Source organism: Solimonas fluminis (genome assembly GCF_002930645.1).
Classification (GTDB): domain Bacteria; phylum Pseudomonadota; class Gammaproteobacteria; order Nevskiales; family Nevskiaceae; genus Solimonas_A; species Solimonas_A fluminis.
Window position 1 is genome coordinate 111,698 of sequence record NZ_PSNW01000004.1, and the last position, 225,814, is coordinate 337,511.

At 69.4% G+C, this 225,814-nt stretch carries 203 protein-coding genes, 1 other RNA gene and 1 pseudogene (2 of these 205 cut by a window edge); 74 read left to right on the forward strand and 131 right to left on the reverse strand.

Annotation, left to right across the window (positions count from 1 at the left end):
• The 3 genes in view from C3942_RS08980 to C3942_RS08990 are tightly spaced (at most 56 nt apart) and all read right to left on the reverse strand, a layout consistent with a single transcriptional unit that may run on beyond the window.
• On the reverse strand, positions 1–718 hold the 5' portion of the coding sequence (locus C3942_RS08980; protein WP_243393558.1) for a DNA-3-methyladenine glycosylase family protein. It extends 65 nt beyond the left edge of the window; 718 of the gene's 783 nt are visible here — the first part of the coding sequence; the start codon lies at positions 716–718; its stop codon lies beyond the left edge, outside the window.
• Positions 715–1,782 carry a bifunctional DNA-binding transcriptional regulator/O6-methylguanine-DNA methyltransferase Ada gene (gene ada / locus C3942_RS08985; RefSeq protein WP_104230049.1) on the reverse strand — a complete coding sequence of 356 codons (1,068 nt, stop codon included), beginning with the start codon at positions 1,780–1,782 and terminating at the stop codon, positions 715–717. The genes C3942_RS08980 and ada overlap by 4 nt, the downstream gene beginning before the upstream one ends.
• Before the next feature lie 56 nt (positions 1,783–1,838).
• On the reverse strand, positions 1,839–3,017 hold the full coding sequence (locus C3942_RS08990) for an adenylate/guanylate cyclase domain-containing protein (RefSeq protein WP_104230050.1): 1,179 nt from the start codon (positions 3,015–3,017) through the stop codon (positions 1,839–1,841).
• A gap of 149 nt (positions 3,018–3,166) precedes the next feature.
• On the opposite strand from C3942_RS08990, the gene C3942_RS08995 reads away from it, so the two are divergent.
• Positions 3,167–3,679 (forward strand): DUF1993 domain-containing protein, encoded by a 513-nt coding sequence (locus C3942_RS08995; RefSeq protein WP_104230264.1) that lies wholly within the window; start codon positions 3,167–3,169, stop codon positions 3,677–3,679.
• Between the two features lie 24 nt (positions 3,680–3,703).
• On the opposite strand, the gene C3942_RS09000 is transcribed toward C3942_RS08995, so the two are convergent.
• From C3942_RS09000 to C3942_RS09080, 17 genes are all read right to left on the reverse strand, one after another.
• Positions 3,704–4,090, reverse strand: coding sequence for a pyrophosphatase (locus C3942_RS09000; RefSeq protein WP_436286238.1), 387 nt, complete (start codon positions 4,088–4,090; stop codon positions 3,704–3,706).
• A gap of 255 nt (positions 4,091–4,345) precedes the next feature.
• The gene (locus tag C3942_RS09005) at positions 4,346–5,887 is read right to left on the reverse strand and encodes an acyl-CoA carboxylase subunit beta (protein ID WP_104230052.1); all 1,542 of its coding nucleotides are present in this window, start codon (positions 5,885–5,887) and stop codon (positions 4,346–4,348) included.
• Between the two features lie 64 nt (positions 5,888–5,951).
• Positions 5,952–6,464 (reverse strand): hypothetical protein, encoded by a 513-nt coding sequence (locus C3942_RS09010; RefSeq protein ID WP_207766031.1) that lies wholly within the window; start codon positions 6,462–6,464, stop codon positions 5,952–5,954.
• Between the two features lie 34 nt (positions 6,465–6,498).
• Entirely contained in the window at positions 6,499–7,356 is an 858-nt protein-coding gene (locus C3942_RS09015; protein WP_104230053.1) for a putative bifunctional diguanylate cyclase/phosphodiesterase, read from the reverse strand.
• 165 nt (positions 7,357–7,521) lie between these two features.
• On the reverse strand, positions 7,522–8,481 hold the full coding sequence (locus C3942_RS09020; protein WP_104230054.1) for an oxidoreductase: 960 nt from the start codon (positions 8,479–8,481) through the stop codon (positions 7,522–7,524).
• On the reverse strand, positions 8,478–9,701 hold the full coding sequence (locus C3942_RS09025) for an NADH:flavin oxidoreductase (RefSeq protein WP_104230055.1): 1,224 nt from the start codon (positions 9,699–9,701) through the stop codon (positions 8,478–8,480). Before C3942_RS09025 ends, C3942_RS09020 begins: the two co-directional genes overlap by 4 nt.
• 74 nt (positions 9,702–9,775) lie before the next feature.
• The gene (gene dapA, locus C3942_RS09030; protein ID WP_104230056.1) at positions 9,776–10,651 is read right to left on the reverse strand and encodes a 4-hydroxy-tetrahydrodipicolinate synthase; all 876 of its coding nucleotides are present in this window, start codon (positions 10,649–10,651) and stop codon (positions 9,776–9,778) included.
• Between the two features lie 353 nt (positions 10,652–11,004).
• Positions 11,005–11,778, reverse strand: coding sequence for an enoyl-CoA hydratase/isomerase family protein (locus C3942_RS09035; RefSeq protein ID WP_104230057.1), 774 nt, complete (start codon positions 11,776–11,778; stop codon positions 11,005–11,007).
• Between the two features lie 12 nt (positions 11,779–11,790).
• A complete protein-coding gene (locus tag C3942_RS09040) occupies positions 11,791–12,546 on the reverse strand; it encodes an SDR family NAD(P)-dependent oxidoreductase (protein WP_104230058.1) in 756 nt (251 codons plus the stop codon).
• An 87-nt stretch (positions 12,547–12,633) separates the two neighbouring features.
• Complete coding sequence (locus tag C3942_RS09045; protein WP_104230059.1) at positions 12,634–13,836, reverse strand: MBL fold metallo-hydrolase; 1,203 nt, start codon at positions 13,834–13,836, stop codon at positions 12,634–12,636.
• Positions 13,837–13,913: 77 nt separating this feature from the next.
• Positions 13,914–14,855: an enoyl-CoA hydratase/isomerase family protein gene (locus C3942_RS09050; RefSeq protein ID WP_104230060.1), complete on the reverse strand. Its 942-nt coding sequence runs from the start codon at positions 14,853–14,855 to the stop codon at positions 13,914–13,916.
• A gap of 110 nt (positions 14,856–14,965) precedes the next feature.
• Entirely contained in the window at positions 14,966–15,298 is a 333-nt protein-coding gene (locus C3942_RS09055; protein WP_104230061.1) for a hypothetical protein, read from the reverse strand.
• 120 nt (positions 15,299–15,418) lie between these two features.
• A complete protein-coding gene (locus tag C3942_RS09060; protein ID WP_104230062.1) occupies positions 15,419–17,146 on the reverse strand; it encodes an FAD-dependent oxidoreductase in 1,728 nt (575 codons plus the stop codon).
• 3 nt (positions 17,147–17,149) lie between these two features.
• Positions 17,150–18,340: an acyl-CoA dehydrogenase family protein gene (locus C3942_RS09065; protein ID WP_104230063.1), complete on the reverse strand. Its 1,191-nt coding sequence runs from the start codon at positions 18,338–18,340 to the stop codon at positions 17,150–17,152.
• A 139-nt stretch (positions 18,341–18,479) separates the two neighbouring features.
• Positions 18,480–21,128 carry an efflux RND transporter permease subunit gene (locus C3942_RS09070; protein ID WP_104230064.1) on the reverse strand — a complete coding sequence of 883 codons (2,649 nt, stop codon included), beginning with the start codon at positions 21,126–21,128 and terminating at the stop codon, positions 18,480–18,482.
• Positions 21,129–21,304: 176 nt separating this feature from the next.
• Positions 21,305–24,079, reverse strand: coding sequence for a preprotein translocase subunit SecA (gene secA / locus C3942_RS09075; RefSeq protein ID WP_104230065.1), 2,775 nt, complete (start codon positions 24,077–24,079; stop codon positions 21,305–21,307).
• Positions 24,080–24,273: 194 nt separating this feature from the next.
• Positions 24,274–25,194 (reverse strand): M23 family metallopeptidase, encoded by a 921-nt coding sequence (locus tag C3942_RS09080; protein ID WP_104230066.1) that lies wholly within the window; start codon positions 25,192–25,194, stop codon positions 24,274–24,276.
• Between the two features lie 8 nt (positions 25,195–25,202).
• On the opposite strand from C3942_RS09080, the gene C3942_RS09085 reads away from it, so the two are divergent.
• Positions 25,203–25,523 carry a DciA family protein gene (locus C3942_RS09085; protein WP_104230067.1) on the forward strand — a complete coding sequence of 107 codons (321 nt, stop codon included), beginning with the start codon at positions 25,203–25,205 and terminating at the stop codon, positions 25,521–25,523.
• Between the two features lie 180 nt (positions 25,524–25,703).
• On the opposite strand, the gene lpxC is transcribed toward C3942_RS09085, so the two are convergent.
• The 18 genes from lpxC to rnpB all read right to left on the reverse strand — a co-directional run bounded on the left by lpxC (position 25,704) and on the right by rnpB (position 45,363).
• The gene (gene lpxC, locus C3942_RS09090) at positions 25,704–26,627 is read right to left on the reverse strand and encodes a UDP-3-O-acyl-N-acetylglucosamine deacetylase (RefSeq protein ID WP_104230068.1); all 924 of its coding nucleotides are present in this window, start codon (positions 26,625–26,627) and stop codon (positions 25,704–25,706) included.
• A 237-nt stretch (positions 26,628–26,864) separates the two neighbouring features.
• Positions 26,865–28,097, reverse strand: a complete 1,233-nt coding sequence (gene ftsZ / locus C3942_RS09095) for a cell division protein FtsZ (RefSeq protein WP_243393559.1) — start codon at positions 28,095–28,097, stop codon at positions 26,865–26,867.
• 213 nt (positions 28,098–28,310) lie between these two features.
• Entirely contained in the window at positions 28,311–29,540 is a 1,230-nt protein-coding gene (gene ftsA / locus C3942_RS09100; RefSeq protein WP_104230069.1) for a cell division protein FtsA, read from the reverse strand.
• Positions 29,533–30,309 (reverse strand): cell division protein FtsQ/DivIB, encoded by a 777-nt coding sequence (locus tag C3942_RS09105; protein WP_104230070.1) that lies wholly within the window; start codon positions 30,307–30,309, stop codon positions 29,533–29,535. Before C3942_RS09105 ends, ftsA begins: the two co-directional genes overlap by 8 nt.
• Positions 30,306–31,244, reverse strand: a complete 939-nt coding sequence (locus tag C3942_RS09110; protein ID WP_104230071.1) for a D-alanine--D-alanine ligase — start codon at positions 31,242–31,244, stop codon at positions 30,306–30,308. Before C3942_RS09110 ends, C3942_RS09105 begins: the two co-directional genes overlap by 4 nt.
• Positions 31,241–32,116 (reverse strand): UDP-N-acetylmuramate dehydrogenase, encoded by an 876-nt coding sequence (gene murB / locus C3942_RS09115; protein ID WP_104230072.1) that lies wholly within the window; start codon positions 32,114–32,116, stop codon positions 31,241–31,243. The genes C3942_RS09110 and murB overlap by 4 nt, the downstream gene beginning before the upstream one ends.
• Before the next feature lie 2 nt (positions 32,117–32,118).
• The gene (murC, locus tag C3942_RS09120; RefSeq protein ID WP_104230073.1) at positions 32,119–33,543 is read right to left on the reverse strand and encodes a UDP-N-acetylmuramate--L-alanine ligase; all 1,425 of its coding nucleotides are present in this window, start codon (positions 33,541–33,543) and stop codon (positions 32,119–32,121) included.
• The gene (gene murG, locus C3942_RS09125; protein WP_104230074.1) at positions 33,540–34,604 is read right to left on the reverse strand and encodes an undecaprenyldiphospho-muramoylpentapeptide beta-N-acetylglucosaminyltransferase; all 1,065 of its coding nucleotides are present in this window, start codon (positions 34,602–34,604) and stop codon (positions 33,540–33,542) included. Before murG ends, murC begins: the two co-directional genes overlap by 4 nt.
• Positions 34,601–35,863, reverse strand: coding sequence for a putative lipid II flippase FtsW (gene ftsW, locus C3942_RS09130; protein WP_104230075.1), 1,263 nt, complete (start codon positions 35,861–35,863; stop codon positions 34,601–34,603). The genes murG and ftsW overlap by 4 nt, the downstream gene beginning before the upstream one ends.
• Entirely contained in the window at positions 35,860–37,188 is a 1,329-nt protein-coding gene (gene murD, locus C3942_RS09135; protein ID WP_104230076.1) for a UDP-N-acetylmuramoyl-L-alanine--D-glutamate ligase, read from the reverse strand. The genes ftsW and murD overlap by 4 nt, the downstream gene beginning before the upstream one ends.
• Before the next feature lie 4 nt (positions 37,189–37,192).
• Positions 37,193–38,278, reverse strand: a complete 1,086-nt coding sequence (mraY, locus tag C3942_RS09140; protein ID WP_104230077.1) for a phospho-N-acetylmuramoyl-pentapeptide-transferase — start codon at positions 38,276–38,278, stop codon at positions 37,193–37,195.
• Positions 38,278–39,648: a UDP-N-acetylmuramoyl-tripeptide--D-alanyl-D-alanine ligase gene (locus tag C3942_RS09145; protein WP_207766032.1), complete on the reverse strand. Its 1,371-nt coding sequence runs from the start codon at positions 39,646–39,648 to the stop codon at positions 38,278–38,280. The genes mraY and C3942_RS09145 overlap by 1 nt, the downstream gene beginning before the upstream one ends.
• Positions 39,645–41,129, reverse strand: a complete 1,485-nt coding sequence (locus tag C3942_RS09150; protein ID WP_104230078.1) for a UDP-N-acetylmuramoyl-L-alanyl-D-glutamate--2,6-diaminopimelate ligase — start codon at positions 41,127–41,129, stop codon at positions 39,645–39,647. Before C3942_RS09150 ends, C3942_RS09145 begins: the two co-directional genes overlap by 4 nt.
• Positions 41,126–42,913, reverse strand: a complete 1,788-nt coding sequence (locus C3942_RS09155) for a peptidoglycan D,D-transpeptidase FtsI family protein (RefSeq protein ID WP_104230079.1) — start codon at positions 42,911–42,913, stop codon at positions 41,126–41,128. Before C3942_RS09155 ends, C3942_RS09150 begins: the two co-directional genes overlap by 4 nt.
• Complete coding sequence (gene ftsL / locus C3942_RS09160; RefSeq protein ID WP_104230080.1) at positions 42,910–43,182, reverse strand: cell division protein FtsL; 273 nt, start codon at positions 43,180–43,182, stop codon at positions 42,910–42,912. The genes C3942_RS09155 and ftsL overlap by 4 nt, the downstream gene beginning before the upstream one ends.
• Positions 43,179–44,072 carry a 16S rRNA (cytosine(1402)-N(4))-methyltransferase RsmH gene (gene rsmH / locus C3942_RS09165; protein WP_104230081.1) on the reverse strand — a complete coding sequence of 298 codons (894 nt, stop codon included), beginning with the start codon at positions 44,070–44,072 and terminating at the stop codon, positions 43,179–43,181. The genes ftsL and rsmH overlap by 4 nt, the downstream gene beginning before the upstream one ends.
• Positions 44,073–44,132: 60 nt before the next feature.
• A complete protein-coding gene (mraZ, locus tag C3942_RS09170; protein ID WP_165797389.1) occupies positions 44,133–44,576 on the reverse strand; it encodes a division/cell wall cluster transcriptional repressor MraZ in 444 nt (147 codons plus the stop codon).
• Positions 44,577–44,981: 405 nt separating this feature from the next.
• Positions 44,982–45,363, reverse strand: an RNA gene (rnpB, locus tag C3942_RS09175) — RNase P RNA component class A.
• Between the two features lie 94 nt (positions 45,364–45,457).
• On the opposite strand from rnpB, the gene C3942_RS09180 reads away from it, so the two are divergent.
• Genes C3942_RS09180 through C3942_RS09190 form a run of 3 tightly spaced genes read left to right on the forward strand, consistent with a single transcriptional unit; the run spans position 45,458 to position 48,349 of the window.
• Entirely contained in the window at positions 45,458–45,889 is a 432-nt protein-coding gene (locus C3942_RS09180) for an SRPBCC family protein (RefSeq protein ID WP_104230083.1), read from the forward strand.
• A 5-nt stretch (positions 45,890–45,894) separates the two neighbouring features.
• A complete protein-coding gene (locus C3942_RS09185) occupies positions 45,895–46,656 on the forward strand; it encodes an ABC transporter substrate-binding protein (protein ID WP_104230268.1) in 762 nt (253 codons plus the stop codon).
• Between the two features lie 7 nt (positions 46,657–46,663).
• On the forward strand, positions 46,664–48,349 hold the full coding sequence (locus C3942_RS09190) for a hypothetical protein (protein ID WP_104230084.1): 1,686 nt from the start codon (positions 46,664–46,666) through the stop codon (positions 48,347–48,349).
• 158 nt (positions 48,350–48,507) lie between these two features.
• On the opposite strand, the gene mgtE is transcribed toward C3942_RS09190, so the two are convergent.
• The 14 genes from mgtE to C3942_RS09260 form a co-directional block, all read right to left on the reverse strand.
• A complete protein-coding gene (gene mgtE, locus C3942_RS09195) occupies positions 48,508–49,860 on the reverse strand; it encodes a magnesium transporter (RefSeq protein WP_104230085.1) in 1,353 nt (450 codons plus the stop codon).
• 3 nt (positions 49,861–49,863) lie between these two features.
• Positions 49,864–51,609, reverse strand: a complete 1,746-nt coding sequence (ptsP, locus tag C3942_RS09200) for a phosphoenolpyruvate--protein phosphotransferase (protein ID WP_104230086.1) — start codon at positions 51,607–51,609, stop codon at positions 49,864–49,866.
• A gap of 9 nt (positions 51,610–51,618) precedes the next feature.
• Positions 51,619–51,885: an HPr family phosphocarrier protein gene (locus C3942_RS09205; RefSeq protein WP_104230087.1), complete on the reverse strand. Its 267-nt coding sequence runs from the start codon at positions 51,883–51,885 to the stop codon at positions 51,619–51,621.
• A gap of 10 nt (positions 51,886–51,895) precedes the next feature.
• A complete protein-coding gene (locus tag C3942_RS09210; protein ID WP_104230088.1) occupies positions 51,896–52,300 on the reverse strand; it encodes a PTS sugar transporter subunit IIA in 405 nt (134 codons plus the stop codon).
• Complete coding sequence (rapZ, locus tag C3942_RS09215) at positions 52,297–53,190, reverse strand: RNase adapter RapZ (protein WP_104230089.1); 894 nt, start codon at positions 53,188–53,190, stop codon at positions 52,297–52,299. The genes C3942_RS09210 and rapZ overlap by 4 nt, the downstream gene beginning before the upstream one ends.
• 32 nt (positions 53,191–53,222) lie before the next feature.
• Positions 53,223–53,837, reverse strand: coding sequence for a hypothetical protein (locus C3942_RS09220; RefSeq protein ID WP_104230090.1), 615 nt, complete (start codon positions 53,835–53,837; stop codon positions 53,223–53,225).
• A gap of 17 nt (positions 53,838–53,854) precedes the next feature.
• Complete coding sequence (locus C3942_RS09225) at positions 53,855–54,313, reverse strand: PTS sugar transporter subunit IIA (RefSeq protein ID WP_104230091.1); 459 nt, start codon at positions 54,311–54,313, stop codon at positions 53,855–53,857.
• Between the two features lie 110 nt (positions 54,314–54,423).
• Positions 54,424–54,747 carry a ribosome hibernation-promoting factor, HPF/YfiA family gene (gene hpf, locus C3942_RS09230; protein WP_104230092.1) on the reverse strand — a complete coding sequence of 108 codons (324 nt, stop codon included), beginning with the start codon at positions 54,745–54,747 and terminating at the stop codon, positions 54,424–54,426.
• A gap of 32 nt (positions 54,748–54,779) precedes the next feature.
• Positions 54,780–56,249, reverse strand: a complete 1,470-nt coding sequence (locus tag C3942_RS09235) for an RNA polymerase factor sigma-54 (protein WP_104230093.1) — start codon at positions 56,247–56,249, stop codon at positions 54,780–54,782.
• Between the two features lie 196 nt (positions 56,250–56,445).
• Positions 56,446–57,165, reverse strand: coding sequence for an LPS export ABC transporter ATP-binding protein (lptB, locus tag C3942_RS09240; protein ID WP_104230269.1), 720 nt, complete (start codon positions 57,163–57,165; stop codon positions 56,446–56,448).
• Between the two features lie 11 nt (positions 57,166–57,176).
• Positions 57,177–57,776 carry a lipopolysaccharide transport periplasmic protein LptA gene (gene lptA, locus C3942_RS09245; protein WP_165797390.1) on the reverse strand — a complete coding sequence of 200 codons (600 nt, stop codon included), beginning with the start codon at positions 57,774–57,776 and terminating at the stop codon, positions 57,177–57,179.
• Complete coding sequence (gene lptC / locus C3942_RS09250; RefSeq protein ID WP_104230095.1) at positions 57,754–58,317, reverse strand: LPS export ABC transporter periplasmic protein LptC; 564 nt, start codon at positions 58,315–58,317, stop codon at positions 57,754–57,756. The genes lptA and lptC overlap by 23 nt, the downstream gene beginning before the upstream one ends.
• Positions 58,317–58,775 carry a KdsC family phosphatase gene (locus tag C3942_RS09255; RefSeq protein ID WP_243393560.1) on the reverse strand — a complete coding sequence of 153 codons (459 nt, stop codon included), beginning with the start codon at positions 58,773–58,775 and terminating at the stop codon, positions 58,317–58,319. Before C3942_RS09255 ends, lptC begins: the two co-directional genes overlap by 1 nt.
• A gap of 53 nt (positions 58,776–58,828) precedes the next feature.
• On the reverse strand, positions 58,829–59,800 hold the full coding sequence (locus C3942_RS09260; protein ID WP_104230097.1) for a KpsF/GutQ family sugar-phosphate isomerase: 972 nt from the start codon (positions 59,798–59,800) through the stop codon (positions 58,829–58,831).
• Between the two features lie 26 nt (positions 59,801–59,826).
• Between C3942_RS09260 and C3942_RS09265 the strand changes: the two genes are divergently transcribed.
• Positions 59,827–60,552: an SIR2 family NAD-dependent protein deacylase gene (locus tag C3942_RS09265; protein WP_104230098.1), complete on the forward strand. Its 726-nt coding sequence runs from the start codon at positions 59,827–59,829 to the stop codon at positions 60,550–60,552.
• Positions 60,553–60,705: 153 nt separating this feature from the next.
• On the opposite strand, the gene C3942_RS09270 is transcribed toward C3942_RS09265, so the two are convergent.
• From C3942_RS09270 to C3942_RS09285, 4 genes are read right to left on the reverse strand one after another with little or no spacing between them, the layout of a single operon-like run.
• The gene (locus C3942_RS09270) at positions 60,706–62,049 is read right to left on the reverse strand and encodes a DUF1329 domain-containing protein (protein WP_104230099.1); all 1,344 of its coding nucleotides are present in this window, start codon (positions 62,047–62,049) and stop codon (positions 60,706–60,708) included.
• Positions 62,050–62,059: 10 nt separating this feature from the next.
• A complete protein-coding gene (locus tag C3942_RS09275; RefSeq protein WP_104230100.1) occupies positions 62,060–63,946 on the reverse strand; it encodes a DUF1302 domain-containing protein in 1,887 nt (628 codons plus the stop codon).
• The gene (locus C3942_RS09280) at positions 63,907–64,530 is read right to left on the reverse strand and encodes a hypothetical protein (RefSeq protein WP_104230101.1); all 624 of its coding nucleotides are present in this window, start codon (positions 64,528–64,530) and stop codon (positions 63,907–63,909) included. The genes C3942_RS09275 and C3942_RS09280 overlap by 40 nt, the downstream gene beginning before the upstream one ends.
• A 1-nt stretch (position 64,531) precedes the next feature.
• Entirely contained in the window at positions 64,532–65,380 is an 849-nt protein-coding gene (locus C3942_RS09285) for a sterol desaturase family protein (RefSeq protein WP_104230102.1), read from the reverse strand.
• Between the two features lie 33 nt (positions 65,381–65,413).
• On the opposite strand from C3942_RS09285, the gene C3942_RS09290 reads away from it, so the two are divergent.
• On the forward strand, positions 65,414–66,472 hold the full coding sequence (locus C3942_RS09290) for an AraC family transcriptional regulator (RefSeq protein ID WP_165797391.1): 1,059 nt from the start codon (positions 65,414–65,416) through the stop codon (positions 66,470–66,472).
• A 100-nt stretch (positions 66,473–66,572) separates the two neighbouring features.
• Here C3942_RS09290 and C3942_RS09295 read toward each other — a convergent pair whose 3' ends face one another.
• From C3942_RS09295 to C3942_RS09305, 3 genes are read right to left on the reverse strand one after another with little or no spacing between them, the layout of a single operon-like run.
• Positions 66,573–66,983 carry a hypothetical protein gene (locus tag C3942_RS09295; protein ID WP_104230104.1) on the reverse strand — a complete coding sequence of 137 codons (411 nt, stop codon included), beginning with the start codon at positions 66,981–66,983 and terminating at the stop codon, positions 66,573–66,575.
• Positions 66,980–68,383, reverse strand: coding sequence for a cryptochrome/photolyase family protein (locus tag C3942_RS09300; RefSeq protein ID WP_104230105.1), 1,404 nt, complete (start codon positions 68,381–68,383; stop codon positions 66,980–66,982). Before C3942_RS09300 ends, C3942_RS09295 begins: the two co-directional genes overlap by 4 nt.
• A complete protein-coding gene (locus tag C3942_RS09305; protein ID WP_104230106.1) occupies positions 68,380–68,895 on the reverse strand; it encodes a hypothetical protein in 516 nt (171 codons plus the stop codon). The genes C3942_RS09300 and C3942_RS09305 overlap by 4 nt, the downstream gene beginning before the upstream one ends.
• A 59-nt stretch (positions 68,896–68,954) precedes the next feature.
• On the opposite strand from C3942_RS09305, the gene C3942_RS09310 reads away from it, so the two are divergent.
• The 6 genes from C3942_RS09310 to hisD are packed head-to-tail and all read left to right on the forward strand — an operon-like array spanning position 68,955 to position 74,042.
• Positions 68,955–69,866, forward strand: a complete 912-nt coding sequence (locus tag C3942_RS09310) for an ABC transporter ATP-binding protein (RefSeq protein ID WP_104230107.1) — start codon at positions 68,955–68,957, stop codon at positions 69,864–69,866.
• Positions 69,863–70,630: an ABC transporter permease gene (locus C3942_RS09315; RefSeq protein WP_104230108.1), complete on the forward strand. Its 768-nt coding sequence runs from the start codon at positions 69,863–69,865 to the stop codon at positions 70,628–70,630. Before C3942_RS09310 ends, C3942_RS09315 begins: the two co-directional genes overlap by 4 nt.
• Before the next feature lie 10 nt (positions 70,631–70,640).
• A complete protein-coding gene (locus tag C3942_RS09320; RefSeq protein ID WP_104230270.1) occupies positions 70,641–70,859 on the forward strand; it encodes a BolA family protein in 219 nt (72 codons plus the stop codon).
• Positions 70,859–72,115, forward strand: a complete 1,257-nt coding sequence (murA, locus tag C3942_RS09325; RefSeq protein WP_104230109.1) for a UDP-N-acetylglucosamine 1-carboxyvinyltransferase — start codon at positions 70,859–70,861, stop codon at positions 72,113–72,115. Before C3942_RS09320 ends, murA begins: the two co-directional genes overlap by 1 nt.
• A 5-nt stretch (positions 72,116–72,120) precedes the next feature.
• On the forward strand, positions 72,121–72,750 hold the full coding sequence (hisG, locus tag C3942_RS09330; RefSeq protein WP_104230110.1) for an ATP phosphoribosyltransferase: 630 nt from the start codon (positions 72,121–72,123) through the stop codon (positions 72,748–72,750).
• Complete coding sequence (hisD, locus tag C3942_RS09335; RefSeq protein ID WP_104230111.1) at positions 72,747–74,042, forward strand: histidinol dehydrogenase; 1,296 nt, start codon at positions 72,747–72,749, stop codon at positions 74,040–74,042. The genes hisG and hisD overlap by 4 nt, the downstream gene beginning before the upstream one ends.
• A 416-nt stretch (positions 74,043–74,458) precedes the next feature.
• On the opposite strand, the gene C3942_RS09340 is transcribed toward hisD, so the two are convergent.
• The 4 genes from C3942_RS09340 to C3942_RS09355 all read right to left on the reverse strand — a co-directional run bounded on the left by C3942_RS09340 (position 74,459) and on the right by C3942_RS09355 (position 78,380).
• The gene (locus tag C3942_RS09340; RefSeq protein ID WP_104230112.1) at positions 74,459–75,667 is read right to left on the reverse strand and encodes an acyl-CoA dehydrogenase family protein; all 1,209 of its coding nucleotides are present in this window, start codon (positions 75,665–75,667) and stop codon (positions 74,459–74,461) included.
• A 10-nt stretch (positions 75,668–75,677) separates the two neighbouring features.
• Positions 75,678–76,976, reverse strand: coding sequence for an acyl-CoA dehydrogenase family protein (locus C3942_RS09345; protein ID WP_104230271.1), 1,299 nt, complete (start codon positions 76,974–76,976; stop codon positions 75,678–75,680).
• A gap of 47 nt (positions 76,977–77,023) precedes the next feature.
• Complete coding sequence (locus C3942_RS09350) at positions 77,024–77,521, reverse strand: SRPBCC family protein (RefSeq protein ID WP_104230113.1); 498 nt, start codon at positions 77,519–77,521, stop codon at positions 77,024–77,026.
• 229 nt (positions 77,522–77,750) lie between these two features.
• Positions 77,751–78,380: a Crp/Fnr family transcriptional regulator gene (locus C3942_RS09355; RefSeq protein ID WP_165797392.1), complete on the reverse strand. Its 630-nt coding sequence runs from the start codon at positions 78,378–78,380 to the stop codon at positions 77,751–77,753.
• Positions 78,381–78,576: 196 nt separating this feature from the next.
• Here C3942_RS09355 and C3942_RS09360 point away from each other — a divergent pair, with 196 nt between their 5' ends.
• The 4 genes from C3942_RS09360 to C3942_RS09375 are packed head-to-tail and all read left to right on the forward strand — an operon-like array spanning position 78,577 to position 83,638.
• Positions 78,577–79,722: an acyl-CoA dehydrogenase family protein gene (locus tag C3942_RS09360; RefSeq protein WP_104230115.1), complete on the forward strand. Its 1,146-nt coding sequence runs from the start codon at positions 78,577–78,579 to the stop codon at positions 79,720–79,722.
• A 1-nt stretch (position 79,723) separates the two neighbouring features.
• Complete coding sequence (locus C3942_RS09365; RefSeq protein WP_104230116.1) at positions 79,724–81,400, forward strand: AMP-binding protein; 1,677 nt, start codon at positions 79,724–79,726, stop codon at positions 81,398–81,400.
• Between the two features lie 14 nt (positions 81,401–81,414).
• Positions 81,415–82,293, forward strand: coding sequence for a MaoC/PaaZ C-terminal domain-containing protein (locus C3942_RS09370; RefSeq protein ID WP_104230117.1), 879 nt, complete (start codon positions 81,415–81,417; stop codon positions 82,291–82,293).
• A gap of 31 nt (positions 82,294–82,324) precedes the next feature.
• Entirely contained in the window at positions 82,325–83,638 is a 1,314-nt protein-coding gene (locus C3942_RS09375; protein ID WP_104230118.1) for a thiolase family protein, read from the forward strand.
• A 25-nt stretch (positions 83,639–83,663) separates the two neighbouring features.
• On the opposite strand, the gene C3942_RS09380 is transcribed toward C3942_RS09375, so the two are convergent.
• The 3 genes from C3942_RS09380 to C3942_RS09390 all read right to left on the reverse strand — a co-directional run bounded on the left by C3942_RS09380 (position 83,664) and on the right by C3942_RS09390 (position 86,601).
• Positions 83,664–84,119, reverse strand: a complete 456-nt coding sequence (locus C3942_RS09380) for a DMT family transporter (RefSeq protein ID WP_104230119.1) — start codon at positions 84,117–84,119, stop codon at positions 83,664–83,666.
• 136 nt (positions 84,120–84,255) lie between these two features.
• Complete coding sequence (locus C3942_RS09385) at positions 84,256–86,064, reverse strand: long-chain-acyl-CoA synthetase (protein WP_104230120.1); 1,809 nt, start codon at positions 86,062–86,064, stop codon at positions 84,256–84,258.
• A gap of 45 nt (positions 86,065–86,109) precedes the next feature.
• The gene (locus C3942_RS09390; RefSeq protein ID WP_104230121.1) at positions 86,110–86,601 is read right to left on the reverse strand and encodes a DUF4442 domain-containing protein; all 492 of its coding nucleotides are present in this window, start codon (positions 86,599–86,601) and stop codon (positions 86,110–86,112) included.
• A 173-nt stretch (positions 86,602–86,774) separates the two neighbouring features.
• Between C3942_RS09390 and C3942_RS09395 the strand changes: the two genes are divergently transcribed.
• A complete protein-coding gene (locus C3942_RS09395; RefSeq protein ID WP_165797393.1) occupies positions 86,775–88,127 on the forward strand; it encodes an adenylate/guanylate cyclase domain-containing protein in 1,353 nt (450 codons plus the stop codon).
• A gap of 221 nt (positions 88,128–88,348) precedes the next feature.
• On the opposite strand, the gene purL is transcribed toward C3942_RS09395, so the two are convergent.
• Positions 88,349–92,188, reverse strand: coding sequence for a phosphoribosylformylglycinamidine synthase (purL, locus tag C3942_RS09400; RefSeq protein WP_104230123.1), 3,840 nt, complete (start codon positions 92,186–92,188; stop codon positions 88,349–88,351).
• A 183-nt stretch (positions 92,189–92,371) separates the two neighbouring features.
• Here purL and C3942_RS09405 point away from each other — a divergent pair, with 183 nt between their 5' ends.
• Positions 92,372–92,908, forward strand: a complete 537-nt coding sequence (locus tag C3942_RS09405; protein ID WP_165797394.1) for a hemerythrin domain-containing protein — start codon at positions 92,372–92,374, stop codon at positions 92,906–92,908.
• Between the two features lie 15 nt (positions 92,909–92,923).
• Here C3942_RS09405 and C3942_RS09410 read toward each other — a convergent pair whose 3' ends face one another.
• The 6 genes from C3942_RS09410 to C3942_RS09435 form a co-directional block, all read right to left on the reverse strand.
• On the reverse strand, positions 92,924–93,952 hold the full coding sequence (locus tag C3942_RS09410; RefSeq protein ID WP_104230125.1) for a DNA topoisomerase IB: 1,029 nt from the start codon (positions 93,950–93,952) through the stop codon (positions 92,924–92,926).
• Positions 93,953–94,143: 191 nt separating this feature from the next.
• Positions 94,144–94,908 carry an MBL fold metallo-hydrolase gene (locus tag C3942_RS09415; protein ID WP_243393563.1) on the reverse strand — a complete coding sequence of 255 codons (765 nt, stop codon included), beginning with the start codon at positions 94,906–94,908 and terminating at the stop codon, positions 94,144–94,146.
• Positions 94,909–95,095: 187 nt separating this feature from the next.
• Positions 95,096–96,448, reverse strand: coding sequence for a DUF3999 family protein (locus C3942_RS09420; protein ID WP_104230127.1), 1,353 nt, complete (start codon positions 96,446–96,448; stop codon positions 95,096–95,098).
• Complete coding sequence (locus C3942_RS09425; RefSeq protein WP_104230128.1) at positions 96,445–99,132, reverse strand: DUF2339 domain-containing protein; 2,688 nt, start codon at positions 99,130–99,132, stop codon at positions 96,445–96,447. The genes C3942_RS09420 and C3942_RS09425 overlap by 4 nt, the downstream gene beginning before the upstream one ends.
• A 52-nt stretch (positions 99,133–99,184) precedes the next feature.
• Positions 99,185–99,766, reverse strand: coding sequence for an LON peptidase substrate-binding domain-containing protein (locus C3942_RS09430; RefSeq protein ID WP_104230129.1), 582 nt, complete (start codon positions 99,764–99,766; stop codon positions 99,185–99,187).
• Position 99,767: 1 nt separating this feature from the next.
• On the reverse strand, positions 99,768–100,514 hold the full coding sequence (locus C3942_RS09435) for an SDR family oxidoreductase (protein WP_104230130.1): 747 nt from the start codon (positions 100,512–100,514) through the stop codon (positions 99,768–99,770).
• 100 nt (positions 100,515–100,614) lie between these two features.
• On the opposite strand from C3942_RS09435, the gene C3942_RS09440 reads away from it, so the two are divergent.
• Entirely contained in the window at positions 100,615–100,929 is a 315-nt protein-coding gene (locus C3942_RS09440; protein ID WP_104230131.1) for a DUF4326 domain-containing protein, read from the forward strand.
• Positions 100,930–100,933: 4 nt separating this feature from the next.
• Here the strand turns inward: C3942_RS09440 and C3942_RS09445 are convergent, their stop codons facing one another.
• On the reverse strand, positions 100,934–101,179 hold the full coding sequence (locus C3942_RS09445) for a hypothetical protein (protein ID WP_104230132.1): 246 nt from the start codon (positions 101,177–101,179) through the stop codon (positions 100,934–100,936).
• Between the two features lie 105 nt (positions 101,180–101,284).
• Here C3942_RS09445 and C3942_RS09450 point away from each other — a divergent pair, with 105 nt between their 5' ends.
• Positions 101,285–102,037 carry a type 1 glutamine amidotransferase domain-containing protein gene (locus tag C3942_RS09450; protein WP_104230133.1) on the forward strand — a complete coding sequence of 251 codons (753 nt, stop codon included), beginning with the start codon at positions 101,285–101,287 and terminating at the stop codon, positions 102,035–102,037.
• Positions 102,038–102,047: 10 nt separating this feature from the next.
• Here C3942_RS09450 and C3942_RS09455 read toward each other — a convergent pair whose 3' ends face one another.
• The gene (locus C3942_RS09455; RefSeq protein WP_104230134.1) at positions 102,048–102,551 is read right to left on the reverse strand and encodes a hypothetical protein; all 504 of its coding nucleotides are present in this window, start codon (positions 102,549–102,551) and stop codon (positions 102,048–102,050) included.
• A gap of 121 nt (positions 102,552–102,672) precedes the next feature.
• Here C3942_RS09455 and C3942_RS09460 point away from each other — a divergent pair, with 121 nt between their 5' ends.
• Entirely contained in the window at positions 102,673–103,062 is a 390-nt protein-coding gene (locus C3942_RS09460; RefSeq protein ID WP_104230135.1) for a VOC family protein, read from the forward strand.
• Positions 103,063–103,096: 34 nt separating this feature from the next.
• On the opposite strand, the gene C3942_RS09465 is transcribed toward C3942_RS09460, so the two are convergent.
• Complete coding sequence (locus C3942_RS09465; protein ID WP_104230136.1) at positions 103,097–103,567, reverse strand: SRPBCC family protein; 471 nt, start codon at positions 103,565–103,567, stop codon at positions 103,097–103,099.
• 170 nt (positions 103,568–103,737) lie between these two features.
• Between C3942_RS09465 and C3942_RS09470 the strand changes: the two genes are divergently transcribed.
• Entirely contained in the window at positions 103,738–104,337 is a 600-nt protein-coding gene (locus tag C3942_RS09470) for a flavodoxin family protein (RefSeq protein ID WP_104230137.1), read from the forward strand.
• Positions 104,338–104,391: 54 nt separating this feature from the next.
• Positions 104,392–104,664, forward strand: a complete 273-nt coding sequence (locus C3942_RS09475) for a DUF2277 domain-containing protein (RefSeq protein WP_104230138.1) — start codon at positions 104,392–104,394, stop codon at positions 104,662–104,664.
• Here C3942_RS09475 and C3942_RS09480 read toward each other — a convergent pair.
• A complete protein-coding gene (locus tag C3942_RS09480; protein ID WP_133164280.1) occupies positions 104,661–105,443 on the reverse strand; it encodes a hypothetical protein in 783 nt (260 codons plus the stop codon). The genes C3942_RS09475 and C3942_RS09480 overlap by 4 nt on opposite strands.
• A gap of 62 nt (positions 105,444–105,505) precedes the next feature.
• Positions 105,506–106,219, reverse strand: a complete 714-nt coding sequence (locus tag C3942_RS22945; protein WP_104230140.1) for a TetR family transcriptional regulator — start codon at positions 106,217–106,219, stop codon at positions 105,506–105,508.
• Between the two features lie 128 nt (positions 106,220–106,347).
• On the opposite strand from C3942_RS22945, the gene C3942_RS09490 reads away from it, so the two are divergent.
• Positions 106,348–107,865 carry a flavin-containing monooxygenase gene (locus tag C3942_RS09490; protein ID WP_104230141.1) on the forward strand — a complete coding sequence of 506 codons (1,518 nt, stop codon included), beginning with the start codon at positions 106,348–106,350 and terminating at the stop codon, positions 107,863–107,865.
• 69 nt (positions 107,866–107,934) lie between these two features.
• Here C3942_RS09490 and C3942_RS09495 read toward each other — a convergent pair whose 3' ends face one another.
• The gene (locus tag C3942_RS09495) at positions 107,935–108,681 is read right to left on the reverse strand and encodes an SDR family oxidoreductase (protein ID WP_104230142.1); all 747 of its coding nucleotides are present in this window, start codon (positions 108,679–108,681) and stop codon (positions 107,935–107,937) included.
• Positions 108,682–108,780: 99 nt separating this feature from the next.
• Here C3942_RS09495 and C3942_RS09500 point away from each other — a divergent pair, with 99 nt between their 5' ends.
• The 8 genes and pseudogenes from C3942_RS09500 (at position 108,781) to C3942_RS09535 (ending at position 115,980) form a co-directional block, all read left to right on the forward strand.
• Complete coding sequence (locus C3942_RS09500) at positions 108,781–109,683, forward strand: AraC family transcriptional regulator (protein WP_104230143.1); 903 nt, start codon at positions 108,781–108,783, stop codon at positions 109,681–109,683.
• Positions 109,684–109,883: 200 nt separating this feature from the next.
• Positions 109,884–111,074: pseudogene (locus C3942_RS09505) on the forward strand (cytochrome P450); the annotation flags it as partial.
• 392 nt (positions 111,075–111,466) lie between these two features.
• Positions 111,467–111,787 (forward strand): 2Fe-2S iron-sulfur cluster-binding protein, encoded by a 321-nt coding sequence (locus C3942_RS09510; RefSeq protein ID WP_104230145.1) that lies wholly within the window; start codon positions 111,467–111,469, stop codon positions 111,785–111,787.
• A 74-nt stretch (positions 111,788–111,861) separates the two neighbouring features.
• Positions 111,862–112,482 (forward strand): TetR/AcrR family transcriptional regulator, encoded by a 621-nt coding sequence (locus C3942_RS09515; protein ID WP_104230146.1) that lies wholly within the window; start codon positions 111,862–111,864, stop codon positions 112,480–112,482.
• Between the two features lie 41 nt (positions 112,483–112,523).
• Positions 112,524–113,744 carry a helix-turn-helix domain-containing protein gene (locus tag C3942_RS09520; RefSeq protein WP_104230147.1) on the forward strand — a complete coding sequence of 407 codons (1,221 nt, stop codon included), beginning with the start codon at positions 112,524–112,526 and terminating at the stop codon, positions 113,742–113,744.
• A gap of 48 nt (positions 113,745–113,792) precedes the next feature.
• A complete protein-coding gene (locus C3942_RS09525; RefSeq protein WP_104230148.1) occupies positions 113,793–114,473 on the forward strand; it encodes a Vgb family protein in 681 nt (226 codons plus the stop codon).
• 94 nt (positions 114,474–114,567) lie between these two features.
• Positions 114,568–115,341 (forward strand): DUF899 domain-containing protein, encoded by a 774-nt coding sequence (locus C3942_RS09530; RefSeq protein WP_104230149.1) that lies wholly within the window; start codon positions 114,568–114,570, stop codon positions 115,339–115,341.
• Positions 115,342–115,365: 24 nt separating this feature from the next.
• Positions 115,366–115,980 carry a hypothetical protein gene (locus tag C3942_RS09535; protein ID WP_207766037.1) on the forward strand — a complete coding sequence of 205 codons (615 nt, stop codon included), beginning with the start codon at positions 115,366–115,368 and terminating at the stop codon, positions 115,978–115,980.
• Between the two features lie 144 nt (positions 115,981–116,124).
• Here the strand turns inward: C3942_RS09535 and C3942_RS09540 are convergent, their stop codons facing one another.
• Both C3942_RS09540 and C3942_RS09545 read right to left on the reverse strand, forming a co-directional pair.
• Positions 116,125–116,646, reverse strand: a complete 522-nt coding sequence (locus C3942_RS09540) for a nuclear transport factor 2 family protein (RefSeq protein ID WP_104230150.1) — start codon at positions 116,644–116,646, stop codon at positions 116,125–116,127.
• A 13-nt stretch (positions 116,647–116,659) separates the two neighbouring features.
• On the reverse strand, positions 116,660–118,099 hold the full coding sequence (locus tag C3942_RS09545; RefSeq protein WP_104230151.1) for an LVIVD repeat-containing protein: 1,440 nt from the start codon (positions 118,097–118,099) through the stop codon (positions 116,660–116,662).
• A gap of 184 nt (positions 118,100–118,283) precedes the next feature.
• Between C3942_RS09545 and C3942_RS09550 the strand changes: the two genes are divergently transcribed.
• Positions 118,284–119,225, forward strand: a complete 942-nt coding sequence (locus tag C3942_RS09550; RefSeq protein ID WP_104230152.1) for a DMT family transporter — start codon at positions 118,284–118,286, stop codon at positions 119,223–119,225.
• A 10-nt stretch (positions 119,226–119,235) separates the two neighbouring features.
• Here C3942_RS09550 and rnk read toward each other — a convergent pair whose 3' ends face one another.
• The 5 genes from rnk to roxB form a co-directional block, all read right to left on the reverse strand.
• The gene (gene rnk, locus C3942_RS09555) at positions 119,236–119,631 is read right to left on the reverse strand and encodes a nucleoside diphosphate kinase regulator (RefSeq protein WP_165797395.1); all 396 of its coding nucleotides are present in this window, start codon (positions 119,629–119,631) and stop codon (positions 119,236–119,238) included.
• A gap of 907 nt (positions 119,632–120,538) precedes the next feature.
• Complete coding sequence (locus tag C3942_RS22040) at positions 120,539–120,838, reverse strand: hypothetical protein (RefSeq protein ID WP_133164281.1); 300 nt, start codon at positions 120,836–120,838, stop codon at positions 120,539–120,541.
• A 445-nt stretch (positions 120,839–121,283) separates the two neighbouring features.
• The gene (locus tag C3942_RS09560; RefSeq protein ID WP_133164282.1) at positions 121,284–121,607 is read right to left on the reverse strand and encodes a hypothetical protein; all 324 of its coding nucleotides are present in this window, start codon (positions 121,605–121,607) and stop codon (positions 121,284–121,286) included.
• Positions 121,608–122,192: 585 nt separating this feature from the next.
• Entirely contained in the window at positions 122,193–122,822 is a 630-nt protein-coding gene (locus tag C3942_RS09565) for a DMP19 family protein (protein ID WP_104230155.1), read from the reverse strand.
• A 794-nt stretch (positions 122,823–123,616) separates the two neighbouring features.
• The gene (gene roxB, locus C3942_RS09570; RefSeq protein ID WP_104230156.1) at positions 123,617–126,034 is read right to left on the reverse strand and encodes a rubber dioxygenase RoxB; all 2,418 of its coding nucleotides are present in this window, start codon (positions 126,032–126,034) and stop codon (positions 123,617–123,619) included.
• A 133-nt stretch (positions 126,035–126,167) separates the two neighbouring features.
• On the opposite strand from roxB, the gene C3942_RS09575 reads away from it, so the two are divergent.
• A complete protein-coding gene (locus tag C3942_RS09575; RefSeq protein ID WP_207766038.1) occupies positions 126,168–126,809 on the forward strand; it encodes a TetR/AcrR family transcriptional regulator in 642 nt (213 codons plus the stop codon).
• A gap of 46 nt (positions 126,810–126,855) precedes the next feature.
• A complete protein-coding gene (locus C3942_RS09580) occupies positions 126,856–127,422 on the forward strand; it encodes a hypothetical protein (RefSeq protein WP_104230158.1) in 567 nt (188 codons plus the stop codon).
• A 234-nt stretch (positions 127,423–127,656) separates the two neighbouring features.
• Here C3942_RS09580 and C3942_RS09585 read toward each other — a convergent pair whose 3' ends face one another.
• The 3 genes from C3942_RS09585 to C3942_RS09595 all read right to left on the reverse strand — a co-directional run bounded on the left by C3942_RS09585 (position 127,657) and on the right by C3942_RS09595 (position 132,652).
• Positions 127,657–128,613, reverse strand: a complete 957-nt coding sequence (locus tag C3942_RS09585; protein ID WP_104230159.1) for a glycoside hydrolase family 16 protein — start codon at positions 128,611–128,613, stop codon at positions 127,657–127,659.
• A gap of 184 nt (positions 128,614–128,797) precedes the next feature.
• Positions 128,798–130,075: a GDSL-type esterase/lipase family protein gene (locus tag C3942_RS09590; RefSeq protein ID WP_104230160.1), complete on the reverse strand. Its 1,278-nt coding sequence runs from the start codon at positions 130,073–130,075 to the stop codon at positions 128,798–128,800.
• A 246-nt stretch (positions 130,076–130,321) separates the two neighbouring features.
• Positions 130,322–132,652: a DUF349 domain-containing protein gene (locus tag C3942_RS09595; RefSeq protein ID WP_133164283.1), complete on the reverse strand. Its 2,331-nt coding sequence runs from the start codon at positions 132,650–132,652 to the stop codon at positions 130,322–130,324.
• A 2-nt stretch (positions 132,653–132,654) separates the two neighbouring features.
• Between C3942_RS09595 and C3942_RS22045 the strand changes: the two genes are divergently transcribed.
• Positions 132,655–132,945, forward strand: coding sequence for a Rossmann-fold NAD(P)-binding domain-containing protein (locus C3942_RS22045; protein WP_133164284.1), 291 nt, complete (start codon positions 132,655–132,657; stop codon positions 132,943–132,945).
• A gap of 10 nt (positions 132,946–132,955) precedes the next feature.
• On the opposite strand, the gene C3942_RS09600 is transcribed toward C3942_RS22045, so the two are convergent.
• From C3942_RS09600 to C3942_RS09640, 9 genes are all read right to left on the reverse strand, one after another.
• The gene (locus C3942_RS09600; RefSeq protein ID WP_104230162.1) at positions 132,956–133,609 is read right to left on the reverse strand and encodes a glutathione S-transferase family protein; all 654 of its coding nucleotides are present in this window, start codon (positions 133,607–133,609) and stop codon (positions 132,956–132,958) included.
• 33 nt (positions 133,610–133,642) lie between these two features.
• Positions 133,643–135,424, reverse strand: coding sequence for an arylsulfatase (locus C3942_RS09605; RefSeq protein ID WP_104230163.1), 1,782 nt, complete (start codon positions 135,422–135,424; stop codon positions 133,643–133,645).
• Positions 135,425–135,500: 76 nt separating this feature from the next.
• Complete coding sequence (locus C3942_RS09610) at positions 135,501–135,767, reverse strand: DksA/TraR family C4-type zinc finger protein (protein WP_104230164.1); 267 nt, start codon at positions 135,765–135,767, stop codon at positions 135,501–135,503.
• A gap of 55 nt (positions 135,768–135,822) precedes the next feature.
• Entirely contained in the window at positions 135,823–137,490 is a 1,668-nt protein-coding gene (locus tag C3942_RS09615; RefSeq protein ID WP_104230165.1) for an alkaline phosphatase D family protein, read from the reverse strand.
• A gap of 115 nt (positions 137,491–137,605) precedes the next feature.
• On the reverse strand, positions 137,606–139,033 hold the full coding sequence (locus C3942_RS09620) for an LVIVD repeat-containing protein (protein WP_104230166.1): 1,428 nt from the start codon (positions 139,031–139,033) through the stop codon (positions 137,606–137,608).
• Between the two features lie 44 nt (positions 139,034–139,077).
• Positions 139,078–139,731, reverse strand: a complete 654-nt coding sequence (locus C3942_RS09625) for a DUF305 domain-containing protein (RefSeq protein ID WP_104230167.1) — start codon at positions 139,729–139,731, stop codon at positions 139,078–139,080.
• Between the two features lie 300 nt (positions 139,732–140,031).
• Positions 140,032–141,630, reverse strand: a complete 1,599-nt coding sequence (locus tag C3942_RS09630; protein WP_104230168.1) for an MHYT domain-containing protein — start codon at positions 141,628–141,630, stop codon at positions 140,032–140,034.
• A 250-nt stretch (positions 141,631–141,880) separates the two neighbouring features.
• The gene (locus tag C3942_RS09635) at positions 141,881–143,179 is read right to left on the reverse strand and encodes a lipase family protein (RefSeq protein ID WP_104230169.1); all 1,299 of its coding nucleotides are present in this window, start codon (positions 143,177–143,179) and stop codon (positions 141,881–141,883) included.
• Between the two features lie 7 nt (positions 143,180–143,186).
• Positions 143,187–144,746, reverse strand: a complete 1,560-nt coding sequence (locus C3942_RS09640; RefSeq protein WP_165797396.1) for a M28 family peptidase — start codon at positions 144,744–144,746, stop codon at positions 143,187–143,189.
• 148 nt (positions 144,747–144,894) lie between these two features.
• Here C3942_RS09640 and C3942_RS09645 point away from each other — a divergent pair, with 148 nt between their 5' ends.
• The gene (locus tag C3942_RS09645) at positions 144,895–145,923 is read left to right on the forward strand and encodes an AraC family transcriptional regulator (RefSeq protein WP_104230171.1); all 1,029 of its coding nucleotides are present in this window, start codon (positions 144,895–144,897) and stop codon (positions 145,921–145,923) included.
• Here the strand turns inward: C3942_RS09645 and C3942_RS09650 are convergent.
• Entirely contained in the window at positions 145,920–146,459 is a 540-nt protein-coding gene (locus tag C3942_RS09650; protein WP_104230172.1) for a hypothetical protein, read from the reverse strand. The genes C3942_RS09645 and C3942_RS09650 overlap by 4 nt on opposite strands.
• 209 nt (positions 146,460–146,668) lie before the next feature.
• Positions 146,669–148,819 (reverse strand): PQQ-dependent dehydrogenase, methanol/ethanol family, encoded by a 2,151-nt coding sequence (locus C3942_RS09655; protein ID WP_104230173.1) that lies wholly within the window; start codon positions 148,817–148,819, stop codon positions 146,669–146,671.
• A gap of 207 nt (positions 148,820–149,026) precedes the next feature.
• Here C3942_RS09655 and C3942_RS09660 point away from each other — a divergent pair, with 207 nt between their 5' ends.
• A complete protein-coding gene (locus C3942_RS09660) occupies positions 149,027–151,141 on the forward strand; it encodes a PQQ-dependent dehydrogenase, methanol/ethanol family (protein ID WP_104230174.1) in 2,115 nt (704 codons plus the stop codon).
• A 101-nt stretch (positions 151,142–151,242) separates the two neighbouring features.
• Here the strand turns inward: C3942_RS09660 and C3942_RS09665 are convergent, their stop codons facing one another.
• The 14 genes from C3942_RS09665 to C3942_RS09730 all read right to left on the reverse strand — a co-directional run bounded on the left by C3942_RS09665 (position 151,243) and on the right by C3942_RS09730 (position 163,819).
• Positions 151,243–151,548, reverse strand: a complete 306-nt coding sequence (locus tag C3942_RS09665) for a hypothetical protein (protein ID WP_104230175.1) — start codon at positions 151,546–151,548, stop codon at positions 151,243–151,245.
• A 102-nt stretch (positions 151,549–151,650) separates the two neighbouring features.
• Positions 151,651–151,956, reverse strand: coding sequence for a hypothetical protein (locus C3942_RS09670; protein WP_104230176.1), 306 nt, complete (start codon positions 151,954–151,956; stop codon positions 151,651–151,653).
• Positions 151,957–152,038: 82 nt separating this feature from the next.
• Positions 152,039–153,289: an Hsp70 family protein gene (locus tag C3942_RS09675; protein WP_104230177.1), complete on the reverse strand. Its 1,251-nt coding sequence runs from the start codon at positions 153,287–153,289 to the stop codon at positions 152,039–152,041.
• 68 nt (positions 153,290–153,357) lie between these two features.
• Entirely contained in the window at positions 153,358–153,999 is a 642-nt protein-coding gene (locus tag C3942_RS09680; RefSeq protein WP_104230178.1) for a hypothetical protein, read from the reverse strand.
• Positions 154,000–154,110: 111 nt separating this feature from the next.
• On the reverse strand, positions 154,111–155,124 hold the full coding sequence (locus C3942_RS09685) for an NADP-dependent oxidoreductase (RefSeq protein ID WP_207766039.1): 1,014 nt from the start codon (positions 155,122–155,124) through the stop codon (positions 154,111–154,113).
• Between the two features lie 11 nt (positions 155,125–155,135).
• The gene (locus C3942_RS09690) at positions 155,136–156,014 is read right to left on the reverse strand and encodes an alpha/beta fold hydrolase (RefSeq protein ID WP_104230179.1); all 879 of its coding nucleotides are present in this window, start codon (positions 156,012–156,014) and stop codon (positions 155,136–155,138) included.
• Between the two features lies 1 nt (position 156,015).
• Complete coding sequence (locus C3942_RS09695) at positions 156,016–157,092, reverse strand: DUF2855 family protein (RefSeq protein ID WP_104230180.1); 1,077 nt, start codon at positions 157,090–157,092, stop codon at positions 156,016–156,018.
• A gap of 22 nt (positions 157,093–157,114) precedes the next feature.
• Positions 157,115–157,876 (reverse strand): SDR family NAD(P)-dependent oxidoreductase, encoded by a 762-nt coding sequence (locus C3942_RS09700; protein WP_104230181.1) that lies wholly within the window; start codon positions 157,874–157,876, stop codon positions 157,115–157,117.
• 22 nt (positions 157,877–157,898) lie between these two features.
• Entirely contained in the window at positions 157,899–159,149 is a 1,251-nt protein-coding gene (locus C3942_RS09705; RefSeq protein ID WP_104230182.1) for an acyl-CoA dehydrogenase, read from the reverse strand.
• A gap of 152 nt (positions 159,150–159,301) precedes the next feature.
• Entirely contained in the window at positions 159,302–160,381 is a 1,080-nt protein-coding gene (locus C3942_RS09710; RefSeq protein ID WP_104230183.1) for a phosphotransferase, read from the reverse strand.
• Positions 160,378–161,361, reverse strand: a complete 984-nt coding sequence (locus C3942_RS09715) for an NADPH:quinone oxidoreductase family protein (RefSeq protein ID WP_104230184.1) — start codon at positions 161,359–161,361, stop codon at positions 160,378–160,380. The genes C3942_RS09710 and C3942_RS09715 overlap by 4 nt, the downstream gene beginning before the upstream one ends.
• Before the next feature lie 142 nt (positions 161,362–161,503).
• Positions 161,504–162,334, reverse strand: coding sequence for an SDR family NAD(P)-dependent oxidoreductase (locus tag C3942_RS09720; RefSeq protein ID WP_104230185.1), 831 nt, complete (start codon positions 162,332–162,334; stop codon positions 161,504–161,506).
• On the reverse strand, positions 162,331–163,101 hold the full coding sequence (locus C3942_RS09725) for an SDR family oxidoreductase (RefSeq protein WP_104230186.1): 771 nt from the start codon (positions 163,099–163,101) through the stop codon (positions 162,331–162,333). The genes C3942_RS09720 and C3942_RS09725 overlap by 4 nt, the downstream gene beginning before the upstream one ends.
• 13 nt (positions 163,102–163,114) lie before the next feature.
• Entirely contained in the window at positions 163,115–163,819 is a 705-nt protein-coding gene (locus C3942_RS09730; protein ID WP_104230187.1) for a histidine phosphatase family protein, read from the reverse strand.
• Between the two features lie 86 nt (positions 163,820–163,905).
• Here C3942_RS09730 and C3942_RS09735 point away from each other — a divergent pair, with 86 nt between their 5' ends.
• From C3942_RS09735 to C3942_RS09745, 3 genes are read left to right on the forward strand one after another with little or no spacing between them, the layout of a single operon-like run.
• On the forward strand, positions 163,906–164,808 hold the full coding sequence (locus tag C3942_RS09735) for a LysR family transcriptional regulator (protein WP_104230188.1): 903 nt from the start codon (positions 163,906–163,908) through the stop codon (positions 164,806–164,808).
• The gene (locus tag C3942_RS09740; RefSeq protein WP_104230189.1) at positions 164,808–165,191 is read left to right on the forward strand and encodes a hypothetical protein; all 384 of its coding nucleotides are present in this window, start codon (positions 164,808–164,810) and stop codon (positions 165,189–165,191) included. Before C3942_RS09735 ends, C3942_RS09740 begins: the two co-directional genes overlap by 1 nt.
• Positions 165,192–165,213: 22 nt before the next feature.
• The gene (locus tag C3942_RS09745) at positions 165,214–165,807 is read left to right on the forward strand and encodes a hypothetical protein (RefSeq protein ID WP_104230190.1); all 594 of its coding nucleotides are present in this window, start codon (positions 165,214–165,216) and stop codon (positions 165,805–165,807) included.
• 5 nt (positions 165,808–165,812) lie between these two features.
• Here the strand turns inward: C3942_RS09745 and C3942_RS09750 are convergent, their stop codons facing one another.
• Positions 165,813–166,250, reverse strand: a complete 438-nt coding sequence (locus tag C3942_RS09750; RefSeq protein ID WP_104230191.1) for a hypothetical protein — start codon at positions 166,248–166,250, stop codon at positions 165,813–165,815.
• Between the two features lie 338 nt (positions 166,251–166,588).
• Here C3942_RS09750 and C3942_RS09755 point away from each other — a divergent pair, with 338 nt between their 5' ends.
• The 3 genes from C3942_RS09755 (at position 166,589) to C3942_RS09765 (ending at position 171,636) form a co-directional block, all read left to right on the forward strand.
• Complete coding sequence (locus C3942_RS09755; protein WP_104230192.1) at positions 166,589–167,869, forward strand: NADH:flavin oxidoreductase/NADH oxidase family protein; 1,281 nt, start codon at positions 166,589–166,591, stop codon at positions 167,867–167,869.
• A 213-nt stretch (positions 167,870–168,082) separates the two neighbouring features.
• Positions 168,083–170,083, forward strand: a complete 2,001-nt coding sequence (locus C3942_RS09760; protein WP_104230193.1) for a PAS domain-containing sensor histidine kinase — start codon at positions 168,083–168,085, stop codon at positions 170,081–170,083.
• The gene (locus C3942_RS09765; protein WP_104230194.1) at positions 170,080–171,636 is read left to right on the forward strand and encodes a DUF3369 domain-containing protein; all 1,557 of its coding nucleotides are present in this window, start codon (positions 170,080–170,082) and stop codon (positions 171,634–171,636) included. Before C3942_RS09760 ends, C3942_RS09765 begins: the two co-directional genes overlap by 4 nt.
• Before the next feature lie 13 nt (positions 171,637–171,649).
• Here C3942_RS09765 and C3942_RS09770 read toward each other — a convergent pair whose 3' ends face one another.
• Positions 171,650–173,797, reverse strand: coding sequence for a sensor domain-containing diguanylate cyclase (locus C3942_RS09770; RefSeq protein ID WP_165797397.1), 2,148 nt, complete (start codon positions 173,795–173,797; stop codon positions 171,650–171,652).
• Between the two features lie 313 nt (positions 173,798–174,110).
• Entirely contained in the window at positions 174,111–174,878 is a 768-nt protein-coding gene (locus C3942_RS09775) for an SDR family oxidoreductase (RefSeq protein WP_104230196.1), read from the reverse strand.
• A 122-nt stretch (positions 174,879–175,000) separates the two neighbouring features.
• Between C3942_RS09775 and C3942_RS09780 the strand changes: the two genes are divergently transcribed.
• Positions 175,001–175,969, forward strand: a complete 969-nt coding sequence (locus C3942_RS09780) for a LysR family transcriptional regulator (RefSeq protein WP_104230197.1) — start codon at positions 175,001–175,003, stop codon at positions 175,967–175,969.
• A 10-nt stretch (positions 175,970–175,979) separates the two neighbouring features.
• Here the strand turns inward: C3942_RS09780 and C3942_RS09785 are convergent, their stop codons facing one another.
• A complete protein-coding gene (locus C3942_RS09785) occupies positions 175,980–176,414 on the reverse strand; it encodes a winged helix-turn-helix transcriptional regulator (RefSeq protein WP_104230273.1) in 435 nt (144 codons plus the stop codon).
• An 84-nt stretch (positions 176,415–176,498) separates the two neighbouring features.
• On the opposite strand from C3942_RS09785, the gene C3942_RS09790 reads away from it, so the two are divergent.
• Entirely contained in the window at positions 176,499–177,410 is a 912-nt protein-coding gene (locus tag C3942_RS09790; protein ID WP_104230198.1) for an SDR family oxidoreductase, read from the forward strand.
• Between the two features lie 80 nt (positions 177,411–177,490).
• Here C3942_RS09790 and ssb read toward each other — a convergent pair whose 3' ends face one another.
• The gene (ssb, locus tag C3942_RS09795; protein ID WP_104230199.1) at positions 177,491–178,000 is read right to left on the reverse strand and encodes a single-stranded DNA-binding protein; all 510 of its coding nucleotides are present in this window, start codon (positions 177,998–178,000) and stop codon (positions 177,491–177,493) included.
• A 13-nt stretch (positions 178,001–178,013) separates the two neighbouring features.
• The gene (locus tag C3942_RS09800; protein ID WP_104230200.1) at positions 178,014–179,201 is read right to left on the reverse strand and encodes an MFS transporter; all 1,188 of its coding nucleotides are present in this window, start codon (positions 179,199–179,201) and stop codon (positions 178,014–178,016) included.
• A 133-nt stretch (positions 179,202–179,334) separates the two neighbouring features.
• On the opposite strand from C3942_RS09800, the gene uvrA reads away from it, so the two are divergent.
• On the forward strand, positions 179,335–182,154 hold the full coding sequence (uvrA, locus tag C3942_RS09805) for an excinuclease ABC subunit UvrA (RefSeq protein WP_104230201.1): 2,820 nt from the start codon (positions 179,335–179,337) through the stop codon (positions 182,152–182,154).
• Positions 182,155–182,811: 657 nt separating this feature from the next.
• Entirely contained in the window at positions 182,812–183,264 is a 453-nt protein-coding gene (locus C3942_RS09810) for a Crp/Fnr family transcriptional regulator (protein WP_165797398.1), read from the forward strand.
• A 95-nt stretch (positions 183,265–183,359) separates the two neighbouring features.
• On the opposite strand, the gene C3942_RS09815 is transcribed toward C3942_RS09810, so the two are convergent.
• From C3942_RS09815 to C3942_RS09830, 4 genes are all read right to left on the reverse strand, one after another.
• Positions 183,360–185,213, reverse strand: coding sequence for a DUF1302 domain-containing protein (locus C3942_RS09815; protein WP_104230203.1), 1,854 nt, complete (start codon positions 185,211–185,213; stop codon positions 183,360–183,362).
• Between the two features lie 18 nt (positions 185,214–185,231).
• Entirely contained in the window at positions 185,232–187,583 is a 2,352-nt protein-coding gene (locus C3942_RS09820; protein WP_104230204.1) for a hypothetical protein, read from the reverse strand.
• Between the two features lie 172 nt (positions 187,584–187,755).
• The gene (locus tag C3942_RS09825; RefSeq protein WP_104230205.1) at positions 187,756–189,300 is read right to left on the reverse strand and encodes a glycerol-3-phosphate dehydrogenase/oxidase; all 1,545 of its coding nucleotides are present in this window, start codon (positions 189,298–189,300) and stop codon (positions 187,756–187,758) included.
• A 1-nt stretch (position 189,301) separates the two neighbouring features.
• Positions 189,302–191,737 carry an acyl-CoA dehydrogenase gene (locus C3942_RS09830; RefSeq protein WP_104230206.1) on the reverse strand — a complete coding sequence of 812 codons (2,436 nt, stop codon included), beginning with the start codon at positions 191,735–191,737 and terminating at the stop codon, positions 189,302–189,304.
• A gap of 115 nt (positions 191,738–191,852) precedes the next feature.
• Here C3942_RS09830 and C3942_RS09835 point away from each other — a divergent pair, with 115 nt between their 5' ends.
• From C3942_RS09835 to C3942_RS09850, 4 genes are all read left to right on the forward strand, one after another.
• Positions 191,853–193,076: an efflux RND transporter periplasmic adaptor subunit gene (locus C3942_RS09835; RefSeq protein ID WP_104230207.1), complete on the forward strand. Its 1,224-nt coding sequence runs from the start codon at positions 191,853–191,855 to the stop codon at positions 193,074–193,076.
• Positions 193,077–193,081: 5 nt separating this feature from the next.
• Entirely contained in the window at positions 193,082–193,771 is a 690-nt protein-coding gene (locus C3942_RS09840; RefSeq protein WP_104230208.1) for an ABC transporter ATP-binding protein, read from the forward strand.
• A gap of 178 nt (positions 193,772–193,949) precedes the next feature.
• Positions 193,950–195,101 carry an ABC transporter permease gene (locus C3942_RS09845; RefSeq protein ID WP_104230209.1) on the forward strand — a complete coding sequence of 384 codons (1,152 nt, stop codon included), beginning with the start codon at positions 193,950–193,952 and terminating at the stop codon, positions 195,099–195,101.
• Between the two features lie 39 nt (positions 195,102–195,140).
• A complete protein-coding gene (locus tag C3942_RS09850) occupies positions 195,141–196,289 on the forward strand; it encodes an ABC transporter permease (RefSeq protein ID WP_243393566.1) in 1,149 nt (382 codons plus the stop codon).
• Between the two features lie 243 nt (positions 196,290–196,532).
• Here the strand turns inward: C3942_RS09850 and C3942_RS09855 are convergent, their stop codons facing one another.
• Complete coding sequence (locus C3942_RS09855) at positions 196,533–197,327, reverse strand: hypothetical protein (protein WP_104230211.1); 795 nt, start codon at positions 197,325–197,327, stop codon at positions 196,533–196,535.
• Between the two features lie 315 nt (positions 197,328–197,642).
• Between C3942_RS09855 and C3942_RS09860 the strand changes: the two genes are divergently transcribed.
• The gene (locus C3942_RS09860; RefSeq protein WP_104230212.1) at positions 197,643–198,968 is read left to right on the forward strand and encodes an OmpA family protein; all 1,326 of its coding nucleotides are present in this window, start codon (positions 197,643–197,645) and stop codon (positions 198,966–198,968) included.
• Between the two features lie 107 nt (positions 198,969–199,075).
• Here C3942_RS09860 and C3942_RS09865 read toward each other — a convergent pair whose 3' ends face one another.
• Complete coding sequence (locus C3942_RS09865; protein WP_165797399.1) at positions 199,076–200,302, reverse strand: serine/threonine protein kinase; 1,227 nt, start codon at positions 200,300–200,302, stop codon at positions 199,076–199,078.
• 197 nt (positions 200,303–200,499) lie between these two features.
• On the opposite strand from C3942_RS09865, the gene C3942_RS09870 reads away from it, so the two are divergent.
• The 3 genes from C3942_RS09870 (at position 200,500) to C3942_RS09880 (ending at position 205,711) form a co-directional block, all read left to right on the forward strand.
• The gene (locus C3942_RS09870; RefSeq protein ID WP_104230214.1) at positions 200,500–201,441 is read left to right on the forward strand and encodes an FHA domain-containing protein; all 942 of its coding nucleotides are present in this window, start codon (positions 200,500–200,502) and stop codon (positions 201,439–201,441) included.
• A 387-nt stretch (positions 201,442–201,828) separates the two neighbouring features.
• Positions 201,829–204,768, forward strand: coding sequence for a ribonucleoside-diphosphate reductase subunit alpha (locus C3942_RS09875; protein ID WP_104230215.1), 2,940 nt, complete (start codon positions 201,829–201,831; stop codon positions 204,766–204,768).
• Between the two features lie 202 nt (positions 204,769–204,970).
• Positions 204,971–205,711 (forward strand): Crp/Fnr family transcriptional regulator, encoded by a 741-nt coding sequence (locus C3942_RS09880; protein ID WP_104230216.1) that lies wholly within the window; start codon positions 204,971–204,973, stop codon positions 205,709–205,711.
• Between the two features lie 12 nt (positions 205,712–205,723).
• On the opposite strand, the gene C3942_RS09885 is transcribed toward C3942_RS09880, so the two are convergent.
• Positions 205,724–206,314 carry an NAD(P)H-dependent oxidoreductase gene (locus tag C3942_RS09885; protein WP_104230217.1) on the reverse strand — a complete coding sequence of 197 codons (591 nt, stop codon included), beginning with the start codon at positions 206,312–206,314 and terminating at the stop codon, positions 205,724–205,726.
• Complete coding sequence (locus C3942_RS09890) at positions 206,311–206,835, reverse strand: carboxypeptidase-like regulatory domain-containing protein (RefSeq protein WP_104230218.1); 525 nt, start codon at positions 206,833–206,835, stop codon at positions 206,311–206,313. Before C3942_RS09890 ends, C3942_RS09885 begins: the two co-directional genes overlap by 4 nt.
• Positions 206,836–206,967: 132 nt before the next feature.
• Here C3942_RS09890 and hemN point away from each other — a divergent pair, with 132 nt between their 5' ends.
• From hemN to C3942_RS09965, 17 genes are all read left to right on the forward strand, one after another.
• A complete protein-coding gene (gene hemN / locus C3942_RS09895) occupies positions 206,968–208,356 on the forward strand; it encodes an oxygen-independent coproporphyrinogen III oxidase (protein WP_104230219.1) in 1,389 nt (462 codons plus the stop codon).
• A gap of 92 nt (positions 208,357–208,448) precedes the next feature.
• Positions 208,449–209,882, forward strand: coding sequence for a cytochrome-c oxidase, cbb3-type subunit I (gene ccoN, locus C3942_RS09900; protein ID WP_104230220.1), 1,434 nt, complete (start codon positions 208,449–208,451; stop codon positions 209,880–209,882).
• A complete protein-coding gene (gene ccoO, locus C3942_RS09905; protein ID WP_104230221.1) occupies positions 209,879–210,541 on the forward strand; it encodes a cytochrome-c oxidase, cbb3-type subunit II in 663 nt (220 codons plus the stop codon). Before ccoN ends, ccoO begins: the two co-directional genes overlap by 4 nt.
• On the forward strand, positions 210,538–210,708 hold the full coding sequence (locus tag C3942_RS09910) for a cbb3-type cytochrome oxidase subunit 3 (RefSeq protein WP_104230222.1): 171 nt from the start codon (positions 210,538–210,540) through the stop codon (positions 210,706–210,708). Before ccoO ends, C3942_RS09910 begins: the two co-directional genes overlap by 4 nt.
• Entirely contained in the window at positions 210,705–211,601 is an 897-nt protein-coding gene (ccoP, locus tag C3942_RS09915; protein WP_243393567.1) for a cytochrome-c oxidase, cbb3-type subunit III, read from the forward strand. The genes C3942_RS09910 and ccoP overlap by 4 nt, the downstream gene beginning before the upstream one ends.
• Positions 211,598–211,822: a hypothetical protein gene (locus C3942_RS09920; protein ID WP_104230223.1), complete on the forward strand. Its 225-nt coding sequence runs from the start codon at positions 211,598–211,600 to the stop codon at positions 211,820–211,822. The genes ccoP and C3942_RS09920 overlap by 4 nt, the downstream gene beginning before the upstream one ends.
• A 50-nt stretch (positions 211,823–211,872) precedes the next feature.
• Positions 211,873–213,192 carry a cytochrome c oxidase accessory protein CcoG gene (gene ccoG, locus C3942_RS09925; RefSeq protein WP_104230275.1) on the forward strand — a complete coding sequence of 440 codons (1,320 nt, stop codon included), beginning with the start codon at positions 211,873–211,875 and terminating at the stop codon, positions 213,190–213,192.
• Complete coding sequence (locus C3942_RS22260) at positions 213,189–213,332, forward strand: hypothetical protein (RefSeq protein WP_165797400.1); 144 nt, start codon at positions 213,189–213,191, stop codon at positions 213,330–213,332. Before ccoG ends, C3942_RS22260 begins: the two co-directional genes overlap by 4 nt.
• 1 nt (position 213,333) lies before the next feature.
• A complete protein-coding gene (locus tag C3942_RS09930; RefSeq protein ID WP_104230224.1) occupies positions 213,334–215,541 on the forward strand; it encodes a heavy metal translocating P-type ATPase in 2,208 nt (735 codons plus the stop codon).
• Entirely contained in the window at positions 215,541–215,678 is a 138-nt protein-coding gene (gene ccoS, locus C3942_RS09935; RefSeq protein WP_104230225.1) for a cbb3-type cytochrome oxidase assembly protein CcoS, read from the forward strand. The genes C3942_RS09930 and ccoS overlap by 1 nt, the downstream gene beginning before the upstream one ends.
• A 44-nt stretch (positions 215,679–215,722) precedes the next feature.
• Positions 215,723–216,208, forward strand: coding sequence for a hypothetical protein (locus tag C3942_RS22265; RefSeq protein ID WP_165797401.1), 486 nt, complete (start codon positions 215,723–215,725; stop codon positions 216,206–216,208).
• Positions 216,190–216,858: a sulfite exporter TauE/SafE family protein gene (locus C3942_RS09940; protein WP_165797402.1), complete on the forward strand. Its 669-nt coding sequence runs from the start codon at positions 216,190–216,192 to the stop codon at positions 216,856–216,858. Before C3942_RS22265 ends, C3942_RS09940 begins: the two co-directional genes overlap by 19 nt.
• Positions 216,859–216,867: 9 nt before the next feature.
• Positions 216,868–218,076 (forward strand): two-component system sensor histidine kinase NtrB, encoded by a 1,209-nt coding sequence (locus C3942_RS09945; protein WP_104230227.1) that lies wholly within the window; start codon positions 216,868–216,870, stop codon positions 218,074–218,076.
• Positions 218,073–218,681, forward strand: a complete 609-nt coding sequence (locus C3942_RS09950; protein WP_104230228.1) for a response regulator transcription factor — start codon at positions 218,073–218,075, stop codon at positions 218,679–218,681. The genes C3942_RS09945 and C3942_RS09950 overlap by 4 nt, the downstream gene beginning before the upstream one ends.
• 105 nt (positions 218,682–218,786) lie before the next feature.
• Positions 218,787–219,191: a hypothetical protein gene (locus C3942_RS09955; RefSeq protein WP_104230229.1), complete on the forward strand. Its 405-nt coding sequence runs from the start codon at positions 218,787–218,789 to the stop codon at positions 219,189–219,191.
• Positions 219,192–219,269: 78 nt separating this feature from the next.
• Complete coding sequence (locus C3942_RS09960; protein ID WP_104230230.1) at positions 219,270–220,637, forward strand: MBL fold metallo-hydrolase; 1,368 nt, start codon at positions 219,270–219,272, stop codon at positions 220,635–220,637.
• Positions 220,634–221,548 carry a ribose-phosphate diphosphokinase gene (locus C3942_RS09965; RefSeq protein ID WP_207766040.1) on the forward strand — a complete coding sequence of 305 codons (915 nt, stop codon included), beginning with the start codon at positions 220,634–220,636 and terminating at the stop codon, positions 221,546–221,548. Before C3942_RS09960 ends, C3942_RS09965 begins: the two co-directional genes overlap by 4 nt.
• Before the next feature lie 8 nt (positions 221,549–221,556).
• Here C3942_RS09965 and C3942_RS09970 read toward each other — a convergent pair whose 3' ends face one another.
• The 3 genes in view from C3942_RS09970 to C3942_RS09980 are tightly spaced (at most 44 nt apart) and all read right to left on the reverse strand, a layout consistent with a single transcriptional unit that may run on beyond the window.
• Positions 221,557–223,905, reverse strand: coding sequence for a bifunctional acetate--CoA ligase family protein/GNAT family N-acetyltransferase (locus C3942_RS09970; protein WP_104230231.1), 2,349 nt, complete (start codon positions 223,903–223,905; stop codon positions 221,557–221,559).
• Positions 223,902–224,834: a histone deacetylase family protein gene (locus C3942_RS09975; RefSeq protein WP_207766041.1), complete on the reverse strand. Its 933-nt coding sequence runs from the start codon at positions 224,832–224,834 to the stop codon at positions 223,902–223,904. The genes C3942_RS09970 and C3942_RS09975 overlap by 4 nt, the downstream gene beginning before the upstream one ends.
• 44 nt (positions 224,835–224,878) lie before the next feature.
• Positions 224,879–225,814, reverse strand: partial view of a universal stress protein gene (locus C3942_RS09980; RefSeq protein ID WP_104230232.1) — the 3' portion only. Its footprint extends 27 nt past the window's final position; the window shows 936 of its 963 coding nt (coding positions 28–963); its start codon lies beyond the right edge, outside the window; its stop codon occupies positions 224,879–224,881.

The window sequence follows — 225,814 nt, forward strand, 5'->3', positions numbered from 1 at the left end:
GCAGGGCCGCGGGGCTCTCCGCGCCGGCGGCCCGCACCAGCCCCAGGTCCGTGTGCGGGAAGGCGTCGGGCTGGCGGCCCAGGCGGATCGCAAGGTAGCCGCGCGTCCAGGGCCCGAATCCCGGCAGCGCAGCCAAGCCGGCATCCACCTCGGCCCAGGGCGCGTCCAGGCGCAGGCCGTCCTGCGCCGCCCGCGCCAGCACGCGCAGCGTTTCCACGCGCCGCCCCGGCATGCCCATCTGCGAGAGGTCCGCCGCCAGCACGGCCGGCGGGGTGAGCTCGCCGCTGCGCTCGATCAGGCGGTGCATCAGGGTGTTGGCGGCGGCAACGCTGACCTGCTGGCCGATGATGGTGCGCAGGCACAGTTCGAAGGGGTCCCAGCAGCCGGGCGGACGCAGGCCGGGCATGCGCGCCACCAGCGGCCTGAGCACCGGGTGGCGCGCCAGGGCGCGCAGGGCCGGCGCGGGATCCTCCTCCACGCCGAACAGCCTCGCGGCGCGCTCCGCCAATCCCCCGGCGGCGACACGGCGCGAGGCTTCGATACGCAGCAGGGTCCCGTCCACCGCCGGCGCCACGCGCAACCACTGCGCGCCGACACGGCGTTCGTAGGCACCGCCCTCGATCCGTTCCAGCAGCGGGATCAGGCGCGGGCGCAGATAGCCCAGCAGCACCGGCCAGGGCAGTTCCTGGCGCAACGGCAGTTCGGCGAGCGCGATCAATCGCTTGCCCTGGCCGCACGCTCGCGGTCGATCAGGCTGCGCTTGCGGTCCAGGCCCCATTTGTAGCCGCCCAGGCCGCCGTCGCCGCGGATCACGCGGTGGCAGGGCACCAGCAGCGCCACGCGGTTGGCCGCGCAGGCCGAGGCCACCGCGCGTACCGCGCGCGGCGCGCCGATGGCCTCCGCCACCTCGGCGTAGCTGCGCAGCTCGCCGCTGGGAATCTGCTGCAGGTAGGCCCAGACCTTCATCTGGAAGGCGGTGCCGCGCAGGTCCAGCGGCAGCTGCCGCGACGGCGGCCGCCCTTCGATATGCGACGCCAGCGCCCGCATCCAGGCCCCGAAAGCCTCGCGCTGCCCCTCGCCCATCGGCTCCAGCAGGGCATGCGGATACTCGCCGCGCAGCTGCGCCAGCAGTGCGTCTTCGCTGTCGCCGAACTGCACGAAGCAAAGGCCGCGATCGCTGGCCCCCATCATCAGCGGCCCCAGCGGCGTCCGCGAAGCGGCCCAGGAGATCGTCACGCCGGCGCCGCCGGCGCGGTACTGCTTCGGCGTCATGCCAAGGCGCGTGGCGGCGCGCTCGTAGACACGGCTGGCGGAGCCGAAGCCGGCATCGTGGATCGCCCGCGTGACGCTGCCGCCGCCGCGCAGGCCCCGGCGCAGCACCCGCAGGCGGCAGGCATCCACGTACTGCTTGGGGCTGACGCCGGTCACGGCCTTGAACTGGCGCTGCAGGTGGAAGGGACTGAGGTGCGCCAGCCGCGCCAGCGTCTCCAGGGTATGCGCGTCCTGCGCATGGGCCTCGATGTGGCGGCACAGCTTCTCGATGCGGGCCACCGTGCGGCGGTCGGCGCGGTTCTCCAGCGGACGGCAGCGCTTGCAGGCGCGCAGGCCGTCGGCCTCCGCCGCAGCCGGCGTGGCGTAGAAGCGCACGTTCTTGCGCAGCGGCCGGCGCGAGGAGCAGGAGGGCCGGCAATAGACGCCGGTGGTCAGCACGCCGTAGTAGAAATCGCCGTCCTGCGAGGCATCGCGCTCCTGTACGGCTTTCCAGCAGAGTTCCTGGTCCATGTCGGTATCCGGGTCGGTGGGTACGGCGCCAGTGTCGGCGCACCTGCCCGTCGGGCCTATCCGCTTCTTGCGGTGTCGGTCCGCTGCTCCCAGAGCAGCGGATGCATGCGATGCCGGCCGGCCAGGCCCTTCAGTTCCGCCTCGCGCGGCTCGCCGAAGCGGAAGTCCGGATCACCCGCGCAACGCTCGTGCAGTGCAGACGAGGTCAGCACCTCGCCGCCGCAGGCCTGCGCGGCGATGCGAGCCGCCAGGATCACGGTGATGCCGAAGAAGCGGTCGCCCTCCTGGATCGGCGTCCCGGCATGCAGGCCGATGCGCACGCGGATCGGCTCGCCGCGCTGCCTGCCGTTGTGGCGCGCGAAAGCGCGCTGGATGCTGGCGGCACAGCGCAGCGCCGCCGCCGGGTCGGCAAAGGCCAGCAGGAAACCATCGCCCTGCAGCTCCACCTCCTTGCCGTTCTCGCGCTGCAGTTCCTTGCGCACCACCTGGTTGTGGAACTTGATCACCTCGTGCGCGGCCTGGTCGCCCAGGCGCTCGGTCATGGCGCTGAAGCCCTCCATGTCGCTGAAGGCGATGGTGACGGTCCCGTCGGCCGAGATGGCATCGGCGAAGTCCGGGCGCTTGCCCTGCACGGCGGCGATCACCGCGTCCATCGAGGACTTCACCGCCCGGATCGCATGGCCCTCGGCCTCGTCCTTCAGCGTCAGCGCCAGCTCGGTGAGCTTGTTGAGGCCGGCGACGCCGACGCTGCCGATCAGCTCGCCCAGGGCTCGCGGCAGGCGCGTATCCAACACGGCTCCGGGCGGCGCTTCCGGCGCCACGCGGTCCAGCAGGGGCCGCGCCAGCAGCAACAGGGCCACGCCGGCGACCGCCTGCAGCAGGCAGGCCAGGGCCAGCGGCGCCCACTCCTCCAGCTGCGGTGGCGGCCCCAGCCAGGCGCGCAGCAGCAAGCCGCCGGCAACCGCCAGCGCGTCCGCCAGCAACAGCAGGGATGCGGCCAGGAACAGCAGCTGGCCCTGTCGGCGCTCCATCCCCGCGTTGCGCTTCACCCCGGCGGGCGGAAGCAAGCGCGGCGCGAGCGACCACAAGGCCACGGCCGCCAGCAGCCAGAGGCCGGTGCCGGGCAGCACGGACAGCGATGGTGCCGCCGGCAGGCGCGCCAGCTGCTGCATGCCCTGCAGGCCGCACCAGGCGGCAAGCAGGCGGCACAGCGGCAAGGCGAAATCACGGCTCATGTGGACATCTTAGTGCACGCCCCGCCCCACGCGGCCAGCCCCGTTCCCGCATCTGGCCAGGCCCGGACCCCGGTCGCAACGGCAGGCGATTCCTGCCCGCGTGGAAGCAAAGCCCGCGCTATCCTGCGTCCCACCACCAGGAGCCCATGATGACCAGCCACTACGACACGATCCGCCAGTACGACAAGATGCTGGACAACCTCGCCAAGTGGCTGGACAAGGCCGAGGAATACGCCAGGACGAAGAAGTTCGACGTGGACCTGCTGGCCGGCGCGCGCCTGGCGCCGGACGCCTTCTCGCTGGCGCAGCAGGTGCAGGCCGCCTGCGACCAGGCCAAGTTCGCCGCCGCCTACCTCGGCGGCAGGAAGGCGCCGCCGCATCCGGACACCGAGAAGACCGTCGCCGAGCTGCGCACGCGCATCCAGTCCTGCAAGGCCTTCCTCGCCACGGTGGAGGAGAAGGACTTCGCCGGCTCGGAGGACCGCAAGGTGGCGCCGCCCTGGCTGCCGAAGGGCTGGTTCCGCGGCGAGGACTACCTGTCGGGCCTGTCGATTCCCAATTTCTACTTCCACGTCACCATGGCCTACGCCATCCTGCGCCACAACGGCGTGGACCTGGGCAAGATGGATTTCATCGGCGGCCTGGAGATCCAGGAGGGGTGAACCCTCCCGGACGCGGCGGGACTCTCAGGAGCCCTGCGGCTTCGCCAGCAGCTCGCGGATCTTCGGCTCGGGCTTCCAGTAGCCGGGGCCCTTCAGGAACTTGCCGTTGGTGTCGTAGATCGGCTTGCCGTCGGCGCCGAGCTTGCTCTCGTTGCTGTCCATGATGATGCCGAGCACCGCTTCCAGCGGGATGCCGTATTTCAGCGCTTCCGAACGGCAGTAGACGATCACGTCGCCCAGCAGGTCGGCGATGGCCACGGCCAGGTCCAGCTTGTCGTCGCCGCGCTCGGCGGCGGCCACGATCTCGTCGATCTCATCGACCTCGTCGCCGAGCGTGGCCTTGAACTTGCGCAGGCGGTCGGCAACGTCGTCCGGGATGCTCGGCGCGTCATGGGCGGCGAGCTTGTACATGGCGTTCATCGCACGGATGCGTTCGGCGAAGCTGGGGTTCACGGCGGGCGGCTCCAGGGCTTGATGGGCCGCGTAGTGTGGGGGAAATGCCCCCGCCTGGCGAACGGGCCGTCCCGGACTCCGCTCCTGCCTCCCGGGGGCCACAGCGGCGCGAGCAGCCGTCCGAAGCCCGCGGGGCGGCGGCGGCGAACAGCCGGTCGATGCGGCCGGAAGTCCTCGCCCCGGGCAGGACCAGCGGCATGCGCAATGCCGGGCTCAGGCCATCCTCGGCCAGTTCGCCAGCCGCCGCTGGCTGCGGGCGCCCTTCACCCGCGACAGCGCGCGCAGCAGCTCGACCCGCGTATCGCGCGGATCGATCACGCGGTCGATATAGCCGCGCGCCGCCGCATCCCAGGGTGCGTTGGCGCGGGCGATCTCGTCCATGAAGGCACTGCGCGCGGCATGCGGGTCCGGCATCTCCAGCAGCTTGCGGCCGTAGACCACGTTGACCGCCACCGCCGGCGCCATGAAGGAGACGTCCGCGGTGGGCCAGGCCAGCAGGCAGTCGCTGCCCATGTTGCCGCCCGACATGTTGCAGTGGGCCATGCCGTAGGACTTGCGCAGGATCAGGCTGATGCGCGGCACGCTGCACTGCTGCAGCGCGGCGATCCAGTTCATGATGCGCAGCGGCATGCCGCCTTCCTCGGCGCGGCGGCCGACGAAGAAGCCCGGCGTGTCGTGCAGGAACAGCAGCGGGATGTGGAAGGAGTCGCAGAGGCAGAGGAAGGACACCGCCTTCTGGCAGGCACCCGGCCCCATGGCCCCGGCGGTGAACTTGGGATTGTTGGCCAGGATGCCGACCACCTGCCCGCCGATGCGCGCCAGCGCGGTGATCAGGCTGGGATCGAACAGGGGCTTCAGCTCCAGCACGCTGCCGGGATCGCAGACCGCCTCCAGCACGCGGCGCATGTCGTAGACCTGGCGCGGGTCCTCCGGCACCAGGTCCAGCAGCGCATCCCGTCGGGCGCCACCCTCCGGCGCGGGCGCGGCGGGCGGCGGCAGGCCGGCATGGTCGGGAAAATAGGACAGCGCGCGGCGGACCAGCGCGAGGCATTCCTCCTCGTCCTGCGCGAACAGGTCCACCTGGCCGGTGGTGCGCGCGTGCAGCTCCCAGCCGCCGAGTTGCTCGGTGCTGGCCTTCTCGCCGGTGGCGATCTCCAGGATCGAGGGGCCGCCGACGCACATCGCCGTACCCTTCACCTGCAGCACGATGTCGGATACCGACGCGGTCCAGGCGCTGCCGCCGAAGCATTCGCCGAGGATCGCGGTGACCAGCGGCACGCGCCGGTCACGCGGAGCGCCCTGGATGGGATAGACCATGCTCATCATGCCGGCGGAACCCATGATGTCCGGCACGCGCGCGCCGCCGGCATCGCCCAGCACCACGCAGGGCAGGCCGCGCTCGGCCGCCAGCTGCATGCCGCGGTAGGCCTTGCCCACGCCGACGCGCCCGCCGGCACCCGCCAGCACGGTCACGTCATCCGCGCTGGCGTAGACGCCGCGTCCGTCGATGCGTCCCCAGCCGCAGACCTTGCCGTCGGCCGGCGTCTTGTCCGCCGCCTCGGGCAGGTCGCTGGTGGCCAGCAGGCCCTGCTCGTCGAAGCTGCCGGCGTCGAGCAGCCGCTCCAGTCGCTCCCGCGCGCTGCCGCGGCCCTTGGCACGCTGGCGGGCCAGCTTGTCCTCGCCGCCCATCGCCAGGGCGCGGGCCTCGCGCTGCGCCAGTTCCTGCAGGCGGTACGGATCGCTGGATTCGGTCATCGGGTCCCCCGGAAGGCCCCCAGCCTAACCGGACGATGCCGGGCAGGGAAACGCGGGGGCAGCGCTACGGCGGGCAAGCGCGCGCCAGCCGCGAGGCGGCCGCCCGCAGCAGGGTGCGGGAGTAGAGCTTGTGGAAGCCGAGCAGCGCGCGGAAGGGAAGGCCCATGCCGGCCCGCCCGGGGGCGGGCACCACGGCGGAGCCGAAGTAGAGGCGCGTGCCCGGCGGCTCGCCCGGCGCGGACGGCGTGCTCATCAGCCAGGAACGCGTGCGGCCGGTGAAGTCGGCCAGCAGCAACTGCCCGGGCCCGCGCCGCTCCACGCGCCAGGCGGCGAAGGCGTCGAGCTCGCCCGCGGCAAGCCGCCGGGCCTGCAGGTCCGTCGAAGGCCTGGCGACGAACAGCGCCAGCAGCAGGCGCTCCAGCCGGAACAGGGTGCTGCCGTAGAACGCCTCGACGTACTGCGCCTGCGTGACGGAGCGCGGCAGCACGGCGACGAAGCAGTCGGCGTAGGCGCCCTGCCGGCGATAGTGCTGCAGCAGGGCCTGCTGCGGCAGCTCGCAGGAGCGGACGGCGCTCATCAGGACATCCGGCGGATTCCGCGACGCGGGGCCGTCAGCCGCCGCAGCCGCGTGCTCCCAGCAATGCGGCAAACCCCGCGGCCGGCATCGGCCGGCCGGTGAGGAAGCCCTGCACGTAGTCGCAGCGCAGGCGGCGCAGCGTGGCCAGCTCGGACTCGGTCTCCACGCCCTCGGCGATCACCTTGAGCCGCAGCGAATGCGCCAGCGCCACCATGGCGCGGACGATGCGCTGGTCGCGCGCATCGACGTCCACGCCGGCCACGAACTCGCGGTCGATCTTGAGCGCCCGGATCGGCAGGTGGCGCAGGTAGCGGAAGGACGAGTAGCCCGTGCCGAAATCGTCCAGCGCGATGCCCAGCCCCAGTTCGCCGGCGGCACGCAGGTTGGCCGTGGCCCGCGCGAAGTCGGAGATAAGGCCATGCTCGGTCACTTCCACGCGCAGCAGGTGTCCGGGAATCGCGTACTCCTTCAGCACGCCGCCGATCTGATCGGCGAAATCGCACTGCTTCAGTTCCGACCCGGACACGTTGACCGCCACCGGAACCGGTTCCAGCCCTTGCCGCCGCCAGTCCGCGATCTGTGCGGCCGCGCGGGACAGCACGTGCCGGCCGAGTTCCAGGATCAGGTCGCTGCGCTCGGCGACGGGAATGAAGCGCGCAGGACTCACCTCGCCCAGTTCGGGATGGCGCCAGCGCAGCAGCGCTTCCGCCGAATGCAGGTGCAGGCTGTGGATGTCGAAGATGGGCTGGAACACCAGGCTCAGCTGATCCTGCAGCAGGGCGTCCTGCAGGCGGCGCTGCAGGGCGATCAGCTCCGGATCGGCCGACACGGCGGCGAGCTCGGCCGACAGGTTCAACGAGAACAAGGCACGGTCGTCCGCCATGCTCGACATGGTTTCCCCTCCCCCGGTATCCGCCTACTCTAGCGGCAGGGGACAGGCTACACCGCCCTTGGGCTGATTTTCCCCACCCTGCCCCGGGGCGCGGCCACCGCGTTGGCATTGGCCTCGGAAGGTACGCATCAGGGACAGGCGCCCGATGCGCAGCAAGCCCGCGGCCTAGAACGCGTAAGCCACCCCGGCAAGCTGCTCGCAGGCAGCCCAGAGGCGCTGGCGGGTGGCCGGGTCCAGCGCGGGTGCCGAGGGCTGCACGCGCCTGGGCAGGCCGCGGAACTCGCCGAAGCCGTCCGGGCCGTAGAACTCGCCGCCGCGGACATCCGCCGCGGCCGCCGCCTTGAGGATCGGCAGCGCGCCCTGTCCGGGCGCCTGGCCGAGCCAGCCCATGGCGACGCGGAAGGCGATGGCCGCCAGGTGGTCCGTGAAGCGCTGCGCCTTCTGGCCCTGGCGGCTGTCGCCGATGCCGGTGCGCGAGATGCCGGGGTGCGCGGCCAGGGCCTGCAGCTTCCAGCCGGCCGCATCGGCGCGCGCCTGCAGTTCCATGGCCAGCACCAGGCAGGCCAGCTTGGCCTGGTTGTAGGCGCGCTCGGGCTCGTAGCGCTGTTCCAGCTGCAGGTCGTCGAAGTAAAGCTTGCCCTGGCGGTGCACCAGGCTGCTGACCCAGACCACGCGCGGAGCAGGGCTGCGGCGCAGGCTGTCGAGCAGCCGCGCGCCGAGCGCGAAGTGGCCCAGCACGTTGATGCCGAACTTCAGCTCGAATCCGTCCGCGGTGGTCCGGCGCGCCAGCGGCGGCAGGATGCCGGCATTGTTGACCAGGATGTCCAGCGCGCGGCCTTCCGCCGACAACGCCTCGGCGAACCCGCGCACCGCGGACAGGTCCGACAGGTCCAGCGCGCGGAACTCCAGTTTCGCATCCGGCACGGCCTGGCGGATGCGCAGCAGCGCGGCCTGCCCACCCTCGACGTTGCGGTCCGCCAGGATCACCTCGGCGCCACGCGCAGCCAGGCCCAGCGCCGTCTCGAAGCCCAGGCCGCCAGCGGCGCCGGTCACCAGCGCGCGGCGGCCGGTGAGATCGGGCAGCTCGTGGCGAACCCAGTCGAGCGTGTTCACGGCCGTGCTCATGCGGCGCCCGGGATGCGGTTCAGTTCGGGGTTCGCGTCCTGCGTCAGCACGCAGCGGGTGCCGCCCGGCGTGTACATCTGCGCCACGCATTCGTTGCAGGCGGTGCAGCCGGAGACGGTGGCCTCGCCGCGGGCGAACTTGTTGACCAGCCCCGGATCGTGGATCAGCGCGCGGCCCATCACCACGCAGTCGAAGCCGTCCTGCATCGCCTGCCCGACACCGGCGATGGACTTGGCGCCGCCGAGATAGGCCAGCGGCATGCGCACCGCGGCGCGCACCTGGCGCGAGTGCTCCAGGAAGTACATCTCGTGGAAGCTCAGCTTCGGCTCCCAGAGACGCATCATGCGCGTGGCGATCTTGATGATGGGGCTCTGCACGGATTCCACCGCGGCGGCCGGCATGTTGCTGCCGAAGATCGCCCAGGGCGCTTCCACGTTCATGCCGCCGCTGAGCACCAGCAGGTGGGCGCCCGAGCGCTCCAGCACCTTGGCCACCTCGACCGCCTCGGCAGGTCCCGCGCCGCCCTTGTAGCCCTCGGTGACGCAGATCTTGCAGGTCACCGCCAGCTCCCCGCCCACGGCGTCGAGCACCCGCTGCAGGATCTCGGCCGGGTAGCGCGTGCGCTGCGCGGCATCGCCGCCGTACTCGTCGCGGCGGCGGTTGTAGCGCGGCGAGATGAACTGGCTCAGCAGGTAGCCGTGGCCCATGTGGATTTCCACGGCGTCGAAGCCGGCCTCCCTGGCCAGGCGCGCACCGGCGACGAACTCCGCCGCGATGCGGTCCATGTCCCCGCGCCGCATCGCGGTCTTGAAGAAGCGGCCGCTGAGCACGCCGGCGGCATTGAACCCGCCGGAGGAACTGAAGGGCGAGCCGCTGGACAGCTTCGGCAGGAAGGTGAAGGCACCGCCATGGGTGATCTGCGCACAGGCCGCGCCGTCCTCGCGGTGCACCGCATCGGTCAGCGCCCGCAGGTGCGGCAGGCTGGGCCGGTCCAGCGAGACCTGGTCCTCGAAGGTGCGGCCGTCCGCGCTGACCGAGCAGTAGGCCACCGTGGTCATCGCCGCACCGCCGGCCGCCATGCGCCGGTGATGCTCCACCAGGGCCTTGGAGGGCACGCCGCCCTTGGCCATGCCCTCGTTGGTGGCGGACTTGATGAAGCGGTTGCGCAGCTTCAGGGGGCCGATCTGGATCGGCGTGAAGGCGGCGGCGGGGCTGGTCATGGACTGGCTTTCCGTTCAGGTATCCCCCGACCTTAGCCCCCCGCCCCGCCCCCCGGCCTCGTCCGTATGCAGTGTCACAGCGCCAGGATGGCCGGCAGCGCCTGCTCGATGCGCTGCCGCAGCCCGGCGGACACCTCCGTCATCGGCAGGCGCAGGCCGTCGGTGATCAGGCCCATGGCGGCCAGGGCCGCCTTGACGGGGGCCGGGTTGGGCTCCGCGAACAGCAGCCGGATCCAGGGCAGCAGGGCGTAGTGGATGCGCCGCGCCGCCTCCAGCTCGCCGGCGCGGACATGGGCCAGCAGGCGGCGGTAGAGATCGGGGCGGACATGCGCCGCCGCCGCGATCGCCCCATGGCCTCCCAGGCAGGCACAGGTGAAGATCAGCGCGTCCTCGCCGCTGAGCACCTGCAGCGGCGTGTCCCGGATCAGCGCGCAAAGCTGCTCCAGGTCGTTGCCGGCGCTCTGCTTGATGCCGACGATGCGCGGGTGCTGCGCCAGGGCCCCGAGCGTGCCGGTCTCCATCGCGATGCCGCTGCGGTAGGGGATGTTGTAGAGCAGGATGGGTCTTTCCGTGGCCCCGGCCAGGGCCTCGAAGTGCCGGCGGATGCCCTCCTGCGAGGGCCGCGTGTAGTAGGGCGCGCTGATCAGCCAGCCGGCCAGCGGCTGCTGCTCCAGCTCGCGCAGCCGTGCCTCCATCGCCGCGGTGTCGTGGCCGGCGAGGCCGAAGACCACGGGACAGCGGCCCCGCGTCACCTCGAGCACGGCGGCGAGCACGCGCTCCTGCTCCTCTTCGCTCAAGGTGGCCGGTTCGCCGGTGGTGCCGCAGACGATGAGGCCGTCCACGCCCTGGTGCAGCAGGTGTTCCGCCAGCCGCTGCATCGCGGCCAGGTCGGGTCGGTTCTCCCGGAAAGGGGTTACCAGCGGGATCCAGATTCCCTGGAAAGCAGTCATGTGAAGCTCCTGTTGTGATGGATGACGGACGTCGGGGACGCTGGCCATCGGCACGGAGCCGGCGGAGGGACTGCGGGGACTGCAGGGGGTACGGCAAGGCAGGCGATCCGTCGGCGGCGCCGACGGGACAGCATCCCGTCAGGCGAGAGGCTGTTTCTTGGATTTGCCGAAGGATGCCGGGCGCGCGCAGGCCTGCCGGCCGCGGGGCGGCTGCAGGGTGGCGTGGAGGAGGGTCTGCGGGCTCATGGCGGCGCGCACGATAGACCAAAGCCGGATGGAGCGCAAAATCCTGCAGGAGCCAGCTTGCCGGCGGCATGTCGCCAGCAAGCTGGCTGCTGCATCGGATCGGACGGTTATTTCTTCTTCTCGAGGAACGCGTTGACCCGCCTGGAAAAATCCTCGGTTTTCGCGCAGCGCAGGAAGGCCGCGCGCTCGGCATCCAGCCGTGCCGACAACTCCGGCTCGGCCGAGTCGCCCAGCAGCTGCTTGAATTCGCGCAGGACCTGCGCCGGCTGCCTGGCCAGCAGGGCCGCGTAGGCGGCCGTTTCCTGCTCCAGCGCCGCCGGCTCGGCCAGCCGCGCCACCAGGCCCCAGGCATGGGCGGTGGCGGCGTCGAGCAGGCCGCGCGCCAGGATCACGTCCATGGCGCGGTTGGCGCCGATGCGGCGCGGCAGCGTGTAGCTGAGTCCGCCGTCGGAGGAAGTGCCCAGCGCGCCGTAACCCACGACGAAGCGCGCATCGCTGGCGGCCACGATCAGGTCGCAGGACACCGCCAGCGACATGCCGCCGCCGGCGGCGGAGCCGGCGACGCTGGCGATGACCGGCTGCGGCAGCGCGCGCAGGTTGCGGACCGTGCGGTGCAGGCCGTCGATGATCGGCCCCAGCAGGCGGTCGGGATCGGGCAGCGCGTCGCGGATCGCGGCGATGTCTCCGCCGGCGCAGAACTGGCCGTTGTCGCCGCGCAGCACCACCACGCGGATTTCGCGGTCGTCCTTCAGCGCGGCGGCGGCATCGGCCAGCGCGTTGCCGGAGGCCAGCGACAGCACCGGCATGCGGCCGACGGCGCGCAGCGTCAGCGTGGCAACGCCGTCGGCGCGTTCGATGGAAACGTAGTCGTTGCTGCTCACGAGCGTCTGTCCTTATGCGATGAGGGCCTGGCCGCCGTCGACACCGATGGACTGGCCGTTGATGTAGCGCGAATCGTCGGAGCATAGCGCGACGACGAAGCGGCCGATGTCCTGCTCGCAGTCGCCGACGCGAGCCTGCGGCACGGTGGCGACGAAGGCGGCGGATTCCTCCGGACGTTCGCGCGTCCACCATTCCATGGCCGGTGAATTGGCCAGCGGCAGGATGGCGTTGGTGCGGATGCCGTCGCGTGCCCACTCGCAGGCCGCGGCGCGGGTGAGCTGGCGGATGGCTTCCTTCACCGCGGCGTAGGCGCCGTAGCCGGCCATGTCCCAGCGCTTGGCGGCGGAAGAACCGAAGTTGACGATGTTGCCGTCGCCCTTCAGGTGCGGATGGCACAGCTTCATCAGGCGGAAGCTGGCCAGCGGGCCCGACTCCCAGCCGGCGGCGAAGGCGTCGTCGCTGACGTCGTTGAGCGCGCCCAGCGGCACTTCCTGGGCGTTGTTGACCAGGATGTTGAGCTTGCCGAAGTGCTTCACCACGGCATCCACGCAGGCCGCCAGGGAGGCCGCATCGCGCACGTTGCACTCCACCGCCAGGGCCTTGCCGCCGCGCTTCTCGATCTCCTTCACGGTGGCATCGAGCTTGGCCTTGGTGCGGCCGGTGACGGCCACCGCGACCCCCTCGGAAGCCAGCGCGAACGCGATACCCTGCCCCACGCCCTGCCCCGCGCCCGTGATCAGCGCGACCTTGCCCTGCAGCTTTGCCATGTCTCTCTCCGGAATGCCTGTTATGTGGCAGGCACTATCGGCCAGCCGGAGACTCGCCGGCCTGATCCGGCCGGAGTAGGGGCAGGCCTAACCGGCGCAGGATGAACCGCGCATCGGTACCCTCCAGCGCGGGTCGTCCACGCGGAACACGCGCGGCTTCATGTAGTCCTCGGGATCGCGCAGGTAATCCAGCTCCGGCGGGTTCGGAAGGGTGGCCAGGGCGTTGCGCCACTGCGCCTCGTAGGCCGCCGCGCCGCCGCCCAGCACCGGCGCCCAGGCGTCGTGGTGGCTGGGCAGGAACAGTTGCGGATGGGCGCTGGCGACGTACTGCGTGGAGTCGCGCAGGCCGCTGGTGACCATGCCGAAGCCGACGATGGCACCCACCTGCACGTCGACGCAGCCGGGGAAGCCGCCGAGCGCGGCCTGGACCGCCGGCCCCTGGGGCTCCTCGTCGCCGATGGGCCCGGTGGAGTCGTGCCACAAGAGGCTGAAGTCGCCCACCCGCAGGTGGTAGGCCCAGGTGCCGCCCTCGGGCTGGCCCAGCAGGCCGTCGTCGGTCAGGGCCTGCAGGAAGCCGGCGATCTCGCGGGGGTCGGTGTTGAGGTGCTCCAGGTAGCTCAGCACCTGCGGCACGAAGATCAGCGGCAGGCCGCCGGTCAGCAGGTCCGAGGGATCGACCGCGGAGTGGATGTGCTGCAGCACCTGCAGCGGCGGCAGGTCGCTCCACAGGCGCAGTGACTGCAGGCCGCCCGGGCCGGGCGACTCGCGGCTGCCCAGCACCACGCAGGGGAAGGCCGCCATCGCACCCAGCTGGGCCGCGCGCTCGCGCGCGGTGTTGCAGACCGTCTGCCCGGCCACCAGCGCGGCGCCGGTATGGCCGGCGACATAGCCGGCATCCGCGGCGTGGTCGAAATGGCCGTGGCCGATCAGGATCGCCTCCGGCCGGATCGCCGCCAACTCCTCGCGGCCGATCGGCACGTAGTCCTCCTGCAGGCCCACCGACTCCCAGGCATCGAACAGGAACAGGTGGCCGCCGGCCGAGGCGATGAAGCTCGAGACGCCGTACCACCACAGCTTCACCGTGGCCGGGTCGGTGGCATCGGGTCCCAGGATGCGGTCGCGCGCGGCCTGCACCTCGGCGCCGACCGCCGGCGCCGGCGGCAGCGGCCGCCACTGCGCCGCCGGCACGTCGCCGACATTGCCGCCGGAGACGGCTTCATCCACTTCCGCCGAACGCGAACAGGCCGCCAGCACGGCGAGCAGCAGCAAGGACAGGACGCGCAGCGTCATCAGGATCCCCCCGGATCGAAAGTCGTGAAGCCTAGCAGGGCCGCAGGCCGCCGCCTTGTACGGAACGCGCGCCGCGGCTACTCGCCGTTGAAATCGATGAAGGTGCCGTCCACCAGCCGGTCGCGCATCGCCGGATTGGCCGCGGCCACGTCGCCGCTGGCGTTCATCTCGGCGATGTAGGCCTCCATGGCACGCTGCGTGGACTTGTGCCCCAGCGAGCTCACGAAGGCGGCCTGTTCCATCTTCAGGCCCATCTCCAGCGGCAGGTTGCCGCCTTCCAGCACCGCGCGCTTGCAGGCCGCGACCACCGGCTTGGAGCGCCGCGCCAGGCGCTCGGCGGTGGCCAGCGCCTCGTCCAGCAGCGTCGCCCGCGGCAGTACGCGGTGGACCAGCCCGATGCGCTCGGCTTCCCCGGCCGGCACCGGCCGCCCCTCCAGCACCAGCTCCAGGGCGCGGCCGCGCCCGATCAGGCGTGCCAGGCGCTGCGTACCGCCGCCCCCCGGCGTGATGCCGATCAGGATCTCCGGCTGGCCGATCAGGCCGTCGTCGCTGATCAGGCGCAGGTCGCAGGCCAGCGACAGCTCGCAACCGCCTCCCAGGGCCACGCCGTTGATCGCCGCGATGAACACTGCGCCGCTGCGGCCGATGCTCGTCATGGTGTCGTGGAAACCCCGCAGCTGCGACAGGCCGGCCGCGGGCGTGCGCTCCAGCACCGCGCCGCTGCCCGGGATGCGCTCCAGCGCGCCGATGGCGCCGATGCTGGCCTTGGCCAGGGATTCCGGCAGCGAGGGCGCGCTGCGCGCCAGCGCCAGCAGCTCGCGGATGTCGTAGTGGGCGATGAAGCGCTCGGGGTGCGCGCCGGTGAGCACCACGGCACCGACACTGTCGTCATCGGTCGCGCGGCCGACGAGCTGGTCCAGCTCCGCGACCATGCCGGCGCCCATCAGGGCATGCGGCGGATGGTCCAGCCGGGCCAGCAGCACGCGGCCGCGCTGCTCGACGTGGATCTGCTCGGACATGGCGCACTCCCCTGGGGCAGGCCCACAGCCTAGCAGCCCCGGGCGGCAGCGCGCAGTATCCGCCCCTGCCGGGCGACGGGGATGTCCCGCAACAGGGCGGCGCGGGCGCGCTACCGGTACGGCGAGCGGCTCAGCTCCATGCCCTCCCGGATGCGGCAGCTGATCGTCAGGCTGCCGTCACCGGCCCAGATCTTGGTGCTGCGCAGCCCGGGGGCATCCACCAGCCGCAGGGCCGGCGACTTGGCGGAGGCGGCCAGATTGTCGGAGCGCGTCAGGCACTCGCTCCAGCTCATGCTGAAGACTTCCCTCTTGCTCACCGGCCCCTCGGCCGGATAGCGGCCCAGCGGGATCATCAGCTGCAGCTGCTCCGGGGTGTAGGTCGCGCCGGCCTGCGCCGACAGCGCCACCAGCAGCAGCAGGGAGGGAAGACCGGCCAGTTTCATGGGATGTCCGTTTTCCGGAGGAAGGAGACCGGGGCAAGATTAAGTCCGGGCCCGCGGCGAGTGAAGCGGGCAGCAAAAAGCCCGGCCTCCTCGCGGAAGCCGGGCCTTTCAGGCAAGCCCTCAGGCCGCAGCCGCGATCCTGGGTTGCTCGGCCTTGGCCGACTCCGCGATGTCGCGGGCGGCGATGTAGCCGAAGGTCATCGCCGGACCCAGCGTGGAGCCGGCGCCCGGGTAGGTGCTGCCCATCACCGCCGCGGAGGTGTTGCCGATGGCATAGAGGCCGGCGATGACGCTGCCATCCTCGCGCAGCACGCGCGCCCTCGGATCCACGTCCAGGCCACCCTTGGTGCCGATCTCGCCGGGGTACATCGGTACGGCATAGAACGGCGGCTTCACGATGGGACCGAGGCAGGTATTGGGTTTCACGCTCGGATCGCTGTAGTAGCGGTCGATCGGGATGCTGCCCTTGCCGAACTCCGGGTCGACGCCGGTCTTGGCGTACTCGTTCATGCGCGCCACGGTCTCGGCCAGGCCCTTGCGGTCCACGCCGATCTTGCCGGCGAGCGCATCGATGCTGTCGGCGCGGAAGTAGACCTTGTCCAGCCAGTCGGCCGGCAGCCGCGCATCCGGCTCGATCTGGCCCGGCAGGAAGATGCCCATCGGGTACTTGTAGCGGAACGTGGCGTCGAACACGAGCCAGGCCGGCACGCAGCCGTTGCCCTTGGCGTGGTCGGCGTACATCGCGTCACGGAAGTCCGGATACGCTGCCGCCTCGTTGGCGAAGCGCTTGCCCTTGGCGTTGACGGCCACGCAGCCCGGCATGCCTCGCTCGATGAACAGCGTGATCTGCTGGTCGGCGCCGGGCTTGCGCACGGTGGGCGAGCCCCAGACCTTGTCCATCAGCTTGGTCGCGGCACCCAGCGCCTGGCCGGCGCGGATGCCGTCGCCCTGGTTGATCGGCGGAGCGGCGGTCCATTCCACCTTGGTCGGTTGCGCCAGATACTTTTCGCGCATCGCCTGGTTGGACTCGAAGCCGCCGCAGGCCAGGATCACGCCGCGGCGGGCGCCGTAGCGCTGCTTGCGGCCGCGATGCACGACGTTGACGCCGACGACGCGGCCGTTCTCCTCGATCAGCGAGTCCATGCCGCATTCCAGCACCAGCGGCACGTTCTTCTGCAGCATGGCGTAGCGCAGGGCCGACACCATGCCCTGGCCCAGCACCTGGCGGCGGTCACGGTGCGTGCGGCGGCGCCAGCCGAGGTCGAGCCAGTACTTGAGCAGCATCTTCAGCGTCAGCCAGATCCAGCCCGGGCCGCGCGAGAACAGCGTATGCGCCTCCACCTGGCTCATGGCGATGCGGCCCATCAGCAGCGTGCCCTTGAAGGACTCGCGCTGGCGGTCGAACTCGGGACCGAGCAGCGAAGCATCGAAGTCCACCGGCTCCATCGAACGCCAGCCGTCCTTGCCGCCCGGACGGTTGGAGTAGTAGTCCGGGTACTTCGGCACGTTGCGGTATTTCACGCCGAAGGTCTTGGCCATGTAGCGCACCATCTCCGGCGCGTTCTTCAGGTAGGCCTCGATGCGCTCCTGCGGAACCTCGCTGCCGACGATCTCCTTGAGGTAGGTCAGGCCTTCCTCGTAGGAATCGCTGCCGCCGGTGCGGGCGATGTCGTCATTGTTGGGAATCCAGATGCCGCCGCCGGATACCGCGGAGGTGCCGCCGTACTTGTCGGATTTCTCGATCACCACGGCCGACAGGCCCAGCGACTGGGCGCACAGCGCGGCGGTCATGCCGCCGCCGCCGGAGCCGACGACGACGACGTCGAACTGCTGGTCGAAGTTGCTCATGGCTTACAGGAAGAAGTCGGTGTTGTCGCGGCCCAGCAGCACGCCGCCGTAGTTGCGGCCGAAGATGTCCGGGTTGTTGGCGTAGTGCGCGCGCGCCGCGTGGATGTCGAGGAAGAAGCGCACCAGCGGGAAGTCGCTGAAGATGCCGCGGCCGCCGCAGGCCGAGAACAGCTGGTAGGCGTGACGCGCGCTGCGCTCCACCACCTGGGCCGCCTGGTAGCGGTAGTGCAGGCGTTCGTTGAGGTCCAGCGGCTGGCCGCTGCGGATCTTGCCCAGCAGCGTGTCGAAGTTGCGGCGCAGGATCAGCTTCATCTCGTCCACGGCCAGCATGGCGTCGGCCACGGCGAGCTGGGCCGGACCCTGTTCGGCGGTCTTGGAACCCATGTTGCCGGTCCAGGCCTTGCCCCAGTCCACGAAGCTGTTGACCGCGCCCTGCAGGCCGCCGATCGCGGCGCTGGACACCGCGCGCACGAAGATCTGGCCGAACGGCAGGTCATACAGCGTCGAGGTGAAGGTCTCGCCGCCGGGGTTGGTGCCCATGAAGCCGTCGCTGGCCTTGTGCGTGCGGTACTCCGGCACGAAGCAGCCCTTGACCACGATGTCCTTGGAACCGGTGCCCTTGAGGCCCATGGTGTGCCAGGTGTCGATGACCTCGAAGTCCGAGCGCGGCACCAGGAAGGTGCGGTACTCCGGAGCGCCCTTGCCGTCTTCCGGGAAGATCAGGCCGCCGAGGAACACCCACTGGCAGTGGTCGATGCCGCTGGAGAAGCCCCAGCGGCCGCTGAACTGGAAGCCGCCCTCGACGCGCTTGACCTGGCCCTTGGGCATGTAGGTCGAGGCGATGAGCACGGAAGTATCGCCGCCGCCCCAGACATCGGCCGCGGCGCGGGGGTCGAACAGCGCGATCTGCCAGTTGTGCACGCCGATCACGCCGTAGATCCAGGCGGTGGACATGCAACCCTCGGCCAGCGTGGTGCAGACGTCGTAGAACACCTGCGGGTCCATCTCGTAGCCGCCGTACATCTTCGGCTTGAGCACGTCGAACAGGCCGGCGGCCTGCATGTCGGCCACGGTCTCCTTGGGCACGCAGCGGTCGGCCTCGGCCTTGGCGGCGCGTTCCGCCAGCACCGGCACCAGGTCGCGGGCGCGCTGGACCAGGATCTCGGGGGTGACGGTCTGGGGCTTGGATTGCATCGTTGAATCTCCTTGACGGGCCCCGTCCGGCGGGGGCCTTTTCGTAGTGGCGCCAAGGCTCACACAGGGGCGCAAGCCGAGCATCGTCCAAAATGACTAGAGCTCGGACAGGCCCCTCCGCCCCCGCAAAAACAGGATCTTAGCGCCGACCGGCCGCCGGCATCAGGAAGCGGCACAGGGCCGGGCCCAGCAGCACCGCGCCGAGCATGTTGGCGGTGAACATGAAGGCCAGCAGCAGGCCCATGTCGCGCTGGAACTGCAGTGCCGAGAACAGCCAGGAAACCACGCCGCCGGCCAGGCACAGGCCGGTGAACAGCACCGCCTTGCCGGTCTGGCGCAGCGTGGCGACATAGGCCTCGCGCAGGTCCAGGCCCTCGTCCAGCACCTTGTGCCGCAACAGGTCGTAGACGTAGATGCCGTAGTCCACGCCGATGCCCACGGCCAGCGTGATCACCGGCAGGGTGGCCACCTTCAGTCCGATGCCGAACACGGCCATCAGGGCGTTGGCGAAGATCGATACCAGGAACAGCGGTATGCCGATCACCAGCAGGCCGGTGAAGGAGCGGTAGGACAGCAGCACCAGGGCCCCGATCACCACGTAGACCCACAGCACGGTCTTGAGCTCGCTGGCCTCCACCACCTCGTTGGTGGCCGCCATCACGCCGACGTTGCCCGAGGCCAGCGCGAAGTGCACCGGACAGGGCGAGGGGCCGGGCTCCGCGCGGGCCTCGGGGCTGCGCCGGCCCGCCTCGCAGGCGGCCGGGTCGAGCTGCGGATGGTCGGCGAAGAAGTCGCGCGCATTGTCGCGGTTGAAGCGCTCGACGGCGTCGGTGATGCGGTGGATGGTGGTGGCCTTGTGGTCCGAGGTGAAGACATAGACCGGGATCGCGCTGCAGTCCGCGTTGAGCAGGCCGGTGGAGGTCTCCACCGGCTTGGTGGAAAGCACCAGGGAATCGTGGTTGCGCGGCAGCACGCGGAACTTGACGTGGCCCTCCCAGAAGCCGGAGTAGATCGCCCTGGCGATGTCCGGCAGCGCGCGCGTGGAGGCCACGCCCTCGACGTTGCGCAGGTGCCAGGCGAAGCGGTCCACCTGCTCCAGGGGATCGTGCTCGATGCAGTCCCAGGAATCCGCCTCCGCCACCACGGTGAGGATGTCGGTGGCGATGCTGAAATTCTCGGCGATGATCCGCGAGTCGCGGTTGTAGGCCGAATCCGGCCGCAGCTCCGGCACGCCGGCCTGGGCGTCGCCGATGATGCGCTGGCCCTGCAGGTACCCGCTCACGCCCAGCACCACGGCCGCCAGCAGCAGCAGCCCCGCCGCCACCGGGGCGGTGGTGACCGCCGCCATGCGCTGCCACAGCGCCTCGCCGCTGCGCGCCAGCTGCGCGCGGCGCGCGCGGAAGGCTTCCAGGTCCTTCACCCTCAGGCGCGACAGCCAGATCGGCATCATGACCTTGTTGGTGACGATCACCGCGAACATGCCCAGGCAGGCATTGGCCGCCATCTCGCGGATCACGCCGATCGGCACCAGGGCGATGGTCAGGAAGCCGGCGACGTTGGTGATCAGCGCGATGCTGCCCGGGATGAACAGGCGCCGGAAGGTGGAGCGCGAGGCCTCGAAGGGCGCCTCGCCCTGCACTACCTGGTCGGCCCAGGTGTTGACGTACTGCACGCCGTGGCTGGTGGAGATCGCCAGCACCAGGAAGGGCACCATGATCGCGAAGGGGTCCAGGCCGTAGCCGAAGCTGTGCAGCAGGCCCATCTCCCAGATCACCGCCACCACCGAGCAGGCCAGCGGCAGCCAGGCCAGGCGCAGGTCGCGCAGGTACAGCAGCAGCGCCAGGAAAGTGCCGAGCACGGTCAGGGCGAAGAAGAACACCACGCTGCGGGTGGCGTCGGTGACGTCGCCGATGACCTTGGCGAAGCCGACGATGTGCACCGAGAGGCGCGGGTTGTACTGCGGGTTGGCGACGCGCTCGGCCTGCAGCAGGCGGCCGGGGACCTGCACGACCACCGGCTGGCCGTTCTCGTCCTGCCCGGCCGTGTCGATGGCGCGGAACCGCAGCTGCCAGCCAGGATCGGCGAAGCGCTCCGCCACCACCTGCCCGGCCTTGAAGGCGCCATAGTCGGTCTTGAGCCTGAGCAGGTACTTGTCCGTGCTGGTGAAGCGGCCGCGGACATCGCTTTCCAGGCCATGGGCCACGCGCTGGTAGTCGGTGCGGGCATTGGTGCTGGGATTGCGCTCCAGTACCTCGGCGTAGACCATCGCGCCGCGCTGGTCCTGGCTGACCAGGCGCCCGATCACGCCGGCCTTGCCCACCGCCACGCGGATGCCGGCCAGCATCTCCGGGGTCGGCGTGTAGTTGGCCGGGATCACGTCCTCGGCGCGGAAGCCGCCGTCCACCACCTCCAGGTAGCGCACGTTGCGCGTGAAGATCGACGACAGTCGCGCGCGGTCGATGCCGGGAATGAATTCCACTTCCTCGGTCGCGGCCTTGAGGCTGGCCATGAACTCCGGGTTGTAGATGTCGCCGTCCTTCTGCACCAGCGCCACCAGCACCGCGTTGGCGCCGCCGCCCAGGTCTTCCTGGTAGCGCTGCAGCACCTGCATGTAGGGGTGCTCCAGCGGCACGGTCTTGTCGAAGCTGGCGTCCGGCTTGAGCTGCAGGGCCTGCCACAGCATGGCCAGGGTCATCAGCACGAGCAGGGCCACGCTGAAGCGGCGGCCGCGCGGCGCGTAGAGCGCCGGTTCGACGAAGCGGACGATGGACTGCGCGGTCAAGGCCATGGCGGGGTTTCCCTGGTTTTCCCTACGCTAACCATCGGGCCGGAGCCCCGCCCCGTTCGTTTGCAGTATCAAAAGCAAGAAGGGCGGCTTGCGCCGCCCTTAGGGAACTGCCCGCGCGCTCCACCGTTCACCCGTCGACGGGCTCAGGGCGAACGGCCGAGGCGTCTTGCATCAGTTCAGACCAGCGCGCCGTGGCACTGCTTGTACTTCTTGCCGCTGCCGCAGGGGCAGGGATCGTTGCGGCCGACCTTGGGCATGTCGCGCACCACCGGGGCCTGGCGCTGCACGGGCTCGGCGGCCTCCAGCCGGCGCGGGGCGGCGCCCTGCGGCGCGGCGGCGGCCGGCTGCTCGTCCGCGGAGCCGGCCACGTCCGGCGCGGCGGCGTGCTGGAACTGCAGCTCGCGCTCGGCCTGCTGGCGGCGCTGCTCCTCGATGGCCCGCACTTCCTCCTCCGACTGGATACGGACACGCGCCAGCATGGAGATCACGTCATGCTTGAAGCGCGCCAGCATGTCGTTGAACATGCCGAAGGCCTCGCGCTTGTACTCCTGCTTGGGATCCTTCTGGGCGTAGGAGCGCAGGTTGATGCCCTGGCGCAGGTAGTCCACCGCGGCCAGGTGCTCGCGCCAGAGGTTGTCCAGCACCTGCAGCATGATGGCCTTCTCGAAGTGCTCCAGCACGGCGACGCCGATCTGGTCCTTCTTGGCGGCGTAGGCCTCGCGCACCTTGTCGAGCAGGCGCTCGCGCAGCTTCTTCTCGTTGAGGTCCTGCTCGTCGTCCAGCCACGCGCGGATCGGCAGGTCCAGGTGGAAGTCGCGGCGGAAGGCATCCTGCAGTCCATCGATGTTCCACTGGTCCTCGATGGTCTGCGGCGGGATGTAGGCGTCGATCACGGCGGCGACCACGTCCGGGCGGATCTCGTCGACCATGGCGGTGACGCGCTCGGCGCCCATCAGCTCGTCGCGCAGCTCGTAGACGGCCTTGCGCTGGTCGTTGGCGACGTTGTCGTATTCCAGCAGGTGCTTGCGGATGTCGAAGTTGTGCGCCTCGACCTTGCGCTGCGCGGTCTCGATGGCGCGCGACACCCAGCGGTGCTCGATCGCCTCGCCCTCCTGCATGCCCAGGCCCTGCAGCATGGCGCGCATGCGCGGCGGCGTGAAGATGCGCATCAGCGTGTCGTCCAGCGACAGGTAGAAGCGCGAGGCACCCGGGTCGCCCTGGCGGCCGGAACGCCCGCGCAGCTGGTTGTCGATGCGGCGGGATTCGTGGCGCTCCGAACCGAGCACGCAGAGGCCGCCGGCCTGCAGCACCTGCTCATGGCGCAGCTTCCACGCGGCGCGTGCCGCATCGCGGGCGGCCGCGTCCTCTTCCGGCAGCTTCGCCAGCTCGGACTCCAGGTTGCCGCCGAGCACGATGTCGGTACCGCGGCCGGCCATGTTGGTGGCGATGGTGACCGCGCCCGGACGGCCGGCCTGGGCGACGATGTCGGCCTCGCGCTCGTGCTGCTTGGCGTTGAGCACCTCGTGGGCGATGGCTTCCTTCTTCAGCAGCGCCGACAGCAGCTCGGAGGTCTCGATGCTCGCAGTGCCCACCAGCACCGGCTGCTGGCGCTGGTGCGCCTCCTTGATCTCGGCGATCACGGCGGCGAACTTGTCCTTGGCGTTCATGAACACCAGGTCGCCGTGGTCCTTGCGCAGCATCGGCCGGTTGGTCGGGATCACCACGACCTCGAGGTTGTAGATGCTCTGGAACTCGAAGGCCTCGGTATCGGCCGTGCCGGTCATGCCGGACAGCTTGTTGTACAGGCGGAAGTAGTTCTGGAAGGTGATGGACGCCAGCGTCTGGTTTTCCTGCTGGATCTTCACCCCTTCCTTGGCCTCGATGGCCTGGTGCAGGCCGTCGCTCCAGCGGCGGCCCGCCATCTTGCGGCCGGTGAACTCGTCGATGATGACGATCTGGCCGCGCTCGACGATGTACTCGACGTCGCGCTTGTACAGGTGATGCGCGCGCAGCAGCGCGTTGAGGTGATGCATCAGCACGATGTTGGCGGCATCGTAGAGGCTGTCTTCCTCGCCCAGCAGCTTGGCCGCACGCAGCAGGTCCTCGACCTTCTCGTGGCCGGCCTCGCTCAGGTGCACCTGCTTGGCCTTCTCGTCCAGCACGAAGTCGCCGGTGGCCTCGTCCTCGTCGGAGTTCTTCTCGCCGCGCACCAGGCGCGGGACGATGGCGTTGATCTTGCGGTACAGCTCCGGATCGTCGTCGGTGGGACCGGAGATGATCAGCGGCGTGCGGGCCTCGTCGATCAGGATCGAGTCCACCTCGTCGACGATGGCGAAGTTCTGGCCGCGCTGCACCTTGTCGCCCAGCGAGAAGGCCATGTTGTCGCGCAGGTAGTCGAAGCCCAGCTCGTTGTTGGTGGCGTAGGTGATGTCGCAGGCATAGGCCTCGCGCTTCTCCTGCGTGCTCTGGCCGGAGGTGATCACGCCCACCGTCAAGCCCAGGAAGCGGTAGATGCGGCCCATCCACTCGGAGTCGCGGCGCGCCAGGTAGTCGTTGACGGTCACCACGTGCACGCCCTTGCCGGGCAGCGCGTTGAGGTAGGCCGCCAGCGTGGCGACCAGGGTCTTGCCTTCGCCGGTGCGCATTTCGGCGATCTTGCCGTCGTTGAGCACCGCGCCGCCGATCAGCTGCACGTCGAAGTGGCGCATGCCCATGACGCGCTTGCCGGCCTCGCGCACCACCGCGAAGGCCTCCGGCTGCACCGAGGCCAGCTTCTCGCCCTTGGCCAGACGCTCGCGGAAGACCTGGGTCTGGGCCGCCAGCTCGGCGTCGCTCATGGCGGCGAACTTGGATTCCAGCGCGCCGACCTGGCGGACCAGGGTATCGAGCTTTTTCAGGATGCGCTGGTTCTGGCTCCCGAAGATGCGAGCCAGCAGGTTGTTAGCAGCCATATGTTTTCTTGAGGAAAAGCCGGAGTCGCGAGGCGCTGCGGCGGGGTCGGGCGGGATTCGGGAAACGGACGTTTATTATGCCTGACTGGGGCCGGGGGAGGCCTTTTCAAGCCCCCGCCCGGTCCCGTCCGGGCTAAAAAAAAGGCGCAGACCCGGGGGTCTGCGCCTGTGTACGGGTACTACGCGCCGGGCGCTCAGCGCGCAGCCTGGATGTACTCCTGGGGGTTCACCACGGCGCCGTTGAACAGCACCTCGAAGTGGACGTGCGGCGCGGTCGAGCGGCCGGTGGAGCCGACCAGGGCGATGCGCTGGCCCTTGAGGACGCGGTCGCCGACATTGACCAGGATGCGGCTGTTGTGGCCGTAGCGGGTCACGTAGCCGTTGCCGTGGTTGATCTCCACCAGGTTGCCGTAGCCGGCATGCGCGCCGGCCTGGCTGACGATACCCGCGGCGGCGGACATGACGTCGGCACCGGCACGCGCGGCGAAGTCGATGCCCGAATGCATCGTGGTGCGGCCGGTGAACGGGTCGGAACGCCAGCCGAACAGCGAGGAAATCCAGCCGTTCTCCACCGGCCAGCCGGAGGGACGGGTCTGCTTCTGCAGGCGGCTGGCCAGCAGCAGGTCCTCCAGCACGCGCAGCTGGCGCTCGCGGTCGGTCAGCTGCTGCTCGAAGTCGTCCAGGGACACCAGCACGCTCGACAGGCCGCTACCCTCGATCTCGGACTCCTCGGGACCGCCGATGGGCGGCGGCTGGGAGAAATCGAACTCGCCCTGCTCCAGGCCCGCAACCTCGGTCAGGCGCTGGCCGGCGGCATCCAGGCGCAGCACATGGGCCTGCAGCAGCGCGATGCGGCGCGCCAGGGCGTTGGCGTCTTCCTCGGCGGCGGCGCGGGCCTGCTTGAGTTCGGCGCGCTGGGCCTGCACCTCATTGGCCCAGTCGGCCACCAGGCGCTCGGGCAATACCCCGCCCTGGCCGCGGCTGGCATAGCCGGCAAAGAACACCGCCGTGGAGAACAGGCCGACCACCAGGGCCACCGGAATCCAGAGCAAGACATTGCGACGGTCGAGCTTCAGGCGCGTCGTGCGCCCGCGGTTGACGACTATAATGTCCATGAATCCGTATGAACCCCCAAAAATTCGACGGCAAACCCATCGGCGACTGGCTGCGGCAACAACCTTCCGAGCTGCGCGGCCTGCTCGACCGCGCGCGCCTGCTTGCCGATATCAACCGCGCTCTCCCTTCCTGGTCCGCGGAACCCTGGGTGGCCCTGATCCGGGTCGCCAATGTCCGCGGCGAGACGCTGGTCATCCATGCGCGAACCGCCGCGGCGCTGGTGCCGCTGCGTTACCGCAGCACCGCGCTGCTGGCGTGGCTGAACCAGCGATTCTGTCTCGGATGCACGAAAACAGAAGCAAAAGTTAAGCCTGAACCCGCACGTTGATGTGACCGAGTGTACGTGCCGTGTGACGGAAGCCGCAAGTCTGCGGGCCGACATATGGTAGTTCCCCGGGGGAATAGCGTGGGGAATGAGGCAGAATTACTAGGCTTGGCCGTTTCCGGCCCCTATTTTATGTTTATTTAGATAAATATCGGCGATATTTATCGATAAAATGTCACGCCCTCAGGCCGCCGGCGCCAGGCTGCCGCGGGCAAAGGCGATGGGCGGCGGGGTCTGCTCGTTGTCGTAGGTGACGATGTCCCAGGCCGCCTGGTCATCCAGCACCGCACGCACGAGCTTGTTGTTGAGCGCGTGGCCGGACTTGTAGGCGGTGTAGGCGCCCAGTACCGGGTAGCCCAGCAGGTAGAGATCGCCCACCGCGTCCAGGATCTTGTGGCGCACGAACTCGTCGTCGTAGCGCAGGCCGTCGTGGTTCACCACGCGGTACTCGTCCAGGGCCACGACATTGTCCAGGCTGGCGCCCAGGCCCAGATTGTTGGAGCGCAGCTGGTCCAGCTCGCGCATGAACCCGAAGGTGCGTGCCCGGCTGACTTCCTTGATGTAGGCCGCGGTGGAGAAATCGATCACCGAGGACTGGCTGCTGGTCTTGAACACCGGGTGCTTGAACTCGATGCCGAAGCTCAGGCGGTAGCCCTCGTAGGGCTCGAAGCGGGCGAACTTGTCGCCCTCCTGCACCTGTACCGGCTGGCGGATGCGCAGGAAGCGCTTGGGCTTGTCCTGCTCGTGGATGCCGGCGCTCTGGATCAGGAACACGAAGGGACCGGCGCTGCCATCCATGATGGGCACTTCCGGCGACGACAGCTCGACGATGCAGTTGTCGATGCCCAGGCCCGCCAGGGCCGACATCAGGTGCTCGATCGTCATGATCTTCGCGCCGGTATCGTTGACCAGCGTGCTGCACATGACGGCCTCGCGCAGCAGCTCGGCGCGGGCGGGGACTTCCACCACGGGATTCAGGTCGGTGCGGCGGAACACGATCCCGGTGTCCGGGCCGGCCGGCAGCAGGGACATGTAGACCTTGCGGCCCGAATGCAGGCCGATGCCGCTGGCGCGGACCGACTGGCGGAGTGTGCGTTGACGAACCATGTGCGGCTGGAATCCCGTCTCTTAGCCTTTTGGGGGCTTATTGACCGGCCAGTCTACCATGGGGTTCTGTCCGCTTCCTGAACCAGGGGTAGATAAAAACCGGGGCCCTGCCGGCCGCGGCCGGGAGCGATCGGCGGCAGGGTGCACCGGCACGGCACGCAAGCAAAAGGGCGGCCCCTTGGGGCCGCCCTTGTCTTGCACCGCCATGGCTCTCGCCGCCGGCTGCGCCTGCCGGCCTCAGTCGGCCTGGTTGCGCAGGAAGGCGGGGATGCTGAGGATGTCGTCGTCCAGCAGAGGGAAGGACGAACCGCCGCCCACCGCCACCTTCTGCTGCTGGCGCGGATAGCCCAGCTCGGGCTGCATGCGGCCCTGCGGCACTTGCGGCATCTGCGGCTGCACCGGCTGCTCCACCGGCTTGATGAACTGCGCCACCTTGGGGTTCAGCACCGGCATCGGCTGCTGCTGCGCCGGCGCCGCCATCGATACCGCCTTGCCGCCGGCCAGGCCGGTGGCAACCACGGTCACGCGCAGCTCGCCGTTGAGGTTCGGGTTGACCGACATGCCGCACTTGGCGTCGGCCTCGTCCGAGGCGATCTCGTAGACGCGGGAATTGACGTACTCCCACTCCTCCATCGTCAGGCTCTCGTCGCAGGTGACGTTGACCAGCAGGCCGCGGGCGCCATGCAGCTCGATGTCGTCCAGCAGCGGGCTGGACAGGGCCATCTCGACGGCCTTCTGGGCGCGACCCTCGCCGGAGGCATAGCCGATGCCCATCATCGACATGCCGCGGTTGGACATGACGGTCTTGACGTCGGCGAAGTCGACGTTCATGTGGCCCGGGCGGGTGATCAGTTCGGAGATGCCCTGCACGGCGTTCTGCAGCACGTCGTTGGCCGACTTGAAGCAGTTCAGCACGGTGATCTTGGTGCCGAGCACCAGGCCGAGCTTCTCGTTGGGGATCAGGATCAGCGAGTCGGTGAACTGGCGCAGCTCGTCGATGCCCTTGATCGCCGTGGCCATGCGCTTCTTGCCCTCATGGACGAACGGCTTGGTCACCACGGCAACGGTCAGGATGCCGAGTTCCTTGGCCACCTGGGCGATCACCGGCGCGGCGCCGGTGCCGGTGCCGCCGCCCATGCCGGCGGTGATGAACAGCAGGTCCGTGCCTTCGATCAGGTCCTTGATGCGGTCGCGGTCTTCCTCGGCGGCCTGGCGGCCCACCTGGGGATCGGAGCCGGCGCCGAGGCCGCGGGTGATGCCCGCGCCCAGCTGCAGCTGGCTGGTGGGCACGCAGCGCTCGAGGTGGTCGCGGTCGGTGTTGGCGACGATGAACTCGACGCCGTCGATGCCGCCCTGGGCCATCTGGTTGACGGTGTTGCAGCCGCCGCCGCCGACGCCCACCACGCGGATGACCGCACGCTTCTTCTGGCCATCCATCAGTTCAAAAATTTCCCGCGTCTGTGCGCCCATATCGTGCTCCTGCGTCTTGCGACGCTGCTGACCGTTGCCCTATCCGAAAAACGCCGCGCCGATCATGGCTGCCGACACCGCAAGGACTGTGTTGAATTTGTTCTTTTTACTAAAAATGAAAATAATTCAACACAGTGCCAATGTCAACAACAATCTTGCGCGATCCTCATCAAAATCACTGCCGGCCCGTGACCGGCTTCACTGCCTTCCGCTCTAGAAGTTGCCCTTGAGCCACTCGCCGATGCGCTGCAGCGCAAAGCCCGCGCCGCCGCTGTTGCGGGCCGCGTCGTTGCGGGGCTGCGCATGGCGTCCGTACAGCAGCAGTCCGGCCGCCGTCGCATAGGCCGGGCTGCCCACCACTTCGTCGATACCGGTGACCTGCTGCGGCACGCCGATGCGCACCGGCAGCTCGAACACCTCCTCGGCCAGGTCCGCCACGCCGGGCATCTGCACCGCCGCGCCGCTCAGCACCACGCCGGCCGGGATCGCCTCGTACCAGCCGCTGCGCTGGAGCTCCTTGCGCACGAAGCGGAACAGCTCCTCATAGCGGGGGCGCACCACCTCGGCCAGGGTCAGGCGCGACAGGCGGCGCGAGCCCTCGCCAACGCCGCGGATCTCGATCTCCTCGTGCGCCGCCGCCAGTTGCGGCAGAGCGCAGCCGAACTGGATCTTGATCTCCTCGGCCTGCTGCGCCGGGATGCGGAAGGCCATGGCGACGTCGTTGGTGACATGGTTGCCGGCCACCGGCAGCACCGCCGTATGGCGGATCGCGCCGCCCTTGAACACCGCGATGTCGCTGGTGCCGCCGCCGATGTCGAGCGACACCACGCCGGCTTCGCGCTCGTCGGGCAGCAGCACAGCCTCGGCAGCCGCCAGGTGCTGCAGGATCAGGCGGTCCACGCGCAGGCCGCAGGCCTCGACGCACTTGGACAGGTTCTGGATCGAGCTGGAGCTGCCGTGGATCACGTGCACGTTGGCTTCCAGACGGACGCCGTACTGGCCCACCGGGTCCTGGATGCCGCGCTGGCCGTCGATCACGAATTCCTGGGGAATGACGTGCAGGATGCGGCGATCGGCGGGCATCGGGATCGCCTTGGCGGTCTCGATCGCGGCATCGACGTCGCGGTCGGTGACCTCGCGCTGGCGGATCGCCGCCAGGCCCAGCGAGTTGCCGGACTGGATGTGCTGGCCCGACAGGCCGACGTAGACCGACTGCGCGCGGCAGTTGGCCATGTGCTCGGCATTCTCCACGGCGCGGCGGATCGCCTGCACGGTGGCGTCGATGTTCACGACCTCGCCGCGGTTGAGGCCGCGCGAGGCATGCTCGCCGTGGCCGACGATATCGACACCGCCCTCGGGCATCACCTGCCCGATGACGGCGACGCACTTGGTCGTTCCGATGTCCAGGCCGACCAGCAGATTGCGCACTTCGCGCTTAGCCATTCTTTTCGCTCCCGCCCGTGGCGGGCTGCGGCTGGGGCTGCGACCGCCAGCCCACCGCAAACCCGTTGGTGTAGCGCAGGTCGATGTGGTCGACCTGCGGCAATTCGTCCGCCAGCTTGTGCAGTACCGCACCCAGCAGCATGTCGAGCTTCTCGTCCGGCGTGCCGCGGCCCAGGCGCAGCTCGATGCCGTCACGGGTGCGCGCGGTCCACTCGCCGCGCGCATCCTGGGTCAGCGCCGCCAGCACGAAGGGACTGCTGCGCAGCCGCTCCGCCAGCCGCTGGTAGGTTTCCATGACCTCGCGCTCGTGCCCCTCGATGCCGCCCAGCTGCGGCAGCTTCGGCGGGATCTCCTCGGCCTTGGGGGCGAAGACCTGCGACTCGGTGTCGAGCAGCTGGCCGTCGTTCCAGCGGGCGAAGGGCTCTCGCTCCCAGACGCGCACGCGCAGCGTGCCGGGCCAGATGCGTTCCACCCGCGAGCGCGCCACCCACGGCATCGCCGCGAGACGGTCGCGGGCGCCGGCCAGCGGCAGCGCCAGGAAGCCCTGGTCGAGCTCCGGCCGCAGCACCGCCTCGACATCCGCCGCCGCCACCCGCTCGAACGGCCCCTCGATCTGCAGCTCCGCCACCTGCGGGCTGCTGGTGGCGCGCAGCATCATCCAGCCGCAGACGCCCACCGCGAGCAGGCCCAGCAGGCCCAGCAGCAAGGGCCTGAAGTTCCTGAGGCTGATCTCGGGGAGGCGCAGGTCGCCCATGGTCATGACCGTCATGGCCTGCGCCCCAGGGTGGACTCGAGCAGGCGCCAGCAGAGTTCGTCGAACTCGATGCCCCGGGCCCGCGCCGCCATCGGCACCAGGCTGTGGGAGGTCATGCCCGGCAGCATGTTGATCTCCAGCAGCCAGGGATTGCCCTGCTCATCCATCATGAAATCCACGCGGCCCCAGTCACGGCCGCCGACCAGCTCGAAGGCTCGCCGGCAGATGTCCTGGCAGCGCTTCTCGTGCTCGGGAGCCAGCCCCGCCGGGCAGTGGTACTTGGTGTTGTCCGAGATGTATTTGGCGTGGTAGTCGTAGAACTCGCCGTCCGGCTCGATGCGGATCACCGGCAGCGCCTCGCCTGCCAGCATCGCGCAGGTGTATTCGCCGCCGTCGATGAACTGCTCGGCGATCACCACGCGGCCCGGACCGAGTGCCTCGTTGAAGGCCTTCTCGACCTGGTCGGCCGACTTGACCTTGCTGACGCCGACGCTGGAACCGTCCGCCGCCGGCTTGATGATCAGCGGGTAGCCGAAGCGCTCGGCGGCGAAGCGCGCGTCGCCCACGGTCTGCAGCACGGCGAAGTCCGGGGTCGGCAGCCCCTCCGCCTTCCAGATGCGCTTGGTGCGCAGCTTGTCCATGGCCAGGGCGGAAGCCAGCACGCCACTGCCCGGATAGGGAATCTCCAGCAGGTCCAGTACCGCCTGCACCGTGCCGTCCTCGCCGCCGGTGCCGTGCATGATGTTGAACACGCGGTCGTAGCCCTTGTCGCCCAGGCCCAGAAGGATGCTGCGGTCGGTCACGTCCACGCCGGTCACGTCGATGCCGCGGCGCTGCATCGCCTCGACCACGTTCTTGCCGCTCCACAGCGAGACCTCGCGCTCGGCGGACCAGCCGCCGAGGAGGACGGCAACGCGGCCGAAGGCCTTGGGATCGGTAACGCGGGTCATGCCACTTCTCCAACGACTTTCACTTCCGGAATCAGCTCGACCCCGGTTTTCTCTTGAACGATGCCGCGCACCTGCGCGATCAGCGCCTCGACGTCGGCCGCGCGGGCACCCTCGTCGGTGATGATGAAGTTGGCGTGCAGCTCCGAGACCTGCGCGCCGCCGATGCGGTGTCCCTTGAGGCCGCAGCTCTCGATCAGCCGCGCCGCATGGTCTCCCGGCGGATTGCGGAAGGTGCTGCCGGCGCTGGGCTTGCCGACCGGCTGCGTCGCCTTGCGCCGGGCCAGCCACTGCTTCATGTCCTGGGCTGCCGTACCGGTGCTGTCCGGCGCGAAACCGAAGCGCGCGGCCAGGAAGCCCACCATGCCCTGCGGCCACTCGACGTGGCGGTAGCCGTAGCGGAACTCGCTGCGCGGCAGCCAGGCGCTGCGGCCGTCGCGGAATAGGACCTCGACCTCGCTCACGTGGTTCCAGGTCTCGCCGCCGTGCGCGCCCGCGTTCATCGCCAGGGCGCCGCCCACCGTCCCGGGGATGCCGGCGAAGAAGCCGGCACCGGCCAGGCCCTCGCCGGTGGCGTACTTGGCCATGCGCGCGCAGTGCACGCCGGCCTCGGCGTGGATGCCCGCGTCGCCATGGCGTTCCAGGGTTTCCAGCGCGCCGTGCAGGGCGATGACGGTGCCGCGCACGCCGCCGTCGCGCACCAGCAGGTTGCTGCCCAGGCCGATCCACAGGATCGGCTCGCTGGCCGGCAGGCCGCGCACGAACTCGACCAGGTCGTCGCGACCCGCCGGCTCGTAGTAGCGGTCCGCCGGGCCGCCCACGCGCCAGGAGGTATGGCGCGACAGCGGTTCGTTGAGCAGCAGTTGTCCGCCCATGCTCAGCCCCCGCTCCGGTAGCGCGCCAGCAGGGCCGGGGCGCTGCCGATGTCGCCGGCGCCCAGGGTCAGGATCAGGTCGTTGTCGCGGACGATCGACTCCAGCGAGCCCGGCAGTTCCTGAACGCCGCGGATCAGCACCGGCTCGACCTTGCCGCGGGCACGGATGCCGCGCGCCAGGGCGCGGCCATCGGCGCCTTCGATGGGCGCCTCGCCGGCGGCGTAGACGTCGGTCAGCAGCAGCGCGTCGGCGCTGCTGAGGATGTCGCAGAAATCGTCGAACAGGTCGCGGGTACGCGAGTAGCGGTGCGGCTGGAACGCCACCACCAGCCGGCGCTCAGGATGCGCCGCGCGCATCGCCTGGAAGGTGGCGGCGATCTCGCGCGGATGATGGCCGTAGTCGTCCACCAGCAGCGCCCGGCCCTGCGGGAACTGCAGTTCGCCATGCGGCTCGCAGCGGCGGCCCACGCCCTGGAAGCCGCTGAGGGCGCGCCGGATGGCCTCGACGCCCACGCCCAGCTCGCGGCCGATGGCCACGGCCACCAGGGCGTTCTGGACGTTGTGGCGGCCCGGCAGGTTGAGATGGAACTCCTCGGTACCGCCGTCGCGGAAATGCACCGTGAAATGCGCCCCGGCACCTTCCGGGCGCACGTCGCTGGCGCGCACGTCGGCATCATCGGAGAAGCCGTAGGTCAGCAGCGGGCGGCCGATGTCGTTGATGGTCTCGCGGATCACCGGGTCGTCGATGCACATCACGGCCAGGCCGTAGAACGGCAGCCGGTGCAGGAACTCGACGAAGGTGGCGCGCAGGCGGCGGAAGTCGCCGCCGTAGGTTTCCAGGTGGTCGGCGTCGATGTTGGTGACGGCCGAGATCATCGGCGACAGGTGCAGGAAGGAGGCATCGCTCTCGTCGGCCTCGGCCACCAGGTACTTGCCCTCGCCCAGGCGCGCGTTGGCGCCGGCCGACTTGAGCTTGCCGCCGATCACGTAGGTCGGGTCCAGCCCGCCCTCGGCCAGCACGCTGGACACCAGGCTGGTGGTGGTGGTCTTGCCGTGCGTGCCGGCGATGGCGACGCCGTAGCGGAAGCGCATCAGCTCCGCCAGCATTTCCGCGCGGCGCACCACCGGGATGTGGTGCTCGTGGGCGTACTCCAGCTCCGGATTGCCGGCCTTGACCGCCGTGGACACGACGATGGCGTCGGCGCCGATCGCATTCTCGCGCTGGTGGCCGAGGAAGATCCTCGCGCCGGCCGCGGCCAGCCGCTGGGTCGAGGCGCTTTCCTTCAGGTCGGTTCCGCTGACCTCGTAGCCGAGGTTGAGCAGCACCTCGGCGATGCCGGCCATGCCGGAGCCGCCGATGCCGAGCATGTGGATGCGGCGCACGCGGCGCATCGGGGTATCCATCATCGAACTGGCGGTCTTGTTCATGCCCTGGCACTCCCCTGCGCGAGACATTCAGCGACGATGCGCTCGGTGGCGTCGGTCCAGGCGGCGCGGCGCGCCGCCTCGCCCATGCGGGCCAGCGCGGCACGGTCGGACAGCATCGTGCGGAGCAGTTCCGCCAGCAGCTCCGGGCTGAGGTCGCGCTCCTGCACCAGCTGCGCGGCACCGGCGGCCACCAGGTACTCGCCGTTGCGGGTCTGGTGGTCGTCCACCGCCGCCGGGAACGGCACCAGCAGCGCGGCGCAGCCGGCCGCGGCCAGTTCGGCCACGGTGGAGGCGCCGGCGCGGCAGATCACCAGGTCCGCCCAGGCGTAGGCCGCCGGCATGTCGTCGATGAAGGCTTCGACCGAGGCGGCGACGCCGGTGCCGGCATAGCTCTGCTGCGCGCGCTCCAGCGTACGGCCAGCCTGGTGGCGGACCTGCGGACGCTGGGCTTCCGGCATCAGCGCCAGCGCCTTGGGGACCAGCGTGTTGAGCGCCAGCGCACCCTGGCTGCCGCCCACCACCAGCACGCGCATCGCGCCGTCGCGGGCCAGGCGCTGCGCCGGGGCCGGCAGTTCGGCGAAACCGGCACGCACGGGGTTGCCCACGGTCAATGCATGACGGAAGGTGTTCGGAAAAGCCTCGAGCACGCCGGAGGCGATGCGCGCCAGCAAGCGGTTGGTCATGCCGGCCGCGGCATTCTGCTCGTGGATCAGCAGGGGGCGGCGGGTCAGCCAGGCAGCGACGCCGCCAGGGCCGGCGGCGAAGCCGCCCATGCCCAGCACCAGCTGGGGCTGCTGGCGGCGCAGTGCCGCCAGGGCGTCGCGCAGTGCGCGCAGCAGCACCAGCGGCGCCGTCAGCAGCTTGGCGACGCCCTTGCCGCGCAGGCCGCTGACGCGGATGAACTCCATGGCGATGCCGTGCTTCGGAACCGCGCGCGATTCGAAGCTGTCGGGCGTGCCCATCCACACCACCTCGTGTCCCCGCTGGCGCAGCGCGTCGGCGATGGCGAGCGCAGGGTAGACGTGGCCTCCGGTTCCCCCAGCCATGATCATGACTTTCATGATCCGCTCTCCACGAGCCACGGCATTTCCGGGTTCTTGCGCCGCGGACGCGGCGCAGCAGCCGTCTCGCGCTGCGAGGCCTTGGGCTCCTTCGGCAGCGGCTCGGGCTCGACATCGCCGGCCAGCGCCGCACGGTTCTCGTAGTCCACGCGCAGGATCAGGCCCAGCATCGCGCAGACGATGATCAGCGAGGAGCCGCCGTAGCTCAGCAGCGGCAGCGTCAGGCCCTTGGTCGGCAGGATGCCCATGTTCACGGCCATGTTGATCAGCGCCTGCAGGCCCAGCCAGCTCGACAGGCCGTAGCAGAGGAAGCCCGGGAACAACCGGCCGCCGGCCTCCGCCTCTCGGCCGATGACGAAGCCGCGCCAGACCAGCACGCCGAACAGCAGCACCAGCGCCAGCACGCCCGTCAGGCCGAACTCCTCGGCCAGGATCGCGAAGATGAAGTCGGTATGCATTTCCGGCAGGTACAGCAGCTTCTGCACGCTGTTGCCCAGGCCCACGCCGGCCCATTCGCCGCGGCCCACCGCGATCAGCGACTGCGCCAGCTGCCAGCCGCCGTTCTCGACGTCGGCCCAGGGATTGGTGAAGTTCAGCAGGCGGCGCATGCGGTAGGGCTCGGCCACCGCCAGCAGGGCGACCGCGCCGCTGGCCAGCAGGCCGGCCGCGCCGAAGTAGACGACGCGCGCGCCGCCCAGGAACAGCATCAGGAAGGCCACCGCCATCAGGATCACGGTGGCGCCGAAGTCCGGCTCCAGCAGCAGCAGGAAGCAGGGCAGCAGCAGCAGCGCGATCGGCTTGGCCAACCCGCGGAAGCCATGCTGCAGCTCGGCCTGCCGGCGCGTGATGTAGCCGGCCAGGAACAGGATCAGCGCCAGGCGCGCGGGCTCCGAGGCCTGCAGGCGGAACAGCTCCAGGTCGATCCAGCGGCGCGCATAGTTGACCTTCACGCCGATGCCGGGGATCAGCACGACGATCAGCAGGAAGATCGCGAAACCCACCAGCACCAGCCCGCTGCGTTCCCATTGCCGCGTCGGCACGCAGTACATGACGAAGCCGGCGGCGAAGCCCATGGCGATGAACAGCAGCTGGCGGTAGAAGAAGTAGAACGGCTCGCCGGTCAGCTTCTCGGCCTGCGCCACCGAGGCGGAGGCCACCATCACCACGCCCCAGGTCAGCAGGATCGCGGCGGCCAGGCTGAGCCAGACGTCCATGCCATAGCGCGCCCGAGGCATCGAGAGCTTCAGGGAAAAGCTCATTTCATCGCCTCCACCGCCGCGCGGAACCGGTTGCCCCGGTCGACGTAGCTCTTGAACTGGTCGAAGCTGGCGCAGGCCGGCGACAGCAGCACGCGGTCGCCGCGCTGCGCCAGGCCGCGGGCGCGGGCCAGCGCCGCCAGCATGTCCGGCTCGCGGTAGACCGGCAGCGCGCCGTAGATATCATTCTCGATGCGGCCCGCATCCTCGCCGAACAGGATCGCGGCACGGCCCTTGGCCGCCAGCGCCCCGCGCAGTTCGGTGAAGCTCTGCCCCTTGCCCTGCCCGCCCGCCAGCCAGACGATGCCCTCGGGCAAGCCGTTGAGGGCCGCCAGCGTCGAGCCGACGTTGGTGCCCTTGGAATCGTTGAAGTACTGCACGCCGTCGATCTCGGCGACGAACTGGCAGCGGTGCGCCAGGCCGCCGAAGGCGCGCAGCGCGCGCAGCGAAGCCTCGCGAGGGATGCCGGCGGCATCGGCCAGGGCCAGCGCCGCGAGGGCGTTGGCGGCATTGTGCAGGCCGTAGATCTTCAGCTCGGACAGCTTCAGCAGGCGCTCGTCGCCCACCGACAGCCAGGTCTCGCCGTCGTCCAGGACCAGGCCGTAGTGGCCGGCCAGCGGCGGATTGGCGCCGAAGCTGACCGCGCCCTCCGGCGACAGCGCCATCACCGCGGCATCCTCGCGGTTGGTCACGGCGATGCCGCAGCGCTCGAAGATGCGGGCCTTGATGGCGCCGTAGTGCTCCATCGTGCCGTGGCGGTCCAGATGATCCTGGGACAGGTTCAGGATGGTGGCAGCGACGCAGGCCAGGCTGCGGGTGGTCTCGAGCTGGAAGCTGGACAACTCCAGCACGTAGAGCTGGGCATCGTCGCGCAGCAGGTCCAGGGCCGGCGTACCGAGATTGCCGCCGATGCCGGTACGCAGGCCGGCCGCCAGCGCCATTTCGCCGACCAGGGTGGTGGTGGTGCTCTTGCCGTTGGAGCCGGTGATGCCGACTACGGGCGCCTGGGCGGCCCGGGCGAACAGCTCGACGTCGCCGGCCAGCGGTACGCCGGCGGCGGCGAGTTCGCGCACGAAGGGTTCGTCCAGCGCCACGCCGGGCGACAGCACGGCCTCGGCGTACTGCGACAGCGGCGCCGGCGCAGCGAAGGCGCCACAATGGAAGGCCACGTCCGGGAACTGCTGCTGCAGCTCGGCCAGTCCGGCAGGGGCGGCACGGCTGTCGGTGGCCGTCACGCGGGCGCCCTGGCGCACGAGGTAGCGCAGCGCCGAGGCGCCGCTCGCCCCGAGCCCCACCACCAGCATGTGCTTTCCGGCGTAGCGGTTCATGTTCCTATCGGATCTTCAGCGTGGACAGGCCGATCAGCACCAGGATCAGGGTGATGATCCAGAAGCGCACGATGATCTTGGGCTCGGGCCAGCCCTTCAGTTCGTAGTGATGGTGCAGCGGCGCCATGCGGAAGATGCGCTTGCCGCCGCTGTACTTGAAGTACAGGACCTGCAGCGCCACCGACACCGTCTCGGCGACGAAGACGCCGCCCATGATCGCCAGCACCAGTTCCTGGCGCACCATCACGGCCACCACGCCCAGCGCGGCGCCCAGCGCCAGCGCGCCGACATCGCCCATGAAGACCTGCGCCGGATAGGCGTTGAACCACAGGAAGCCCAGGCCCGCGCCGGCGATGGCGGTGCAGAAGATCGCTATCTCGCCGACGCCGGCGATGTAGGGAATGCCCAGGTACTCGGCGAACTTGACGTTGCCGCTGGCGTAGGCGAACACCGCCAGCGCCGAGGCCACCAGCACGGTCGGCAGGATCGCCAGGCCATCGAGGCCATCGGTGAGGTTGACGGCGTTGCTGCTGCCGACGATCACCAGGTAGGCCCAGGGGATGAAGAAGATGCCCAGGCTGATCGTCACGTCCTTCAGAAAGGGGAAGAACAGCGTGGTCTCCACCGGCGCCTTGTGGGTGGCGAACAGCAGCGTCGCCACGCCGAAGCCCGCCAGCGACAGCCAGAAGTACTTCTTGCGGGCGGGCAGACCCTTGGGATCCTTGTACTTGATCTTGATGAAGTCGTCGGCGAAGCCCACGGCACCGAAGGCCAGCGTCACCAGCAGCGCGCACCAGACGAAGCGGTTGGTCAGGTTGGCCCAGAGCAGGGTCGCCACCGTGATCGCGCAGAGGATCAGCACGCCGCCCATGGTCGGTGTTCCGGTCTTCTTCAGGTGCGTCTGCGGACCGTCGCTGCGCACCGGCTGCCCGAACTTGAAGCGGTACAGCCGTTCGATCATCCAGGGACCGAAGGCGAAGGAGAACACCAGCGCCGTGAGGATGCCGAGGACCGCGCGGATCGTCAGGTAGTTGAACAGGTTGAAGCCGCTGATGTGCGGCTGCAGGTATTGGGCAAGGTGATAGAGCATTAGTGTGATTCCCCCGCGGACGCTTCTCCGGTGAGGGCCGCCACCACGCGCTCCATGCGCGAGGACCGCGAACCCTTCACCAGCACCACTGTCTGCGCATCGAGTTGTTGATGGGTGGCTGCGACCAGCGCCTCGACGCTGTCATAGGCCTCGGCGCCGGGACCGAAGGCTTCGGCGGCGTGGCGCGCCAGCGGCCCCAGTGTCAGCAGGCGGTCGATTCCCAGCTCACGCGCCGCACGGCCGGCGTCGGCGTGCAGCTGCTCCGCGTCGGGCCCCAGTTCCGCCATGCCGCCCAGCACCGCCCAGCGGCGGCCGGTCATGCCGGCCAGCAGTTCCAGGCCGGCCTTCAGCGAGCTGGGGTTGGCGTTGTAGCTGTCGTCGAGCAGGCGCGCGCCCTGCGTCGTCGTCTTCCAGGACAGGCGCCCGGAAGGGGCATCGACCGAGGCCAGGCCCTGCGCGATCTGCTGCACGTCGAGCCCCAGTGCGACGCCGCAGGCGGCGGCAGCCAGCGCATTGGCCACCATGTGGCGGCCCGGCAGCGGCAGGCGCACGCTCTGCTTGCCGTTGGGAGCGCGCAGCTCGAACAGCATGGCGGCTGGCGCTTCGGGCGGCTCGGCATGCACATGCAGCGCACGCACATCGGCGTCTTCGCCGAAGCCGAAACTGATGACCGACGCATGCCGCGCCAGGTCGCGCCACAGGGGGGCGTAGCGGTCGTCGGCATTGATCACGGCAACACCGCCGGACAAAGCGGCGAACAGCTCGCCCTTGCCGCGGGCCACGCCCTCGCGCGAGCCGAAGCCTTCCAGGTGCGCGTCGCCGGCCTGCGTGACGACGCCGACATCCGGCTTGGCCAAGCTCGCCAGCAGGGCGATCTCGCCGCCATGGTTGGCGCCCATCTCGATCACCGCGGTGCGATGCCCGGGGCGCAGGCTCAGCAGCGTCAGCGGCACGCCGATGTGGTTGTTGAGGTTGCCGCGCGTGGCCAGCACCGGCCCGCGGGCGGCTAACACCGAGGCCAGCAATTGCTTGGTGGTGGTCTTGCCGTTGCTGCCGGTCACGGCGACCACCGGGATGTCGAAGCGCCGGCGCCAATCGGCGGCATATTCCTGCAGGGCCTTGAGCGTATCGCCGACCACCACCTGCGGCAGCGGCAGCTCGACGCGCCGCGATACCAGCGCGCCGGCAGCGCCGGCCGCGGCCGCGGCTTCCAGGAAGTTGTGGCCGTCGAAGCGCTCGCCCTGCAGCGCCACGTAGAGATCGCCCGGCTGCAGCGTGCGCGTGTCGGTGCCGACACGGGCAAAGCCGGCGTCGGCGCCGGCGAGTTCGCCGTTGAGCAGGCGCGCCAGCGTGGAGAGACGGTCCATCATGCGGCGGCCCCGAGCAGTTGTGCGACGTAGGCGCGGTCGCTGTAGTGGCGGCGCTCGGCACCGTAGATCTGGTAGTCCTCGTGGCCCTTGCCGGCCACCAGCACGGTATCCCCCGGCCCGGCGCCCTGCACCGCCGCCGCGATGGCCTCGGTGCGGCTGTGGATCACGCGCACCGCGGCCGCACCGGACATGCCGGCGCGGATCTCGGCGACGATGGCGGCGGGGTCCTCGCTGCGCGGATTGTCGTCGGTGACGATCACCCGGTCGGCGCCCTCGGCGGCAGCCCTGCCCATCAGCGGGCGCTTGCCGCGATCGCGGTCGCCACCGCAGCCGAACACGCACCACAGTGCCTGGGCGGTGTGCGCGCGCGCCGCGCTCAGCGCCGCCGCCAGCGCGCCCGGCGTGTGGGCATAGTCCACCACCACCAGGGCCGGAGAAGCGGGGCCGCGGAAGGCCTCCATGCGGCCCGGCACGGTGCTGGCCTCGCCCAGCGCGGCCACGGCCTGCTGCAGCGTGAAGCCGCCATGCAGCACCGCGGCCAGCGCCGCCAGCAGGTTGTAGGCATTGAAGCGGCCCAGCAGGCGGCTGTGCAGCGTCGCCTGGCCCCAGCTGCTGTCGATCTGCAGCTCGATGCCGCGCTCGTGCAGGCGCAGGCCGCGGCCGATGACGTAGGCGCCTTCGCGCGGCACCCCGCCGTCCAGGCCGTAGCGCGTGATGCCCGGGTGGCCGGCGAGTTCGTCGGCCCAGGCGGCGCCGCGGACGTCGTCGCGGTTCAGCACCAGGGCGCGCAGGCCCTCGCGCTCGAACAGCCGGCGCTTGGCGGCGGCGTAGTGCTCCACCGTGCCGTGGTAGTCCAGGTGATCGCGGGTGATGTTGGTCAGTACCGCGACGTCGAACTCGACGCCGGAGACGCGAGCCTGGTCCAGCGCATGCGAGGAGACCTCCATGGCGCAGGCCACCGCCCCGAGTTCGTGCTGGTGCGCCAGCAGGCGCTGCAGGCTGACCGGGTCCGGCGTGGTGTGGTCGCCGCTGGCGATGCTGCCGGCGCGGCCGGTGCCCAGCGTGCCGACGTAGACGCAGTCACGGCCGAGTCGGTCCAGCGCCTGCGCCACCAGGTGCGCGGTGGACGTCTTGCCGTCGGTACCGGTGACGCCCACGGTGTAGAGATGCCGCGAGCCATGGCCGTAGAAGCGGGCCGCGATCTCGCCGACCCGGGCCGACAGCCCCGGTACCGCCACCACCGGCACGCCGGCCTGCGGCGCGGACCAGCCCTCGGCGGGCTCCCAGGCGATCGCGGCGGCACCCTGTTCCAGGGCCTGCTCGGCATAGGACAGGCCATGCTGGCCGCGGCCACGGCAAGCCAGGAACAGGTCGCCGTGGCCGACGCGACGGCTGTCCATCTCCACGCCGCCGATCTCGGCGTCGGGAGCATCGGCCAGGCCTTCGAGCAGGCTGCGCAGCGAACGCGCGTGGCGGCTCATCGGGCCTGCTCCGGCGAGGGCGGCGGCAGCGTGCCGTGCTGGGCCAGCTGCACCGGCGAGGCGGTGCCGGGCTGGGCCATGGTGCGCGGCGGCGGAGGCGGCATGTCGTCCGGCGGAATCTGAAGCTGGCGCGCGGCGCCCTGCATCACGCGCGAGAACACCGGGCCCGCCACCAGGCCGCCGTAGTAGGCGCCGGCTCCGGGCTCGTCGATCATCACCAGACCCACCAGGCGCGGATGCTCCGCCGGCACCATGCCGATGAACACCGACTGGTGCTTGTCGCCGTGGTAGCCGCCGGTCTCCGAAACCTTGCGCACGGTGCCGGTCTTGGCGGACACGCGGTAGCCCGGGATCGCGGCACGGATGCCGGTGCCGTCCGGCGACACCACGCCCTCCAGCATCTTGCGCACGTTGCGCGCGGTCTGCGCGGACACGGCGCGCTGCGGCGGCGTGGCCTGCTCGTTCTGCACCAGGCGCAGATGCGGCATCAGGCCGTCGTTGGCCAGCGCCGCATAGGCGCGCACCAGGTGCAGCGCGTTGACCGACAGGCCGTAGCCGTAGGACGCCGTGGCGGTAGCGATCTGGCCCCACTCGCTGTAATGGCGGAGCAGCGGATTGCTCTCGCCGGGAAAGCCGGAGTACACCGGCTCGCCCAGGCCGAAGCGCTGGTAGCCGCTCCATACCGACTCGGCGCCGATCGTCAGGCCGACCTTGGCGGCACCGACGTTGCTCGACTTGGCCAGCATCTTGGCCAGGTCCACCACGCCCTGCGGATGCACGTCGCGCACGGTCAACGCGCCGACCTTGTAGGTGCCCGGCGTGGTGTCGATCATGCTGGTGGGCTGGTACACGCCCAGTTCCAGCGCCTGCGCCACCAGCAGCGGCTTGACCGTGGAGCCGGGCTCGAAGCTGTCGACGATGGCGCGGTTGCGCGTGCCGCTGGAACGGCGCTCGGGCGGGTTGTTGGGATTGAAGCCGGGCTGCGAGGCCACCGCCAGGATCTCGCCGGTGGTGCTGTCGGCCACCACGATCAGGCCGCCCTTGGCCTTGTTCTCGGCCACCGCGGCCTTCAGCTCGCGATAGGCCAGGTACTGGATGCGCAGGTCGATGGTGAGCTGCACGTCCTTGCCGGAGGCCGCCGCCACCGATTCCAGCGTGTCGTCCACCACGCGGCCCTGGCGGTCGCGGATCACGCGGCGCGAACCGGCCTTGCCGCTGAGCAGGGTTTCCTGGGCTTTCTCGATGCCCTCCAGGCCGTCGCCGTCGCGGCCGGTGAAGCCGACGATCTGGCCCGCCACCTCGCCCGCCGGGTAGTAGCGCGCGTAGGCCGGCTCGGAGAACACGCCCGGCGCCTTCAGCGACAGCGCGCGCTGCGCATCGGCCGGCGGCAGCGGATCGCTGATGTAGACGAACTTGCGGTCCTTGCGCTGGGCGAGGAACTTCTCGAAGGCACGCGGATTCTTGTTGAGCAGCTTGGCCAGGGCGGTGACATGCTGCGGCGAATCCAGCAGCGCCGAGGGCACGGCCCACAGCGACTCCACCGGCGCCGACAGCGCCAGCGGCTCGCCGCGGCGATCGGTGATGGCACCGCGATGCGCCGGGATCAGCATGGTGCGGATATGGCGCTTGTTGCCTTCCTGGCGCAGGAAGTCGCGCTCCAGGACCTGCAGCTGGAAGGCGCGGCCGACCACGGTCGCGGCGCCCAGGCTGAGCAGGCCCAGCACCAGCCAGCGGCGCCACTGCGCCACCGGCTCGGCCACGGGATTCGGGCGGGCGCCGCTCATGGGCGGTCTCCGATGATCACGTAGTCGCGCGGCTCGGTCATGCCCAGCTGCTCGCGGGCGATGCGGTCCACGCGCGCGTTGTGCGACAGCGTGGCCTCTTCCAGCTGCAGCTGCGCCCACTCCATGTCCAGGCGGGTCTGCTCGCCGCGCAGCTTCTCCAGCTCGTTCACCAGCGCGCGGTTCTCGTGCTTGGTGCGGATCACCGCCAGCGCCGAGGTCACCACGGCGACGGACAGCATCATCGGCAGGAGCATGGCGCCGCGCTTCATGCCGCCTTCTCCGCCACGCGCAGCACCGCGCTGCGGGCGCGCGGGTTTTCCGCACATTCGGCCTCCGAGGGGAAGTAGCGGCCGACCTTGTCCAGGCGCACGGCGGCTTCGTCCTCGGGGCGGCGCGCATCGCGCAGCGTGCGCTTGACGATGCGGTCTTCCAGCGAGTGGAAGCTGATCACCGCCAGGCGGCCGCCCGGAGCCAGCAGCTCGGCGGCCTGGGCCAGCGCCTGCGGCAGCACGTCCAGCTCGCGGTTGATGAAGATGCGGATCGCCTGGAAGCTGCGCGTGGCCGGGTGGATGTGGCGGCTGCGCGGGCCGGGCACCGCGGCGATCAGCGCGGCGAGCTGGGCCGTGGTGACCAGCGGCTCGGCCGCGCGCGTCTCGACGATGCGGCGCGCGATGCGGCGGCTGTTGCGTTCCTCGCCGTACTGGTAGAGCACGTCGGCGATCTCGGTCTCGCCCGCGCGGGCCAGCCACTGTGCCGCGGACTCGCCGGCCAGCGGGTTCATGCGCATGTCCAGCGGCCCGTCCTTGGAGAAGCTGAAACCGCGGCGCGCGTCATCCAGCTGCGGCGAGGACACGCCCAGGTCCAGCAGGATGCCGTCGATGCGGCCGGCGATGCCCGCGGACTCGGCCACCGCCCGCATCTGCGAGAAATTGGCGTGGTGGATATGGAAGTTGGCGACGGCACCGAAGCGTTCCTTCGCATGCGCGACCGCCTCGGGGTCCTGGTCCAGGGCGTGCAGCTCGCCGCGGCCCGCCAGCGCCTCCAGGATGGCGCCGGAATGGCCGCCGCGGCCGAAGGTGCCGTCCAGGTAGATGCCTCCCGAACGGACGGCGAGGCCGGTGAGAGCCTCGTCGAGCATCACCGGCCTGTGCAAGGTCATGGCGGCGTCAGTCCCCGGAGCGATGGCGGCTGGGGCGGCATCGAACGGCATGCGCGCGCCTCACCGGTTGAGAACCTGGAACGCCTCGGCCAGCGCGCCCAGCTTGCTGTCGGGGCCCTCGCTCCAGCGCGCGTTCCACAGGTCTTCGGCCCAGAGCTCGAAGTGGTCAATGTTGCCGACCAGCACCGCCGTGCCGTTGAGCCGGGCCTGGTTGCGCAGGAACTGGGACAGCTGCAGGCGGCCCTGCTTGTCGATCTCGCACTCCATGGCCAGGCCGATGAAGCGCTGGCGCAGCAGCGCGGCCGGGCCGCGTGGCGGCAGCTCCATGATCGACTTGACGATGTCCTGGAACTGCGGCGCGGGGTAGATCTCCAGGCAGGACTCCGGCCCCATGGTCACGACCAGCTGCGATTCGCAGGTGTCCGCCAGTGTCTGGCGATAGCGCGCAGGGATCGCCAGGCGACCCTTGTCGTCAATCGTCAGTTGGTGCGATCCGGCAAACACGTCGTTCAGGCGGTGGGTTTCCCCACTTTCCCCCACTTAGAGCCACTTATTAGCCACTATAAACCACCCCTTGGCCCCCAGCAACAAAAATCGGAGCCAAAACCCGAGGCAAAACAAAAACTTAAGGCCACCTGAACGAGTGTTCTAAGACTCATATAAAACAACCAGTTACAACTGATACTTAAAGTTAGCGCCAAATTGGTGCGCGCCAAGTCCCTGATCCCGGCCGTTTGTTTTATTTAACTGCTTTTATTTAAAATAGTAAATAGAAAATCACAATGCTGCCCAAACGGCGACGACGCGAGAGACCAGGGCGGAGGGACGGCGGGAGCAGAAGGGTGGCGGCGGCAGGTACGGCGACAAGCAGGAAAGCCCATCGGGCCCTGGCGGGCCCGATGGGGAAAAATGGGGAGTCGGCCGATAAGCCGGGTTCTGTCCTGAGCCCTTGCGGGCCGAGGCAACCATTCCTCTACGCGACGCGTCACCGCGGCGCTTTAGCAGCCTACCCGGATGGCGCGCGGGCCGCGCGTCGCAGCCTTGCGGCTGCGCCCATCCCTATTTGGCCTTGCTTCCGGTGGGGTTTACCGTGCCGTTGCCGTTGCCGGCCCCGCGGTGCGCTCTTACCGCACCGTTTCACCCTTGCCTGATCCCTTGCGGGCCATCGGCGGTCTGTTCTCTGTGGCACTTTCCGTCGGCTCGCGCCGCCCAGGCATTACCTGGCACCTTGCCCTGTGAAGCCCGGACTTTCCTCCCCCGCTTTCGCGGCGGCGATTGCCTGGCCGGCTCCCGCAGGCATTATCCGCCTTGGGGGCGGATTTGCACATGACTCCAGCGCCAGCCGGCGCCAGAATGCCGCTCTTTGCCTTCCAGGGAATACCGACATGCCCCGCTATGAAGTCCGCCTGGCTGCCACCGTGCGCGCGCCGGTCGCCGAGGTCTTCGCGTTCTTTGCCGACCACGAGCGCTTCACGACCCTGTTCGGCAGCAAGGGCGAACGCATCCGCGCGGGCGAGCTGGAGCCCAACGGCATCGGCTCGGTGCGCCGCATCGGGTCCGGCCGCAACAGCTTCGACGAGACCATCGTGGCCTTCGAGCCCAACCGCCGCATCGACTATCAGGTCACCCGCGGCAGTCCCATCAGGAACCACCTGGGCCAGATCCGGTTCAGCTCCGGGGATGGCGCGACGGAGATCGACTACCTGATCCGCTTCGACCCGAAGATTCCCTGCACCGGCAAGCTGCTGGTGCTGGGGCTGCAGATGATGTGGCGGCGCAATGCGCCGAAGATACTCAAGGGCCTGGAGCGCGCTTGAACACCATGCCGCGGCGGGTGCTGTCGCATACCTGCTCCAACACCGAGATCGTCTGCGCCCTGGGCTGCGCCGACCGCATCGTCGCCATCGATACCGACTCGGACTATCCGCCGGAGGTCGTCGCAGCGATCCCCAAGCTCGGCCGCGACCTGGACCTGGACGTGGAGGCGGCCATTGCCTTGGGGCCCGACCTGGTGCTGACCTCGCTGACCGTGCCCGGGCACGAGCGCATCGTCGCCGCCCTGCAGGCCGCCGGGCTGCGCTGCATCGTGATCGACCCCCTGGGTCTCGACGACGTCTTCGATAGCATCCGCGTCATCGCCGAAGCCCTCGGCGTGCCGGAGCGCGGCCAGGCCCTGGTGGCGGAGATGCAGGCCGCGATGCCGGCCGTGGCGCCCGCCGCCGATGCGCCGCGCGTGCTGGTGGAGTGGTGGCCCAAGCCGGTGATCGGCGCCGCGCGCCGCTCCTGGGTGCACGATCTGATCGAGCGCGCCGGCGGCCGCAATCTGCTGGCGGACCACGAACTCAAGAGCGCCACACTGGAAGTACCCGAGGCGCAGCGGCTGGCGCCGGACATCGTGGTGATGTCCTGGTGCGGCGTGAAGCCGGAGAAGTACCGCGCCGACGTGGTGCTGCGGCGCGAAGGCTGGGAACACGTACCGGCGGTGCGGGACGAGCGCGTGCACCCCATCACCGAAGCCTTCCTCGGCCGCCCCGGGCCGCGCCTGGTGGAAGGCTACCGCGCGCTGCGCCAACTGATCGGCTGACAAGAACATGCGTACTCCCCTGGCGGTTTCCCTCGCCCTGCTGCTCTGCGCCTGCGGCAGTTCCTCCACGACCGGCGCGCCCTCCGGCGACGGCGACCTGCCTCCGGCGGAGCGCTCGCCCTCCATCCTGGAGACGCGATTCCCGGGCATCCGCACCGTGCCGAACCTGCTCTGCGCCGAGGACTATCTCGGCACCACCGGCCTGCTGGTCCCGACGCTGCTCGACCCGGAACGCTTCAGCCCGGTGGACGGCGGCCCGGAAGCGCCGCCCGAGATCGCCGCGCAACTGCCGCGTGACGTGCATTTCCGCGGCCGGCAGGAATCCTTCGACGGCCATCACTACTACGCCGTTCGCGAGGGCCGCATCTGGATCAAGGCCAACCGCGACGCCACCGGCACCGACGAGCCCTGGCGCCAGTTGCGTATCCCCCGCTGCCTCGACGGCCAGGTCTCGGAAATCTCCGCCGACGGCACCGTGCTGATCGCCCTCAACGCGCAGCGCGACATCTACACGCTGGACTACGTCAACGGCGCCATCGGCAGCGGCGGCTGGACGCGGCGCTGGGGGCCCTTCTTCTGGACCGACCTGGGCGGCCGCATCTTCGACGACGTGCGCGACTGGGCCGCCACGCATTTCACCGGCAGCGATGAATACTTCGTGGACAGCGCCGGACGGCGGCAGGCACCCGCCGGCATCCTCAACGTCTTCCTGCTGCGCGGCGACGGCCTGCGCATCACCTACATCGACCCCTGGCTGCCGATGGACGAGAGCCGCGAGGTCTGCGGGCCCGAGCGCGGCACCGCCGTGATCGCCGGCCTCAGCGGCAGCGGCTCCACCGCCATGATCGTCACCGCCGCCGGCGATATCTACACCCGGCTCTATGAGTTCGACGTTTCCGGCGGCAATGCCGTGCTGCTCGATTACTCCTGGCAGGACCAGGCCGGCGTCGAGTCGCCGAAGATCCAGCTGCCGGCGCCGGAATGGATCCGCCACCCGCGCATCCCGGGCCGCATCACCGACCGCATCAGCCTGCGCAAGCTGCCGCCCGGTTCCGAGCACCGCCTGATGCGCGTGGAGGGCCAGGACGGCAGTGGCCGCAGCGGCTACTGGGAGCGCGACATCGCCGGCGGCGGCTGGCGCTTCGTCTTCACCGGCGAAGCCCTGCAGGGCCGCGCCCTGCCCCTGGACGGCCCGCAGCACGGCCTGCCCGAGGATTTCGCCTACAGCGGCCGCATCGGCGGCCATGACGCACAGCTGCTGGACTTCAACCCCTACTGCTCGCCGGCGACGCTACGCATCGACCTGAACGGCCAGCCGCTGGACCTGGAACTGCACAGCACCGACGGCCTGCGCCAGGAACGCCGCGCTCGCGGGCTCGACATCTATCCGCGCTACTACCGCGCCGCGGTGAAGGTGCCCGCCGCGCTGTGGCAGCAGCGCGCCCGCCAGCCGGCCGCCGTGCAGGAATTCCTGGCGCAGCATTTCGGCGAGCGGCCGGTGCTGGAAACGGAGCTGTATGCCACCCGGGGCCGTATCGACATCGCACAGGCCTGCTGGACGCTGCGGCGCGACGGCGGCGGCCTGCTGGAGGACCTTACCCAGCCGCCGCTGCCGGATGCCGGGACACTGCTGGCGATCCTGCTGGCACAGCAGGAGGATGGGCGGCTGCCGAGGGTTTGCCTGGCGGGGTGACCCGAACGCCTTTGCCCTTCGACAGGCTCGGGGCGAACGGTTGGGCTAGTCACTTCACGACTCACAGCCCCCTCGGCAACTGCTCCTGCGTTGCCACCTCGGGCATCCATGCGCCCGCCAACCCTCTCCCGCAAGCGGGAGAGGGGGCCTGCGGGAAGTCAGTGAATGAGGATCAGCGTCCCCAGCCCCAGGAACAGGAAGAAGCCCATCACGTCGGTGAAGGTCGTCACCACCACGCTGCCGGCCAGCGCCGGGTCCAGCCTGAGGCGGCGCAGCAGCAGCGGCACGAACACGCCGGCCGTGGCCGCGCAGCCCAGGTTCATCACCAGCGCCAGGCCGATCACCAGCGACAGCGCCGGACTCTTGAACCAGAACAGCACCACCAGCGCGATCACCAGGCCCCAGAGCAGGCCGTTGATCAGCGCCACCGCGATCTCCTTCTTGAACAGCGCACCGGTGTTGCCGCTGCCGACCTGGCCCAGCGCCAGGCCGCGCACCATCAGGGCCACGATCTGGTTGGCGGTGATGCCGCCCATGCTGGCGACGATCGGCATCAGTACCGCCAGCGCCACCACCTGGCTGATGGTGGCCTCGAACATGCCGACCACGCGGGCGGCGATGCAGGCGGTGAACAGGTTGACGCCCAGCCACAGCGCGCGGCGTCGCGCGGCCTTGCGCACCGGCGCGAACAGGTCCTCGTCCTCGTCCAGGCCGGCCATGGCCATCAGGTTGTGGTCCGCCTCGGCGCGGATGACGTCGACCACGTCGTCCACCGTGATGCGGCCGAGCAGGATGCCCTTCTCGTTGACCACCGGCGCCGATACGAGGTCCGCGTTCTCGAAGCGCTGCGCCACCTCGCGGTCCGACAGGGTGTCGAGGAAGGGCTCGCGCTCGTGCTCCATCACCGCCTGCACCAGCGAGTCCGGGTCCCGGGTCAGGATCTTGTCCAGCGGCAGCGTGCCCAGGTAGGCGCCGTAGCGGTCCACCACGAACAGCGCGTCGGTATGCGGCGGCAAGTCGCCGCGCAGGCGCAGGTAGCGCTGCACCACGTCCAGCGACACGTCCGGACGCACCGTGACGGTGTCGGTGTTCATCAGGCCGCCGGCGGTGTCCGGCTCGTAGGCCAGCACCGACTCCAGGCGCGCGCGGTCGTCGGCGTCCAGGGCCTTGAGCACCTGCTGCGTCACGGTCTCCGGCAGGTGCTCGATGAAGTCGGCGAGGTCGTCAATATCAAGCTCTTCGGCCGCCGCCACCAGCTCGGCGGTATCCATTTCCCGCATCAGGCCCTCGCGCACCTCGTCGGCCAGATGCAGCAGCACCTCGCCGTCGTCCTCCCGGTCCACCATCTCCCAGACGACGTTGCGTTCCTGCGGCGGCAGCGACTCCAGCAGGCCGGCGATCTCGGCGGGGTTGAGCGCCTGCAGCGAGCGCTTCACCGGCAGCAGGCGGCCACCTTCCAGCGCCTCGCGCAGGCGCGTCAGGTGGGCCTGGTTGCGGGTCTGCTCGGACATGGATCAGGACCTGCCGTCGCCCTGATCGAGGGCGGCGATCAGTTCGCGCATCTCGTGCAGGTCGGTGGAGGCCAGCAGGCGCGCCGTGGTGCGGCGCAACGCCCCGATGTCCGAGTCCATGATGATGCGCTTGACCTCCAGCACCGAGGCCGGATGCATCGAGAAGTCGGTCAGGCCCAGGCCCAGCAGCAGGCGGGTGTAGCGCACGTCGCCGGCCATTTCGCCGCACATCGCCACCGGGATGCCGGCCTGGGCCCCTGACTCGATGGTGTGGCGGATCAGCTGCAGCACGGCCGGGTGCAGCGGGTCGTAGAGGTAGTTCACCTCGTCGTCGACGCGGTCGATCGCCAGGGTGTACTGGATCAGGTCGTTGGTGCCGATCGAGAAGAAGCGCGCATGGCGCGCCAGCATCGGCGCGGCGATGGCCGCGGCCGGCACCTCGATCATGGCACCCACCGGCACCTCGGCAGCCATCTTCCGGCCCTCGCGCTCCAGCTCCGCGCGAGCCAGGTCGATCAGGCCGATCGACTGCCGGTATTCCTGCAGGTTGGAAATCATCGGCAGCATGATCTGCACGCGGCCGAGGGCCGAAGCGCGCAGCAGCGCGCGCACCTGCACGCGGAACAGCTCCGGCTCCTTCAGGCACAGGCGGATCGCGCGCAGCCCCAGCGCCGGGTTGTTCGGCGTGGGGCCGAGCTGGCGTCCGGAATCCACTTGCTTGTCGGCGCCCAGGTCCAGCGTGCGGATCGTGATCGGCCCCTGGACCGAGGACACGATGCGCGCGTAGGCCTCGTACTGCTCGTCCTCGGACGGCAGCGTCTTGCGGTTCATGTACAGGAACTCGGTGCGGTACAGGCCTACGCCTTCCGCACCGTTGGCAGCCGCCTCGCGGGCGTCCTCCGGCAACTCGATGTTGGCCAGCAGGCGGATCTTCACGCCGTCGCGCGAGACCGCGGCCTTGCCGCGCAGCTTGACCAGGTTGCGGCGGTACTCGGCCTGCTCGGCCTGGCGGTTGCGGTAGAACGCCAGCGCCTGCCCGTCCGGGTCGGCCAGTACATGGCCGGGTTCGCCGTCCACCACGATGAGTTCGCCGTCGCGCAGCAGGCGGCGCGCATCGCGCAGGCCCACCACGGCGGGAATGCCCAGGCTGCGCGCGAGGATCGCGGTATGCGACAGCGGGCCGCCGTACTCGGTGACGAAGGCGGCGACGTTCTGCTGCGACAGCAGGATGATGTCGGCCGGGGTGATGTCGTCGGCGACGATGATCAGCGGCTCGGCGCCCGCCTCCACCTTCGGCAGCGCCTTCTCGGACTTGAGCAGCGACCGGAGGATGCGCGCCACGACGTGTTCCACGTCGTCCTTGCGCGTCTTCAGGTAGGGGTCGTCCATCTGCTCGAACACCGCCACCAGCGCGTCGCGGGTCTTGCGCAGCGCCGCCTCGGCATTGATGCCCAGGTTGCGGATGTGCGAAACCGTGGCCTCGGTGATGGAGCGGTCGTCCATCATCAGCAGGTGGGTGTCGATGAACGCAGCGATGTCGCCCGGCGTGCCGGGCGGAATCTGGTTGCGCACATCGCGCAGTTGCTCGTGCGCGCGCGCGTGGGCTTCACCGAAACGCCTGACCTCACCCTCGACCTCGGCCGGCTCCAGCCGGTACTCGGGCGCATCGAGGTCGCCGGCGTGCATCTTCTGCACGCGCGCGATCGCGATTCCGCGCGAGACGCCGATGCCGGTGAGCCAGAGCGACATGGCTCGTCCCTAGGCCTCTTCGCCGAAGCGGTCCGCGACCAGTGCCGCCAGCTCGTCCAGGGCCTGCTGGGCGTCCTCGCCTTCGGCGATCAGCGTGACCTGGGAGCCCTTGGCGGCGGCCAGCATCATCACGCCCATGATCGACTTGCCGCTGACCTCGCGGCCCTCCTTGCGCACCCGCACGTCGGACTCGAACTTGGATGCCAGCGTCACCAGCCTGGCGGCAGCGCGAGCATGCAGGCCGAGCTTGTTGACGATGTCGACGGTCTTTTCCACCGGACTCCCCTTAATCCTGATTGTCTTTGCGGGGACAGGCGATGATGCCGCGCTGCCCCCCTTCCACTGCGCACTGCGCCATCTCGGGCAGCGCCAGCCTGGGATAGTTGAAGATGCGCACCAGCATCGGCAGGTTGATGCCCGACACCACGCGCACGCTGCGCCCCGCCGACAGCTTGTTGGCGATGTTGCTCGGCGTCGAGCCGAAGGCGTCGGTCAGCACCAGCACGCCGTCGCCGTCGTCCAGCCGGTCGGCCAACTTCTGTCCCTGCAGGATCAGACCCTCGTGGTTCTGCACCAGATGCACTTCCAGCGCGTCATGGCGCAGCGGCAGATCGCCCAGCATGTGGCGCATGGTCTCGAGCAGGTTCTGGCCAAGCTTGCCGTGGGTAACCAGCAGGATGCCGACGCTCACGGCGCCACCTTCTGTGCGCGGCGCTCCGTCGTCTCCCAGATTTCGCGATGGCGCACCGCGACGCTGTCGTAGCGCTCGCGCAGGCTGGCGCCGAGCCGCTCCACCAGGAAGACGCTGCGGTGCTGGCCGCCGGTGCAGCCGATGGCCACCGTGACGTAGCTGCGGTCCTGGCGCTCGTACTCGGGCAGCCAGTGATCGAGGAACTGGCGGATGTCGCCGAGCATGCGGTTGACCTGCGGGAAACGCTCCAGCCAGGCCGCCACGGCCGCATCGCGGCCGGTCATCTTGCGCAGTGTCGGCTCCCAGTGCGGGTTCGGCAGGCAGCGCACGTCGAAGACGTAGTCCGCGGCCTCCGGCAGTCCGTTCTTGAAGCCGAAGGACATGACCAGCAGCGACAGCTTTCCGGCGCCGCCGCCCGGCACCTGCGCCAGGATTTCCTCGCGCAGCTCGTGCAGGTTCTTGTTGGTGGTCTCGATGGTGGCGTCGGCGACGTTGGCCACCGGCGCCAGCAGGCGGCGCTCCAGCGCGATGGCCTCGGGCAACGAGACCTGCTCGCTGGCCAGTGGATGGCGGCGACGGGTCTCGGAATAGCGCTTGAGCAGGGTGGGGTCGTCGGCGCGCAGGAACAGCACGCGGGTTTCCACGCCCTGCTCGCGCAGGTATTCCAGGTAGCGCGGGAACTTCTCGATTTCCTTGGGGCTCTCGCGGGCGTCGATGCCGATGGCCAGGCGGTCGAAGCGCTGGTCCAGCCGCCGGATTGCGCGCCTTGCCATCGGCCCCACCAGGGCCAGCGGCAGGTTGTCGATGCAGTAGTAGCCCAGGTCCTCGTACTGCTTGAGGGCCACGGTCTTGCCCGCGCCGGACAGCCCGCTGACGATCACCAGCTTCATGCCGGCAGCTCCGTCTGGCTGGTCTGGGCGCTTCATGCGGGTGGCTCGGCCTTGGTTCCGGGACGTCTCTTGAGGGGCCCTCGCCGCCCGGCGCGGCGGATCGCGTCGAGCTGGCGTCGGCTGAAATCCTCGTCGGCGCGGTAGCCCTGGCGGCGCAGCTTGAGGTCGCGGCAGGCGGCTTCGACGAGAACGGCGAGATTATGCCCGAGGCGGATGGGAATGGAGATTTCGGCGACGCCGATGCCGAGGATTTCGCGGCGTCCGCGATGCCCCGACAGGCGCTCCATGCCGCTGACGGGCGCCGTCGGCGCATCCAGCTCGATCACCAGGTCCAGTGCTGCCGACTTGCGCAGCGCCCGCGGACCGTAGAGGCGGCGGATGTTGAGCACCCCCAGGCTGCGGGCCTCCAGGAAGCCCTCCAGCAGCGGGGGGCAGCGGCCCTTGAGGGTATCGCCATGGCGCTCGAACTCCACCGCGTCGTCGGCCACCAGCCGATGGCCACGGGCCAGCAGTTCCAACGCCAGCTCGCTCTTGCCCAGGCCGGAACGGCCGGTGATCAGCACGCCCTCGCCGCATACCTCCAGGAAGACGCCGTGCAGGGTGACGGCATCCCGGGGTTCGCGGGGAAGCTTGCGGGTGGCGGCCAAACGGGACCGCCCGCGGGTCACGCCGGCTTGAAGTTGGCCAGCAGCGCGTGCAGGGCCTGGTCGTCGGCGGCCTCGCGGGCCGCGCGGCAGAAGTTTTCGTCGGAGAACATCTCGGCGATGGCAGCCAGGTGCTTCAGGTGCGCCTCGGTGGCGTTCTGCGGCACCAGCAGGCCAAACACCAGGTCCACGCCGTTGCCGTCATGCGCTTCGTAGTCCAGCGGGTGCTTGAGGCGCATGAAGGCGCCGACACTCTCGTTGACGCCCGGCATGCGGCCGTGCGGGATGGCCACGCCATGTCCCAGGCCGGTGCTGCCGAGCTTCTCGCGCGCCGACAGGCTGTTGAGGATATCGCCGCTGCCCACGTCCGGAGCCCCCTTGGACAGCAGCTTGCTCAGCTCTTCCAGTGCCTTCTTCTTGCTGGTGAACGTATGTCCGCTGCTGACGCGGTCCACGGACAGGATATCGGCGAGTTTCATGGTCTGATTATGCATTCAAACAAAAGGGCCGTCCCCACCCGCGTGGGAACGGCCCTCACTTTACCGCATCGGCACCGCGGGCGGGCTGATGCGTCCGGACGAAGGACGGCCTACTGCAGCGTCATGCGCTTGATGGCGTCCTTGTGATGGTGGTTGCGCAGCTTTTCCTTGTGCTTGCGGGTCTGCTGGTCGAGCTTGTCCATCAGCAGATCGATGGCGGCGTACATGTCGCCGTTGACCGCCTCGGCATGCAGGTTGGCCCCGCTGGCATGGACCGTGGCTTCCGCCTTCTGCTGGAGCTTGTCTACCGTGAGGATCACTTCCGCGCTGATCAGATGATCGAAGTGGCGTTCCACCCGCTTGAGCTTCGCCAGTACGTATTCGCGCAGCGGCGGGGTGACTTCGACGTGGTGACCAGAAATGTTCAGGTTCATCTAAAACGCTCCTCTGGTAGACCGTCCTGCCTTCAGGACGGCGGTTTGCGCTCGTGCGAGGGCGGGATGCCGAGACCCTCGCGGTACTTCGCTACGGTTCTGCGTGCAACTTGTATGCCTTCCTTCAGAAGCATTTCCGACAGCGTGGAGTCGGACAGCGGGCGTGCCGGGTCCTCGGCGGTGATCAGTCGCTTGATCATGGCCTGGATCGCGGTGGCGGAGCAGACCCCGCCCTGGGTGGTCTGCACATGGCTGGAAAAGAAGAACTTGAGCTCGTAAAGCCCACGTGGCGTGAGCATGTACTTGTTCGCGGTTGCGCGTGAAACCGTCGATTCATGGATCCCGAGCTGTTCGGCGATGTCCCTCAGGACGAGGGGCCTCATCGCTTCCTCCCCATATTCCAGAAAAGCGCGCTGTTCTTCAACTATGCATTGTGCGACGCGCAAAAGCGTCTCGTTGCGCGCTTCCAAGCTATTGATGAAATAGCGGGCTTCCTGCAAATGCTGCTTCAGGGTGAGCTGGTCGCGGGAACTGTCCGCGCGGCGAATCATGGATTGGTAGAACCCGTTGATGCGCAGCCGGGGGGCGTGCTCGGGGTTCAGCGAGACCTTCCAGCGCCCCTCCTTCTTGGCCACGAACACGTCCGGGGCCACGTAATCGGATTCGTGTGCCTGGAAGGGCCGCCCCGGGTGCGGCTGCAGCGACTGGATCAGCGCCAGGGCCAGCTCCACCTGGGGCTGCGGCAGGCCGCTGCCCTTGGCGATCAGCGCCGGGTCCTTGCGGGCCAGCAGGCCGATATGGTGGTCCACCAGGGTCAGCGCGGCCTGGATGCCCGGCTCGCGCGCCGGAAACTGCAGCAGCTGCAGGCGCAGGCACTCGGCCAGGTCGCGGGCCGCCACGCCGTTGGGGTCGAACTCCTGCACGGTCTTGAGGACCGTATCGACCTGGTCGTAGCTCACGCCCAGGGCCTCCTGCAGGCGCTGGGCGATATCCTCCCAGTTCTCCAGGTAGCCGTCGTCGTTGATGGCGTCGATCAGGTGGGCGGCGATCTCGGATTCGGTGGGCGTGAACGGCGCCAGCCCGGCCTGCCAGTTGAGGTGGTCGCGCAGGCTGGCCTGGCCGTGGAGGTTGGCCTGGAGGTAGTCCTGCAGGTCATCGTCGTCGCCGCTCTTGCCGGACGTGCTGCCGGTGCCGGCGCCGTCGTAGACGTCGCCCCAGTCGGCATCCACCGGCATTTCCTGGGGGATATCGGCGTCACTGCTGACCTCCACCGCCGCCACCTCGGGAGCGCCGGAAGCCTCGTCGGCCTCGCCCGCCGAGGCCTCGGCCTCGGGTTCCGCCGGCGCGTCGGCGTCCATCTCCAGCATGACGTTGGATTCCAGCACCTGCTGGATCTCCTGCTGCAGGTCGAGGCTGGACAGTTGCAGCAGCTTGATCGCCTGCTGCAGTGCCGGGGTCATGGTCAGGGACTGCCCCAGCCGGAGGCCCAGGGAGGTCTTCATGCGGAGAAAGCTGCGGCGTGAATCATGTCTCTCATTCTACGCCTGAAACGGTACGAAAGTTGCTTCACTTTTGATGCATTCCGTCCTTGGAATGGGAGGGCTCCGCAGGAGCCCCAGCGGGCGGGTCTTGCCGCCGGAGGCCGGGAAGAGTCCCGGCCGGAAGCCGTCGCGCCAGGGCGCTGCGGCTCCTGCAAGCTTACAGCTTGAACTGCTCGCCGAGGTACACCCGGCGCACCGTTTCGTTCTCCAGCAGCGTCGCCGGGGCACCCTCGGCGATCACCGCGCCCTCCGCAAGGATGTAGGCACGCTCGCAGAGCGACAGCGTCTCGCGCACGTTGTGATCGGTGATCAGTACGCCGATGCCGCGCTGCTTGAGGTGGTGGACGATATGCTGGATATCACCCACCGCGATCGGATCCACGCCGGCGAAGGGTTCGTCGAGCAGGATGAAACGCGGATTGGCCGCCAGCGCGCGGGCGATCTCGACGCGGCGGCGCTCGCCGCCGGACAGGGACTGTCCTTCGCCGTCACGGATATGCGCGATATGCAGTTCCCCGAGCAGCCGCTCCAGCTCCCGCTGGCGGCCGGCCTTGTCCAGGTCCTCGCGCGTTTCCAGGATCGCTAGGATGTTCTCCGCCACGGTCAGCTTGCGGAACACGCTGGCCTCCTGCGGCAGGTAGCCGATGCCGCGCCGAGCGCGGGTATGCATGGGAGAGCGGGTCAGGTCCTCGCCGTCCAGCTCGATACGGCCGCCGTCGGCGGCCACCAGCCCCACGATCATGTAGAACGAGGTGGTCTTGCCGGCGCCATTGGGGCCAAGCAGGCCCACGATCTCGCCGGCCCGCACGTTGACCGAAACGTCGCGCACCACGGTGCGCTTCTTGTAGCGCTTGACCAGGTGGTGCGCGCTCAGCACGGAGGAGGCGCTCACGGCTGGGCTCCGGTTTCGGCGGCAGGCGGCGGCGGGGCCTTGGGTCCGCCGCTGGCGGGGGCCGCCTTGGGCGGCGGCTGGATCACGATCTTGACCTGGCCGCCCTCGCCGCCGGCCGCCTTGATACGGCGGGCGGCGGCATCGTAGCCGATATTGTCGCCGTCGATCTGGTCCTTGCCGCGCGTCAGGTGCGCGTTGCCGAGGATGTCCACCATGCTGGTGCGGCTGTCGTAGTTGAGCGTGCGCGCCTCGGCGCTGACCGGAGGGCCGGCCTGGCCGTTCTTTTCCTTGAGCCCGGGGTGATCCAGCCGCGCCGGCTTGCCGGTGACGCTGGCGGTGAACTGTCCGTCCGCCAGCTGGCGCAGTTCCAGCCGGTCGCCCTTGAGGCGGAGCGTGTCGGAGCTGAGCTGCACGTTGCCGCTGTAGATCATCGCGCCGTTCTGTTCCCATTCGGCGCGGTCGGCCGTGACCGTGACCGGGCCGGTGGGACGCAGTGCATCCACCGCCGTCTCGCGCTTCTGCTGCGCCGACGCCAGGCCCGCGGCCAGGCCCAGCATCAGTACCAGGGCCGCCTTAGCCGCGGGGCTGCGGAACATAATCCACCTCGACTTCATTGAGCAGCTGCACCCGTGTCCCGCTCCAGTCGGCGCGCAGGCCTCGGGCCCGCGCGGCGCGGTTGTCGCCGCTCAGGCGCACGCGGTCTTCCGTGGCGATCTCCTTGCGCTCCAGGTCCACCCACAGGGAATCGGTATCCACGCGCACGTTTTCGCCGCTCTTCATGCGGCCGACCATCTCCACCGGCTTGTCCAGCCGGATACGCTGCTCGCCGGCCGGCATGCGCCCGCTGGGCGATTGCAGGTTCCAGGGTCCGCCCTCGCCCAGGCGCTGCACCCGCAGCGTCTCGAAGCGGGCCGAGCGGTCGTCGTAGTACTGCGCGGCGGCCGCCGTCGCCAGGATCAGCGGCTGGCCCTGCGCATCCAGGCGCGTCCATTCCACGCCCTCGAGCTGGTAGCGCGGCGGCGCCTCGCCGCCGTCCGCCTGCTCCGTGCCCGCCGGCTGGAAGCCGCGCAGCATGGTCAGCGCTGCCAGGCCCGCCAGCACCGCCGCCACGCCCAGGAACAGGGAGCCGCGCGCCATCAGATCCGGCCCTGCGCTTCCAGCACCAGGTCGATCGCCTCGCGCACCGCGCCATGGCCGCCGCTGTAGCGGCTGGTCCAGTGGGCCAGGGCCAGGGCCTTGGGGTGGGCGTCGGCCACGGTGCAGGCCAGGCCCACGCGCCTGAACAGCGGCAGGTCCGGAACGTCGTCACCGACGTGGGCGCACTGTTCGTCGCTCAGCCCCATCTCCGCGCACATGCGCAGGTAGGCCGGCTCCTTGTCCTCGGTATCCAGGGCGATGTGCTTCACGCCCAGCCACTCCAGGCGGCGGCGCATGGACTCGGAAGGCCGGCCGCTGATCACCGCGACCTGCAGGCCGAGCTTGAGCGCCAGCTTGATGCCGTAGCCGTCGCGCACGTAGTTGGTCTTGGTTTCCTCGCTGTTGGGGCCGATGTAGAGCTTGCCGTCAGTGAGGACGCCGTCGATATCGAGGAACACGCAGCGGATCTTGGCCGCGCGCCGCTGAACTTCGGCTGAAGGCAGGGCCGCCATCACACCACCCCCGCGCGCAGCAGGTCCTGCATGTGCACGATGCCTTCCAGCCGGCCGGCCTCGTCCAGCACCAGCAGGGCGGTGATCTTGTGCTTCTCCATCATCTGCACCGCCTCGGCGGCGAGCTGATCGGCGCGCACCGACTTGCCGCCGGCGGTCATCACCTCGCGGATCTTCGCGCTGCGCACGTCGATGCCCTTGTCCAGCGTGCGGCGCAGGTCGCCGTCGGTGTAGACGCCCAGGACGCGATCGTCCGGGCCGACGATGGCGGTCACGCCCAGGCCCTTGCGGGTCATCTCCAGCAGGGCCTCGGTCAGCAGGGCGTCGGGGCCCACCTTGGGCAGCTCGGCGCCGCCGTGCATGACGTCGGCGATCTTCAGCAGCAGGCGCCGCCCCAGCGAGCCGCCGGGGTGCGACATGGCGAAGTCCTCCGGCGTGAAGCCGCGGGCTTCCAGCAGGGCCACCGCCAGGGCGTCGCCCATGGCCAGGGTGGCCGTGGTGCTGGAGGTGGGGGCCAGGTTCAGCGGGCAGGCTTCCTGGGCCACCGACACGTCCAGATGGACGTTGGAGGCCTTGGCCAGCGTGGAGCCGGGCTTGCCGGTCATGGAGACCAGCGGCACGCCCAGGCGCTTGATCAAGGGCAGGATCGTGACGATCTCGCCGGTCTCGCCGGAATAGCTGATCGCCAGGACCACGTCCTGGCGGGTGATCATGCCCAGGTCGCCATGGCTGGCCTCGCCCGGGTGCACGTAGAAGGCCGGCGTACCGGTGCTGGCCAGGGTGGCCGCCAGCTTGCCGCCGATATGGCCGGACTTGCCCATGCCGGTCACGACGATGCGGCCGGTGCAGCCCAGCATCAGGCGGCAGGCCGCCGCAAAGGCGTCATCGACGCGAGGCAGGAGGGCACTGAGGGCGTCGCGCTCGATTTCCAGTGCGCGCCGGCCCATGGCTTTGAGTTTTTCGGCATCCATAGGGGCGTAAGTATAAGCTGACAACCATGACGGAACCTGTGATCCCGACCTTCGATCCGGCTGCCTTCGGCTCCATCCTGTTCTTCACCGGAGCCGGGCTGTCGGCCGAATCCGGGGTGCCGACCTACCGGGGACATGGGGGCATCTGGGCGCAATACAACTACGAGGACTACGCCTGCCAGCGCGCCTTCGAGCGCGACCCGGCGCGGGTGCTGGATTTCCACGAGGTCCGCAGGACACATGTCCTGCGATGCCCGCCCCATGCCGGGCATCGCCACCTGGCGCGGCTGCAGGCGGCGTTTCCCCAGGTCCGGGTGGTGACCCAGAACATCGACGGCCTGCTGCAGCGGGCCGGCATCCGGGTGGACGCCGAGCTGCACGGCTCGCTGTGGCGCCAGCGCTGCCCGCGCCACGGCCTGCGGCAGGACCTGGACGCCGGTCCCTACCGCCACCGCCGCTGCCCGGACTGCGGCGCTTGGTTGCGGCCGGACATCACCTGGTTCGAGGACATGGTCAACGAGGCCGTGTTCGACACGGCGCGCCGGCTGGTGGCCGGCTGCGGGCTGTTCGTGTCCGTGGGCACTTCGGGCGTGGTCTGGCCGGCGGCGGGCTTCGCCCGGCTGGCACAGGAGAGCGGCGCCCTGATGGTGGAGATCAACCCCGAGGACAACGAGGCCAGCCCGCTCTACCGGCACCGGCTGCGGGGCAAGGCCGGGGAGCTGATTCCGGCGGCGTTTCCGCTGCCCGGGTGACCGGATCCCCAAGGCTTCTTGCCTCTGCCTCCGGGAGAGGCCGGCGCGACAGCGGCGGCTGAGGGACGCGCCTGCCGACCCTGCGGTGTCCGATCTCCGGCCGAGTCCCTCACCCCCAACCCCCTCTCCCACAGGCAGAGGGGAACAGCAGGACTATCGCAGCCCGCTCCTGCGCATCGCCGCCGGCGTGAAGAAGCCGTCCTCGCCCTGCCAGCGGTAGTTGGTCGGCTTCTCCAGGTTGTCGAGGCCGCCCACCACGTAGCGACCGTTGACGAAGTCGTAGCCCGCCTCCACCGCCGCCACCACCGCAGGCAGGTCGTAGGCCGTCATCAGGTGTCCCTCCTGCACACGCCAGAGCTGGTCGCGCTGGTCGTAGCAGTCGACATAGCTGATGTACCAGCTGTCCTCGTCCAGGTAGAAGGTCCGGCGCTTGTAGAGGTGCGAGGTGCCCTCGCGCACCGAGGCCTCCACCACCCAGACGCGGTGCAATTCGTAGCGCGCCAGGTCCTGGTTGAGATGCGCCGGGCGGATCACGTCCTTCGGCGGCAGGCCGCGGGCCTCCAGCGCGTAGCTGTTGTAGGGGATGTAGATCTCGCGCTTGCCCATCAGCTTCCAGTCGTAGCGGTCGATGGCGCCGTTGTAGATGTCGATCTGGTCGTGGGTACCGAGCGAGTCGGTGGCCAGCGTCGGGTTGTCGTAACCCAGTTCCGGCGCGCGGCGCACGCGGCGCTGGCCCGGGTTGTAGGACCAGGCCATGTTCGGCTCGCGCAGCTGGTCGATGGTCTGGTGCACCAGCACGATGTTGCCGGCCAGCCTCGGCGGCGACAGCACGTAGGTGAGGTAGTACAGGAAGATATTGTCCTTCAGGTCCGCCGGCTCGATGCCGATCTGGTTGTACTTGAGCTTGACGTAGCGCAGCACGCGCGTGACCTCGAAGTCGCCGCTGCGGGTGACGACGGCGGCGTTGTAGTAGCCCTCCAGCGCCGGCGCCACGTACTTGGTCTTGTGGTTCCAGATCGCCTCGGCGCCGGTCTTCGGTATCGGGAAGGCCGGCCCGGTGACCGCGTCATGCAGCGAGTCGGTGCCCTCCAGCGTGGCGCGCAGGGCGTTCTTCTTCACCGCCTCGTAGACGCCCTGTGGGTAGGCCGCGCTGCGCCGCGTGGGATAGACCTTCATCGTGTAGGTCTTGTAGCGGCGGAAGCTGTCGAGCTGGCCCGCGGTCAGGCGGGCCTTGTGCTGCAGGTAGTTGGCCGAGCTGATCGTGAACAGCGGCTTGTCGGCGGCATAGGGGTCGGCATAGCCCTTCTGCGGGTCGATGGGCTTCTGCACCAGGCCGCCGGTCCACTCCGGGATGCTGCCGTCGGCATTGCCGGCGCGCTGCGCGCCCATCGGCGTCAGGTCCTTGCCCAGGCGGTCTGCCTCCTGCGGCGAAACCTTGGCCAGCAGCGGCGGCGACAGCAGCGCGAGGGACAATGCGGCAAGCGTGATGGCTTTCATGCGGGACACCTCAGAACGCGTACTTGACGCTGAACGCCGCGGAGTCGCGGTCGTGGATCAGGTTGGTGTTGCGGTAGTCGGGGCCGACACCGAAGAAGCTGATGTAGCTGAGATCGAAGGCCCAGCGGCCCAGATAGTCGAAGCGCAGCGACAGCTGCGCCTGCATGCTGTCCTCGATGAAGGAGCGCGCGGGGCCCGCCGGCGTGCCGTTGACGTCGTGGAAGAAGGTCAGCGTCGGGCTGAAGTTCCAGCTGCTGCCGAGGAAGTTGGAGTAGTTGAGGAATGTCAGCAAGCGGTAGCCCCAGCCGAAGTCCTCGGAGTAGTAGTCGTTGGACACGCCCTCGGTGCCGCCCTTCTGGAAGGTGCCCGGCCCCTCGAAACGCAGCTCGTCCTTGCCCGGCATGTCCAGGATCCGGGTGGCGCCGACTTCCAGCAGGATCGTCCACTGGTCGGCGAAGAAGGGGTTGTCCGGCCCCCAGAGGTAGGTGCCGGTGAGCTGCCATTGCAGCATGTCCATGCGGCGCCAGCCCTGGAAGTAGCTGCCGGGCGCCACGTCCTGGCCGAGCTGATTGTCGGGGAAGAACATCGAGAAAGCCGTGCCGCCCACCGGCCCGGCGAGCTGCGCCACCGGCGCCAGGCCGTGGTAGACCAGCTCGTAGTCATCGATCTGGAAGGGCTGTCCGTGGCGCCAGCTGAACTCGCCCTGCAGGGCCACGCCCAGCGGCGTGTCGGTGTTGAAGCTGATGCCGGTGACCTGGATGTCCTCCGGATACTCCAGGCGGTAGCCGCCGACGCCATGGATACCGCGCAGCTTCTCCACCTGACCCGGCGTCAGCGACTGCGGCTCCAGCAGTCCGCGCACCAGCAGCACGCCGGTCAGGCCGGTCGGGTCCTGCAGGCCCGTGGCGCCGATCTCGTTGTACTGCTGCCACTGGGCCTCGCTCAGCGCATAGCCGCTGGTCAGCGGCAGGCTGGAGTGGATGTTCATGAAGAACAGGCCGAACTCCATGCTGTTCCAGTCCGGCACGATGCGGGTCAGCGCGAAGCCGAACTGCCCGTCGGCACGCGCGTCCCTGTCCGGGCGGCGGAAGATCCGGTAGCCGTCGGGCAGGTCGTTCTGCTCGAAGAAGGCGCTCTCCAGGATCAGGAACTCGCCGCCGATCGACAGGCCATCCACCTGGCCGAACAGGCTGCCCTGCGGATCGGCCACCACCTTCTCGTTGCCGAGCTGGTAGAAGGCTTCCAGGCTGATCTCGTCGGTGATGCCGAGCTGCGCATAGGCCAGCGGCACCGGCACGAACACGTTCTTCAGCTCCGAGCCGGGGTAGCGCAGCTTGGTCAGGTCGTAGGTGTTGACCGAGTTGATGCCGAACTGGATGAAGGTGCTTTCACCCCAGCTGATCACCTGGTTGCCCAGGCGCACCGTGAGCGGCATCTCCGCCACTTCGAAGTTGGCATAGCCGTACCAGTCGAGCAGCCGCAGGTCGGCGGCATAGGCTTCTACCACGTTATCCCCACGGCGGCGGCCGTTGAGAGCAGCCTCGTCGAATTCCGCGTTGACCGGATCGTAGTAGCCGTAGACCCGCAGGAAGGCGCCGGCGTCGCCCCAGTTCAGGTTCAGGTCCTGGTTGAACTGGATCGGTGCATAGCTGATATCGCCGCGGTCGTAGTTGAGGTTGCCGTCGTCGATGTTCGACGATAGCCCGGTGCCGCCGTTGCCGCGGCTCACCAAGCCGGGGTCGCGATCCTGCACGCGCACCGCCACGCCCGCTGTCAGCAGCGTGTCGACCTGCAGCGTGGCGTCGCCGAACCTGGCCTCGTAGGCCTGCGCCGGCGCGGCGGCGGTCGCCGCCGCGATCAGGGCGCAGGCGGCGCGGCGCTTGGACGGTTTGCGCATGACTCCCCCGTGGACGCCACCTGCCTGGGCAGCGCCGTTGTGTTGTCCATCATCTCACGCCGCCGCAGTGCCGCACCGAAGCCGAGCTGTGCCAGAGCCAGTGCATAGTGCATGGAATCGACCTGCGGCCACCGCCCCCGCGGCGCGAAAGCACCCGCGGCCAGGGTGGCGACGATCCCCAGCCCGATCGGCACAACCAGCGGCGGCAGACGCCGCTCGCGCCACAGCAGCAGCGCCCAGCCCAGCAGCGTGGCCAACCCCACCAGCAGGCGGGCCTGGGGCTGTATCCAGGCGGCGGCGCTGAACAGCAGCAGTGCGCCGACCGCTGGCGCCGCGCGGCGCGCGCCCAGGCCGGCATAGGCCAGCAAGACCAGCGGCAGGCCGAGCGTCCCGGCCAGGAAGGACAGGCCCTGGTGCCACGGCTGCAGGGCCGGCACCGGGCCGTAGCGCAGGCTGCCCGCCGCCGCCGCCAGCGCGATCACCGCGAAGCCGGCCACGGCCAAGGGCCGCGAACGCGCCAGCGCCATTGCCGCCAGCGCGGCGGCGCAGAGCGCGGCATCGGAGATCACGGTTTCGAGTTGCATCTCAGGGCACCCTCGCCGCAGCGGCATCGGGGGGCGGGGCCTCCTTGCCGAAGTCCGGCGGCAACCAGGGCCGGCGCAGCGCCTCGCGCAGCGTCGGCGCCGTGCGCATCTCCTGCCACAGCGCCTGCCAGTCGTGGAAGGCGATGCGCAGCGGGTGGTGGCTTCCGACGTTGTGCGTCAGGCCGTAGCGCACCTTCTCCCCTTCCGGCTCGAAGGTCCCGAACAGACGGTCCCAGACGATGAAGATGCCGCCGTAGTTGCGGTCGATGTACTGGGGGTTGGCGCCATGGTGCACGCGGTGGTGCGAGGGCGTGTTGAGGACCCATTCCAGCGGCCCGAGTCGGCCGATGGCCTCGGTGTGGATCCAGAACTGGTAGATCAGGCTGATGGCGCCGGCCGTGATCACGTGCGCCGGGCTGTAGCCGGCCAGCGCCAGCGGCATGAAGAAGCCATAGGAATACAGCGGCGTGGTCCAGGACTGGCGCAGTGCCGTGGTCAGGTTGAAGGCCTGGCTGGAATGGTGGTTGACGTGCGCCGCCCAGCCGGCGCGCACGCGGTGGCTGAAGCGGTGGTACCAGTAGAAGCAGAAGTCATGCCCGAGGATCAGCAGCGGCCAGGCCCAGATGGCGCCCATGTCGATGTCCCACGGCCGGTGCTCGTAGAGCGCCACGTACACCGCCACCCAGAACAGCTTGCACAGCAGGCTGATGAAGACGTTGCCGACGCCCATCGCGAGGCTGGCAATGGCGTCCGGCCCATCGTAGGCTTGCCCGCGACGGATCAGCCACGCCGCCTCCATCGCGACCAGCGCGAGGAAGGCGGGAATGGCATAGAGCACCAAGTGTTCCATGACGCCATGGTGCCGCGAACCAGGGGAGGCGTATTGACCGCAGGCACGAGCACATTGTCTTCAGGCGACAGCCTCGCGGGCACTGAACCGCAGCTCGTCTTCGTCGCCTATGCCCGCGGGCTGATCGACCACCTGCGCACCCGGCAGCTCGACATCGCTGCCCTGCTGGCGCTGGCCGGCCTGGACGAGGCGGCGCTGGACCAGCCGGCACGCACGATCTCCGCGGACACCTACGTGCGCCTGTGGGCGGAGGCCGAGCGCCTCAGCGGCGACCCGCAGTTGGGCCTGCATGTCGGCGAACTGGTGCGGCCCGGCAAGTACGGCGTGCTGGGCTACGTCATGATGAGCTGCGAGACCCTGGGCGAATCCCTGCTGCGGCAGCTCCGCTACCAGGACCTGGTCGGCAAGTCCGGCCGTTCGGAGCTGGTGCAGGGCGGCGACCGCTGCGAGCTACGCTGGCATTCGGCCATGGCGCGCGGCTCGCGCCACGTCGGCGAGGAGCACGTGGCGAGCTGGGTCGCCTTCGCGCGCTGGATGCTCGGCGCACCGGGCCGCGATCCGGTGGAGGTGCAGTTCGAGCACCCCGCCCCGACCGACCTCGCGGAGCACCAGCGCCTGTTCCGCTGCCCGCTGCGCTTCGGTCAGCCCTATACCGCCGTGGCCTTCGAGCCCGGCCTGCTGAAGCTGCCGTTGCGCGACAAGAACCCCGAGATGCGCGCCCTGATGGACCGCCACGCCGAGATGCTGCTGGCGCAGCGGGTGCAGGGCGAAGCGGAACTGACCCAGGAAATCCGCGAAACCATTGCGAAGCAACTCGCCGACGGCGTGCCGGAGATCGAACTGGTGGCCGCGCAGCTCAAGGTGCAGCCGCGCACGCTGCAGCGCCGCCTGTCCCAGGCCGGCACCAGCTACAAGGACCTGGTCGATGACGTGCGGCGGCGGCAGGCACTGAAGTACATCGCCGATCCGCGCCTGAACCTGCCGGAGATCGCGTTCCTGCTGGGCTTCTCGGAGCAGAGCTCCTTCCAGCGGGCGTTCAAGCGCTGGACGGGGTTGCCGCCGGGGCAGTATCGGGAATGTGGCGGGGGCTGAGCCACCCCTAGAGTTTTCCCGGCCGTTCGTGCCGAGCCTGTCGAAACATGAACGGTCCGCGCACCGCGCCGCTCACCTTACGACGGGTCCAGGGCCATCGTCAGGTGAGACTCTCGATGGCGCGGGCCTCTCCGGCCTCGCAGCACGCACAGGAATACAGCATCACCGGCGGCCGATACGCCGCCTTGAACTGCGCCAGGCTCATCTCCCGACCGGCACTGAGTGCCGACTCGATGCGCAGCAGCCGGATCACCCGCAGGTCATCACGGCTCGTCTCCCGGGCGATGCGCTGCTCGGCCAGCGCTGCTCCGGCGCGGTCGAGATCCTTCCACTCTTCCGGCGTCGCCTCGAACACGAACACCTCGTCCGTCTTGCCGCTGCTGGCGGAAAACAGGCCGCCGCTTGCCGTCTCGCGCTCGCCGGAAAACTGGAAATGCGGGAACACGGCACCGCAGGCCTGGCAGCGCAGGCGCAGCACCGTGCCCGGAACCGAACGCAGATCGGTGCTCATGCGCCCTTGATGCGGGCATAGGCATCCAGCGCGCGCTGCCGCGTTTCCGCCAGGTCCACGATCGCGGGCCGCTGCGCGCCCGGCATGTGCAGGCGATCCGTCGGCAGCGCCGCCAGTTCCGGCAGCCAGCGCCGCAGGTATTCACCCTGCGGATCGAACTTCTGCGACTGCAGCACCGGATTGAACACGCGGAAGTAGGGCGCAGCGTCCGCGCCACAGCCGGCGGTCCATTGCCAGCCCAGGGTGTTGTTGGCCAGGTCGGCGTCCACCAGCGTGTCCCAGAACCACTTCGCGCCCTCCTGCCAGGGGATCAGGAGGTTCTTGGTCAGGAAGGAGGCGACGATCATGCGCACACGGTTGTGCATGATGCCGGTGGTCCACAGCTCGCGCATGCCGGCATCGACGATGGGGACACCGGTGCGGCCGCGCTGCCAGGCGGCGAGGTCGGCGGCGTAGTCCTTGGGCTTGCGCCAGGGAAAGGCGGCGAACTTGTCGTACAGCGGTTCCGTCGGCGTCCTGGGAAAGTGGAACAGCAGGTGGTGGGCGAATTCGCGCCAGCCGATCTCGCGCAGGAAGTGGTCGGTGGTGGCGATGCGGCCGCTGCCGCGGTCCTCGGCCAGGGCGCGCTGCATCCGCATCAGCACTTGACGCGGGCCGATATCACCGAAGTGCAGGTGCGGCGACAGGCCGGAGGTCGCATCCTGCGCCGGCTGGTCGCGCCGGGCGGAGTAGTCCAGCACGACGTCCTCGGCGAAGCGCTCCAGGCGCTGGCGGGCGCCGCCAGCACCGGGCTGCCAGCGGCCCGGAAACGCCGCGGCCCAGGCGATCCGGGGCAGCAGTTCCAGGGCCTCAAGCGGCAGGCTTTGCGGCGGTTCCGCGGCCGGCACCAGCGCGGCGGGCACCGGCTCCAGGCGGCCGGCCGGCAGCAGGGCCTGGGCCGCCTTCCAGTAGGGGGTGAAGACCCGGTAGGGATCGCCGCCACCGGTCCGGATCTGCCAGGGCTCGATCAGCAGGGCGCTATTGGCGCTCTGGGCTTCCAGGCCATCTTCCCGCAAGGCTTCCTTGATGCGGGTGTCGCGGGCGATGGCGGCCGGCTCGTAGAGGCGGTTCCAGAAGACCCCGCCGGCGCCGGTTTCCCTGGCCAGCCGGCGCAGTTCGGCCAGGCTGTCGCCGCGGCGGATCACCAGGGGGCAGCCGCGCTTCGCCAGCTCCCCGGCCAGGTCGGCCAGGCTGTGGTGCAGCCACCAGCGGGAGGCCCCGCCGGGCGCCCACTCCCCCTCCTCCTCCGGCGACCAGATGAAGACCGGGATCAGCCTTTCGGCTTCGCGCAGGGCCAGGTGCAGGGCGGGGTTGTCGGCCAGCCGCAGGTCACGGCGGAACCACAGGATGGCAGTGTTCATGGCAGGGCAAAACGGAGGCGGTAACGGCCGCCGGCGGCGGCAAAAGTCACTTCTGTCGGCTCACCGGGGCGGACTTCCACCAGCTGGGCCGGCCCCAGGGACAGGTCATCGCCCAGCGCCCGGCACACCGCCAAGTCCATTTCCGACAGCAGCTGGGCGGCCAGGAACACCCGGGGCTGGTCCTGCAGGCTGGCGAACAGGCGCCGGACACTGTCCAGGGATTCCAGAACATGGTCCAGCCGCGGACCGGGGGCGAAATCCTCCTCGCCGTCGCGTTCCAGCAGGGCGGCCAGCACCAGGCTGTCCGGGCCCCAGTCCGGGTCCACTTCCAGCCGGCCGGGACGGCGCTGGCCCGGCCGCAGGCCCTGCCAGTCGGGGGCGGACAGGGTGAAGGCCCGCAGGCGGCAGCGCCCGGCCCGGCCGGCCACGGCCAGCAGCAGGTAGACCTCGTCCGGGGTCCATTCGGGGGTGTCCTGCAGGCAGTGCAGCTGGTCGACGGTCAGCGTCGGCATGGCGAAAGACGGCGGATGGGAGGTGGGCAGTATAATGAGCGTCTATGTCCTCCTCCCCCATGCCCGCGGTCGCCATTTCCGGCGTCCGTAAGTCCTATGGCCCGCTCCAGGCCCTGCGCGGAATCGATTTCTCGATCCGCCAAGGGGAATTCTTTGGCCTGCTGGGCCCCAACGGCGCCGGCAAGTCCACGCTGATCAGCATCATCGCCGGCCTGGTCGGCGCCGATGCCGGTACGGTGGCGGTGATGGGCCACGACACGGTGTCCGATTTCCGCGCCGCCCGCCGCAAGCTCGGCGTAGTGCCGCAGGAACTGGTCTTCGACCCCTTCTTCAAGGTGCGCGACATGCTGCGCATCCAGGCCGGCTACTACGGCTGCGGCAAGGAATCCTGGCCCTGGATCGACGAGATGCTGGAGCGCCTGGACCTGGCCGACAAGGCCGGCTCGCCGATGCGCGCCCTCTCCGGCGGCATGAAGCGCCGCGTGCTGGTGGCCCAGGCCCTGGTGCACAAGCCGCCGGTGGTGATCCTGGACGAGCCCACTGCGGGCGTGGACGTGGAACTGCGCCGCACGCTCTGGTCCTTCATGACCGACCTGCACCGCAAGGGCACCACCGTGGTGCTGACCACCCACTACCTGGAAGAGGCGCAGGAGCTCTGCGAGCGCATCGCCATCCTCGACCACGGGCAGGTGCAGGTGATCGAGACCACGCAGCAGTTGCTGGCGCGCCACCCCTTCCGCTTCCTGCGGCTCAAGCTGGCGGCCGGCGCGGTGCTGCCGGAGAGCCTGCGCGCCCTGGTGTCGGGAGAACCCAACGGCTCGGTGGAACTGAAGCTGGAAACGGCCAGGCATCCCATTGCCTCGGTGCTGGAGACGCTGCGCCTGGCCGGCGTGGCGATCGAGGACGTGCACACCCGCGACCCCGACCTGGAGGACATCTTCGTGGAGCTGACCGGCGGAGACGACGCATGAGCCCGGACCAGATCGGCTTCCAGACCTTGCTGAAGAAGGAGGTCATGAGGTTCTGGTCGGTGCTCGGCCAGACCGTCACCGCGCCCGTCATCACCGCACTGCTCTACCTGCTGGTGTTCGCGCAGGCGATGCAGGGCCGCGCCTCGGTGTATCCGGGTGTCAGTTACACCGAATTCCTGCTGCCCGGCCTGATCATGATGACCGTGATCCAGAACGCCTTCGCCAACACCTCGTCCTCCCTGATCCAGTCCAAGGTGATGGGCAACCTGGTGTTCCTGCAGATGGCGCCGCTGGGTCCCTGGGAATGGTTCGGCGCCTACGTCACGGCGGCGCTGGTGCGCACCACGCTGGTGGCCGCGGCGATGCTGCTGGTGACGATTCCCTTCGTGCAGCTGCCGATCCGGGAACCGCTGGCCCTGCTGGCGATGTTCCTGCTGTCCTCGGCGAGCTTGGCAGTGCTGGGCCTGATCGCCGGCATCGTGTCGCAGAAGTTCGACCACATCGCCGCCTTCACCAACTTCTTCATCACGCCGCTGAGCTTCCTGTCGGGCGTGTTCTACTCGGTGCACGCACTGCCGGCCTTCTGGTACCAGGCCTCGCACCTGAACCCCTTCTTCTACATGATCGACGGCTTCCGCTACGGCTTCTTCGGCCAAGCGGACGTCCCCCTGCTGCAAAGCCTGCTGTGGAGCCTGGGATTCTTCCTGGTGGCCTCCGCGGTGTGCCTGTGGATGCTGATGACCGGCTACAAGCTCAAGAAGTGAACGCCCCATGATGACCAAAGAAACAATCAAAGCGCTGATCGAAGCCGGGCTGCCCGGCGCTCAGGTGACCGTGCGAGGCGAGGACGGCACGCATTTCGAGGCCGACGTGATCTGCGCCGAGTTCGCCGGCAAGCTGCCGCTGGCGCAGCACCGCATGGTCTACGCCACGCTGGGCGAGCGCATGGGCCGCGAGATCCACGCGCTGCAGCTCAAGACGAGGGCCGCCTGATGGACAAGCTGCTGATCGAAGGCGGCGCCTGCCTGAAGGGCGAGGTGCGCGCCTCCGGCGCCAAGAACGCCGCGCTGCCGATCCTCTGCGCCGCGCTGCTCAGCGACGAACCGCTGACGCTGCACAACGTGCCGGCGCTGCAGGACATCAAGACCACCTACAAGCTGCTCAAGCAGATGGGCGTGGAGGTCTCGCCGGAGGGCACGAACAGCGTCACCGTCAACGCCCGGCCCATCACCACGCACATCGCGCCCTACGAGCTGGTCAAGACCATGCGCGCGTCGATCCTGGTGCTCGGCCCGCTGGTGGCGCGCCGCGGCGAGGCCCAGGTCTCGCTGCCCGGCGGCTGCGCCATCGGCGCACGCCCGGTGAACCTGCACCTGATGGGCCTGGAGGCCATGGGCGCGGAGATCCGCGTGGAAGGCGGCTTCATCTATGCCAAGGCGTCGAAGCTCAAGGGCGCCCGCATCATGTTCGACACCGTGACCGTCACCGGCACCGAGAACCTGATGATGGCGGCCGTGCTGGCCGACGGCGAGACCGTGCTGGAGAACGCCGCCCGCGAACCCGAGGTGGTGGACCTGGCCCGCTGCCTGACCGCCATGGGCGCCAGGATCAAGGGCGCCGGCACCACCACCATCGTGATCCAGGGCGTCAAGGACCTGAAACCGGCCGAGCACACGATCCTGCCGGACCGCATCGAGACCGGCACCTTCCTGGCCGGCGCCGCGATGACGCGCGGCCAGGTGCGCGTGACGCATACCGATCCCAACCTGCTCGACGCCGTGCTGGTGAAGCTGCAGCAGGCCGGCGCCTACGTGCGCACCGGCGAGGACTTCATCGAGGTGGACATGCAGGGCCGCCGCGCCCGGGCGGTGACCGTCATCACCCATCCGCACCCGGGCTTCCCCACCGACATGCAGGCCCAGTTCATGGCGCTGAACTGCCTGGCGGAGGGCACCGGCGTCATCACCGAGTCGATCTTCGAGAACCGCTTCCAGCATGCGGCGGAGCTGCAGCGCATGGGCGCCAGCATCAAGCTGGAAGGCCATACCGCGATCATCACCGGCAAGGAATCGCTGACCGGCGCGCCGGTGATGGCGACCGACCTGCGCGCCTCCGCGGCGCTGGTGGTGGCCGCGCTGGCCGCCCAGGGGCAGTCCGTGGTCGACCGCATCTACCACCTCGATCGCGGCTATGAGCACATCGAGGACAAGCTCGCCCAGCTGGGCGGGCGCATCACCCGCATCAAGTGACTCAGATGAGCCAGATCACCATTGCCCTCTCGAAGGGCCGCATCCTGGAAGAATCGCTGCCGCTGCTGGCCAAGCTGGGCCTGGAGCCGGCCGGCGACATCGACCGCCTGCTGCGCGTGCCCTCGCGCGACAAGAACGTCTCCTTCCTGATCATCCGTCCCACCGACGTGCCGACCTATGTCGAGTACGGCGCCGCCGACATGGGCATCACCGGCAAGGACGTGCTGATGGAGAACGGCAGCGACGCGCTCTACGAGCCGCTGGACCTCAACATCGCCCGCTGCCGCCTGAGCGTGGCCGCCCGCGTGGGCCACAAGCCCGGCAACGGCACGCGCCGCCTGCGCGTGGCCACCAAGTACCCCGAGATCGCCCGCCGCCACTTCGCCGCCAAGGGCGAGCAGGTGGAGATCATCAAGCTCTACGGCTCCATGGAACTGGCGCCGCTGGTGGGACTGTCCGACGTGATCGTGGACCTGGTGGCCACCGGCAAGACGCTGAAGGCCAACGGCATGGAAGAGACCGAGATCATCTGCCAGGTCAGCTCGCGCATCGTGGTCAACAAGGCCGCGATGAAGATGAAGCACGCCGCGATCCAGGACCTGCTGGAGCGCATCGCCAAGGTGAGCGGGCCGTGATCGAGATCAATCGCCTCGATACCCGCGACGCCGGCTTCGACGCCGCGCTGGGCCGCCTGCTGGACCGTGCGCCCGAACAGGACGGCGCCGTGCTGGCCGCGGTCGAGAAGATCGTGGCCGACGTGCGCGCGCGCGGCGACGACGCCGTGCTGGAACTGACCAACCGCTTCGATCGTCGCAGCGCCGCCAGTATCGCGGAGCTGGAGATCGGCAAGGACCGCCTGCGCCAGGGTTGGGAAGCCCTGCCCGCCGACCTGCGCGCGGCCCTGGAAGAAGCCGCCGCGCGCATCCGCGCCTATGCCGAGCACCAGCGCATCGCCCCCTTCGAGTACACCGACGCCCACGGCAACCGCATGGGCCAGATGGTGACGCCGCTGGACCGCGCCGGCCTCTACGTGCCGGGCGGCAAGGCCGCCTACCCCTCCTCCGTGCTGATGAACGCCATCCCGGCCAAGGTCGCCGGCGTCGGCGAGGTCATCATGGTGGTGCCGGCGCCGGGCGGCGAACTCAACGACGCCGTGCTGGGCGCCGCGCACCTGGCCGGCGTGGATCGCGTGTTCACCGTCGGCGGCGCACAGGCCGTGGCCGCACTGGCCTACGGCACCGCGACGATTCCCGCCATGGACAAGATCGTCGGTCCCGGCAACGCGTATGTCGCGGCCGCCAAGCGCATCGTCTTCGGCCAGGTCGGCATCGACTCCATCGCCGGCCCCTCCGAGATCGTCGTGATCGGCGACGGCCTCACCGATCCGCGCTGGATCGCGATGGACCTGTTCTCGCAGGCCGAGCATGGCGAGGACTCCGAGGCCATCCTGATCTCGCCGGACCGCGACTACCTGGACCGCGTGGCCCAGGCCATGGAAGAGCGCGTGAAGGAGCTGCCGCGCGAGAAGATCGTGCGCAGCTCGATCCGCGACCGCGGCGCGCTAATCGCCGTGCGCGACCTGGCCGAAGCCGCGGCGGTATCCAACCGCATCGCCCCCGAGCACCTGGAACTGTCGGTGGCCGAACCGCGCGAGCTGCTGAAGAAGATCCGCCACGCCGGCGCGGTATTCCTCGGCCGCCACGCGCCGGAATCCTTCGGCGACTACTGCGCCGGCCCCAACCACGTGCTGCCGACCTCGCGCGCCGCCCGCTTCTCCAACCCGCTGGGCGTCTACGAGTTCCAGAAGCGCAGCAGCCTGATCGACTGCACGCCGGAAGGCGCCAAGCCGCTGGCGAGGATCGCGGGGCGGATTGCCGATGCGGAAGGCCTGCAGGCGCACGCGCAGAGCGCGCGGGACCGCGGCTAGAAAAACGTCTTGCTGTAGGAGTGGGTGCTAGCCGCGAAGGTCAACCCACATGATGATCGGCTTTCGCGGCTAGCAGCTCCCACACCCGTTACCGGTTTCGGACATGAAAGTCGCAGCCCGGTTTCGCGAAGCGAAGCCGGGACGATGGCGGCGACGACGATCCCGGCTTGCCTGCGGCAAACGGCTGCGGGCTGAAGGGTTCCCCCACCCGTTCTTGCCGAGTAGCCTCGTGAGCGTGCGTATCGAGGCACGCCCCTGCGCATCCCGATAGGCGACGCTTCGCGGCGCTACTCGATGTGAACGGTTTGGTTGGAATTCCCGGGCAGGAATAAAAAAAGGCGGACCGGTCATCCCGGCCCGCCAGGTAAAGGAGGACTCGACGAGGAGAGCCTCCCAGTGCCTCGGTGGCAGAGCTGCTACTTCAGCTCCGCCGATGTCTTGCCCAGCAGGCGCCGCGCGATGATCAGCAGCTGGATCTGCTGCGTGCCCTCGAAGATGTCGAGGATCTTCGAGTCGCGCGCCCACTTCTCCAGCAGTTCGCCCTCGCCGTATCCCAGGCTGCCGCAGAGCTCCACGCACTTGAGCGCGATGTCCACGCAGCTTCTGCCGGCCTTGGCTTTCGCCATGGAGGCCTGCAGGGAATTCGGCTTGCGGTTGTCGGCCATCCAGGCTGCCTGCAGCGTCAGCAGGCGGGCGGCCTCGTAATCGGCCTCCATTGCCATGAACTGCGCCGCGGCGGCGGTCTGGACGGACGCCGGCCGGTTATAGTCCACGACGATACCCCCCGTTTCGAGGATTTTCCTCGTCTCTTCGAGGCAGGCGCGGGCCAGGCCGACGGCCATGGCCGCCACCAGGGGGCGGGTGTTGTCGAAGGTCTGCATGACCCCGGCAAAGCCCTTCTCGACGTTGATCTCGGGGTCGCCCAGCAGGTTGTCCTTGTGCACGCGGCAGTCGCGCAGGGCGAATTGCACGGTATCGGAGGCGCGGATGCCCAGCTTGTGCTCGAGCCGCACCAGCTCCAACCCCGGGGTGCCCTTCTCGACCACGAAGGACTTCACCGCGGCGCGGCCGATGTTGCGGTCCAGCGTGGCCCAGACCACCACCAGGTCGGCACGGTCGCCGCTGGTGACGAAGATCTTGTCGCCGTTGAGCACGTAGTAGTCGCCGTCCCTGGTCGCCGTGGTGCGGATAGCGGCGGAGTCCGAGCCGCAGTGCGGCTCGGTGATGGCCATGGCGGCCCAGCGGCCGGCGAAGCGCTTGAGCTGCTCGTCGTTGGCCACGGAGGCGATGGCGGAGTTGCCCAGGCCCTGGCGCGGCATGGTCAGCAGGAAGCCGACGTCGCCCCAGCACAGTTCCATGGTGCCCAGCGCGGTGGACATGTTGCTGCTGTTGCGGTTGCCCTGGTCCTGCACGGCGTCGCGGCGCACGCCGGCCGCGCCGGCACCCTCGCCGGCGCCGCTGGCATTCATGCCATCGAGCAGGGCGCCGAGGATGTCCAGCTCCTTGGGGTACTCGTGCTCGGCGAGATCGTACTTGCGCGAGTTGGGCCGGAAGATTTCGCGGGCCACCTGCTGGGCCTGGGACACCAGGCCGCGGAACTTCTTGGGGTTTTCGAGATTGATCATTGCCGGGTTCTCAGAGCAGCAGGCCGCCTTCCATGATTCCCACCGCGCGCAGGTCGCGGTACCAGCGCTCCACCGGATGCTCCTTGACGAAGCCGTGGCCGCCCAGCAGCTGCACCGCGTCGGCGCCGATCACGGCACCCTTGTCGGCACAGAGGCGGCGCGCCAGCGCGGCCTGCTGCACGAAGGGCTTGCCGGCCGCGGCCAGCGCGGCGGCGCGCCAGGTCAGCAGGCGCATGCCCTCGGCCTCGATGGCGATGTTGGAAATGTTGAAGGCCACGGCTTGGCGGTGGCTGATCGGCTCGCCGAAGGCCACGCGCTCGTTGCAGTAGGGGATCAGGTAGTCCAGCGCCGCCTGGGCGGTGCCGACCGACAGCGCGCACCAGGCCAGGCGGCTGCGGGCGATGAAGTTCTCGTAGGAAAAATCGCCTTCGCCGGCTCCCAGCAGCGCCTGGGCGCTGAGTTGCACGTTGTCGAAGCGCACGCGCGCGGTGGAGGCGGCGCGCAGGCCCATGGCCGGCTCCGCGGTGATGTGGATGCCCTTGGCGCTGGACTCGACGATGAACAGTGCCGGGCCGTGCGGGGTGCTGGCGGCGACCAGGAACAGCTCGGCGCTGGCCGCCATCGGCACCAGCGACTTCTCGCCGCTCAGCACGTAGCCGCCGGCATCGGTGCGCTTGGCCGCGGTGGACAGCTTGAAGGGATCGAACAGCGGGCGCGGCTCCAGCACGGCGATGGCCGAGACCGGCGCCTTCTCGTCGGTGAAGGCCGGCAGGTAGGTGGCCTGCTGCTGGGCGGTGCCCCATTCGGCCAGGGCCACCGCCACGCCCACCGGGGCGAGGCAGGCTACCGCCATGCCCAGGTCGCCGTGGGCCAGCGATTCGGCGATCAGCGCGTTGGTGACCACGGAACGCTCGCTGCCGGCGGCGCCGCCGAGCTGTTCCGGCACCTGCATGGAGCCGATGCCCAGTTCCGCCGCCGCGGCGAGCAGTTCCTTCGGGGTTCCGCAGGCGGTATCCGCCGCCTGCGCGGCCGGACGCAGCTGCTCGGCCGCGAAGCCCGCGACGGTGTCGCGGATCATCTGCTGCTCGTCGGTGGGCGTGAGGTCGAACAGGTCCCCGCCCGCGGCACCGGGGCGCAGGGCCTTGCTGGGACGCGGCGCGCTCTTGAACTGGCGGCTGACGGTGCCGATCAGGCGGAAGCCGGTGGAAGTGGCGCCGCGGATCACGGCGGTGGCGGCCTTGCGCAGCTTGGGATCGTCCAGCATCGGCGAACCGCCGAGGCGATTGAGGATCTTCAGCCCGAAGCCCATCAGGTTCTGGGTGGCGGTCATGTTCGTTTGTCGTGGGTAAAAAGCGTCTAGACGCTGTCGGCGCCCGGCAGGGGGCGGCCGACGACGGCCTCGCCGGTGCGCTGCAGGAAGTTGTCGACCAGGTAGATGAAGCGCCCCTGGATGAAGGGCGGCGCCACCAGGCGGTACATCAGCGGCACCGGCACGTCGCGCAGTTCGCCCTGCATCTCCACGATCAGGCGCGTCTGGCCGCCGAGGTCTTTCAGGCGGAAGCGTCCTTCCAGCGTGGCATTGCCATGCTTGGGAATCGCGGTCCAGCGGATCTCGCCTTTCTCGGTGTCGATGTCGTACTGCGCGGCGTAGCTGACCTCGTGCGCGATGTTGACGATGCGCGAGCCGATCGACTTCATCTCCCAGAGATAGCTGTTCTTCTTGCGCAGCCTGGTCAGCTTGCGCAGGCGCGGGAAGCGGCGGATGGTGCCCTCCACGTCCTTCAGCAGCGGCAGCAGTTGTTCGTAGGGCGCCGGCACGTTGAGGCCACGCTTGATCTGGATTCCGACTTTCATGGTCGCAACGGGTCGATGATGAGCCCCTAGATTGCACGCGCCGGCACCCTGCTGACCTTGGCCTGCGGAGGGGTGCCGCATGGCGCGCTAGCCAATCTTGGTTTCTATTGCAGTGCAGCATCAGCCGTCCCCAGGGGCCCCGCTGCCGGGCGCGCGGGCACATCGAGGATGCCAGCCGTTGGTGTTTTCGCCGCTGCCGCGGCGCGAGCGGCCGTACCGCGCGAAGGGGCTACGCCCCGCTCCGCAGCAGCCTTCGCAGGGCGTCGGGCTGCCGCAGGATCATGGTGCTGTACTTCATCGCGATCCAGCCCTGCGTTTCCCAGGCCTTCAGTTCCTTGCTCACGCTCTGGCGCGAGGTGGCCATCATGTCGGCCAGCAACTGCTGGGGCAGGCGCAGGCCGATGCGCACGCCCTCGCCGTCCGGTTCGCCGTACTGGGCGGCGAGTTCCAGCAGGCGCTTGGCCAGGCGTGCCGGCAGCGGCAACGCCGCCAGGTCGCCGTAGTAGGAAACCGACAGGCGCATGGCGAAGGCCAGGCGGCGCGCGAAGTGCTTGTAAAGCACCGGCTGCTGCTCCAGCAGATCTTCCAGCTTGCGTTTGGGCACCAGCAGCAGCTCGCAATCGCTGACCGCCTGCGCGTCGGAAGCGTGCGGCAGGCCATCGAGCAGGGGCACTTCGCCCCACCAGTCGCCCGGGCCGATGTAGGCGATGGTGTACTCGCGCAGGGCGAATTCCGCTCCCAGGCGCAGGCGACCGCGCTCGACGCGGTAAAAGCCCTCTGCCATCTCCCCGGTGCGGTACAGGTACTCCCCGGCCTTCAGCCTCCGGTGCTGCCCCAGCGCCAGGAGCTGCTGCGCCACGGTCCCAGGCATCTCCTGGAACCAGTGGCTGGGAAACAGCGCGGCAACTTCGGTAAGTGACATTTTCGTGCGGGGAGAAACGGGCCAGGGCCCGATTCTGTCAAAGCTTTGACAGATTTTCGCACGGGACCGCCCCTACAGTGCCAACCTGTTCCGCGGCCTCCGGCCGCCATATCGGAGTAGCGCCATTACCGCCCTGTCCAAGCGCCCCTCGCCGTTCTATACCGAGGATCACGATACCTTCCGCCAGCAGGCGCGCCGCTTCGTCGAGAAGGAAGTCGCCCCGCATATCGATGCCTGGGAAGCCGCGGGCGAGTTGCCGCGCGAACTGCATCGCAAGGCCGCCGAAGCCGGCCTGCTGCAGGTCTGCTTTCCCGAGGACTGCGGCGGCATCGACGTGGATCCCTTCTACGCCATCGTGCTGACCGAGGAGCTGGCCCGCGCCGGCAGCGGCGGCCTGATCGCCAGCCTGATGAGCCACGGCATCGGCACGCCGCCCATCTGCAAGGTCGGCAGCAAGGAACAGAAGGCGCGCTTTGCCGCACCGGTGCTGGCGGGCGAGAAGATCGCCGCACTGGCGATCACCGAGCCGGGCGGGGGTTCCGACGTCGCCAATCTCAGGACCGCGGCACGCCGCGAGGGTGATCACTATGTGATCAACGGCGCCAAGACCTTCATCACCTCCGGCATGCGCGCAGACTTCCTGACCGTGGCGGTACGCACCGGCGAACCGGGCCTCTCCGGCATCTCGCTGCTGGTCGTGGAGGCCGGGACGCCGGGATTCACGCGCAGCCCGCTGCAGAAGATGGGCTGGTGGTGTTCGGATACCGCCTCCCTGTACTTCGACGAATGCCGCGTACCGGTCGCCAACCGCATCGGTCCGGAGAACGCCGGCTTCATGGCGATCATGCTCAACTTCAACAACGAGCGGGTCGGCCTGATCGCCAACGCCCTGGCCTTCGCCCAGGTCTGCTACGACGAATCCCTGGCCTATGCGCGCGAACGCCAGACCTTCGGCAAGCCGCTGATCCGCAACCAGGTGATCCGCCACAAGCTGGTGGACATGCGCACGCGGATCGAGGCGGTGCGCGCGCAACTGGACCTGCTGGTCTGGCGCATCACGCAGGGCCAGATGCCGGTGGCGGAACTGTGCATGCTCAAGGCCCTGGCAACCACCTCCCTCGAATTCGTCGCCAGCGAGGCGATGCAGATCTTCGGCGGTGCCGGCTACCTGCGTGGCGCCAAGGTGGAGCGCATCTACCGCGAGACCAAGGTGCTGACCATCGGCGGCGGCTCCCTGGAGATCATGAAGGACCTGGCTGCACGCCAGATGGGCTACTGAGATGGCGACGGTGGATGCCGGAAACCTGCCGCTGCAGCGCATCTGGCACTGGGAGCGCGCCCGTGCCAACCATCGCTTCCTGGTCCAGCCGATGGGCGGCGGACAGCTGCGCGAATACAGCTGGTGGCAGGCGGTGGACGAAGCGCGGCGCGTCGCCGCCTGGCTGCAGGCGCAGGGGCATGAACCCGGATCGCGGATCGCCATCATGTCCAAGAACTGCGCCCACTGGATCATGGCGGACTTCGCGATCTGGATGGCGGGCTACGTCTCGGTGCCGCTGTATCCGACGCTGACGGCGCAATCCGTGCGGCAGGTGCTGGAACATAGCGGCGCCTGCGCCGTCTTCGCCGGCAAGCTCGATGCCTGGGACCAGATGCTGCGGGGCGTGCCGGACGGCGTGCAGCGCATCAGCTTTCCCTATTCGCCGCCCAACGATTTCCCGGCCTGGGACGACATCGTTGCCCGCACGGCGCCGCTGGAAGGCCGCCCGGTGCGCGCAGCCGATGACCTGGCCACCATCATGTACACCTCCGGCACCACCGGCAGCCCCAAGGGCGTAATGCACAGCTTCGCCACGCTGGGCTGGATGGGCGAGATGGCCGCGCGCAGCAACGGCATCACGGCGGACGACCGCATGCTGTCCTACCTGCCGCTGTCCCACGCGGCGGAACGGTCGGCCGTGCAGATGCCGGCCATACAGACCGGCATGCCGCTGTATTTCGGCGAATCGCTGGACACCTTCCTGGCAGACCTGCGGCGGGCACGCCCGACGGTGTTCATCTCGGTACCGCGGCTCTGGGTGAAATTCCAGCAGGGAGTCTCGGCGCGCCTGCCCGAGAAGCGCCTGCGCCGGCTGCTCCGGCTGCCGCTGCTGGCCCGCGCAGTCCGCCGCAAGGTGCTGGCCCAGCTCGGACTGGATTCCGTGCGCATGGCCGGCAGCGGCGCGGCACCGCTGCCCGAGGGCAGCATGAACTGGTACCGGGCCCTGGGGCTGGAACTGCTGGAGGGCTACGGCATGACCGAGTTCTTCGGCCTCACCCACATGTGCCGGCCGGGACAGGTGCGTGTCGGCTATGTCGGCCAGGTGATGGAGGGCGTCGAGTGCCGGCTGTCGCGCGAGGGCGAGGTGCTGGTGCGCAGCCCGGGCAATACGCTGGGCTACTACCGTGACGAGGAAAGGACCCGGGAGCTGTTCACCGACGACGGCTACATCCGCACCGGCGACAAGGGCGTCATCGACGAACAGGGCCGCCTGCGCATCACCGGCCGCGTGAAGGAACTGTTCAAGACCGCCAAGGGGAAGTTCGTGGCGCCGGCGCCGATCGAGAACCGCCTGACCGAGTTCGCCGACGTGGAGGCCTGCTGCGTGACCGGCGGCGCCTACCAGGGACAGCCCTGCGCGCTGCTGATGCTCTCTCCGGAGGCACGCCGCCGCAGTGCCGATGCACAGGTCCGCGCGCAGATGACGCGCGCGCTGTCGGCTCACCTGGAGCAGGTCAACGCCGGCCTGGATGACCACGAGCAGCTCGATTTCGTGACCGTGGTCTCCGAGGAGTGGAACATCGGCAATGGATTCCTCACCCCGACCCTGAAGATCAAGCGCAACGTCATCGAAGAAGTCTATGGCCCCCGACTGGACGGCTGGTACGCCAGGCGTCAACCGGTGGTCTGGCAGTAATCCGGAGCACTCCCATGAGCATCGACCTCCCCCTGTCGCTCGTCCGCGAGCAGATTCCCACCCTGGTGACCTCCTTCGGCGTCGCCCTGCGCTCGATGAGCCCGCTGACGCGGCCCAGGCGCCTGCCGGAAACCCCGCGCACGCTGACCGAACGCGTCGCCGCCCCTTCGCAGCGCCTGGTGGACCACTACGCCGCCTGGTCGGGTGCGCCGCCGGCGCGCTACCGCGACACCCTGCCGCCGCATTTCTGCAGCCACTGGGCCTTCGGCATGCTGGCGCGCGTCGGTGGCCAGGCCCCCTACAACGTCACCGAAATCCTCAACCAGGGCCTGCGCCTGCAACTCAGGGCACCGCTGCCGCGCGGCGAGGACCTGCTGCTGCGCGGCCACCTGGAGGAGGTCTCGGAAGACGAGCAGCGCGTGCGCATCCACACGCGCATCGTCGCCGGCTGGTCGCAGCAGCACGACGCGGTGATCGTGGACAGCTACGCCAGCATCCCCAAGCGCGGCGCCGCGAAAGCCAAACCGGCGGCACGGGTGGAGCCGGAGTACCGGACCGTCGGCGAATGGTCGGTGGACGCCGACGACGGCCTCCGGTTCGGCCTGCTCACCGGCGACTTCAACCCCATCCACACCTTCTGGCCCCTGGCGCGGCGCTCCAAGTTCCGCGGCTGCATCCTCCACGGCTTCGGCATGGTGGCCCGCAGCTGGGAGGTGCTGGCCGACGCGGAGCAGGAGATCTCCGACATCGACCTGCGCTTCATCCGTCCCCTGCCCCTGCCCAGCGCCGGCCTGCAGGTACAGCTCGCGGCCCCGGACGCCCAGGGCCGCCGCGCCTTCCGCCTGCGCAATCGCGACGGCGGGCTCCACCTTGCCGGCAGCTTTACCGGCTAAAGTCCATCCCCTCCAACCCCGGCCACTGCCCATGAATGCTCCTGCTGAAACCCACGACCGCCTGCCCGTCATCCTGCGCGGTGCCCGCACTCCCTTCATGGAAACCGCCGGGGCCTACGCGCAGCTGATGAGCCATGAACTCGGCGCACGCGCCATCGCCGGCCTCGTGGAGAAGACCGGCATCGACGCCGCACGCGTGGACGTGGTGGCCATGGGTACCGTGGTGCACGAGGTGGAGACCACCAACGTCGCGCGCGAATGCATGCTCGGTGCCGGCCTGCCGAGCACCATCCCGGCCTTCACGCTGTCGATGGCCGGCCTGTCGCCGAACATCGCCGTCGGCACGGTCTGCGACATGATCTCGCTGGGCCGCGCGGAACTGGCCATTGCCGGCGGCACCGAGACCTTCTCCGATCCTCCGGTGCGGGTGCGCCAGCGCCTGCGCCGCGGCCTGATGCAGCTGAACCAGGACCCCTCCGCGAAGAATGCGCTGCGCGTGCTGGCTGGACTGCGCCCGGCCGACCTGCTGCCGGAAATGCCCTCGACCTCCGACTTCACCACCAAGATGACGATGGGCGCCTGCACCGAGGCCATGGTGAAGAAATTCGGCGTGGCACGGCAGGAGAGCGACCGCTACGCCGCGCGCAGCCATGCCCTGGCCCTGCGGGCCTGGGAGCAAGGCCGCTATGCCGAGGACATCGTGCCCGTGCAGCTGCCGGGCCGCGGCGAGGCGGTCACGCGCGACGACTCGATCCGCGACGATGCCGGCCCCGAGAAGCTGGCGCGCCTCAAGCCGGTGTTCGACCGGGAGCATGGCATCGTCACCGCCGGCAACGCCTCGAGACTGACCGACGGCGCCGGCGCCCTGCTGCTGTCCAGCCTGGGCGCGGCACGGCGGCTGAAGCTGGAGCCGCAGGCCGTGGTGCGCGACTACGTGCTGGCCGGCGTGGACGATCTGTTCAGCGAGATGCTGCTGGGCCCGGCCATGGCCATCCCCAAGCTGCTGCAGCGCAACGGCCTGGACATGGACGACATCGCCGTCTGGGAACTGCACGAAGCCTTCGCCGCGCAGATCCTTGCCAACCAGGCCTGCCTGGGCTCCGCCGAATTCGCCCGCGAGCATCATGGCCTGCCGCAGGCTATCGGCATGATCCCGGAAGACCGGCTCAACACCTGGGGCGGATCGCTGGCCCTGGGCAATCCATTCGCCGCCACCGGCGTGCGCCTGCTGACCACCGCCGCGCGCCGCCTGCAGCAGGAACGCAAGCGCTACGCCGTGGTGTCGAGCTGCGCCGGCGGCGGGCTGGGGGCCGCGATCTTGCTGGAGAACGCCGACCGGCTTTGACCGGGCGGCGAAGCAGCAACGGCGCTCAGGCGCGCAGCCGGTCGCCGTAGTTCACCAGCAGGATGCCCGCCAGCACCAGCAGCATGCCCAGCACGCGCGGTGTCGTCAGCGCGCGCTCCGCCAGGCCCAGGAAGCCGTAGCGGTCGAACAGCAGGGAGGCACAAAGCTGGCCGCCGACGACCAGCGCCGTCATGCCGGCCAGGCCGATGCGCGGCGCCAGCAGGATGCTGCCGGCCACGATCGCCGCGCCCAGCAGGCCGCCGCTGAACTGCCACCACTGCAGCTGCGACAGCGCCTGCAGGCCGGGACGCTCCCCGCTGCACAGGGCCAGCAGCGCCATGGTCAGCGCGCCGACGCCGAAGGAAACCATGGTCGCCAGCAGCACGCTGTCGCCGAGCTGCGCGCGCAGGTTGCTGTTGATGGCGGTCTGCAGCGGCAGCAGCACGCCGATGGCGAATGCGAGGACGTAGTAAAGCGGCATGCCAATCTCCCACCCGCCATGGCCCGGATCGCGTTGCCGTTCCCCTGGGCCTGTCAAAGGGCGCGGCAACCTGTTGGCCTCGCTTGGAATACGTTCATGCCTCGACGGGCTCAGCACGAACGGATCGAAAATCGCGCTACAGCCGCAGTTCCCCGCTGCTGATGCGCTGGAACAGTTCCGGCGTCAGCGGCTCGTAGCCGCGGCTGCGGTCGCAGAGCACGTAGATCGGCTCGCCGGAAGCCGCGGGATCGAAGCCCTGCTTCTTCAGGTCCACCTTGCGGTACTTGAAGGTGCCGGTGATCTCCTGCTCCTCGCGCAGGCGCAGGAACAGCGGCACCGCATAGGCCGGCAGGATGCCGCCGAGATGCCGGGCTAGGTCCCGTCCGTCCAGCGCCCCGCCCTTCCAGCTCAGCGCCGCCATGCCGGCACGGCCGTCGCAGCCGGCCAGCTGCACGCCGTAGACCACGGCCTGCTCCACCGCCGGATGGCGGTTGAGCGCACCCTCCACCTCGGTGGTGGCGACGTTCTCGCCCTTCCAGCGGAAGGTGTCGCCCACGCGGTCGACGAAGGCGATGTGCTTGTAGCCCTGGTCGCGCACCAGGTCGCCGGTGTTGAACCAGCAATCGCCCTTCTTGAAGACGTTGCGGAACAGCTTGGCCTCGCTGGCCTTGGGGTCGGTATAGCCCTCGAAGGGACGCCGCTCGGTGACCTCGCTGATCAGCAGGCCGATGCCGCCGGAAGCCACCTTCTTCATGTAGCCCCTGGCATCGCGCAGCGGCTGCTCGGTGTCGGCGTCGAACTCCACGATGGCGAAGGTCATCGGGCAGAAGCCGGCGGTCTTGGTCAGGCCGAAGCCGTTGATGAAGGCCAGGTTGCCCTCGCTGGCGCCGTAGAACTCGCAGATGCGCTCGATGCCGAAGCGGTTCTGGAACTCGTCCCAGATCTCCGGGCGCAGGCCGTTGCCGATGGCCACGCGCACGCGGTGGTTGCGGTCGTTGCTGCTGGCCGGCCGGTTCAGCAGGTAGCGGCACAGCTCGCCGATGTAGCAGAACGCGGTGGCGTTGTAGTCGCGGATCTCGTCCCAGAAGCGCGAGGCGCTGAACTTGCGGCTCAATGCCAGCGTGGCGCCGCTGCCCAGTGCCGCGCCCCAGCTCACGGTGAGCGCATTGTTGTGGTACAGCGGCAGGCAGCAGTAGAAGATGTCTTCCGGCTTCAGGCGCAGCGAGCCCTGGCCGACGCCGGCCATGCCGCTGAGCCAGCGGTAGTGCGACATCACCGAGGCCTTGGGCAGGCCGGTGGTGCCGGAGGTGAATATATAGAAGGCCGGCTGCTTCTGGATGATCTGCGCCGTCTCCGGCGGGTTGCCGTCCGGCATGTCGCGCACCAGGGGGCGCATCGAGGTATAGCCGCGCGGCGCCTTGCCCTCGCCCTCCCAGAGGTACAGGCGCTCGCCGTCGCGGCCGGGCTCGCAGGTGGTGCTCTCCAGCGCGGCGACGCATTCCTCGCCGACGATGATGACCTTGGCCTTGGCCAGCCGGATGCTGTGCTCCAGCACCTCGCCGCGCTGCTGGTGGTTGAGCATGCCGGCGATGGCGCCGAGCTTGACGATGCCGGCGACGCAGGCCAGCACCTCGGCACGGTTCTCCATCAGTACGGCCACGGCATCACCGGGCTTCACGCCCTTCTCGCGCAGCAGGGCCGCCACCTGGTTGGCCCAGGCGTTGAACTGCGCGTAGGTCCAGCGGCGGCCCTCGAAGGCCAGCGCCACGCGCTCGCCGTTGTTGCGGGCATGCTTCTCGATGACGGAGCCGATCGATCCGCGCCAGCCGGGACGCAGCGAAACCAGCTGCAGCAGGCCCTTGTTGACCGTCATGAAGTCCGGCAGCGTGCTCACGACACCCTTGGCGATGTCGCGCAGTCGCACGCGGTTGTCCTGGTCGCTCATTGTTCCTCCTCGTCTCTCTAGTCGTTCTAATGACAGCGTTGAGTCCTACTTCTTCTTCGGCGTCCAGGCCCAGACCATCTCGCACTCGATCGGCTGCTCGCCGCTTTCGTCGGTGACCGTCACCGGCACCAGCAGGTCGCCCTTGGGCTCGCTGAGGATGCGCAGGCGCTGCTCGGCACCCAGCGTGGCCACCGCGCGCAGGTCGCCCTGGGCTCGCCGAACATAGCGGATGTTCATGCTCTTGATCACCAGGAGATGGCTGGCCGGCACGTTCATGCCGAATACCGCGCCGGTCGCCGTCTCCGCCAGCAGGGCCATGGCCGCGGCATGCACGCCGCCGATATGGTTCTGCACCTTCCTGCGGTTCTCCAGTACCAGGACCGAGCGCGCTTCCGAGAGTTCCTCGAAGCGTATGCCGGCGGTGCCGGCAAAGCGTACCTGGAAGTTGAACATGCGCGTCACCGCGCGGCTGAACAGGGGCTTGGGCAGCCGCCGGACGCGGTCGACGGCGGTACGGAGCAGGCTGGGCTTGGACATGGCGGGCAGGCTCGGATCGGGGCTTTGCTTGGGTATCTCCCGAGCCTAGCACGCGCTCCCCGGCGCGCCCTTGCCCGCTCGCCCAGGGGGCAGCGGCGCGGCGGCGAATGCGCCGCCCGGCCCGGGCGGTTAGCGCTATGCTGGCCGCACAACGACAAGACGAGGAGCCCGCTTTGGCCGCGCCCCAGACCTTCTATGCCGATAGCGGCGGCAACGACATCGCCTGGCAGACCCTGGGCGAGGGCGAACTCGACCTGGTTCACCTGGGGGGCATCACCACCCAGGTGGATCTGCTGTGGGACCTGCCCGAGGTGGAACGCTTCTGGCGCCAGATCACCCACTTCGCGCGCCTGATCCTGTTCGACCGCCGCGGCATGGGTGCCTCCGGCCCCATCTCGCCGCAGGCCCTGCCCAGCGCCGACGACTGGGCCGCGGACCTGCTCGCGGTGCTGGACGCCGCCGGCTCGGAGAAGGCGGCCATCTTCGCCGAGCGCGAGGCCGGCGCCATCGCCATCGCCTTTGCCGCACGCTATCCCAAGCGGGTGTCCGCGCTGATCCTGGGCAACGCCACGGCGCGCTACCTGCGTGCGCCCGACCACCCGGTGGGCGAGCCGCCGGAACGCGCCGAGCAGCACTGCGCGATGCTGCGCAAGCACTGGGCCACGGAAGGCCTGGCCGCGACGCTGGTCCCGGCCCGCGCCGGCGACAGCCACTTCCTGGCCGGCGTGGCGCGCCTGCAGCGCGCCGCCGCGACGCCGCGGGTGGTGGAGGCGCACACCCGCCATTTCCTCAACATGGACCTGCGCGACCGCCTGCCGTCGATCCGCTGCCCGACGCTGCTGCTGCACCGGCGCGAGTATCCGTACATGGACGCCACCGCGCATGCCCAGTATCTCGAGGAACGCATCGCCGGCAGCCGCCGCGTCGGTATCGACGGCAGCGAATCCTTCTTCGCCATCGACCGCGGCGACGAGGTGCTGGGCATCGTCGAGGAATTCCTCACCGGCGGCCGCTCCAAGGTCTACGCCGACCGCGTGCTGGTGACGGTGCTGTTCCTGGACCTGGTCGGCTCCACCGTGCTGGCCACCGAACGCGGCGATGCCGCCTGGCACGACCTGCTGAGCCGCTTCCACCGCATGGTGCGCAAGCAGCTGCACCGTTTCCGCGGCCACGAGGTGGACAACGCCGGCGACGGCTTCTTCGCCACCTTCGACAGCCCCGGCCGCAGCCTGCTCTGCGCCCGAGCGATCCGCGAGGAAGCGCGCACGCTGGACCTGGAGATCCGCGTCGGCGTGCACGCCGGCGAATGCGAGGTGGTGGGTCCCAGCGTGCGCGGCCTGACCGTGCACATCGGCGCCCGCGTGATGGGCGAGGCCTCGCCCGGCGACATCATGGTGTCCAGCACCCTGCGCGCGCTGCTGGCGGGCTCGGACTTCGGCTTCCGCCGCCGCGGGGAATACCGGCTGAAGGGCGTGGAGGGGCGCTGGCGGCTGTATGCGCTGGATGATTCGGCGTCGGACGAATAGCCTGCCTCTCCACCGTTCGCCCTGAGCCTGTCGAAGGGTGAGGCGGAACAAGCGGAGGTCCAGCGGACATCCGCCCGCCGAACGCCCGGCCACGGATGGCCGGGCAGGGGCTCAATAGGCGAACCGCAGTCCCGCCGTGGATGGCCACCTACCCTTGAATCCGCTCGTACTTCGACAGGCTCAGTACGAACGGGCTTCGACCTGCGGCTCTCCCCAGCGGGTCATTTGCAGAACTTCCGCGCGTTCCTGAACATCTGCAGCCAGGGCGTGTGGCCCTCGAAGCGCTGCGGCCAGTAGGAACCGGCGGTGCCGGCCACGCTGCGCTCCGGGTGCGGCATCAGGATCGTCACGCGACCGTCGGCGTTGCAGACCGAGGCGATGCCGGCCGGCGAGCCGTTGGGGTTCTGCGGGTAGCGCGTGGCGACGCGGCCGTGGTTGTCGATGTAGCGCATCGGGTTCTGCCCCGCGCCCTGCAGCGCCGCGAGATGGCCCTCGGCGGAGAACTCCGCGCGGCCCTCGCCGTGCGCCACCGCGATGGGCAGGCGCGAGCCCGCCATGCCGGCGAAGAACAGCGACTTCGACTCCAGGATCTCCACCTGCGTCCAGCGCGCCTCGAACTGCTCGCTGCGGTTGCGGCGGAAGGCCGGCCAGGCTTCCGCGCCCGGCACGATGTCCTTGAGCGCGGCGAACATCTGGCAGCCGTTGCAGACGCCCAGCGCGAAGCGCTCCGGGTTCGCCAGGAAGGACTGGAACTCGGCGCGGGCGCGCTCGTTGAACAGGATGGTGCGCGCCCAGCCCAGGCCGGCGCCCAGCACGTCGCCATAGGAAAAGCCGCCGCAGGCGACCAGGCCGGCGAAGTCCGCCAGCCTGGTGCGGCCCTCGAGGATGTCGCTCATGTGCACGTCCACCGAATCGAATCCGGCGGTATGGAAGGCCCAGGCCATTTCGGCGTGGCCGTTGACGCCCTGCTCGCGCAGGATCGCCACGCGCGGGCGGCGGCCCAGCTGGATGCCCGGCGTGGCCGGCTTGAAGCTCAGCTTCATGCCCAGGCCCGGGTCGTCCTTGGCGCCGACGTTGTCGAACTCCTCGCGGGCGCAGTCCGGGTTGTCGCGCAGCGCCGCCATGCGGTAGCTGGTTTCCGCCCAGACCTTGTGCAGGCGCTCGCGCGACTCGGCCAGCAGCAGCTTGCCATCGAAGCGGATGCGCAGCATGTCGTCGGCGATCGGCGCGCCCAGTTCGTGCACCGGCAGGCCGGCGGCCTTGGCGCGCACCGCGACGTCGATGGCGTCGGCCGCGGACACCTGCAGCACCATGCCCAGCTCCTCGCTGAACAGTGCCGCCACCGGGTCGTCGCCGACGCCGTCCAGCGATACGTCGAGGCCGCAGTGGCCGGCAAAGGCCATCTCGGCCAGCGTGGCGAACAGCCCGCCGTCGGAGCGGTCATGGTAGGCCAGCAGGCGGCCCTCGCCGTTGAGCGTCTGCACCAGCTCGAAAGCGGTCTTGAGCAGCTGCGGATCGTCCAGGTCCGGCGACTGGTCGCCGATCTGGCCGTAGACCTGGGCCAGCGCCGAACCGCCCAGGCGGTTGCGGCCCTCGCCGAGGTCGATCAGCAGCAGGCGGGTATTGGTGTCGGCCTTGAGCTGCGGCGTCAGCGAGCGGCGCACATCGGCCACCGGCGCGAAGGCCGAGACGATCAGCGACAGCGGCGCGGTCTGCGTACGGGTCTGGCCGTCCTGCTGCCAGACGCTCTTCATGGAAAGCGAGTCCTTGCCCACCGGGATCGCCAGGCCCAGTTCCGGGCACAGCTCGGCGCCGACGGCGCGCACGGTGTCGTAGAGGCGCGCGTCCTCGTCGCCCTGGCCGCAGGCGGCCATCCAGTTGGCGGACAGGCGCACGTCGCGCAGCCGGGCAATGCGCGCGGCGGCGATGTTGGTGATGGCCTCGCCCACGGCCATGCGGCCGGAGGCCGGCGCGTCGAGCAGCGCCAGCACCGGGCGCTCGCCCATGCTCATGGCCTCGCCGGTGGTCGCCTCGAAGCCGCTGGCGGTGACGGCGCAGTCGGCCACCGGCACCTGCCAGGGGCCGACCATCTGGTCGCGCACGGTCAGGCCGCCGACGGTGCGGTCGCCGATGGTGATGAGGAAGTTCTTGTTGGCCACGGCCGGCAGGCGCAGCACGCGCTCGGCGGCCTCCGTCCAGTTGAGGCCCTTGATCTTCAGCGGCTCCAGTTCCGGCGCCTGGCGCTCGCTGCTGCGCTTCATGCGCGGCGGCTTGCCCAGCAGCACCGGCATCGGCATGTCCACCGGACGGTTGCCGTCGAGCCCGTCCTCCACCACCAGCTGCTGCTCGGCGGTGGCGGTGCCGACCACGGCGAAGGGGCAGCGCTCGCGCTTGCAGAGCTGCTCGAACAGCGCCACCGATTGCGGCGCAATGGCGAGCACGTAGCGTTCCTGCGACTCGTTGCACCAGATTTCCATCGGCGACAGCGCCGGGTCGGCCGAGAGCACGTCGCGCAGGCGGAACAGGCCGCCGCGGCCGTCGGCATGCACCAGTTCCGGCAGGGCGTTGGAGATGCCGCCGGCGCCGACGTCATGGATCGACAGGATGGGATTGGCCGCGCCCATGGCCCAGCAGGCGTCCACCACTTCCTGGCAGCGGCGCTCGAGCTCGGGATTGGCGCGCTGCACGGAGGCGAAGTCCAGCTCGGCGCTGGAGGCGCCGGTGGCCATCGACGAGGCGGCGCCGCCTCCCAGGCCGATCAGCATCGCCGGGCCGCCGAGCACGACCAGCTTCGCGCCCTCGACCACGGTGCGCTTCTCGACATGGCCTTCGCGGATGTTGCCGTAGCCGCCGGCGATCATGATCGGCTTGTGGTAGCCGCGGTTGCGGCGATCCGGCGTGCGCATCTCGAAGGTGCGGAAGTAGCCGGCGAGGTTCGGGCGGCCGAACTCGTTGTTGTAGGCGGCGGCGCCGATGGGGCCGTCGAGCATGATCTGCAGCGCGCTGGCCATGCGCGGCGGACGGCCGAGGTCGGCCTCCCAGGGCTGCTCGAATCCGGGGATCTTCAGGTTGGCCACGGTGAAGCCGCAGAGGCCCGCCTTGGGCTTGCCGCCGAGGCCGGTGGCCGCCTCGTCGCGGATCTCGCCGCCGGCGCCGGTGGCGGCCCCCGGGTGCGGGGAGATGCCGGTGGGGTGGTTGTGCGTCTCCACCTTCATCAGGATGTGCACCGGCTCCTCGTGCTCGCGCCAGACGCGGTCGCCTTCCGGGAAGAAGCGCATCGCGGTCGGCCCCTGTACCACCGCGGCATTGTCCTTGTAGGCGGACAGCACGCCTTCCGGCGCGGCGGCATGGGTCAGCCGGATCATCTGGAAGGGCGACAGCTCCTGCGTCTGGCCATCCAGCGTGAATTCCGCATTGAAGATCTTGTGGCGGCAGTGCTCGCTGTTGACCTGCGCGAACATCATCAGTTCGGCGTCGGTCGGATTCTTGCCGGCCTGCTGGTAGTGGGCTGCGAGGTAGTCGATCTCCTGCTCGGACAAGGCCAGGCCCCAGTCGGCATTGGCCTGGACCAGCACCGGCTTGCCGCCGCCGAGCACGTCCACCGTGCGCAGGCTGCGGCGCGCCTGGCCGTCGAACACGTGCTGCAGGGCCGTCTCGTCCAGCAGCACGGATTCCATCATCGGGTCATGCAGGGCCGCGTAGGCCTCGTCCGGCAAGCTGGCGGCGCCCTCCAGCAGGTAGGCCCGGCCCAGTTCCACGCGGCGCACGCCGGCCAGGCCGCAGACCCTGGCGATGTCCGTGGCCTTGCTGGACCAGGGCGAGGTAGTGCCGACACGAGGCACCACGTAGATCCGGCCATCGGCCGCCGGCAGGCTGTCCGGACCGTCGCCCAGCAGTCGGCGCAGGTCCGCCCGGGCGACCGTGTCGTCGGCATCGACCAGGTAGAGGTCGATGACGCGCAGGCCGCTGAGGCCGGGGGCATGGGGACGCAGGGTAGCCAGCAGGCGTTCCAGGCGGAATGCCGACAGGGAGGCGGCACCGGGGAGGACAGTCAGGGACATAGGGGCTCGGCAGGACCGCCAGTCAGGGCGGGAGGGTACGGGCGACCGCCATTTTCGCATTTTTGGCCCCCCATTTCCTGACTTTCCGAACCGGAACTCCGGCCGGCGGGCCCCAGTCACAAACCTGCGCGATGGAACGCGCCGCCCCGCCTCCTGCGGGGCCTCATCGACATGGAGACCATCATGGCCCGCAGCAAAACCCGCCCGGGGCCGGGCAAGCCCGACCGTCCCGACGCCCTCGCCTTCCTGCAGGACAGCCACCGCCGCCTGCGCGGGCTGCTCGGCCGCCACGCCGAGGCGGGCGACGAGGAACGGCGCCGGCAACTGCTGGAAGAGGCTTGCCTGGCACTGAAGATCCACAGCCAGCTCGAGCAGGAACTGCTCTACCCCGCCCTGCGCGCCGCCAGCCCCGGCGGGCAGGCCCTGGACGAGGCCGAAGCCCGCCATGGGCGCCTGCAGGAGGAAGTGGACCGGCTGGAAACCGGCGACCTGGACCCTGGCGAGCGCCGGGCGGCCGAGGAGGAATTGGCCGGAGAAGCGCTGGAGCACCTGGACCTGGAAGAGGAGGCGCTCTGGCCGCTGCTGGAAGCCGCGGACCTGGACCTGCGGGAACTCGGCGGGGACCTGCGCGAACTGCAGGACCAGTTGCAGGAGGACCTGAGCCCCCTGTTGCCGCCCGGCGACGGGATCGGCAGCGCCGAACCGCGCTTCGCTCCCTGAGCACGTCGAGACGGGCTAGACAGGATTCCGGCTTCGCCTTCTTCGCCGCAGCAGTGCCAGCAGCGCCGCCTCGCCCACCGGCCGGCGGCCCGGCGGCGGCGACGGCAGACCGCCTTCGAGGTAGCTGCTGATCACCGCCGGGTGGACATAGCACTTGCGGCAGACCGCCGGCGTGTTGCCCAGGCGCTTCGCCACCTGCCGGAACATGTCCGCCAGCCGCGCCCGGGTCGGCGGGCCGGCTTCCGCCCGCAGGGTTTCCAGCGCCAGCACGCTGCCGGCCCAGGTCCGGTAGTCCTTGGCGGTGAACTCGCTGCCCGCGATCTGGCGCAGGTAGCTGTTGACGTCCGCCGAGCCCACCGGCCGGCGCTCGCCGGCTTCGTCGACGTACTGGAACAGTTCCTGTCCGGGCAGTTCCATGCAGCGGCGCAGGAGGCGGGCCAGGCGCGGGTCCTCGATGGAGCTGGCATGGCGCACGCCGCTCTTGCCGCGGAACTCGAAGCGGATGCGCGGCCCGCTGACCTCCACGTGCCGGTTGCGCAGCGTGGTCAGGCCGTAGGAACCGTTGCTGCGGGCGTACTCGACGTTGCCGACGCGGATCAGCGTCTTCTCCATCAACCGCAGCACCGCCGCCAGCACCTTCTCCCGCGGCAGCCCGGGCCGCCTCAGGTCGGCGGCGATGCGCCGGCGCAGGCGCGGAAGTCCTTGGCCGAACTGCAGCAGCCGCCCGTACTTGTCGGCGTCGCGCACCGCGCGCCAGTCCGGATGGTAGCGATACTGCTTGCGCCCGCGCGCATCGCGCCCGCTGGCCTGCAGATGGCCGGCGGCATCGGCGCAGATCCAGACATCGGTGTAGGCCGGCGGCACGGCGAGGCGGCGGATGCGCTCCAGCGTGGCCGCGTCGCGGACGCGGCGGCCGTCGGGTCCGTCATAGGCGAAACCGCCGCGCAGCCGGCGGCGGCGGATACCCGGCCCGGCGTCATCGACGTAGCGCAAGCCCGCGGCGCGGGCAGCGAGCTGCTCCGGCGTGAGCGGCGTGCGCGGCATCGGCGGTCCTCCTTGACCTGGGTGCCTGCGGGGTAGACCGGAACGGGGCCGGCCGGGTTCACGAATCCCGTCGGCCGCCCGGGCCGGGCCTGCCGCGGCCTGGACGGTCCGCGCGCCGAACCGTTCATTGCCGTGCCCGCCGGAAGGCCCTGGGACAGCCTCGAGGCGAACGGTTCCTGGAAGCTTGTCCGCTATGCCAGCTCGCGCCAGTCCAGCCCCTGGTCCTGGCCCGCGCAGACGATCCACTCCTCGTCGCGCTCCAGCGCCGCCACCACCGCGCCGCGGGCCAGGTCCGGGCTGTTGTTGACCTCGGAGAGGTGCGTCAGCACCAGGTGCTGCAGGCGTCCGGCGCCGAGCGTGGCCAGCAGCGCGGCGCTCTGCAGGTTGGACAGGTGGCCCAGGCCGCCGCCGACGCGACGCTTCAGGGCTTCGGGATAGGGTCCGCGGGCGAGCATCTGCGGATCGTGGTTGCACTCCAGCATCAGCGCATCGCAGTCCGACAGCATGGCGCGCATGTAGGGCGTGACGTGCCCGGCGTCCGACAGGATGCCCAGGCGCTGCCCGCCGGCGGCGAAGACGTACTGGCAGGGTTCGCGGGCGTCGTGCGGCACCGGGTAGGGATGCACTTCGATCCCGCCGATACGGAAGCTGTCATGCGGGCTGAAGCGCTGCAGCGCCGGCACGTTGGGATCGTTCCAGGCGTTGAACGTGCCATGGGTGATCCAGACCGGCGTGCCATGGCGGCGGGCATAGCGCGCCACGCCGCCCAGGTGGTCGCCATGCTCATGCGTGACCAGGATCGCATCCAGGGAGTCCGGCGCGATGCCGAGCCGCTGCAGGCGCGCCTCCGCTTCCTTCACCGCGAAGCCGCAGTCCACCAGCAGCCGCGTGCCGTGGTATTCGATGAGCGTGGCGTTGCCTTTGGAGCCTGACCCTAAACTGGCAAAACGGATCATGGCCTGGCGCCATCCATGGCGGAACCGGGTGTCCCGAATGCGCCCCGGCGTAGCCATCCATGGCCACCCACCCGCCGGGAAGGATGTCCACCGGACATTCTTCTTTTTCCTGCGAGCCCTCGGGAAGCGAAGCGGATCATCGTGCCATTGTCCGGTCTGGCCGCCGCATCCCGCAACCGGACAGATCCTATTCCGCCGGCGGTTCCCGCAGGCGCCGCAGCAGCGACAGCGCCATCGCCAGCAGTAGCAGCGCGCCGATGCCCAGCGTCGCCCACAGCAGCACCAGGCGCAGCGGCGTCGGCTTCGGCGCCGGCGTCAGCATCTCCGGCCCGCCGAGCGGGATCGCCGGCGGCAGGGCCACCGCGCTGCCGCTGAGGCGGCGGCGCTCGGTCTCGTCCTGGTCGGACAGCAATGATCCGCAGGACGGCATCACCGGCTCGACGCGGGCGCTGCCGAAGGCCAGCGTGAACGGTCCTTCGCCCTGCGCCAGGAAGCGCAGCCGCGCCGGCACATAGCCCAGCTGCAGCTGCGGCTGCGCGGCGCCCAGGGTCTCGCTGCCGCCGGTGACCGTCAGGCGCCAGTAGCGGTCGGTGGTCGGCGGAAAGCGCAGCGCGGCCGCGGCGGCTCCGGCACGCGTCACCGAGTTGACCTCGCCGCTCCAGCGCGGCTGCCATCGAGTGTCCTGTCCGCCGGGCGCCGCGGCACGGCTCTCCAGGCGCACCTGCAGCGACATGTTGGCCGCGGGCAACGGCACCCAGGCATGGTCCACCGGCGCGCGGCGGCGCGCGTCGAAGCGCAGCACGCCAGGTTTTTCCGCGGGCTGCGCCAGGGCGTCGAAACGCAGCAAGCCCTGCACCGCGGCGGCGGCCTCGGTCTCCACCCAGGCCCCCAGGATCCGCAGCGGCGCACCGCTGCCGGCGCGCTCCAGGCGCAGATACGCGTGGCGTCCGGCCGGCAGGGGTACGCGGCCGCGCTCCATGCCGCCATCGCGGCTGCGCAGCAGGGTGCTGCGCGCCACCAGCGTCTCCCAGCGATCCAGATCCTCGCTGGCGAGGATGCGCAGCGGCAGCTCGGAGCTGCCGTCGTCGCTGCGCCAGTCCAGCCGCAGCGCCTGCGCGGGATGGCGCAGCTGGCGCAGGTCGAGGACATAGGCCTGGCTGCGCGCACCCGGGGCGGCGGGCGCGCCGCTCCACTGCACGCCGGCGCCGTCGGCCGTGCGCACGTCGATGCGCAGGCCACCCTCGCCGGTCACAGCCGCGCCCTGCAGCGTGAACAGCGGCAACGGCAACAGCTCGCGCTGCGGCTCACCGGGCTCGGCGGCGCACAGCGCATGCGGCACGGCCACGCCCGCGGAATTGAAGACGCGCAGGTCGCCAAGGTCGCCGCGCAGTACGCCGGCATAGGCCTCGTCCGGCACCGCCAGCTCCTGCAGCGGCTGGCCGTCGGCCTGCAGCGTCAGGCCGCGGGCGTAGTCGGCGGGCTGCACGGCCAGCGCCGCCAGCGGGCACAGCAACAGGGCACAGAACGACCGCTTCATCATGCGGAAGGCTCCGGTTCGGTCCTGGTTTCGGCCGCGGCCGGGGGCAGCGGCGAGAGATAGCCGGTCAGCAGCAGCAGCAAGCCCACGCAGAGGAAGGACGCAATGCGCGCCAGCGTGCCGCTGCCGGACAGGTCCAGCAGGAACAATTTGGCGACGACCACGCCCATCAGCGCGGCGCCGATCATCCACAGCGCGCGCCAGCCGCGTCGCGTGGCCAGCAGCATGGCGCCGACGCCGAGCAGGCTCCAGAACACCGACAGCGAGGCTTGCACCAGGGTCGAGCGGATGATGCCGCCGGCGTCCAGCGGCGTGCCGTAGCCATGATGCAGGGCGCGCAGCAGCGCCGCGCTGAGCGTCAGGAAGGCCAGCGCGCCGATCATGCCCCAGGGCAGCCAGCGCTCGCTCCAGCCCAGGCTCGCCCGCTGCGCCGCATCCAGCGACAGCAGCCAGGCCGCCAGCGACAGCAGGCCCAGCCCCAGCGCGAGATCCAGCGGGTTGAGCACGGGGACGTAGGGCAGCCATCCCGGATCGCCGTCGCTGCCGAGGTTGAGCGCCACGGTCCATACCGCCAAGGCGGTGGCCAGCGGCAGCGCGACGACCACGCGGTAGATGCCCGCATGCCGCGCCAGCGGCCATTGCGGGCGCAGTTGCCGCGCGCCGCAGAGCCACAACAGCAGCAATGGCAGCAGTCCCCAGGGCAGGTCGCGCCAGACGCCGGGCACCCCGCGCAGCTGCCAGTGCAGCTCCCAGGCGCCCGCCACGGCCAGCGCCCAGGCCGGCGCGGCATGCAGGCCCGCGCGCGCCAGGGCCAGCCCCGCGTCGTCCTGGCGGTCCAGCTGCCAGAGCAGGCGCCAGCCCGCTGCGAGCAGCAGCGGCCAGCCCAGCGCGCCGCCGGCCGCCAGCGGGTGCGCATCGTCCGCCATCACCAGGGACAGCAGCAGTGCCGCGGGCATCGCCAGCAGCGCGATGCGCCGCGCCTGTGGCCAGTCGCCCTGGCGGCCCAGCGCTTCCAGCCACAGCAGGCTCAGGGCCAGGAAGGCCAGCGCCATGCCGATACCCCAGGCCGGCGGCGCGTGGCGGTCCAGTTCCACCAGTCCGCCGACGAACCACCAGGCGCAGCCCCAGAGCGACATCAGCAGCGGCAGCGCCGCCTCGTGGCGCGTCAGCGACTCCCGGTGGCGCTGCAGCCACCAGGCGCTGAGCAGGCCGGCCACGGCCAGCGCCGTGCTGGCCATCCACGCGCCATTGAGGAACAGCAGCTCGCCGCGCAGATCGCCGGCATGCGCCAGGAAACGCAGGCCGGCGGCGAGCTGCAGCAGCAGCGAGAACAGCCGCGCCAGCGGCCGCTGCTGCCGCAAGCCCAGCCACATCAGCCCCGCGCCCTCCACCGCCCACATCAGCGCCGTGGCGCGCTCGTCGAAGGCCAGCGGCACGGCGAGGCTGGCGAAGATCACGCCGATGGCGGCGAAGGCCTCCGCCAGCAGGCGCAGCGCCGCGCCGCCACGGCGCAGCAACGCCCCCGCCAGCGCGATGTAGACCAGGCCGAAGCCCAGGGCGCTCCAGGCCATGGCGTAGTCGATCTCACGCACCAGCGAGGCGTGCAGGCCCGAGGCGACCACCGGCAGGCCGAACACCAGCGTGCCCGAGACATAGCCCTTGAGCCTGGGCGGCTGGCGCAGCGCGAACAGCACCGACATCGCCAGGTACAGCGCCCAGAACAGCAGCAGGAAGAAATCCGCGCTGAGGCGATCCTCCGGACCGTAGCCGCTGGCGCGCCACAGCGCGGTGATGCCGAAGGTGAAGACGAAACCCACCAGGTTCAGCTCGCGCCAGGCCCGGAACCAGGCCACCGTGAACACGCCGAGATTGAGCACGGTGTAATAGCTGAACAGCGCCACGTGATTGCCCGAGCCGGTCGACAGCAGCACCGGCGCCAGGAAGCCGCCGCTGAACCCGATCACCGCCAGCGGCAAGGCGTTCTGGGCCACCGCCAGCACCGCGCCGGCCAGCGCCACCACCACCATCAGGCCCAGCGCCGCCCCGGTGGGCAGCAGGTGGTAGAGGCGCGCGGCGGCGAAGAGGGTCAGGTACAGCCCGGCGACGCCGCCGCCCTGCAGGATCTGCGCGTACATCGCGCGGCGCTCGCGCAGCCGCCAGCCGGTGACCAGCAGCGCCAGCGCGCCGGCGGCGATGGCGGCCAGGCGCAGTTCCAGCGGGAACAGGCTGTTCTCGGCGGCATAGCGCGCCAGGAAGGCGCCGCCGAGGAACAGGATGACGATGCCCAGGCGCGCCAGCGGGTTGCCGCCGCGCAGCCACTCCAGGCCCCGGCCGATCAGCGTGGGGCCGGCCGGCACCGGGGGAAGCGCAGAGCGCGGCGGCAAGGGCGGCGTTTCGTCGAAGTCCAGTTCCGGTGGCGCGGGCGGAGCGCCCGGGCCGGCCTCGGTTGCCGCGGGCGGCGGCGCGGCGGCGGCCATGTCCGCCGGCATCACCGGCTCCGGGATCGCCGCGGGCGGCGCCGGCCTCGCCTCGTCGAGCCGCTTCTGCAGCGCCTCGATGCGCTGGCCCTGCACGCGCAGCCGCGCCAGCAGGTAGCCGAACAGCGCGCCGATCAGGATACCGGCATCGAAGTGCAGCAGAGCCGCGCCCAGCAGGGCGCCGGCGATGATGAAACCCAGGGTCAGCATCGGCGTTTCATTCCTTCCCTGCAGGGACTTCAGTATCGGGCAAAGCGCCCGGCTAGTGCACTTCCTTCAGTTCTTTCTCGATGGCCGCCAGCAGGGCCAGCGGCTCGTCCAGCTCCAGCAGGCGCTGCTTGCGCTCCGGCGTCACCGGCAGCAACTCGGCCAGCCGGCAGCCGACCCAGGCGGCATCATCCGGCCGCGGCTCGGGAAAATGCTCCTCGCCCATCTCGTCCATCAGGCTGCGCAGCAGCTGGCCCAGCAACCGGAAGCGCTCCGGCAGGGCCTGCGGCGCGGCGGGCTCCATCAGTTCCACGCGGGCCCGCAACAGTCCATCGCGCTCGGCCCAGCGGTTGAGGATGCGGAAGCGCGTCTCGCCGCGGGTTTGCAGCATGAACAGGCCGGGACCCGGCACCTCCCACTCGGCGATGCGCGCCGTGCAGCCCAGTTCGCAGGGCACCGCCGGCTTGCCGACCTCGTAGCCCGCGCGGATCAGGCTGACGCCGAACACGCTCCCGTCGCGGATGCAGGCCTTGGTCATGTCCACGTAGCGCGGCTCGAAGATGCGCAGCGGCAGCCTGCCGCCCGGGAACAGCACCGTGCCCAGCGGGAAGATCGGGATCTCCAGGACCTGCGGCATGTCAGGGCCTGTGGATCGCCAGCGGGCCAAAGGCCTGGCAGACCGGCATCAGCGACAGCGTGTTGACGTTGACGTGCGCCGGCAGCGTCGCCACCCAGTGCACGGTCTCGGCCACGTCCTCCGGCGACAGCGGCGTGACGCCGGCATAGACCGAGGCGGCACGCGCATCGTCGCCGTGGAAGCGCACATTGGAGAACTCCGTGCCGCCGGCCAGGCCTGGCTCGATGTCGGTGACCCGCAGGCCGGTGCCGAGCAGGTCGGCCCTCAGGTTCAGCGAGAACTGGCGCACGAAGGCCTTGGTGCCGCCGTAGACGTTGCCGCCGGGATAGGGCCATTCGCCGGCGATGGACCCCAGGTTCACGACATGGCCGCGCCGGCGCTGCGTCATGCCCGGCAGCAGGGCGCGGGTCACGTACATCAGGCCCTTGATATTGGTGTCCACCATGCGCTCCCAATCCTCCAGGCTGGCCTGGTGGGCCGGCGCCAGGCCGAGCGCGAGACCGGCGTTGTTGACCAGCAGATCCACCTCCGCGAACTCCGCCGGCAGCGAGGCCACCGCGGCTTCCACGGCAGCGTTGTCGCGCACATCCAGCCCGACCAGGTGGGTGGGCACCGGCAGCGCGGCGGCCAGTTCGCGCAGGCGCTCGATGCGGCGCGCCGCCAGCACCAGGCGATGGCCGGAAGCGGCGAAGCGGCGGGCGATGGCGGCGCCGAAACCGCTGCTGGCGCCGGTAATGAAAACGATCATGAAGGGTCCGGTGACGTCGCAAAGCGCAAGGCTATGCGAATCGCGGCAAGGGGACCACCCGGCCGCCGGAACTCCGGCGGGCGGCGGCGCTCAAAACGGCATGGAACCCAGGCGCATCCAGATGCGGCGCAGCGCCGGCTGGCGCAAGCCGCCGGAAGCGATCTACGTCGGCCGCCCGACCATCTGGGGCAACCCCTGGGTCGTGGGCGGCCGGGCACACGGCGCGCTGGGACCGCAGGAGGCCCAGGCGAAGTACGAGCAGGCGCTGACGCGCGGCGAACTCAGGGACCGGCAGGGCAATGCCCTGATCGACCGCATCCGGGAGCTGGAAGGCCATGATCTCGCCTGCTGGTGCGCGCCCGGCCAGGCCTGCCACGCGGACGTGCTGCTGCGCTACGCCAACACGCCGCGCTGAAGGCTCAGGCCGGGGCCTCGGGATCGTTCTTGCGAACCCCGCGCAGGTTGAGCGCGAACAGGCCGAACTGCAGCAGGATCAGCGCCCAGGCCTGGGTGTGCCAGCCCCAGATTACCCAGAGCAGGTTGCTGAGCGCGAAGCACCAGAAACCCCAGCTGCGCCGGCCCCGCTGCTGCGAGCCCACCAGCCAGGCGGCCAGCAGGGTCACCAGCATCGCGGGCCACTGCAGGGCACCGAGCATCCCGTCCATGGGCGGCATTCTCCTTGGCGTGAAATGTCAAAGGCCGGCGGCGGTACCGGTCAATCGGGCACCGCCGGTCCGGAGCGATAATGGAAGCTCCTGCCGGAACCGCACATGAACGTCCTCTGCCTGCTGCCCGCCGCCGACTACGACCCGACCGAGGCCGCCACCAGCTGGCACGCCCTGACCCGGGCCGGGCACGCCGTGAGCTTCGCCACCCCCGGCGGCCAGCCGGCGCATGCCGACCTGCGCCTCACCGACACCGGCTTCGGCCTGTTCAACGCGATCTTCATGACGCGCCGGCCGGACCTGGACCTGTACCGGCAGATGGCGGCCTCGCCGGCCTTTCGCGCCCCGCTGTCCTATGCGCAGGTGAACCCGGCGGATTCCGGGGCGCTGCTGATCCCCGGCGGCCATGCCGCCGGCATGCGCTCGATGCTCGAATCCGCCGACGCGCAGGCGATCTGCACGCACTTCTTCACCGCCGGCAAGCCGGTGGCCGCGGTCTGCCATGGCGTGCTGCTGCCGGCGCGCAGCATCGACCCGGCCACCGGCCGCTCGGTGCTGCACGGCCGCCGCACCACGGCCCTGCCGGCGACGCTGGAACTGGGAGCCTGGGCGCTGACCGCCGCCTGGCTGGGGCGCTACTACCGCACCTACCCGCAGACCGTGCAGGCCGAGGTGACCGCCGCCTTGGCGCGGCCCGGCGATTTCGACGCCGGCCCGCTGCTGCCGGTCCGCGACAGCGCAGAGAACCACGGCGCCGGCTTCATCGTGCGCGACGGCCGTTATCTCTCTGCGCGCTGGCCGGGCGATTGCCACCGCTTCGCCGCCGCCTTCGTGGAGATGGTGGCGGAGGCCGGCTGAGCCGACTCCCTCAATTCTTCTTCAGGCTGCAGCTGGTGTTGTGGAAGCGGCCGCCGTTCATGTTCAGGCCGATGCGCGGCCCCGGCAGCAGCCTGGCACTGGCCGGCTCCAGCGGGCCGGAGCTGAAGTCGATCGCACCATCCTTCTCCAGCCGGTACTCGCCTGCGCCCTTGCCGCTGCGGTAACGGCCGCCATCCTGGATGACGATGTCCATGAACAGGTAATTGCCGGAGCTGTAGCAGGGATAGGTTCCTGGCACGAGGCGGTCCTCCGTCTGCGGGCTGGCGCCCGCGGGGCGCAGCATCCAGACCAGGTAGCTGCGCTGGCTGCCGTCCGCGAACCCGACCTTGCACATGCCGTTGTCCAGGGCCACCACCGTGCCCACCCGGTCGCTGCGATCCGCGACCTGGATGCCGGGGATGCAATCCGCGTTCGTCTTGAACTCGGCAGCCTGCGCCTGCCCGGCCAGCAGGAACAGCGGTGCCGCGAACCACCCACGAGCCGGTGCTTTCATGTCGGGCCTCCCCAGGCTGCATCCGAGTATACGCGCGGGTGCCGGCCCCACCGCCCCCCAATCAGGTTGCGCGCCGGGCGCATACACTGGCCCGCGATACTCCCGGGCACGGAGGCCGGTCATGAGCATCCAGTTCAACCACACCATCGTCTGGTGCGCCGACCGGCAGAAGTCGGCGGATTTCCTCACCGGCATGCTGGGCCTGCCGCCGGCGGTGCCCTTCGGCCCCTTCCTGGTGGTGAAGCTGGACAACGCCGTGTCGGTGGATTTCTACCAGATGGAAGGACCGGTGCAGCTGCAGCACTACGCCTACCTGGTCAGCGAAGACGCCTTCGACGCGATCTTCGCCCGCATACGCGAGCGGCAGCTTCCGTACTGGGCCGATCCCGGCAAGACGCAGCCCGGGGAGATCTACCGCCACTTCGGCGGACGCGGCCTGTACTTCGACGACCCCGACGGCCACCTGCTGGAAGCGATGACCAGGCCTTACGGGCACAGCATGCCCGGCTAGCCCGCGGCAGCAGCGGCGAACGGCCCGCTTCCGGCTACTGCCGCACGCGCCCGCCGTGTGCCTCGCCACGCCAGGCGCCGGTCTCCATGCCGCGCGATTCGATGAACTCCTTGAACCGCTTCAGGTCTCCCGAAACGCTGTGGGCCGGTACGCCCACGAAGGTACCGGCCTTCTCCACGACGGTTTCAGGCTCCACCTCCATGGCCAGCAGCACGCGCGTATGCGCCTCGTCGATCTTGTCGAAACGCACGCGCCCGGCATTGCCCTTGCCGCTGATGCTGCGCCAGGAGATGCCCTGGTCCGGCACCTGCTCGACGATCTCCGCATCCCACTCCAGGTCCTTGCCTGCCACCTTGGCGCGCCAATGCAGGTGGGTATCGTCGAGCTGGCGCACCTCCTCCACGCCCTCCATGAACCGGGGAAACTCCTCGAACTGCGTCCACTGGTTGTAGACGGCGCGCAGCGGCGCGGCGACTTCGATGCTCTTCTCGATGGCTTTCTGCATGATGCCCTCCTGGAATGGTTGCAGGGTGCGGTGGGCATGACGCTGCATCCGCACCGCGCCGGACAGGCCGCAAGCCGCGTGCCCGCGATCCCGGATGAACTTGCGGCGGGCGACGCCGTCCCATCCCTACGGCGGCTGCAGCAAGCACGCGCCGGCCCGCAAGGAACGCCATGAAAGCCCTGATCCTCAACTGCAGCCTGAAACCGCGCCCCGAAGTCTCCAACACCGAGGCCTTGTCCGGCGTGGTGGCCGCGGAGCTGCGCCGGCTCGGCGTGGAGACCGAACTGTTGCGGGTCACCGACTACCGCCTGAAGCATGGGGTGATGACCGACATGGGTGAGGGCGATCAATGGCCGGAGCTCCACGCCAGGGTGGAGGAGGCCGGCATCCTGCTGATGGCCAGCCCTACCTGGCTCGGCCGCCCCAGCAGCGTCGCCCAGCAGGTCCTGGAGCGCATGGATGCGATGATCAGCGAGAAGCGCGGCGAGCTGCCGGTGGCCTACGGCAAGGTTGCGGGCGTGGTCTGCACCGGCAACGAGGACGGCGCTCATCACGTCATCAGTGAAATCTGCGGCGCGCTGATCGACATCGGCTACACGATCCCGCCGCAGGCCTGGACGTACTGGAACAAAGGTCCGGGCCCCGGCCAGGAATACCTGCAGACGGACTACCGCCATGACTGGTCGGAGAAGACCGGCCGTCAGGCGGCACGCAACCTCGTGGCGGTGGCAGCGGCGCTGCAGTCGGCCAGGTTCAGCTACGACACCTGAGCGCGGGCTCCGCGCTACAGTGGGCGCGATATCGCCCGCGGCGGAGGCCCGGCCATGTGCAGGAACATCAAGACGCTGTTCAACTTCGATCCGCCGGCCACCGACGAGGAGATCCGCGCGGCCTCGCTGCAGTTCGTCCGCAAGCTCAGCGGCTTCAACAAGCCCTCGAAGCTCAACGAGGCCGCCTTCAACCTGGCGCTGGACCAGGTCAACGAAGCGGCGGCGCTGCTGATCCGCTCGCTGGTGACGCTGGCGCCGCCGCGGGACCGCGAGGTGGAGAAGGCTCGCGCCATCGCGGCCTCGGCCAGGCGCTTCGGGAAAGCCTAGCCGCTCCGTGCCCGCCGCAGGGCAAACAGGCGCGTCAGCCCCAGCACGCCCACCGCCGTCGCCAGCGCCGCCGCGAACGCCAGCGGAATGCCCGCGCGCGGCAGGGCCAGCGCCAGCACGCTGCAGAATGCGGCGAAGGACCAGTAGCCCAGCACCATGCCGCGCAGCATCAGCACGGCGAATCCGGCCCCCTGGTAGTGGTGCGAGAACATCGCCAGCACCGAGGCCATCACCGGAAACATCGCGAAGAGCCCGCTGAGCTGCGGTCCCATGCGCGCGGAAAAGTGCGTGACCAGCAGCACCAGCAGCGCGGAAGCGATCATGCGCAGCGGGATGTCGGCGCGCGAGGCCGGCCGGACCGCGGCGGCGGTCAGCGGCGGCGCCTGCGGATACAGCCGCGGCGCCAGCAGCAGCGCCAGCGCCGCCGCCGCGGCGGCCAGCGGCAAGCCTGGAGACCATAGCGCCAGCAACGCCACGGCCATGAAGTAGCAGGCGAAGCCGGCCAGCGAGGCCAGCGGCCAGGCATGGCGCGTGGCCACCCAGGCATAGGGCAGCCCGAAGGCCAGGATGCAGAGCACGGCCGAGACCGTGGCCGTGGCCGCCTGCGCCGCGAACTGCGGGCCCTGTTCCAGGGAGACGAAGAACAGGATCGGCGCGGACACCACCGGAAAGGCGGAGAGCCAGCCGGCAAGGCTCGCCCCCCAGCGGCGGCCGGCCAGCGTGACCAGTGCGATCAGCGAGGGAACGAGCGCGAGCTTGAGGAACAGCAGGACGCTCATCGGAGGCGGCAGCGGCGGAAGGGGCGCCATTCTAAGGCGCGCTTCGCCGCCTCCGCCCCGCCCTACTTGCGCCCCGCCTTCTTCTTCGGCGTCATCGCCTGCAGCGCCATCTCGCCGACGAACATGCGCAGGATGAAACGCTCGGCCTGCTCCCGGATCTCGTCGCGGCGCTGCGGCTGCTCGAGGTATTCCATGGAGAAGAAGGTCATCTGCTGGATGATCTGGCGGCCGATCTCCTGCATGGAGACAGCGTCGGTCATGGGCGCATCGAGCATCTGCTGGATGTCCTCGACCATGTCGCGCGCGAAATCGTCCAGCAGCTTGCGGACGGCGGCGCGCATCCGGGGCGAGCTGCCGTTGAGTTCGCGGATGCCGACGACGTAGGCGGTGGGGTGCTCGGTGACGTAGTCCAGCACCAGGCCCACGGTCGCGCGGATGGCCTCGCGGCCGCTGGGAACGATGGCACCGTCGGCGGAGACGATGGGGCCCTTGCGCGCGCGCACCAGGCTCAGGCGCCGCTCGCGCAGGCCGCTGCGCAGGCCGCTGCTCATCATGTCCACCGCGGCCAGGCCGAGATCGTCGAAATCCCTGAAGTGGCGGTAGAAGGCATTGGGGGCCAGGCCCGCGCAACGCGTGACCTCGCGCAGGCCCAGCGAGGCCAGGCTGCGGGTGGTGGAAGCCAGCTCCAGCGCGGCCTCGATCAGCTTCTGGCGACCGCCGGTCCCGCGCCCCATGACGCTGCCGCGCTCCGTGGTTTCGACAATATCTTCCGTCATGTCAGCCATTTGAGCCTTGCTGCCAGGGTGTGGTGGCGGAGGGGATATTGACATGAATGTGGACACTCGTCTACTTTTTGTGGACGGTCGTACACATTCATAACGAACCACGTCACGAGGAGCAGCAGATGCAAACCGAACACTTCGACGTCCTGATCCTGGGCGCCGGCATCTCCGGGATCGGCGCCGCCTGCCACCTCGAGCGCCAATGCCCCGGCAAGACCTACGCGATCCTGGAGCGTCGCCAGAGCGTGGGCGGCACCTGGGACCTGTTCCGCTACCCGGGCATCCGCTCGGACTCCGACATGTTCACCTTCGGCTTCAACTTCCGCCCCTGGACGGAAGCCAAGGTATTGGCCGACGGCCCCTCGATCAAGGGCTACCTGAGCGAAACCGCGGCGCAGTACGGCGTGGACCGCCACATCCGCTTCGGCACCAAGGTGACCCACGCCTCCTGGTCCAGCGAGGAGCAGCGCTGGACGGTCACCGCCGAGACCGGCCCCGAGGGCAAGGTCCAGGTACTCAGCTGCGATTTCCTGATCGGCGCCACCGGCTACTACAACTACGACACGCCCTATCGTCCCGAATTCCCCGGCGAGAAGAGCTTCAAGGGCCAGATCATCCACCCGCAGCACTGGCCGGAAAACCTGGACTACGCCGGCAAGCGCGTGGTGGTGATCGGCTCCGGCGCCACGGCGATCACGCTGGTGCCGTCCATGGCCGGCAAGGCCGCGCACGTGACCATGCTGCAGCGCTCGCCGACCTACATCATGACGGTGCCGGCCATCGACCCGCTGTCGCCCAAGCTGCGCCGCTTCCTGCCGGAGATGCTGGTGTACCGCATCACGCGCACGCGCAACGTCGGCCTGCAGCGCATGCTCTACCAGGCCTCGCGCCGCGCCCCCAAGGCGGTCAAGCGCCTGCTGCTGGCGCAGGTCAAGGCCCAGCTGGGCGGCAAGGTGGACATGAAGCATTTCACGCCGTCCTACAACCCCTGGGACGAGCGCCTCTGCGTGGTGCCCAACGGCGACCTGTTCAAGGCGCTGAAGAAGGGCACGGCGTCCGTCGTCACCGACCACATCGAGACCTTCACCGCCAAGGGCATCAAGCTCAAGAGCGGCGAGGAGCTGGAGGCCGACATCATCATCACCGCCACCGGACTGAACGTGCAGCTGCTGGGCGGCGTGCAGGTGGAGGTCGACGGCGAGCGCTTCAAGCCCAAGGATCACCTCACCTACAAGGGCGTGCTGGTGGAAGGCGTGCCCAATGCCGCCATCATCATCGGCTACACCAACGCCTCCTGGACGCTGAAAGCCGACATCGCCAGCGAGTACATCTGCCGCGTGCTCAAGCATATGGACGCCAAGGGCTACGGCGCCGTGGTGCCGAAGTCCAACGGCGACAATGCGGTGGAAAGCGAGACGGTGATGGGCGGCCTGAGCTCGGGCTACATCCAGCGCGCCGCCGACAACCTGCCGCGCCAGGGCAGCAAGCGTCCCTGGAAGGTGGTGCACGACTACGTGCGCGACGTGCCGGTGCTGCGCTACTCGCCGATCGAGGACGGTGCCCTGCACTTCAGCGCGAAGACGGCGGGCAAGCCGGACGCCAAGGCGAAGAAGTCGGCGCGCAAGCCGCAGGCCGCCTGAAGCCCGCTTTCCGCCTGAAGCGGTGCAGGTCGGCGACCTGCACCGCTTTTTTTGCGTCCGCGATGCGGCTCAGGCGGCCCGCCGCGCCAGCTTCACGGCGTCGGCCCCGGCCGGGAAGCGCAGTTGCCCGGAGGCGTCGTTCGCCGCCCTCCATACCGCTTCCGCCACGTCGGTCTCCCGCGTCACCTCGCCGGCCTGTCCCAGCGCCGCGAACATCTCCTGCGCCAGCGGCAGATAGGGCTCCGTCACCAGTCCCGCCATGCGCTCGCCGCCGTTCGCGGCGAAGCGCGTGGTCGGCGCATAGCCGGGCTCGACCAGCTTCGCCGCCACCCCGAAAGGCGCCAGCTCCAGCGCCAGCGAGGCGGTGAAGCCCTCGATGGCCGTCTTGCTCGCCGTGTACACCGCGACCAGCGGCATCGGCGCCAGCGTCGCGCTGGAGGTCACGTTGATCACGGTGCCCGCGCGGCGTTCGCGCCAACGCGGCAGCAGCGCCTGGGTCATGGCGATGGTCCCGAAGGCATTGGTCTCGAAGACCTCGCGCACGGTCGCCATCGGCGTGGCCTCGAAGGCCCCGAACAGGCCGATGCCGGCGTTGTTGACCAGCACGTCGATCTCGCCGCACTGCCCGAGCAGCTCGGCGATGCTGCGCGGATCGGTCACGTCCAGCGCCAGCACGCGCATCCGCTCCGACCGCGGCAGCAGATCCGGCTGCGGCCGGCGCATGGTGGCGATGACCTGCCAGCCCTGTTCATGGAAATGGCGGGCGGTCTCCAGGCCGTAGCCGGAGGAACAGCCGGTGACGAGGACGGTTTTCATGGCACGGACTCCTTGGGGTTTCGGTAGGCGCCACGATATGCCGCTTCATCAGGACGATCGATAATTGATCGTCCATGTTTTGTTCGCTACTGTCCTGACATGAGCGATCCGCTGTCCGACATCATCTCCCTGTTCCGCCCGCGCGCCGTCTTCGCCAAGGGCATCAGCGGCGCGGGCGCCTGGGGCGTGCGCTACTCCGATTTCGGCCAGCCGAGCTTCTGCGTGGTGCTGGAAGGCCGCTGCCGGCTGGCGGTGGACGGCCGGCCCGCGGTGACGCTGGAGCGCGGCGACTTCGTGCTGCTGCCGGCCACGCCGGGATTCGTGCTGTCCGGCTTCGAACCGGTGACGCCGACGGCCATGGACCCGAAGCTGGCGCCCATGCCCCAGGGCGACGTGCGGCATGGCCGCCGCGGCGGCCGCCCGGATGCGCGCCTGCTGGGCGGCTACTTCGCCTTCGAATCGCCCGATGCGGCCCTGCTGGCCTCGCTGCTGCCGGCCCTGGTCCACGTGCGTGGCGCCGCCCGGCTCTCCACGCTGGTGCAACTGGTCGCCGAGGAAGCGCGCCAGCAGCAATCCGGCCGCGACCTGGTGCTGGCGCGGCTGGTGGAACTGCTGCTGATCGAGGCGCTGCGCCTGAGTTCCGCCGAGGGCGCGTCCCCTGGCATCCTGCGCGGGCTCTCCGATCCGCGCGTCGCGCAGGCCCTGCGGCAGATGCATGCCGCGCCTTCCCGCCCCTGGACGATGGACCAGCTCGCGAAGAAGGCCAGCCTGTCGCGCTCGGCCTTCTACGGACGCTTCACCCGCGCCGTGGGCCTGCCGCCGATGGAGTACCTGCTGGCCTGGCGCATGACCCTGGCCCGGGACCTGCTGCGCCGGCAGGAACTGGCGCTGTCGGAGGTGGCGGAGCGCGTCGGCTACGGCTCCGCGAGCGCCTTCAGCACCGCCTTCAGCCGTCACGCGGGGCTGCCGCCGGGCCGCTTCGCGCGGGCGGCGGCGGCCTGACGCCGCCGCTCCACATTCCAAGAAACCACTTTCCGATCAATGGATTGACGGCATTCCAGCCGCCTGGAACGCGGGTCCCTTTGCACACTAATGCACATGCGTGTACATTAAAAACACGGCATGAAACCCGCCCCTGCGGCGGCCCTCGGAGGGGACATGCCCTACCCACGCAACGTCACACACATGCGAAGGATCAGAACATGAGCGCAGCTATTTCCTGGGACCCCTACAACGCGGACCTCGCCAAGGACCCGTACCCCACCTACAAGCGGCTGCGTGAGGAATCGCCGCTGTACTACAACGCGGAGCATGACTTCTACGCGATCAGCCGCTTCGCGGACGTCGAGAGCACGCTGCGCGACAAGGACCTGTTCAGCTCCGCGCACGGCGACATCTTGGAGTTCATCAAGGCCCGCTCGGTGATGCCCGATTCCGTGTTCATCCACCAGGACCCGCCGAAGCACACCGCCTACCGCGCGCTGATGCAGCGCATTATCACGCCCAAGCGCATGCACGCAGTGGAACAGGACATCCGCAAGCTCTGCGCGCGCAGCCTCGACCCGCTGATCGGCGGCGACCGGCTCGACTTCATCGCCAACCTCGGCGCGGAAATGCCGATGCGCGCGGTCAGCATGCTGCTGGGCATCCCCGAGAAGGACCAGGAAGCGATCCGCCAGTCGGTGGACGACCGCATCCGCACCGAGGCCGGAAAGCCGATCGACATCGCCGCACAGCAGCAGCTCCAGCAGGAAGCGCTGTCCGGCTTCGACGAGTACATCGCCTGGCGCGAGAAGAACCCGTCGGACGACATGATGACGGAACTGCTGCAGTCCGAGTTCAAGGACCCGCAGGGCGTCACCCGCAAGCTGACGCGCGAGGAGATCAGCAACATCGTCAACGTCGTCGCCGGCGCCGGCAACGAAACCACCAACCGCCTGATCGGCTGGATGGGCAAGACCTTGTCGCAGCACCCCGACCAGCGCCGCGAAGTCGCCCGCAACCTGGCCCTGGTGCCGCAGACGGTGGAAGAAGTGCTGCGCTTCGAGCCGCCCGGCCCGTTCGTGGCGCGCGAGGTGATGCGCGACATCGAACTGCACGGCCGCAAGGTGCCCAAGGGTGCGGTCATGCTGATGCTGGTCGCCGCCGCCAACCGCGACGAGTCCCGCTTCGTCAACGGCGACAGCTTCAACATCCACCGCGAGGCGCGCCCGCACATGACCTTCGGCCAGGGCATCCACGTCTGCATCGGCGCGCCGCTGGCGCGCCTGGAAGGCCGCGTCGCGCTGGAGGAGATCCTCAAGCGCTTCCCGGACTGGGAAGTGGACCTGGACAATGCCGTGCTGTCCTCCACCTCCACCGTGCGCGGCTGGGACAGCCTGCCGGCCTGGATCGGCTCCCGGCCGAAGAACGCCACCGTCAGCATCCCCAAGCCCGCCGCCGCGGAAGCCGCGCCCGCGCCGGCCGCCGCGTCCGGCGAGGTGACGCTGGAAGGCACCTGGAACGTCGTGGTCAAGGGGCCCACCGGCCCGCAGCCGGCCACCCTGGTGCTGGAGAAGAGCGGCGACACCTACACCGGCTCGCAGAGCGGCCAGGGCTCCACCACGCCCATCGCCGACTTCAAGCTCACCGGCAACAAGGTCTACTGGGTCAACCACGTCACCAAGCCGATGAAGATCAAGGTAGAGTTCACCGGAGAACTCAACGGCAACGTGCTCAGCGGCAAGGCCAAGGCCGGCTTCATGGGTTCCTATCCCTTCACCGCAACCAAGGCCTGATCCACGCCATGCCGAAGATCCTCTTCATCGAACACAACGGCAAAGAACATCTCGTCGACGCCGAAGACGGCAAGAGCGTGATGCAGACCGCCGTCGAGAACATGGTGCCCGGCATCGTCGGCGACTGCGGCGGCGCCTGCTCCTGCGCCACCTGCCATGGCTACGTGGATCCGGCCTGGCAGGACAAGATTCCGCCCAAGGGCGAAACCGAGGAGATGATGCTGGACGGCGCCATGAACGTGGAGCCGAACAGCCGCCTGACCTGCCAGATCCTGATGAAGGCGGAACTGGACGGCCTGGTGGTGCGCCTGCCCGCCTCGCAGTTCTGAGGCGCGGCCCGTGGGCGGGGACAGGCGTCCCCGCCCACGGGCATACTGCCGCTCCCAGCAACGACCGTGATGGCATGAGGGAACCCAGCAAGCCCGCCGCGCGCAAGCCGCGCATCCGCAACCCCGTGCAGACCCGCGCGCGCCTGCTGCGGGCGACCGTGGAACTGCTGGCGCGCAAGGGGCCCGACGGACTGTCGATCAAGGAAGCGGCGGAGCTGGCCGAAGTCAGCCGCGGCGTGGCCTACCAGCACTTCGAGGACCGCGAGCACCTGCTGCGCGAGGCCAAGGGCTGGATCACCGAGCGCCTGATCGAATCCATGCAGAACAGCGGCGTGGCCGTGGCCGACGACGTGCTGCTGCACACGGCCCGGCTGGTGCTCAAGAACCGCGACGCCGCCACCCTGCTGATCTCCGACGCCATCGCCGGCCGCGACCTTTCGCCGGAGCACCCGATCAACCGGCTGCTGCGCCTGTCGCTGGAACGGCTCAAGAGCGCCGGCGAAGCACGCGCCGACATCGACACCGACATGCTGTCGTACATCTTCCTGGGCATGACCTCCACGCTGGTGATGCTGAGCCGCATCCCCGGCAGCGATCCCGAGGCACTGGCCCAGCGCTTCACCCGCGAACTCTCGGCCTTCATGCGCCAGGGTATCTTCTCGCCGTCCGCTTCCCTGTCGCTGGCGCCGCGCTAGGCTGCTGCCGGCTTTGCCGCGCCGCGCGCTAAGCTGCGGCGATGGACTCCCTGATCGCCGCTGCCGCACGCGCCCTCGCCGCCGGCGATGCCCTGGGCGCGCTCAAGCGCGTGGCCCTGCGCGAAGACCCGCCGGCCCTGGCGCTGCGCGGCATCGCCATGGCCCAGCTGGGCGAGCATGCGCGGGCCCGCGAGCTGCTGCGCCGGGCGATCCGCGGCTTCGGTGCGCAGGAGGAACTGGCCCGGGCGCGCTGCATCGTCGCCGAGGCCGAGGTGGCGCTCGCGATGCGCGACTTCCACGAACCTCCGCGCTTGCTGGAAAGAGCCGCCGCCGTGCTCGAAGCGCGCGCCGACCGCCACAACTTCCTGCAGGCGCGCCTGATCGCGGTGCGCCGCCTGCTGCTGCTCGGACGCCTCGACGAGGCCGCCGCCGCGCTGTCACGGCTCGACGGCCAGGGCCTGCCGCCGGCGCTGCTCGCGGTCGCCGAGATGGCCGCGGCGGAGCTGGCGCTGCGCTCGCTGCGCACCGGCGCGGCGCAGGCGTCGCTGGTCCGTGCCCGCGCCGCCGCCGGGCGCGCCGGCGTTCCGGCCCTGCTGGCCGAGGCCGCCGAGGCGCAGGCCGCGCTGGAGCGTCCGGCCGCGCGGCGCGTCGACGGCGGCCGCGAACAACCGATGCGCCTGCACGAGGTGGAGGCCCTGCTGTCCTCCGACAGCCTGGTGATCGATGCCTGCCGGCGCGGCATCGCCGCGGGCGAGCACTGGCTGCCGCTGGCGCGCCGCCCGGTCCTGTTCGCGCTGGCGTTGGCGCTGGCCCAGGCCTGGCCCGGCGACGCGGACCGCCATGAGCTGATCGCGCGGGCCTTCAGCACGAAGCGCCCCGACGAATCGCACCGCGCGCGCTTGCGCGTCGAGATCGGGCGCCTGCGCGCCCTGGCGGCGCCGCTGCTGCGCATCGAGGCCAGCCCGCGCGGCTTCCTGCTGCGGCCACTGGAAGGACGCGGCGTCGCCCTGCTGGCGCCCCCCATCGACGGCGAGCAGGCCTCGCTGCTGGCCATCCTCGCCGACGGCGCCGCCTGGCCCACCTCGGCCCTGGCGCTGGCCCTCGGCGCCAGCCAGCGCACGGTGCAGCGCGCGCTCGCGGAACTGGAGGCCGGGGGACGGGTGCGCTCCATCGGCAAGGCGCGTTCGCAGCGCTGGCTGGCCCCGCCGCTGACCGGAATCACGACGAACTTGTTACTCCCGGTCCTGCTGCCGCAGGGGTAGATTGCTCCCCATGGCGCTACCGCGGCGCCGGCAGAACAGGAGTTCCGCATGAGCAGCACCCGCCAGGCAGCAAGCAGCATCCCGACGCAAGCCGTGCACACGGCCGAGATCGTGCGCGAGTACGGCCCCTTCGAGGGGTCCGCGATGGTCGCCGGCGTGACCCATGACGGGCGGCACGTCTGGGCGGCCACGGGCGATCGGTTGATCGCCGTCGATCCGCAGAGCGGACAGATCGCCCGGACGCTGCCGTGCAGCGGCGACGCCGGCACGGCCTTCGACGGCAGGCACCTCTACCAGATCGCCGAGGCGCGCATCGACAAGATCGACCCGGCCACCGGCAAGATCCTGTCCTCGATCCCGGCGCCCGGCCACGGCGCCGACTCCGGCATGGCCTGGGCGGAGGGCAGCCTCTGGGTGGGCCAGTACCGCGAGCGCAAGATCCACCAGATCGACCCCGACACCGGTGCCATCCTGCGTACCATCGAGTCCAACCGCTTCGTCACCGGCGTGACCTGGGTCGACGGCGAGCTGTGGCACGGCACCTGGGAGGGTGACGACAGCGACATCCGCCGCATCGATCCCGGCAGCGGCGCCGTGCTGGAGCGCCTGCAGATGCCAAGCGGCACCGCCGTCAGCGGCCTGGAATCGGACGGCGCCGAGCTCTTCTACTGCGGCGGCGGCCCGAGCGGCAAGATCCGCGCCGTGCGGCGGCCCCACAAGCCCCGCTAGACCTCCCCCGATCCGACTGATCGCGTGCTGCCTGCGGGCAGCGCCGCAGGACCGATTCATCCCGAGAAAGGCTCTTGGAGCCAAGGAGCAGCACATGAACATCGCCGTTTCCGGAACCCCCTTCACCCCGCACCCGGTCGTCTCCCGCGAGCAATGGCTGGCCGAGCGCCTCGGCCTGCTGCAGCGCGAGAAGGAGATGTCGCGCCTGCGCGACGAACTGGCCCGCGCGCGCCGCACGCTGCCCTGGGTGCGCGTGACGCAGGACTACGTCTTCGACACCCCCGAGGGCCCGCGCCGCCTCGGCGAGCTGTTCGAAGGCCGCCGCCAGCTCGTGGTGCAGCACTTCATGCTGGCGCCGGGCGCGGAGCAAGGCTGCACCGGCTGCTCCTTCATGGCCGACCACATCGACGGCACGCTGCCGCATCTGCAGCAGCGCGACATCACGCTGCTGGCGGTGTCGCGCGCGCCGCTGGCCGAGATCGAGCGCTTCCGCGCACGCATGGGCTGGAGGTTCCGCTGGGTGTCGTCGCAGGGCAGCAGCTTCAACTACGACTTCGGCGTCAGCTTCACGCCGGAGGCGCGTGCCGGCGGCGAGGCCCGCTACAACTACGGCTCGGAGAACTTCCAGGGAGCGGACGCGCCGGGCATCAGCGTGTTCTTCAAGGACGACGCCGGCCAGGTCTTCCACACCTACTCCACCTACGGCCGCGGCGTGGAGCTGATGATGGGAACCTACGAGCTCATCGACATCACGCCCCGCGGCCGGGACGAAGCCGCGCTGCCCTACCCGATGGCCTGGGTGAAGCACCACGATCGCTACGCGCAGCAGGAGCCGCTGAAGGCGGGCTGCTGCCACGACAAGGCCTGAGCGGATGCACCGGCAGACCTAGCCATGGACAGCCTATGGCCGTGGCTGGCAGTCGCCGGACTTGGCGTCCTGCACGGCCTGAACCCCGCCGGCGGCTGGATGCTCGCCGCCGCCTGGGGGCGGCAGGAAGGCGGCCGGGCCCGCGTATGGCAGGCCCTGCCGCCGCTCGCACTCGGCCATGCCGCATCGGCGGCCATCCTCGCCTGGCTGCTCGCGCAGGGCCTGGCGCCGGATCGCGGGCTGTTTCGCCTGATGGCCGCCGGGCTGCTGGGCGCCACCGCCCTGCACTGCCTGCTGCACGGCGCGCAGCGGCACCATGCCCTCTGCCGCGACGCCGGTCCGGCGGGCATGGCGCTCTGGTCCTTCCTGATGGCTTCGGCCCAGGGCGCCGGCCTGATGCTGGTGCCGGCGCTGGCGCCGATGTGCCTGGGCGGCGGCACGAGCCTGTCCGCGGCGCCGCTGTCATCGCTGTCACCGCTGCTGGCCCTGGCCCTGCACCTGGCGGCGATGCTGCTCACCACCGGGCTTCTCGCCAGCGGAGCCTGCCGTGCCCTGGCGCGGCAGACGCACCTGGCCGGCGGCCGAGCCTGGCCGGCACTGCTGGTCGGCACCGCCCTGCTGCTGGGGCTATCGCCCTAGGGAAGCCCTGAACAAGTGACCGTTCGCCCTGAAGTCCCGAGCCTGTCGAAGGATTCAAGGGTGGACGGCAACTTTGACCAGCGGCGAGAAAGATCCGCCCCCGCTTCGGCAGGCTCGGCAAGAACAGACTTCTTCAGCGCCTCCCTAGCGGCTGGCGCGGCGGCGCTTCTCCAGCCACGCCGCCGAGTGCCGCTGCCCCGCCTTGATCGACTGCCGGCGCAGCCAGCCGGAGACCTGCAGGGAAAAGAACGGCGTCACGATGTCCTCGCGCAGGCGCGTGAGCCGGGAGCTCGCGATCATCCAGCGGCCATCCTGCTTCTTGTAGGTCTCGTGGTAGTGGCCATGGCCGCGAAAGCCCAGCCCCGGCGCGAAGCGGATCAGGTCCTCCAGCATCCAGATGCCGCGCGCAGCCGTCTCCGAGAGCAGCTCGATCTCCGGCGCATGCACCATGTGCACCGTGGTCCGCCGCGGGGCACCCAGGGTATCGCGGACGAAGGCGACGAACTCGTCCGCGCCCTGGAGGCGCGGACCGCCGGACTCCGAGGTGTCGCTGATGAAATCCTCGGTGAACAGCTCGCGCCAGGCGCTCCAGTCCTTCAGGTCCAGCAGGCGGCAGTAGCGCGCCTTGAGCTGGCGGATGGCCTCGATCTCGATCAGGGCGTCCATGCGTCCGGCCCGCTCAGTCCGGCCAGGCGCCGTTGGTCAGGCGCACGGCGTAGAAGCCGGTGGTCAGGTCGGTGTACCAGATCTCCTTGCGCTCCGGCACGAAGGCCGGGCTGGACACGGCGGAGTTGGTGGAGCCGGCCCGCCGCGACAGCGGCGCATTGAAGTAGGCCACCTCCTTCGGATGATGCGGATCGCGGATGTCGAACACGCGCAGGCCCGACAGCAGCATGCTGCAGGCCACGATCGGCGGATCGACACGCGTCGGCACGTTGCAGTAGTGCCCGGCATAGCCGCCGACGAACTGCTGCGCGCCCGGGTCGTCCGCGACCACGGGGCGGTTCTCGGGCTGGTGCACTTCCAGGCGCAGGTCGGAGATCACCTTCGGCTTCGTCTCGTCGCCGATATCGATGATGCGCGCCGCGCCCACGCGGATGCCGTTGGCCGCCGGCAGCTTGCTCTTGCCGTTGGTGGCGAACTCGTCCACCTCCACCAGGTACGGGTGGCCCTTGATGGTGATGGGGATCGCGTTCTGCGGGATGGTGATGTTGTCCCACCTCAGGCGGGAGACTTCCCGCACCTTCGGGAAGGGCTTGCGCGCCTGGATCTCCGACACGTCGAGGATGATCAGCGAGGGATATCCCTCGCCGGCACCGACGAAATCCTCCAGCGTGGTGCTGCCGCTGGCGATGTAGGCCCGGTTGCCGTCGTCGCTGATCGACAGGCCATGCGACGAGATCGGGATGATGCTCAGCGGCAGGGTAAGCGAGGGATTGGAGATGTCCACCGCGGTCAGCGTGGGGGCGGCATTGGACGCGGAATAGAAGGTCATGCCGTCCGGCGCCATGCCGCTCTCGTGCCCCAGCACGCCCACCGGCAGCGAGGACTTCAGCACGGGATTGCGGCAATCCTCCTTCAGGTCGTACACGTCCACCACGCCGGGGCCGAAGATGATGTTGCCCAGCACCGCCGCCAGCACGCCGCGCTCCTGGCTGAGCACCAGCGACTCGTGCGGCGACAGCATGGCCGGCGTGAGCAGGCGCTGGCTGCGCACCGGCCTGGCGGGGTCGCTCATGTCGAGCACCACCACGCCGAGCTCGCCCGCCAGCACGCTCTCGGGGAACAGGCGAGTGCTGTCGTAGTAGGCGCACTCGCGGCCGCTGGCATCGACGTAGCGCAGCACCTTGAAGCCGGCCACCGACACCGCCGAATCCGGATTGATGTGCTGCCCGACCAGTTCGGCGTTGCAGCTGAAGCCGGCGGCGGCGCGTCCGCTGGCATGGTCCTCCGCCGTCACGCGCCCCTGCAGATCCGTCTCCGGGCGCGAGCCCGGGCCGCAGGCCGCCTTGGGCGTAGCCGACGAGACCCGGGCCTGGCCTTGCGGTGCCGTGGAACTGCCGCAGGCGCCCACCACCAGCGACAGGGCCACCGCCGTGGCCGACAGGATGCGATTCATGCGAGTTCTCCCCCTCACGGCATCGTGGCTGCCGGTCTGTCGCCTCCCTGCGGGCGGCCCTGGCAGTCTGCCACCGAGGCTAACGCAACTCCGCGGCGGCCGGACCCGCCGCGCATCGGCTCTGCGCGCAGGGACAAGAATCAGGCTGCCGGCTTGCCGCTTCGCTGTCACAATAGCGGCGTTGATGAACGCCCCCACGCAGGAATCCCCCGCCGTCCGTGCCAGCCCAGGCAGCCCGGTCCCCACGCACCCGCTGCGTGGTGTGCTGCTGATCATGCTGGGCGTATTCGTGTTCGCCTGCCTGGACAACACCACCAAGTATCTCGTCACCCGCTACGAGGTGCCGCTGGTGGTGGCGATCCGCTACATCGTCAACTGCCTGCTGATGGTGGTGCTGCTCACGCCCAGCCACGGCCGGAAGCTGGTGCAGACACAGCGCACCGGGCTGGTGCTGCTGCGCGGCGTCTGCCTGGCGGCGGCCTCCCTGGTGCTTGGCCTGGCCCTGCAGCGCATGCCGGTCGCCGAGATGACCTCCATCGTGTTCCTGTCCCCGATCCTGGTGATGCTGGTGGCGGGACGCCTGCTCGGGGAGCAGGTCGGAGCCGTGGGCTGGGTCGCGGCTTTCTTCGGCTTCGTCGGCATCCTGCTGATCGCACACCCTGGCGGTGGCCTGGACCCGGTCGGCACCGGCCTGGCGCTCTGCGGCGTCGCCGTGACCGCCGCCTACCAGCTGCTGTCACGCATCCTGGCCACCACCGAGCACACCGTGCCGATGTTGTTCTACACCGCGCTGGTCGGCAGCCTGGTGTTCGGCAGCCTGCTGCCCTGGACGCTGGGTGGGCCGGCGCCCACGTCGCTGGAGCTGCTGCTGTTCCTCTGCACCGGCGTGTTCGGCGGCCTGGGCCACTACCTCTTCACCGCCGCCCATCGCCACGCCCCGGCCTCCCTGCTGGCACCGATGATGTACGCGCAGCTGGTCTGGGCCGGCCTGCTCGGCTGGGTGGTGTTCGGCCACGTGCCCGGTACCTCCGCCATCCTCGGCATGTGCATCATCGCCGCCTCCGGCATCCTCGTGGCCCTCAAGTCCCGTTTCACGCGGCAGGCGATGACCGAGCCGGCGGAGTGACCCGCCGGCGCTAGCTCCCGCGGCCCACATCCAGCACCGTCAGCACGGTGTCGCGCCCGGCGATCTCGCAGGCGATCCGCTGTCCCTTGCGCAAGCCGATCAGGGCAGCCCCCACCGGCGTCATGACCGACACGCGCCGCCGAGCGGGATCGGCCTCCGCCGGCATCACGATCCCGATGCCCTGCGTCGTGCCGCCGCTCTCGTCGCGGTAGGTGACGGAAGAACCGATCGCGACAACGTCCTCCGGCATCTGCCCGTCGGCGACCAGTTCCGCCCGGTCGATCTCCTCGAGCAGCCGCTGCGCGACCTCCGGCGCCTGGCCCAGCGATCTTTCGGCAATGCGGCGCAGAACACTTTCCATCGATTCCTCGATGAGCAGCGGCGGTGACTGGAGCGGATGGTCCATGGCGGTATTCCCGGAATTTGAACGGCAGGACGCGATGCCGCGCGCCGTCATGCGCGCAGCGTGTCGTCAGGAGAGTGGATGATCCGTCGGCCCCGGGCGGAAGACGCGCGTGAGCGCGCAGCCCGGGGCTGGCTAGCCTTCGAGCAGCGGCCCCCGATGGGGTTTGGCGCAGCAGAGGGACAGGAGATTCATGAGGCCATCATCGGTTGCGATGTAGGCGGTGTCAACCGGTTGTGAATGTCTGCTTTGTGCCAGATGCTGCCGTTCGAGAAGGACCGCTTTCGGAGCGCTCAACGCTCAGGCTAAGGGCTGAACCCGCTTTGGCCACTGTCCCCTCGATTTCAGTTAGGCCTCAGGCTCTACTTTTCCGGGTCAACTGCTCTGTACCTTGGCTGGAACCGCTGGCTAGACCGACTGCGCACGTACTTGCAGCCTAAAGTCCAAGCACAGAACGTCACTCCCGCTGTCCTTTGGTGGTGCAGGTGCATATTCAAAGGATTCTCGCGTAGAGGACACACGTAACCCAACGAACGTGGGCTTCAACTGCACTGTGTGGTAGTTCTGCATTGAACCTAGCTTGCCCTCGAGAGTGGCGGCAGGCCCTGACTGTATCTTGCCGGCGATGTGATACATGACGCGAAACTCCTTTACCCCTTCAGTTTCACCAAAGACATACAGATCAGTTGGCCTAGTTATATCGATGCCGAGCCTGCCTAGTTCTTCAGTGATTGCCCTTGGGAATGCTGTCGTAGCAGCGATACGCCACATCGTGCAAGCAGCACATTGGCACCCGTCGGCGGGATGGCCGGTTTGACGTCTGATCTTTTTCGAAGCGTTTAGATCAACCGCAATGCGCCAGTCGGAAAGTGGGATGGTCGGCCGAATGCGATTCAAGGAGACCTAAAGCCTAGCTTAAGCCGCGCGGCGCAGCCGCGTTGGCTTGAGGTGCTGGTTGGGCCTTAGCCAAGGCTGCCCGAGCGGCTCGCAACTCCAGAAGCACCTGGCGAAGTGCATATGAGGTAAAGACTGGGGTGAGACCGGCAAATACCGCAGCAATAATGACTTGAAGCATGTTCTGTGCAATGAATCCCGCCACTACAAGAGCTGTGGCGAAGAACAACTGAAGAAAAGCATTAAGCCAGAAGCTGAGCGGCGATCCGACGGACCGCTCTGACCACGCCACCGCATCTTGAAACAAACCTTTCAAGGTGCCCTCTCTTTGTCTGAGGCCCAACGTCTAGATTAAGCCACCCTGCGCAGCAGGGTCGGCTTGAAGCGATTGTTGGACCGGTCAGTTTGAAACGAGCAGCTCATCGCTATGCTTACTCATGGCGTGAACGGCGCAGCCAAGCACCCGATGAAACAGGTGCCCGTCGCCCTCGCCAGAGATCTCTACATGCTGATTGTCTTTCTCACTCTCCGGATGGTAGGCGACGACGACTCTCTCAGTGATAGACCCAAGTGAAACGTCGCAGCCGGTGCCGCTTTGAAACTCAGGCCAATGACGCATCTCTTCTGCTAAGTCTGTCGGCAGTGAGAAGTAGCCCCGAATGTGTATTACTCGTTTCATGAAGTCCGACGCCAAGCTTCAGTGGCGGCCTCGCCGAAGGCGAGGACGTCCACTGCAAGCACTTGTTGGGCACCAACACGCATCATTTCCAGAATGCCCACCATGGTTTCGCGGATTTGACGGCCTCGCCGCCCTGCGCAGGTTTCCTGCGAGACTTCAACTCCTCAATCTCTCTGGAGATTTGCTGCACAAGCTCTGGCGCTTCCTGATAGCTGTCGTTGCTCACGACACGCTCTAAAGCAGAGATTGCCTTCTCTAAATCTTCATCAAACTTCTTAATCGGCCACACATAGACGCGACCAAGCATGACGAACAGCGCTGCTGCAGCTCGGACGATGTCGGGAGATTCGACGGGATCTGCCGATATGCCCTCCAGCCAAGCGCTTCTCAGCTTGGTTTTGTCCATGAGATCGCCATACCAATCGGCAGCCCCGTCGTTGTCCCATGGGTCCAACGCCCACATCCCCATCATTTAGCTCCTAGTTGTCCTTGGTTCCCAACGCCCTAGCTTAAGCCGCGGGCCCGCCGAAGGCGGGACCGTCGGCTTGGAGCAATAGTTAGGCCCCGTTTTTTTGAAACCAAGAGAGTCCATGCTCATGTGTGATCCGTACCAAGCCCTCAAGACAGCGGTCATAGGAACTCCCACTCAAGGCGTTGAACCGAAGATGATACGCGTACCCCCTGTCATCTCTAACCTGATCGCTCAATAACTGATCGTGATGCGTAGGACTCCCATCAGGCTTCTGGACCGAGAAGTGAACACGTATAGCAACGGAGTTGTTAATGGGAGATCCATAGGTGCTACCACGTCTGTGAAAGTATATGCAGGCATCTAGCTCGACACCCCTACGAACCCAAACACGACTGCGGCTCTTGGTCCTAATAAATCCCAGTGGCGCCACGCGCTCTGTGAAATCACAGCACATTCGTTCCATGCCAGCTTTCACAACTGCGGAGCTTGTTATTGCAGCGTCGTCCATAGGCCTAACGCCTAGATTAAGCCGCGCGACGCAGCCGCGTCGGCTTGAAGCACTGGTTGGGCCTCTACTAACCCGTTATCTACAGCATACCTTTCGATCCTCTCCCCAAGTCGGCTGAATTTCTCCCAGTACGCTTTGTCAATTGCGTCGAGGCTTGGCGGTAGCTCCGGCCAAAGTGAACGTATGAGTTGCCGACGTTCTACAGTGTCTTCAGGGACAGACTTTTGCCCAAAGATAACTACTTTTGCTTGCTCTAAGAGCGATAGTGCATCGGTTGCACCTATTTCCATCAAGGCTTCTACCGTAAGTAGATACAGAGAGCCTGAGCTGTTGTAGAAATACTGATCAAAGCCTCCGTTGTAAACTTCACCCTCAAGAATATTGAGCGCCCAGTACTTCTGCTCGGTCTGGTTGAGCGCGCCAAGGCCACCCGCCTCTCCGTAGATACGATGATGCAGAGACCGCCACAGCGCTCGGAAGGTACAGGTTTTCTCCAGATCTTTTTCTCGAGCCCGATAATCCTTAGAGGCCTCTATGTTTTTCCGAATTCCACTTTTGCACGCCATGCACACGCCGCCAGTACGTTCCGCCGTGACGGGCAGTATCAATGCACCGCATTCTTTGCAGGGAACTTTACTCATGGATTCTGAAGGCCCAACGCCCAGGTTAAGCCGACGGCCGCGCCGGAGCGCAGCGGAGGGGCGGCCGATCGGCTTGAACCGTTGGTTGGGCCAGATACAGGCCCCAGCTACCGCTCAACATGGCTGCCGCTCCGATGTGTGGGCTTGCCCTCTGCATTAACGTACTCGCCGTCATTAAGTGCGCGACGCGCCGCCGCCTCAAGTACCGGCCTTGGCACGGGCGCCCCCAGAAGAAGAACTTCCTGTTGCCCGTTCTCAAACTCAACTGCCGCTTCAGCCGTGCCGTCTTCTCTCAGGCGCTGAATCTCAAAACGACTATCGCTTATGCGGCAGACGAACCACCATGTATTGCCGCTCATGTGTTTAGGCCCAACAGCTAATAGACGGACGCTTGTCGGCATATACAGAACTACGAACCCCATGGACCTTGTGTGCAAGCATCTGAAATTCCTGAGATCGTTCGACCGCCTGTCCGTTAAACAAATTGTTAGTCCGGGCGTAAAATCTGAGTGCCTATTCGGCATAACTATGCCGCCTCTCGGCTTGGCTACACAAGGCGGCGCACGGTGCCAGGTCGATGACCGTGGTCGCCCAAATTCAACAACCTGACGAGTGAATCAGGTCGGCTTAAATGGGCTGAGCGGCAGAGCTATGTCTTGAATGCCCGCTTTGCTGCCGACATTTGAGTCGCCACGACATCCGCTTCGGGCTGAAATCGGCCATTGCCCATCAGCACCCAGAATAAAAGGCCGAGCCCTCACGAGCCCGGCCTCACGGCGCCCCCCAAGCTCCACCTACAACGTCTTCAGGTACTCGATGATGGCCCTGCGCTCCTGGTCCGTGAGCACGGCCGTGAAGGCGTGGCCCTGGTTGCCCTGGCTGTAGAGGTTGGTGTTGAACACCTTGCGGTTCTCGATGTTCTGCTGCGTCATCAGCAAACCCTCCGGCCGCGGCAGGTTCCAGGTCAGGCCGATCAGCTTGTAGATCTCGCCCAGCAGCGCCTGCACCGGCGAGGGTGCCTCCGGATTGAGCGGATTGCAGGCGATGTAGGGCTGCGAGCCGGTGGCGCCGCAGGGAATCTCGTCGTACTTCCAGCCGAGCTTGTCGCTGTCGTAGGCGCGCTGCAGGTTGGTGTCGTAGCCCATCACCACCCTGCCCTCCTGGTCCGCGCGTGCGGGAGCGGAGCGGCGCTTCCAGATGTTGGGCCGCTCGCTGTCGGGGTCCAGCACGCCCCAGATGTTGGGCACCGAGCCGTTGTGGAAGTACGGCGCGGCGGCCCAGATGCCCCACAGCGGCGGCGCCAGGTAGATCGGCGTGTTGTCTTCCGTATGGCCGGCGTTGCCCAGGCCGCAGGACACCACCGCCTGGTTGAGGATGGCGGGGCTCACGCTGCCGTCGGCGTTGCGCAGGCTCTGCATGGCGTCGGCATACACCGGGTCCGTTCCGGCGATGGACGTGGGGATGGTATAGGCCGCGATGCCGGCCAGCTCCGGCGTGTCGAGGTAGGCCGGATCGTGCGTGTAGCGCGGCGAGTAGGCGCCATGGCAGCCGGCGCAGGAGCCGTTGCCCTGGTCCGGGCGCGGCACGGGGTTGTCCAGCCCGTCGCCCCAGAGGTCCTTGGAGTGGAACAGGATGGCGCCCTGCTCCGCCAGCGCCGTGTTCACCGGCCCCGGGTAACGCGGCGAGGCCAACGTCTCCGCCCAGGTCTGGAACGGACCGGAGTGCGCGTCCATCCAGCCCAGCGCCTCGTCGGCGCCGCCACTGAGGCTCTTGACCAGGTCGTAGTACGCGGCCAGATCGATGCGCGAGGAGTCCGTGGGCAGCACCGCGCCGTGGAACTTCTGCGGGCGGTAGGCCAGGTTCCACCAGGGCGGGCTCTTGATGTTGCCGATGGCCTGGCTCAGCACGATCTTGTCGTTGAGCAGCAGCGCGGGATCGCCGTTGCTGAACAGGATGAAGGCGAGCTGGAAGAAGTCGATGGCGCCGCTGCCGCGGTTGGTGGAGATGGTGACCAGCGACAGCGCCGTGTTGGTGCCGAAGCCCGCCAGCCCTTCGGCCTTGCTGAAGTCGGAACTGGCCACGGCGAAGTCGCCGATGCTGCCGGCGCCGCCGAGCTGCGGACCCATGCCGGGCCCGTCGGCCTCGGTGCCGAGCTGGCCGTTGTGGCAGAAGATGCAGACCTTCTGCCCGATCTTGCCGGTCCAGGTGCCATCCGCCTTGCGGATCTGGCTGAACACCATCGGCAGCTGTCCGGAGCCGCCATCGGTCTGGTTCGGGTCCTCGCCCGGCAGCGGATAGGGATTGCGCACCGGGCTCAGCGGCGAGCCGTAGCGCTCCGCCACCAGCGCGTCGAAATTGTCGGGGCGCGCATCGAGTCCCCAGGCGGACTTCCACAGCTCGTTGTACTTCTCCGCCGGGATGCCGTCCGGGTTGTCGTTGCCGCCGGCAAAGGCGAACGGCGTGCCCGGCTCGCCCTGGCCGTGGCCGACGAAGCGGCCCAGCTCGGACTGCTCGCGCATCTCGCCGCAGGTCTTGGGCCGCGGCACGCCGTTGTCGCAGGACTTCCAGTAGGCGTTGAAGGCCACCGCCTTGCCCTGGTTCACGCCCGGCACCACCAGCGTGCGCGGGTCCGGCGGCAGCACGGCGCCGTCGGGCTTGTCCTTGCAGAAGTTGGACCAGGCGCCGCCGCCGCGCGGCCCGCCGAGCAGCGGAAGATCGCTGATGGCGCCGAGGTTGCCGAGCGCGCAGGCCGCCGGCGTGTCGTAGCCCTGCAGCAGCGCATCCATCTCGCGGTAGGCGTCGCTGCCCACCGGCCAGGGCTTGCCGCCGCTGTGCGTGCGCGTGTCGGTGCCGGACGCCATCCTGAGGATGCGCGACTTGCCGTTGCCGTTGCCGCCCAGCGCCAGCCAGGACTGCTTCAGCAGCTCGGCATCGCGGCTCTCGTCCTCCGCGAGCTGGAACCGCTTGCCGTCGGCCACGTCGGCCACGCCGCCGGGTACATGGCAGCTGCGGCAGAAATCCAGCCGCGGCTGCACGCGCTGCGTGAACAGCTCGCCGCAGTTCTTCACCTGCACGCTGCCGCGCGGGCCGCCGGGCCCGCCGCCGCTGGCGGGATCGCTGCGGCCGCCGTACTCGCCGCAGGCGGACAGCAGGACAGCACCGCCGAGCACGGCCAGCAGGCGCAAGGGGACACGCAGGTTTCGCAGGCTCATGGCTCTCCTCCACGGCGGCGATATAGTCCCGCTAAGATAAACCGAGTATTTGCTCGGAACCACTCGGATTGGGCCTGCCGGAGCCCGCTGTTCAGAGGAGGCCATGGCGGTGAGACAAGCATCTGATCTGCAATTGAAAAAGCAGCCCCGGCAAGCCCGCTCCAGGGCCACCGTGGAAGCCATCTGCGACGCCGCTGCTCGGCTTATGCAGGACGAGGGCTATGCCGCGGTGACGACCAACCGGGTGGCCGAGCGGGCCGGCGTCAGCGTCGGCTCCCTCTACGAATACTTCCCCAACAAGCAGTCCATCGTGGCGGCCACGCTGGGCGCCGCGCTGCGCGACATCGTCGCCGGCATCGGCCGCAGCCTGCATGAGGCACTGGCCCTGCCCGACCAGCCGCGCGCGGGCATCGACCACTGGATACGCGCCATCGTCGCGGCGCTGGAGTCCCGCGCCGGCCTGCTGCGCGTGGCGCTGAGCGAGGTGCCCTTCCTCGGCGAAATTCCGGAAGCGCGCGGCCTGTCGCAGGCGCTGGAGCAGATCGTGCGCAAGGGCCGCGACAAGAGCGCCGGCGTGGTGCGCCTCTACGACCCGGAAGCCAGCGCCTGGCTGCTCACCAGCATGGTGTGGACCGCGATGCAGCAGATCGCCATGCAGCGGCCGGACCACCTCTCGCGCGAGCGCCTGATCGGCGCACTGGTCGAGATGGTGCTGCGGCAACTGTACGACGCCCCGGAAGCCGAGGCGCCGTCAGTGAGAGAATCAGGAAATTGAAGCGGGCCCGCGCCCGCCGCCCCGCATCTGCCATCAAGGACGCCCCGTGACGCTCGCCACCCTGATCACCTTCCCGGATTTCGGCGACCTGGCGCAAAGCGCCTTCCAGGCGGAGACGCCGCAGGTCTGCTCGTCCGAATCCGAGCTGGGCGAGGCCCTGCAGCGCTTCGCCACCCCCGCCGAGATACAGGCCAAGGCCGCCGAATGCGCGGCCGCGGGCCTGCACAACTATGCCTTCGGGCTCTGGTATCCCTCCATGAAGGGGCGCGCCGTCGAACGCCGCGTGACGCTGGACCCGCCGCGCGAGGGCAAGACCTTCCGCCACTCGCTGGCGGGCTGGGGGCTGATCCACCTGCATCTCTACTTCCCGCAGCCCGGCAAGCTCCAGTGCCGGGTCGCCGTGAACTCGCAGGCCCGCGCCCGCTCGCGCCAGGACCGCTACCCCGACCTGGGCGCCGTCTCCGACTGGGACTGGCGCGCGGTGGAGTCCTACGCCTTCCGCCTGTCCCGCAAGCTCGCCGCGATGGGCCCTACCGTGCCGGTGATCCCGCCCGGCAGCGCCGCGCCGGAGGAACCCCGCCCGTCGCCTTGGCGCCGTCGCAAGGGACCGTGAACGAGGAACCGCGGAGATTCGACCGGGCTTGGATTTGTCCCCCTCGTGCCGGGGCGGACGCGGCTGCGCCGTCGATCGATCCGCATGCCGTCCACCTCGCGGCGGCGGCATGAACCGCCCGCCAGGTTTCCCTGGCGGGCGCGGTCTCGCTGGCTCTTTGATCTGCCCGCGGCTCCGATGTCGATGGACCTCGCCGGCGTTCCTGCCGGCGATGCCCGTTCCGGCCCGGCGCCGCTACTGCCAGACTCGCACGTAGTCGACCTGCGTGGTCGCAGGCAGCATGCCGACGCCGCCGTAGGCGTTGGCGCCGGTCCCGAGCGCCTGGGTCAACGCGATGATGTAGCGCTTGTCGAAGGCCGAGTCGTTGGAGTTGTTCACCAGGCACGACTGGCCGTTGACCAGCACCTCCAGGCGGTTGGCGGTCCACTCCAGCGTGTAGGTATTCCATTCGCCACGGTTTGCCTGGCAGGTCCACGCCGTGTTCACGCCCGGCTGCGGCCCCAGCAGGTCAGCGGAGTAGTGCAGGAACGGGATCGCCAGGTTCGGGTACTGCGAATAGGTCTCGACGATGTCGATCTCGCCCGACAGGGGCCAGAGCGCGGTGCTGTGGTAGCGCACATCAGGCCACAGCCAGAAGGCTTCCTGGAGGCCGGGCGCGCTCGCCGACGGCACCTTGATGCGGGCCTCGAAACGACCGTACTTCTGCGAGAACAGGTAGTAGGTCGAAATCTGTCCTGCGGCGAATCGCGAACCCGCGCGGTTGCTGGGACACCCGGCCACCGGCTGCGGCATCTCCTTCACGGACAGATTGAGATTGCCGCCGGACACGCTGATGACGGCCGGGTCGTCTATGTAGCAGGCGTAGACCGTGTTGCTGCCGTTCACGAAGTTGGTTTGCGGCACCCACTTCGAACGATCCAGGTCGATGCCGTCGAAGTTGTCGGAGAAGGTGCACTGCCACGGAGTGCCATCGGATTTCACCACCGTTGCGCCGCAGCCCGCCGGATCGATCATCCCCGGAGCAGGTTGCGCGGTCTGCGGCGGTCCGATCAGGTTGAGATTGCACGACAGTTCGTTTGCCAGGTTCGGCTTCCAGTCGGCGCAGGTGGCTGCGCCTGCCGCCTGGGCACCTACGGCAGCCGATACCGCGAGGATCGGAGTCAGCACTACGCTTGCGAATCGAGTGGGCATGATCTTCTCCTCAGGTCTTTCCCATGCAGCCTAGGTACGTCGATTGGGGATTGTCTGTAGGAAAGCGCCTTCTCGATTCGTGCGCCGCGATTGTCCGGCCGCCGTAGCGCCGCAAATCCGATTCCTGGCCCAAGCGGGCGGCCTGAGAGCGATGGCCCGGGCAATCCAGGCCATTCACCCGGCTCTACTGCAGCGATCCTTCATAGAGATGCTTGTAGTGCCGCTGTCCCGCGGCATTGGGATGCCAGCCATCATTTGCCGCCGGATGCTCGTATCGATTGAGCATGTAGCGGGAGGGGCTGTCCGAGCAGGCAGAGCCGACCACGCCATTGTCCCGCGCCATGAACGGGCTGGTCCCGGCCATCGGATCGACATAGGCGATATCCGCCCCCGTCGCGGCCGCCACGGCTGCCGCGGTATCGCGGATCTTGTCGTTCACCCGCACCAGCATCTGGTTGAACGAGACCCGCTCCCAGTTCTCCAGCCAGCTGCAGCCCACCGGATCGCCTTCGGGTGGAATGATGTAGGGATACCCCGCCGCGCGGATCCTGGCGTTGGGAGCCCGCTGGATGATGGCATTGAAGACATTGGTCAGCTTGGGGCCCAGCGCGTTCAGCTTGGTGTTGAACTGATCCTGCATCGATTGCCCGGCAATACCGCCCAGGCAAAGGATCGAACGGGTGCGGACACACTGGTCGAGCATCCAGATCAGCCCGGTATCGTTGCCGCCAATCGTGAAAGTCACGAGGTCCGTCGTGCCGGAAACACGCTCGATCTGCGGCGGCTCTCCTCCCAGCGAGGTGTTGAGGATGTGCCGCGTATCCGCGCCGCCGCAGGCCGCATTGGTCAGGCTCATGCCTTGCTCCGCGGCAAGCCAGACCTGCGCGGCATAGGCCGACCGCCCGCAATCCGAAGCATCGTAGCTGCCGGCGCCCCAGCCTGAGGAATACGAATCCCCCATGGCCACATAGTCGAGGGGCTCCGGCGCTCCGTATTCGACCAGCGTGACCTGGTCCAGGAGCAGGCCCCGGTTGCAGATGTAGTCGTTGAACCACCAACCACAAGCCTGGTTGGTGAATTCCACCTGGACCCGATTGAGACCGGCCGGAGACGCAACGGGAAAGCTGTAGTCCGTCCAGGCCGGGCTGCTCACGGATTGAGTGGCAATGACCGTACCGTTCAGCCAGATTCGCATCTTCGGCCACGTCCCCTGGTACTGCACGCCGGAAGCGCGGACCCTGACGCGGGTGAGATCGGAGCTTGAAGCCTCGAGCGTCCCGATGGAATTCCGCAGCAGCTTGGTCGCGGAGCCCCCGGACGCATGGGGATCATCGACGCTTGAAATCCCGACGGTGGAATTCCACGAGAAAGCATCCTCCTGGAAATTCAATTGCTGACCGGCAGCGGCACTGCCGCCGGCACAAAGCAGAACGCCCGCAAGAGCCAGCTTCAGCGACTTCATGTTTTGCTCCAGGAATGGACGGCACCGAGCCAACGCCCTTTGCCCCGGCCGCGCAGTCTCAGGCCGTCATGCCATGCGGGACGGCCGGGCTGGCTCCGCGACACCCTAGGAAACTTCAGGGATCCTTCAAATGCTCGAGCCGGACGCCATTTGCGATATCCGGACAACGCCGCCCGTCCAGCCCTCCGGGGGCCATGAACCTGCAGTCAATGGCCTGGGCGGGGCTGCCGTCGACCTGCGAAGGCCCTAGGCACCCCTGGAGCTTCCCCGCTCGCGGCAGCGCCGGAATCTCTCCAGCAGTGGCGCGTACACCCCATCCTCCACAGGGCCGGCGCCCGCCCATTCGATCGCCATGGCATCCAGCGGCATTTCGTCGGCCCTCGGCCCCTGGCCCATGCTCTGCACCAGGCGTTGCAGCTGGTACTCGCGGCGCAGTGCCTGGTCCTCCGGAGGCGTCGGCATGTCCGCCAGGATCTCGGCACGGATGCAGAGCATCCTCAGGCTGGCCTCATTCGCCGCCAGGTCCGAGAAGCGCTCGCCTGCCAACCCCTGCCGGAGGGCTTCGAGCCCGCCCTTGGGCCAGCGCGGGACGGAAGCGATGTGGGCCTCGGCCGCCGCTTTCAGGGTGTCGAGCTGTTCCGCATCCAGGCCGCGAGCTGCGGCGAGCCGGTAGGCGCGCACCTGATCGGCGGCGTCGAAAAGATCGGCCCAGCGACGTTCGGCGTCACGCGCCTGCTGGCGCGCGATGGACTTCCTGCAGCGCTCCAGGCCCTGCTCCAGCCTGTTGCGGAGCCCGCGCGAATCCGCGCGCGGAAACTCGCCGATCGCATCGAAGGCGTTGCGCAGCTCGGCCAGCGCTCCGGCACGCGCCAGCAACTCCGCGCCTTCGAGGGCGGCGATCTGCTCGATCTGCTCACACAGGGCAATGGCCTGCGCCTTGTTGCTGTCGAGGCTGGCCGCGTAGTCGGCAAACTCCTTGTCGCGCTTCTGGAACACGGTGTCGCAGTGCTGGCGAAACTGCCCCCAGAGGCGCTGATCCGCCTCGCGCGGTACCGGACCCACCACCCGCCACTTCTGCTGCAGCTCCTTGATCTCCTCGATGGCCTTGCGGCCGTCCTCGCTGGCGGCCAACAGGCGGGCGCGCTCTATCAGCGACTCCTTCTGCTTCAGGTTGCGGGCGTACTCGGCATCCACCCGGCCCTGGATGCTCGCGCCAAGGGCCGCGAAGCCCTTCTCCTGCTGCCTGCCAGCCTGGCGATCCACCGGCGAGCAGTTGCGCCACTCCTGCTTCGTCTCGCGCAGGGTCCTGATGACAGCCTGCCAGTCCGGTTGCTCCCAGTTGCACTCCGCCTCGAACGCCGTCAATCGGGCGAGCAAGGCATCGCGGCGGCGCAGGTTCTCCTCGCGCACGAGGGCCTGGGCGGCAAAGTACTCCTTGCATGGCTGGTAGGCCTTCTGGGCTGCTTCCTGGAAGCGCTGCCAGTCGGCTTCCGTGTTCTCGCCCGCCCCCTTGCTCAGGCTGCGCCACTCCTCCTGCAGGCCCCGTATCCTGTCGGCGAGCGCCTGCGGATCCAGTGCCGCGCCGATGAGCGACTCCATCTCCTCCGTCAGCTCGGCACGCTTGGGCGCCACCGAAAAGCTCTTCCAGTCCTTCAACTCGTTCAGCTGCTTGTCGAGTTGCTGTATCTGGCTGGCCAGGCTGGCCGGCAGGGGCGCGGCTCCGGCCAGCTTCTCCTCGATGAGGCGCCGCAACCCGGCCGCGCGCGAGCTGCCGCCGCCGCCAAGCGCGGTACGCGCCTTGCGGATCAGCTCGTCGATCTGGCGAATCGCCTGCTGCTCGGCCTGCTGCTGTTCGGCCCGCAGGCGCTTCTGCTCCTGGAGAACCCGGGCCTGCTCGGCCGCGGCCGCCGCGGATGCCTGCGCCTGCTCCTCGCGCAGGCGCCGTGCCTCTGCGGCGGCGTCGGCGGCAGCCTGCGCAAGTGCCGCCTGGGCCTCCTCCTGGCGCGAATGTTCGGCAATGGTCTCCCGCGAGCGCCCGATCCATAGCTGGACCCTTTCGCGCAATTCGGGATCGGCCTGCCCGGCCACCGCCTGCCAGCGGCCCTCGAGGTCGTCCAGCCTCGGGCCGGACAAGGCGTCGTACGGACGTTGGCTCCAGCGCTCCAGGGCTCCGGAGACATCCGTGATCTCGGCCTGCAGCTGCTCGCGCTTGCGGGCCTGCTCGTGCAGGGCATCGCGCTTGGACGTCAGGATCCTGTAGACGCTCTTGTCATTGCCGCCGCGGACATCCCGGATGAGCTGCCGCAGGACGTCCAGATCCTCGATGGCCTCGGCCGCCGCCTGGCGAATCTTGGTCGAGCTTCCCTCGACGACCAGCCTGGCCACCGCCTGCACGTCCCGGGCATCGATAGCCGACTGCAAGGCCCGCTGCTCGGCATCGGCGGCCAATGCACGCTCGGCGGCGCCAGGTCTCGAGGGCGCCTGCGGGGCCTCCTGGGGCAAGGCCGATCGGCGCGCCGGAGCCGAGGCGGGCGACGGCGAGGGCACTTTGCGAAACAGGCGCGAGAACAGCGACATGGTTGACCTACACCGCGTGGGAGCCGGCCGCAGATTCTACTGGCGCGCGAAGGCGAGCGGAATTCGGTGTTGTCTGCATCGAACTGGCCGCCGGCATCTTCGGCACGCCGGCCCGTCACACCGTGCTGAAGCGCTGGCAACTCGATCTCGCCGGCCCCTTCAACCGCAGGCTGCGCGATGAGGCGGACAACCTCTTCATCTCGGACAAGTTCAAGCAGCGCTTTCCGGATTTCAGCGTCACGAGCTACCGGCAGGGGCTCCGCGCCATCGGGGCGGCGCGGCCGGCAAACTGAACCCGCAGTCTCAAGCCGAGGGAGACCCGCCGTTGTTCAGTGCCCACTGCGCCTCGAAGGCGCGCCGGTAGGCCGGCCTGGCCTCGCCGCGGGCGACGTAGGCGGCCAGGTCCGGAAACTCGTCCAGCAGGCCCGACGCCCTCAGGCGCAGCAGCACCGACACCATCATCAGGTCCCCCGCGCTGAAGGCGCCGTCGAGCCAGCCGGCCTTGGCCAGCCGGGCCGATAGCGGGCGCAGCCGCGCGCGGATGCGATCCTCCACCAGGGGCAGGCGCTCGCGGCTCCAGGGCTTGTCGGCCTCCAGGATCCGGGCGGTGACCAGCTCGAGGATCGGCGGCTCCACCGTGTTGAGCGCGGCGAACATCCAGGTGATGGCGCGTGCCCGTGCATCGGCATCGGCCGGCAGCAGGCCCTCATGGCGCGAGGCGATGTGGAAGACGATCGCCCCGGTCTCGAACAGTGCCAGGCCGCCTTCCTCGTAGGTCGGAATCTGGCCGAAGGGATGCAGCGCCAGGTGCGCCGGCTGCTTCATCGCCGCGAACGACACCGGGCGGACCTCGTAGGGCAGGCCCACTTCCTCCAGCGCCCAGCGGACGCGCGTATCCCGCGCCAGCCCCCTGCCGCCATCGGGCGAGCGTTCGAAGGCGGTGATGGTGATGGTCATCGCGAGGCTTCTCCCGGCGCAGGGCTCGGCGCTTCAGGCGCCCGCCCGCAGGATACGCCGGCGCAGCCACATCAGCAGCAGCGACGCCAGCACGATTGCCGCACCGCCCAGCACGAAGCGGTAGTGATGCAATTGCTTCTTGATGGCGTTGATCTTCACCTGCTTGTGCGGATTGAAGTCGTCCGGCAGGCGCAGCACGCCGGCCTCCTGCTCGTAGGCCGCATAGTCGGCCAGCATGGCGCGGTAGCGCTCCGGCTCCTTCTCGCTCAGGTCCTGCACCTCGCCGGGATCGGTGGCGAGGTTGTACAGGCGCCACTTCGCGTCGCCCCAGGGCAGGGAGATCTTGGTGAGCTTGTAGTCGCCCTTGAACAGCGCGGCATTGCCGCCCACTTCCATGCCCACCGGCTCGTCCGCCGCATAGACCCGCGGCACGGCACCGGAGAGCGCGGGCTTCAGGCTGCGGCCGCTCATCGGCACCGGGCCGTTCCAGCGTGCCCGGTCGATGCCGGCATAGTCGTAGATCGTCGGCGTGACATCGGTGACGAAGCTGGTGCCGACCAGGCGCCGCCCCGGCGCAATGCCGGGGCCCGCGGCGATCAGCGGCACGCGCATGCCGCCCTCGGAGGAGTGGAACTTGAACAGGTTGCCCGGCGAGGCGGTGGCATTGGCCCACTCCGGGCCGATGAAGCACATGCTGCCCTTCTCGCCCAGGTTCCCCAGCTCGTGCGTGTAGCCGTTTCGCGACATCCAGGTCCTGAAGCCGGCCTGGGCCACCGGATTGCTCGGCTCCGGCCCGTTGTCGGAGGTGATCAGGAAGACGGTGTTCTCGAACTGCCCCTGGGCCTTGAGGTAATCGACCAGGCGGCCGATGTGATGGTCCATCGCCTCCAGCATGCCGGCATGCACCTGCATGCTCCTGGCATACAGGGCGCGCTCCTCCGCGTCCAACGACTCCCAGGAGCGCAGCTTCTCGTGCACCGGCGCCAGCGGGGCGCCCTGCGGGATCAGCCCGCGCTCCTGCGCGCGCCGCCAGCGCGCCTCGCGCATCTGGCCCCAGCCGCCGTCGTAGACGCCGTCGTAGTTCGCCGTGAACTCGCGCGGCGCCTGCACCGGGATGTGCACGGCCTGGAAGGCGATGTAGGCCAGGAAGGGCTCGCGGCGCGCCCGGTCCTTCTCCAGGTAGCGGATCATCTGGTCCACCAGGAATTCCGAGGAGTAGAAATCCTTGGGTAGGGTCGCGGGCTTGCCGTCCTCGAACCAGTCGGCGCTGGTGTAGTACGGCATGTAGGGCTTCTGCTCCCAGTTGTCCGCGCCCGAGGCATCGAGCACGAAGGAGCGGTCGAAGCCCAGCGCGTCCGGCAGTTCGCCCGGCCCATGGCCCAGGTGCCACTTGCCGGTCATGTAGCTGCGGTAGCCCGCCGCCTTCAGCCGCGTGGCCACCGTCTCCACGCCGGGCTCGAAACGCATGCGGTAGCCCGGGCGCCCCTGCTGCTCCACGGGCAGCGTCTCCGGGATCGTGGCGAAGCCGGTGCGGTGGTTGTCGACGCCGGTCAGCAGCATCGCGCGAGAGGGCGAGCATAGCGGCGAGCTGTGGTACTGCGTGAAGACCGCGCCCTGCGCCGCCAGCCGGTCGATGTTGGGCGTGCGCGCCTCGCCGCCGTAGGCGCCGAGGTCGCTGTAGGCCGCGTCGTCGATCAGCAGCAGCACGAAGTTGGGCCGCTTGCCGGCCCCGGTGCCCTCCTGCGCGGCCGCCACGGCCGGCAGCAGGGTCGCGGCCAGCAGGGCGGCAAGGCCCAGGCATGAGGTCTTGTTCATGGTCTCCCCCGAATCGTCGTGGCCCGATTGTCACCGGCCCCGGCGGAAATTGACAGGCTGTCGCTATTTCCCGCCCTCAGCGCAGTTGGCTGTCCTTGCTGCCGCGCCGGTTGTAGCCGCTGAACACGCTGGCCTCCCGATCCTGCGCTTCCTGGCAGTCCACGCAGAGGCGCACGCCGGGGACGGCCAGGCGGCGGCCCTCGGGGATTTCCGCCTCGCACTCCGCGCAATGGCTCAGGCTGGGGCCGGAGGAAAGGCCGCTGCGGGCACGGGCGATGGCGTCCGTGACCGTGGCATCGATCTGCTCCTGCACCGCGCCTTCCCGCGCCCAACCCGTGGCCATGGCCTTCTCACGACACTGAAGCCTGTCTCCAAGATGGCGCCGGACACGCGGGATTTCAAGCGGGGGCGGGGGCTCCTGCGATGGCGGCCGTCGCCTCGCCCACCGCGACGAGGTGATTGCTGCCGCTCTGCACGCTGAAGGCCTGGTGCAGCACCTGGTCCTCGCTGCGCTCGGTGACGCGCGGCACCATCCAGAACTCCGCCTGCAGCCGATCGGGAGTCAGGTCCAGCAGCAGGTAGCCGTTGAGCGTGTTCTGGTAGTACTTGAGATGCGGGTTGGTCAGCCGCAGCAACTGCTCGGCATCGGCGGCAAGCTGGGCGAACAGCGCCGTGGGGCCGTTGCCTGCCGGCAGGTCGCCGCGGGAGGTGATGGAAGTGGCGACGAACTCCACCGCCACGGCTCCCTCGCCGCTCAGCGGCCGGTAGCCGGGGCCGTTGGGATCGCCGGTCACCTCGAAAGCATAGGCCTCGTGCGCATCGCCGGTGAGGATCACCACGTTGCCGCCGCTGCGGGCGCGGATCATCTCGATCACGCGCGAGCGCGCCGGGTCGTAGCCGTCCCACTTGTCGTTGGACAGGTACAGGCCGCCTCCGCCCAGGGCCCGCGGCGCACCGAGCAGCTTCAGCGGCGAGAAATACACCTGGTTTCCGATCAGCTGCCAGCGGCCGCCGTTGCCGGCCAGTTGCGCGCCCAGCCAAGCCTCCTGCACGGGGCCGAGGATGTGGCGCGAGGCATCGGCAAAGTCACCGCTCTGCGTAAACACCGGCACCGCCTCGCCGAACAGGCTGTTGGGCGGCAGCGGCTCGTCGCGCCCATGGTGGCGGGCGTCCACCATGCTGAGATCGGCCAGGTCGCCGAAGCGGAAGCCGCGCCAGACGCGCGAGGGATCGGCGGCATCCGGCGCGCGGATCGGCATCCACTCGAAGGCCGCCTGCATGGCCGCGAAGCGGCGCTCGGCGTAGGAGCCCTCGCTGGCCTCGTCGTGCGCGTCGGCGCTGTCCTTCCAGGCGTTGTTGGCCACCTCATGGTCGTCCCAGACCCAGATCACCGGATGCTGGCGGTGCAGCTCCTGCAGGTCCGCGTCGGCGCGGTACTGGGCGTAGCGCTGGCGGTAGTCGGCCAGGCTCAGCAGTTCCCTGGCCGGTTCGTGCGGCCGCACCTGGTCCTGGGATCCGTTCTCGTAGATGTAGTCGCCCAGGTGTACCACCGCGTGCAGGTCGCTGCGCTCCGCCACGCGGCGGTAGGCATGGAAGTAGCCGGCCACGTAGTTCGAGCAGGTGACGAAGGCCAGGCGCAGCCGCGCCACCGCGCCCTGCGGTGCCGTGCGGGCGCGGCCCACCGGCGAGCGGGCGCTGGCCGACTCGAAGCGATAGTAGTAGACGGTATCGGGTGCCAGGTCGCGCAGGTCCAGCTTCACGGTCCAGTCGCGCTCGGCGGCGGCGGTGACGCTGCCACGGCCGACGAGCTGGGTCAGCGCCGGATCGCGCGCGATGACGTAGCGCAGGCGGACGCGGCTGGCTGCCGTGGCGGCCGGCTGGGCTCGCGTCCACAGCATGACGGCATCGGGCAGCGGATCGCCGCTGGCAACGCCGTGGGTGAAGTCCGCGGCATCCAGCCCGCCGTCACCGTCTTCGCGGTCGTCGCTGGAACCGCAGCCCGCCAGCAGGCTGGCCAGGGTCGCACCCGTCGCAACGACGAACGCGCGGCGCGTGAACGGCGGCATGGAACGACCCCCTGCAGAAAAGTGAAGGGGTCAGTCTTGCCGCCGAAGATGGCAGCCGGATGAAACGGCCGGCGCGGGGCGGCGGTAAATCCGCCCCAACGCGGCCCAGGACCGCTTACCAGACGCCGTTGGTCGTGCGGACCACGTAGAAGCCGCTGTAGCCGTCGGTGTACCAGATCTCCTTGCGCTCCGGCACGAAGGCCGGGCTGGACATGGCCCAGTTGCTGGCCGGGGCCGGCACCGTGACGATGCGCGGCTGGATCGGCGCGTTGTAGTAGGCGATCTCGCGCGGATGGCGCGGGTCGCGGATGTCGAAGATGCGCAGGCCGGACAGGATCATGCTGCAGGCGGCGATGTCCGGGTTCACGCGCGTGGGGATGTTGCAGTAGTGGCCGGCGTAGCCGCCGGCCGGGTTCATGGCGCCCGGGTCTTCGGCGATGGCGTCACGGTTCTCCGGCTCGTGCACTTCCAGGCGCAGGTTGGAGACGATCTTCGGCTGGGTTTCGTCGCTGATGTCGATGATGCGGCCGGCACCCACGTAGCGCCCGTGCAGCGCCACGCCCAGGCTGCCCGGATTGTCGGTGGAATATTCGTCGATCTCCAGCAGGTAGGGCTTGCCGTTGCGCGTGAAGGGAATGGCGTTTTGCGGCACGCTGCGGTTGTCCCAGTCCAGGCGGCTGATCTCGCGCACCTGGGGATTGGGCTTTCGGGCCTGGATTTCGGAGATGTCCAGGATCACCACGCCGGTGTTCTGCCCGTAGGCCAGGTAGGCGCGGTTGCCGTCATTGCTGATCGACAGGCCGTGCGAGCTGTAGCCGCCGCTCCAGACCGGCAACGGCAGCACGGGGTTGGAGATGTCCACCGCGGTCAGCGTGGGGATCATCGGCGTGGCCGAGAAGAAGGTCTTGCCGTCGGGCGACATGCCGCTCTCGTGGCCCAGCACGCCCACCGGCGCGGACGCGCGCAGCCGGGGGCTGCGGCAGTCCTCGGCGAGGTCGTAGACATCGACGATGCCGGGGTAGAACAGCGGGTTGCCCATCACCGCGGCGAGCACGCCGGCTTCCTGCGACACCACCAGCGACTCGTGCGGCGACAGCATGGCCGGGCTCACCAGCCGGGCCGCCAGCACCGGCTGGGTGGGGTCGCTCATGTCCAGCACGTTCACGCCGACATTGGCGTCGAGGATGTTGGTGGGGAACAACAGCGTGCTGTCGTAGTAGGCGCATTCGTGTCCGGCCTTGTCGACGTAGCGCTCCACCTTGAAGCCGCCGACGGTGCCGATGGCATTGGGCACGGTGTACTGCCCCACCAGCTCGGTGTTGCAGGTATAGCCCTCGGCCGCGCGGCCGCTGTCATGCTCGGCCTTGCTTACCCGCCCCTGCATGCCGGTCTCCGGACGCGAGCCCGGCCCGCAGGCGGCCCTGGGCGTGGCGCCCGATACCGGCGTGCCGCTGCTGACGGCCGAGCTGCTGGAGCCGCAACCCGCCAGGCCTGCCGAAAGGGCCAGCATCAGTGCCGGAACCATGGGGGACTTCAGGATCATGCTGCGCCTCCGGGCACCGGCGCTCCGGTGCATATGTGCCGTTCTCATTCCTTGACCTGATCCGCCACCGCCAGCGTCCGCTGGAGCAGGTCGATCTCTCGCGACTGGTCCATCACCACGCGCGCCGCCAGCTCGCGCAGGGCCGGCACGCGGGCGTTATCGGCGGCAAAGCGGGCCATCGGCACCGCGCCCCGGTGATGCGCCAGCATCAGCCGCAAGAAGTGCCGGTCGCGCTCCAGTCCCTCGAGCTGCCGCAGGCGGTTGAGCTCCTCCGGGGTGGCCAGGCCGGCCATGCCGGTGGGGGAGCGGCGGCAGTCCAGCAGGTACTGGCTCAGCTCCGCGTCGGGCGGCTCGCGGCCCAGCAGCATCCAGTCCATGCCGCGCGCGGGCGGCACGAACGGCTGGTTCCAGAGGCGCAGCCAGCCGTACATCTGGCCCAGCTCGGCGATCTGCGTGTCGGCAATGGTCTGGGCCATCAGGGCCAGGCGCGTGGGCCGGCCATCGAGCATGAACTTGGCCATGGCAATGGCCTGCTGGTGGTGCCGGCTCATGGACTGGGCAAAACCGACGTCAATGGGCCCGCCCGCCACGGCCGCCAGTTCCGTCCTTGCCGCCCTCAGGGCCTGCTGCTGATAGGCCGCCAGAGCCGCCAGCCCGGCCAGGATCAGCGCGAGCGCAATACCCCGGAAACGGCGCATGGCCGCGCTCAGTCCTTGCCCGCTGCCGGCGGAACGCGGCGCGGGCGGGCGCGAAGGCCCGTGCACAGGGGGCTGGGCATGCTGACGATCTCCTCCGGATCAACGTGCGGCGCTGGGCGGCCGTCTCGTTATGGGGGAGACGATAGCATGGGTGCGGCGAGCTCCCGCCAGCCCCCTGCGGACACCCTGAAAAAGTCCCTTCGGGCCGAAATCCCGAGCGGACTTTGCCGACCGTGGGACAGCCCATGCCGTCCACCCTTGGACCGGCCCAGGGCGAAGGGTCGCTTCTCGTGAGCTTTCCTAGGCCGTCTCCCGCGGCTCCGGCGCGGGCGCGGGCTCGTCCTCCCGGCGCGGCAGGGTAAAAGAGAAGATGGCACCCTTCCCCGCCTCGGACGAGACCCAGATGCGGCCGCCGTGCAGGTGCACGATCTTTTCGCAGATGGCCAGGCCGATGCCGTTGCCCTCGAAACGGTCCGGGGTGTGCAGGCGCTGGAAGATCTGGAAGATGCGCTTCTGGTGCATCTCCTCGATGCCGATGCCCTGGTCCTCCACGGACACCACCCACTCCCCTGGCTCCGGCGAGGCGCCGATGCGCACCAGCGGACGCGACTGCGGCTGGAACTTGATGGCGTTGTTGATCAGGTTCTGCAGCAGTTGCGTCAGCAGCGGCCGGTCGGCATGTACCAGCGGCAGGTCGCCGGCCTCGATCACCGCACCCCGCTCCTCGATCAGGGCCTGCAGCGCCAGCCGCGCGGCATCGACCGCCTCCCGTAGCTGGAAGTCGGTGGCATGGACCCCGTCCTGACCGACCCGGGACAGCTCGAGCAGGGCGCGGATCAATTCGCGCATCTGGTTGGAGGCATCGGAAATGAAGCTGAGGTACTCGCGAACCTCGCCCTCGGCCTGCGGCAGCTTGCGCTCCAGCAGCTGCACGAAACCATTGACGGTGCGCAGTGGCGCCTGCAGGTCATGCGAAGCGACGTAGGCGAACTGCTCCAGCTCGCGGTTCGAGCGTTCCAGCTCGGCACTGCGGGTCTGCAGGACCTCGGCAAGCCGCTGCTGCTCGCCGAGGCTCTCGCGCAGTGCCGCCTGGGCCTGCTCGCGCGCCTCGATCTGCCGCTCCAGCTCCCGGTTCGATTTCTCCAGGCGGGCAATCATCGCCGCCCGGCGCTGCGCCAGCCGGGCGTCCACCGTCGACGCCATCAGCGCCAGCACCAGCAGGCCGATCACGACGCCGGCAATGACGAAGGCCAGCGAATCCCCCTGGAGCACGTAAGCCCCGCCCGCCCGGCACATGGCCCCCGGCGAGAACTGCGCCGCGCTCATTCCGGTGTAGTGCATGCCGGCGATGGCGATGCCCATGAAGCCCGAGGCCAACAGGCGCTTGGCCACCATGCCCTCGGAGCGCGACCGCAGCGTGAAGGCGAGCCACAGCGCGGCTACCGATGCCGCCACCGCGATGGCGAAGGAAGCCAGGAACAGCGCCGTGTCGTAGCGGATGGGCGGCGACATCCTCATGGCGGCCATGCCGGTGTAATGCATGGCGCAGATGCCCGCCCCCATGACCAGCCCGCCGCCGACCAGGTAGTGCGGGCGCAGCTGCGGCCGGCTGGTGATGGCCAGGGCAATGGCGGATGCGACGATGGCGTAGGCCATGGACACCGCGGTGAGCCGGAATTCGAAGGCCATCCGGATGGGAAGGCTGAAGGCCAGCATGCCGATGAAATGCATGGTCCAGATGCCCGCCCCCATGGCCAGGGCACCGCCGCAGATCCATCCCAGCGTGGCGCCGTCGCGGCTTTCCGTGACGCGGCCCGCCAGGCTCAGCGCGGCATAGGAGGCGAGGATGGCCACCAGCAGGGACAGGGCCACGAGGGCGGGATCATAGGTACCGATCATGGCGCAGCCGAATCCTCCGGACGCTGTGGCTCCGGAACGATAGCACCCTGGCGGAAATCCGGCCCCGCCCCCGCCATTCAGCCATGCCGTTCCGTCCCTGGAGCCGCAAGAAAATACCCGGGACACTGAATAGGCTCTGAACGTCCCGGCCCCGGCCTGTCATCCCTGCAGGGGTGCGCCGCGCCAGGATGCCGGCGGACCGGGCTGCCGGCCGCCAAGAGGCTGGCCGGAAGTGTGACACCGGCAGCGTTCAGTACCCCCGCTGCACCAGCTCCGCCACGATGTCACGGTACAGGCCCAGCCGGCTGAAGCGGAACATGCTGTTGTCCTCGCCGCTGCAGCTTAGCCGGCCCTCGTCCATGCCCGGCACGCGCGAGTCGGCATAGGCCATGTGGTTGAGGCCGGGGTGCGGGTGTGCCGGATCGAGCGAGACGCCGCTGATCCAGCGCGGCAGCACCGGCGTGGCGCCGCCGCTGCCCCCGGGGCCGTAGGTGGTGAACTTCTGGGAATCCACCGAGATGTTGCCGTCGTTGGGCCCTTCGCCGTCCATCACGATCTGCCAGTTGAACTTCTTGCCCGAGTAGCAGGGGTGGTCGATGTCGTCCACCTGCGAAGTGAAGGTCTGGTAGAACACCGGATGACTTGGGTCCACCGGCAGCGGATAGCGCTGGTTGAAGCTGGGCGGGCAGGTCCGCCCGGCGCCGGGCTCGCAGTCCATGTCGGTGGTGAGCATCATGTACTTGCGCGACAGTGCCACCGCCGACTCGCTGCCGTTGACCACCAGCGCCTGGTTCTGCCGGTAGGAATCCGCCGCCAGCACCAGGTCCACCAGCGGCGAGCGGCAGCCCGGCGTCAGGCAGGACGCCGTGGTCTTGAGTATCCAGTCCGCCTGCGCCGTGCCCTTGTTGGCGCCGGCCATGGAGGTCCAGCTCGCCACGTGCCTGTACATCGGCTCGCCGCTGAACTCGTTGCGCACCGCCGCCAGCATGTAGCGCGAATCCGGGCAGCCCTGCGAGTGGCAGATGACGTTGAACTGCAGCCCGCGGCGGCAGGCCGGTTCATCGGGGAAGCCGCTGCGCGCGCGCCGCGCGGCATCGGCGCAGTAATCCAGCGTGGCGGCGTGCACGCCGTCGATCACCCGGGGATTGCTTCCCTGGCACAGCAGTTCGCCCAGGCTGCTGCCGGCGCATTTCTTGTACAGCAGCTGGCCGCGCGTCTCGTGCGAGGCATAGGCCAGCTTGTCCGGCTGGTAGACCACGGCGCCGCCGGCTTCCAGCATCGTCTTGACGCCATAGGCATCGAAGCCGCCGCCGGGCTGCTGCGTGTCGCCGCGGAAGGAACGCTCCGCGGTATAGGAGAACGGGTGCGACAGCAGGATCGGCCAGCGCGTGGCCAGGCTGCGGCCGCTGCCATCGGCCGGCGGCTGGTAGAAGCTGCCGTCCGGCCCCGCACCGCGCTTTAGCCCGAAGCTCCCGGCGGGGTCGCCGCCATCGCCTGCGGAGCCGCAGGCGCAGAGCATCAGGGCAAGCAGGCAGGCGGCGATCCTCATGGCCGGCTCAGTCCTGAGCACCGCTTTCGTACAGCGGCGACTTCAGCGGCAGGCCGATCAGGGCCGTGGGCGTGGCGTCGATAGCGTCGATCAGGTCGATGAACACCTTGGTGACAGGCACCAGGTCGTCCTTGGCCACCTTGTCCAGCGTGTCGGCCGCATCGTAGAGGTAGTTGGGGCCTGCGATCAGGCTCGCGGTGGGCACGCCGGCGGCGCAGATGAAGCCGGCATCGGTCGGCAGCGCGCCGATCGGGCAAAGCACGTGCCCGGAGATCAGCGCGGTGCGGCGCAGGTCGTGCCGGATCACCGAGTTGATCATCCCGAGCTTCAGCGTCGGCCCCATGTTCTCGATGATCGCGCGCAGTTCCGGCTTGTCGGTGATCTCCAGCTGGTCGTCGGCACCCTTGATGCCCTGCTTTCCGATGTGCTCCAGGGTCACGTTGGCGACGATGTTGTAGGGCGTCTCCTTGTCGATGACGTACTTGCGCACGAACTCGCGGTGCACCTGGTAGCCGCTGAAGTGCGTGTCGAAGGTGGCGAACATCATCGTCTTCTGGCGCGATTCGGCCGGCTGCGACGCGTAGTACTGCGCCTGCGCCAGCACCGCCGCGGTGCCGCTGCCGTCCTCCACCGCGCCGTAGAACACCGAGTCGTGGTGCGACTGCACCATGATCGTGTCCTTGCTCTTTCCGGGCAGGAAGCCCACCACGGCGCGGCCGGTGGCCTCCTTGCGGAAGCCCTCCATCACCAGGTTGGCGCTGCGGTTGCCGCCGCCCATCATCTGGCGGATGCGAGCGCCCTCCTTCTTCGTCACCCAGACGCCGGGAATGGTTACCTGCGTGCGTCGATAGAACTCGTTGTAGTACTTGTTGGAGTCGAAGTAGTCGCTGAGCACGCCGATGAAGCCCACCGCGCCGCCTTCCATCGCCCGTTCCACCGCGGTGGCATACGAGGTGACAAAGGGATTGCCGATCACCAGGGTCGGTTCAAGCGTCGTCAACCCCGGATCCCAGAGGAACTCGATCTGCAGTGCCAGCAGGGCCGGCGGCATCAGGAACTTGAGATCGAACATCACGATCTTGCCCTGGACCGACTGCAGCGGCACACCTGCGCCCACGTCAACGATTTCGGCGGTGAGCCCGTCGGGGCCGGTGGAGAACACCGAGGGCTGGTCCAGCGTGACGTAGGTGTGCGCCACCGGGAAGCTGTCCACCGCCTCGCCGTTGACCTTGAGGCGGGAGCGGGTGGCGCTCCAGTTCCAGGATTTGGCGGTCTCGTAGTGCACATCCTGCAGCCCCAGGGACTCGAACTGGCACTTCACGTAGGCCGCGGCCTTCTCACCCTCCAGCGTGCCGGTACGGCGGTAGCCGATGCCGACCAGGTCCTCGATCCAGCCGAAGATGCGCTCGGTGCTGGGCATGCCCTGGGCCTCCGGGGCCGTGGAGCGGGCACAGGGGGCGGCGTCCACCACGCTGCGGCCACCACCGGACGGGGCGGTACTGGAACCGCAGGACGCAAGCAGCAGGGTCCCGGCCGCGGCCAGGGCAATGGCGGCATTCTTCAGCAAGTGACTCTCCTCGGGCACAGGGGGCCTGCGGCGCGGCCGCGGCCCTGTCGATGTTGTAAGGCCGGCATTGTCGGTCCCGCAGGCCCCGCCCCGCTTCTCATCTCCGGACAATCTCGCATTCATTTCTCGCCACACCTAGAATCGGGGCATGCGAGCGAACGACCTGATCATCCCCACCGTGCCGGTCAGCTACGTGCTGATGCTGCTGGACATCGCCGCCGACTACGGCGTGCGCCGGGAAACCCTGCTGGACGGGCTCAACATCGCGCCCGAACTGCTGCAGAAGCCGGAGGGGCGCATCAGCCTGCTCAACGAGTACGCCCGCCTCTGCATCCGGGCGCTGAAGCACACCGGCGAACCGGCGCTGGGCTACGAATTCGGCCTGCGGGCCACGCTGACCACCCACGGCATCCTCGGCTACGGCCTGATGAGCCAGCCCTCGTTCCGCCACGTGCTCGACTTTGCCCAGCGCTTCGGCTCGGTGCTGCGCATGCCGGCCTGGCACCTGCGCTTCTTCGTCCAGGGCGACTACACGATCATGGAGGGACAGGAAGCGGTCTCCCACGGCAGCCTGCGGCGCTTCTCCTGCGAGCAGCTGCTGATCAGCGTGTCCTCCATCGCGCGCCAGATCCTGCCGGTGCCCGATCCGCAGATCGAGCTGCTGTTCGACTATCCCGAGCCCGAGTACCACGCCCGCTACCGCGACCGCCTGCCCAAGGTGCGCTTCTCCGCCGGCTGCACGCAGATGCGCGTGCCGGCGTCCTATCTCGACATTCCCCTGCGCACCGCCGACCAGGTTTCCGCCTTGCTGGCCGAGCGCGAGTGCGCCCGCGAGCTGTCCCTGCTGGGACACAACCGCGACCTGGTCAACCAGGTGCGCGCCGTGCTGGTGAACGATGGCGGCGGCTATCCGACGCTGGAGCAGGTGGCGGAGCGGCTGCACACCTCCACGCGCACGCTGAACCGCCAGCTGGAGAAGCGCGGCAGCGGCTTCCGCGAGCTGCTGGCCGAGGCCCGCCAGCGCGACAGCCTGACCCTGCTCGAAGACCCGCGACTGACGCTGACCGACATCGCGCAGCAGCTCGGCTACAGCTCCCTGGCCAACTTCGCACGGGCGTTCCGGGCCTGGAACGGCACTTCGCCGGGGGAGTTCCGGGCGCGCGGCGAGCGCCGCTAGCTCATCTGGGCCAGCCGCCCCTCCACCCAGGGCAGGCCGCGCTCCCGCAGCGCGGTGAAGGCATCGTCCACGAAGGGCTGCATCGCAATACGCGCCTGCTGCTTGTCCAGCTTGAGCTGCCGCTCGGCCATCGCCGCCATGACCTGGTTGAAGTCGGTGGAGTAAGTACGCGCATCCAGGATCCAGCCCGAGGCCGGCTGGCCGCGCGCCGGCAGCATGTCGCCCAGCCGGCAGACGTGCTCCTCTCGCACCAGGGCCTCCGCACTGTCGGGAGCCTCCATACAGGGCCGCATCGAAAGCTCCGGCACGCGCTTCAGGCGCGACCAGCCGATCTCGATGTTGAAGGCGTCATGGTCCTTCATGTCGGGCTGCAGCACGATGAGCTGCCAGGCCAAGGGATGGTCGTCACGCACATATAGGCGTTCGCCCGGAAAGAACCAGGTCTTGGGGGCCGGCACTTCACGCCAGGCCGGAAGTTCCGTCTTCATGCGAGCGGCGAACAGTTCGCGCAACGCAGCGCCATATTCCTTGCGCATGGATTCAACCCGGTATCCGTGGAGAGACCCATCCTAGCCGAAGCAAGGCCTCAGCCGGCTAGCGACGGATGCAGGAAACGCCCGGGCTCCCGCGAGGCCCAGGTGCGGGCGTCGATCACGCAGGCTGCATGCGCCAGCTACCGTCCGGCCCAAATGGAAAAGGGCGGCGATTCGCATCGCCGCCCTTCGTGTCCCCCGGGAAGAGGGGCCTACAGCCATCCCATCGCCAGCAACTTCATCTTGAGCATCAGCCAGAGGAAGCCGAAGACCTGCTTGACCTGCTCCCAGAACGTGGGCTTGTAGCGGGCGCGTTCGCGCAGGTAGTGCTGCAGGGCGGTGATGTCCTCGTCGGTGAACTCCTCGAACCTGGGCATGCCGCGCGATTCCAGCGCGCCGCCCTGCACGATGGCCTTGAAGGCGTCGTGCGACAGCGGCACCGGCGAGGCGCGCAGGTCCGGGGCGTAGCCGCCGGCCACGGCGGCGCTGCCGTGGCAGATCACGCAGCCGGTGTAGACGTGCTTGCCCTTCTCCACCAGCACGGGATCGATCTTGAAGTCCGGCGCCTCCAGCGGCTCCACCTTGGCCAGCGGCGGCGGCGAGGGCGGCAGCGCGGCCTGGCCGTCGAGGACGAAGGTCAGCATGCGGCGCGGGTACTGCCGGCCGACCCAGCCGTGCTGCGCGCTGAGCGAGCCCAGCAGCGAGGGCGCGCCGCCCCAGCCGGCGAGGATGGTCACGTACTGCTTGCCGTCCACGGTGTAGGTCAGCGGCGGGGCCTGCGTGCCCACGCCCATCGGGTAGCTCCACAACTCCTTGCCGGTGACGGCATCGGTGGCGACGAAGCGGCCGTCGGCCAGGCCCTGGAACACCAGGCCACCGTGCGTGGCGATGACGCCGCCGGCGGTGGCGCCCGGCGTGGGGTTGCGCCAGACCTCTTTCTGCGTGACCGGGTTCCAGGCCAGCAGCGAGGTGCTGCCGGCGCTGGTGGGGATGTCGTCGAAGAAGCCCTTGAGGCCCATGACGTCGCCCGGGGTCATCTGCCACTTGCCGGGCTTGCGGCCCTCGCCGTCGTAGAAGCCGGCCATCTCGCGCGCGGGAATGTAGACCAGGCCGGTGTCCGGGCTGAAGGCCATCGGGTGCCAGTTGTGCGTGCCGCCGGAACCCGGCCAGGTCAGCGCCGGGCCGTTCTCGTAGCGCGCGCCGCGCACTTCCACCGGGCGGCCGGTGGCCATGTCGACCTTCTCGGCCCAGGTGACCTTGCCGATCTTCTCGGCGGAGATCAGCTTGCCGGTCTCGCGATCCAGTACGTAGAAGAAGCCATTCTTGGGCGCGTGCATCAGCACCTTGCGCGGCTTGCCCTCGATCTCGATGGTCGCGCTGACCATGTCCATCGTGGAGTTGAAGTCCCAGGTTTCGTTGGGGGTGGTCTGGTAATGCCAGACGTACTCGCCGGTGTCGGCGTCCAGCGCCACCACCGAGCAGAGGTAGAGGCTGTCGCCGCCGCCGGGGTTGCGCAGCTGCGCGTTCCAGGGCGAGCCGTTGCCGGTGCCCAGGTAGATGCGGTTGTACTCCGGGTCATAGGTCATGGCGTTCCAGACCGTGCCGCCCGCGCCGTACTTCCACCATTCGCCGCTCCAGGTCTTGGCGGCTTCTTCCATGGCCTTGTTCTCGAAGCCGTCGGCGGGGTTGCCGGGGACGACCCACCAGCGCCACAGCTCCTTGCCGGTTTCCGCGTCGTAGGTGGTGACGTAGCCGCGCACGTGGCCGAAGTCCGCGCCGCCGTGGCCGATGATCACCTTGCCGTTGAAGATGCGGGGCGCGCCCGTGATGTAGCGGTTGTCGCCCGGCGTGGTGGTCATGACCTCCCAGACCAGCTTGCCGGTCTTGGCGTCGAGCGCGAACAGGCGGCCGTCCTGCACGCCGGTGTAGACCTTGCCGTTCCAGAAGGCCAGGCCGCGGCTGCCCCAGGCATAGCGCATCTTGCGCGACTCCACCTTGGGGTCGTACTTCCACAGCAGCTGGCCGGTGCGGGCGTCCACGGCATGGACCACGCTGTAGCCCACGGCGGTGTAGATGACGCCGTCCACCGCCACCGGCTGGCTGGAGACGTTCCAGACGTCGTCCAGTTCCAGCGACCAGGCCAGGCCGAGCCGGGAGACGTTCTGCGTGTTGATCTGGTCCAGCGGGCTGAAGCGCTGCTCGCTGAAGGTGCGGCCCCAGGCAGCCCAGTTGGCGCCATCGGCCTCGTTGCCGAGGGCGGCGTTGTCGATGGTGGTCGCCTGCGCGCCCAGGACGGGCAGCAGCGCGGCGGCGGCCGCGATCAGGACTCGGCGGACAAGGACCGCCAGGCCGGTACGTTTCATTGTTCTCCCCCGGAAAGCGCATGGATGCAGGAGGGAGTATCGCGCCCGCTCCCGCCCCCCGCCCTCCTGCTTTCGCAGTAGCCGCTGCCACCGTATCGCCGCTCAGTACCGGCTCCGCAGCGCAGCAAAAAACCCCACTATCGATAGGGTGGCAATCCACCCCCTGCTGGTCCACGATAGGGTTCTCGGCAACGGGGGAGAACGAAAATGAGAATTACCAGCCCGATCACGGCTGTGGCGGCCGCGGCCTTCACCATCCTGTCTTCCTGGGCCGCAGGCTCGCAGGCGGCGCCCGTGGACGGCGCGCGCATCCAGGCGGCGGACCGCGAGCCGGGCAACTGGATGTCGCACGGCCGCAGCTACGATGAGCAGCGCTATAGCCCGCTGGCGAAGATCGATCAGGCCAATGTCGGCCAGCTCGGCCTGGCCTGGACCTACAAGCTCGACGTCGACCGCGGCGTGGAAGCCACGCCGATCGTGGTGGACGGCATCATGTACACCACCGGCGCCTACTCCATCGTCTACGCGCTGGATGCCCGCAGCGGCAAGCTGCTGTGGAAGTACGACCCACAGGTGCCGCGGGACTGGTCCGGCAACGGCTGCTGCGACGTGGTCAACCGCGGCGTGGCGGCCTGGAAGGGCAAGGTCTACGTCGGCAGCTTCGACGGGCGCCTGATCGCGCTGGATGCCAGGACCGGCAAGCCGGCCTGGACCACCGACACCGTGATCGACCGCAACCGCAGCTACACCATCACCGGCGCACCGCGCGTGGTGAAGGACAAGGTCATCATCGGCAACGGCGGCGCCGAGATGGGCGTGCGCGGCTATGTCTCCGCCTACGACGCGGCCAGCGGCAAGCTGCTGTGGCGCTTCTTCACCGTGCCGGGCGACCCGAAGCAGCCGCCCGAGAACAAGGCCATGGAGATGGCGCGCAAGACCTGGTCGGGCGACGCCTACGTGCAGCAGGGCGGCGGCGGCACGGTCTGGGACTCGATGGCCTACGATCCGGAACTGGACCTGCTCTACGTCGGCACCGGCAACGGCTCGATGTGGAACCGCAAGGTACGCAGCCCCGGCGGCGGCGACAATCTATTCCTGTCCTCGATCATCGCGCTGAAGCCCGACAGCGGCGAGTACGTCTGGCATTACCAGACCACGCCGGGCGATACCTGGGACTATACCGCCACGCAGCACATCATCCTGGCCGACCTGCGCATCAAGGGCGAGCTGCGCAAGGTGTTGATGCAGGCGCCGAAAAACGCCTTCTTCTACGTGATCGACCGCAAGACCGGCGAGCTGATCTCGGCGGAGAAGTTCGCGCCCTCCAACTGGGCCAGCCATGTCGACATGAAGACCGGCCGGCCAGTGGAGAACCCGGAGGCGGACTGGACCAAGGAAGCGCGGCTGATCTTTCCCTCGCCCTTCGGTGCGCATAACTGGCAGCCGATGTCCTTCAACCCGAAGACCGGCCTGGTCTATATCCCGATGCAGGAGACGCTGATCCTGCTGGCGCCGGACAACAACGCCAAGTATGTGCGCAAGGGCATCTTCAATGTGGGCCTGCAACCCTTCGACATGCCGGAGGACCCCAAGGGCCTGCAACAGGTGGCCGATGCCCACAAGGGGCATCTGCTGGCCTGGGACCCGGTGGCGCAGAAGGCCGCCTGGGACCAGCCGCACGTGACGATCTGGAACGGCGGCACGCTCAGCACCGCCGGCGGCCTGGTATTCCAGGGCAGCGCCGACGGGCGTGCCGTGGCCTATGCCGCGGATACCGGCAAGAAGCTCTGGGAGGCTCCCGCCAACACCGGCGTGATGGCCGGCCCGGTGACCTACACGGTGGACGGCGAGCAGTACGTGACCTTCATGGCCGGCTGGGGCGGCGCCTTCGCGCTGGGCGGCGCCATGGCCAACGTCGCCAAGGTGCGGCCGGAAGCCCGGGTGCTGACCTACAAGCTGGGCGGCAAGGCGAAGATGCCGGCACCGAAGCGGGTGATGGCCAGCCTGCCGAAGCTGCCGCCGGTCACCGCCACGCCGGAGCAGCTGGCCCTGGGCCGCGCACTGTTCAACGGCTATTGCTCGGTCTGCCACGGCTTCAACGCCATCAGCGGCGGCGTGCTGCCGGACCTGCGCTACCTGACGCCGGAAAAGCACCAGATCTTCGCCGGCATCCTCGCCGGTGCCTACCTGCAGAAGGGCATGCCGGCCTTTGCCGACCTGCTGCCTCCGGACTACCAGGCGGTGCTGCAGCAATACATCATCAAGCGTGCCCATGACCTGGAGCAGGAACTGGCGCAGCCGCAGAAGGACGCGGCGAGGTAGGCCCGGCTCGAAAAGTCGCGGGCTTCGGCCCGAACGAAGATGCAGATGCCCGTCATGCCGGCGAAAGCCGGCATGACGGGCATCTGTGCTCGTGTGCCTCGCTAGATCAGTCCCGCCGCCTGCACCGCAGCCATCAGGCTGGGCGCGACCTCGGCGTAGCTGATGCGGCCGTGCCCGGTGACGCCGGCCACCTGGTAGGTGCCGGTGAAATGGCGGGTGATGCGCAGGACCTCCGAGCCGTTGTCGGCGTATACCACGAGGGCCTGCGGGGGGCCTTCGTCCAGTTCCCAGCGCTGCCAGAAACCCTGGAACATGGCCGGCAAGCGCTCAGCCACCAGGTCGAACACGCGCTGGAACTCCACCCGCTCGGCATAGCTGAAGCTGAGTGTCCTGTCCCCGATCCCCATCGAAGTCCCCGGCCGGTCCCCACCGGCATGCTTCGATCATACGTCTGCCCCGCCGCGGCGGATGCACGGCTGCGCCTCCGTTCACAGTTTTCCGGTGAATCGTCAGAGCAGGCCGGCGGACCTGAAGGCGTCGGTGATGCTGCGGGCGGCCACGGCGTAGATCACCGCCCCCTTCCCCGTGATCCCGGCGGCGCGATAGCCGCCGGAGTTGAGGCGGGTCAGGCGCAGGGTCCGGGTGCCGTCCTCGGCGTAGATGATGAACTCGGGCGGCAAGCCGGAGCTTTCCTCCCAGCGGTGCCAGAAGGAGCGGAACATGGCTGGCAGGCGTGCGGTGGCGTGCTCGAAGGCGCGCTGGAACTCCTCGCGCTCGCCGTAGCTGAAGCCCAGACCTTCGCGTATCCCCGCCATAGCCCACCGGCCTGCGTGCCGATTCCCGCACGGCGTACAGATTTACGCGAAATCCAGACCCTGTTGGGACAGGCGGTATGTTTTATCCATACACGCGGCGCGCGTGCACCCCGAGGCCGCGTGCGACGCTGGCGAAGGGGTCGCCCGCCACTTGTTCGCTGGCGGGAAAGGCGGCGGCCACGGCATCGCGCAGCAGGCGGATTCCGGTCGATCCGCCGGTAATGTAGACCGTGTCAACTTTGTCCGCCACCAACCCGGCCTGGCGCACTGTCTCCAGCGCGGTGCCGACGATGCGCGCCAGCGCCTCGTCGATGGCGAACGCCAGGGTCTGCTGGTTGACCGTGGTCATCAGGCCCTTCTCGACGAAGGCGAGGTCGATGCGGCTGCGGCCGCCGTCGGCGATGGCCACCTTGGCCTCCTCCACCAGGCCCGCCAGGCGGTGCCCCTCGCGGTCGCGCAGCACCTTCATCAGGCGGTCATGGAAAGTCGGCGCCCGGTAGAACGGCCGCAGCGTCTGGGCTTCCGACAGGGCCTTGGGCGTGTAGAGGAAGTTGATGCGGTGCCAGGTGGCCAGCTCGAAATAGATGTGCGACGGCACCGGCTTGCCGCTGGCCCCGCTGCTGTTCAGCCCCAGGCAGGGCATCACCGACACCAGGCTCAGCTGCTGGTCGAAGTCGGTGCCGGCCAGGTGCACGCCGCCGCTGGCCAGCACGTCGGCGCTGCGGTCCAGGCGGCCGCTGCGGCCGGGGCCAAGCCGCACCACGGAGAAGTCCGAAGTGCCGCCGCCGATGTCCACGACCAGCGCCAGCGTCTCGCGCGACAGGCCGGTTTCGTAATCGAAGGCGGCGGCGATGGGCTCGTACTGGAACGAGACCTCCCGGAAGCCCGCCTCGACGGCGATGCCGCGCAGCGAGGCCTCGGCCGCGGCATCGCGCACCGGGTCGTCGTCGACGAAGTGCACCGGACGCCCCAGCACCACGCGCTCCAGCGGCTCGCCCGCCTGCGCCTCGGCGCGCTGCTTCAGGTGGGAGATGAAGCCGCCGATGATCTCGCGATAGGCCAGCGCCTTGCCGTTGACCAGGGTGGTCTCGCCCAGCAGTTCGCTGCCCAGCAGGCTCTTGAGCGATCGCAGCAGGCGCCCGCTGTAGCCGGCCTGGTACTCGGCGATGGCCTGGCGGCCGAACACCGTGGTCTGCTCGTCGGCGTTGTAGAACACCGCGCTGGGCAGCGTCACGCGATCCTGCTCCAGCGGCACCAGGTCGAGCGCCCCCCGGCCGCCGAGGCATACGGCGGAGTTGGAGGTACCGAAATCGATGCCGGCGAAGGGCTTCATGAGGGCAGGCCGGAAAGGGGGCGCGATTCTACCCGCAGTCGATCCGTGGCGGTTAGCCCCGGCAGGGCTCAGTTGGTGTCCTGCGGAGGTCCGCCATCCAGCGGACGCCCGGTGACCTCGGCCACCGGCTCCGTCGGTGCCCGGGCGCCGCTCACCCTGGAGGACTGCGCCATCTTCAGCACGTCGATGGTCGCGGCCTTGGCCAGCGAAGGGCTGCCGATGCGCTTGTTGACCTGGCGCACGATCTGCTCGCGCACCAGCGGCTCCAGCACCTGGGCGCGATGCAGCAGGCCGCCCGGGAGATTGCGGCCGTCCATGCGCAGGCGCACCTGGTCCGCGCCGATCTGGCGCGGCACCAGCTTGAGGATTAGCGGCTCGTAGGTTTCCACGTCGAGGTCGACGTTGATCAGCACGTCGATGTCCACATCGGCGCGGATGTTGAGGATGCGCAGCTCCAGCAGCATGTCGCCGAACAGCTCCAGGCGGAACCCGACCTTGGGCAGCAGCTCCAGCCGCGGCTCGACCTGCACGTCGCGCACGCGGAAGGAGTAGGAACCCACGATCAGGTCCGCCGGCATGCGCTTGAGCGAGCCGTCGATGGTTTCCTGCAGCAGGCCTTCGATCTCCTGGCTCAGGCGGCCGGCATTGACCACCTGCCGGATGAAGTTGTGGCCGAACTCGGCGTAGGAAATGGGCTTGAGATCGCTCATGCCCTCTACTTTAACCCGTCATGCCGGCTAAAGCCGGCATCCAGCCGCGAGGAGTCGCCAAGACTTGCGGGACTGGATACCGGCTTCCAGCGGCAGGACGATGGAGGAAGATCAAGCTTCCGCGATTTTCAAGACGAGCTTGCCGGTGTTGTCGCCGCGGAACAGCCTGAGCAGCGTGTCCGGAAACACCTGCACGCCGCCCTCCACGATGTCCTCGCGCGTCTTCAGCTTGCCGGCGGCCAGCCAGCCGGCCATCTCGCGCCCGGCGATGGCGTAGCGGTCGGCGTAGTCGAATACCACCATGCCCTTCATGCTGGCGCGGTTGACCAGCAGCGACATGTAGTTGCTCGGCCCCTTCACCGGCGTGGTGTTGTTGTACTGCGAGATGGCGCCGCAGATGACGATGCGCGCACCGCGCGTGATCTGCGTCAGCGCGGCGTCGAGGATGTCGCCGCCGACGTTGTCGAAGTAGACGTCGATGCCCTTGGGACAGTGCTGCTTCAGGCTCTTCTTCACGTCCTCGCCCTTGTAGTCGATGCAGGCGTCGAAGCCCAGATCCTCGACCACGTAGCGGCACTTGTCGGCACCGCCGGCGATGCCGACCACTCGGCAACCCTTGATCTTCGCGATCTGCCCGACCACGCCGCCCACGGCACCGGCCGCGCCGGACACCACTACCGTGTCGCCGGTCTTGGCCTCGCCCACTTCCAGCAGGCCGAAGTACGCCGTCATGCCGGGCATGCCGAGGGTGCCCAGCCACACCGGCAGCGGCGCCAGCTTCGGGTCCACCTTGGTCACGGCCCGGCCGTCGGACAGCGCGTACTCCTGCACGCCGAAGGTGCTGACCACGTGCTCGCCGACGGCGAACTTCGGATGCTTCGAGGCGACCACGCGGCCGACGGCGCCGGCACGCATGACTTCGCCGATGCCCACGGGCGGGACATACGACTTGCCGTCGTTCATCCAGCCGCGCATGGCCGGGTCCAGCGACAGGTACAGGACCTTGACCAGGAACTGGCCCTCCGCGGGCTCCGGCACGGCCTCCTCGGTGCGCTGCCAGACGTTCTCCTGCGGCAGCCCGACGGGGCGGGCGGCGAGGCGGATCTGGTGGTTGATGACGGTCATGGGATTCTCCTTCAGGCGTTGAGGGTGGCCAGCGCCAGTTCGGCGTAGCGTTGCGGTTGTTCGAGATCGGGGAAATGGCCGCAGTCGGCGAAGCGCTCGACGCGGGCCTGCGGCAGCAGTTCCCGCAGCGAATCGGGCGAGGTGCGGCGGTGGCTGCGGTCGCGCTCGCCCCAGATGAGCAGCGCCGGCGTCTTCACGCCCTCCAGCTCGCCGTCACGGGCCTGCGACAGGCCCTGCACGACGCCGGCCAGGCAGAAGCAGCCGCCATGCGTCAGCGAGTGATGCGCGGGCGCCAGGAACTCATCGAAGCGCGAGCGGTCCGGCAGGGCGATGCCGTACCAGACGCTGGCGAAGCGGCGGCGCGAGGCGCGCATCAGCAACTGCCCCACCACCGGCACCTGCAGGGGCTTGGGCACGTTCTTCTGCGTCCAGGCGCGCATGGCCGGCATCGAGGGCGTCTGGCACAGCAGCAGGCGGCGGATGCGGTGCGGCGCGGCCTTGGCGGCGGCAATCGCGTAGAGGCCGTTGGCGCAGGAGAAATGCAGGGCCGCCTCGCGGATGTCCAGCGCGTCCATCACCGCCAGCACGGCGCCGGCGCCCTCCTGCAGGCGATGGCCGTAGCCCAGCGCGGGCCTCGACTGGCCGAAGCCCGGCAGGTCGAAGCAGACCACGCGCGCATAGGGTCGCAGCCGCTCGATCACCGCGGCGTGATGCTCGATGACGTTGGGTCCGTCCGGCACCATCAGCACCACAGGACCCTTGCCGCCGGTGTCGAGCACGCGCAGGCGGCCGATGCGGGTGTCGACCAGGCGCGTGCCGGCCGGCCAGCCGGAGGCATCGGGCGCGGAGAGCGAGCGGTTGATCAGGCTGTCGAGGGCGGCGGCGAGCATCTCAGGCCTCCAGGACGTGACCGGCCTGCGGCGCGGCGCGTCCCTCCAGCACCTCGCGCCAGGCGGCTTCCCACTGCGCCGGGGCAGTGTGCTGCACGCGCAGCCAGCGGCGCAGCAGCGGCAGGAACCCGGCCCAGGCGACGGCGAAGCGCCGGTCGATGCCGCCAGGACCCCAGTCCTGCGTGCGCTTCCTGATCTGGCCCGGCGCGAAGAAGAACTGCGGCTTGGCGCCTGGCAGCGCATGCTGGGTCTGGCGCTCTTCCCAATGCGTGGCGCCGACGATGCAGCTGTGCTTCAGCGCGTCCTTGAAATGGTGATGCACGCGCGACAGCAGGCCGCCGTCGCCGGACATGTCGACGTAGACGCTGGCCACGTCCGCCGGCAGGGATTCCAGCGCGTCATAGCCGATGACGCGGTCATAGTGGCCCAGCTGCTCGCAGAACGCGCGGTTACGCGCCGAGGTCAGGCCGATCACCTCGCAGGACTGCGGTCGGTTCAGCGACAGGCGCTGCGCCACGCCCAATGCGGTCTTGCTGGAGGCGCTGGCGATGATCACCGAGCGGCCGCCGAACAGCTGGTTGTCGGCCAGGAAGTCCTCGATCAGGAAGGATGTGATGTAGAGCGGCGACAGCAGGGCCTGCTCGTCCTCCTGCCCCGTGTCATGCGCCGGGTCCCGGGAGACGCGGCGGTAGAGCTGGTAGGCGGCGGGCAGCGCGCGGCGATGCGGCGTGGCATCCATGAAGGAGGCCTCGCCGATGCGGCCCGGCTGCAACAGCAGCTGCGAGGACATCGGCAGGTAGCCGTAGATTCGCTCGCCCTCGGCGATGCCCTGGCAGCGCGAGCGCTCCACGCGGGCGAAGCCCCAGACCGGGATGCGTCCCCAGCCCTCGGCCGCGGGAAAGAACTGCCAGTACTGCATGGCGTCGCCGAAGACGCCGTAGGTGACATTGTTGGCGGTCAGTGCAAAGCGCTCGATGCGCAGCAGGACCTCGCCGTCCTGCGGCTGCGGCACCTCGGCGTTGACGATGCGGGCCTGGCGCAGGTCCTTTCGGGCCACCTCGAAATCGAATGCACTCATGGTCTGCTCCCGGGAAAAGGAATCAACCGCGTGAGTAGGTCAAGCCGCCATCGACCTTGATGACGGAACCGCTGGTATAGGACGAGGCATCGGAAGCCAGATACAGCGCCGCGCCGACGATCTCCTTCGGGTTGCCGGCACGGCCCATCGGCACGCTGCGCGAGATCATCTCCCGCAGTTCATCGGGCCAGGCCTTGCTGATGTCGGTCAGGAAGGCACCCGGCACCAGCGTGTTGACGCGCACCTTGCCGCCGTACATGTGCGAGAGGCCTGCCGCCATGGTGTGCAGGGCGCTCTTGGCCATGGCGTAGGGAATCTCGTGCTCGCCCGGTTGCATGGCGCTGGTGCTGCTGACGTTGATGATGCTGCCGCCGCCGGCCTTGGCCATCCGCTCCGCCGCCAGCACCGACAGGCGGAAGGGGCCCTTGAGGTTCAGGTCCAGGACCTTGTTCCACAGCTCCTCGCTGACTTCCGCCAGCGAGGGATACAGCGGCGAAGCGCCGGCGTTGTTGACCAGGATGTCGAGGCGGCCGAATTCACGGTCCACGGCCTCCATCAGCCGCGCGGCATCGTCCCAGCGGCCGGCATGGAAGGCGACCGGCAGCGCACGCACGCCGTATGCCTCCAGCTCCGCCGCTGCCTGCTCGCAGATCTCCAGCTTGCGGCTGGCGATCACGACGTGGGCACCGTGCGCGGCGAAGCCGCGCGCCATCTCCAGGCCCAGGCCGCGGCTGCCGCCGGTGACGACGGCAACCCGGCCGGTGAGATCGAAGAGCTTGTCCATTTTCGATCCCTTTGCCCCGGCGCTATTTCCTGGCCCGCGAGGAGGTGTAGGCGGCCATTGCATCCTTCGGCACGTAGCGCCCCAGCTCCATCTTGCCGATGGCGTTGCGGTGCACCTCGTCCGGACCGTCGGCGAAGCGCAGCGTGCGCGCCATGGCGTAGGCATAGGCCAGGCCGAAGTCGTCGCTGACGCCGCCGGCACCGTGCACCTGCATCGCCCAGTCGATCACCTGGCAGGCCATGTTCGGCGCCGCCACCTTGATCATGGCGATCTCCTTGGCCGCCACCTTGTTGCCGACCGTGTCCATCATGTACGCGGCCTTCAGCGTCAGCAGGCGCGCGGAGTCGATCTGGATGCGCGCCTCGGCGATGCGCTCCAGCGTCACGGTCTGCGCCGCCACCGGCTTGCCGAAGGCAACGCGGCCCAAGGCACGCTGGCACATCTTCTCCAGCGCGCGCTCGGCCAGGCCGATCAGGCGCATGCAATGGTGGATGCGGCCGGGACCGAGGCGGCCCTGGGCGATCTCGAAGCCGCGGCCCTCGCCCAGCAGCATGTTGGACGCCGGCACGCGAACGTTGTCGAACAGGATCTCGGCATGGCCGTGCGGCGCGTCGTCGTAGCCGAACACCGGCAGGTGGCGCAGGATCTTCACGCCGGGGGTATCGCGCGGCACCAGGATCATCGACTGCTGGCTGTGCCGGCTCGGGTTGTCCGGGTCGGTCTTGCCCATGAAGATGAAGATCTTGCAGCGCGGATCGTTGGCGCCGGAGGTCCACCATTTGCGGCCGTTGATGACGTACTCGTCGCCGTCTCGCACGATGGAGCTGGAGATGTTGGTGGCGTCCGACGAGGCCACGTTGGGCTCGGTCATGGCAAAGGCGGAGCGGATCTCGCCCCTGAGCAGCGGCTCCAGCCACCGCTTCTTCTGCTCCTCGGTGCCATAGCGCTCCAGCACCTCCATGTTGCCGGTATCCGGCGCGGAGCAGTTGAACACCTCCGGCGCCCAGAGCACGCGGCCCATGATCTCGCAGAGCGGCGCGTATTCCAGGTTGGTGAGGCCGGCGCCGCGCGAGGACTCGGGCAGGAACAGGTTCCACAGCCCGGCTTCCTTGGCCTTGAGCTTCAGTTCCTCGATGATCGCCGTGGGCTGCCAGCGGTCACCCTCGGCGACCTGCTCGAGGAACTTCTTCTCGTTGGGATAGACGTGCTGGTCCATGAAGGCATTGAGACGGGCCTGCAGGTCCTTCACCTTCTGTGAATATTCGAAATCCATCGTCGTGGCTCCTGATGTCTGTTCCCTTCTCCCTCCGGGAGAAGGTGGCCCGTAGGGCCGGATGAGGGACGCGGTTTCAATGAATCGCGTCACTCGTTGGTAGCTCGTCCCTCACCCCCACCCCTCTCCCGAGGGGAGAGGGGGGCAACAACTTACTTCCGCTTCTGGATCTGCTGCACCTTCTGCCAGGCCATCTCGGCCAGGGGCCGCGCCGCCGCGCCCATCGCCGCGGCCTGCTTGCTGGCGGCGGTTCCGTCCTTCACGCGGCCGGCGATGCCCTGCAGGATCGCGCCGAGGCGGAACAGGTTGTAGGCGATGTAGAAGTCCCAGTCGCTCTGCGGGATGGCGTCGCGGCCGGTGCGCCGGCAATACGCGGCGATGTGCTCGGCCTCGGAGGGAATGCCCAGCTCGGCCAGCTTGTAGCCCGCCAGGCCGCGGAACACGCCCTTGGGGATATGCCAGGTCATGCAGTGGTAGGAGAAATCCGCCAGCGGATGGCCCAGCGTCGACAGCTCCCAGTCCAGCACGGCCAGCACGCGCGGCTCGGTGGGATGGAAGATCATGTTGTCCAGGCGGTAGTCGCCGTGGACGATGCTGCTCTCCTCGCCCGCCGGGACGTTCGCCGGCAGCCATTCGATCAGCCGGTCGAAGGCCTCGATCTTCTCGGTCTCGGAAGCCTTGTACTGCTTGCTCCAGCGGTCGATCTGGCGCGCGAAGTAGTTGCCGGGCTTGCCGTAGTCGGCCAGGCCCACCGCCGCGTAGTCCACCTTGTGAAGGGCGGCCATCACCCGGTTCATCTCGTCGAAGATGGCGCGGCGCTGCTCCGGCGTGTAGTCCGGCAGCGACGGATCCCACATGATGCGGCCCTCGACGCAGTCCATCACGTAGAACGGCGTGCCGATGATGCCGTCGTCCTCGCAGAGCACATAGGTCTTCGCCACCGGCACATCGGTCTTCGCCAGCGCGCTGATGACCTTGTACTCGCGATCCACGGCATGCGCCGAGGCCAGCAGCTTGCCCGGCGGCTTGCGCCGCAGCACGTACTTCCGGCCCGGCGTGAGCAGCTTGTAGGTGGGGTTGGACTGTCCGCCCTTGAACTGCTCCACCGTCAGCGGCCCGGCGAAGCCCTCGACGTTCTTCGACAGGTAGGCTTCCAGCGCCGCCGCGTCGAACTGATGCTTCTCCTGCACCGGCATCGTGCCGGTGAAATCCTTCTGGTCCGACACGCTCAAATCTCCTGCGGGGTGACGACGATCTTGCCGGACACGCGGCGGTCCATCAGCAGGCGGATGGCCTCGGCGCCGCGCGACAGCGGGTAGGTCCCGGCGATGTGCGGCTTGAGCTTGCCTTCCTTGAGCCAGCCGATCAGCACGCGCAGGTCGGCGAGGTTGTTCATCGGCTCGCGCTTGGCGTAGTCGCCCCAGAACACGCCGACGATATCGCAGCCCTTGAGCAGGGCCAGGTTGACGGGAATCCTGGGGATTTCGCCATTGGCGAAGCCGATCACCAGCAGGCGGCCGCGCCAGGCGGTGCTGCGCAGCGCCACCTCGGTGTAGGGGCCGCCGACCGGGTCGTAGGTGACGTCCACGCCCTTTCCGCCGGTGAGGGCCTTGAGACGTTCCTTGAGGTCTTCCTTGGAGTAGTCGATCAGCTCGTCGGCACCGTGCTCCTTGCATACCGCCAGCTTCTCGGCGCTGGAGGCCGCGGCGATCACCCGCGCGCCCAGCACCTTGCCGATCTCGATGGCGGCCAGCCCGACGCCGCCGGAGGCACCCAGCACCAGCAGGGTTTCGCCGGCCTTGAGCTTCGCGCGGTCCTTCAGTGCGTGGTAGGAGGTGGCATAGGTCATCACGAAGGAGGACGCGGTGACGAAGTCCAGGCCTTCCGGCATCGGCAGCACGGCGCGGGCGTCGGCCACCACCAGCTGGGCAAAGGCGCCCCAGCCGGTGAAGCAGATGACCTTGTCGCCCGGCTTGACGTGCTTGACCTTGGCCCCCACGGACTCGATCACGCCGGCGCACTCGCCGCCCGGCGAGAACGGGAATTCCGGCTTGAACTGGTACTTGCCCTGCACGATCAGCGTGTCGGGGAAGTTCACCCCGGCGGCCTGCACGCGCACCACGGCATCGTTGTCGCCCGGTACCGGGTCGGGACGGTCCTCCAGCGTCAGGGTCTCAGGGAGTCCCCATTGTTTGCAGAGCAGGGCTTTCATGCTTTTCTTCCTTGTTGACGATCCATGGCGATCCGTTCGTGCTGAGCCTGTCGAGGCATGAACGGACGAGAGCCGAGGGTACGGTGCGCCCGTTCACCCTTCGACAGGCTCAGGGCGAACGGTAGATGGGACAGTTGGAAAATCACGGCATCGGGTTGCGCGGCTGCCCGCCGTCGATGATGTCGCGCAGGCGCATCTCCACGGCCGGCTTGATGTTGGCGTGGGTCAGAATATAGAAGCGGTTGTCCTTCACCGCATCGATCGTCACGCGCGCCACGTCGGCGGCGCTGATCTTGCCCTTCTTCACGGCCTGGCGGACCCGCTCCTCGTAGGCCGCGGCCTCGGGATTGCTGTCGGCCAGCTCGGCCGGACGGTTGCGCGCGGCGTCGGCAATGCCGGTGTTGACGTAGGCCGGGCACAGCACGGAGACGCCGATCTTCGCGCCCGCGGCCTGCAGCTCGTGGTGCAGGCACTCGGACATCGTCACCACGCCATGCTTGCTGACGCAGTAGATGCTGGAGGCGGGGACCGACAGCAGGCCGGCGACCGAGGCGGTGTTGACGATGTGGCATTCGTCGCCCTGCGCGAGCATGCGCGGCACGAAGTTGCGGACCCCGTGCACCACGCCCATCAGGTTCACGCCCAGCACCCACTCCCAGTCCTGCTCGGTGGTGGTCCAGGTGGGTCCGGCCACGGCCACGCCGGCATTGTTGAACAGCAGCTGGGCGCTGCCATACTCGGCGTAGGTACGGTCGGCGAGCTGCTGCACCTGCCAGCCCTGCGAGACGTCGCAGCGCTGCAACAAGGCAGCGGTGCCGGCGGGCAGCATTTCCCGCGTCGCCTGCAGGCCCTTCTCGTCCACATCGGCCAGGGACAGGCGCATGCCTTCCTGCGCGCAGAGCAGTGCCAGCTCGCGGCCGAAGCCGCTGCCCGCGCCGGTGATGACGGCGACCTTGCCGGCGAGCGTCTTCATGCGACGAGGTAGCCGCCGTCGACGTTGAGCGCGACGCCGGTGGTGTAGCTGGCAGCCGGCGAGACCAGGTAGAGCACCGTGCCGGCCATCTCGTCGGGCTGGGCCACGCGATTCATCGGCACGTGCTCCAGCACCTTGTTCATGATCTGCTTGTTCTGCACCAGGGTGGCGGCGAACTTGGTGTCGGTGAAGCCCGGCAGCAGCGCGTTGACGCGCACCTTCTGCGGCGCACATTCGCGGGCGAAGGCCTGGGTCATGGAGATGACCGCGGCCTTGGTGATGGAGTAGATGCCCTGCAGCGGCCCCGGGATCACGCCGTTGACCGAGGCGACGTTGACGATGCTGCCGCCGCCGTTCTTCGCCATGGCCTTGACGCCCTTGGCCGACATGAAGAAGTAGCCGCGGATGTTGACGTCCACGGTCTTCTGGAAGGCACCGAGATCGGTCTCCCAGATCGGACCGAAGTGCGGGTTGGTGGCGGCGTTGTTGACCAGGATGTCGAGGCGGCCGTGCTTCTGCTCGATCGCGGCGAAGATCGCGTCGATCTGCGCCATCTCGCCGATATGGCAGGCGATGGCTTCGGCGCTGCCGCCGGCGGCGCGGATCTCGCCAGCCACGCGCTCGCAATCCGGCAGCTTGCGGCTGGACACGATCACGTGGGCACCGGCACCGGCCAGGGTCTTGGCGATGCTCTCGCCGATGCCGCGGCTGGCGCCGGTGACCAGGGCGACCTTGCCCTGCAGGCTGAACAGTTCGGTGGACTTCATGGGGAGCGTCTCCTCAACGATAGGTGATGTTCTTGGGCTCCCGCGTCTGTTCCAGGTGCGGGTAGGCATTCAGGTAGCTGATGGTGAGCTGGCCGGGGCTGTGCAGCAGCTTGGTGACGGCGCTGTTGACCACGGTCCAGTTCAGCGCGGCGGTGCGCGCCTCGGTCAGGCCGAACAACTCCTGGGCGACGGCGGAGATCGGGCCGCCGGAGGTGAAGACCACGGCACGCCGGGACTTGTCGGTGTCGGCCAGCACGCGGCGCACCGCGCCGACGCAGCGGCCACGGAAGCCGGCCCAGCTCTCGCGATACTCGGCATCGTGCTGCCCGCTCATCCAGCGCACCATGGCGTCCTCGAACAGGCGCTGGAAGGCGTGGCGCGGGTTCTCGAACTGCTTCAGGTAGCCACCCATCGCGGCCTTCTCCTGCAGGTCCGGCCGGCTGACGTTGAGCATCTGCACGTGGTCGTACTCCTCCAGGCCCGGATCGACGATCCACTCGGACTCCGGCGGAGCCGCGTCCATGGCGCCCAGGCAGGCCTCGGCGGTCTGGCGGTGGCGCTTCATGCCGCCCACCACCACGCGGTCGAAGCTCAGGCCGCTCTGGCGGAACCAGGCGCCCAGCAGGCGCGACTGCTCGTAGCCCAGGTCGGAAAGCTGGTCGTAGTCGGCGGCGCCGAAGGACGCCTGGCCATGCCGCACAAGGAAGATCTGGCCCATGGATCACCGTTTCAGGATTGCCGGCAGCTTAGGAGCCCCCCTACAATCATTCAAATGAATAGATTGAATCAGCGTCCATAAATGAAATGAATTTGAACCGGATCGACCTGAACCTGTTCGTAGTGCTGGACGCGATCTACACGGAAGGCGGCATCACCCGCGCCAGCCGCAAGCTCAACCTGACCCAGCCGGCGATCAGCCACGCCCTGGGGCGGCTGCGCGAGATGTTCGGGGACCCCCTGTTCGAGCGCGACGGCCGCGCCATGGTGCCGACGCCGCTGGCGCGCAGCCTGATCGAGCCGGTGCGGCGCTCGCTGCGCGGCCTGGAAATCACCCTCAACGAGGTGGCGCGCTTCGATCCGGCCAGCACGGAGCGGCGCTTCACGCTGTCGGTGCGCGACGTGCTGGAAGCGACGCTGCTGCCGGTGCTGATGCGCCGCGTCACCGAAACCGCCGCGCTGATCTCGGTCAACACCGTGCGCGTGGACCGCCGCGACCTGGAGGCGGAACTGGCGGCCGGCACGGTGGATGCGGCGATAGACACGCTGCTGCCGCTGTCGGACAACATCCGCCGCATCCGCATCGCGGCCGACCCGCTGGTGGTGATCGTCCGCGCCGATCACCCGGCCTTCGGCGACGGCATGGACATGGACACCTATCTGCGGCAGGACCATATCCTGGTCAGTTCGCGCCGCAGCGGCCCGGGGCTGGAGGACGTGGAACTGAGCCGCCTGGGGGTGGAACGCCGCGTGCGCCTGCGCTGTCAGCATTACTTCGCCGCCTGCCGCGTGGTGAGCCTGACCGACCTGGTGCTGACCATGCCCGAAAGCTATGCCCGCATCGCCAACCGCCAGTACAACAACCGCATCCTGCCCTTTCCGCTGTCCGTGCCGATGCTCGACGCCTATCTCTACTGGCATGGCAACGTCGACCAGGAACCCGCCAACCTCTGGCTGCGCGAGCAGTTGATCCAGTCCTTCGAAAGCTGATGCGGAACGATTCCTGCAGCGGCAAGGGCATGTCCCTGCTCCGCTGCCTGCCCATCCTGCTGCCCGCCGCCGCGCTCGGTGCCTGCGCGACCACCTGGGAACCGGAGCCCGCGCCGCCGCCACCGCCGCCGCGGCCCACCTATGTGCCGGCCCATATGCTGGTGCAGCGCTGCCGCGAAGTGGCGCCGCAAGTACATCCCTGGCGCGCGCGGCAGATCCACTCCGCGATCCTGCAATTTGAATTGAGCCGTGCATATCGCCGGGGCGCCAGCGGCATGAAGCCGATGGACCGCCAGCGCGCCGAGGCGCAGGAGCGCGAGGCCTGGAGCGTCCTCTGGGAAACCTGCCAGCCGGTGCTGGCTGCAGCGCCGCGCGCACCCTGAAGGCGGGCGCTATAGTCGGAGCATGAAACCGCTCCTGCTCCTGGCCGCCCTGCTGCTGCCTGCATCCGCCGTGGCCGCTCCGCGCTGCGACAAGCTCCCGCTGCGCGTGGAGAGGGAGCAGGCCGCGATCCGGCCGGTGCAGCGCATGATCGTCACCGCCGCCAGGCCGCTGTACTTCCACAGCGTACCGGACCGCGGCTGCGCCACCCCGGTCTTCGTGGTTCGCGACAACGCACTGACCGCCTACAGCGAATGGAAGGGCTGGTACTCGGTGCAGCACAGCAACGAAAAGGGCGAGATGACCAGCGGCTGGGTCAGGGGCCAGGGCCTGAAGACCGCGGGCACCCTGGGGCTGGATACGCGGATCCTGCCGGCGCCCGCCGCTGCCGCGCCGAAGCTGCCGCCGGACGCCGCCGGGGTGGTGGACCGCGTGGCGATGTGCGCCCATTTCGCCGGGGAATCCAACGGCGACCAGTCCGAGCAGGACAAGCGCATCAGCGCCACCATGACCGAACTGCGCTGCGACAGCCTGGAAGCGGACGTGGCGGCGCTGCGCAAGAAGCACTCGAACGATCCGGCGGTGCTCAAGGCCGTGGAGCAGGCCGCCACGCCCTAGGGCCCTCAGGCCGGCTTCAGGAAGTCTTCCAGCGCCAGGTCGAGATCGCCGAGCAGGCGCATGCGGTCGAGGTGGATGCCCAGGGAGGAAATCTTGCGCGCGAGGCTCTCGACGCCGCCGCGCAGGTGCCGCGCCATGTACAGGCGGATGTCCTGCGCGCTGCCGGCCTGCCAGATGCCGCTGGGCATGAAGATGTCGACCGTGGCATGGCCGCTGTTCCTCTGCACCCGGGTATCGGAATGACCCCAGAGGTCCCAGCGCCAGACCGCGCCGTCGATGTGCAAGACCGGCGAGAACTCCTTGATCACCGGGCTGTAGTGCGTCAGGCAGTGCCGCGCCAGCTTGCCGCGCAGCGCCTCGTAATGGGGCGCCACCGCACGGTCTGCCGCCTTGTCGCCGGCCTGCACGGAAAGCGAGAACACCTGGCTGAAGGACGTCGTCATTCGAGGCTCCACGGTCCGCCCAGGGTGAGCGTCCGGCTGGGCGGGGTCGTTGCGGGACCCGGGGACTGCTTCGCATCACCACCATGCTGCAAAGCAACAAGGATGCCGGGACGCCGCCTCCGGGCCCGGACCCGCACCCCCCAAACGCGGTGGAGGAGCCCCCGGGGTCATGTCCCGGCCAAGACTCCGGCCTTGATATGTGATTTTCTATTAATTTATTTCACAAAATACGACTATTAGAATTGACCGGGCAGACAGGCGCGGGCTCCGGCGGGCGCTGGCCACGGGGACGCCCCGGGCCTACCCTGCTGGCCCATCTTCCCCCAACCTGAACCCCCATGGCCTCCCGCTCCAAGACCCCGTCCAAGAACGCCCCGAAGTCCCCTGCCCAGACCCTGGCCCAGTCCTTCCGGCTGCCCAACGGCGTGCTGGTGCCCAACCGCCTGGCCAAGTCGGCGATGAGCGAAGCCCTGGGGACCCTCGACAACCGCCCGACCGAGCGCCTGGAGCGGCTGTACGCGCGCTGGGCCGACGGCGGCATCGGCCTGTGCATCACCGGCAACGTCATGATCGACCGCCGTGCGCTGGGCGAGCCGGGCAACGTCGTGGTGGAGGACGAGTCCGACCTGCCGGCGCTGCGCCGCTGGGCCGCGGCCGGCACGCGCCGCGGCGGCCAGCTGTGGATGCAGATCAACCACCCGGGCAAGCAGTCGCCGCGCGGCCTCAACCGCGAGACGGTCTCGCCCTCCGCGATCCCCTTCCGCTCCGACATGGCGGCGTTCTTCGCCACGCCGCGCGAGCTGGGCGACGACGAGATCCTCGATCTGATCCGGCGCTACGGCAATACCGCACGCATCGCCAGGAAGGCGGGCTTCACCGGCGTGCAGATCCATGGCGCGCACGGCTACCTCGTCAGCCAGTTCCTGTCGCCGCACCACAACCGCCGCAGCGACCGCTGGGGCGGCAGCCCGGAGAACCGTCGCCGCTTCGTGCTGGAGGTGCTGGCGGAAATGCGCCGCCAGGTGGGCAAGGACTTCCCCATCGGCATCAAGCTGAACTCCGCGGACTTCCAGCGCGGCGGCTTCACCGAGGACGAATCGCTGGACGCGATCCGCGCGCTGGCCGAGGCCGGCATCGACCTGGTGGAGATTTCCGGCGGCACCTACGAGGCACCGGCGATGACCGGCATCGAGCGCAAGGCCAGCACGGTGGCGCGCGAAGCCTATTTCATGGAGTTCGCCGAGAAGGTGCGGGCGGCGGTGAAGCTGCCGCTCATGCTCACCGGCGGCTTCCGCTCGCTCGCCGGCATGGCGCAGGCGCTGGACAGCGGCGCCATCGATTTCATCGGCCTGGGACGCCTGCTGGCGGTGGAACCGGACCTGCCCTCGCGCCTGCTGCGCGGCGAGGATCCGCGCGAGGAAATCAAGCCGATCAGCACCGGCATCGGCATGGTGGACCGCATGGCGCTGATGGAGGTGGCCTGGTACACGCGTCAGCTGCGCCGCATGGGGGAGGGCCGCAATCCGCGGCCGCGCGAATCGGGCCTGCAGTCCTTCGCCATCGGCATGATCGAGAACGGCTGGAACACCTTCCGCACGCGCCGGCTGCGCGCTTCCTGAGCGGGCGCTGCCGCCCGTTCCGCTACCCGGCTCACGAATGCCCCCGCCCGTCGGGCGGGGGCTGCCGCCCGCCACTTATGCACAGGCCGCGGTAGGTTTTGACGCTGTAGTCCCCGCTTCCGCCGCCGCTATGGTCGGCACAGGTCTGCTCCGCGGGCCCGTGTCGCCAGGAGGGGAATCGTGGCAGGCAGTGCAGCAACGCAGGGAGGACTCGTGGGGCCCGGCGATTCGCCGGGCGGTCCGCAGGGCGAAGCGCTGTTCCGCCTGGCGGTGGAAGCCGCGCCCAATGCCATGGTCATGGTCGGCAGCGACGGGCGCATCGCGCTGGTCAACGCCCAGACCGAGAAGCTGTTCGGCTATCCGCGCAGCGAACTGATCGGCCAGCGCATCGAGATGCTGGTGCCGCAGCGCAACCGCGGCCAGCACCCGCAGCAGCGAGAGGATTACCTGCGGGACCCGCAGACGCGCTCGATGGGCACGGGCCGCGATCTCTATGGCCTGACGCGCGACGGCCGCGAGGTGCCGATCGAGATCGGCCTCAATCCGCTCAAGACCGGGAACGGCACGCTGGTGCTGGCCTCGATCATCGACATCACCGAGCGCAAGCGCATCGAGGATGCGGTGCGCCGCAGCGAGGCACGCTTCCGCCTGATGGTATCCAGCGTCAAGGACTACGCCATCCTGATGCTCGATCCGCAGGGGCTGGTGGCGTCCTGGAACGACGGCGCCCAGCGCCTGAAGGGTTACGCAGAGCCCGAGATCCTGGGCCGGCATTTCTCCACCTTCTACCCGCCGGAGGAGATCGCGTCCGGCCGCCCCGACCGCGAACTGCGCCGGGCGCGGGACGAAGGGCGCTTCGAGGACGAGGGCTGGCGCCTGCGCAGGGATGGCAGCCGCTTCTGGGCCAGCGTGATCATCACCCCGATGTTCGACGAGGCCGGCGCGCTCACCGGCTACTCCAAGGTCACCCGCGACATCACCGAGCGCAAGCGCTCCGAGGAGCGCTTCCGCCTGGTGGTGGAAGCCGCGCCCAACGCCATGATCATGGTCGATGCCGGCGGGCGCATCAGCCTGGTCAACGCGCAGACCGAGAAGCTGTTCGGCTATCCCCGCGAGGACCTGATCGGCATGCCGGTGGAAATGCTGGTGCCGCAGGGCCGCCGGCTGGGCCACCCGACCCTGCGCGAGAGTTATTTCGGAAAGCCGCAGACGCGCGCGATGGGCAGCGGCCGCGACCTGCACGGGCAGATGCGCGACGGCCGCCAGGTGCCGATCGAGATCGGCCTCAATCCGATCGAGACCTCCGAAGGCCTGTTCGTGCTGGCCTCGATCATCGACATCACGGAGCGCAAGCGCGCCGAGCAGGAGCTGCGCAACCTCAACCAGTCGCTGGCGGCGCAGATCGACGAAACCAGCGCCGCCCTGGCCAAGCTGCAGGTGGCGCAGAGCCAGCTGGTGCAGGCCGAAAAGCTGGCCTCGCTCGGCGGCCTGGTGGCCGGCATCTCGCACGAGATCAACACTCCGGTGGGCATCGGCGTGACCGCCGCCTCGCACCTGGATGCCGAGGTGCGCAACCTGACTCGCGCCGTCGCCGCCGGCGGCCTGACCAAGTCGCAGTTCGACCGCTTCCTGCAGTCGGTCTCCCAGTCCAGCGACATCATCCTGATGAACCTGCGCCGCGCCGCGGAGCTGATCCAGAGCTTCAAGCGCGTGGCGGTGGACCAGTCCAGCGAGGAACGCCGCCGCATCCGCCTGAAGGCCTACTTCGAGGAGGTGCTGGTGAGCCTGCGCCCGAAGATGAAGACCACGCCGCACCGCATCGAGCTGGACTGCCCGGAGGAGCTGGAGATGGACACCATCCCCGGCGCCTGGTCGCAGGTGCTGACCAACCTGGTGGTCAATGCGCTCTCGCATGCCTTCGATCCGGGCCAGGCCGGCCTGATGCGGATCGAGGTGGATTGCACGGAGACGGGGGTGCGGGTGCGCTTCCGCGACGACGGCCACGGCATCGCCGCCGAGAACCTGGCCAAGATCTTCGACCCCTTCTTCACCACGCGGCGCGGCCAGGGCGGGACAGGCCTGGGCCTGCACATCGTCTTCAACCTGGTGCACCAGACCCTGGGCGGCAGCATCGGCGTGGACAGCGCTCCTGGCCACGGCACCTGCTTCACGATCCTGCTGCCCCAGACCCGGCGCCAAGGAGCCGAACCATGAACATCGAAGCCCCCGAGGAGCTGCTGAGCTTCGCCGCCGAGCCGGCGGCGGCCCCGCACGACGCCGCCGCCAAGCCCTGGAAGATCCTGGTGGTGGACGACGAGGAGGAGGTGCACCGGGTCACGCGCCTGGCGCTGGGCGATATCCTCGTGCACGGACGCCCCCTGCAGTTCATCGACGCCTACAGCGGCCGCGAGTCGGTGGAGATCATGCGCCACCAGCCGGACATCGCCATGGTGCTGATGGACGTGGTGATGGAAACCGAGCACGCCGGCCTGGATGCGGTCCAGGCGATCCGCCACGAACTGCAGAACCGCTTCGTGCGCATCGTGCTGCGCACGGGCCAGCCCGGACAGGCACCCGAGCACGAGGTGGTGCGGCGCTTCGACATCAACGACTACAAGGAAAAGACCGAGCTCACCACCACCAAGCTCTATACCCTGCTGCACACCGGCCTGTCGCTGCACCGGGAGCTGGTGGCGATGGACCAGGCACGGCTGGGGCTGGAGCAGGTCATCACCGCGTCGGCCTCGATGTTCGAGGAGCAGTCGCTGGAGAAGCTCCAGCATGGCCTGCTGCAGCAGCTCGCCGCCCTGCTCTACGCGCGCCGCGACGCGGTGATCGTCAGCACCGGCGTGACCGCCGCCTACACCGACGGCTCCCTGCGCATCGTCGCCGGCACCGGCAGCTACCTCGGCACCGAGGGCCGCATGGCCGACGAGGTGCTGCCGCCCGAGGCGATGTCGCATATCGAGCGTGCCTTCATGGACGGCATGATGGTGGTGGGCGAGCACCACTTCGCGGTGCATTTCTCGACCCGCGCCGGCAGCAAGCACGTGGTCTACCTCAGCAGCGAATCGCGCTTCGAGCCCTCCGACGTGCGCCTGGTACAGCTGTTCTGCCGCAATGTCACCATCGCCTTCGAGAACCTGGCGCTGAACGAGGAAATCCGGCGTTCGCAGCGCCAGCTGATCCTGCTGCTCAGCTCGGCCATCGAGGAGCGCTCGCCGGAACTGCGCAACCATGTGCAGCGCGTATCCCACTACGCCATGCTGATGGGCCGCCTTCTGGGCCTGTCCGGCGACTCCATCGACGCGCTCGGCGTGGCGGCGGCGATGCACGACCTGGGCAAGATCGCCGTGCCCGACGCGGTACTCAACAAGCCCGGCGCGCTCAGCGACGAAGAGCGCCGCGTGATGGAAAGCCATGTCACCCGCGGCAAGGCCATGCTGCAGGGCCAGGCGGGCGCGCTGCTGCGCCAGTCGGAGCTGACCGTGGCGCAGCATCACGAGCACTGGGACGGCGGCGGCTATCCGATGGGCCTGCAGGGAGAGGAATCGGACCTGTTCGCGCGCATCACCGCCGTAGCCGACGTCTTCGACGCGCTGTCCAGTTCGCGCTGCTACAAGGAGGCCTGGAGCATCGGCGAGGTGGCCGACTACTTCCGCCGGCAGCGCGGCAAGCAGTTCGAGCCGAGGCTGGTGGACCTGTTCCTGGACAACCTCGAGCTGTTCCTGGAGATCCGGCAGCGCTACTCGGCACCGGCCGCCTGAAGCCTCCGGCGCCTCAGTCCGCCACCCGGCTGGTGTTGCGTCCGCCGTCCTTGGCGGCGTAGAGCGCGCGGTCGGCCCGGCGCAGCAGCAGGTCCGCGCTGTCGCCGGGCTGGCCCAGCGCGATGCCGATGCTGACGCCGACCTGCAGCATGCCGCGGTCCAGCACGAAGGGCTTCCCCATGGCGGCCAGCAGCTTGCGCGCGACGAACTGCGGCTCCTCGGAGGAGCGAAGCTGCTCCAGGATCACCACGAACTCGTCGCCGGCGACGCGGGCCACGGTGTCGGTGGAGCGCACCGCGCCGCGCAGGCGCAGCGCGATCTCCTGCAGCACCTCGTCGCCGCCGGCATGCCCATGCTGGTCGTTGATCGCCTTGAAGTGGTCCACGTCGATGAACAGCAGGGCCAGCGATCCGCCGTAGCGCTGGATGCGATTGAGCGCGGTGCCCAGGTGCTCGTGCAGTTCGCGGCGGTTGGCCAGCCCGGTCAGCGGGTCGTAGCGCGCCAGCTGCTGCAGGCGCTGCTCGGCGCGCTTGGCCAGCGTCACGTCGCTCATCATCATGTAGAGCCCGCGCACCACGCCGCCCTCGCCCCGGTCCGGGACGAAGCAGACCTGCACGTGGCGCAGCTGCCCGCCGAGCTGCAGCGAGAAGCTGCCCTCGGCGCGGGCGCCGTGCAGGGCGCAGTCCACGTAGTAGCGTTGCGCTTCGATCACCTCGGGCGGCAGCACGCGCTCCATGTGCCGGCCGACGACATCGTCCGGGGCGGCGCCGAACCAGGCGCCGTGCGTACGGTTGCAGAAGCGGTAGACGCGACCCGCATCGATGTAGGCGATGACCACCGGCAGGTTGTCCGCGATCATGCGCAGGCGGCGCTCGCTGGCGGCCTGCCGCAGTTCCGCGCGCTTGCCCTCGGTGATGTCCAGCACCAGGGTATAGAAGCCCGCCACCAGGCCCTGCTCGTCGCGGTCGGGCACCAGGTCGACGCGCTGGTAGACCTCCCCTCCCAGTTCGCGGGCGCTGCGCTCGAAATGCACGGGGTGTCCTTCCAGGACCGACTGCACGGGGCCGGCGAAGTCGGCCCGCGTGCTCTCCCCGAACAGTTCCCGCACGCCGCGGCCGATCATGCCCTCCGGCTCCAGCCCGTAGCCGTTGCGATGGTGGCGGTTGGCGAAGCGGTAGCGCAGGTCGCGGTCGACATAGCCGATGTAGGCCGGCACGTGGTCGGCGATGGAACGCAGGCGCCGCAGGGCCTGCTGCAACTCGCGCTCGTAGCCCTGGCGCTGTTCCAGCAGCGTGGCGACGGTCAGGGCCATGGCGGAGGCACAGGCCAGGTAGCACTGCAGCAGCAGGGCTCGCGCCTGCGGTGAGAGGCCGCCCCAGGCGTCGGCGGAACGGCCGGGCTCCATCAGCGACAGCAGCGCGAACACGGCCAGGATCAGCACGCCGACCACCGCGCCGCGGTTGCCGTGCCGCATCACCATCAGCATCAGCGGCGGGAAGCTCAGGAACAGCAGCAGCGGCAGCCAGCGCCCGAGGCCCAGGCCGAATACCACCAGCGCGGTGGCCAGCAGCAGGGCCGTGTCGGGCAGCCAGCGCCGCAGCTGTGGGCGGGAGGGCGCGGCTTGCCCCTGGCGCAGCGTCAGCACCAGCGGCGCGATGAGGGCCATGCCCAGCGCGTCGGCGGGGAACCAGATGGACAGCACCCCGAGCAGCGACAGCCCCGAGTGCTCGGACAGGATCGTGGCCGCCAGCAGCGACGACAGCGCCGGCGCCAGCAGCACCGCGAACAGCACGAAATCGCGCAGGACCGCGCCGTGGCGCAGGTCGCAGTTGCTGCCCCAGCGACGCTGCAGCAGGCTGGCAGCCAGGATCACCTCCAGGCCGTTGCACAGCGCCAGGCTCAGGGCCAGGTCCAGGGGATCGCCGGTCAGGAGATTGGCGGCGACATTGCCCACATAGCCGGCCAGCAGCGCCGGCCACCAGCGCGCCGTCGGCATGCCCAGCAGCAGGCCGACCAGCAGGCCGTTGGCCAGCCAGACGCTGGCGATGCGGCCATCGGGCGGCGTCAGCACGGTGGAAACCCAGCAACCCACCGCCACCAGGCCGGCAAGGCCGGCCAGCTTCAGCAGTTCACGCGCAGCTTGGGCAAGGGACACGGGCATGGCGGCTGGGAGGTCTCCTGCCGGGCTTAGCGGCAGCCTCGCAGGAGTCTTGAGCAGGCGGGGGGCCGTCCATCCGCCCGGGACTGCCGCCGGGCTCCCCCCGGGGCAGGAGCCCCGGCGGCGGCGCTCCAGGCCTCGAAACGGCGGCGACGACGGCATTGTTGCGGGGCCTGGGTACCGGTGTCGGATGCGGAGGCGTCCGGCGTGCAGCCGGGCGCGGCGACGAACAGGGTGGAGGCGACGGATGCGGTCTTCATGCTGCTTCTCCGGCGAGGTTCCGGCGGCACCGCCGCCGGAACCTGGATGCGGGATCTCAGAATTCCTGTGCCGTCGGGCGCAGCAGGATTTCGTTGATGTCGACCTCGGGCGGCTGCGAGATGGCGAAGGCCATCGCGCGGGCCACCGAGTCGGCGGGAATCTCGTTGGCGCTGTACCACTCGCCCACCGCCTTGGCCGATTCGGCGTCGCTGCTGCCGTGCTTGAGCTCGCTGGCCACCGCGCCGGGCGAGATCACCGTGGTGCGGATGCGGCTGCCGACCTCGGCGCGCAGCCCCTCGCTGATGGCGCGCACCGCGAACTTGGTGGCGCTGTAGACCGCGCCGATGGGGCTGAACACCTTGGTGCCGGCAACCGAGGCGACGTTGATGATGTGGCCGCTGCCCTGGGCCTGCATGGCCGGCAGCGCCGCGGCGATGCCGTTGAGCACGCCCTTGATGTTGATGTCGATCATTCGGTCCCACTCGTCCACCTTGAGCCTCGCCATCGGCGCCAGGGCCATGTAGCCGGCGTTGTTCACCATCACGTCGATGCGGCCGTAGTGCCCGGTGGCGTGCGCCACCAGGGCCTGAACCTGGCCGAGGTCGGTCACGTCGGTGGCGGTGGCGATGGCCTCGCCGCCCGCGGCGCGGATGTCCGTGACCAGGCGCTCCAGGTGTCCGGCGCGGCGCGCGCCCAGCACCAGGCGGGCGCCGAGGCCGGCCAGGTGCCGCGCGGTGGCCTCGCCCAGGCCGCTGCTGGCGCCGGTGATGACGACGACCTTGCCGGCGATGTTGGAGGTATTGCTGCTGGTGTTGGGGTTCATGGCTCTGCTCCGGTGTGGGTTGCAGTCGCGGGCTGCGCTGCTGGAGCAAACGATAGGTGACCCCTGACAACCGAAGTAGATAGAATCTCGCGTATCAGTAACAACCAACGGTTGATAATGTCATGGACCGCCTGGGAGCCATGGAGACCTTCGCCCGCGTCGCCGAGCTGGGCAGCTTCAACCGCGCGGCCAGCCAGCAGGGCACCACGCCGCAGGCGGTGAGCAAGGCGATCCGGCAACTGGAGAAGGAGCTGGGGCTGCGTCTGTTTCACCGCAGCACGCGGCGCAGCACGCTGACCGACGAGGGCAAGGCCTTCCTCGCGCGCCTGCAGCCGGGGCTGGAATCGATCCGCGAGGCCTGGAGCGACGCCAGCGAGCTGACCCGCGAGCAGGGCGGCCTGATCCGCATCGCGGCGCCGCCGCTGGTCGGCAAGAAGATCCTGGTGGAACTGATCGCGCGCTACCGGGCCGAGCATCCGGCCGTGGAGTTCGAGCTGCTGCTGGAGGACCGCTATACCGACCTGGTCGCGGCCGGCATCCACCTGGGCTTCCGCGCCGGGCATCCGCCCGAGCGGCAGCTGGTGGTGCGCGAGCTGTTCCGCATGCAGCTGATCGTCTGCGCCGCGCCGGACTACCTGCGCCGGCATGGCATGCCCGAGCGCATCGAAGACCTGGACGGGCACGCCTGCACCGGCTCGCGCCAGCCGAACTCGGGCCGCATCGAGCCCTGGGAATTCATGGAGCAGGGCGAGCTGCGCCTGCGCAGCGTCCGCGCGCCCTTCCATACCAACGATTTCGAGGCCGAGACGCTGGCGGTGACCGCGGGACTGGGCATCGGCCAGCTCGACTCGATCAATACCGCGGCCCTGCTGCGCGAGCAACGCCTGGTGCCGCTGCTCTGCGGGCACCTGAGCGAGCGGCACGGCGTCTACCTCTACTATCCTCCGCGCAGCGGGCAGCCGCTGCGCGTGCGGCGCTTCATCGACCACGTGCTCGGCGCGGTGCGCGGCGGCGAGGCCTTCCGCTTCCGTCCGGGCGAACTAGAAGCGCTGCAGCAGCGTTTCCGCCGCACGCTGAAGCGCGGGCGCTAGGGACGGCGTTTCAGGCGGCTGCCGACGCCGCGTCGAAAGCCGACCGCGCCGCCGCGATCCGGGTCTGGCTGCCCTCTGCCCAGGCGATCAGCGTCACCAGCGGCTCCAGCAGCGACTCGCCGAGCTCCGTCAGGCGGTACTCCACGGTGGGCGGCTTGGTGGGAAACACGCGGCGGGCGATCAGTCCGTCGCGCTCCAGGTCGCGCAGCGTCTGCGTCAGCATGCGCTTGGAGATGTCCGGCACCGCGCGGCACACTTCGCTGAAGCGGTGCGGCCGCTGCGACAGGGCGATCACGATCAGCGTCGTCCACTTGTCGCCGAGACGGTCCAGCACGCCGCGCACCGGGCACCGGGACAGATCGAACTCCGAGCCGCTCCAGGCCCGGAAGCGCTCCGCCAGCGCCTGCCGCGCGCCCTGCGGGTTATCTGCGCGTAACCTGGTCACGAAAAACTGCCTCCTTTCGCCGTCCACTCCATGGTCTCACTATTAGACCAGGTCTTGATTGTAGACCATCGAAAGGAACAGGACATGACGAACCCCGAAACCATCGCCGTCACCGGTGCCAGCGGCCAGCTCGGCCGCCTGGTCCTCGCCGGGCTGCGGCGCCGCGCGCCGGCCGCGCGCCTGATCGGCCTGCTGCGCAATCCCGCCGCGGCGCCGGACCTGGCAGCCCAGGGCGTGGAACTGCGCCCCGCGAACTACGACGACCCCGCGTCGCTGGAAGCGGCGCTGGCCGGTGCCGGCAAGCTGCTGCTGATCTCGTCCAGCGAGATCGGCCGGCGGCTGCCGCAACACCGCAACGTCATCGACGCGGCCAAGGCCGCCGGCGTGAAGCTGCTGGCCTACACCAGCATCCTGCATGCCGACAGCAGCCCGATGGCCCTGGCCGCCGAGCACCGCGCCACCGAGGAGGTCCTGCGCGCCTCGGGGCTTCCCGTCGTGCTGCTGCGCAACGGCTGGTACACCGAGAACTACAGCGGGCACATCGCCGCGGCCCTGCAGCACGGCGCGGTGCTGGGCGCCGCCCGCGACGGGCGCATCTCCGCCGCCGCCCGCGCCGACTACGCCGAGGCCGCCGCCGCGGTGCTGGCGGCCGGGACGCCGCGGCACGCGGGCAAGACCTACGAACTGGCGGGCGACGAGGCCTTCACGCTGTCGCAGTACGCCGCCGAGATCGCAGGGCAGTCCGGCCGGACGGTGGTCTACCAGGACCTCGGCGAGGCCGGCTACCAGGCCGCGCTGCAGGGCACCGGCCTGCCGCCGGACTTCGCCGCCCTGCTCGCCGAAAGCGATGCCCGGGCGGCGGCCGGTTCGCTCTACGACGCCTCGCAGACGCTGAGCCGTCTCATCGGCCGGCCGACGACGACACTGGCGGCTTCGGTCGCGGCGGCGCTGGCGGCGCTTCGCGGGGCCGACGCGCCGCAGGCCGCAGCCGCGTAGCCGCGGCGGCGGAAACGAAAAAGGCAGGAGACTTCCGTCTCCTGCCTCCTGCGTGCGGCGGGATTCCTGCAGCCCTCCGTTCAGAACGGGATGTCGTCGTCCTCGAAGCCGCTGTCGGCCGGCGCGCTGGCCGGGGCCGGGGCGGAACGGCCGCCGCCGGACGAGCGCTCGTAGCCGCCACCGCCGCTGCCGCCGCCGCGCTGCTCGTAGCCGCCGCTGCGGTCGTCGCCGAAGTTGCCGGTGCCGCCGCCGGGCTTGCCGTCGAGCATCTGCATGTCCTGCACGCGGATCTCGGTGGTGTAGCGGTCCTTGCCTTCCTTGTCCTGCCACTTGCGGGTGCGCAGGGAGCCTTCGACGTAGACCTTGGAACCCTTCTTCAGGTACTTGCCGGCGATCTCGGCGAGCTTGCCGGGGAACACCAGGTTGTGCCACTCGGTGGCTTCCTTCATCTCGCCGCTCTGCTTGTCCTTCCAGCTTTCGGTGGTGGCGAGCGTGGCATTGGTGACCGCGTCTCCGCTGGGGAAATAGCGCGTTTCCGGGTCCTTGCCCAGGTTGCCGATGAGGATGACTTTGTTGACGCCGCGTGCCATGAGCGCGCTCTCCTTAGTTGCTTGAATTCAGTGACCGGGATGCCGCCATGGGGGGCGGCGCCAGCTTCACCGCGAAGGTGAGCCAGAGTAAAGGCAAGGCCGCAGCGAGGCAAAGCACCCCGCCGACGCCCCAGAGACCGAGCACGGTGCCGGCCAGCGGCCCGCCGATGCCGCCGCCCAGGACCTGTGCCGTGGAATAGACGCCCAGCGCCGCGCCCTTCTGCTCCGGCGGCGCCATGCGCGAGATCATGGAGGGCAGCGAGCCTTCCAGGTAGTTGAAGGCGACGAAGTACAGCAGCAGCGCCGCGAGCAGCCCCAGGCCGCTGCCGTGCAGCAGGCCGGCCAGCGCCAGCGATGCCGCCAGCAGGCCGATGGAGCCGAGCAGCACCGGGCGCGCCTGGCCGCGGGCCTCGGCCCAGCGCACCAGCGGGAACACCGGCAGGATCGACAGCAGCAGCATCGGCAGGTAGACCTTCCAGTGCTGCTCGCCCGGCAGGCCCAGGGTCTGCTCGAGCGCGAAAGGCGCCGCCACGAACACGGCCGTCATGCAGGCATGCAGCAGCAGGATGCCGCCGTCCATGCGCAGCAGCTGGCCATCCGCCAGCACCGGCCGCAGGCTCAGGATGGCGGGCGCGTGGCGCCGGGGCTCGGCCGGCACGTACCAGATCACCAGCGGCACGGCCAGCAGCGCCAGCACGCCGGTCATGGTGAAGATGCCGTCCACGCCGATCCAGCCGGACACCACCGGCCCCAGCACCATGGCCAGGATGAAGGACACGCCCATGCCGACGCCGACGATGGCCATGGCCACCGTGCGCACCTGCTCGCGGGTGACGTCGGCCAGCAGGGCGGCCACGGCGGAGGACACCGCGCCGGCGCCCTGGATGACGCGGCCGGCGGTGATCCAGTGGATGTCCTGGCTGTGCCCGGCGATGAAGCTACCGGCGGCGAACACCAGCATTCCCAGCACGATCAGCGGCTTGCGCCCCCAGCGGTCGGAGGCCATGCCCACCGGCACCTGCAGGCAGGCCTGCATCAGGCCGTAGGCGCCCATGGCCAGGCCGATCTTCCAGGCGGCGACGGGCCCGGGCAGGTCCTTGGCATAGAGCGCGAAGACCGGCATGACCATGAACATGCCGATCATCCGCAGCGCGTAGACCGCGCCGAGGCCGATGACGGCACGCCATTCAAGGGAATTCATGGGCTTGGGGCAGGATGGCGAGGAGCGATGGGCAGGAATTTTGCAAGGTTTGTGCCGAAGCGCGCTTCGCCTTTGAAATGCAGCGTTCCGGACTCATATAGTAGCTGGTTCCCACCCCCCGACGCCTCCCCTGATGGACACCATCCGCATCCGCGGTGCCCGTACGCACAACCTGAAGAATGTCTCGCTGGACCTGCCGCGCGACAAGCTGATCGTCATCACCGGCCTGTCGGGCTCGGGCAAGTCCTCGCTCGCCTTCGACACGCTCTACGCCGAGGGCCAGCGGCGCTACGTGGAGTCGCTGTCGGCCTATGCCCGGCAGTTCCTGTCGATGATGCAGAAGCCGGACGTGGACGCGATCGAGGGCCTGTCGCCGGCGATCTCCATCGAGCAGAAGTCCACCAGCCACAACCCGCGCTCCACCGTGGGCACGGTCACGGAAATCTACGATTACCTGCGCCTGCTGTTCGCCCGCGTGGGCACCGCCTACTGCCCGGACCACGACGTGGCGCTGGAGGCGCAGTCGGTGTCGCAGATGGTGGACCAGGTGATGGCCCTGCCGGCCGACTCGGCCTGGATGCTGCTGGCGCCGGTGGTGCGCGGCCGCAAGGGCGAGCACGCCGAGTGGTTCGAGCAGGCGCGGGCCCAGGGCTTCGTGCGCGTGCGGGTGGACGGCAAGGTCTACGAGCTGGACGAGGTGCCCACGCTCAACCGCAAGCTCAAGCACGACATCGAGATCGTGGTGGACCGCTTCAAGATCCGGGCCGACATCAAGCAGCGCATCACCGAGTCCTTCGAGACCGCCCTGCGCCTGTCCGACGGCCTGGCCCTGGTCGCCCCGCACGGCGAGAGCAAGGCCGAGACCCTGACCTTCTCGGCACGCATGTCCTGCCCGCACTGCGGCTACTCGCTGGAGGAGCTGGAGCCGCGCCTGTTCTCGTTCAACGCGCCGCACGGCGCCTGCCCCAAGTGCGACGGCCTGGGCACGATGCAGGTGTTCGACGAGGAGCGCGTGGTGGCGCACCCCGAGCTATCGATGGCGGCCGGTGCGATCCGTTCCTGGGACAAGAAGAATCCCTACTACTGGCACTTCATCACCTCGCTGGCCCGGCACTACAAGTTCGACCCCGAGAAGCCCTTCGAGAAGCTGGCGGCCAAGGTGCGCGAGCTGCTGCTCTACGGCAGCGGCGACGAGAAGATCACCTTCGAGTACCCGGACGAGTACGGCGGCAAGCGCCGCTCGCTGCACCGTTTCGAGGGCATCATCCCCAACCTGGAACGCCGCTACCGCGAAACCGAGTCCGATGCGGTGCGCGAGGAGCTGTCGCGCTACCTCAGCCAGAAGGCCTGCCCGGAATGCGAGGGCCAGCGGCTCAACCGCGCGGCGCGCCACGTGCGCGTGGCGCAGCAGAACCTGCCCTCGCTGACGGCGCTGTCGGTGCGCGACGCCGGCGACTGGTTCGGCGGCCTCAAGCTGCCCGGCCACAAGGGCGAGATCGCCGAGAAGATCCTCAAGGAGATCAGCTCGCGCCTGTCCTTCCTCAACAACGTGGGCCTGGACTACCTGACGCTGGCCCGCTCCGCCGAGACCCTGTCGGGCGGCGAGGCGCAGCGCATCCGCCTGGCCTCGCAGATCGGCGCCGGCCTGGTCGGCGTGATGTACGTGCTGGACGAGCCCAGCATCGGCCTGCACCAGCGCGACAACGAGCGCCTGCTGCAGACCCTGTTCCGCCTGCGCGACCTCGGCAACACCGTGATCGTGGTGGAGCACGACGAGGACGCCATCCGCCAGGCCGACTACGTGGTGGACATCGGCCCCGGCGCCGGCGTGCACGGCGGCGAGATCGTGGCCCAGGGCAAGCCGGCGCAGATCGAGAAGTCGCCGCGCTCCATCACCGGCAAGTACCTGTCCGGCCGCGAGGCCATCGCCGTGCCCAAGCTGCGCACGCCGCGCCAGCCGGGCAAGGAACTGGTGATCCGCAACGCCCGCGGCAACAACCTCAAGGGCGTCACCGCCGAGATCCCGGCGGGACTGATCACCTGCGTCACCGGCGTCTCCGGCTCCGGCAAGTCCACGCTGATCAACGACACGCTGTGGGGCTACGCCGCGCGCCAGCTCAACGGCGCCAGCTCGCACCATGCGCCCTGCGACGGCATCGACGGCCTGGACCTGATGGACAAGGTCATCGACATCGACCAGTCGCCCATCGGCCGCACGCCGCGCAGCAACCCCGCCACCTACACCGGCCTGTTCACGCCGATCCGCGAGCTGTTCGCCGGCGTGCCGGAGTCGCGCGCGCGCGGCTACGAGGCCGGCCGCTTCTCCTTCAACGTCAAGGGCGGCCGCTGCGAAGCCTGCGAGGGCGACGGCGTGATCAAGGTGGAGATGCACTTCCTGCCCGACGTCTACGTCACCTGCGACACCTGCAAGGGCCGCCGCTACAACCGCGAGACGCTGGAGATCAAGTACAAGGGCCGCGCGATCAACGAAGTGCTCGACATGACCGTCGAGGACGCGCTGGACTTCTTCAAGGCCGTGCCGGCGCTGCGCAAGAAGCTGGAAACGCTGATGGACGTGGGCCTGTCGTACATCACCCTGGGCCAGAACGCGACCACGCTGTCCGGCGGCGAGGCGCAGCGCATCAAGCTGGCCAAGGAGCTGTCGCGCCGCGACACCGGCCAGACGCTGTACATCCTCGACGAGCCCACCACCGGCCTGCACTTCCACGACGTGGCGCAGCTGCTGGTGGTGCTGGAGCGCCTGCGCGAGCACGGCAACACGGTGGTGATCATCGAGCACAACCTCGATGTCATCAAGCGCGCCGACTGGATCATCGACCTGGGGCCGGAGGGCGGCTCGGGCGGCGGCGAGATCGTGGCCTCCGGCACGCCGGAAGAGGTGGCGAAGAACAAGCGCTCGCATACGGGGCGGTTCCTGAAGCCGTTGCTGTAGTGCTTCCGTTGGCTCTTCGGCGTGTTTCCCCGCCAGGGACGGTCACCTGAACGGTTCACCCTTCGACAGGCTCAGGGCGAACGGGCGGATTAACAAGGCCAGCATTGGCAGAAACCCTCTCCTCGGCAACTGCTCCTGCGTTGCCCTACCTCGGGCATCCATGCCCTCGCCTGCCCCTATCCCGCTTGCGGGAGAGGGGTCCCGCTTGCCGGCGAGCGAGCGCAGATCAACCACAGCTCATCCTGAATCACTCTTCCGAAGTCTTCATGAGCGACTGCGGATGCTTTTGATGTACGGGCCGCTGTTGCGCGGACGCCTGGCCGGGAGTCGGACGCCGGGTCGAGCCGGACAGGAGGTCCGGCCGAGCCCCCCCCCAAGCCAAGCATGGCCTGCGGGTCCGACCCGTCGCGACCGCCCCCCGGGCTGATTGCCCCGCCTGAGCGGGGCCCGTCCGCGCTCCGGGTAAGCTTTCTTTGGCCCTTGGGCGAAAAAGCCCGTCGAACATCCACCGCTCCTGACCGGCGCAATCGCCGGCATCCCCGCTCGGGCTGACCTCACGCTTCGCCCTCACCCCAACCCTCTCCCCGCAAGCGGGGAGACGGAGACTTAGGGACGCGGGGTCTGGCGATTTGCACGGTTGGCGCTATGATCGGCGCCATGACCCTTGCCGGCCCACACCGCTATCGCGCCATCCTCGCCGACTCCGTGCCCTTCCGCGGCCTGGAGCCGGGGGCGATGGACCGCGTGGTCGGTCCGGCCATGCTGCTGGAGGCGGCGCCCGGCTCGCCGGTGCTGTTCGAGGGCGAGCGCAGCAGCCCCGGCCTCTACGTGGTGGTCGAGGGCGAGGTCGAGGTCTACCAGCCGCGCGAGGACGGTGATGTCCGGCTCAACCTGCTGCAGCGCGGCGATTGCTTCGGCGAATACTCGCTGATCGACGGCAAGCCCACCTCCGCCTCGCTGCGCGCGGTATCCGCCGCGCGCCTGTACTTCCTGCCCAGCGGCCTGTTCCAGAAGCTGGTGATCAACGATGCGCAGGCCGCCGCCACGATCTACCGCAACCTGCTGGTGCAGCTGATCGCGCGCCTGCGCGAGATGAACACCGCCGGCTGAGCGGCAAAAAGAGAGGGCCGGTTTCCCGGCCCCAGGCACACACCCCACGATCTGCATGGCCCGCGCGGCCATCGCCGCGCGGGCCATCGTCTGCATCAGAACGAGTACTTGATCACCGCCTCGACGTAGTCGCGGTCGCCCAGCAGGTTGCGGTCGCCGATGCCGCCCGACTTGGTCGCGCCGAAGTAGTTGGTGTAACCGATCTCGCCCTGCCAGGCCTGCAGGTAGGTGACGCCCAGCGAGATATGCACCGACTTGCGGTCCTCCACGAAGTTGGTGATCGGCGTCGGCGTGTTGCCCTCCACGTCGTGGTCGAAGCGGAGGGTCGGCTCCACCGTGAACATGTTGAAGACGTTGTTGTAGGTGAAGCGGGCGATCAGCTTGTAGCCCCAGGAGAACGGCGTGGCATAGCGGCCGTAGGGCGTCGTCGGCGCCCCGCTGATGGAGGCGAACGCCGGGGTTCCGGGACCGTTGAGCGCGGCGGTGCCCGAGTTGGGCGTGTAGGTGCCCGGCGCCTCGAAGGCCAGCTCCTGCGCCGAAGGCATGCCGTGCACGTAGGTCATGCCGGCCTCGCCCACCACCAGCACCTGGTCGTAGCCGAACATGCGGTTGGGCGGGAACAGGGCGGTGAAGCCCAGGTCGCCCTGGCTGACGTCGTAGCGGCGCCAGCCGCGGATGTACTGGTTGCCCAGCGCCGCGCCGGCATTGGGGTTGATCTGGCTGGCGGCGCCCAGGCCCGTCAGCAGCAGCTCGATGTCGTCGATCTGCAGCGGCTGGTCCACCTTGTAGCTGTATTCGCCCTGGATCGAGTAGTCGCCCACCGTGGTGTTGAAGGACAGGCCGTAGAGCTGGATGTCCTCGGGATACTCGACGAAGTAGCTGGCGCTGCTGGCCGGGGCCGTGCTGCTGGTGCGCGAGATGCCGCTGTAGAGCGGCAGGCGGCTGTGGTAATTCATGGCGTAGGCCGACAGGTCCATGTCGTTCAGCGCCTTGACCAGCGTGCCCAGCTTGACGCCCCACTGCCCGGAGTCCTTGGCCTCGCCGTCGGGACCGCGCGGCACGGTGCTGCCGGCGGCGACGCAGAAGGTCGGCCCGGTCGGGGTCGCGCAGGGCGTGTTGAACGGGTCGTTCTCGTTGACCCGGCCCAGGCCCAGGTTGGCACGGGTGCCGCCGATGCCGGCGTAGTCGTTCGTGCCCCAGTACGAGCCGGAAGGATCGATCTGGGTCGGCCGCCAGTGCAGCTGGTAGAAGGCCTCCATCGAGAGGTTTTCCAGCAGGTTGTAGGACAGCCACAGGTTCTCGGTGGGCACGAGTACCTCGTCCAGCTCGAAGCCCGGCACGCGCAGCGCCGATTGGTCGAAGGCCAGCGCGCTGTTGATGCCGTGCAGCACGAAGGTGGACTCGCCCCAGTTGATCACCTGGCGGCCCAGCTTGAAGGCCAGCGAGCGGTCGTTGATGTCGAAGGCGCCGAACAGGTAGGCGTCGAGCATGTCGGCGTCGCTGCCCAGATAGTTGTGCAGCCGGGAGTTCTTGTACTGGAACTCCGACAGCGGCGCTTCCTTGCCGGCCCCGTAGTCGCCGGCGTCGAAGAAGTCGTGGTTGCGCGCGGTCTGGTTGAAGACGTAGCTGCCGCGGAAGAAGGCGCCCCAGTTGCCGCGGGTGAAGGTCAGGTCCGAGGTCATCTTGGCGGTGGCGGCCACCACCTCGCCGCGGTCGAAGGCGAGGTTGCCGTCGTCGCTGTTGGTGGAAAAGGCGCTGCCGCCGTTGGCGATGCCGACCAGGCCGTCGTCGCGGCCCTGCACGCGCATGGCGGCGCCCACGGCCAGCTTGTTCTCCAGCTGCAGCGTGACGCCGTGGATTTCGTCGGTGAAGGCCTGGGCGGGCAGCACCGGGGCGAACAGGGCGGCGGCAGCCAGGGAGACGAGGTTCTTCTTGTTGAGATTCTTCATGGTCTTTTCTCCGGGTCCTTACTCAGCCGCCGGGGCGGGCGGGGCCGGGCAGTCGCCGCCGATGGGCAGGCAGGCGCCGTTGGACCGGAGGAAGCTGGCCGCCTGCTTCTGCATTTCCGTCAGGGCGGGCAGGAACAGGGTGTCGGCGCCGGGGCTGGCGGAACTGTCCGGCGTCAGGATGGTGGAATGGTCCGCCTGCGTGCCGGAGAAGCGGACGACGTTGTTGCGCGCGGCGCCGCCCAGCAGCACGTTGGCCGCGGCCGGGACCGTGATCGCGCCGGTCTCCGACGGCTGGAAGGTCAGGCCCATCACGCGAGCCAGCGGCGTGGTGCCGGACAGGTAGCCGGAGATCGGCAGCACGTCGGTGACCGGGCAGGCCGGATCGTCCTTGATCGCACAGTTGGGCACCACGGCATCGCCGACCACCTCGATCATGTAGATCGGATGGTTGGTGGCGGTCTCCCTGGCGAAGTTCAGCGGATCACCCGAATCCACCACGGTCTGCGCGAAGCGCAGGATGGTTTCGTAGGTGTCATTGCCCTGCGCGATGAGGCCGCCCGAGGCCGCCGACAGGCCGGCGGAGATGCGCGGACCGAAGGCGGCGGAAGCGTCGAGCAGCTTGGCGATGCCGCCGCCGGGCATGGCGAGCACGCCGGCACCGGTGCTGCTGTTCACGCCCAGGAAGGTGCTGGCGACGATGGCGCCCAGCGAGTGGCCGACATAGCGCACCTGCGAGGTGTCGAACTTCAGCGCGGTCTGCGGCGCGCCGCCCAGCGAGACGAAGATCGTGCCGGGAGCGACGGGGTTGGCCAGCTCGGCGGGCGCCACCGGCGCCAGCGACTTGCCCAGCACCAGCAGGTCGGACACGCCCTGGCGGATGTTGTCGCGCGAGGTCAGCAGGCTGCTCAGGTTGATGAAGTGCGTACCCGAGGCATCCGGGCCATCGGGCGGATTGGTGGCGGAATTGGCCGCGCCGGTGGCGTTGTTCACCAGGTCCAGCTCGAAGGTGCGCTCCGGGATGGCGTCGTTGCGGAAGCCGGCAAAGCGCGTGTCCGTCGCCAGGATGCCGTGCAGCGGCAGGTCGATGGAGATCACCGCGAAGCCCGCCGCGGTCAGCGCCGGCACGATGCCCAGCACCGCCGCGCGGTTGGAGGTGATGCCATGCTGGAAGATCACCACCGGCCAGCCGTTTTCCGGCATCACGCCGGCCGGCACCGTGGCGATCACCGGCACGGTCTGATCGCTCTGCTTGAGCGGCAGCGGATAGCAGACGGTGGTGCTGACGCTGGGCTTGGCAGTCTGGCCGTCCGGCAAGGTGGCGCCGGTGGCGAAGGCGCCGCAGGGCACGCGGCCGAGGAAGCTGCCCGCGACATTGGGCTTGGTGGCGTCCGCCTGCCAGAAGCCGGTCAGCGGCGCGGTGGAGGTCGGCGAGGTCGCGGCGAACAGGTAGTACGGCAGCGTCAGGCGGCCGGCGTAGATCTCGGCCGTCGCGCCGGGCAGGCCCAGCTTGGTGGTGGTCAGCACCCCGCCTGCGCCGTCCGGCGCCTGCCGCAGGCGCAGCACGTTGGGCTGCGCCGTTTCGGCCATGCGCTTCAGCGTGATCTGCGTGGACTGCGTGGTGAAGGGCCAGGCGATGGCCACGGTATCGGCCGGCTTGCCGAAGGCGGCCAGCAGTTGCATGACGGGGACCAGCTGCTGGCGGATCGCCTCCAGCGTGGCCTTCTGCGTATCGTTGAGGATCGCCAGCACCGGCTCGGTCTGCTGGGCGATCGGCGTGGCGGAACGCACCACGCGGAAATAGTCGCTTGGAATCACCGCCTCGCCGGAGGTGGCCTTGGCGGCGGTGGTCAGCGCCACGACGTAGGTCGTGGAGGGCTTGAGCGGCTTCAGCGGCTCGATCAGGATGCGGCTACGCTTGTCGGAGATCGGCCGGTTGTCGGCGGGATCGATCGCGGTGGATTTCTGGATGCGGAAGTCCACGCCCGGCACCAGCGGGGTCGGAGGACTCGTGGAGGTGTCGATGATGGTCAGCGCCGGCAGCACCGTGTCGAAATCGACGAAACCGGCAAGATCGGTGAACAGCGACGCGGTGGTCGACCAGCCGTCGAGCTGGTTGACGGCGGCGACGAAGGGATTGGGCTGGTTCGTCGGCGGCGTGGCCGGGTTGGGAATGTTCAGCGTGGGGTCGCTGAAGCCGGAGAACAGCAGGTCCACCGGAAACGGAATCTGCGGGCTGGCCGCCAGCGGGTCGAACAGCGACACCGCCTTGTCACCCTGGCCATCGGGGAAATCTCCCCCCTCGTTGGACGCCTTGTCGCATGCGGACAGCGCCAACACCAAAGCCAACGCTCCTAGGGGGGCGTATCTCATCCTCGTCTCCTGCACTCGCACTCGTGGGGAAGCGGACCGCACTTCCGCGTTTAGTTGTCGCCCCAGGCTCCGCCGGGACTCGTTTGCATCAATACGAGGCAGTATTTGGGTGTCGCAGTGCAGCAAACAATCTGTCTCAAACGGGTAATAAATACCGTTTGTCGGCCTGTTCCTACACAGTTGTGCGGTAGCGCCCGATCAGGTTTTCCACGCGCTCGCGCCAGTCGTCGTCAGGCAGCAACAACTGCAGCGGCAGGCGCCGGCGCAGCACGTCGTCGATGTCGCGCGCCATCTCGGCCTGCAGCGCGTGCACCGCCTCCACCATCAGGAAGGGCAGTTCCGGATGGATGCGCGCGCGCAACTCCGGATGCTCCTCCATGCGCTGCAGCAGCAGGGCGATGGCCGTGCCATGGCGCAGGCTCAGCGATCGGGCGGCCTCTTCGTCCACCCCGGCGGCGGCGAGCCGCGCGATGGCCTGCGTCTGCCATGGTTCGAAGGGCTCTTGCGGCGTGCCGGGCAGCGCCGTCTCGCGCGTGCGGCAGGGCCGCGGCGTCTCCGACATCTGCCAGTAGGCCGCGTCGACGATGTGTGCCGCATCGCGGCGCGCAGCGGTGAAGCTGCCGCCCACGTAGCTCACCAGGCGAGGCCTGGGCTTGACGACGGCGGCTTCCCGGGTCATCTGCGACAGGCTGCCGTACTCGGCGGACTGCAGTACGCGCAGGCCGCAGAAACCCGCGATCACGTCCTTCTCGCTCCAGCGCAGGCCCGGCAGGCCGCTGCGCAGGCCCTCCAGCAGATAGCGGATCTCCTCCGGGGTGGGCCGCGCATCGCCCGGCGCCGCCACCTCGCGCTCCGTCGTGCCGACCAGCGTGCGGCCGTACCAGGGGATCACGAAGAACACACGGCCGTCGCGCGCGGTGAGCAGGAAGGCTTCCTGGCAGCCGGGAATCGCCGGCATCACCAGATGCGTGCCTTGCACCAGGCGCTGCGGCGGCGCGGCCTCGCCCAGCAAGGCCGCCGCCCAGGGGCCGGCGGCGTTGACGGTGACGCGCGCGCGCAATTCGAAGGATTCCCCGGTCTCCCGGTCGCGCAGCAGCGCGCCGCGCACGCCGCCCTCGTCTTCCAGCAGGCGCTCGGCCTGCATGCGGTTCACGCAGACGGCGCCATGCGCCTGCGCCGCCGCGGCCACCACCAGCACCATGCGGGCGTCGTCGGCCTGGCAGTCGCCGTAGCGGAATCCCGCTTCCAGGTTCTGCGGATCGAGGAACGGAAACTCCGACAGCAGGCCCGCCGGACGATACTGGCGATGGCGGCCCACCGAGCCGCGGCCCGCGCCGAACAGGTCGTAGAGCATCAGCCCGGCGGACAGCGTGAAGGTGCTGGCGCGCGGCCCCTTCCAGACCGGCATGATGAAATCCAGCGGCTGCACCAGGTGCGGCGCGATGCGCCGCAGCCGGCGGCGCTCGCGCAGCGCATGGCGCACGAACTCGAACTGGTAGTTCTCCAGGTAGCGCAGGCCGCCGTGGATCAGCTTGCTGGACGCGGACGAGGTGCCGCAGCCCCAGTCGCCCTGCTCCACCAGCGCCACCGACAGGCCGCGCTGCGCGGCGTCGCAGGCCACCCAGGCCCCGTAGATGCCGCCGCCGATCACCAGCAGGTCGAATGGGCGCTGGCGCAGGGCCGCGGGGCGGCGCAGGAAGGGAAAGGCGGTGTTCATCTCATTGCGGGGAGGGGGTCAGTGCCTGGTCCAGTCCGGCGTCGAACTCGTCGACCGCGCAAAGGGCTTCGGCGGCCTGCAAAGCCGCCAGCAGCCGCCGGGATTCGTCCTCGGCCAGCACGCCCGCCTCCCGCGCCTCCGCGATCCGCTCCAGCGGATGGGGGTGCTGCAGACGGCCGGCGCGTTGCGCCTGCTGCAGCTTGCGCAGCAGCGGCTCGGTGTCGATGGCCTGCAGCATGGCGGCTTCGAGACGGCCCAGCGGCGAAGCAGCGGGATCGTGCAGGCCCGCGGCCAGGCGCAGGCGCAGGCCGCCGGGCTGCTGCAGGGCGGCGGCGATGCGCTGGCCGGTGGCGTCATCCGCCGCACGGGCATGGCGCCCGAGCGGAAACACCAGCAGGCGGCCCAGCCAGGCCAGCGGGCGGCGCGGCAGGTTGCGCAGCAGGCCGTCGAGCGCGGTTTCGATGCGCAGGCATTGCCCGTCGCAGAGCGACTGCAGCAGCGGCAGGTCCTCGCTGGGGCGCCCATCCTGGTCGTAGCGGCGCAGCGCGGCGCTGATCACGTAGAGCGCGCTGAGCACGTCGCCCAGGCGCGCCGACAGGCTTTCGCGCAGCTTCAGGCCGCCGCCGACCGCGGCCAGCGTCAGCTCGGTGCACAGGGCCAGCGCGGCGCTGTAGCGGTCGGCCCGCAGCGCGATGCGGCGCATCGCCGCGTCGCCAGGGGCCTGCCCCCAGCGCGCCAGCGTCAGGGCCAGCACCAGGCTGCGCGCGCCGGCCTGCAGCGCATGGCCGGCATGGGCCATCAGCAAGGCGTCGAATCGCTCCAGGGCCAGGGCCGCATTGGGCTCCGCCACGGCGGCGATCTCCTGGCGCAGGTAAGGGTGGCAGCGCAGCGCGCCCTGGCCGAACAGGATCATGCCGCGCGTCAGCAGGTTGGCGCCCTCCACCGTGATCGCCACCGGCGATCCCTGGAAGGCGCGAGCCAGCCAGTTGGAGGGCCCCAGCATCACGCCCTTGCCGGCGTGGATGTCCATGGCGCGCTTGAGCGAGTCCTGCGCGGTCTCGCTGCAGAAGGACTTGGCGATGGAGGAGGGCACGGCGGGTTTCTCGCCCAGGTCCACCGCCTGCGCCGTGAGCTGGCGCACGGCCTGCACGGCATAGGCCTGCGTGCCGAGGCAGGCAAGCTGCTCCTGCACTGCCTCGAAGCTGCCCACCGGCTGGCCGAACTGGCGGCGGATGCGCGCATAGGCGCCGCTGGCCAGCGCGGCCATGGCCGCCTGCCCCGCCGTGTTGGACGGCAGCGAGATGGCGCGGCCGGCGGCCAGGCATTCCATCAGCATGCGCCAGCCCTGGCCGATGCGCGGCGGGCCGCCGATGATGAAGTCCAGGGGCACGAAGACGTCCTGGCCGCGCACCGGGCCGTTCATGAACGGGTTGTCCAGCGGCCAATGGCGCGCGCCGATCTGCAGGCCCGGCGTATCGCGCGGGACCAGGGCGCAGCACAGGCCCAGTTCGCGCCCGCCGCCGAGCAGCTGGTCGGGATCGTAGAGGCGGAAGGCCAGGCCCACCAGCGTCGCCACCGGCGCCAGCGTGATGTAGCGCTTGTCGAAGCTCAGGCGCATGCCGAGCACGTCCTGTCCCTGCCAGGTTCCGTGGCAGACCAGGCCATGGTCGGGAATGGCGGCAGCATCGGACCCGGCCCAGGGCGAGGTCAGCGCGAAGCAGGGAATCTCCTCGCCGGCCGCCAGCCGCGGCAGGTAGCGCTGCTTCTGCTCGTCGGTGCCGTAGTGCAGCAGGAGCTCCGCCGGCCCCAGGGAGTTGGGTACGGCCACGATGGAAGCCGCGGTGCTGCCGCCTGGGCTGGAGGCGATGCGGTTGAGCACCGCCGAATGGGCCAGCGCGCCGAAACCCAGGCCGCCGTATTCCTTCGGGATGATCATGCCGAAGAAGCCGTGCTGCTTCAGGTGGGCCCAGGCCTCGGGCGACAGGTCACGGTCGATGGCGGTGATGCGCCAGTCGTCGCAGAGCGCGCAGAAGGCTGCGACCGGGCCGTCGAGGAAGGCCTGCTCCTCGGCGCTCAGCCGGGCCGCAGGCAGGCCATAGAGGCGGTCCCATTGCGGCCGACCGGAGAACAGCTCGCCGTCCCACCAGACCGTGCCGGCATCCAGCGCCGCCTGCTCGGTGGCGCTGACCTCCGGCATCACGCGGCGGAAATGCTCCAGCGCCGGCCGGGTCAGCCATTCCTGGCGCAGCGGCGGGTTCAGCAGCACCGTGCCGGCCACGGCCAGCAGCAGCGCGCCCAGGAAGAACAGGCTCCAGGAGCCGCCGCCCGCGGCATAGGCCAGCAGGAATACCGCGTACAAGGTGATGGCGCTGCGCGGCGAGGTCCTGCGCCAGGCCAGCGCCACGCTCAGGGCGATCAGCAGCAGGAGCCAGATCATGCGGACCTTTCCTTGGTGATGGACCACCAGCATACCGAATCACCGTTCCGGTCCGGCAGGGCGCCCCGGGGCCGCCTCGTGTATAAACGGCGGCGGATAACGCTCTTCATACGTCATGACCGACAAGTCCGCCCTGCTGGAACAGCTCCGCATCGATCATTCCGCCCGCGCCCCGCAGCCCGGTCCCTGGAAGCGCTGGCTGGCGGCCGGCGCCGTGCTGCTGGCGCTCGCCGCGGCCGCCGCCGCCATCCTGGGCGGCGAGAAGCCTCCCGAGGTCACCACCGTCACCGCCCGCGCGGCCGGCCCGGGCGCCAGCGCCTCGGTGCTGGACGCTTCCGGCTATGTGGTCGCGCGGCGGCAGGCCACGGTGTCCTCCAAGGTGACCGGCAAGGTCGTCGAGGTCCTGCTGGAGGAGGGCCGCCGCGTCGAGGCCGGCCAGGTGCTGGCGCGCATCGACGACGTCAATGCCCAGGCACAGCTGGCGCTGGCGCAGTCCCAGCTGGCAGCGGCGCGCTCGCAGCTGACCACGGTGCAGGTGCAGCTCGCGGAGGCCGACCGGCAGTTGCTGCGCACCCGCGAACTGGCGCAGCGCAAGCTGCTCAGCCAGCAGGCGCTGGACACCGCCCAGGCCAACGCCGATGGGCTGCGCGCGCAGCTCGACACGGCGAAGCAGAACATCGGCGTGGCCGAGCGCGGCGTCACCGTGCAGCAGCGCGCGCTGGAGGACACCGTGGTGCGCGCGCCCTTCGCCGGCGTCATCACGGTGAAGAATGCCCAGCCGGGCGAGATGATCTCGCCGCTGTCCGCGGGCGGCGCCGGCACGCGCACCGGCATCGGCACGCTGGTGGACATGGAGTCGCTGGAGATCGAGGTCGACGTCAACGAGAACTTCATCAACCGCGTGCAGCCCGGCCAGCCGGCGGCAGCGCGCCTCAATGCCTACCCGGACTGGGAGATCCCCTGCACGGTGATCGCGGTCATTCCCACGGCCGACCGCAGCAAGGCCACGGTCAAGGTCCGCGTCGGCTTCCAGCAGAAGGATCCGCGGATCCTGCCCGAGATGGGCGTGCGCGTGGCCTTCCGCGAGAACACCGCGGAGAAGAAGGACCAGCCTCCCCAGGGCGTGCTGGTGCCGGCGCAGGCCGTCCAGAAGCAGGGTGACGGCGGCGTGGTGTTCCTGGTCCGCGAGGACCTGACGCTGGAGCGGCGCGCGGTGAAGCTCGGCGGCGGCGACGACCGCGAGCTCAGCGTGCTCGGCGGGCTGTCCGGCGGCGAGCGCCTGGCGGTGGGCGACTTTGCGCAGTTCACGGACGGGAAGAAGGTCAAACTCAAGGAGTAGACGGCATGGGCGAAGCGATCGTCAGCCTGCGCGGCGTGCTCAAGCACTACACCCGCGGCAAGCAGACCGTGGAGGTGCTGGAGAGCCTGGACCTGGACATCGCCCGCGGCGATTTCCTGGCGCTGATGGGCCCCAGCGGCTCCGGCAAGACCACGCTGCTGAACCTGATCGGCGGCCTGGACCGCCCCAGCGCCGGCAGCGTCAGCGTGGCCGGTGAGCGCATCGACCAGCTCAGCTCCGGCCAGCTGGCGCAGTGGCGCGCACGGCACATCGGCTTCGTCTTCCAGTTCTACAACCTGATGCCGATGCTCAACGCCGAGCGCAACGTCGAGCTGCCGCTGCTGCTGACGCGGCTGCCCGCCGCCGACCGCCTGCGCCGCGTGCGCGTGGCGCTGGAGATCGTCGGCCTGGCCGAGCGCGGCGGGCACAAGCCCAGCGAGCTCTCCGGCGGCCAGGCGCAGCGCGTGGCCATCGCCCGTGCGCTGGTGGCGGACCCCACCCTGCTGGTCTGCGACGAACCCACCGGCGACCTCGACCGCAAGACCGCCGACGAGATCCTGCACCTGCTGCAGACGCTCAACCGCGAATACGGCAAGACCATCGTCATGGTCACGCACGATCCGAAGGCGGCGGAGTTCGCGACGCACCAGCTGCATATGGACAAGGGGCGAATCGGAACAGGAGAGCCGCTATGAATAGCGGGTCTCCCCGATTCGCGGGCGGCCATGGATGGCCGCCCCGGGGGTGGATGGGCGAACAGAGGTCCCGCCATGGACGGCGTCACCGAACCCTCGGCGCCAACAGCAAAGGGTGCCCCCTCACCCCAGGCCCCTCTCCCGGAGGGAGAGGGGTTCCAGACACCAGGGATGTCCCATGAAATACTTCCCCCTGATCTGGTCCGCCCTCTGGCGCAAGAAGCCGCGCACGATCTACACCATGCTGTCGATCGTGGTGGCCTTCCTGCTGTTCGGCATGCTGCAGGCGGTGGCGGTGGGCATGTCCAAGTCCTTCGAGATCTCCGGCGCGGACCGCCTGTTCACCGCCGGCAAGTTCTCCTTCACCGAGATCCTGCCGCTGGGCTACTACTCGCGCATCAAGTCCACGCCCGGCGTGCAGCTGGTGTCGCATGCGAGCTGGTTCGGCGGCGTCTACCAGGACGAGCGCAACATGTTCCCGCAGCTGGCGGTGGACCATGAAACCTACCTGGAGATGTACGACGAGTTCATCGTCGACGAAGCGGCGCGCAAGGAGTGGGCACGCAACAAGACCGGCGCCCTGGTCGGCAAGGGCCTGGCCCAGAAGTTCGGCTGGAAGGTGGGCGACCGCATTCCCATCCAGGCTTCGATCTGGCCCAAGCGCGATGGCCGCAACGACTGGGAGTTCGACATCGTCGGCCTGCTCGACGGCAAGGACGAGAATGCCAAGGCGCAGGCCGAGGTGCTGCTGTTCCGCTTCGATTACTTCGACGAGGCCCGCCAGTTCGGGCAGGGCTACGTCGGCTGGTACCTGGAGAAGGTCTCGGACCCGGCGCAGGCCGGCAGCGTGGCCGCGGCCATCGACCGGCAGTTCGCCAACTCGCCCAAGGAGACCCGCACGGACTCCGAGAAAGCCTTCAACCAGGCCTTCATGAAGCAGCTGGGCGACATCCAGCTGATCATCCAGTCGATCCTCGGCGCGGTGTTCTTCACGCTGCTGTTCCTGACCGGCAACACCATGATGCAGTCGGTGCGCGAGCGCATCCCGGAACTGGCGGTACTCAAGACCATCGGCTTCTCCGACCGCAGCGTGCTGGCGCTGGTGCTGAGCGAATCGCTGCTGCTCTGCGTGATCGCGGCCCTGGCCGGCCTGGGCATCGCGACCTTCCTGATGCCGGGACTGGCGGCGAAGATGCCGGGGCTCTACATGCCGCCGGAGGTCTGGGCCATGGGCCTGGGCGTCGCCGGGCTGCTGGCGTTCATCGTCGGGTTTCCCCCGGCATGGAGAGCCATGAGGCTCGACATCGTCCATGCGCTTTCAGCGCGCTGAGGGGCCAGGATGATTCAGCAAGTCTGGGCGGTAACCCTCATGAACCTGCGCGCCGTGCCGCAGCGGCTCGGAGCCTCGCTGGTGATCGTGATCGGCATCGCCGGCGTGGTGGGGGTGCTGGTGGCGCTGCTGTCGATGGCCAAGGGCTTCCAGTCCACCCTCAACAGCACCGGCCGGCCGGACCGGGTGATCGTGATGCGCGGCGGCGCCATGGACGAGCTGTCCAGCGTGCTGTTCCGCGAGCAGGCCACCATCATCAAGCAGGCCCCGGGCATCCGCATGGGCGCCGACGGCCGTCCGCTGGCGGTGTCGGAGGTCTACATGCTGGCCGGCCTGCCGCGCAAGGGACAGACCGAGCCGGCCAACGTGGTGCTGCGCGGCACCGAGCCCCATGTCTTCGCGGTGCGTCCGGAGGCGAAGCTGGTGGAGGGCCGCATGTTCCGCCCAGGCGTATACGAGGTGATCGTGGGCCGCGGCGCCCGCGACCAGTTCGCCGGCATGCATCTGGGCGGCAAGCTGCCGCTGCGCGACGGCGACTGGACCATCGTCGGTTTCTTCGACAGCGGCGGCGACGTGCACGAGTCGGAGCTGTGGGCCGATGCCGAGACGCTGATGCAGGCCGGCAAGCGCGGCGCGCCCAACTCGGTGACCGCGCAGCTGGAATCGGAGCAGGACTTCCAGCGTTTCAAGGATGCGCTGACCACCGACCCTCGGCTGAATCCCGGCGTGCAGAGGGAGCCGGACTACTACTCCTCGCGCTCCAAGGCGCTCAACGGCCTGATCAACGGCCTGGGCTACACCGTGGGCGTGATCATGGCGATCGGCGCGCTGTTCGGCGCGCTCAACACCATGTACGCGGCGGTCTCCACCCGGAGTGTCGAGATCGCCACGCTGCGCGCCATCGGCTTCGGCGGCGCGCCGGTGGTGGTGTCGGTGATGATCGAGGCCATGCTGCTGTCGCTGGCCGGCGGCGTGCTGGGCGCGGCCATCGCCTACGTGGTGTTCAACGGCTACAGCGTCTCGACGCTGAATTTCCAGACCTTCAGCCAGGTGGCCTTCGCCTTCCAGGTGACGCCGGACCTGCTGCGGCAGGGCGTGATCTGGTCACTGCTGATCGGCGCCGTGGGCGGCTTCTTCCCGGCCCTGAAGGCGGCGCGGCTGCCGGTGGTGGAGGCTCTCAGGGGGTGAGACAGAGCGGATGTCCAAGGGACATTCGCGAAGTCGAACGCCCGGCCATGGAATGTTTGGCCTCGCTGAGGCATGACTCAATGTCATGCCGAAGTCAGCCAAATATGGCCCCGGGGGCGCCCTGAAGATTGCCCCCTTCTCCCGCGAGGTAAGGGAAAGCCCCACGCCGGTCGGCCCGGTGATAAGCGCCCAACGAAAAAAAGCGCGGCCGGAGCCGCGCTTTTTTCGTTTGCCTCGTGCAGTTCAGTTCTTGAACTTGCCGCCGGTGCACAGCTCGTGCACGTACATGGCCTTGCCGACGTTGGCGCTCAGCAGGCCCGGCTCCAGCGTGATGGTCGCCTTGTCGAACGACTGGGTGCTCTTGAAGCCCACCCAGGCGCGCTCATGCGTGCCGGCGCCCAGCAGGTCCAGATCGCTCTGCGTGTAGCTGCGGCTCTCGCGGTCCGCGCCGTTCAGCGTGGTGGAGATCTTGATCTGGTTGACCAGCGACAGGTCGACGGTGCCGTTGGGGAAGCCCAGCGCGAACACCGCATAGGTGCCGGCCGGAGCCGCTGCGGGCAGTTCCACGTTCTGGTCGACGCCTTCCAGCAAGGAGCCCAGCAGGCCCACGGCCAGCGTGAAGGTCGAGTGGGTCGACAGCTTGCCGTCGATCAGCAGGTCCTTGTCGGCCACGCCGTTGGTGAGCTGGGTCACCGGGTCGGCGCCCAGCAGGTTCAGCAGGGCGGTCAGCGCACCGCCGACCACGCCGCGCGAACCCACCGAGGTGGTCACCTTGTCGCCGGAGGCGCTGGCGGTGCAGATAAAGTTGCCGGGGATCGCGGGGCCGCCGGCGCCGTCAGTCACGTCGGTCGGTACCGAGCCGTCGTTCGGGAACTCGTTGGGATCGATGATGCCGTTGCCGTTGTCGTCGCCGTCGCCGGTCTGCAGGCCATCGCTGCCATCAATGGTGCCGTCGCCATTGGCCTCGCAACCGGCCAGGAGGAGGCCGGAAAGGGCCAGCAGCGCAACGCCGCAGGCCTGGGGGAGCTTCATCTTCATTGGTGCATCTCCGCTGTCATAAGGGGTGAGGGATTCGGCGTTCTTGTTGACCGCTTCTGGGATAGTGCCTGCCGGCCCAACCGGTAGTATCATGCCCCAGGCCTATCCGCCTGTAATGTAAGAAATATCGGATCGGGTTGTCACTAAAAAGCTCGTCCCCTCCCCGACTTGCTTGAGTGACCCTCGTCACGCTATATCATGCATTCAGGCATTCCGCCTTAACGTCGTCCAATAATAGAAACGCACCCCGGAACGGTCTTCCTACCCGTTCCGAAGGCACTGTTCGTGCCCACCCCAACAATCAGGAGAGTCACGATGAAAGCGCTGCTGAAACAACTCCCCCTGGCCTGCCTTGCGCTGACGCCGATGGCGTACGCCCAGGACCCGGCCGCCGAGTCCGCCCCGGCTGAAGAGGCCATCGTCAGCGAGGCGGTGCCGGCGGAAGCCGCTGCCGCCGAAGCCGCCCCCGAGGCGGCCCCGGCCGAAGCGACCGCGGAAGCTGCTCCGGCGGAAGCCGCCCCCGAGGCCGTGGCCGCCGAGGCCGAGGCCGCCCCGGCCGAGACCACGCTGACGGAAACGGAAACCGTGACCGAAACGGTCACCGAGACCACCACGACGGAGACCACCGAGACGACGGAAGCCCCGCCGGCCGCCCGGGTCACCGACTACGTCAGCCTGCTGGGCACCTACACCTTCGTCGGCGACACGCCGTTCGACAGCATCGAGCACGCCATCGGCCTGCAGCTGATCCGCGGCTGGAACCTGTCGGGCAACTGGTACATTGAAGGCAACTTCACCTCCGACGTCATCGAGACCGACGTCACCGGCACCACCGACTTCTACCGCTACGGCCTGGGCGCCGACCTGGTGTACTCCTTCGGCGACCGCCTGAGCTTCACGCCGTTCGCGCTGATCGGCGCCGCCGCCACCTACACCGACGTCATCCCGGATGACGAGGACGACTGGAGCTGGGCCGCCAACGCCGGCCTGGGCCTGCTGACCGGTCCGATCAGCGACTTCGGCTTCCGCATCCGCCTCGAGGCGCGCTACATCTACGACGCCTTCGAGTACCTGGACAAGCGCGAAGACGTCAAGGTCGGCCTCGGCCTGGAACTGCCGCTGCAGCTGCCGGGCGACGCCCCGGTCACCCCGCTGCCGGTCGTGGAAGAGCGCGTGCAGGTGGTCGATGCCGGCCAGCCGGGCGACGCGGACCAGGACGGCGTGCTGGATCCGTATGACGCCTGCCCGGATACCCCGCAGGGCATGGAAGTGGACGGCCGCGGCTGCGCGCTGCCCCAGGTCCTGACCCTCACCGGCGTGACCTTCGAGTTCGACTCCGCCCGCCTGACCTCCGACGCCCGCACCATCCTGGATGGCGTGGCCAAGAAGATCGTGGCCTACAAGAAGATCCCGATGGAACTGGCCGGCCACACCGACAGCGTCGGCAGCGACGAGTACAACCTCAAGCTGTCCGATCTGCGCGCCAAGTCCGTCAAGGACTACCTGATCGAGCAGGGCGTCGCCGCCGACGGCCTGACCGCCAAGGGCTACGGCGAGTCCCAGCCGGTGGCGCCGAACGACACCGATGCCGGCCGCCAGCTGAACCGCCGCACCGAGCTGCGCATCGAAGGCCAGAAGTAAGCCGTACCGCTGCAAACCAAACGGCCGCCGGGAAACCGGCGGCCGTTTTGCTTTGGGCGCCGGAAGCCCGAATCCCGGCCAGGCGGGAGAGGCGGCCCGCTGCGGGTTCAGCGCAGGACCAGCAGAAGGAATTCCACCAGGCTGACGGCCGCCAGCAGGATCACCACCCAGCGCCAGCGCGGCGGCAGCCCTGCCGGAAGCTCGGGCGGCGTCACCGGCGCCCGCGTCATGGTGATCTGCGCATCCGCCGGGATCACGCTGACGACCCGGGACTCGCTGCCGCGGACGGCGCTGGCCTCGGCCGTCACCGCGTCGGGCCGGGCCACGGGCGGCGCGAACAGCTCGGCCAGCCCGGTTCCGCTGTCGATGTCCTCGGCGGACAGTCCGTCGAGGAAGGCCAGGAACTCTCCGGCGGAGGCATAACGGTCCTGCGCACGCACCGCCAGCGCCCGGGCCATGCCTTCGCGCAGCGCCGGCGGCAGGGCGCCGTAGCCGGACTGCTCCAGCGGGTCGTGGCCGAGACGGTCCAGGGCCATCGGCGGGGCCTCCCCCGCGATCATGCGGTAGAGCGTGGCGGCGGCGCCGTAGACGTCGGTGTAGGGGCCCTGGGGGCTGCGGCGCTGGTACTGCTCCAGCGGCGCGTAGCCCTCGGTGAGCACCACCACCATGCTGTGCGGACGCTCGCCGGCGGCCTGCATGGCGGCACCGAAGTCCAGCAGGATCGGGCGGCCGTCGGCCGCCAGGTAGATGTTGTGCGGCTTGACGTCGCGGTGGATGACGTTGCGCTCGTGCAGGTACTGCAGACCCTGCAGGATCGGCCGCATCAGGCGCACGGCCACGCCGGGGGCCATGCTGTTGCGCACCGTCGACAGGTACTCGCCCAGCGACTGGCCCTCGTAGTAGTCCATCACCAGGTAGGCGGTGCCGTTGGCGTTGAAGAAGCTGCGCACGCGCACGATGTTGGGGTGGTCGAAGCGCGCCACGATGCGCGCCTCGCGCAGGAACTGCTCGCGGCCGAAGCGGAAGTTGGCCTGGTCGGCCTCGGTGTGGACCTGCACGTCCAGCGAGTCCGCGGTGCGCGTGGCCAGGTCGCGCGGCATGTACTCCTTGATCGCCACGCGCTGCTGCAGGTGGATGTCCCAGCCGATGTAGGTGATGCCGAAGCCGCCGCGCTTGCCCAGCACGCGGCCGACACGGAACTGGCCGCCGATGACGATGCCGTGGGGCAGGAACAGCGGCGATCGCGGGGCCGATTCGTCGTAGCCGCAGTTAGGGCAGACCGCGAGCCCGCCCTTCTCCGCATAACAGCCGGGGCAGTGTTTCTGGTAATCCACCTGCGACGACGCTCCCTTGGTCGGCCCGATACGGCCGATTGTATCGCCAACGCCTTGCGCGGCCCGCGGCGGGCATGGAACCTGCCTCAGGCCGGGAGCCGAGGCGGGGCCCGGCTGGCGAAGCGGCGGGTTTTCATCCTAGTCTGTGCCCGCCACGACAACTCCGGCGAGGATCGCCGACCCAAAGAGTGAATGCCATGACGCAGATACCCGATGGCCAGTACCGCGGTTCCGTGCTCTACGCCGACTTCAGCGAGGCGCGCACCGACGCCCCGATCGAAGCACCGCTGAGCTTCAGCGAGGTCCGGGACCTGGCGTCGCTGGGCAGCCGCCTGGATGGCCTGGTGATGGAAGCCACCCCGCGCAGGCTCTACGCCTTCTTCCCCCAGGCCGAAAGCGCCCTGAAGCTGGCGCGGGAGATCGCCCAGACCGCCCTGCGGGCGCGTGCCGACCTGAGCCGCCTGGGCCTGGACGTGCGCGTGATCCTGGGCCATGGCCAGGTGACGATGGAACAGGGCCGGGTACGCAGCGACTGGACCCACCGCCTGGCCGGCCTGGTGACCTCGGTGCCCCAGAACGGCGTCGCGGCGCTGCGCGACTTCGTCGCCCAGTTCCCCCACGGGCAGCTCAATCCCGCGCCGCGTCCCTCGGCCCGCAGCGACCTGTTCATCCTGCCGATGACCGACCTGACCGAGGACCAGGAGACCCGCATGGCCGGGATCGGCGGCGGGATCGACGGGGTCTACCTGACGCTGACGCTGCGCGTGCGCGGCGTGCCGCAGACCTTCCGCTCCAGCGACTGCCCGATCCTGATCGGCCGCGACAAGTCCTGCGGCGTGCAGGTGTCCGGCGAGAAGGCCTCGCGCGTGCATGGCCGCATCGAGTTCGAGAAGGAGAAGTTCTACTACGTGGACGACAGCCGCAACGGCACCTATGTGCTCACCGGCGGCGGCCAGGAGCTGCTGATCCGGCACGAGAAGATCGTGCTGGCCGGCGAAGGGGCGATCAGCCCCGGGGCACCGCTGTCGGGACAGACGGGCGAGGTGGTGCGCTTCTCCTGCACCCCCAGCCGCCTGTCGATGGCCGGCGCCGCGGTAGACGACGGCGACACCAAGATGATGCGCACCGAACGCAAGTGATGGATGTTTTTATTTGTCATCTTTTACATAGAAAGACGACATAAAATCTCGAGCGCGGATGAGCCCGCAGGCCCCGGTCCTGCGGGCTTTTTCGTGTCCGGCCCTGCAAGGACGGGCCTTGCCGGGCGCCCCGGCCCCGCAGGCCCCGCGGAGCCTGGGTTCTGCCCCGGAAATCCCCAGCTTATGCACAGTTTTGGCAGGTTCTTTGCACCGTCTTGGACACAAAGAATTGGGGTTGACGGGGGCGAGAACCACAAGATATGGTATCCAAACTACCCGAGCCACCCCCTAGAGAAAGGGAGCCGGCCTCAGGTACTCCGCAAGAATCCCGCAGGCGCCCGGCCCTTGGCACCTGACGGCATCCCATCATCCAGGGGGAGGAACCACATGCAGAACGAATCCGCCACCGCCACCACCGAAACCCGCCGCACGGCCCCGCCCGCCCCCGTCTCCACGGTGGAGGTGGCCGCCACCGCCCCCGGCGCGATCAAGGTGATCCGGCGCAACGGCAAGGTCACCGGCTTCGACGCCGGCAAGATCAGCATCGCCGTGACCAAGGCCTTCCTGGCCGTGGAAGGCGGCGCCGCCGCGGCGTCCGCCGCCGTGCGCGAGAAGGTCGAGGCCATCACCGCCCAGGTCGTGCAGGGCCTGACCCGCCACCTGACCGGCGGCGGCACGCTCCATATCGAGGACATCCAGGACCAGGTGGAACTGGCCCTGATGCGTGCCGGCGAGCACAAGGTCGCCCGCAGCTACGTCATCTACCGCGCCGAGCGTGCCAAGGAGCGCGCCGCCGAGGCCGCCAAGGTCCCCGAGTCCAGCCAGCCGCGCCTGTCGGTCAAGCTCGACGACGGCCGCACCGTGGCCCTGGACGAGGCCCGCATCCGCCGCGTGGTCACCGAGGCCTGCTCGGGCCTGACCGGCGTCAACATCGAGGAAGTGGTCGCCTCTGCCCTGCGTGATCTCTACGACGGCATTCCCGAAGCCGAGCTGTCGCAGGCCGTGACCCTGGCCGCCCGCGCCCGCATCGAGAAGGAGCCCAACTACACCTACGTGTCGGCGCGCCTGCTCTGCGACGCCATGCGCCACGAGGCCCTGAAGTTCCTCAACCAGCCGGAGACCCGCCCGACCTTCGAGGAAATGAAGGCGATCTATCCGTCCTACTTCACCGCCTTCATCCACCGCGCGGTGGAACTGGAGCTGCTGGACCCGAAGCTGGCGCTGTACGACCTCGACGCGCTGGGCAAGGCCCTGCTCGCCGACCGCGACCAGAAGTTCGACTACCTGGGCCTGCAGACCCTGTACGACCGCTACTTCATCCACAGCAACAAGATCCGCTTCGAGCTGCCGCAGGCCTTCTTCATGCGCGTGGCCATGGGCCTGGCGATCAACGAGATCGACCGCGAAGCCCGCGCCATCGAGTTCTACCAGCTGCTGTCGTCCTTCGACTTCATGTCCTCGACGCCGACGCTGTTCAACTCCGGCACGCTGCGTCCGCAGCTGTCCTCCTGCTACCTGACCACGGTGCCCGACGACCTCGGCGGCATCTTCGGCGCGGTGCAGGACAATGCCCTGCTGTCCAAGTTCGCCGGCGGCCTCGGCAACGACTGGACGCCGGTGCGCGGCATGGGCGGCTACATCAAGGGCACCAACGGCAAGTCCAACGGCGTGGTGCCGTTCCTGAAGGTGGCCAACGACACCGCCGTGGCGGTGAACCAGGGCGGCAAGCGCAAGGGCGCGGTCTGCGCCTACCTGGAGACCTGGCACCGCGACATCGAGGAATTCCTCGACCTGCGCAAGAACACCGGCGACGACCGCCGCCGCACCCACGACATGAACACCGCCAACTGGGTGCCGGACTACTTCCTCAAGCGCGTCATGGAGGAAGGCCAGTGGACGCTGTTCTCCCCCGAGGAGACGCCGGACCTGCACGACCTCGTGGGCGAGGCCTTCGAGAAGCGCTACTGCGAGTACGAGAAGCTGGCCGACGAGGGCCGCATCAAGAACACCAAGCGCCTGCCGGCCCTCAACCTGTGGCGCAAGATGCTGTCGATGCTGTTCGAAACCGGCCACCCCTGGATCACGTTCAAGGATCCCTGCAACCTGCGCTCGCCGCAGCAGCACGTGGGCGTGGTGCACAGCTCCAATCTCTGCACCGAGATCACGCTGAACACCAAGGCCGGCCAGGAAATCGCCGTGTGCAACCTCGGCTCGGTCAACCTGCCGGCGCACATCGCCGACGGCAAGCTCGACATCGCCAAGCTGGAACGCACCATCAACACCGCGATGCGCATGCTCGACAACGTCATCGAGTACAACTACTACTCGGTGGCCACGGCGCGCAATTCCAACCTGCGCCACCGCCCGGTGGGCCTGGGCGTGATGGGCTTCAACGACGCGCTGTACAAGCTGCGCCTGCCCTACGAGAGCGACGCGGCGATCCAGTTCGCCGACAACTCGATGGAAGCGGTCAGCTACTTCGCGATCAAGGCCAGCACGGACCTCGCCCAGGAACGCGGCGCCTACAGCAGCTTCAAGGGCTCGCTGTGGGACCAGGGCATCCTGCCGCTGGACTCCATCCAGATCCTGGCCAAGACCCGCGGCACCAAGTACCTGAAGCAGGACGTGTCGGTGTCCGGCCAGTTCGACTGGGACGCGCTGCGCAGCCGCATCCGCACCGTGGGCATCCGCAACTCCAACACCATGGCCATCGCGCCGACCGCGACCATCGCCAACATCACCGGCGTGTCGCAGTCGATCGAACCGACGTACCAGAACCTGTACGTCAAGTCGAACCTGTCGGGCGAGTTCACCGTGGTCAACGAGTACCTGGTCAACGACCTCAAGAAGCTCGGCCTCTGGGACGAGGTGATGGCGCATGACCTGAAGTACTTCGACGGCAGCGTGCAGCGCATCGACCGCATCCCGGCCGACCTGAAGGAGCTCTACAAGTGCGCCTTCGAGATCGACGCCAAGCGCCTCGTGGACGCCGCCAGCCGCCGCCAGAAGTGGATCGACCAGGCGCAGTCGCTGAACCTGTACATGAGCCAGCCCAACGGCAAGAAGCTGGACGAGCTGTACAAGCACGCCTGGCTGTCCGGCCTGAAGACGACCTACTACCTGCGCACCATGGGCGCCACCCACGCCGAGAAGACGACGATCCAGGACAACCGCCTGAACGCCGTGGGCACCGGCGCCGCCGGCGGGGCCTCGGCCAAGCCGGCCGCCAAGGCCGCCGAACCGATCGTGGCCCCGGTGGCCGCCAGCGACGTCGGCAGCGCCAAGGTCTGCTCGATCCTGGATCCGGATTGCGAAGCCTGCCAGTAAACTGAAGCGCGTCACCCAAGGCCGCCCCGGGTTTCCCGGGGCGGCCTTTTTCTTTGCCGGATCGCCAACCCGCATCGGGCCACCACGGCCGGTCCGGAGTCGGCATACGTACTAGCCGCAATCCGGTGCCGGAAATCGCGGATTTCCGGCACCGGCCCGGTCTGCGAACCTGTGGTCACTGCAACCGAACCGGGTGACCCCCATGGCCTTCGACACCGCCCCCGCCAGCCTCCGCAACGCCTGCGCTGCCAACTGCCTGCAGTGCCCCACCCGGCAGCACTGCCTGGTGCGGGACCTCGGCCCTGAGGAGACCCTGCGCTGGAACGGCATCGTCGAGCACATGGTCAACCTGCCGGCCGGCAAGGCCCTGTTCGAGCCGGGCGCGAGCGCCGCCATGGCCTACTCGGTGCGCGCCGGCTGCATCAAGACCTTCACGCTCGACGCCCAGGGCAACGAGCGCGTGCGCGGCTTCTACCTGGCGGGCGACATCGTCGGCCTGGATGCGCTGACCGAGCCTCGCTACCCGATCCACGCGGTGGCGGTGGCCCCGACCCAGGTCTGCGTGCTGGCGCGCGGCGACATGCGCCGCCTGACCCAGACCTCGCCGGTGCTGATGGGCCGCCTGGTGGACCGCCTCAGCGATTCGCTGCGCAACGCCCTGGCGCTGGGCGGCGACTTCACCGCCGAGCAGCGCGTGGCCGCCTTCCTGCTGCAGATGCAGGTGCGCCTGGCGCCGCTGCCGGGCCGGCCGCTGCGCCTGCCGATGGGCCGCCGCGACATCGCCAACTACCTGCGCCTGGCGACCGAGACCGTGTGCCGCGCGCTGACCCGCTTCGAGCAGCGCGGGCTGCTGGCGGTGCACGACCGCGAGATCACGATCCGCGACCGCGAGGCCCTGCAGGCGGTGGCCGAGCCGGTGGCGCTGCGCGAACTGGCCGCCTGAACGGGCGGGCTCTCAGCCGGCCCGCCGTCCGAGAGCCGCCATCTTCTCCAGCCAGAGGCGGCGGCGCTCCGCACCGCCCTCGACCTGGCCGATCACGCTGCTGCGCACCGGCCGGATGCCGACGAACTGCAGGATATTGCGCTTCAGGCACTTGAGGCTGTGCGCCCCGAAGTACCAGCGGTAGAACCAGCCCGGCATGCCCATCGTCACGACGATGCGTGCCGAGCGTCCCCGCAGCAGCCCGGCATCGAGCCTGGCGGGACCGGCCGGCACCGCGAAGCCCGGTCGCGCCAGCTGCTCGAAGAAGGCCTTGAGCAGCGCCGGCATGCAGCCCAGCCACAGCGGATAGACGATCACCAGGTGCTGCGCCCAGTTCACGTCCTCCTGGGCCTGCTTCAGCGCGGCGCCGGGCAGCGCGTCCGTCCACTCCTTCCGCGAGCGCAGCGGCGGCAGCTCCAGGCGCGCCACCTCCAGCAGGCGCACCGCATGGCCGGCCTCGCGCGCCGCCTCGGCATAGCGCTGGGCCAGGGCATGGCAGAAATGCGGCTCCGACAGGTCCGGATGGCCCTGGATCACCAGCACGCGGCGGGGACCGGCGCTCATCGCTGCGCCTCCCACAACAGCAGCAGGTCGATATGCCGCCCCGGCCGCAGCTGGAAGCGGCGCTGCTGCGCCGGACCCAGCTGCGGCGCGGCGGCCTTCAGCAGGTAGTCGCCCGGCGGCAGGTCCACATACAGGTAGGGCCCCTCGGTGACCACGCTCAGCAGCTGCCGGCCCGCGGCATCCTCGATCGCCGCGGTGACGCCGGCGGTGAACTGGTTGCGGCCTCCGTCGCGCAGGCCGAAGGTGATGGCCAGCGGGTAGTCCCCGCGCTGCGCGCGCAGGGCGGCGGCGCTGTCCGTGCCGATGCCGCCGGTGACGTAGCGCAGGCCGCCGGCCTGCTGTACCGGCGGCAGATCGGGCGGCGGCGTCCAGGCCTGGGCAGGCGCCGCCGCAGGGGCCGGCGCCGCGATGGCGGGCGGGGCGACGTTGCAGTCGTCGTCGGCGCCCTGCGCCAGGACCGGGGACAAGGCGGCGGCGAACAGCAGGGCGGCAAGGCCCGGGACGTGGCTGCGGTGGCTCATGTCGGTCTCCGTCGATGGGGTGTGCGGCCACACGATCCGCCGGCGCGCACCGCGGCGCATTGACGCGGATCAATGCCGCGCCGCGGCGGGCGCCGGAGACTGCCCCGGCACCCACCACCGCCGCGCCCGCCCATGAACGACGCCCATGCCTTCGATCCGCAGCTGCTGCGCCGCTACGACCGCGCCGGCCCGCGCTACACCTCCTATCCCAGCGCCGCGCAGTTCAGCACGGCCTTCGGCCGCAACGACTACGAGGCCGCGCTGGCGCGCGCGCACCATCGCGGCGGGCCGCTGTCGGTCTACGTGCATGTGCCGTTCTGCGAAAGCCCCTGCTTCTACTGCGCCTGCAACCGCGTGGTGACGCGGCAGAAGGCCATGGCCGCGACCTACCTGGAACGCCTGCTGCAGGAGATCGGGCTGCACGCGCGCAAGCTCGGGGCGCGCCGCTCGATCCGGCAACTGCACCTGGGCGGCGGCACCCCGACCTCCTTCGACAGCGAACAGCTGGGCCGCCTGATGGCGGAGCTGGACCGCAGCTTCGGCCTCGTCGACGACCCGGGGCGGGAGTACTCCATCGAGATCGATCCGCGGCGCCTGGGCCCGGACACGATCGCCGACCTCGCGGCCATGGGCTTCAACCGCATCAGCATCGGCGTGCAGGATTTCGATCCGGCCGTGCAGAAGGCGGTGAACCGCCTGCAGTCCTTCGAGGAAACCCGCGACGCCGTGGTGCAGGCCCGCAACTACCGCATGCGCTCGGTGGGCATGGACCTGATCTGCGGCCTGCCGCGGCAGACCGAGCAGGGCTTCGCCGAGACCCTGGACCGCGCCATCCTGCTGCTGCCGGACCGGGTGTCGCTGTACAGCTACGCGCACCTGCCGCGCCAGTTCAAGGCACAGCAGCGCATCGACCCGCGCGAGCTTCCGGACGCCGGGCTCAAGCTGCGCCTGATGCGCCTGGCGATCGAGCGGCTCTGCGCCGCCGGCTACCGGTACATCGGCATGGACCACTTCGCCCGGCCCACGGACGAGCTGGCCCGGGCCGCCGCGGCCGGGCGGCTGCAGCGCAACTTCCAGGGCTATTCCACCGGCGCGGGCCTGGACCTGATCGGCCTGGGCGTGAGCGCGATCAGCCGGGTCGACGGCTGCTACGCCCAGAACGCCCGCCAGCTCAACGCCTACTACGCGCAGCTCGACCACGGGCACCTGCCGGTGGAACGGGGCCTGTCACCCACCGCCGACGACCGCCTGCGGGCGGAGCTGATCGAGTCGCTGATGTGCCGCTGCGCGGTGGAGTTCAGCGGCCTGGAATGGAAGCACGGCATCCGCTTCCGCGAGTACTTCGCCTCCGAGCTGGCGGCGCTGGAGCCGATGGCGCGCGATGGGCTGCTGCGGGTGGCCGAGACGCGGCTGGAGGTGACGCCCGCCGGGCGCTACCTGCTGCGCGCCATCGCCATGGTGTTCGACGCCTACCAGGCCGCCGCGCCGGGACAGCAGGTCCGCCATTCGCGGGTGATCTGAACCGCCGCGGCGGGTTGACCTGGATCAATGCCGCCCCGCCCGCGCGGGCCGAGACTGGCGCCGCAAGAAACCTCCACAGGGAGCACGTACCGATGGACCCGCAACCCAATCCCGTCGCCTACCAGGACCAGGTCATACGGCAGTTCTCCGTCATGACCGTGGCCTGGGGCATCGTCGGCATGACGGTCGGCGTGCTGCTCGCCGCCCAGCTGATGTTCCCCGCGCTGAACTTGGACACCGCCTGGCTCAGCTACGGCCGCCTGCGGCCGCTGCATACCAATGCCGTGATCTTCGCCTTCGGCGGCTGCGCGCTGTTCGCCACCAGCTACTGGTGCGTGCAGCGCACCTGCCGCGCGCCGCTGTTCCTGCCCAGGCTGGCCTCGTTCACCTTCTGGGGCTGGCAGGCGGTGATCGTGGCTGCCGCCATCACCCTGCCGATGGGCATGACCCAGGGCAAGGAATACGCCGAACTGGAGTGGCCCATCGACATCCTGATCGCCGCGGTCTGGGTGTCGTACGCCGTGGTGTTCTTCGGCACCATCGCCAAGCGCCAGGTCAGCCACATCTATGTCGCCAACTGGTTCTACGGCGCCTTCATCATCGCCGTGGCGGTGCTGCACATCGTCAACAGCATCTCGGTCCCGGTGTCGCTGACCAAGTCGTACAGCATCTACGGCGGCGCGGTGGATGCGATGGTGCAGTGGTGGTACGGCCACAACGCGGTGGGCTTCTTCCTCACCGCCGGCTTCCTGGGGATGATGTACTACTTCGTGCCCAAGCAGGCGGGGCGGCCGATCTACAGCTACCGGCTGTCGATCGTGCACTTCTGGGCGCTGATCAGCGTCTACATGTGGGCCGGCCCGCATCACCTGCACTACACCGCGCTGCCCGATTGGGTGCAGTCGCTGGGCATGGTGTTCTCGCTGATCCTGCTGGCGCCGAGCTGGGGCGGCATGATCAACGGCATCATGACCCTGTCGGGTGCCTGGCACAAGCTGCGCGAGGACCCGATCCTGAAGTTCCTGATCGTCTCGCTGTCGTTCTACGGCATGTCGACCTTCGAAGGTCCGATGATGTCGATCAAGACGGTCAACGCGCTGTCGCACTACACCGACTGGACCATCGGCCATGTCCACAGCGGCGCGCTGGGATGGGTCGCGATGATCTCGATCGGCTCGATCTACATGCTGGTGCCGCGCCTCTGGGGCAAGCCGCAGATGCACAGCGTGCCGGCGATCAACCTGCACTTCTGGCTGTCGACCATCGGCACCGTGCTCTACATCGTGGCGATGTGGATCGCCGGCGTCATGCAGGGCCTGATGTGGCGCGCGGTCAATGACGACGGCACGCTGACCTACAGCTTCGTCGAGTCGCTCAAGGCCACCTATCCCTTCTACGGCCTGCGCCTGGCCGGCGGCCTGATCTTCCTGTCGGGCATGCTGGTGATGGCCTGGAACGTCTGGAAGACCATCGAACCGCAGGCCCAGCCGCAGCGCGGCGCCCTGCCCGCCGGAGCCCAGGCATGAAACACGAGATCCTCGAGAAGAACGTCGTCCTGCTGGCGGTACTGATCCTCGCGGCGATCAGCATCGGCGGCCTGGTGGAGATCATCCCGCTGATGAACCAGAAGGCCGCGACCCAGCCGTCCGCCGGCCTGGTGCCGCGCACGCCGCTGGAGGTCGCCGGCCGCGATGTCTACATCCGCGAGGGCTGCTACAACTGCCACTCGCAGATGGTGCGGTCGCTGCACGAGGAGGTGATGCGCTACGGCCCGGCCGGACAGGCCGGCGAATCGGTCTGGGATCATCCCTTCCAGTGGGGCTCCAAGCGCACCGGCCCCGACCTGTCGCGCATCGGCGGCCGCTACAGCGACGACTGGCACCGCATCCACCTGAACAACCCGCGCGACGTCGTGCCCGAGTCGAACATGCCCGCCTACCGTTGGCTGACGGAGCAGCCGGTGGACGGGGCGGAGGTCGCCTCGATGATGCGCGCCCTGCGCCTGGCCGGAGTGCCCTATGGCGACGCCGACATCGCCGGCGCCGCGGAAGCGGTGGCGGGCAAGAACCAGATGAACGCGCTGATCGCCTACCTGCAGTCGCTGCGCGCACCGCGCCCCCCCGCCGGTCCGCAACGCACGGCCGCGGCAGCCGCCGCCAGCCCCGCCACCGGAGAACAACCATGATCAGCGGCATCGTCACCGCCGTCCTGCTGCTTGCCTTCCTCGCCATCGCGGTCTGGGCCTGGTCCTCGCGCAACCGCGAGCGCTTCGCCGAAGCCGCCCGCCTGCCGCTGAAGGACGACGGCGGTCCGGCTCCGGCCGCCTGCTGCCGCAAGGAGCGCCAGCCATGAACCCATTACTGCAACTGAGCGGCTTCTGGCACGGGTTCATCGTGCTGCTGACGCTGGTCTCGATCGCCGGCTGCCTGTGGCTGCTGTTCGCCAACGCCAAGACCCCCGGCGGCGCGGATACCGGCCATGTCTGGGACGACGACCTGCGCGAGTACAACAACCCGCTGCCGCGCTGGTGGCTGGTGCTGTTCGTGCTCACGGTGGTGTTCGCGCTGGGCTACCTGGCCTTCTACCCGGGCCTGGGCAACTTCGCGGGCCGTCTGCAGTGGAGCTCGGGCGGCCAGATGCAGCAGCAGCTGGCGCAGGTCGAGCAGGCGCGCAGCCAGCGCTATGCCGCGCTGGCCTCGCGTCCCATTCCGGCCAATGCCACCGACCCCGAGGCACGCGCGCTCGGGCGCGGCCTGTTCATGGCGAACTGTGCGGGCTGCCACGGCGCCGACGCGCAGGGCGCCCTGGGCTTCCCCAACCTGGCCGACAAGGACTGGCTCTATGGCGGCGATCCCGACGCCATCCTCGCCAGCATCCGCGACGGGCGCGCCGGGCAGATGCCGAACTTCAATGCCCTGCTCAAGCCGGAAGCGGTGGACGACCTGGTGCGCACCGTGCGCGGCTGGTCGGACCCGGCGCTGCCGGCCGAGGTGCGCGAGCGCGGCATGAAGCAGTACGCCTTCACCTGCGCGGCCTGCCACGGCCCGGAAGGGCGCGGCAATCCCGCCATCGGCGTGCCCAACCTGACCGACGCCACCTGGCTGCACGGCGGATCGTACGAGTCGGTGCGCCAGAGCATCCTGTTCGGGCGGCGCAGCAACATGCCGGCGCACCGCGACCTGCTCAGCGACGAGGAGATCCACCTGCTCGCCGCCTACGTCTACGGCCTGGCGGAGGCGCCGTGAAGCCGCAACGGCTGCAGCGCCTCGGCGCCCTGCTGTGGGCCGCCTTCCTGGGCGGCGCCTGCAGCATGGGCGCGATCCTGGCGCTGCCGCCCTCCTGGCTGGAGCATGGCGCGGGGCTGCGCGAACTGAGCCTGCTGTTCTTCGTCTGCTGGGCGCTGGCGCTGGTGCCGGCGATCGTCACGCAGATGCTGGTGCTGCCGCCCGGCGGGGGACGCCCGTGACCGCGCCGGGGACCTCGCTCTACGCCGCCACCGCCAAGCTGCAGCCCCGCATGGCGCATGGACGCTACGCACGGCTGCGCGTGGCGGCGATGCTGGCCCTGCTCGGCCTGTACTACCTGCTGCCCTGGATCACCGTGGGCGGCCAGCCGCTGGTGCTGCTGGACCTGCCGCACCGGCGCTTCCATGTGTTCGGACTGACGCTGATGCCGCAGGATCTCTACCTGCTGGCCTGGCTGCTGGTGATCGCGGCGCTGACGCTGTTCCTGTTCACCGCGCTGGCCGGGCGCCTGTGGTGCGGCTACGCCTGTCCGCAGACCGTCTGGACCGAGGCCTTCCTGTGGATGGAGCGGCTGGTGGAGGGCGAGCGCCACGCGCGCCTGAAGCTCGACGCGGCCCCCTGGGGAGCGCACAAGATCCTGCGCCGCGGCGGCCGCCACCTGCTGTGGGCGGCGTTCTCGCTGCTCACCGGGCTGACGTTCGTCGCCTACTTCGTGCCGGCTCGCGAGCTGTTCCCGGCCTTCCTCACCGGCACCGTGGGCGGCTGGGCGCTGTTCTGGAGCCTGTTCTACGGCTTCGCCACCTGGGGCAACGCCGGCTTCCTGCGCGAGCAGGTCTGCAAGTACATGTGCCCCTACGCCCGCTTCCAGTCGTCGATGTTCGACCGCCACACGCTGCTGATCGCCTACGACGGGAAGCGCGGCGAGCCGCGCAAGTCGCTGGCGCGCAAGGCCGCCGCCGGCACGCAGTCACGCGGGGCCTGCGTGGACTGCTCGCTCTGCGTGCAGGTCTGCCCCACCGGCATCGACATCCGCCAGGGCCTGCAGTACGAATGCATCGCCTGCGCCGCCTGCATCGACGCCTGCGACAACGTGATGGACAGCGTCGGGCAGCCGCGCGGCCTGATCCGCTACACCAGCAGCGCCCGCGAGGAAGGCCTGGCGACGAAGCTGCTGCGCCCCCGCACGATCGCCTATGGCCTGCTGTGGCTGCTGCTCTGCGGCGGCTTCGTCGCCATGGTGGCGCTGCGCTCGCCGCTGCAGCTCGACGTGATGCGCGACCGCCACAGCCTCTACCGCCAGCTGCCCGACGGACGCGTCGAGAACCTGTACACGGTGAAGCTCGCCAATGCCTCGGCCGATGCGCACCGCTTCCGTATCGAAGTGCGCGACCGCCAGGGCCGCGTCTACGAGGCCGATGCCGGCGAGATCACGCTGGCGCCGGGCGAACTGCGCAGCCTGGTGCTGCCGGTGCGCGCCGCCGAACGTCCCGCCGAGGCGGTGACGACCCTGCTGTTCACCGCGAGCGCCATCGACGCTCCGCGCCTGCGGCGCGAGCGCGAGGCCCGCTTCCTGTCCGGAGCACAACCATGAAGCCCTTCCCCTGGATCGAGATGTCCCTGCTGGTCGGCCTGCCGCTGCTGGTCCTGGCGGCGGGCGCGTTCACCACCGCCCTGGCCATGCAGCAGGGCTTCACCCCGCTCGAGTCCGCGGTCGTGCAGGCGGCACGCTGACATGAACGCCGCCGCGGCCGACTGGAGTGCCTACGACCGGCCGGAGCTGCGCTCCGCCATCGCCACCGGCCTGCCCGGCGGGCGCGAGGAGGTACTGCTGGTGGCCGAGGGCATGCACTGCGCCTCCTGCGTCGGCCGCCTGAGGAAGCTGCTGGGACCGCAGGTCCAGGACCTGCGCATCAACCTGGCCAGCCGCACGCTGGAGTTCGTGCACGACCCCCGGCGCCAGGCGCTGTCCGCGCTGCTGGCCCAGATCGACGCCGCCGGCTTCGAGCCGCAGGTGCTGGCACAGGATGCCGGCCGCACGCGGGCCCGGCACCGCCGCCGCGCCGAGCTGGTCCGCATCGGCGTGGCGGTGATCGGTGCGATGCAGGTCATGATGCTGGCCTGGCCGACCTACTTCGAGGGCGGCGCCATCGAGGCGGACATCGCCGCGCTGATGCGCTGGGCGCAGCTGCTGCTGGCCACGCCGGTGGTGTTCTACGCCGGCTGGCCCTTTCTGGCCGGCGGCTGGCGCGCGCTGCGCGAGCGCGTGCCGACCATGGACCTGCCGGTGGCGCTGTCGCTGCTGATCGCCTGGGCCGCCTCGGCCCTGCGGGTCGTCACGGGACAGGGCGAACTCTACTTCGACGCCGCCACGATGTTCGTGATGCTGCTGGGCCTGGCGCGCTACTTCGAAGGCCTCAGCCGCAGCCGCGCCGGCGAGCGCATGCGCCTGCTGGCCGGACGCCGCCCGCTGACCGCCGTGCGCGAGCAGGGCGGCACGACGCAGACGGTCCCGCTGGCCACGCTGCAGGCCGGCGACCTGCTGCGCGTGGCACCCGGCGAGGCCTTGCCGGCCGACGGCGAACTGCTGGACGAGACCGCGCAGCTCGACGAGTCGCTGCTCAGCGGCGAATCGCAGCCGGTACTGCATCGCCGCGGCGACACGGTGCTGGCCGGCAGCCTGAACCTGGCGCCGGCGACGCTGCGCCTGCGGGTGCGCGAAGCCGGGTCCGGCACGCGCCTGGCGCAGATCACCCGCCTGCTGCAGCAGGCGCAGGACGACCGCCCGCGGGTGCAGTTGCTGGCCGACCGCTACGCCGGCCATTTCGTGCTGGCGGTGATGGCGCTGGCACTGGGTGGAGCCTGGTACTGGTGGCCGCAGGACGCCGACAAGGCCCTGGGAGTGGCGCTGGCCGTGCTGGTGGCCAGTTGCCCCTGCGCCCTGTCGCTGGCCGTGCCCACGGTGCATGCCGCGGCCAGTTCGCTGCTGGCGCGCCGCGGCGTGCTGATGGCGCGGCCGCGCGCGCTGGCGCGCCTCACCCAGGTCGATACCGTGCTGTTCGACAAGACCGGCACGCTGACGCGGCCCGATCTTGCCGTGGCCCAGGTGCTGCCGCTGGCGGAGCACGACGCCGGCGCCTGCCGGCGCCTGGCCGCGGGGCTGGAACGCGGGCTGACCCATCCCATCGCCCGCGCGCTCACCGCCGGCACCAGCGAACTGCCGCCGGCGCAGGACATCCGCCTGCAGGCGGGCGGCGTCAGCGGCCGCATCGACGGACGGCACTACTGGATCGGCGCTCCGGAGCAGGCGGCGCAAGCGGTTGCCCTGCCGGCCGGCCCGCAGGCCGCGCAGGCCAGCTGGCTGCTGCTGTGCCAGGACCAGCGTCCCCTGGCGCTGTTCGGCCTGCGCGCGGAACTGCGGCCCGAGGCCCCCCGCCTGATCGCGCTCCTGCGCGGCCAGGGGCTGGCGATGGAACTGCTGACCGGCGACGCCGAGGCCCCCGCGCGGGCCCTGGCTGCGCGGGCCGGCATCGCCGCGCTGCGCTCGCGCCAGACGCCCGAGCAGAAGCTCGCGCGCCTGCAGGAACTGCAGTCGCAGGGCCGCGTGGTCATGGCGGTGGGCGACGGCATCAACGATGCGCCCTTCCTGGCCGCCGCCGACGTCGCCGTGGCGATGCCGCAGGGCGCGGCGCTGGCCCAGGCCCGCGCCGATGTCGTGCTGGTGGGCGATTCGCTGTCGGGCCTGGCCACCCTGCGCGGCGTGGCGCGGCAGGCGCAGCGCCGCCTGCGCCAGAACCTGGCCTGGGCGCTGGGCTACAACCTGGTGGTGCTGCCGCTGGCGCTCGGCGGCTGGCTGACGCCCTGGCTCGCGGCGCTGGGCATGTCGCTGTCGTCGCTGCTGGTGGTCGGCAACGCCCTGCGCCTGGATACCGGAGAACGCTGATGGAAGCACTCTACCTGCTGATTCCCATGGGACTGCTGGTGGTCCTGGCCGCCGCGCTGATCTTCGCCTGGACCATCGGCAGCGGCCAGTACGAGAACCTGGACGAGCAGGCGCAGGCCCTGCCCGACGACGATTGACCCAGATCAAGGCGGCGCAGTGCGCTGCGCCGGACAATGCAGCCATGAGCTTTTCGTCCGCCCGCTGTTCCTCCAAGCCCTACTGCTACTGCAGCCTGCAGGACATCTGCATGGCGCTGCACGAACTGTCGGGACGCGCCGCGCTCCTGGCGCCGGGCGATGCTGCCCGCCAGGAGGCAACGGAGCGGATCCGGCAATGGTGCGACGCCCGCGAGCGCAGCTTCGACCCGGTGGTGTCGAGCCTCGCGGCCGACCCCGAGACGGCGGCGCTGCTGCGCGACTGGCTGGCGCATGCGCCGGCACCGCTGCCCGCCGGCGAGGACGGTGCCGACCCCTACCAGGCGCTGTGCCGCGATGTCGCGGCGCTGGAGGAGCATCTCATGCTGCTGTTCGGCACCCTCATGCAGCAGGGCGACAGCGCCTGGGCCCGGCGGCTCTACAAGGACCTGCTCGACCACCGCGCGCCGGTACCGGCGCTCCATCTCGCCCCGCGGCGTCCTGCGCCCCCGCCATGCCCGCCACCGAACTGACCCTGGCCGCCTTTGCCGCCGCCGGGCTGGGCGCCAGCCCCCATTGCGCGCTGATGTGCGGCTGCCTGCAGGCCCTGCAGCTGCGGCCGGCCCCGGAGGGCGCCGCGCTGCGGCAGCGCCTGATGCTGCTGCATGCCGGCCGTGTCGCCGGCTATGCCCTGATGGGTGCGCTGGTGGGCGCCGGCGGGCTGCTGCTGTTCCGCCAGTTGCCGGATGCGGTGGCCGGCCTGCGCCTGCAGGGCCTGGCGGCGGCGATCCTGCTGCTGATGGGCCTGCGCCAATGGCGCGGCGGCGCCCGCTGTCGCGCCGCAGGCCGCCCGCCGGCACCGGCACCCACGGCGGCCCGCGTCTTCCTGCGCGGCATGGCCTGGGCGCTGCTGCCCTGCGGGGCGCTGTACGGCATGCTGTTCCTGGCCATGCTCAGCCGCAGCCCCCTCTATGCCGCGTTGCTGATGGCGGCCTTCGGCCTCGGCACGCTACCCCTGCTGGGTGCCGGCGGATGGCTGCTGCCGCGCACGGCGCTGCAGCGCGAGGGCCTGCGGCGCGCCGGTGCCGCGATGCTGATCGTCTTCGGGCTGGCCGGCCTGTTGGCCGCCGGCCTGGCTCCGCTGGCCGCCCCCTCCTTCTGCATGCCGTTGCCGCGCGGCTAAACTGGGCGCATGCCCGGCACGCTCACCCCCCCTGCACAGACGGCGGAAGACCGCCTCAGCGCGCTGCTCGACGCGGCGGTCGATGCCATCGTGCTGATCGATCCGCGCGGCCGCATCGCCCGCTTCAACCGCGCGGCCGAGCGTCTGTTCGGCTACGCCGCGGCCGAGGTGCTGGGGCACAACGTCTCCCTGCTGATGCCGCAGCCCTACCACGGCGAGCACGATGGCTACCTGGAGCGCTATTCCGCCACCGGCCGGCCGCGTATCATCGGCATCGGCCGCGAGGTGGTGGCCCAGCGCAAGGACGGCAGCACCTTTCCCATCGACCTGTCGGTGGGCGAATTCCGCCGGCCGCCGTCGGAAAGCGACCCATCGGCCGACCGCGAAGGCGAACACGGCTTCGTCGGCATCCTGCGCGACATCACCGCGCGCAAGGCCCAGGAGCAGCAGCTGCGCGACGCCGCGGAGGAACTGCGCCAGGCCTTCGGCGAGGCCGAGGACCTGCGTGCGCGCCTGACCCATGCCGGCCGCCTCGGCACACTGGGCGAGATGGTGAGCGGCATCGCCCACGAGGTGAACCAGCCGCTGACCGCCATCGCCAACTACGCCAGCGCCTGCAAGCGCCTGCTGCTCTCGGGCCGCGCCCAGCCGGAGGAGATCGCCGAGGTGCTGGACAAGATCAGCACCCAGGCCGAGCGCGCCGGGCAGGTGATCCGCGGCCTGCGCAAGCTGGCGCGGCGCGAGGAGCGCGCCTCCGACCGCCTCGACATCAACCAGCTCGCAGGTGAGGTGGCACGCATGGTGGACTTCGAGTTCCGCAATGCCGGCTGGCAGCTGCGCCAATCGCTGGCGGCGGACCTGCCGCCGGTGAGCGGCGACGGGGTGCAGGTGCAGCAGGTGGTGCTCAACCTGCTGCGCAATGCCGTGGAAGCCATGTCCGAGGCCGCCGGCCACGGCGACACCGTGGACCTGCGCACGCAGGTCCGCGATGGCTGGGTGGAAATCACGGTGGACGACTGCGGCCCCGGCATCCCGCCCGCCACCGCGCAGCGGCTGTTCGAACCCTTCTTCACCACCAAGCCGCAGGGCATGGGCCTGGGACTGTCGATCTGCCAGTCCATCATCTCGGCCCATGGCGGCGAACTGCGGCACGAACCGCGCGAGGGCGGCGGATCCCGTTTCCGCATCAGGTTGCCGGCAGGGGAGAGCAGGGAATGAGCGAAGCGGCTTGCGTCTACATCGTCGACGACGAAGAGGCGGTGCGCGACAGCCTGGCCCTGCTGCTGCGCTCGGTCGGCATTCCGACGAAGCAGTTCCCCGACGGCGGCAGCTTCCTGGCGGCCTATCACCCGGGCCTGCGTGGCTGCGTGGTGCTCGACGTGCGCATGCCGCGCATGGGCGGCCTGGAGCTGCAGCAGGAACTGAACCGCCGCGGCTGCAATCTGCCGCTGATCTTCATGACCGGCCATGGCGACGTGCCGATGGCGGTGGAGGCGATGCGCGCGGGCGCCATGGACTTCCTGCAGAAGCCTTTCCACGACGAGGACATGATCCGCCGCGTGCAGCGCGCCATGGAGCAGGGCGAGCGCGACAGCGCGGCGCTGGAGGAGCGCGAGGGCCTGCGCCGGCGCTTCGAAGCCCTGACGCCGCGCGAGCGCGAGGTGGCCGCGCGCATCGTCGCCGGCGACGCCAACAAAGTCATCGCCATCGACCTGGACCTGAGCGAGCGCACCGTGGAGCTGCACCGCGCCCGTATCATGCAGAAGATGGAAGCACGCGGCCTGGCCCACCTGGTGCAGATGATGCTCCACCTGCAGGGCTGAGCCCCGCATCCTGCCCCGGCCCCGCCGCGGCGGCATTGACCTGGCTCAATGCCGCCGGCATGCGCCTGCCTCCATGCTCGCTCGACCCCTCAGGAGCGAGCGGCCATGACCGAACAGATCGCACACGCCTATACCTACAGCGTCATCCTCGCCACGGCAGCCTGCGCCGGGCTGCTGGGCTGGCTGCTGTACCGCGATTCCTCCGCCTTCCTGCGCGCACGCCGGCAGCGCCTCCTGCGTGCCCTGGCCAAGACCCGGCTGCATGCCGTGCTGGTCCGGCGCCGCATCGATCCCGCGGACTATGCCGCCGGCATCGGCCCGGAGACGCTGCGGCAGCAACTGCAGCGCTGCGGCCGCTGCGAGCGGACGCTGGATTGCGACCGCAGCATCAACAGCGCGGCAGGCGATCCGCCGATCGCCCGCTGCCCGAACCTGGCGGCGATCCTGATCGCCTGCGACCGGCGCGGGCTGCGCACCGCGGCCGCGGATGCCCGCGGCAGCCGGCCCTGACGGATTGATCCAGGTCAGCGCGGCTTCCGCCCGTCTCCGCGAGGATGACGCATCGGCCCATCGGCCACAGGAGCGAGCATGGAACTGGAATTTCTCGGCGCCACGGGAACGGTGACGGGTTCCAAGTACCTGGTCAGCCGCCGGGGCCGGCTGCTGCTGGTCGACTGCGGACTGTTCCAGGGCTACAAGCAGCTGCGCCTGCGCAACTGGGCGAAGCTGCCGGTGCGGCCCTCCGAGATCGACGCGGTGGTGCTCAGCCACGCGCATATCGACCATACCGGCTACCTGCCGCTGCTGGTGCGCGAGGGCTTCCGCGGCCCGGTGTACTGCACGCCGGCCACCCGCGAGCTCTGCGGCATCCTGCTGCCCGACAGCGGCCGCCTGCAGGAAGAGGATGCCGAACATGCCAACCGGCACCGCTACTCCCGCCACCGGCCGGCGCTGCCGCTCTACACCGAGGCCGACGCCGTGCGCGCGCTGGACCAGTTCGAGCCGCGCGCGCCGCAGCAGGACTTCGAGGCCGTGTCCGGCATCCGGGTGCGGCTGGTCCCCAACGGCCACCTGCTGGGCAGCGTCATGGTGGCGCTGGACGACGGCTCGCGGCGGTTGCTGTTCAGCGGCGACATGGGCCGGCCGGATGACCTGATCATGCGCCCTCCGCAGCCGCCGCCCGACGCCGACGTGCTGGTGCTGGAATCCACCTACGGCAATCGCCGGCACGAGGACGTCGACCCGCTCCGGCAGCTCGGCGACATCGTCCGCGACGTCACCGCCGGGGGCGGCGTGGTGATGATTCCCGCCTTCGCCGTGGGCCGCACGCAGACGCTGCTGTATTGCCTGCACCGCCTCAAGGAGCAGGGGGTGATTCCGCGGGACCTGCCGGTGTTCCTCAACAGCCCCATGGGCATCGATGCCACCGCGATCTACAACCGCCACCGCGACGAGCACCGGCTGGCGCCGGAGGAATGCGAGGCGATGTTCGGCGCGGCGCGCATCGTCAACACGGTGGACGAGTCCAGGGCGCTGAACCAGCGGCAGGGGCCCATGGTGATCATCGCCGGCAGCGGCATGGCCACCGGCGGACGCATCGTCCATCACCTGAAGGCCTTTGCACCCGACCCGCGCAACGCCATCGTGCTGACCGGGTTCCAGGCCGGCGGCACGCGCGGCGCGGCGCTGGCCGCGGGCGCGGATTCCATCAAGATCCACGGCGAATACATCGCCGTGCGGGCCCCGGTGAAGACGCTGGGGAATCTTTCGGCCCACGCCGACTACGGAGAACTGCTGTCCTGGCTCGGCGGCTTCCGCAGGCCGCCGCGCCGGGTCTATCTCACCCATGGCGAGCCGGAGGCGGCCGACGCGCTGCGCCGCCGCATCGCCGACCAGCTCGGCTGGCCCTGCGAGGTGGCGGACTACCGCCAGCGCGTGGACCTGGAGGCCCTGTGAATCTCCCCGTGATCTTCTCCATGCCGGGCAGCGAGAGCCTGGCCGAAACGCTGGCGGAGGCCCTTCCGGCCGATACCGGCACGATGGACCTGCACGTCTTTCCCGACCGCGAGACCTACGTGCGCATCGACTCGCCCGTGGCGCAGCGCGACGTGCTGCTGGTGGCGGCACTGGATGCCCCGGACAGCAAGCTGGTGCCGCTGTTCCTGGTGGCCAGCACGCTCAGCAGCCTGGGCGCGCGCAACATCGTGCTGGTGGCCCCCTACCTGCCCTATCTGCGGCAGGACAGCGTGTTCCGCCCCGGCGAGGGCCTGTCGTCGAGCTACGTCGCCCACTGGATCTCGGGCTTCGCAGACGGACTGGTGACGGTGGAGCCGCACCTGCACCGGATCGAGGCACTGTCCGACGTCTTCTCGATTCCCTGTGAAACCGCGTCAGCCGCCTCGAGCATCACGCACTGGGTGGGTGAGAACGTCGCAAGGCCCATGATCGTCGGCCCCGACATGGCCAGCCGCCACTGGAGCGACGGCATCGCGCGCGCGCTGGAATGCCCCGGCGTCTTCCTGCACAAGGTCCGCCATGGCGATCGCCGGGTCGAGATCTCGATCCCCGACCTGCCGGCCTATACCGACTTCACGCCGGTGCTGGTCGACGACATCATCTCCAGCGGCCAGACCATGGCGATGGCGGTGCGGCGCCTGCGCAGCGCCGGCTTCCCGCAGCCGGTCTGCATCGGCGTGCATGCGCTGTTCGGCCAGGCGACGGCCGATCTGCTCCACGCGGCCGGGGCCGAGCGCGTCGTCAGCTGCAACAGCCTGAGACATCCCAGCAACGCCATCGACCTCGGGCGGCCGGTCGTCGCCGCCGCGCGCAGCCTGCTGCGCACGCTGCAGGCACCGCGCCGCGCCTGAGCGCGGAGTCAGGCCCGCGCCGGTTCCACGCTGCGCGCCAGCGCCGTGCGCAGGCTCACGCGCATGCACTGGGGATCCTCCGGGTCACGCCGGATCGCGAAGCCCAGCGAGCGCACCACCGCCAGCATCGCCGCGTTGTCGGCCAGCACGTCGCCGTGCACGGTACCCACGCCGCGGCTGCGGGCGACGTCGAGCAGGCAGCGCATCAGGTGCTTGCCGATGCCCTGCCGGGCCCAGTCGTGGTGGACCAGGATGGCGTACTCCGCCTCGGCCCCGTCGGGATCCATCACCAGCGTCGCCATCGCGACGATGCGGCCCTCGCCGTCCGGCGGCACCACCACCAGCGACAGCTCGCGGTCATAGTCGACCTGGGTCATGCGGGCCGCCATGTCGTGGGAGAAGTTGCGGATCTGCAGGAAGAAGCGCAGGCGCACCTCCTCCGGGTCGAGGCGCTGCAGCAGCTCGATCAGCGCCGGCTCGTCGGCGGCGCGCACCGGGCGTACCTTGAGGCTGCGGCCGTCGCGCAGCGCCAGCGCATGCCGCAGGGCGGCCGGATAGGGCGCCAGCGACAGGCGCAACCGCTCGGCCGGCGGCGCCTGCAGCAGGCCGGTGCCGCTGCCGGCAACCATGCCGACGCTGCCGTCGGGCGCCACGGCCAGCAGCAGTTCCAGGCGCGTCAGCTGCGCCAGGTCCACCAGCATCTGCCCCAGCCGCACCAGCGTCTCCGGCAGCGCGGCACCGCGTACGGCGGGGGAATCCGGCAGCAGCCCTGCGTCGGTGAGCATGCGGCGCGCCAGCAACGCATCCAGCGGCGCGAAGCCATAGACCTCGCGTTCCTGCAGGCCACCGGCCAGCGCGGCCAGGCGCAGGTGCATGCCCAGTTCCGGATCGAGTCCGGCGCGCAGGCGCAGGCACAGGCCGGTCGCTGCCGGCACGACCGGCAGTTCATAGGCGGCGAACAATCCCTCGATCACCGCGGAGGCCAGCGGTTCTCCCTCGGGCTGTCGCGCCAGCAGGCTCTCGGCCTGCTGGCCCTGGGCCGAGGCCTCGCGCACCGGCGGCGGCGTCTGCATCAGCAGTTCGCGCGTCAGGCGATGCTGCCGCCGGTAGCGCAGCGCGCGGGCCGCCTCGTCGGCGGAAGGAAAGGTGGCGATGCCGCCCAGGGCGGCGAGGCCTCGCGCCGGCAGGGCGGTTTCCAGGCCCAGCCATACCGTCAGCAGGCGCTCGCGCAGGCCCGAAGCGACCAGGGCCCGCGCCATGACCTCGTGCGAGCCGCGCTCCTCGGGGCTGTGGACGTAGATCACCGCGTCCACGCCCTTCTGCGCCAGCAGCAGGCGCAGGGCATCCACCGTGGCCTGCGGCAGGCTGCGGCCCAGGTCCACCGCCAGGCCCAGGCGCGCCTGCGGCACCAGTTCCGGCAGTTTCTCCAGGATGTCCGCCGGCGGCGGCACCACGGCAAGCCCCTGGCGACGCAGGGCATCGATGCCCAGGGCGCAGGCGCCGGCCCCGTTGCCCGCCACGACAAAGCGCCCGTCCTCGGGCACCGGGATGCGCTCCAGCGCCGCCAGCGCGTCGAACAGCCCTCCCAGCGTGGTGCATTCCACCAGGCCGGCACGCTGGAAGGCGGCGGAGCGCAGCTGCGGATCGCCCCGGTTGCCGAAGAGCGGCTGGGTCTGCAGCACCACGACCGGCTTGATGCGCGCGGCGGCACGCGCGGCCGACATGAACTTGCGCGAGGCGCGGATGCGGCTGAGCTGCAGGGCCACCGCACGGGTGCGTGGATCCAGTGCCGCACGGTCCAGCAGGTCGGCGACGTCGACGTCGGCCTCGATGCCGGTCACGGCCAGCCACGACAGGCCGACATTGCGGCCCACCGCCCAGTCGACGGCCGCCGCCGCCACCGATTGCGACTGCGCGATCAGCGCGATGCTGCCAGGCGGCGGTGTGAGCGGCAGCGAGCTGAGATTGTAGCCCTTGACCGCCGAGCAGATGCCCCCCGCGCGGGAACCGAGCAGGCGCATGTTGGTGGGACGCATGGCTTCCAGCAGCGCCGAGGGTACCGGCTCGGCGCGCGGCCACAGCAGGGCGCGGCAGCCCTGTTCCGCCAGCGCGGACACGGTGCCGGCGTCCAACAGCGCCGGATCGAGCACCACCGCGAGCGACACCCGCGGCCAAGGCTCGCCCGGCGGCAGGTTCAGCCAGCCGGGCTCGGCCGGCGCGCCGGCATGCCAGCGCCGCTCCGGCGGCACGCTCTGCGCGATGTTGTGGAACAGCTGGCGTGCCGCTTCGTCGGCCGGCCGGCCCAGAACCAGGACATGGTCGGGCTGCAGCAGGGCGTCGAGATTGCGGACCGTCACAGGGCGCCGCCCATGAAGGGCTCCAGGAAGGCCTCGACGCTGCGCGCCAGCGCGGTCAGGTCATAGCCGCCTTCGAGCATCGCCACCACGCGGTCCTCGCAGGAATGCTCGGCCAGTTCCTGCACCAGCCGCCCGAGCCAGCGGTAGTCGTCCAGCCCCAGGCGCATGTTGCCCAGCGGATCGGCACCGTGCGCGTCGAAGCCGGCCGACACCAGCAGCAGTTGCGGCCGGAAGCGCTCCAGCGCCGGCAGCCAATGCTGCGAGACCGCCGCGCGAAAGGCGGTGCCGGCGCTGTAGGGCGGCAGCGGCACGTCCACCAGGCTCGCCGAGTCGCCGCTGCCCGCCCAGTAGGGATACAGCGGATGGCCGTAGGTGGAGCACAGCAGTACGCGCGGCTCGTCCTGGAAGATGTCGGCGGTGCCATTGCCGTAGTGGACGTCGAAGTCGAGGATCGCGACGCGCTGCAGGCCGCGCGACAGCGCATGCGCCGCCGCCACCGCGATGTTGTTGAAGAAGCAGAAGCCCATGGCACGCGCACGTTCGGCATGATGCCCGGGCGGCCGCACGGCACAGAACGCCAGGCTGGCCTTGCCGCCCAGGACCATGTCCACCGCCAGGACACCCGCGCCCGCGGCGCGCAGCGCGGCGCGGCGCGTGTGCCGCATGAGCTGGGTGTCGGGATCCAGGTGCTGCGGCGGATCGGCCGGGGCATTGAGGATGAAGCGCACGTGCTCGGCGCTGTGCACACGCTGCAACTGCTCCGGCGTCGCCTCCGGGGCTTCGGCATGCAGCAGGAAGCCATCGATGCCGCAGGCCATCAGCCGGTCCTGGATCGCATGCAGGCGCAGGGGACTTTCCGGGTGCTCCGGTTCCATCTGGTGGAGCAGGCAGTCCGGATGGGTGATCCAGGCGACGGGCATGGTGTTCATGCGCTTACCTTACTCCCCTGCCCGTTTCAGGCAATGGACCTGCATCAGGCCTGGCGGTCCCATTCCAGCGCCCGCTGCCAGCGCGCCAGGTCGGCATGCCGCGCCAGCGCCGAGCCGAACTCCGGCTCCTTGACCATCAGCACGTCGCAGCGCAGGCCGGCGATCAGGCCCTCGGCGGTGCTGCCCATCATGAAGCGGTCCCAGGCGGACCGGTAGATCGAACCCAACGCCACCAGATCCGCCCCGCTGCGGGCGATGAAGGCGGCGAGGCCCGCCGCCGGATCGCCCGACAGCGTGTGCAGGCGCTCCGGCGGCACGCCACGCTGCGCGGCGAAGCTGTGGAAGGACTCCAGGTCCGCCTCGATCCGGAGCTCGTAGCCCCGGCGCAGCCGCTGCGCCACCAGGTCGCCGGCCGGGATGAAGGGCACGACATGGGCCAGGTGCAGTTCCGCCTCGGCGTAGCGGCCCAGGCGCAGCGCACTGCCGACCAGGGCGTCGTTGAGCGGCGTGGGGTGCAGCCGGCTGTTGCAGACATCGACGGCGGCCACCATCCGCCGCGGCAGCAGCGGCGATTCGTCGCGCACCAGCATCAGGTCGGCCGGGATCAGTCGCAGCAGCTTCCAGGCCAGCGGACGCAGGGCCTCGGCGGCGGATCCCGCCGAGACGATCACCAGGTCGGGCTTCAGGCCCAGGCAACGGGCGATCACGGCCTGGTGCGGCCGGGGCGCCCACAGGACGTCACAGTCCACGCGCAGGCCGCTGTCGGCCAAGGCGGCGGCCTCGGCGGCCAGCCTGCGCAGGCGGCTGTCGACGAACTGCCCGATGGCGGCCCGGCGGATGCCGCTCTCCAGGTCGTCGCCGTAGGCCTCCACCATCGGCTCATGGTCGAAGACGCAGAGATGCAGCGCGGCGCCGCTGCGGCGCGCCAGCTCGGTGCCGCGGCGCAGCGCGGCGTTGTGCCAGGGCTCCTGCTCCAGCAC

Excerpts from the sequence above, each read along its gene's own strand:
- ada (WP_104230049.1), bottom strand. The coding sequence starts at position 1,782 with ATGGACCAGGAACTCTGCTGGAAAGCCGTACAGGAGCGCGATGCCTCG.
- C3942_RS08990 (WP_104230050.1), bottom strand. The coding sequence starts at position 3,017 with ATGAGCCGTGATTTCGCCTTGCCGCTGTGCCGCCTGCTTGCCGCCTGG.
- C3942_RS08995 (WP_104230264.1), top strand. The coding sequence starts at position 3,167 with ATGACCAGCCACTACGACACGATCCGCCAGTACGACAAGATGCTGGAC.
- C3942_RS09000 (WP_436286238.1), bottom strand. The coding sequence starts at position 4,090 with ATGTACAAGCTCGCCGCCCATGACGCGCCGAGCATCCCGGACGACGTT.
- C3942_RS09005 (WP_104230052.1), bottom strand. The coding sequence starts at position 5,887 with ATGACCGAATCCAGCGATCCGTACCGCCTGCAGGAACTGGCGCAGCGC.
- C3942_RS09010 (WP_207766031.1), bottom strand. The coding sequence starts at position 6,464 with ATGAGCGCCGTCCGCTCCTGCGAGCTGCCGCAGCAGGCCCTGCTGCAG.
- C3942_RS09015 (WP_104230053.1), bottom strand. The coding sequence starts at position 7,356 with ATGTCGAGCATGGCGGACGACCGTGCCTTGTTCTCGTTGAACCTGTCG.
- C3942_RS09020 (WP_104230054.1), bottom strand. The coding sequence starts at position 8,481 with ATGAGCACGGCCGTGAACACGCTCGACTGGGTTCGCCACGAGCTGCCC.
- C3942_RS09025 (WP_104230055.1), bottom strand. The coding sequence starts at position 9,701 with ATGACCAGCCCCGCCGCCGCCTTCACGCCGATCCAGATCGGCCCCCTG.
- dapA (WP_104230056.1), bottom strand. The coding sequence starts at position 10,651 with ATGACTGCTTTCCAGGGAATCTGGATCCCGCTGGTAACCCCTTTCCGG.
- C3942_RS09040 (WP_104230058.1), bottom strand. The coding sequence starts at position 12,546 with ATGGCAAAGCTGCAGGGCAAGGTCGCGCTGATCACGGGCGCGGGGCAG.
- C3942_RS09045 (WP_104230059.1), bottom strand. The coding sequence starts at position 13,836 with ATGACGCTGCGCGTCCTGTCCTTGCTGCTGCTCGCCGTGCTGGCGGCC.
- C3942_RS09050 (WP_104230060.1), bottom strand. The coding sequence starts at position 14,855 with ATGTCCGAGCAGATCCACGTCGAGCAGCGCGGCCGCGTGCTGCTGGCC.
- C3942_RS09055 (WP_104230061.1), bottom strand. The coding sequence starts at position 15,298 with ATGAAACTGGCCGGTCTTCCCTCCCTGCTGCTGCTGGTGGCGCTGTCG.
- C3942_RS09060 (WP_104230062.1), bottom strand. The coding sequence starts at position 17,146 with ATGAGCAACTTCGACCAGCAGTTCGACGTCGTCGTCGTCGGCTCCGGC.
- C3942_RS09065 (WP_104230063.1), bottom strand. The coding sequence starts at position 18,340 with ATGCAATCCAAGCCCCAGACCGTCACCCCCGAGATCCTGGTCCAGCGC.
- C3942_RS09070 (WP_104230064.1), bottom strand. The coding sequence starts at position 21,128 with ATGGCCTTGACCGCGCAGTCCATCGTCCGCTTCGTCGAACCGGCGCTC.
- secA (WP_104230065.1), bottom strand. The coding sequence starts at position 24,079 with ATGGCTGCTAACAACCTGCTGGCTCGCATCTTCGGGAGCCAGAACCAG.
- C3942_RS09080 (WP_104230066.1), bottom strand. The coding sequence starts at position 25,194 with ATGGACATTATAGTCGTCAACCGCGGGCGCACGACGCGCCTGAAGCTC.
- C3942_RS09085 (WP_104230067.1), top strand. The coding sequence starts at position 25,203 with ATGAACCCCCAAAAATTCGACGGCAAACCCATCGGCGACTGGCTGCGG.
- lpxC (WP_104230068.1), bottom strand. The coding sequence starts at position 26,627 with ATGGTTCGTCAACGCACACTCCGCCAGTCGGTCCGCGCCAGCGGCATC.
- ftsZ (WP_243393559.1), bottom strand. The coding sequence starts at position 28,097 with ATGGGCGCACAGACGCGGGAAATTTTTGAACTGATGGATGGCCAGAAG.
- ftsA (WP_104230069.1), bottom strand. The coding sequence starts at position 29,540 with ATGGCTAAGCGCGAAGTGCGCAATCTGCTGGTCGGCCTGGACATCGGA.
- C3942_RS09105 (WP_104230070.1), bottom strand. The coding sequence starts at position 30,309 with ATGACGGTCATGACCATGGGCGACCTGCGCCTCCCCGAGATCAGCCTC.
- C3942_RS09110 (WP_104230071.1), bottom strand. The coding sequence starts at position 31,244 with ATGACCCGCGTTACCGATCCCAAGGCCTTCGGCCGCGTTGCCGTCCTC.
- murB (WP_104230072.1), bottom strand. The coding sequence starts at position 32,116 with ATGGGCGGACAACTGCTGCTCAACGAACCGCTGTCGCGCCATACCTCC.
- murC (WP_104230073.1), bottom strand. The coding sequence starts at position 33,543 with ATGAACAAGACCGCCAGTTCGATGATGGATACCCCGATGCGCCGCGTG.
- murG (WP_104230074.1), bottom strand. The coding sequence starts at position 34,604 with ATGAAAGTCATGATCATGGCTGGGGGAACCGGAGGCCACGTCTACCCT.
- ftsW (WP_104230075.1), bottom strand. The coding sequence starts at position 35,863 with ATGAGCTTTTCCCTGAAGCTCTCGATGCCTCGGGCGCGCTATGGCATG.
- murD (WP_104230076.1), bottom strand. The coding sequence starts at position 37,188 with ATGAACCGCTACGCCGGAAAGCACATGCTGGTGGTGGGGCTCGGGGCG.
- mraY (WP_104230077.1), bottom strand. The coding sequence starts at position 38,278 with ATGCTCTATCACCTTGCCCAATACCTGCAGCCGCACATCAGCGGCTTC.
- C3942_RS09145 (WP_207766032.1), bottom strand. The coding sequence starts at position 39,648 with ATGATGGACCGTCTCTCCACGCTGGCGCGCCTGCTCAACGGCGAACTC.
- C3942_RS09150 (WP_104230078.1), bottom strand. The coding sequence starts at position 41,129 with ATGAGCCGCCACGCGCGTTCGCTGCGCAGCCTGCTCGAAGGCCTGGCC.
- C3942_RS09155 (WP_104230079.1), bottom strand. The coding sequence starts at position 42,913 with ATGAGCGGCGCCCGCCCGAATCCCGTGGCCGAGCCGGTGGCGCAGTGG.
- ftsL (WP_104230080.1), bottom strand. The coding sequence starts at position 43,182 with ATGAAGCGCGGCGCCATGCTCCTGCCGATGATGCTGTCCGTCGCCGTG.
- rsmH (WP_104230081.1), bottom strand. The coding sequence starts at position 44,072 with ATGACCTTGCACAGGCCGGTGATGCTCGACGAGGCTCTCACCGGCCTC.
- C3942_RS09180 (WP_104230083.1), top strand. The coding sequence starts at position 45,458 with ATGCCCCGCTATGAAGTCCGCCTGGCTGCCACCGTGCGCGCGCCGGTC.
- C3942_RS09185 (WP_104230268.1), top strand. The coding sequence starts at position 45,895 with ATGCCGCGGCGGGTGCTGTCGCATACCTGCTCCAACACCGAGATCGTC.
- C3942_RS09190 (WP_104230084.1), top strand. The coding sequence starts at position 46,664 with ATGCGTACTCCCCTGGCGGTTTCCCTCGCCCTGCTGCTCTGCGCCTGC.
- mgtE (WP_104230085.1), bottom strand. The coding sequence starts at position 49,860 with ATGTCCGAGCAGACCCGCAACCAGGCCCACCTGACGCGCCTGCGCGAG.
- ptsP (WP_104230086.1), bottom strand. The coding sequence starts at position 51,609 with ATGTCGCTCTGGCTCACCGGCATCGGCGTCTCGCGCGGAATCGCGATC.
- rapZ (WP_104230089.1), bottom strand. The coding sequence starts at position 53,190 with ATGAAGCTGGTGATCGTCAGCGGGCTGTCCGGCGCGGGCAAGACCGTG.
- C3942_RS09225 (WP_104230091.1), bottom strand. The coding sequence starts at position 54,313 with ATGAAACTCGCCGATATCCTGTCCGTGGACCGCGTCAGCAGCGGACAT.
- hpf (WP_104230092.1), bottom strand. The coding sequence starts at position 54,747 with ATGAACCTGAACATTTCTGGTCACCACGTCGAAGTCACCCCGCCGCTG.
- C3942_RS09235 (WP_104230093.1), bottom strand. The coding sequence starts at position 56,249 with ATGAAGACCTCCCTGGGCCTCCGGCTGGGGCAGTCCCTGACCATGACC.
- lptA (WP_165797390.1), bottom strand. The coding sequence starts at position 57,776 with ATGTTCCGCAGCCCCGCGGCTAAGGCGGCCCTGGTACTGATGCTGGGC.
- lptC (WP_104230095.1), bottom strand. The coding sequence starts at position 58,317 with ATGGCGCGCGGCTCCCTGTTCCTGGGCGTGGCGGCGGTGCTGGCGGGC.
- C3942_RS09260 (WP_104230097.1), bottom strand. The coding sequence starts at position 59,800 with ATGGATGCCGAAAAACTCAAAGCCATGGGCCGGCGCGCACTGGAAATC.
- C3942_RS09265 (WP_104230098.1), top strand. The coding sequence starts at position 59,827 with ATGACGGAACCTGTGATCCCGACCTTCGATCCGGCTGCCTTCGGCTCC.
- C3942_RS09270 (WP_104230099.1), bottom strand. The coding sequence starts at position 62,049 with ATGAAAGCCATCACGCTTGCCGCATTGTCCCTCGCGCTGCTGTCGCCG.
- C3942_RS09275 (WP_104230100.1), bottom strand. The coding sequence starts at position 63,946 with ATGCGCAAACCGTCCAAGCGCCGCGCCGCCTGCGCCCTGATCGCGGCG.
- C3942_RS09280 (WP_104230101.1), bottom strand. The coding sequence starts at position 64,530 with ATGCAACTCGAAACCGTGATCTCCGATGCCGCGCTCTGCGCCGCCGCG.
- C3942_RS09285 (WP_104230102.1), bottom strand. The coding sequence starts at position 65,380 with ATGGAACACTTGGTGCTCTATGCCATTCCCGCCTTCCTCGCGCTGGTC.
- C3942_RS09295 (WP_104230104.1), bottom strand. The coding sequence starts at position 66,983 with ATGAGCACCGATCTGCGTTCGGTTCCGGGCACGGTGCTGCGCCTGCGC.
- C3942_RS09300 (WP_104230105.1), bottom strand. The coding sequence starts at position 68,383 with ATGAACACTGCCATCCTGTGGTTCCGCCGTGACCTGCGGCTGGCCGAC.
- C3942_RS09305 (WP_104230106.1), bottom strand. The coding sequence starts at position 68,895 with ATGCCGACGCTGACCGTCGACCAGCTGCACTGCCTGCAGGACACCCCC.
- C3942_RS09310 (WP_104230107.1), top strand. The coding sequence starts at position 68,955 with ATGCCCGCGGTCGCCATTTCCGGCGTCCGTAAGTCCTATGGCCCGCTC.
- C3942_RS09315 (WP_104230108.1), top strand. The coding sequence starts at position 69,863 with ATGAGCCCGGACCAGATCGGCTTCCAGACCTTGCTGAAGAAGGAGGTC.
- C3942_RS09320 (WP_104230270.1), top strand. The coding sequence starts at position 70,641 with ATGACCAAAGAAACAATCAAAGCGCTGATCGAAGCCGGGCTGCCCGGC.
- murA (WP_104230109.1), top strand. The coding sequence starts at position 70,859 with ATGGACAAGCTGCTGATCGAAGGCGGCGCCTGCCTGAAGGGCGAGGTG.
- hisG (WP_104230110.1), top strand. The coding sequence starts at position 72,121 with ATGAGCCAGATCACCATTGCCCTCTCGAAGGGCCGCATCCTGGAAGAA.
- C3942_RS09340 (WP_104230112.1), bottom strand. The coding sequence starts at position 75,667 with ATGATCAATCTCGAAAACCCCAAGAAGTTCCGCGGCCTGGTGTCCCAG.
- C3942_RS09345 (WP_104230271.1), bottom strand. The coding sequence starts at position 76,976 with ATGGGCTTCGGGCTGAAGATCCTCAATCGCCTCGGCGGTTCGCCGATG.
- C3942_RS09350 (WP_104230113.1), bottom strand. The coding sequence starts at position 77,521 with ATGAAAGTCGGAATCCAGATCAAGCGTGGCCTCAACGTGCCGGCGCCC.
- C3942_RS09365 (WP_104230116.1), top strand. The coding sequence starts at position 79,724 with ATGGCGACGGTGGATGCCGGAAACCTGCCGCTGCAGCGCATCTGGCAC.
- C3942_RS09370 (WP_104230117.1), top strand. The coding sequence starts at position 81,415 with ATGAGCATCGACCTCCCCCTGTCGCTCGTCCGCGAGCAGATTCCCACC.
- C3942_RS09375 (WP_104230118.1), top strand. The coding sequence starts at position 82,325 with ATGAATGCTCCTGCTGAAACCCACGACCGCCTGCCCGTCATCCTGCGC.
- C3942_RS09380 (WP_104230119.1), bottom strand. The coding sequence starts at position 84,119 with ATGCCGCTTTACTACGTCCTCGCATTCGCCATCGGCGTGCTGCTGCCG.
- C3942_RS09385 (WP_104230120.1), bottom strand. The coding sequence starts at position 86,064 with ATGAGCGACCAGGACAACCGCGTGCGACTGCGCGACATCGCCAAGGGT.
- C3942_RS09390 (WP_104230121.1), bottom strand. The coding sequence starts at position 86,601 with ATGTCCAAGCCCAGCCTGCTCCGTACCGCCGTCGACCGCGTCCGGCGG.
- purL (WP_104230123.1), bottom strand. The coding sequence starts at position 92,188 with ATGTCCCTGACTGTCCTCCCCGGTGCCGCCTCCCTGTCGGCATTCCGC.
- C3942_RS09405 (WP_165797394.1), top strand. The coding sequence starts at position 92,372 with ATGGCCCGCAGCAAAACCCGCCCGGGGCCGGGCAAGCCCGACCGTCCC.
- C3942_RS09410 (WP_104230125.1), bottom strand. The coding sequence starts at position 93,952 with ATGCCGCGCACGCCGCTCACGCCGGAGCAGCTCGCTGCCCGCGCCGCG.
- C3942_RS09415 (WP_243393563.1), bottom strand. The coding sequence starts at position 94,908 with ATGATCCGTTTTGCCAGTTTAGGGTCAGGCTCCAAAGGCAACGCCACG.
- C3942_RS09420 (WP_104230127.1), bottom strand. The coding sequence starts at position 96,448 with ATGATGAAGCGGTCGTTCTGTGCCCTGTTGCTGTGCCCGCTGGCGGCG.
- C3942_RS09425 (WP_104230128.1), bottom strand. The coding sequence starts at position 99,132 with ATGCTGACCCTGGGTTTCATCATCGCCGGCGCCCTGCTGGGCGCGGCT.
- C3942_RS09430 (WP_104230129.1), bottom strand. The coding sequence starts at position 99,766 with ATGCCGCAGGTCCTGGAGATCCCGATCTTCCCGCTGGGCACGGTGCTG.
- C3942_RS09435 (WP_104230130.1), bottom strand. The coding sequence starts at position 100,514 with ATGATCGTTTTCATTACCGGCGCCAGCAGCGGTTTCGGCGCCGCCATC.
- C3942_RS09440 (WP_104230131.1), top strand. The coding sequence starts at position 100,615 with ATGGAACCCAGGCGCATCCAGATGCGGCGCAGCGCCGGCTGGCGCAAG.
- C3942_RS09445 (WP_104230132.1), bottom strand. The coding sequence starts at position 101,179 with ATGGACGGGATGCTCGGTGCCCTGCAGTGGCCCGCGATGCTGGTGACC.
- C3942_RS09450 (WP_104230133.1), top strand. The coding sequence starts at position 101,285 with ATGAACGTCCTCTGCCTGCTGCCCGCCGCCGACTACGACCCGACCGAG.
- C3942_RS09455 (WP_104230134.1), bottom strand. The coding sequence starts at position 102,551 with ATGAAAGCACCGGCTCGTGGGTGGTTCGCGGCACCGCTGTTCCTGCTG.
- C3942_RS09460 (WP_104230135.1), top strand. The coding sequence starts at position 102,673 with ATGAGCATCCAGTTCAACCACACCATCGTCTGGTGCGCCGACCGGCAG.
- C3942_RS09465 (WP_104230136.1), bottom strand. The coding sequence starts at position 103,567 with ATGCAGAAAGCCATCGAGAAGAGCATCGAAGTCGCCGCGCCGCTGCGC.
- C3942_RS09470 (WP_104230137.1), top strand. The coding sequence starts at position 103,738 with ATGAAAGCCCTGATCCTCAACTGCAGCCTGAAACCGCGCCCCGAAGTC.
- C3942_RS09475 (WP_104230138.1), top strand. The coding sequence starts at position 104,392 with ATGTGCAGGAACATCAAGACGCTGTTCAACTTCGATCCGCCGGCCACC.
- C3942_RS09480 (WP_133164280.1), bottom strand. The coding sequence starts at position 105,443 with ATGAGCGTCCTGCTGTTCCTCAAGCTCGCGCTCGTTCCCTCGCTGATC.
- C3942_RS22945 (WP_104230140.1), bottom strand. The coding sequence starts at position 106,219 with ATGACGGAAGATATTGTCGAAACCACGGAGCGCGGCAGCGTCATGGGG.
- C3942_RS09490 (WP_104230141.1), top strand. The coding sequence starts at position 106,348 with ATGCAAACCGAACACTTCGACGTCCTGATCCTGGGCGCCGGCATCTCC.
- C3942_RS09495 (WP_104230142.1), bottom strand. The coding sequence starts at position 108,681 with ATGAAAACCGTCCTCGTCACCGGCTGTTCCTCCGGCTACGGCCTGGAG.
- C3942_RS09500 (WP_104230143.1), top strand. The coding sequence starts at position 108,781 with ATGAGCGATCCGCTGTCCGACATCATCTCCCTGTTCCGCCCGCGCGCC.
- C3942_RS09510 (WP_104230145.1), top strand. The coding sequence starts at position 111,467 with ATGCCGAAGATCCTCTTCATCGAACACAACGGCAAAGAACATCTCGTC.
- C3942_RS09515 (WP_104230146.1), top strand. The coding sequence starts at position 111,862 with ATGAGGGAACCCAGCAAGCCCGCCGCGCGCAAGCCGCGCATCCGCAAC.
- C3942_RS09520 (WP_104230147.1), top strand. The coding sequence starts at position 112,524 with ATGGACTCCCTGATCGCCGCTGCCGCACGCGCCCTCGCCGCCGGCGAT.
- C3942_RS09525 (WP_104230148.1), top strand. The coding sequence starts at position 113,793 with ATGAGCAGCACCCGCCAGGCAGCAAGCAGCATCCCGACGCAAGCCGTG.
- C3942_RS09530 (WP_104230149.1), top strand. The coding sequence starts at position 114,568 with ATGAACATCGCCGTTTCCGGAACCCCCTTCACCCCGCACCCGGTCGTC.
- C3942_RS09535 (WP_207766037.1), top strand. The coding sequence starts at position 115,366 with ATGGACAGCCTATGGCCGTGGCTGGCAGTCGCCGGACTTGGCGTCCTG.
- C3942_RS09540 (WP_104230150.1), bottom strand. The coding sequence starts at position 116,646 with ATGGACGCCCTGATCGAGATCGAGGCCATCCGCCAGCTCAAGGCGCGC.
- C3942_RS09545 (WP_104230151.1), bottom strand. The coding sequence starts at position 118,099 with ATGAATCGCATCCTGTCGGCCACGGCGGTGGCCCTGTCGCTGGTGGTG.
- C3942_RS09550 (WP_104230152.1), top strand. The coding sequence starts at position 118,284 with ATGAACGCCCCCACGCAGGAATCCCCCGCCGTCCGTGCCAGCCCAGGC.
- rnk (WP_165797395.1), bottom strand. The coding sequence starts at position 119,631 with ATGGACCATCCGCTCCAGTCACCGCCGCTGCTCATCGAGGAATCGATG.
- C3942_RS09560 (WP_133164282.1), bottom strand. The coding sequence starts at position 121,607 with ATGGACAAAACCAAGCTGAGAAGCGCTTGGCTGGAGGGCATATCGGCA.
- C3942_RS09565 (WP_104230155.1), bottom strand. The coding sequence starts at position 122,822 with ATGAGTAAAGTTCCCTGCAAAGAATGCGGTGCATTGATACTGCCCGTC.
- roxB (WP_104230156.1), bottom strand. The coding sequence starts at position 126,034 with ATGAGCCTGCGAAACCTGCGTGTCCCCTTGCGCCTGCTGGCCGTGCTC.
- C3942_RS09585 (WP_104230159.1), bottom strand. The coding sequence starts at position 128,613 with ATGCCCACTCGATTCGCAAGCGTAGTGCTGACTCCGATCCTCGCGGTA.
- C3942_RS09590 (WP_104230160.1), bottom strand. The coding sequence starts at position 130,075 with ATGAAGTCGCTGAAGCTGGCTCTTGCGGGCGTTCTGCTTTGTGCCGGC.
- C3942_RS09595 (WP_133164283.1), bottom strand. The coding sequence starts at position 132,652 with ATGTCGCTGTTCTCGCGCCTGTTTCGCAAAGTGCCCTCGCCGTCGCCC.
- C3942_RS09600 (WP_104230162.1), bottom strand. The coding sequence starts at position 133,609 with ATGACCATCACCATCACCGCCTTCGAACGCTCGCCCGATGGCGGCAGG.
- C3942_RS09605 (WP_104230163.1), bottom strand. The coding sequence starts at position 135,424 with ATGAACAAGACCTCATGCCTGGGCCTTGCCGCCCTGCTGGCCGCGACC.
- C3942_RS09610 (WP_104230164.1), bottom strand. The coding sequence starts at position 135,767 with ATGGCCACGGGTTGGGCGCGGGAAGGCGCGGTGCAGGAGCAGATCGAT.
- C3942_RS09615 (WP_104230165.1), bottom strand. The coding sequence starts at position 137,490 with ATGCCGCCGTTCACGCGCCGCGCGTTCGTCGTTGCGACGGGTGCGACC.
- C3942_RS09620 (WP_104230166.1), bottom strand. The coding sequence starts at position 139,033 with ATGATCCTGAAGTCCCCCATGGTTCCGGCACTGATGCTGGCCCTTTCG.
- C3942_RS09625 (WP_104230167.1), bottom strand. The coding sequence starts at position 139,731 with ATGCGCCGTTTCCGGGGTATTGCGCTCGCGCTGATCCTGGCCGGGCTG.
- C3942_RS09630 (WP_104230168.1), bottom strand. The coding sequence starts at position 141,630 with ATGATCGGTACCTATGATCCCGCCCTCGTGGCCCTGTCCCTGCTGGTG.
- C3942_RS09635 (WP_104230169.1), bottom strand. The coding sequence starts at position 143,179 with ATGAGGATCGCCGCCTGCCTGCTTGCCCTGATGCTCTGCGCCTGCGGC.
- C3942_RS09645 (WP_104230171.1), top strand. The coding sequence starts at position 144,895 with ATGCGAGCGAACGACCTGATCATCCCCACCGTGCCGGTCAGCTACGTG.
- C3942_RS09650 (WP_104230172.1), bottom strand. The coding sequence starts at position 146,459 with ATGCGCAAGGAATATGGCGCTGCGTTGCGCGAACTGTTCGCCGCTCGC.
- C3942_RS09655 (WP_104230173.1), bottom strand. The coding sequence starts at position 148,819 with ATGAAACGTACCGGCCTGGCGGTCCTTGTCCGCCGAGTCCTGATCGCG.
- C3942_RS09660 (WP_104230174.1), top strand. The coding sequence starts at position 149,027 with ATGAGAATTACCAGCCCGATCACGGCTGTGGCGGCCGCGGCCTTCACC.
- C3942_RS09665 (WP_104230175.1), bottom strand. The coding sequence starts at position 151,548 with ATGGGGATCGGGGACAGGACACTCAGCTTCAGCTATGCCGAGCGGGTG.
- C3942_RS09670 (WP_104230176.1), bottom strand. The coding sequence starts at position 151,956 with ATGGCGGGGATACGCGAAGGTCTGGGCTTCAGCTACGGCGAGCGCGAG.
- C3942_RS09675 (WP_104230177.1), bottom strand. The coding sequence starts at position 153,289 with ATGAAGCCCTTCGCCGGCATCGATTTCGGTACCTCCAACTCCGCCGTA.
- C3942_RS09680 (WP_104230178.1), bottom strand. The coding sequence starts at position 153,999 with ATGAGCGATCTCAAGCCCATTTCCTACGCCGAGTTCGGCCACAACTTC.
- C3942_RS09685 (WP_207766039.1), bottom strand. The coding sequence starts at position 155,124 with ATGACCGTCATCAACCACCAGATCCGCCTCGCCGCCCGCCCCGTCGGG.
- C3942_RS09690 (WP_104230179.1), bottom strand. The coding sequence starts at position 156,014 with ATGCTCGCCGCCGCCCTCGACAGCCTGATCAACCGCTCGCTCTCCGCG.
- C3942_RS09695 (WP_104230180.1), bottom strand. The coding sequence starts at position 157,092 with ATGAGTGCATTCGATTTCGAGGTGGCCCGAAAGGACCTGCGCCAGGCC.
- C3942_RS09700 (WP_104230181.1), bottom strand. The coding sequence starts at position 157,876 with ATGGACAAGCTCTTCGATCTCACCGGCCGGGTTGCCGTCGTCACCGGC.
- C3942_RS09705 (WP_104230182.1), bottom strand. The coding sequence starts at position 159,149 with ATGGATTTCGAATATTCACAGAAGGTGAAGGACCTGCAGGCCCGTCTC.
- C3942_RS09715 (WP_104230184.1), bottom strand. The coding sequence starts at position 161,361 with ATGAAAGCCCTGCTCTGCAAACAATGGGGACTCCCTGAGACCCTGACG.
- C3942_RS09720 (WP_104230185.1), bottom strand. The coding sequence starts at position 162,334 with ATGAAGACGCTCGCCGGCAAGGTCGCCGTCATCACCGGCGCGGGCAGC.
- C3942_RS09725 (WP_104230186.1), bottom strand. The coding sequence starts at position 163,101 with ATGAAGTCCACCGAACTGTTCAGCCTGCAGGGCAAGGTCGCCCTGGTC.
- C3942_RS09730 (WP_104230187.1), bottom strand. The coding sequence starts at position 163,819 with ATGGGCCAGATCTTCCTTGTGCGGCATGGCCAGGCGTCCTTCGGCGCC.
- C3942_RS09735 (WP_104230188.1), top strand. The coding sequence starts at position 163,906 with ATGAATTTGAACCGGATCGACCTGAACCTGTTCGTAGTGCTGGACGCG.
- C3942_RS09740 (WP_104230189.1), top strand. The coding sequence starts at position 164,808 with ATGCGGAACGATTCCTGCAGCGGCAAGGGCATGTCCCTGCTCCGCTGC.
- C3942_RS09745 (WP_104230190.1), top strand. The coding sequence starts at position 165,214 with ATGAAACCGCTCCTGCTCCTGGCCGCCCTGCTGCTGCCTGCATCCGCC.
- C3942_RS09750 (WP_104230191.1), bottom strand. The coding sequence starts at position 166,250 with ATGACGACGTCCTTCAGCCAGGTGTTCTCGCTTTCCGTGCAGGCCGGC.
- C3942_RS09755 (WP_104230192.1), top strand. The coding sequence starts at position 166,589 with ATGGCCTCCCGCTCCAAGACCCCGTCCAAGAACGCCCCGAAGTCCCCT.
- C3942_RS09765 (WP_104230194.1), top strand. The coding sequence starts at position 170,080 with ATGAACATCGAAGCCCCCGAGGAGCTGCTGAGCTTCGCCGCCGAGCCG.
- C3942_RS09770 (WP_165797397.1), bottom strand. The coding sequence starts at position 173,797 with ATGCCCGTGTCCCTTGCCCAAGCTGCGCGTGAACTGCTGAAGCTGGCC.
- C3942_RS09775 (WP_104230196.1), bottom strand. The coding sequence starts at position 174,878 with ATGAACCCCAACACCAGCAGCAATACCTCCAACATCGCCGGCAAGGTC.
- C3942_RS09780 (WP_104230197.1), top strand. The coding sequence starts at position 175,001 with ATGGACCGCCTGGGAGCCATGGAGACCTTCGCCCGCGTCGCCGAGCTG.
- C3942_RS09790 (WP_104230198.1), top strand. The coding sequence starts at position 176,499 with ATGACGAACCCCGAAACCATCGCCGTCACCGGTGCCAGCGGCCAGCTC.
- ssb (WP_104230199.1), bottom strand. The coding sequence starts at position 178,000 with ATGGCACGCGGCGTCAACAAAGTCATCCTCATCGGCAACCTGGGCAAG.
- C3942_RS09800 (WP_104230200.1), bottom strand. The coding sequence starts at position 179,201 with ATGAATTCCCTTGAATGGCGTGCCGTCATCGGCCTCGGCGCGGTCTAC.
- uvrA (WP_104230201.1), top strand. The coding sequence starts at position 179,335 with ATGGACACCATCCGCATCCGCGGTGCCCGTACGCACAACCTGAAGAAT.
- C3942_RS09810 (WP_165797398.1), top strand. The coding sequence starts at position 182,812 with ATGACCCTTGCCGGCCCACACCGCTATCGCGCCATCCTCGCCGACTCC.
- C3942_RS09815 (WP_104230203.1), bottom strand. The coding sequence starts at position 185,213 with ATGAAGAATCTCAACAAGAAGAACCTCGTCTCCCTGGCTGCCGCCGCC.
- C3942_RS09820 (WP_104230204.1), bottom strand. The coding sequence starts at position 187,583 with ATGAGATACGCCCCCCTAGGAGCGTTGGCTTTGGTGTTGGCGCTGTCC.
- C3942_RS09825 (WP_104230205.1), bottom strand. The coding sequence starts at position 189,300 with ATGAACACCGCCTTTCCCTTCCTGCGCCGCCCCGCGGCCCTGCGCCAG.
- C3942_RS09830 (WP_104230206.1), bottom strand. The coding sequence starts at position 191,737 with ATGATCTGGCTCCTGCTGCTGATCGCCCTGAGCGTGGCGCTGGCCTGG.
- C3942_RS09835 (WP_104230207.1), top strand. The coding sequence starts at position 191,853 with ATGACCGACAAGTCCGCCCTGCTGGAACAGCTCCGCATCGATCATTCC.
- C3942_RS09840 (WP_104230208.1), top strand. The coding sequence starts at position 193,082 with ATGGGCGAAGCGATCGTCAGCCTGCGCGGCGTGCTCAAGCACTACACC.
- C3942_RS09845 (WP_104230209.1), top strand. The coding sequence starts at position 193,950 with ATGAAATACTTCCCCCTGATCTGGTCCGCCCTCTGGCGCAAGAAGCCG.
- C3942_RS09850 (WP_243393566.1), top strand. The coding sequence starts at position 195,141 with ATGAACCTGCGCGCCGTGCCGCAGCGGCTCGGAGCCTCGCTGGTGATC.
- C3942_RS09855 (WP_104230211.1), bottom strand. The coding sequence starts at position 197,327 with ATGAAGATGAAGCTCCCCCAGGCCTGCGGCGTTGCGCTGCTGGCCCTT.
- C3942_RS09860 (WP_104230212.1), top strand. The coding sequence starts at position 197,643 with ATGAAAGCGCTGCTGAAACAACTCCCCCTGGCCTGCCTTGCGCTGACG.
- C3942_RS09870 (WP_104230214.1), top strand. The coding sequence starts at position 200,500 with ATGACGCAGATACCCGATGGCCAGTACCGCGGTTCCGTGCTCTACGCC.
- C3942_RS09875 (WP_104230215.1), top strand. The coding sequence starts at position 201,829 with ATGCAGAACGAATCCGCCACCGCCACCACCGAAACCCGCCGCACGGCC.
- C3942_RS09880 (WP_104230216.1), top strand. The coding sequence starts at position 204,971 with ATGGCCTTCGACACCGCCCCCGCCAGCCTCCGCAACGCCTGCGCTGCC.
- C3942_RS09885 (WP_104230217.1), bottom strand. The coding sequence starts at position 206,314 with ATGAGCGCCGGTCCCCGCCGCGTGCTGGTGATCCAGGGCCATCCGGAC.
- C3942_RS09890 (WP_104230218.1), bottom strand. The coding sequence starts at position 206,835 with ATGAGCCACCGCAGCCACGTCCCGGGCCTTGCCGCCCTGCTGTTCGCC.
- hemN (WP_104230219.1), top strand. The coding sequence starts at position 206,968 with ATGAACGACGCCCATGCCTTCGATCCGCAGCTGCTGCGCCGCTACGAC.
- ccoN (WP_104230220.1), top strand. The coding sequence starts at position 208,449 with ATGGACCCGCAACCCAATCCCGTCGCCTACCAGGACCAGGTCATACGG.
- ccoO (WP_104230221.1), top strand. The coding sequence starts at position 209,879 with ATGAAACACGAGATCCTCGAGAAGAACGTCGTCCTGCTGGCGGTACTG.
- C3942_RS09910 (WP_104230222.1), top strand. The coding sequence starts at position 210,538 with ATGATCAGCGGCATCGTCACCGCCGTCCTGCTGCTTGCCTTCCTCGCC.
- ccoP (WP_243393567.1), top strand. The coding sequence starts at position 210,705 with ATGAACCCATTACTGCAACTGAGCGGCTTCTGGCACGGGTTCATCGTG.
- ccoG (WP_104230275.1), top strand. The coding sequence starts at position 211,873 with ATGGCGCATGGACGCTACGCACGGCTGCGCGTGGCGGCGATGCTGGCC.
- C3942_RS22260 (WP_165797400.1), top strand. The coding sequence starts at position 213,189 with ATGAAGCCCTTCCCCTGGATCGAGATGTCCCTGCTGGTCGGCCTGCCG.
- C3942_RS09930 (WP_104230224.1), top strand. The coding sequence starts at position 213,334 with ATGAACGCCGCCGCGGCCGACTGGAGTGCCTACGACCGGCCGGAGCTG.
- ccoS (WP_104230225.1), top strand. The coding sequence starts at position 215,541 with ATGGAAGCACTCTACCTGCTGATTCCCATGGGACTGCTGGTGGTCCTG.
- C3942_RS22265 (WP_165797401.1), top strand. The coding sequence starts at position 215,723 with ATGAGCTTTTCGTCCGCCCGCTGTTCCTCCAAGCCCTACTGCTACTGC.
- C3942_RS09940 (WP_165797402.1), top strand. The coding sequence starts at position 216,190 with ATGCCCGCCACCGAACTGACCCTGGCCGCCTTTGCCGCCGCCGGGCTG.
- C3942_RS09945 (WP_104230227.1), top strand. The coding sequence starts at position 216,868 with ATGCCCGGCACGCTCACCCCCCCTGCACAGACGGCGGAAGACCGCCTC.
- C3942_RS09950 (WP_104230228.1), top strand. The coding sequence starts at position 218,073 with ATGAGCGAAGCGGCTTGCGTCTACATCGTCGACGACGAAGAGGCGGTG.
- C3942_RS09955 (WP_104230229.1), top strand. The coding sequence starts at position 218,787 with ATGACCGAACAGATCGCACACGCCTATACCTACAGCGTCATCCTCGCC.
- C3942_RS09960 (WP_104230230.1), top strand. The coding sequence starts at position 219,270 with ATGGAACTGGAATTTCTCGGCGCCACGGGAACGGTGACGGGTTCCAAG.
- C3942_RS09975 (WP_207766041.1), bottom strand. The coding sequence starts at position 224,834 with ATGAACACCATGCCCGTCGCCTGGATCACCCATCCGGACTGCCTGCTC.